This window comes from Nitrospira sp., assembly GCA_005116745.1.
Classification (GTDB): Bacteria; Nitrospirota; Nitrospiria; order Nitrospirales; family Nitrospiraceae; genus Nitrospira_D.
Genome location: SWDS01000001.1, coordinates 114,256 through 341,656 on the forward strand (window position 1 = coordinate 114,256; position 227,401 = coordinate 341,656).

General features: G+C 55.7%; 201 protein-coding genes, 4 tRNA genes and 3 pseudogenes (1 of these 208 cut by a window edge). 121 read left to right on the forward strand and 87 right to left on the reverse strand.

The features are described 5' to 3' along the window. Window positions 1-701, forward strand: partial view of a patatin-like phospholipase family protein gene (locus tag E8D52_00585; protein TKB70627.1) — the end only. The gene continues 763 nt to the left of window position 1, outside the view; the window shows 701 of its 1,464 coding nt (coding positions 764-1,464); its start codon lies beyond the left edge, outside the window; the stop codon is at window positions 699-701. Next, the gene (locus tag E8D52_00590) at window positions 701-4,636 is read left to right on the forward strand and encodes a hypothetical protein (protein TKB70919.1); all 3,936 of its coding nucleotides are present in this window, start codon (window positions 701-703) and stop codon (window positions 4,634-4,636) included. The genes E8D52_00585 and E8D52_00590 overlap by 1 nt, the downstream gene beginning before the upstream one ends. Window positions 4,637-5,025: 389 nt before the next feature. On the opposite strand, the gene E8D52_00595 is transcribed toward E8D52_00590, so the two are convergent. The 11 genes from E8D52_00595 to E8D52_00645 form a co-directional block, all read right to left on the reverse strand. Next, window positions 5,026-5,481 carry a hypothetical protein gene (locus tag E8D52_00595; protein ID TKB70628.1) on the reverse strand — a complete coding sequence of 152 codons (456 nt, stop codon included), beginning with the start codon at window positions 5,479-5,481 and terminating at the stop codon, window positions 5,026-5,028. Window positions 5,482-5,541: 60 nt separating this feature from the next. Then, window positions 5,542-6,027, reverse strand: coding sequence for a hypothetical protein (locus tag E8D52_00600; protein ID TKB70629.1), 486 nt, complete (start codon window positions 6,025-6,027; stop codon window positions 5,542-5,544). A 99-nt stretch (window positions 6,028-6,126) separates the two neighbouring features. Beyond that, window positions 6,127-6,459 (reverse strand): thioredoxin family protein, encoded by a 333-nt coding sequence (locus E8D52_00605; protein ID TKB70630.1) that lies wholly within the window; start codon window positions 6,457-6,459, stop codon window positions 6,127-6,129. Between the two features lie 82 nt (window positions 6,460-6,541). Further along, window positions 6,542-7,012, reverse strand: coding sequence for a peroxiredoxin (locus E8D52_00610; GenBank protein TKB70631.1), 471 nt, complete (start codon window positions 7,010-7,012; stop codon window positions 6,542-6,544). A gap of 174 nt (window positions 7,013-7,186) precedes the next feature. Then, window positions 7,187-7,939 (reverse strand): hypothetical protein, encoded by a 753-nt coding sequence (locus tag E8D52_00615; GenBank protein ID TKB70632.1) that lies wholly within the window; start codon window positions 7,937-7,939, stop codon window positions 7,187-7,189. A gap of 17 nt (window positions 7,940-7,956) precedes the next feature. Further along, the gene (gene typA / locus E8D52_00620; protein ID TKB70633.1) at window positions 7,957-9,813 is read right to left on the reverse strand and encodes a translational GTPase TypA; all 1,857 of its coding nucleotides are present in this window, start codon (window positions 9,811-9,813) and stop codon (window positions 7,957-7,959) included. A 236-nt stretch (window positions 9,814-10,049) separates the two neighbouring features. Beyond that, entirely contained in the window at window positions 10,050-10,478 is a 429-nt protein-coding gene (locus tag E8D52_00625) for a response regulator (GenBank protein TKB70634.1), read from the reverse strand. 118 nt (window positions 10,479-10,596) lie between these two features. Continuing rightward, the gene (locus E8D52_00630) at window positions 10,597-11,079 is read right to left on the reverse strand and encodes a response regulator (protein TKB70635.1); all 483 of its coding nucleotides are present in this window, start codon (window positions 11,077-11,079) and stop codon (window positions 10,597-10,599) included. Window positions 11,080-11,106: 27 nt separating this feature from the next. Continuing rightward, window positions 11,107-11,439 (reverse strand): Hpt domain-containing protein, encoded by a 333-nt coding sequence (locus tag E8D52_00635; GenBank protein TKB70636.1) that lies wholly within the window; start codon window positions 11,437-11,439, stop codon window positions 11,107-11,109. 168 nt (window positions 11,440-11,607) lie between these two features. Beyond that, window positions 11,608-12,015 (reverse strand): response regulator, encoded by a 408-nt coding sequence (locus E8D52_00640; GenBank protein TKB70637.1) that lies wholly within the window; start codon window positions 12,013-12,015, stop codon window positions 11,608-11,610. 15 nt (window positions 12,016-12,030) lie between these two features. Further along, on the reverse strand, window positions 12,031-15,351 hold the full coding sequence (locus E8D52_00645) for a response regulator (protein TKB70638.1): 3,321 nt from the start codon (window positions 15,349-15,351) through the stop codon (window positions 12,031-12,033). A gap of 302 nt (window positions 15,352-15,653) precedes the next feature. Between E8D52_00645 and E8D52_00650 the strand changes: the two genes are divergently transcribed. Further along, window positions 15,654-18,056, forward strand: coding sequence for a PBP1A family penicillin-binding protein (locus E8D52_00650; protein TKB70639.1), 2,403 nt, complete (start codon window positions 15,654-15,656; stop codon window positions 18,054-18,056). A gap of 9 nt (window positions 18,057-18,065) precedes the next feature. Here the strand turns inward: E8D52_00650 and iscX are convergent, their stop codons facing one another. From iscX to E8D52_00685, 7 genes are all read right to left on the reverse strand, one after another. Further along, window positions 18,066-18,278, reverse strand: a complete 213-nt coding sequence (gene iscX / locus E8D52_00655; protein ID TKB70640.1) for a Fe-S cluster assembly protein IscX — start codon at window positions 18,276-18,278, stop codon at window positions 18,066-18,068. 16 nt (window positions 18,279-18,294) lie between these two features. After that, a complete protein-coding gene (gene dnaK, locus E8D52_00660; GenBank protein ID TKB70641.1) occupies window positions 18,295-20,115 on the reverse strand; it encodes a molecular chaperone DnaK in 1,821 nt (606 codons plus the stop codon). 31 nt (window positions 20,116-20,146) lie between these two features. Next, the gene (hscB, locus tag E8D52_00665; protein ID TKB70642.1) at window positions 20,147-20,893 is read right to left on the reverse strand and encodes a Fe-S protein assembly co-chaperone HscB; all 747 of its coding nucleotides are present in this window, start codon (window positions 20,891-20,893) and stop codon (window positions 20,147-20,149) included. A gap of 30 nt (window positions 20,894-20,923) precedes the next feature. Continuing rightward, window positions 20,924-21,274 carry an iron-sulfur cluster assembly accessory protein gene (locus E8D52_00670; GenBank protein ID TKB70643.1) on the reverse strand — a complete coding sequence of 117 codons (351 nt, stop codon included), beginning with the start codon at window positions 21,272-21,274 and terminating at the stop codon, window positions 20,924-20,926. A gap of 21 nt (window positions 21,275-21,295) precedes the next feature. Beyond that, entirely contained in the window at window positions 21,296-21,694 is a 399-nt protein-coding gene (gene iscU, locus E8D52_00675; protein TKB70644.1) for a Fe-S cluster assembly scaffold IscU, read from the reverse strand. A gap of 75 nt (window positions 21,695-21,769) precedes the next feature. Next, the gene (locus E8D52_00680) at window positions 21,770-22,987 is read right to left on the reverse strand and encodes an IscS subfamily cysteine desulfurase (GenBank protein ID TKB70645.1); all 1,218 of its coding nucleotides are present in this window, start codon (window positions 22,985-22,987) and stop codon (window positions 21,770-21,772) included. Beyond that, a complete protein-coding gene (locus tag E8D52_00685) occupies window positions 22,984-23,457 on the reverse strand; it encodes an Rrf2 family transcriptional regulator (GenBank protein TKB70646.1) in 474 nt (157 codons plus the stop codon). The genes E8D52_00680 and E8D52_00685 overlap by 4 nt, the downstream gene beginning before the upstream one ends. 135 nt (window positions 23,458-23,592) lie before the next feature. Here E8D52_00685 and E8D52_00690 point away from each other — a divergent pair, with 135 nt between their 5' ends. After that, window positions 23,593-24,009, forward strand: coding sequence for a 2Fe-2S iron-sulfur cluster binding domain-containing protein (locus E8D52_00690; protein ID TKB70647.1), 417 nt, complete (start codon window positions 23,593-23,595; stop codon window positions 24,007-24,009). Between the two features lie 73 nt (window positions 24,010-24,082). On the opposite strand, the gene E8D52_00695 is transcribed toward E8D52_00690, so the two are convergent. Next, window positions 24,083-24,787: an FAD-dependent oxidoreductase gene (locus E8D52_00695; GenBank protein ID TKB70648.1), complete on the reverse strand. Its 705-nt coding sequence runs from the start codon at window positions 24,785-24,787 to the stop codon at window positions 24,083-24,085. Window positions 24,788-24,914: 127 nt separating this feature from the next. Here E8D52_00695 and gltX point away from each other — a divergent pair, with 127 nt between their 5' ends. The 11 genes from gltX (at window position 24,915) to E8D52_00750 (ending at window position 34,032) form a co-directional block, all read left to right on the forward strand. Further along, window positions 24,915-26,336: a glutamate--tRNA ligase gene (gltX, locus tag E8D52_00700; protein ID TKB70649.1), complete on the forward strand. Its 1,422-nt coding sequence runs from the start codon at window positions 24,915-24,917 to the stop codon at window positions 26,334-26,336. 36 nt (window positions 26,337-26,372) lie between these two features. Next, window positions 26,373-26,446 (forward strand) — tRNA-Gln (locus E8D52_00705). 47 nt (window positions 26,447-26,493) lie between these two features. Continuing rightward, window positions 26,494-26,567, forward strand: a tRNA-Gln gene (locus E8D52_00710). 184 nt (window positions 26,568-26,751) lie between these two features. Next, a complete protein-coding gene (locus E8D52_00715; protein ID TKB70650.1) occupies window positions 26,752-29,151 on the forward strand; it encodes a DEAD/DEAH box helicase in 2,400 nt (799 codons plus the stop codon). 19 nt (window positions 29,152-29,170) lie between these two features. Continuing rightward, a complete protein-coding gene (locus E8D52_00720; protein ID TKB70651.1) occupies window positions 29,171-30,748 on the forward strand; it encodes an SAM-dependent DNA methyltransferase in 1,578 nt (525 codons plus the stop codon). Window positions 30,749-30,756: 8 nt separating this feature from the next. Then, window positions 30,757-30,981 (forward strand): DUF433 domain-containing protein, encoded by a 225-nt coding sequence (locus E8D52_00725; GenBank protein TKB70652.1) that lies wholly within the window; start codon window positions 30,757-30,759, stop codon window positions 30,979-30,981. After that, on the forward strand, window positions 30,978-31,310 hold the full coding sequence (locus tag E8D52_00730; GenBank protein ID TKB70653.1) for a hypothetical protein: 333 nt from the start codon (window positions 30,978-30,980) through the stop codon (window positions 31,308-31,310). Before E8D52_00725 ends, E8D52_00730 begins: the two co-directional genes overlap by 4 nt. A 108-nt stretch (window positions 31,311-31,418) precedes the next feature. Next, complete coding sequence (locus tag E8D52_00735; GenBank protein ID TKB70654.1) at window positions 31,419-32,633, forward strand: restriction endonuclease subunit S; 1,215 nt, start codon at window positions 31,419-31,421, stop codon at window positions 32,631-32,633. After that, complete coding sequence (locus E8D52_00740) at window positions 32,630-33,190, forward strand: hypothetical protein (protein ID TKB70655.1); 561 nt, start codon at window positions 32,630-32,632, stop codon at window positions 33,188-33,190. The genes E8D52_00735 and E8D52_00740 overlap by 4 nt, the downstream gene beginning before the upstream one ends. Next, a complete protein-coding gene (locus E8D52_00745) occupies window positions 33,187-33,459 on the forward strand; it encodes an SOS response transcriptional repressor (GenBank protein ID TKB70656.1) in 273 nt (90 codons plus the stop codon). Before E8D52_00740 ends, E8D52_00745 begins: the two co-directional genes overlap by 4 nt. A gap of 15 nt (window positions 33,460-33,474) precedes the next feature. Further along, entirely contained in the window at window positions 33,475-34,032 is a 558-nt protein-coding gene (locus tag E8D52_00750; GenBank protein TKB70657.1) for a hypothetical protein, read from the forward strand. 124 nt (window positions 34,033-34,156) lie between these two features. On the opposite strand, the gene E8D52_00755 is transcribed toward E8D52_00750, so the two are convergent. The 5 genes from E8D52_00755 to E8D52_00775 form a co-directional block, all read right to left on the reverse strand. Continuing rightward, window positions 34,157-35,200, reverse strand: coding sequence for an NAD(P)-dependent alcohol dehydrogenase (locus tag E8D52_00755; GenBank protein TKB70658.1), 1,044 nt, complete (start codon window positions 35,198-35,200; stop codon window positions 34,157-34,159). Window positions 35,201-35,360: 160 nt separating this feature from the next. Then, a complete protein-coding gene (yacG, locus tag E8D52_00760) occupies window positions 35,361-35,555 on the reverse strand; it encodes a DNA gyrase inhibitor YacG (GenBank protein TKB70659.1) in 195 nt (64 codons plus the stop codon). Window positions 35,556-35,564: 9 nt separating this feature from the next. Beyond that, entirely contained in the window at window positions 35,565-37,271 is a 1,707-nt protein-coding gene (locus E8D52_00765; GenBank protein ID TKB70660.1) for a glutamine--tRNA ligase/YqeY domain fusion protein, read from the reverse strand. A gap of 95 nt (window positions 37,272-37,366) precedes the next feature. Further along, window positions 37,367-37,792 (reverse strand): hypothetical protein, encoded by a 426-nt coding sequence (locus E8D52_00770; protein TKB70661.1) that lies wholly within the window; start codon window positions 37,790-37,792, stop codon window positions 37,367-37,369. Between the two features lie 144 nt (window positions 37,793-37,936). Beyond that, window positions 37,937-38,470: a hypothetical protein gene (locus E8D52_00775; protein TKB70662.1), complete on the reverse strand. Its 534-nt coding sequence runs from the start codon at window positions 38,468-38,470 to the stop codon at window positions 37,937-37,939. A 256-nt stretch (window positions 38,471-38,726) separates the two neighbouring features. On the opposite strand from E8D52_00775, the gene E8D52_00780 reads away from it, so the two are divergent. The 8 genes from E8D52_00780 (at window position 38,727) to E8D52_00815 (ending at window position 45,367) form a co-directional block, all read left to right on the forward strand. Next, window positions 38,727-38,804 (forward strand) — tRNA-Glu (locus tag E8D52_00780). A gap of 378 nt (window positions 38,805-39,182) precedes the next feature. Continuing rightward, the gene (locus tag E8D52_00785) at window positions 39,183-40,289 is read left to right on the forward strand and encodes a deoxyhypusine synthase (GenBank protein TKB70663.1); all 1,107 of its coding nucleotides are present in this window, start codon (window positions 39,183-39,185) and stop codon (window positions 40,287-40,289) included. Beyond that, on the forward strand, window positions 40,286-40,927 hold the full coding sequence (locus E8D52_00790; protein ID TKB70664.1) for a DsbA family protein: 642 nt from the start codon (window positions 40,286-40,288) through the stop codon (window positions 40,925-40,927). Before E8D52_00785 ends, E8D52_00790 begins: the two co-directional genes overlap by 4 nt. A gap of 97 nt (window positions 40,928-41,024) precedes the next feature. Beyond that, the gene (locus tag E8D52_00795; protein TKB70665.1) at window positions 41,025-41,297 is read left to right on the forward strand and encodes a hypothetical protein; all 273 of its coding nucleotides are present in this window, start codon (window positions 41,025-41,027) and stop codon (window positions 41,295-41,297) included. Window positions 41,298-41,332: 35 nt separating this feature from the next. Then, a complete protein-coding gene (locus E8D52_00800) occupies window positions 41,333-42,787 on the forward strand; it encodes an aldehyde dehydrogenase family protein (protein ID TKB70666.1) in 1,455 nt (484 codons plus the stop codon). A 156-nt stretch (window positions 42,788-42,943) separates the two neighbouring features. After that, the gene (locus tag E8D52_00805; GenBank protein ID TKB70920.1) at window positions 42,944-43,513 is read left to right on the forward strand and encodes an arginine decarboxylase, pyruvoyl-dependent; all 570 of its coding nucleotides are present in this window, start codon (window positions 42,944-42,946) and stop codon (window positions 43,511-43,513) included. A 66-nt stretch (window positions 43,514-43,579) separates the two neighbouring features. Then, a complete protein-coding gene (gene speB, locus E8D52_00810) occupies window positions 43,580-44,512 on the forward strand; it encodes an agmatinase (protein ID TKB70667.1) in 933 nt (310 codons plus the stop codon). A gap of 153 nt (window positions 44,513-44,665) precedes the next feature. Continuing rightward, the gene (locus E8D52_00815; GenBank protein TKB70921.1) at window positions 44,666-45,367 is read left to right on the forward strand and encodes a pseudouridine synthase; all 702 of its coding nucleotides are present in this window, start codon (window positions 44,666-44,668) and stop codon (window positions 45,365-45,367) included. 93 nt (window positions 45,368-45,460) lie between these two features. Here the strand turns inward: E8D52_00815 and nhaR are convergent, their stop codons facing one another. Further along, window positions 45,461-46,360, reverse strand: coding sequence for a transcriptional activator NhaR (gene nhaR, locus E8D52_00820; protein TKB70668.1), 900 nt, complete (start codon window positions 46,358-46,360; stop codon window positions 45,461-45,463). Window positions 46,361-46,479: 119 nt separating this feature from the next. On the opposite strand from nhaR, the gene E8D52_00825 reads away from it, so the two are divergent. From E8D52_00825 to E8D52_00855, 7 genes are all read left to right on the forward strand, one after another. After that, entirely contained in the window at window positions 46,480-48,057 is a 1,578-nt protein-coding gene (locus E8D52_00825; protein ID TKB70669.1) for a TolC family protein, read from the forward strand. Window positions 48,058-48,080: 23 nt separating this feature from the next. Then, window positions 48,081-49,625 (forward strand): TolC family protein, encoded by a 1,545-nt coding sequence (locus tag E8D52_00830; GenBank protein TKB70670.1) that lies wholly within the window; start codon window positions 48,081-48,083, stop codon window positions 49,623-49,625. Between the two features lie 25 nt (window positions 49,626-49,650). Beyond that, entirely contained in the window at window positions 49,651-51,240 is a 1,590-nt protein-coding gene (locus E8D52_00835; protein ID TKB70671.1) for a TolC family protein, read from the forward strand. A 129-nt stretch (window positions 51,241-51,369) separates the two neighbouring features. Then, window positions 51,370-53,046, forward strand: a complete 1,677-nt coding sequence (locus tag E8D52_00840) for an ATP-binding cassette domain-containing protein (protein TKB70672.1) — start codon at window positions 51,370-51,372, stop codon at window positions 53,044-53,046. Between the two features lie 45 nt (window positions 53,047-53,091). Beyond that, the gene (locus E8D52_00845) at window positions 53,092-54,537 is read left to right on the forward strand and encodes an HlyD family efflux transporter periplasmic adaptor subunit (GenBank protein TKB70673.1); all 1,446 of its coding nucleotides are present in this window, start codon (window positions 53,092-53,094) and stop codon (window positions 54,535-54,537) included. A gap of 331 nt (window positions 54,538-54,868) precedes the next feature. Beyond that, the gene (gene purE, locus E8D52_00850; protein TKB70922.1) at window positions 54,869-55,459 is read left to right on the forward strand and encodes a 5-(carboxyamino)imidazole ribonucleotide mutase; all 591 of its coding nucleotides are present in this window, start codon (window positions 54,869-54,871) and stop codon (window positions 55,457-55,459) included. After that, complete coding sequence (locus E8D52_00855; protein TKB70674.1) at window positions 55,456-56,619, forward strand: 5-(carboxyamino)imidazole ribonucleotide synthase; 1,164 nt, start codon at window positions 55,456-55,458, stop codon at window positions 56,617-56,619. The genes purE and E8D52_00855 overlap by 4 nt, the downstream gene beginning before the upstream one ends. 330 nt (window positions 56,620-56,949) lie before the next feature. Here the strand turns inward: E8D52_00855 and E8D52_00860 are convergent, their stop codons facing one another. From E8D52_00860 to E8D52_00875, 4 genes are all read right to left on the reverse strand, one after another. After that, window positions 56,950-57,648: a rhomboid family intramembrane serine protease gene (locus tag E8D52_00860; protein ID TKB70675.1), complete on the reverse strand. Its 699-nt coding sequence runs from the start codon at window positions 57,646-57,648 to the stop codon at window positions 56,950-56,952. Window positions 57,649-57,660: 12 nt separating this feature from the next. Beyond that, the gene (locus E8D52_00865) at window positions 57,661-58,533 is read right to left on the reverse strand and encodes a hypothetical protein (protein TKB70676.1); all 873 of its coding nucleotides are present in this window, start codon (window positions 58,531-58,533) and stop codon (window positions 57,661-57,663) included. Window positions 58,534-58,612: 79 nt separating this feature from the next. Next, the gene (locus tag E8D52_00870) at window positions 58,613-59,668 is read right to left on the reverse strand and encodes a TIGR00730 family Rossman fold protein (protein TKB70677.1); all 1,056 of its coding nucleotides are present in this window, start codon (window positions 59,666-59,668) and stop codon (window positions 58,613-58,615) included. Between the two features lie 82 nt (window positions 59,669-59,750). Further along, window positions 59,751-60,527, reverse strand: coding sequence for a CBS domain-containing protein (locus E8D52_00875; GenBank protein ID TKB70678.1), 777 nt, complete (start codon window positions 60,525-60,527; stop codon window positions 59,751-59,753). Between the two features lie 165 nt (window positions 60,528-60,692). Between E8D52_00875 and E8D52_00880 the strand changes: the two genes are divergently transcribed. The 5 genes from E8D52_00880 (at window position 60,693) to E8D52_00900 (ending at window position 65,613) form a co-directional block, all read left to right on the forward strand. Further along, entirely contained in the window at window positions 60,693-62,183 is a 1,491-nt protein-coding gene (locus E8D52_00880) for a DUF692 domain-containing protein (GenBank protein ID TKB70679.1), read from the forward strand. After that, a complete protein-coding gene (locus E8D52_00885; protein ID TKB70680.1) occupies window positions 62,077-63,360 on the forward strand; it encodes a tRNA-dihydrouridine synthase in 1,284 nt (427 codons plus the stop codon). Before E8D52_00880 ends, E8D52_00885 begins: the two co-directional genes overlap by 107 nt. Next, entirely contained in the window at window positions 63,351-63,983 is a 633-nt protein-coding gene (gene maf, locus E8D52_00890) for a septum formation protein Maf (GenBank protein TKB70681.1), read from the forward strand. Before E8D52_00885 ends, maf begins: the two co-directional genes overlap by 10 nt. A gap of 96 nt (window positions 63,984-64,079) precedes the next feature. After that, window positions 64,080-64,727, forward strand: a complete 648-nt coding sequence (locus tag E8D52_00895) for a hypothetical protein (GenBank protein ID TKB70682.1) — start codon at window positions 64,080-64,082, stop codon at window positions 64,725-64,727. Between the two features lie 217 nt (window positions 64,728-64,944). After that, complete coding sequence (locus tag E8D52_00900) at window positions 64,945-65,613, forward strand: hypothetical protein (GenBank protein ID TKB70683.1); 669 nt, start codon at window positions 64,945-64,947, stop codon at window positions 65,611-65,613. 121 nt (window positions 65,614-65,734) lie between these two features. Here the strand turns inward: E8D52_00900 and E8D52_00905 are convergent, their stop codons facing one another. Further along, window positions 65,735-66,025 (reverse strand): CHAD domain-containing protein, encoded by a 291-nt coding sequence (locus tag E8D52_00905; protein TKB70684.1) that lies wholly within the window; start codon window positions 66,023-66,025, stop codon window positions 65,735-65,737. Between the two features lie 39 nt (window positions 66,026-66,064). On the opposite strand from E8D52_00905, the gene E8D52_00910 reads away from it, so the two are divergent. After that, complete coding sequence (locus E8D52_00910; protein TKB70685.1) at window positions 66,065-66,304, forward strand: DUF433 domain-containing protein; 240 nt, start codon at window positions 66,065-66,067, stop codon at window positions 66,302-66,304. Continuing rightward, window positions 66,301-66,654: a hypothetical protein gene (locus E8D52_00915; GenBank protein TKB70686.1), complete on the forward strand. Its 354-nt coding sequence runs from the start codon at window positions 66,301-66,303 to the stop codon at window positions 66,652-66,654. The genes E8D52_00910 and E8D52_00915 overlap by 4 nt, the downstream gene beginning before the upstream one ends. Before the next feature lie 95 nt (window positions 66,655-66,749). Here E8D52_00915 and E8D52_00920 read toward each other — a convergent pair whose 3' ends face one another. The 4 genes and pseudogenes from E8D52_00920 to E8D52_00935 form a co-directional block, all read right to left on the reverse strand. Then, window positions 66,750-67,796, reverse strand: coding sequence for a CHAD domain-containing protein (locus E8D52_00920; protein TKB70687.1), 1,047 nt, complete (start codon window positions 67,794-67,796; stop codon window positions 66,750-66,752). 32 nt (window positions 67,797-67,828) lie between these two features. Further along, window positions 67,829-68,317: pseudogene (locus E8D52_00925) on the reverse strand (CYTH domain-containing protein). 102 nt (window positions 68,318-68,419) lie between these two features. Beyond that, the gene (locus E8D52_00930; GenBank protein ID TKB70688.1) at window positions 68,420-68,818 is read right to left on the reverse strand and encodes a CBS domain-containing protein; all 399 of its coding nucleotides are present in this window, start codon (window positions 68,816-68,818) and stop codon (window positions 68,420-68,422) included. Window positions 68,819-69,892: 1,074 nt separating this feature from the next. Further along, window positions 69,893-70,543 carry a hypothetical protein gene (locus E8D52_00935; GenBank protein ID TKB70689.1) on the reverse strand — a complete coding sequence of 217 codons (651 nt, stop codon included), beginning with the start codon at window positions 70,541-70,543 and terminating at the stop codon, window positions 69,893-69,895. Between the two features lie 497 nt (window positions 70,544-71,040). Here E8D52_00935 and ppk1 point away from each other — a divergent pair, with 497 nt between their 5' ends. From ppk1 to E8D52_00960, 5 genes are all read left to right on the forward strand, one after another. After that, complete coding sequence (ppk1, locus tag E8D52_00940) at window positions 71,041-73,179, forward strand: polyphosphate kinase 1 (protein ID TKB70690.1); 2,139 nt, start codon at window positions 71,041-71,043, stop codon at window positions 73,177-73,179. 115 nt (window positions 73,180-73,294) lie between these two features. After that, the gene (locus E8D52_00945; protein TKB70691.1) at window positions 73,295-74,989 is read left to right on the forward strand and encodes a hypothetical protein; all 1,695 of its coding nucleotides are present in this window, start codon (window positions 73,295-73,297) and stop codon (window positions 74,987-74,989) included. Between the two features lie 418 nt (window positions 74,990-75,407). Next, window positions 75,408-76,601 (forward strand): DUF839 domain-containing protein, encoded by a 1,194-nt coding sequence (locus E8D52_00950; GenBank protein ID TKB70692.1) that lies wholly within the window; start codon window positions 75,408-75,410, stop codon window positions 76,599-76,601. A 25-nt stretch (window positions 76,602-76,626) separates the two neighbouring features. After that, on the forward strand, window positions 76,627-77,538 hold the full coding sequence (locus E8D52_00955) for a DUF839 domain-containing protein (protein TKB70693.1): 912 nt from the start codon (window positions 76,627-76,629) through the stop codon (window positions 77,536-77,538). A gap of 68 nt (window positions 77,539-77,606) precedes the next feature. Further along, window positions 77,607-78,029 carry a hypothetical protein gene (locus E8D52_00960; GenBank protein TKB70694.1) on the forward strand — a complete coding sequence of 141 codons (423 nt, stop codon included), beginning with the start codon at window positions 77,607-77,609 and terminating at the stop codon, window positions 78,027-78,029. Window positions 78,030-78,424: 395 nt separating this feature from the next. Here E8D52_00960 and E8D52_00965 read toward each other — a convergent pair whose 3' ends face one another. Further along, the gene (locus E8D52_00965) at window positions 78,425-78,772 is read right to left on the reverse strand and encodes a TraR/DksA family transcriptional regulator (protein ID TKB70695.1); all 348 of its coding nucleotides are present in this window, start codon (window positions 78,770-78,772) and stop codon (window positions 78,425-78,427) included. 207 nt (window positions 78,773-78,979) lie between these two features. On the opposite strand from E8D52_00965, the gene E8D52_00970 reads away from it, so the two are divergent. Beyond that, window positions 78,980-79,390, forward strand: coding sequence for a hypothetical protein (locus E8D52_00970; protein ID TKB70696.1), 411 nt, complete (start codon window positions 78,980-78,982; stop codon window positions 79,388-79,390). Here E8D52_00970 and E8D52_00975 read toward each other — a convergent pair. The 4 genes from E8D52_00975 to E8D52_00990 all read right to left on the reverse strand — a co-directional run bounded on the left by E8D52_00975 (window position 79,381) and on the right by E8D52_00990 (window position 82,372). Next, entirely contained in the window at window positions 79,381-80,088 is a 708-nt protein-coding gene (locus tag E8D52_00975) for a response regulator transcription factor (GenBank protein TKB70697.1), read from the reverse strand. The genes E8D52_00970 and E8D52_00975 overlap by 10 nt on opposite strands. Window positions 80,089-80,209: 121 nt before the next feature. Further along, window positions 80,210-81,940 (reverse strand): ABC transporter ATP-binding protein, encoded by a 1,731-nt coding sequence (locus E8D52_00980; protein ID TKB70923.1) that lies wholly within the window; start codon window positions 81,938-81,940, stop codon window positions 80,210-80,212. Between the two features lie 87 nt (window positions 81,941-82,027). Beyond that, window positions 82,028-82,246 carry a hypothetical protein gene (locus E8D52_00985; protein TKB70698.1) on the reverse strand — a complete coding sequence of 73 codons (219 nt, stop codon included), beginning with the start codon at window positions 82,244-82,246 and terminating at the stop codon, window positions 82,028-82,030. Window positions 82,247-82,276: 30 nt separating this feature from the next. Beyond that, entirely contained in the window at window positions 82,277-82,372 is a 96-nt protein-coding gene (locus tag E8D52_00990; GenBank protein TKB70699.1) for an AURKAIP1/COX24 domain-containing protein, read from the reverse strand. A 147-nt stretch (window positions 82,373-82,519) separates the two neighbouring features. Here E8D52_00990 and E8D52_00995 point away from each other — a divergent pair, with 147 nt between their 5' ends. Together E8D52_00995 and nadB are read left to right on the forward strand one after the other, a co-directional pair. Next, complete coding sequence (locus E8D52_00995) at window positions 82,520-82,981, forward strand: hypothetical protein (protein ID TKB70700.1); 462 nt, start codon at window positions 82,520-82,522, stop codon at window positions 82,979-82,981. A gap of 2 nt (window positions 82,982-82,983) precedes the next feature. Next, window positions 82,984-84,618 (forward strand): L-aspartate oxidase, encoded by a 1,635-nt coding sequence (gene nadB, locus E8D52_01000; protein TKB70701.1) that lies wholly within the window; start codon window positions 82,984-82,986, stop codon window positions 84,616-84,618. On the opposite strand, the gene E8D52_01005 is transcribed toward nadB, so the two are convergent. The 3 genes from E8D52_01005 to E8D52_01015 form a co-directional block, all read right to left on the reverse strand. After that, window positions 84,551-85,204 carry a lytic transglycosylase domain-containing protein gene (locus tag E8D52_01005; GenBank protein TKB70702.1) on the reverse strand — a complete coding sequence of 218 codons (654 nt, stop codon included), beginning with the start codon at window positions 85,202-85,204 and terminating at the stop codon, window positions 84,551-84,553. The genes nadB and E8D52_01005 overlap by 68 nt on opposite strands. Before the next feature lie 144 nt (window positions 85,205-85,348). After that, a complete protein-coding gene (locus E8D52_01010; protein TKB70703.1) occupies window positions 85,349-86,290 on the reverse strand; it encodes a branched-chain amino acid aminotransferase in 942 nt (313 codons plus the stop codon). Beyond that, complete coding sequence (locus E8D52_01015) at window positions 86,241-87,719, reverse strand: anthranilate synthase component I family protein (GenBank protein ID TKB70704.1); 1,479 nt, start codon at window positions 87,717-87,719, stop codon at window positions 86,241-86,243. The genes E8D52_01010 and E8D52_01015 overlap by 50 nt, the downstream gene beginning before the upstream one ends. Before the next feature lie 97 nt (window positions 87,720-87,816). On the opposite strand from E8D52_01015, the gene E8D52_01020 reads away from it, so the two are divergent. From E8D52_01020 to atpF, 4 genes are all read left to right on the forward strand, one after another. Next, complete coding sequence (locus tag E8D52_01020) at window positions 87,817-88,137, forward strand: hypothetical protein (GenBank protein ID TKB70705.1); 321 nt, start codon at window positions 87,817-87,819, stop codon at window positions 88,135-88,137. Window positions 88,138-88,150: 13 nt separating this feature from the next. Next, the gene (locus E8D52_01025; protein TKB70706.1) at window positions 88,151-88,900 is read left to right on the forward strand and encodes a F0F1 ATP synthase subunit A; all 750 of its coding nucleotides are present in this window, start codon (window positions 88,151-88,153) and stop codon (window positions 88,898-88,900) included. 35 nt (window positions 88,901-88,935) lie between these two features. Further along, window positions 88,936-89,166, forward strand: coding sequence for an ATP synthase F0 subunit C (gene atpE, locus E8D52_01030; protein ID TKB70707.1), 231 nt, complete (start codon window positions 88,936-88,938; stop codon window positions 89,164-89,166). Between the two features lie 85 nt (window positions 89,167-89,251). Further along, window positions 89,252-89,758, forward strand: a complete 507-nt coding sequence (atpF, locus tag E8D52_01035) for a F0F1 ATP synthase subunit B (protein TKB70708.1) — start codon at window positions 89,252-89,254, stop codon at window positions 89,756-89,758. A gap of 23 nt (window positions 89,759-89,781) precedes the next feature. Here the strand turns inward: atpF and larE are convergent, their stop codons facing one another. The 4 genes from larE to rlmN are packed head-to-tail and all read right to left on the reverse strand — an operon-like array spanning window position 89,782 to window position 94,519. Then, window positions 89,782-90,591, reverse strand: a complete 810-nt coding sequence (gene larE / locus E8D52_01040) for an ATP-dependent sacrificial sulfur transferase LarE (GenBank protein TKB70709.1) — start codon at window positions 90,589-90,591, stop codon at window positions 89,782-89,784. Window positions 90,592-90,611: 20 nt separating this feature from the next. After that, on the reverse strand, window positions 90,612-92,009 hold the full coding sequence (locus E8D52_01045; GenBank protein TKB70710.1) for an insulinase family protein: 1,398 nt from the start codon (window positions 92,007-92,009) through the stop codon (window positions 90,612-90,614). Between the two features lie 8 nt (window positions 92,010-92,017). After that, window positions 92,018-93,391, reverse strand: coding sequence for an insulinase family protein (locus tag E8D52_01050; protein ID TKB70711.1), 1,374 nt, complete (start codon window positions 93,389-93,391; stop codon window positions 92,018-92,020). A gap of 27 nt (window positions 93,392-93,418) precedes the next feature. Beyond that, window positions 93,419-94,519: a 23S rRNA (adenine(2503)-C(2))-methyltransferase RlmN gene (gene rlmN / locus E8D52_01055; protein TKB70712.1), complete on the reverse strand. Its 1,101-nt coding sequence runs from the start codon at window positions 94,517-94,519 to the stop codon at window positions 93,419-93,421. A 106-nt stretch (window positions 94,520-94,625) separates the two neighbouring features. On the opposite strand from rlmN, the gene E8D52_01060 reads away from it, so the two are divergent. From E8D52_01060 to E8D52_01100, 9 genes are all read left to right on the forward strand, one after another. Next, window positions 94,626-96,962, forward strand: coding sequence for a tetratricopeptide repeat protein (locus E8D52_01060; protein TKB70713.1), 2,337 nt, complete (start codon window positions 94,626-94,628; stop codon window positions 96,960-96,962). A gap of 66 nt (window positions 96,963-97,028) precedes the next feature. Beyond that, on the forward strand, window positions 97,029-97,283 hold the full coding sequence (gene zapB / locus E8D52_01065) for a cell division protein ZapB (protein TKB70714.1): 255 nt from the start codon (window positions 97,029-97,031) through the stop codon (window positions 97,281-97,283). Next, window positions 97,228-97,572 (forward strand): cell division protein ZapA, encoded by a 345-nt coding sequence (locus E8D52_01070; GenBank protein ID TKB70715.1) that lies wholly within the window; start codon window positions 97,228-97,230, stop codon window positions 97,570-97,572. Before zapB ends, E8D52_01070 begins: the two co-directional genes overlap by 56 nt. Window positions 97,573-98,115: 543 nt before the next feature. Continuing rightward, on the forward strand, window positions 98,116-99,696 hold the full coding sequence (gene rny / locus E8D52_01075; protein TKB70924.1) for a ribonuclease Y: 1,581 nt from the start codon (window positions 98,116-98,118) through the stop codon (window positions 99,694-99,696). Beyond that, window positions 99,693-100,472 (forward strand): TIGR00282 family metallophosphoesterase, encoded by a 780-nt coding sequence (locus tag E8D52_01080; GenBank protein ID TKB70716.1) that lies wholly within the window; start codon window positions 99,693-99,695, stop codon window positions 100,470-100,472. Before rny ends, E8D52_01080 begins: the two co-directional genes overlap by 4 nt. Before the next feature lie 229 nt (window positions 100,473-100,701). Then, entirely contained in the window at window positions 100,702-102,003 is a 1,302-nt protein-coding gene (locus tag E8D52_01085) for an exodeoxyribonuclease VII large subunit (protein TKB70717.1), read from the forward strand. Between the two features lie 57 nt (window positions 102,004-102,060). Then, window positions 102,061-102,318: an exodeoxyribonuclease VII small subunit gene (xseB, locus tag E8D52_01090; GenBank protein ID TKB70718.1), complete on the forward strand. Its 258-nt coding sequence runs from the start codon at window positions 102,061-102,063 to the stop codon at window positions 102,316-102,318. 55 nt (window positions 102,319-102,373) lie between these two features. Further along, window positions 102,374-103,144: a TlyA family RNA methyltransferase gene (locus E8D52_01095; GenBank protein TKB70719.1), complete on the forward strand. Its 771-nt coding sequence runs from the start codon at window positions 102,374-102,376 to the stop codon at window positions 103,142-103,144. Between the two features lie 39 nt (window positions 103,145-103,183). Next, a complete protein-coding gene (locus tag E8D52_01100) occupies window positions 103,184-104,107 on the forward strand; it encodes an SDR family oxidoreductase (GenBank protein TKB70720.1) in 924 nt (307 codons plus the stop codon). A gap of 93 nt (window positions 104,108-104,200) precedes the next feature. Here the strand turns inward: E8D52_01100 and E8D52_01105 are convergent, their stop codons facing one another. Both E8D52_01105 and E8D52_01110 read right to left on the reverse strand, forming a co-directional pair. Continuing rightward, window positions 104,201-104,521 (reverse strand): rhodanese, encoded by a 321-nt coding sequence (locus E8D52_01105; protein TKB70721.1) that lies wholly within the window; start codon window positions 104,519-104,521, stop codon window positions 104,201-104,203. Window positions 104,522-104,630: 109 nt separating this feature from the next. After that, window positions 104,631-105,320: a leucyl/phenylalanyl-tRNA--protein transferase gene (locus tag E8D52_01110; GenBank protein ID TKB70722.1), complete on the reverse strand. Its 690-nt coding sequence runs from the start codon at window positions 105,318-105,320 to the stop codon at window positions 104,631-104,633. A 121-nt stretch (window positions 105,321-105,441) separates the two neighbouring features. On the opposite strand from E8D52_01110, the gene E8D52_01115 reads away from it, so the two are divergent. Next, the gene (locus tag E8D52_01115) at window positions 105,442-105,696 is read left to right on the forward strand and encodes a type II toxin-antitoxin system ParD family antitoxin (GenBank protein ID TKB70723.1); all 255 of its coding nucleotides are present in this window, start codon (window positions 105,442-105,444) and stop codon (window positions 105,694-105,696) included. Then, window positions 105,683-105,973 carry a type II toxin-antitoxin system RelE/ParE family toxin gene (locus tag E8D52_01120; protein TKB70724.1) on the forward strand — a complete coding sequence of 97 codons (291 nt, stop codon included), beginning with the start codon at window positions 105,683-105,685 and terminating at the stop codon, window positions 105,971-105,973. The genes E8D52_01115 and E8D52_01120 overlap by 14 nt, the downstream gene beginning before the upstream one ends. 2,008 nt (window positions 105,974-107,981) lie before the next feature. Here the strand turns inward: E8D52_01120 and E8D52_01125 are convergent. Then, a complete protein-coding gene (locus E8D52_01125; GenBank protein ID TKB70725.1) occupies window positions 107,982-108,542 on the reverse strand; it encodes a cupin domain-containing protein in 561 nt (186 codons plus the stop codon). 838 nt (window positions 108,543-109,380) lie between these two features. On the opposite strand from E8D52_01125, the gene E8D52_01130 reads away from it, so the two are divergent. The 4 genes from E8D52_01130 to E8D52_01145 all read left to right on the forward strand — a co-directional run bounded on the left by E8D52_01130 (window position 109,381) and on the right by E8D52_01145 (window position 112,344). After that, complete coding sequence (locus E8D52_01130) at window positions 109,381-109,656, forward strand: hypothetical protein (protein TKB70726.1); 276 nt, start codon at window positions 109,381-109,383, stop codon at window positions 109,654-109,656. Window positions 109,657-109,705: 49 nt separating this feature from the next. Then, complete coding sequence (locus E8D52_01135; protein ID TKB70727.1) at window positions 109,706-110,710, forward strand: hypothetical protein; 1,005 nt, start codon at window positions 109,706-109,708, stop codon at window positions 110,708-110,710. Window positions 110,711-110,933: 223 nt separating this feature from the next. After that, window positions 110,934-112,070 (forward strand): hypothetical protein, encoded by a 1,137-nt coding sequence (locus tag E8D52_01140; GenBank protein ID TKB70925.1) that lies wholly within the window; start codon window positions 110,934-110,936, stop codon window positions 112,068-112,070. Window positions 112,071-112,092: 22 nt separating this feature from the next. Next, window positions 112,093-112,344, forward strand: coding sequence for a type II toxin-antitoxin system HicB family antitoxin (locus E8D52_01145; protein ID TKB70728.1), 252 nt, complete (start codon window positions 112,093-112,095; stop codon window positions 112,342-112,344). On the opposite strand, the pseudogene E8D52_01150 reads toward E8D52_01145, so the two are convergent. From E8D52_01150 to E8D52_01175, 6 genes and pseudogenes are all read right to left on the reverse strand, one after another. Continuing rightward, window positions 112,316-112,522: pseudogene (locus E8D52_01150) on the reverse strand (sigma-70 family RNA polymerase sigma factor). The gene E8D52_01145 and the pseudogene E8D52_01150 overlap by 29 nt on opposite strands. Window positions 112,523-112,622: 100 nt before the next feature. Further along, window positions 112,623-114,329: a hypothetical protein gene (locus tag E8D52_01155; protein ID TKB70729.1), complete on the reverse strand. Its 1,707-nt coding sequence runs from the start codon at window positions 114,327-114,329 to the stop codon at window positions 112,623-112,625. 27 nt (window positions 114,330-114,356) lie between these two features. Further along, window positions 114,357-114,662 (reverse strand): hypothetical protein, encoded by a 306-nt coding sequence (locus E8D52_01160; GenBank protein TKB70730.1) that lies wholly within the window; start codon window positions 114,660-114,662, stop codon window positions 114,357-114,359. Between the two features lie 17 nt (window positions 114,663-114,679). Next, window positions 114,680-115,309 (reverse strand): sigma-70 family RNA polymerase sigma factor, encoded by a 630-nt coding sequence (locus E8D52_01165; protein ID TKB70731.1) that lies wholly within the window; start codon window positions 115,307-115,309, stop codon window positions 114,680-114,682. 58 nt (window positions 115,310-115,367) lie between these two features. Further along, complete coding sequence (locus E8D52_01170; protein TKB70732.1) at window positions 115,368-116,606, reverse strand: hypothetical protein; 1,239 nt, start codon at window positions 116,604-116,606, stop codon at window positions 115,368-115,370. Between the two features lie 338 nt (window positions 116,607-116,944). Beyond that, window positions 116,945-118,324 carry a ribosome biogenesis GTPase Der gene (locus E8D52_01175; protein ID TKB70733.1) on the reverse strand — a complete coding sequence of 460 codons (1,380 nt, stop codon included), beginning with the start codon at window positions 118,322-118,324 and terminating at the stop codon, window positions 116,945-116,947. An 83-nt stretch (window positions 118,325-118,407) separates the two neighbouring features. Between E8D52_01175 and E8D52_01180 the strand changes: the two genes are divergently transcribed. Next, window positions 118,408-119,097, forward strand: a complete 690-nt coding sequence (locus E8D52_01180; protein ID TKB70734.1) for a haloacid dehalogenase — start codon at window positions 118,408-118,410, stop codon at window positions 119,095-119,097. Here the strand turns inward: E8D52_01180 and E8D52_01185 are convergent. After that, window positions 119,094-119,804 (reverse strand): class I SAM-dependent methyltransferase, encoded by a 711-nt coding sequence (locus tag E8D52_01185; protein TKB70735.1) that lies wholly within the window; start codon window positions 119,802-119,804, stop codon window positions 119,094-119,096. The genes E8D52_01180 and E8D52_01185 overlap by 4 nt on opposite strands. 11 nt (window positions 119,805-119,815) lie before the next feature. Here E8D52_01185 and E8D52_01190 point away from each other — a divergent pair, with 11 nt between their 5' ends. The 3 genes from E8D52_01190 to holA are packed head-to-tail and all read left to right on the forward strand — an operon-like array spanning window position 119,816 to window position 124,007. Next, on the forward strand, window positions 119,816-122,251 hold the full coding sequence (locus E8D52_01190; GenBank protein TKB70736.1) for a leucine--tRNA ligase: 2,436 nt from the start codon (window positions 119,816-119,818) through the stop codon (window positions 122,249-122,251). Between the two features lie 4 nt (window positions 122,252-122,255). Continuing rightward, window positions 122,256-122,882 carry a hypothetical protein gene (locus tag E8D52_01195; protein ID TKB70737.1) on the forward strand — a complete coding sequence of 209 codons (627 nt, stop codon included), beginning with the start codon at window positions 122,256-122,258 and terminating at the stop codon, window positions 122,880-122,882. 18 nt (window positions 122,883-122,900) lie between these two features. Continuing rightward, window positions 122,901-124,007 carry a DNA polymerase III subunit delta gene (holA, locus tag E8D52_01200; protein ID TKB70738.1) on the forward strand — a complete coding sequence of 369 codons (1,107 nt, stop codon included), beginning with the start codon at window positions 122,901-122,903 and terminating at the stop codon, window positions 124,005-124,007. On the opposite strand, the gene E8D52_01205 is transcribed toward holA, so the two are convergent. Continuing rightward, window positions 123,985-124,257 (reverse strand): 30S ribosomal protein S20, encoded by a 273-nt coding sequence (locus E8D52_01205; GenBank protein TKB70739.1) that lies wholly within the window; start codon window positions 124,255-124,257, stop codon window positions 123,985-123,987. The two genes, holA and E8D52_01205, sit on opposite strands and share 23 nt — an antisense overlap. A gap of 83 nt (window positions 124,258-124,340) precedes the next feature. Here E8D52_01205 and pyrF point away from each other — a divergent pair, with 83 nt between their 5' ends. Next, window positions 124,341-125,054, forward strand: coding sequence for an orotidine-5'-phosphate decarboxylase (gene pyrF, locus E8D52_01210; GenBank protein ID TKB70740.1), 714 nt, complete (start codon window positions 124,341-124,343; stop codon window positions 125,052-125,054). A 170-nt stretch (window positions 125,055-125,224) separates the two neighbouring features. Further along, window positions 125,225-125,301, forward strand: a tRNA-His gene (locus E8D52_01215). 259 nt (window positions 125,302-125,560) lie between these two features. On the opposite strand, the gene E8D52_01220 is transcribed toward E8D52_01215, so the two are convergent. Beyond that, window positions 125,561-126,211, reverse strand: coding sequence for a hypothetical protein (locus tag E8D52_01220; protein ID TKB70741.1), 651 nt, complete (start codon window positions 126,209-126,211; stop codon window positions 125,561-125,563). Between the two features lie 470 nt (window positions 126,212-126,681). On the opposite strand from E8D52_01220, the gene E8D52_01225 reads away from it, so the two are divergent. Continuing rightward, the gene (locus E8D52_01225; GenBank protein TKB70742.1) at window positions 126,682-126,993 is read left to right on the forward strand and encodes a hypothetical protein; all 312 of its coding nucleotides are present in this window, start codon (window positions 126,682-126,684) and stop codon (window positions 126,991-126,993) included. 60 nt (window positions 126,994-127,053) lie between these two features. On the opposite strand, the gene E8D52_01230 is transcribed toward E8D52_01225, so the two are convergent. After that, window positions 127,054-127,275 carry a hypothetical protein gene (locus tag E8D52_01230; protein ID TKB70743.1) on the reverse strand — a complete coding sequence of 74 codons (222 nt, stop codon included), beginning with the start codon at window positions 127,273-127,275 and terminating at the stop codon, window positions 127,054-127,056. Between the two features lie 139 nt (window positions 127,276-127,414). Between E8D52_01230 and E8D52_01235 the strand changes: the two genes are divergently transcribed. Continuing rightward, window positions 127,415-128,239: a hypothetical protein gene (locus E8D52_01235; protein TKB70744.1), complete on the forward strand. Its 825-nt coding sequence runs from the start codon at window positions 127,415-127,417 to the stop codon at window positions 128,237-128,239. A gap of 46 nt (window positions 128,240-128,285) precedes the next feature. On the opposite strand, the gene E8D52_01240 is transcribed toward E8D52_01235, so the two are convergent. The 3 genes from E8D52_01240 to E8D52_01250 all read right to left on the reverse strand — a co-directional run bounded on the left by E8D52_01240 (window position 128,286) and on the right by E8D52_01250 (window position 131,844). Then, window positions 128,286-129,677, reverse strand: coding sequence for an NAD(P)/FAD-dependent oxidoreductase (locus tag E8D52_01240; protein TKB70745.1), 1,392 nt, complete (start codon window positions 129,675-129,677; stop codon window positions 128,286-128,288). Between the two features lie 385 nt (window positions 129,678-130,062). Beyond that, the gene (gene xth / locus E8D52_01245) at window positions 130,063-130,836 is read right to left on the reverse strand and encodes an exodeoxyribonuclease III (protein TKB70746.1); all 774 of its coding nucleotides are present in this window, start codon (window positions 130,834-130,836) and stop codon (window positions 130,063-130,065) included. Between the two features lie 84 nt (window positions 130,837-130,920). Continuing rightward, a complete protein-coding gene (locus E8D52_01250) occupies window positions 130,921-131,844 on the reverse strand; it encodes a LysR family transcriptional regulator (protein ID TKB70747.1) in 924 nt (307 codons plus the stop codon). Between the two features lie 644 nt (window positions 131,845-132,488). Here E8D52_01250 and E8D52_01255 point away from each other — a divergent pair. Beyond that, window positions 132,489-133,541: a c-type cytochrome gene (locus E8D52_01255; protein ID TKB70748.1), complete on the forward strand. Its 1,053-nt coding sequence runs from the start codon at window positions 132,489-132,491 to the stop codon at window positions 133,539-133,541. A gap of 94 nt (window positions 133,542-133,635) precedes the next feature. Here E8D52_01255 and E8D52_01260 read toward each other — a convergent pair whose 3' ends face one another. Beyond that, window positions 133,636-134,475 carry a mechanosensitive ion channel family protein gene (locus tag E8D52_01260; GenBank protein ID TKB70749.1) on the reverse strand — a complete coding sequence of 280 codons (840 nt, stop codon included), beginning with the start codon at window positions 134,473-134,475 and terminating at the stop codon, window positions 133,636-133,638. Window positions 134,476-134,478: 3 nt separating this feature from the next. Further along, a complete protein-coding gene (locus E8D52_01265) occupies window positions 134,479-134,925 on the reverse strand; it encodes a hypothetical protein (protein ID TKB70750.1) in 447 nt (148 codons plus the stop codon). A 169-nt stretch (window positions 134,926-135,094) separates the two neighbouring features. Between E8D52_01265 and E8D52_01270 the strand changes: the two genes are divergently transcribed. From E8D52_01270 to E8D52_01315, 10 genes are all read left to right on the forward strand, one after another. Next, window positions 135,095-136,075, forward strand: coding sequence for a formylglycine-generating enzyme family protein (locus tag E8D52_01270; GenBank protein ID TKB70751.1), 981 nt, complete (start codon window positions 135,095-135,097; stop codon window positions 136,073-136,075). A 107-nt stretch (window positions 136,076-136,182) separates the two neighbouring features. Continuing rightward, on the forward strand, window positions 136,183-137,001 hold the full coding sequence (locus E8D52_01275; protein ID TKB70752.1) for a polyphosphate kinase 2 family protein: 819 nt from the start codon (window positions 136,183-136,185) through the stop codon (window positions 136,999-137,001). Window positions 137,002-137,985: 984 nt separating this feature from the next. Next, window positions 137,986-138,732 carry a hypothetical protein gene (locus tag E8D52_01280; GenBank protein ID TKB70753.1) on the forward strand — a complete coding sequence of 249 codons (747 nt, stop codon included), beginning with the start codon at window positions 137,986-137,988 and terminating at the stop codon, window positions 138,730-138,732. A 27-nt stretch (window positions 138,733-138,759) separates the two neighbouring features. Beyond that, entirely contained in the window at window positions 138,760-140,382 is a 1,623-nt protein-coding gene (locus tag E8D52_01285) for a toll/interleukin-1 receptor domain-containing protein (protein TKB70754.1), read from the forward strand. After that, window positions 140,379-141,764 (forward strand): hypothetical protein, encoded by a 1,386-nt coding sequence (locus E8D52_01290; protein TKB70755.1) that lies wholly within the window; start codon window positions 140,379-140,381, stop codon window positions 141,762-141,764. Before E8D52_01285 ends, E8D52_01290 begins: the two co-directional genes overlap by 4 nt. A 16-nt stretch (window positions 141,765-141,780) precedes the next feature. Then, window positions 141,781-143,001, forward strand: a complete 1,221-nt coding sequence (locus E8D52_01295; protein TKB70756.1) for a hypothetical protein — start codon at window positions 141,781-141,783, stop codon at window positions 142,999-143,001. A 74-nt stretch (window positions 143,002-143,075) separates the two neighbouring features. Then, window positions 143,076-143,420, forward strand: a complete 345-nt coding sequence (locus tag E8D52_01300; protein TKB70757.1) for a 4a-hydroxytetrahydrobiopterin dehydratase — start codon at window positions 143,076-143,078, stop codon at window positions 143,418-143,420. A gap of 136 nt (window positions 143,421-143,556) precedes the next feature. Then, the gene (locus E8D52_01305) at window positions 143,557-145,407 is read left to right on the forward strand and encodes a RiPP maturation radical SAM protein 1 (GenBank protein ID TKB70758.1); all 1,851 of its coding nucleotides are present in this window, start codon (window positions 143,557-143,559) and stop codon (window positions 145,405-145,407) included. Between the two features lie 237 nt (window positions 145,408-145,644). Continuing rightward, the gene (locus E8D52_01310; protein TKB70759.1) at window positions 145,645-145,977 is read left to right on the forward strand and encodes a nucleotidyltransferase domain-containing protein; all 333 of its coding nucleotides are present in this window, start codon (window positions 145,645-145,647) and stop codon (window positions 145,975-145,977) included. Continuing rightward, window positions 145,908-146,372, forward strand: a complete 465-nt coding sequence (locus E8D52_01315) for a HEPN domain-containing protein (protein ID TKB70760.1) — start codon at window positions 145,908-145,910, stop codon at window positions 146,370-146,372. The genes E8D52_01310 and E8D52_01315 overlap by 70 nt, the downstream gene beginning before the upstream one ends. A gap of 88 nt (window positions 146,373-146,460) precedes the next feature. Here E8D52_01315 and E8D52_01320 read toward each other — a convergent pair whose 3' ends face one another. The 3 genes from E8D52_01320 to E8D52_01330 form a co-directional block, all read right to left on the reverse strand. After that, window positions 146,461-146,793, reverse strand: coding sequence for a 4-carboxymuconolactone decarboxylase (locus E8D52_01320; GenBank protein ID TKB70761.1), 333 nt, complete (start codon window positions 146,791-146,793; stop codon window positions 146,461-146,463). A 59-nt stretch (window positions 146,794-146,852) separates the two neighbouring features. Further along, window positions 146,853-147,167, reverse strand: a complete 315-nt coding sequence (locus E8D52_01325; protein TKB70762.1) for a hypothetical protein — start codon at window positions 147,165-147,167, stop codon at window positions 146,853-146,855. A gap of 65 nt (window positions 147,168-147,232) precedes the next feature. Then, window positions 147,233-148,063, reverse strand: a complete 831-nt coding sequence (locus E8D52_01330; protein ID TKB70926.1) for an inositol monophosphatase — start codon at window positions 148,061-148,063, stop codon at window positions 147,233-147,235. A gap of 184 nt (window positions 148,064-148,247) precedes the next feature. On the opposite strand from E8D52_01330, the gene E8D52_01335 reads away from it, so the two are divergent. Beyond that, window positions 148,248-148,763 (forward strand): hypothetical protein, encoded by a 516-nt coding sequence (locus E8D52_01335; protein TKB70763.1) that lies wholly within the window; start codon window positions 148,248-148,250, stop codon window positions 148,761-148,763. 221 nt (window positions 148,764-148,984) lie between these two features. On the opposite strand, the gene E8D52_01340 is transcribed toward E8D52_01335, so the two are convergent. Together E8D52_01340 and E8D52_01345 are read right to left on the reverse strand one after the other, a co-directional pair. Further along, entirely contained in the window at window positions 148,985-149,998 is a 1,014-nt protein-coding gene (locus E8D52_01340; GenBank protein ID TKB70764.1) for a UDP-3-O-acyl-N-acetylglucosamine deacetylase, read from the reverse strand. Window positions 149,999-150,249: 251 nt separating this feature from the next. Next, window positions 150,250-150,660 (reverse strand): DUF3467 domain-containing protein, encoded by a 411-nt coding sequence (locus E8D52_01345; GenBank protein ID TKB70765.1) that lies wholly within the window; start codon window positions 150,658-150,660, stop codon window positions 150,250-150,252. A 451-nt stretch (window positions 150,661-151,111) separates the two neighbouring features. Here E8D52_01345 and E8D52_01350 point away from each other — a divergent pair, with 451 nt between their 5' ends. Genes E8D52_01350 through E8D52_01360 form a run of 3 tightly spaced genes read left to right on the forward strand, consistent with a single transcriptional unit; the run spans window position 151,112 to window position 158,288 of the window. Next, window positions 151,112-155,662, forward strand: coding sequence for a DUF4347 domain-containing protein (locus tag E8D52_01350; GenBank protein TKB70766.1), 4,551 nt, complete (start codon window positions 151,112-151,114; stop codon window positions 155,660-155,662). Then, window positions 155,659-157,575 (forward strand): PAS domain-containing protein, encoded by a 1,917-nt coding sequence (locus E8D52_01355; GenBank protein ID TKB70767.1) that lies wholly within the window; start codon window positions 155,659-155,661, stop codon window positions 157,573-157,575. The genes E8D52_01350 and E8D52_01355 overlap by 4 nt, the downstream gene beginning before the upstream one ends. An 11-nt stretch (window positions 157,576-157,586) precedes the next feature. Continuing rightward, window positions 157,587-158,288, forward strand: coding sequence for a response regulator (locus E8D52_01360; GenBank protein ID TKB70768.1), 702 nt, complete (start codon window positions 157,587-157,589; stop codon window positions 158,286-158,288). A 100-nt stretch (window positions 158,289-158,388) separates the two neighbouring features. Here E8D52_01360 and E8D52_01365 read toward each other — a convergent pair whose 3' ends face one another. Beyond that, a complete protein-coding gene (locus tag E8D52_01365; GenBank protein TKB70769.1) occupies window positions 158,389-160,557 on the reverse strand; it encodes an EAL domain-containing protein in 2,169 nt (722 codons plus the stop codon). 563 nt (window positions 160,558-161,120) lie between these two features. On the opposite strand from E8D52_01365, the gene E8D52_01370 reads away from it, so the two are divergent. From E8D52_01370 to E8D52_01440, 15 genes are all read left to right on the forward strand, one after another. Further along, on the forward strand, window positions 161,121-162,392 hold the full coding sequence (locus E8D52_01370) for a response regulator (protein TKB70770.1): 1,272 nt from the start codon (window positions 161,121-161,123) through the stop codon (window positions 162,390-162,392). Window positions 162,393-162,790: 398 nt separating this feature from the next. After that, entirely contained in the window at window positions 162,791-164,338 is a 1,548-nt protein-coding gene (locus E8D52_01375; GenBank protein TKB70771.1) for a TolC family protein, read from the forward strand. After that, on the forward strand, window positions 164,335-165,123 hold the full coding sequence (locus tag E8D52_01380) for an efflux RND transporter periplasmic adaptor subunit (GenBank protein TKB70772.1): 789 nt from the start codon (window positions 164,335-164,337) through the stop codon (window positions 165,121-165,123). The genes E8D52_01375 and E8D52_01380 overlap by 4 nt, the downstream gene beginning before the upstream one ends. Before the next feature lie 10 nt (window positions 165,124-165,133). Continuing rightward, the gene (locus E8D52_01385; GenBank protein TKB70773.1) at window positions 165,134-166,501 is read left to right on the forward strand and encodes an HlyD family efflux transporter periplasmic adaptor subunit; all 1,368 of its coding nucleotides are present in this window, start codon (window positions 165,134-165,136) and stop codon (window positions 166,499-166,501) included. Then, window positions 166,498-168,630 (forward strand): HlyD family efflux transporter periplasmic adaptor subunit, encoded by a 2,133-nt coding sequence (locus E8D52_01390; protein TKB70774.1) that lies wholly within the window; start codon window positions 166,498-166,500, stop codon window positions 168,628-168,630. The genes E8D52_01385 and E8D52_01390 overlap by 4 nt, the downstream gene beginning before the upstream one ends. 291 nt (window positions 168,631-168,921) lie before the next feature. After that, complete coding sequence (locus E8D52_01395; protein TKB70775.1) at window positions 168,922-177,036, forward strand: DUF4347 domain-containing protein; 8,115 nt, start codon at window positions 168,922-168,924, stop codon at window positions 177,034-177,036. Between the two features lie 13 nt (window positions 177,037-177,049). Further along, window positions 177,050-178,960, forward strand: coding sequence for a hypothetical protein (locus tag E8D52_01400; protein ID TKB70776.1), 1,911 nt, complete (start codon window positions 177,050-177,052; stop codon window positions 178,958-178,960). Then, window positions 178,957-179,820, forward strand: a complete 864-nt coding sequence (locus tag E8D52_01405) for a response regulator (GenBank protein TKB70777.1) — start codon at window positions 178,957-178,959, stop codon at window positions 179,818-179,820. The genes E8D52_01400 and E8D52_01405 overlap by 4 nt, the downstream gene beginning before the upstream one ends. 50 nt (window positions 179,821-179,870) lie before the next feature. Next, the gene (locus E8D52_01410) at window positions 179,871-181,760 is read left to right on the forward strand and encodes a response regulator (GenBank protein TKB70778.1); all 1,890 of its coding nucleotides are present in this window, start codon (window positions 179,871-179,873) and stop codon (window positions 181,758-181,760) included. 36 nt (window positions 181,761-181,796) lie between these two features. After that, complete coding sequence (locus E8D52_01415) at window positions 181,797-183,062, forward strand: response regulator (protein TKB70779.1); 1,266 nt, start codon at window positions 181,797-181,799, stop codon at window positions 183,060-183,062. Window positions 183,063-183,098: 36 nt separating this feature from the next. Then, window positions 183,099-184,346 carry a diguanylate cyclase gene (locus E8D52_01420; protein TKB70780.1) on the forward strand — a complete coding sequence of 416 codons (1,248 nt, stop codon included), beginning with the start codon at window positions 183,099-183,101 and terminating at the stop codon, window positions 184,344-184,346. A 126-nt stretch (window positions 184,347-184,472) separates the two neighbouring features. Further along, window positions 184,473-185,153 carry a succinate dehydrogenase cytochrome b subunit gene (locus tag E8D52_01425; GenBank protein TKB70781.1) on the forward strand — a complete coding sequence of 227 codons (681 nt, stop codon included), beginning with the start codon at window positions 184,473-184,475 and terminating at the stop codon, window positions 185,151-185,153. Next, entirely contained in the window at window positions 185,153-187,063 is a 1,911-nt protein-coding gene (locus E8D52_01430; protein TKB70927.1) for a fumarate reductase/succinate dehydrogenase flavoprotein subunit, read from the forward strand. Before E8D52_01425 ends, E8D52_01430 begins: the two co-directional genes overlap by 1 nt. A gap of 59 nt (window positions 187,064-187,122) precedes the next feature. Continuing rightward, the gene (locus E8D52_01435) at window positions 187,123-187,911 is read left to right on the forward strand and encodes a succinate dehydrogenase/fumarate reductase iron-sulfur subunit (GenBank protein TKB70782.1); all 789 of its coding nucleotides are present in this window, start codon (window positions 187,123-187,125) and stop codon (window positions 187,909-187,911) included. A 198-nt stretch (window positions 187,912-188,109) separates the two neighbouring features. Continuing rightward, on the forward strand, window positions 188,110-188,634 hold the full coding sequence (locus E8D52_01440) for a PilZ domain-containing protein (protein ID TKB70783.1): 525 nt from the start codon (window positions 188,110-188,112) through the stop codon (window positions 188,632-188,634). 15 nt (window positions 188,635-188,649) lie between these two features. On the opposite strand, the gene E8D52_01445 is transcribed toward E8D52_01440, so the two are convergent. After that, the gene (locus tag E8D52_01445; GenBank protein ID TKB70784.1) at window positions 188,650-188,955 is read right to left on the reverse strand and encodes a hypothetical protein; all 306 of its coding nucleotides are present in this window, start codon (window positions 188,953-188,955) and stop codon (window positions 188,650-188,652) included. 100 nt (window positions 188,956-189,055) lie between these two features. Here E8D52_01445 and E8D52_01450 point away from each other — a divergent pair, with 100 nt between their 5' ends. From E8D52_01450 to E8D52_01515, 14 genes are all read left to right on the forward strand, one after another. After that, entirely contained in the window at window positions 189,056-189,658 is a 603-nt protein-coding gene (locus tag E8D52_01450) for a LemA family protein (GenBank protein ID TKB70785.1), read from the forward strand. A gap of 40 nt (window positions 189,659-189,698) precedes the next feature. Beyond that, window positions 189,699-190,589 (forward strand): hypothetical protein, encoded by an 891-nt coding sequence (locus E8D52_01455; protein ID TKB70786.1) that lies wholly within the window; start codon window positions 189,699-189,701, stop codon window positions 190,587-190,589. Next, window positions 190,576-191,238 carry a hypothetical protein gene (locus E8D52_01460; GenBank protein TKB70787.1) on the forward strand — a complete coding sequence of 221 codons (663 nt, stop codon included), beginning with the start codon at window positions 190,576-190,578 and terminating at the stop codon, window positions 191,236-191,238. Before E8D52_01455 ends, E8D52_01460 begins: the two co-directional genes overlap by 14 nt. A 116-nt stretch (window positions 191,239-191,354) precedes the next feature. Then, a complete protein-coding gene (locus E8D52_01465) occupies window positions 191,355-191,849 on the forward strand; it encodes a polymer-forming cytoskeletal protein (GenBank protein ID TKB70788.1) in 495 nt (164 codons plus the stop codon). 249 nt (window positions 191,850-192,098) lie between these two features. After that, window positions 192,099-193,712, forward strand: a complete 1,614-nt coding sequence (gene murJ / locus E8D52_01470; protein TKB70789.1) for a murein biosynthesis integral membrane protein MurJ — start codon at window positions 192,099-192,101, stop codon at window positions 193,710-193,712. After that, window positions 193,670-194,245, forward strand: a complete 576-nt coding sequence (locus tag E8D52_01475; GenBank protein ID TKB70790.1) for a methylated-DNA--[protein]-cysteine S-methyltransferase — start codon at window positions 193,670-193,672, stop codon at window positions 194,243-194,245. Before murJ ends, E8D52_01475 begins: the two co-directional genes overlap by 43 nt. Before the next feature lie 9 nt (window positions 194,246-194,254). Further along, window positions 194,255-194,704, forward strand: a complete 450-nt coding sequence (locus E8D52_01480) for a D-tyrosyl-tRNA(Tyr) deacylase (GenBank protein TKB70791.1) — start codon at window positions 194,255-194,257, stop codon at window positions 194,702-194,704. A gap of 96 nt (window positions 194,705-194,800) precedes the next feature. Next, a complete protein-coding gene (locus E8D52_01485) occupies window positions 194,801-195,367 on the forward strand; it encodes a hypothetical protein (GenBank protein ID TKB70792.1) in 567 nt (188 codons plus the stop codon). Between the two features lie 50 nt (window positions 195,368-195,417). Next, entirely contained in the window at window positions 195,418-196,248 is an 831-nt protein-coding gene (locus E8D52_01490) for a hypothetical protein (GenBank protein ID TKB70793.1), read from the forward strand. A 12-nt stretch (window positions 196,249-196,260) separates the two neighbouring features. Then, window positions 196,261-197,247 carry a transcriptional regulator gene (locus tag E8D52_01495; GenBank protein TKB70794.1) on the forward strand — a complete coding sequence of 329 codons (987 nt, stop codon included), beginning with the start codon at window positions 196,261-196,263 and terminating at the stop codon, window positions 197,245-197,247. 77 nt (window positions 197,248-197,324) lie between these two features. Further along, window positions 197,325-198,602: an ATP-binding protein gene (locus tag E8D52_01500; protein ID TKB70795.1), complete on the forward strand. Its 1,278-nt coding sequence runs from the start codon at window positions 197,325-197,327 to the stop codon at window positions 198,600-198,602. 291 nt (window positions 198,603-198,893) lie between these two features. Continuing rightward, on the forward strand, window positions 198,894-199,682 hold the full coding sequence (locus E8D52_01505) for a hypothetical protein (GenBank protein ID TKB70796.1): 789 nt from the start codon (window positions 198,894-198,896) through the stop codon (window positions 199,680-199,682). Continuing rightward, entirely contained in the window at window positions 199,669-200,049 is a 381-nt protein-coding gene (locus tag E8D52_01510; GenBank protein ID TKB70797.1) for a hypothetical protein, read from the forward strand. The genes E8D52_01505 and E8D52_01510 overlap by 14 nt, the downstream gene beginning before the upstream one ends. 294 nt (window positions 200,050-200,343) lie before the next feature. Continuing rightward, entirely contained in the window at window positions 200,344-200,787 is a 444-nt protein-coding gene (locus tag E8D52_01515; GenBank protein ID TKB70798.1) for a glyoxalase, read from the forward strand. Window positions 200,788-200,803: 16 nt separating this feature from the next. Here E8D52_01515 and mtgA read toward each other — a convergent pair whose 3' ends face one another. Then, on the reverse strand, window positions 200,804-201,613 hold the full coding sequence (mtgA, locus tag E8D52_01520; GenBank protein ID TKB70799.1) for a monofunctional biosynthetic peptidoglycan transglycosylase: 810 nt from the start codon (window positions 201,611-201,613) through the stop codon (window positions 200,804-200,806). 16 nt (window positions 201,614-201,629) lie between these two features. On the opposite strand from mtgA, the gene E8D52_01525 reads away from it, so the two are divergent. Beyond that, window positions 201,630-202,250: a YihA family ribosome biogenesis GTP-binding protein gene (locus E8D52_01525; protein TKB70800.1), complete on the forward strand. Its 621-nt coding sequence runs from the start codon at window positions 201,630-201,632 to the stop codon at window positions 202,248-202,250. A 202-nt stretch (window positions 202,251-202,452) separates the two neighbouring features. Here the strand turns inward: E8D52_01525 and E8D52_01530 are convergent, their stop codons facing one another. The 4 genes from E8D52_01530 to rfaE2 form a co-directional block, all read right to left on the reverse strand. Continuing rightward, window positions 202,453-203,436: a hypothetical protein gene (locus E8D52_01530; protein TKB70801.1), complete on the reverse strand. Its 984-nt coding sequence runs from the start codon at window positions 203,434-203,436 to the stop codon at window positions 202,453-202,455. A gap of 84 nt (window positions 203,437-203,520) precedes the next feature. Continuing rightward, a complete protein-coding gene (locus E8D52_01535; GenBank protein ID TKB70802.1) occupies window positions 203,521-204,453 on the reverse strand; it encodes a hypothetical protein in 933 nt (310 codons plus the stop codon). Next, the gene (gene mfd, locus E8D52_01540) at window positions 204,443-207,889 is read right to left on the reverse strand and encodes a transcription-repair coupling factor (GenBank protein ID TKB70803.1); all 3,447 of its coding nucleotides are present in this window, start codon (window positions 207,887-207,889) and stop codon (window positions 204,443-204,445) included. Before mfd ends, E8D52_01535 begins: the two co-directional genes overlap by 11 nt. A 3-nt stretch (window positions 207,890-207,892) precedes the next feature. Continuing rightward, window positions 207,893-208,375 (reverse strand): D-glycero-beta-D-manno-heptose 1-phosphate adenylyltransferase, encoded by a 483-nt coding sequence (gene rfaE2, locus E8D52_01545; GenBank protein TKB70804.1) that lies wholly within the window; start codon window positions 208,373-208,375, stop codon window positions 207,893-207,895. 201 nt (window positions 208,376-208,576) lie between these two features. On the opposite strand from rfaE2, the gene E8D52_01550 reads away from it, so the two are divergent. Next, a complete protein-coding gene (locus tag E8D52_01550) occupies window positions 208,577-211,789 on the forward strand; it encodes a response regulator (GenBank protein ID TKB70805.1) in 3,213 nt (1,070 codons plus the stop codon). 27 nt (window positions 211,790-211,816) lie between these two features. Here the strand turns inward: E8D52_01550 and E8D52_01555 are convergent, their stop codons facing one another. From E8D52_01555 to E8D52_01575, 5 genes are read right to left on the reverse strand one after another with little or no spacing between them, the layout of a single operon-like run. Beyond that, window positions 211,817-212,512 (reverse strand): hypothetical protein, encoded by a 696-nt coding sequence (locus E8D52_01555; GenBank protein TKB70806.1) that lies wholly within the window; start codon window positions 212,510-212,512, stop codon window positions 211,817-211,819. Further along, entirely contained in the window at window positions 212,509-213,507 is a 999-nt protein-coding gene (locus tag E8D52_01560) for a hypothetical protein (GenBank protein TKB70807.1), read from the reverse strand. Before E8D52_01560 ends, E8D52_01555 begins: the two co-directional genes overlap by 4 nt. Then, window positions 213,482-214,060, reverse strand: coding sequence for a D-sedoheptulose 7-phosphate isomerase (locus E8D52_01565; GenBank protein ID TKB70808.1), 579 nt, complete (start codon window positions 214,058-214,060; stop codon window positions 213,482-213,484). Before E8D52_01565 ends, E8D52_01560 begins: the two co-directional genes overlap by 26 nt. A 53-nt stretch (window positions 214,061-214,113) precedes the next feature. Further along, window positions 214,114-215,052, reverse strand: a complete 939-nt coding sequence (locus E8D52_01570) for a paraslipin (GenBank protein ID TKB70809.1) — start codon at window positions 215,050-215,052, stop codon at window positions 214,114-214,116. Between the two features lie 26 nt (window positions 215,053-215,078). Then, window positions 215,079-215,507 carry an NfeD family protein gene (locus tag E8D52_01575; protein ID TKB70810.1) on the reverse strand — a complete coding sequence of 143 codons (429 nt, stop codon included), beginning with the start codon at window positions 215,505-215,507 and terminating at the stop codon, window positions 215,079-215,081. 150 nt (window positions 215,508-215,657) lie between these two features. Here E8D52_01575 and E8D52_01580 point away from each other — a divergent pair, with 150 nt between their 5' ends. The 3 genes and pseudogenes from E8D52_01580 (at window position 215,658) to E8D52_01590 (ending at window position 218,178) form a co-directional block, all read left to right on the forward strand. Continuing rightward, complete coding sequence (locus E8D52_01580; protein TKB70811.1) at window positions 215,658-216,914, forward strand: TIGR02710 family CRISPR-associated protein; 1,257 nt, start codon at window positions 215,658-215,660, stop codon at window positions 216,912-216,914. A 61-nt stretch (window positions 216,915-216,975) separates the two neighbouring features. After that, a complete protein-coding gene (locus E8D52_01585; protein TKB70812.1) occupies window positions 216,976-217,389 on the forward strand; it encodes a YbgC/FadM family acyl-CoA thioesterase in 414 nt (137 codons plus the stop codon). A gap of 197 nt (window positions 217,390-217,586) precedes the next feature. Continuing rightward, a pseudogene (locus tag E8D52_01590) lies at window positions 217,587-218,178 on the forward strand (protogloblin ApPgb). Between the two features lie 219 nt (window positions 218,179-218,397). On the opposite strand, the gene E8D52_01595 reads toward E8D52_01590, so the two are convergent. The 6 genes from E8D52_01595 to E8D52_01620 form a co-directional block, all read right to left on the reverse strand. Continuing rightward, window positions 218,398-220,137: a hypothetical protein gene (locus E8D52_01595; GenBank protein TKB70813.1), complete on the reverse strand. Its 1,740-nt coding sequence runs from the start codon at window positions 220,135-220,137 to the stop codon at window positions 218,398-218,400. 332 nt (window positions 220,138-220,469) lie between these two features. Continuing rightward, window positions 220,470-220,796 (reverse strand): hypothetical protein, encoded by a 327-nt coding sequence (locus tag E8D52_01600; protein ID TKB70814.1) that lies wholly within the window; start codon window positions 220,794-220,796, stop codon window positions 220,470-220,472. Between the two features lie 981 nt (window positions 220,797-221,777). Beyond that, window positions 221,778-222,239 (reverse strand): hypothetical protein, encoded by a 462-nt coding sequence (locus E8D52_01605; protein TKB70815.1) that lies wholly within the window; start codon window positions 222,237-222,239, stop codon window positions 221,778-221,780. A gap of 273 nt (window positions 222,240-222,512) precedes the next feature. Then, a complete protein-coding gene (locus tag E8D52_01610; GenBank protein ID TKB70816.1) occupies window positions 222,513-223,994 on the reverse strand; it encodes a hypothetical protein in 1,482 nt (493 codons plus the stop codon). A 188-nt stretch (window positions 223,995-224,182) separates the two neighbouring features. Then, complete coding sequence (locus E8D52_01615) at window positions 224,183-225,274, reverse strand: hypothetical protein (protein ID TKB70817.1); 1,092 nt, start codon at window positions 225,272-225,274, stop codon at window positions 224,183-224,185. 505 nt (window positions 225,275-225,779) lie between these two features. Beyond that, window positions 225,780-226,802, reverse strand: a complete 1,023-nt coding sequence (locus E8D52_01620) for a DUF2278 family protein (protein ID TKB70818.1) — start codon at window positions 226,800-226,802, stop codon at window positions 225,780-225,782. Between the last annotated feature and the right edge of the window lie 599 nt (window positions 226,803-227,401).

Below are 227,401 nucleotides of genomic sequence, written 5' to 3' on the forward strand. Positions count from 1 at the left end.
CGATCACGTTTGAAGGAATAGGGAGTGACCATCACACGGTTCCGATTTCTCTCGCGGTGGCTTCTTCCGCGTCGTTCCCGCCCATCGTTGGACCGGTGACATATCAGACCGAAGGAACGGGTCGCTATACTCACGTCGGCGATGGTGGACTATTTGATAACCTCGGAACGGAATCGCTCACCACCCTGTTCTTGAGCAAGATTCCCAAAGACGCGACGACTGCCAAACGAGGACTGATCGTAGTCATCGATGCATCGTTTCCTTTCTCTTCGGGGGAGCAGGTCCTGAATCACAACACCAAAGGTTTTCAAGTATTTCGAAAAGATCCGGCACGGATCGTCGGAATCATGGAAGCTCGTGCCAATGCGTACCAAACGATACTGTGGCAAAGCCTGCGCAGTCAGGATGTGGTATTGCCCGACTATGATCATCTGAGAATCGTCATTCTTCGCCACAGCGATGCCAGATGGGAACGTGGCTATGAAGATCTCCCCGACGTCTGTCGGAGCGAGTTCGCTCCGTCCGTGAGTGCACAGGAGATCCAGGCCGCCGTCGACCGAATTCCCACCCAATTCAAGATTGAGAGCGATTGTGACGGAGCGCTCCTTGTTGCCGCCGGACATCAAGTCGTGGCCCAACAGCGTGAACTTCTGGATCGCTTCTTCTACGGGGTGAAACACCGGACTGCCACGATGCCATGATGTCTAAGCTCGGCACGTCTCATCCTATCCGCCTCTCCAGCGTATTGGCGGAGGAGTTTGTCGGTCTCCATGGGCCCTTGCCCGACGGGCTTTTCCCCGAAGGCCCAGAGGCTCCATACGATGACGCATTGGAGCACAGCAGGTTGCGTGCGTTGTATGGGCACATTCATTCCCAGGCCACTCAACGTTCGGCCCTCTGTTTTTCCGGTGGCGGCATCCGAAGCGCAACGTTCAACCTCGGTGTGATCCAGGCGCTTGCCAAGCTCAATCTCCTGGACAAACTTGATTATCTCTCAACAGTGTCAGGCGGAGGGTATATTGGGGCGTGGCTCACCGCTTGGATTCATCGGTCAAAAAGATCTGGTGGGTCTGGCATTACCGACGTACAGAACATCCTCAATGGAACAGCCTCCAATTTGCATCCGGGCCTAGAACCAAGTGCCCTGACATGGCTGCGGGACTTCAGCAACTATCTCACGCCGACCATCGGACTGTTTTCAGCAGATTCCTGGACGATGTACGGCATCGCCCTGCGCAATCTCCTCTTGAACTGGCTCGTGCTGATCCCGCTGATTGTGGCAAGCTTCATGATTCCCCGCCTACAGATTGCCGTGATCAGGCATTCTCCAGAATTCCTCTCACCAAGTCTGCTGATGTGGGTGGGCTTGGTCTTGGCTATTCCATCATTGATGTATCTTCACCTCTACCGTCCGAGCCTGAAACGCTTTCGAGGTAAGGATCGGCCGGTGTCTGCTGCCGCCGGTTTCGCAGACTCCTCGCCAGATTTTGGAGGCCAAGGCTGGTTTATTGGGTTTTCGCTGGTGCCCCTCGTTGTCGCGGCCTATTGTCTGACGACGGCCTGGGCTTGGTATTGCAATGTGCCTGGGCGGCTGTCGGAAATCAGGTTCCTTGGTTGGACAACCAGAGAGACGTTTGCCGCAACGGGTGCCGGCATTCATCTGGCGAGCTGGGGATTCGCCGTGCTGTGGACGTTTTGGGTTGCTGTCATTCGTGGGAAAGGCAATGACTTCCTGAGGTCTGCCGGATGGAAAGCGCTTGAGGGAGTGCTTGTCGCCGTGTCCGGGGCAATCGGAGGATTTGTCCTTTGGGCCATTCTTGCTCAGACTCCCCCTGAATCGATCCCCGTGCGATTTATTCCTCTCAATCCTGCCAGTCTGTTGGTAAAGGACTACGCTGAATGGTATGCCGCTTTCGCAGTTCCAGGTTTTTTGGGGTTGTTCCTTCTCGTTGCCACCCTATTCATTGGGCTCGCAGGTCGATTTACCAGCGATCAAGAGCATGAGTTTTGGGGACGCACGGGCTCGTGGATGCTCAATGCCGGCGTCACTATTGGAGTTGTGGGAGCCATCATCATCTTCGGCCCGGGATGGATGGCCACAGTGGGTGCCTGGACATCGGCGTCCATCGGAGGAGCGGCAGGTATTCTGTCTCTGGTCGGTGGCTTTAGTGCCAAAACATTGTTAGCCCCATCGGACAAAAAAGATCGCGCGTCATGGATGGCTGAATACGGCGTGAAGGTGGCCACACCCCTGTTTGTGATTCTCCTTATTGTAGGCCTCGCATTAGGAACGAGCGTGCTTGTCAAAGGCTGGTCAGGTTTCCTGGGTGCTCAGACCGAGGGCTGGACGGAAACGGGCCTGCTCATGCCGGAACCCTACAACACACCGTGGATCCACTCACTGGCTCTCCACAATGCCAAAGTTTTTCACCTACTGGGCTTGTGGGGGTTGCTATGGATCATCGGCTTGATCATGGGCTGGTGCATCAACGTGAATAAGTTTTCGTTGCATGGCTTCTATCGAAACCGCCTGATCCGTGCCTATCTCGGAGCAACTCGATCATTGACCGAGGGGGACGTGCGCCGACCTAATCCGCTGACGGGGTTTGACCCAAAAGATAATATCTCCATGGCCGAACTTGCGGGTTATGATTTTGATTCCCCTGAGCGAAACTCGACGGTTGTTCAGCGCCCGTTCCACATCGTGAATATTGCCCTTAACCTCGTTCGTTCAGAGCGACTGGCGTGGCAACAACGGAAGGCGCAATCCTTCACGGTCTCTCCTCTGCATTGCGGGAGTTGGCAAGACCTCGGGTATCGACGCTCCCACGAGTACGGTTACAATTCAAGCGTCAACCGTGCCATTAGTCTGGGTACGGCCATGGCCACGTCCGGTGCAGCTGCCAGTCCCAATATGGGATATCATTCCTCTCCAGCGGTGACCTTTCTGTTAGCCTTGTTCAACGTTCGCCTCGGGTGGTGGCTTGGTAATCCTGGCCAAGCTGGAAGCAAACCCATACTCGGAAGGCTCGGGAAGTGGTTCAATTGGTGGCCCACCTACAACCGAGCGCATCCTGTGTTCACCATTGCTCCCCTCGTCAAGGAACTCTTCGGTCTGACCGATGGGAGGCAGTCCTATGTGTATCTTTCTGATGGGGGCCATTTTGAAAATCTCGGACTCTACGAGATGGTGTTGAGACGATGTCGGACTATTGTCGTCGTTGACGCTGGTTGTGACTCTCAGATGTCCTTTCAGGATTTAGGAAACGCAATCCGCAAGATCCGGATTGATCAAAGGGTGGATATCGAACTCGATGTCGAGATGTTGAAACAACCAAGTGGATTAGGGCTGTCTGGCTGGCACCATGCCATCGGCTCTATCCGCTATGACAAAGTCGACGACGGCGCACCTGTCGGGACACTCCTTTATCTGAAGCCTTCGCTGACAGGCGATGAGCCTGTCGATATCCAGAACTATGCTGCTCATCACCCCGCATTCCCTCATGAGCCCACCTCCGACCAGTTTTTCGACGAATCGCAGTTTGAGTCGTACCGTCATTTGGGCGAACACATCGCGACGGAGGTGCTGCGCTTCGGTCTTCTCAACGGAGGCTCACTGCCGAGTGAGTTATCTCTTAACGATGTCATCGGTCGGCTCGAACAACATTGGGTCCCGGTTCCTCCGGGAGTACAGGATTCGTTTCTGCGTGAAACTCAGGCCCTGCTGGACCTCGAAAAACAACTGTGGACGGACCCCGGTTTGGCACGTTACGACATCGAAACCTATCCGGAAATCATCTCGGTCTTTGGCGTTGACCCAGGGAAGGTCGATCCCCTTGATGCACGGGCGAGCCTGCACGTCTGTTACTCGCAGATCCAGCTCATGGAAAACGTCTTCCTCGGTGCCCGACTGAGAGAACACCATGGCCATCCCATGAATCGGGGATGGATGAATCTATTTCGACGGTGGGCAAACGCTGACACATTTCGGCAGTGGTGGCCGGTCCTCCGAGGCACATTTAGCCGAGCCTTTGTGGAGTTTGCCGAGCGCCATCTCCATCTCCCGACCCATACTGATCTGGCCTACGAACAGCGTGAGTTCCCTATAGCGGGGATCCAATTCTTGCGAGACCAATTGGATCGAGAATGGATAATTGACCCTTCGCTTCCACAGCAATTTGAGGCAGCCCTTCACCGACCATTACTGATTCCCTTGCCAACAGATAGAAAAGGACCAGCGATATGGCTCGCCTGGATGCCGGGGGTTGTCGGCTCCACTACCGTGGCCTTACCGTTTCCGGACGGCGAACTAATTGGCGTGGTTGCCCTCTCATTACGAGCGGCGCGAGTGTGGCAGGTACATGGGTGGGTCAAGGTCGGATATCGTGATGTCGGGATCGGACACCATCTATTTGAGCGAGCGCTCTTCGACATTCAGCGCAGCGTGAACCTTGCCGGAGAAGCGAGTGTGACTCTGGTGGCTGACCTGGGTCCAGGTGATGCCTCTGGCTCCGATGAGCACGACCGCCAGATGGAATATATACGGTTCTACGAGAGGATAGGATTTCGGCGCGCCCATACGAATCAACATAGCCCCCCGCGCCATTTACTGAGCCGCATCGTGACAAGGAATTGAACCTCAGCGCATCCAAGCTACTCGACCGGCGAACCGCTCATTGCAGTAGCATAGTAGATTGTGGAAGTGCCATGTGCACTAGAAAACCGCTTTAAGAAGTGACTCTGCTTGTGCTCCGCCTCGCTAGTGTTGATTCATCCAGCCATGTTGAACAGACATCTCCGTTTGTGAGGAACGAAGAGTGCGGCGGGCTCTCAGTTTATCGGCATTGTGTGGGCGCTGATGTCTCTGGTCAGCGTGTTTGCGTGTAGTCAGAGAAATTGGAAGGGCGGCCTCTTATGGCTGCTAGTCGGCGTGGGATTTATCGAGCCCGTGGCTTGTTGATATGGACATGCTGTCGTCGAATTTGTTGCTCTGATGCCTTGACGGGTACACCAAGACGGCTGTGACTAATGTCTTGCCTTGTGGTGGGACTCGCCTCTTGATGCGGCTCCGTTCTTGGCGTTGAGCGGGGTAAAGCGGGCGGCATAGGCCTGCTGTTCCGGCAACCTGAGGAAGACCAGAATTCCGGTATCCGGATAAATCATAAATGTTCCGCTCCCCTTCAGCTGGTTGTCACCAGACGGTTCCAGTTCAATCTGGATCGTGGCCTTCTCAAACCCGTGCTGGATCGTGGCCTTAGCTTTCGCTCCATCGGACGGGATGCCCGTGTCAGAATGATCGGTCACATACAGCAGCAGCTCTCCGTCCTTGGCAACCAACTCAAGATGATAAGGGCCTGCAGCAAGCGATTGCCCGCCGTGAAGGGCCTTCACGGGTTCTGTGTGTTTCGCTGTGTGGGCCCAGACCGGCGCCGCTCCGAGCAGCGTCGCACATAGGGTTAAATATCCTAGGAGATATTTCATGATCGGTACTCCAGAATGGCAGCTCCGTATCTCTCAAGAGTGAGTGGTGGACGTCGGCCATCAATGCTTCGGTGAGTGGTGATGGTGATGTGGGCCGGCATCATCCGCGTGGGACGGGGATTTTTCAGCCTGTTCGCTCTTGGGTTTCAACGGTGTGAAGCGGGCGGCATAGCCGTCGTGGTTCGGCAGCTTCATGAAGACGACAACCACGGTATTGGGGGTCAACGAAAAGGTGCCAGAACCACGGAGCATATTGTTCCCCACCGGGTGCATGTTCACCTGCGTCCTGGTTGACCCGTTCTCGATGTTGGCTTTGGCTAAACCGCCGTCGACACTGATGGGGTTGTCGGCGTGGTCCGTGACGTAGACCGTCAGGTCGCCATCCTTCGCGATCAGCTCCATATGAAATGGACCGGTCATGCGCAACTGCCCGCCATGGGGTGCCTGGACAGATTCAAAATATTCGTCGGTATGGGCACCAGCCGAGAGGGACAGGGACAGGGACAGGGTCATGCCAAATACCACACCAGCAATCGTCTTGTTCATGCTCTGCTCGCCTCCTCACTCATCGATCACTCAGTGCTGCCTGATCCAGCGGATGTGGAAGTGTCTCCGGGTTCACTGACTCACAACGCAGCAGCGGACCTACTTGAGCAAATGGTCTGAAATCAGTGCGGCGAGTTCGGCCGACTCGACGACTCCTTCGCGTGTTAGTAATAATTTACCATGTGCGAAGAAATGAGTGGTGGGGTATGTTTCAAACGTGTGGGTCTTCTTGATCTCACGACAGCGGCCCGGCACATGCATCTTGGCCTTCCCGATTTTGATCTCAGGAAATTTGGCAGCGGTCGCTTCAAGAATGGGATCGTAAGTCTTGCAGGGCTCGCAGGTGGCAAGGCCGTACGCAACGACCGCACCGGCGCTGTCGGTGAATTCTTTGTAGTTGGCGTCGCTGACGTCGAGAACAGTACCAGTCATAAGTTACCTAAAGTTGAAAGTCTGAAAGTCAGGAAGCCAAACCGTGACGACTTTCCAACTTTCAGACTTTCTAGCTATAGAATTAGTTCAGCTTGGACAGCGCGTCGAGGATGTCCTTGTCTTCGCGTGCCGTCTTGATCTCCTGCACCTTCGCGTAGGCGACCTTGCCGTTCTTATCGATGATCACCGTCGCGCGCTTCGAGCAGTTCAACGGTTCAAAATACAGGCCATACGACTTTGCGGTCGTCCGGTGGACGTCCGACAACAAGCGGTGCTTCAGGTCCAGCGAATCCGCCCAGGCTTTGTGGGAGAAAAAGCTGTCGCAGCTGATGCCAAACAATTCTGCATTGGCGGACTGGAACTTGGGGAAGTCATCGGTCAGGCACTTGTTTTCACCCTGGCACACAGGGCTCCAATCTAATGGATAGAAGCAGAGCACGACGTTCTTCTTGCCTTTGTACTCGCTCAACGTCACGTCCTTTTGGTCCTGATCCTTGAGATTGAAGTCCGGTGCTGTATCGCCCACCTTAATTTCTGATGCTACATCGCTCATTGCAAACCTCCTTATTAGGACATCTATATTTGGGTGATCGCTATACTGAGGCCTCGGATTGGCAGGACCCCACATGAACCATAAACTTTGTAACCTGTGCTTTAAAGGGATGTCAACAGCCCGCTAGGCCTAGCATTGGGTGTGAATGGATAACATGTTGAGTTATCGACGGACTTACGCGTGTTGAAGTTCTCGGAATCCCAGCATCCGTCCGGCAGGCGCCGTGGTGCGGTAGTTCCTGACGTGAAGAGTACGGCCGAGCAGAGGAAGGTCGAGCGCTGTTCCAACTTTTGGAGAATGCCCCAGCCGTAGCAATTCACCAGCCGACTCAGTCAACAGGTCTTTTGCCGCGCTGTCGGAAAGTCCTTTCGCCGTAAACATTTCAACTTCGTCCAACCCAAATTTGCTGAGTCCGAGTGAGTAGGACCACACCCGGTCCGGGTGAGTGGTGTCGTCATGGACGATGGACACATGGTCATCCAGAAGAAAACTCCCGAGTGTACGAGGCTGCCAGTCCGAGGGATTGGCGTACGCTTGCCGAATGACGTCATAGGCCGTGCCTTGCGATAAGAGGGTCAGACAACGGGCCAATCGTGTGGCCAGGAGGACGGCATCGGGCATATCACGAGGGGAGGTGACGGACGGTGCAACGGCACCCATGAGGTCATGTTCCCAGGTTAATTGTTTCATCACGTCAGCCACATGACTCATCGGAAGTGGCAGTACCACATGGGCAGACCAAGGACCGTGAGTCGCCTGCCAGGATTCTGGCGAGCCCTCTTCATGACGGATAGCCAAGGGGACGCCATATTCCCGCTCATACAGTGTCTTGACCTCCTCACTGGCTGGGGCAGTGCCGCGATAGCCGATGAAGTAGAGAGGGGGGCGTGTGGCAGAAGGCTTAGGAGACTTTTTCCGAATCCTCATATGGGTACCTGTGACAATTACTTTCCAGACTTCTTCGCTTTGCGGCGGTCATCCGGATTCAACAGTCGCTTACGTAGACGGAGGTGCTGTGGCGTCACCTCGACCAGCTCATCGCCCCCAATGTATTCCAACGCGAATTCCAGCGTCATTTCGCGCGGAGGGGTGAGCACCAAGGCTTCATCAGTACCGGACGCCCGCATGTTCGAGAGATGTTTTTCCTTGCACACGTTCACATCGAGATCTTCATCCCGACTGTTTTGGCCGATGACCATCCCCCGGTACACTTCGACTCCAGGGCCAATGAACATGGCGCCCCGCTCCTGGGTCATGAAGATGGCATAGCCGGTACTCGCCCCGTCCTCGTATGCGACAAGCGAGCCATGCGGGGTCACGAGGAGGTCCCGTTCTTCCGCCGGTTCATAGGCTGCGAAGACATGGTGCAGAATGACGGTCCCTCGGGTCTTGGCCAACAGAAGGTTTTTAAGCCCCATGATGCCGCGTGTCGGAATGTGGTATTCCAAATGCATCTCACTGGTACCGACATCAGAGTGAATCAGCCGCATGTGCCGCATTTCACCTCGGCGTTTCCCGAGTTCTTCGATCACGGTTCCCTGATAGGTCTCTGGCACCTGGATGGTCAGCTCCTCGTACGGCTCCATGACTGTGCCGCCTTCGCGATGGACAATGACCTCCGGTTGGGAGACTTGCAGCTCGTACCCTTCCCGTCGCATCTGCTCGATTAAGACGGAGAGGTGAAGTTCCCCTCGTCCCGCCACAAGAAAGCGATCGGCGCTGTCTGTCTCATTGACGCGGAGCGACACGTTGGTCTCCAGTTCCTTGAACAGGCGCTCACGCAGATGGCGTGACGTGAGGAACTTGCCTTCGCGTCCGGCGAATGGACTGTTGTTGACGGAGAAGGTCATTTGGACGGTCGGCTCATCGATCGAGACCCGAGGGAGGGCGATGGGACGGTCGGCGTCGGCGATGGTATCCCCGATGCTCACATCATCAAGCCCCGCGACCGCGACGATTTCTCCGGCCGCGGCCTGTTCCATGTCGGCCCGGTCCAGTCCAGAATAGACGGCGAGGTCGGAAACTTTGCCAGCAACTTGTGCGCCGTCCTTGCCGAGCAACATGACGGTTTGCCGCCGAGTAATGGAGCCGGACTGGATCTTGCCGATCCCCATCTTGCCTTTGTAGGGATCTTGCACCAGAGCCAGCACGAGCATTTGGAGCGGAGCATCGACAGTAATGGCGGGGGCAGGGATCTTCTCTAGCACGGTATTGAGCAACGGCTGGATATCCGTTCCTGGTTTGTTGACATCCAGCGTGGCGATTCCTTTAATGGCCGACGTGTAGACGATCGGGAAATCAAGTTGCTCGTCGGTGGCACCAAGATGAACGAACAGGTCGAAGGTGCGGTTGACGACGTCGTCGATGACCGCATCTGGCCGGTCGATCTTATTGATGACGACAATGGCTTTGTGTCCCAGCGCCAAGGCTTTCCGCAACACAAAGGTTGTTTGCGGCATAGGCCCTTCCTTCGCGTCGATCAAAATCAACACCCCGTCCACCATCCGGAGTGTGCGTTCCACTTCACCGCCGAAATCGGCATGGCCCGGCGTATCGACGATGTTGATTTTCACCCCGTTGTAGATGACGCTGGCGTTTTTGGCCCGGATTGTGATTCCACGCTCCCGTTCCTGGTCCATCGAGTCCATGATGCGTTCGCCCATATCATCAATCTTGCGATGGACGTGAGTTTGGCGGAGCACGGCATCGACCAAGGTCGTTTTGCCGTGATCGACGTGGGCGATGATGGCGATATTCCGAATATCGCTTCGACGGTCTTGAGGGGCGCGTACGATGGACATGGTGACGGTGCTTCCTTGATGACAAAAAAAGACGCCTCGGTAGTGAGGCGCAAACTCAGCAGTATACTCGAACTGCATTCTCCTGCACAAGCTAGGGTCGAGAAATAATATGGAGGGGAGTTTCAGAGGCAGGGAACGCTGGAAAACCACGGGGAGGTCTTCGTGATGCCATGGAGCCGGCTTTTCGCGTCACCGTGTGGTCGAAGGGTATGGAGCAGGATGGCTGTGCGTGCTGATCAGACCTGTTTGAGTTGCGGCGCTTGTTGATCGGTTGGTCTTGGCAAAAATAGCTCCACCGCCTTCATAAGGCGTTCCTGCGAGAAGGGTTTCTTCAAATATTCTGTGGCTCCAAGGGTCGTCGCTTCGGTTATCGTTTTCTCGCGGTTGTCCGCACTGAGGATGATCACGGGAATCCACTGCCATTCCGGCGTCGTTCGAATGGCGCGTAAGACCTCCAGTCCTGACAGGGAGGGTAGAGAAATGTCGAGCAGGACCAAGTCCGGCGGCTCGGTTGTTTCCGTCAGACGTTTCGCGTTCCACCCGTCAGGAGCATGCCGGACGGTATAGCCATTCCGTTCAAGGATGAACCGGACCAAGCAGGCGGTGTCGTCGTGATCCTCAACCATCAGCACGGTCGGTCCAGAAGAGGTCCTAGCTTTATCCATTCGGTCTCCTTAAAGGGGATTCATTGAACCGTAGGAGCCAGTTCGATGACGGCGCGCATCTTCTGTAGAGACAGGTCTCTTCTTTTCCTCACGTATGCACGGAACCTACGGGAATGGGTCACGCGGCTCGTTTCCTTCTCTGGTTGCTCTGATGGCGACGGCGCACCGAAGCCTGGTGTGTTGGAGGCGCCGCGCTGCTCGGGTGGGTGACGATCTGGTCTTGCGGTGGCGTGGCAGGCAAAAGTCGTTTCACCGCCTGCAGCAGAGCAGTTGACCCCTTCTGCTTCGTCACATAAGCAGTGGCTCCTTCGCGCAGGGCTTGCTGAATATCCGGCTCGTAGTTATCGGCGCTGAGCATAATAATTGGCGTGTGTTGCCAGTCAGGATGACGGTGGATGATCCTCAGTAGCTCGAATCCGCTCACATAGGGGATCACCATGTCCAACAAGACGAGCGAGGGTGGGCGTATGGTGTCGATCAGGGTACGGGCCTGGCGTCCATCGCCTGCATGGAGTACCGAAAACCCTTCTCGCTCCAAGAGGCGCTTCAACAGCTCAGCGGTATCCTGTTCATCTTCCACAACCAGCACTGTGGTGTTCATGGGCTCGCTCTTTCTGCTCCAAGGACCCTACTCGTAGACCACCTTGACCCGGTCCAAATATGAACCCAGCGCAGGGAGATCACGTTCTATCGTCGAGGCGTCTCCCGTCTTTGCCGCTTGTTCGATGCTGGCGGCGATCTCAGTGATCCGGTCGAAGCCGTAACTTCCTCCGGCCCCTTTTATGCCGTGTGCTACTTTTCGGACCGTGTCAAAATCCTTGGCGGTCAGAGCCTCCTGCATCACGACCACTTCTTTCTTGCGGTTGGTCATGAATTTCGGCACAAGCGGCTCGAAAGAGGCATCGACGTGCACAAGCTCTTCGTCTTCAGCGACTGCCCCTTCGGGCTGCGTGTGTTCCATTGGTCAGTCTCCGATCGATCCGGTATCGGTCGTTTTCTAAGGATACTTGACAGGGATGTTTAGAGTAGGGCCTCCGCACAAGCCTTCGGCAGCAATCGAACGTTGACGCAAGGATTGGGGCCTGTGCCATCCTGGGATAGTGCAACAAACTCATTGAGGAAGCTGGGATCATTGCGGTCGGGCTGGCGTCCTGTGAGATTGGTCAACAGATCGGAGCAAGGTTTCCCGTCTGAACGGCTTCAGCACATAACCCTGAACGGTGAGGGACAACACCTTGCGGATCTGTTGCTCATCAGACACGGCGGTCAGCATAATCACCGGTACGTTCTGCCAGTCGGGTGTGGCCCGGATCGTCTCCAGAATCGTGATGCCGTCGACGTCCGGCAATTGAATATCCAGCAAGACGAGTGAAGGGGGTGGCATCAAGGCGATCTTATCCAGCGCTTCAGAGCCAGTCGCAGCGTGCAAGACCTCATATCCTTTCCCTTCCATGATCAGCTTCACGAGACTTGCCGTATCTGGTTCGTCTTCGACAAGCAGTAGGGGCGGTTTGTTTCCTGAGGGCCGGTCGACCATGGGGAAGTCCTTGTCCTAGGCCGCCCGTTCGGCCAGGGCGTTCGCATAGTGGGTGATTGCCGCGAGGAGGGTCTTCTTCTTGATTGGTTTTGTTAGATGGGCCGTGCAGCCTGCGCCCAGACTCTTTTCCGATTCTTCCTTGAATGCATTCGCGGTGAGGGCCACGATCGGCGTCGGTCTGCGCTGTTGTTCGCGCTCCCATTGGCGCATGACCATCGTCGCCTGGAGACCGTCCATGACCGGCATCTGCATGTCCATCAACACCAAATCGTAGGTGCCGGTCTGGAACTTCTGGAGGGCCACTGCCCCGTTTTCCGCCATATCCAATTGATACGAGGTCTCTCTCAGAAAAAGGGCGATCACATCGCGATTATCTTCTAGGTCTTCTACCAATAGAATGCGACAGGACGGCAGCGTGGACCGCTCCGGCACTGCCTCCGGTTGTTGCCAAGACGGTCCGGGCATCGCTGAGTTTAATGCGGTAGCCAGTGATTCCATCAGGCGCCGCCGACTGAGCGGCTTGTAGAGGTAGCTTGTGATCCCCAATGACCTGGCTTGGCGGGTGTCGTCGCGCTGAAGGTCCGAGACATGCATAACTAGAGGCAGTGTCGCAAACTCTTGTCGGTCACGGATGGCCTCTGCGAGTTCCAGCCCATTCATGCCGGGCATATGGTAGTCCACAATTGCCAGATGGAAGGGTTCGCCACGTTGGTGGGCGTCATGCAGTGCCGTCAGCGCCAAGAGTCCATTGGGAACTTCACGACAGTGAGCATCCAGGCGTACTAAGTGTTCCCGGACGATCATGCGATTCATGTCGTTGTCATCCACAATAAGGATGCGGTGATCCCGCAGTGTGGTCAAAGTCTGAATGGGGCGGACCTCTGGTGCATCGGTCGCAGGCACACGGAGGACAAAGGAGAACGTACTGCCCTCTCCTTCCGTGCTAGAGACATCGATTGTGCTCCCCATCAAGGTGATCATCCGCTTACAGATACTCAACCCAAGGCCGGTACCTCCGTATTTTCTCGTCGTCGAGGAATCAACTTGAGAAAAATCTTCGAAGATCGTCTGCAGCCTATTCGTCGGAATTCCGATGCCGGTGTCTCGGACCGAAAAGCGCACGGCGGTCGGGTCATTCGGGTCATTGCCGGGGTCGATGCGCAGCACCACCTCGCCCCGCTCTGTAAATTTGATGGCGTTCCCGACCAGATTGACGAGGATTTGCCGTAAACGGGTGGGATCGCCCAAGACATACTGGGGCACGTTGGAGTGGACGAAGCACATGAGCTCGATGTTCTTCCTGATAGTTCGGGAGGCCAGCAGCTCCACTGTCCGCTCGGCGAGGTCATGGAGATCGAGAGGGATCGATTCCAATTCAAAATGACCTGCCTCGATCCGTGAAATGTCCAGAACGTCGTTGAGTAAGTCCAGAAGGCTCGTGGCGGCTCGGGAGAATCGCAACACATATTCCTGCTGATCTCTCGAAAGCGTCGTTTCTTGCAGCAGATCAGCCATGCCGATAATCGCATTCATCGGTGTCCGAATTTCATGGCTCATCGTTGCCAGAAACTCGCTCTTCGCCCGCGTCGCTGCGAGGACGGTTTGGTTCGCTTCCAGCAGCTTGATATTCTTCGATGCCAATTCTTGCGCGATCACTTTCAACTTCTCTTCGGCCTGCTTGCGGGCGGTGATGTCATAGTTGATCCCAATCATCCGAACTGCCTTGCCCCCTTCGTCTTTGAGGACGATCGCGGAGGCTTTGATATGGCGGACAGCCCGGTCTGGAAGCACCACACGATATTCGGTGTCGAATTGATGTCGTCCCTCGATGGTTGCTTGGAGGGCGGCTTCAGCATGCGATTTATCCTCGGGATGTAAGCGGCTGTTCCAGGCTTCATGGGCGGCAGGAAAGTCCTCAATCGTGTACCCGTAGAGGTGGTACATCTGTGCGTCCCAGACCATTTTATTTTCGGGAATGTAGAAGTCCCATACACCGATGCCACCAGATTTCGTGGCCAGCTCCAGCCGCTGGATGGTGTCGTACAGGATCTGCTCAAGAGCCTTTTGCTCGGTTATATCCTGAACGGTGCCGGTCATGCGTGTCGGGCGGCCCTCGGGATCGCGTGTCACGGTCCCGCGACACAAAATGTGCCGCAGTTCTCCGTGCGTGCGAATAATCCTGCAGATCATCTCATAGGGGTGATTCTGTTCGAGCGCGTCTTCAACGGCCTTGAACACCTTGGCTCGGTCCTCGGGATGGATCGCCTCGCGGAAGGTGTCGTGCGTGGGCGTGATCGCTCGCGGCGCATAGCCGAAGATTCGAAATTGTTCATCTGACCAGATCTCGGCACCCGTTGTAATGTCCCATTCCCAACTGCCGACATGGGCGATGGCCTGAGCTTGAGCCAGGCGTTCCCGATGAGTTTCCAGCTGACGCTGCACGGTGACACGCGTTGTCACATCCCGGCAGGTGCACATGAGCCAGTGAGCGGGATCCTGTCCCTCTTGCGAGAGGACGAGGGAGATTTCGGCACAGATCTCCCGGCCTGATTTGGTGAGGCCTTGCACCTCGCCGGACCACTGTCCGACATGTAGTAGGATCGGAAAATACTGCTGTTCGATCTTGGCAACCCACTCTGGCGCGTACAAGGTTTTCCAGGAGCAGCCGATCAACTCCTCTGGCTTGTACCCGTAGATGGTGGCATGTGCTGGGTTCATGTAGGTGAAGCGGCCTTCCTTGTCCAGGAACGCCAAGCCCTCCAACCCGTGATCGAGCGCCCGAATGATGTCGGCTTTTGACCGTTCGCTCTTTTGGTGCACTGCAAGGCTACATTCGAGTTCGTGCTGACGCCTCCGTAGCTCAAGTTGAGTGACGACTTGCCGGCTTAAAATACGGAGCGCGTTCATTTGATCGCTCGTCAACTGTTTGGGTGCTCGATCGATCACGCAGAGGGTGCCCAGTGCGTAGCCGGCGGGAGTGACGAGGGGCATGCCGGCATAGAATCGAATGTTCGGGTCAGTGGCGACGAGAGGGTTGCCGGCAAATCGTCTGTCTTGGGTGGCATCCGGTACCACGAACAGATCGTTGCCATGGATGGCGTGGGCACAGAACGCGATGTCGCGCGGGGTTTCCTGGGCATCAATGCCCACCTTGGCTTTGAACCACTGGCGGTGGGCATCGATGAGGCTGACCAGCGCAATCGGTGTTCCGCAGATCTGAGCAGCCAGCGCCGTTAAGTCATTGAACGCTGTCTCCGGTGGTGTGTCGAGGACGTGGTATTGGTGTAAGTCGCGCAGACGGGACGCTTCGTTCTCAGGCAACGGTGCACTTTGCATTGCTCGCTCTTTCGTCGCTTACCCGGAAAGATCCAACGTGCTAATCCACTCGAACTTGGTCTTCGATGTGCCGTGATGGTGTGCAGGCACCTGTACCGATGCCAGCGAGTTCGTGTGTCGGAGGTTTCCTCCGCCACTATATGTCTGAAGTAATCGGTACTTGAGGTGGAAACCTTGAGGAAAAAGCAGAACCTGGGAGACGCCGGAGGGCTGCGCGCGGTCGGCATCTTGCTTGAGTTTTGGAAGGGCACATTGTAAGGTTTTGCTGACTCGATCTCACCTTCACGAGGATTGCATACCCGATGCCGAACGACGGGCGGTTTGTGGAAATTCAGAAACAGTCACGCCGCCGCCTGCGCTGGTGGCAGGTCGCCCTGATCGGTATGTTGGCCTGTAGTATCGTCGGAGCGACGACGGTCGCAGGAATCATCTGGTATTTTTCCCGAGACCTTCCCTCGCTCGATCTGCTCCAAAACTATCAACCGAGTTTGGTCACCACCGTCTATTCCGATGATCGGCAGCCCATTGGCCAGTTCTTTATCGAGCGCCGCATTCTCACGCCGCTCCCGGAGATTCCCAAAACGCTGACGCAGGCGGTGATTGCGACGGAAGATGCGAGGTTTTTTGAGCATCCGGGTCTGGATTTTATCGGAATGCTGCGAGCGGCTTGGACGAACATTCGGCACGGAGGGAGGAAGGTTGAAGGAGCTAGCACCATCACGCAACAACTGGCTCGTGCGCTCTTTCTGTCGTCCGAACGGTCCTATGAACGGAAAATTCGGGAACTCGTCTTGGCCTACAAGATGGAAGTGGTCTCCGGGAAAGAGCAGATTCTTGAAACCTATCTGAATCAAATTTATTTCGGGCAAGGCGCCTACGGAGTCGGCTCGGCGGCGCAATCATATTTTGGAAAAGATATCAGAGGCCTGACCCTTGCCGAATCCGCGTTCTTAGGCGGTCTGCCGAAGTCGCCCAGCCGGTATTCTCCGTTCAGCGCCTATGAATCAGCGAAGAAGCGCCAAGAGCATGTGCTTGCCAGAATGGAGGAGGTTGGGTTTATTACTGCAGCGGAACGAGAAGCGGCCGTTCGCGAAAAACTGAACTTCCATCGGCCTGGGAGCGAGCATCTGGCGCCCTACTTCGTCGAATACGTCCGTCAACTGCTCATGGCGAAGTACGGGGAGACGATGGTGTACAAGGGCGGGCTCCAAGTTTACACGACCTTGAATGTGGAGATGCAAAAAGCAGCGGAGTCGTCGTTTTTGAACGGGGTTCGCGAGCTCGATAAACGAGAGGGGTGGCGAGGGCCTCGGCGAACCGTTGATGTAGCAACGTTCCAACCTTCGGAACTTTCCTCCAGGGATCCACTGCTCAAGCCTGGGTATCTGGGTGAAGGGGTCGTCTTACGGGTTGCCAAAGATCACTATCTCGTTCAGGTCGGGCCGTTCAGCGCGAAGCTGGCGTTTGATGACATGGCCTGGGCCAAGCGGATGCTCAAGGGGCCTGATCCTACCGTGGATTTTGTGGTGAATCCGAATCTCAAATTACTTCTCAAGCCTGGGGATGTCATCGAAGTCGGTGTGAAACGGATTACGAAGGATGGCGTGCAACTCACCTTGGAGCAGACGCCGGTCGTCGAGGGAGGTCTGATTGCGATCGATCCCAAGGGGGGTGCGATTCGTGCGATGGTGGGTGGGTATGATTTCACCCGCAGTGAATACAACCGCGCGGTGCAGGCCCACCGGCAACCGGGGTCCGCGTTCAAACCCCTCATTTATGCGACAGCGATGAGTCAAGGGTTGAGCCCTGCCACACAGATCCTCGATGCCCCAGTCGTCTATGAGCAGGCGGAGGATGAAAAGATCTGGAGGCCGGAGAACTATGGCCGGAAGTTTCACGGCATGGTGAGTCTTCGGGATGCGCTGGCTCAGTCGCACAATCTTGCCACGGTTCGGTTGTTGGATAAGGTCGGCGTGAAAAACGTGATCGAGTTCTCGCGTACGGTCGGGGTCACGAGTCCACTTCCTGCCGATCTCTCCCTCGGGCTTGGCACATCGTCAGTTGGCTTGCTGGAGTTGACCTCAGTCTATGGGGTGTTCCTGAACCAGGGAAGTCGAGTGGAACCCTTTGCTGTTAAATCGGTCAAAGACAATACAGGGAAGGTCCTTGAAGTGACCGAGCCCGAGTCCCATGAAGTCATCGCCAAAGAAGCCGCATATTTAATTACCAACATGATGGAAGATGTCGTGCAGCGGGGAACCGGGCAGGCGGCGAAGGTACTGGAGCGTCCAATCGCTGGCAAAACCGGCACGACGAACGACTACATCAATGCCTGGTTTATCGGTGGAACTCCAAATCTGGTCACCGGCGTCTATGTCGGCTTTGACGACCGCCGCTCGCTTGGAGAGAGTGAAACGGGGGCTCGTTCAGCCTTGCCAATTTGGATCGGGTTCATGAAAGAGGCGCTCAAGCAGCTTCCTGTCGTGCCGTTCGAGATTCCAGACGGGGTGACCTTTGTGAAGGTTGATTCCTCGACAGGACTTCTAGAGTCCGAACAGGAAGGAGACGGGCGCAAGGGAACGGTTGAGCTCTTTACGAAGGGGAGTGAGCCGACTCAGGCAGTGCAGCGTCGGCAGGACCCGACGGATTTCTATAAGTTGGACCAGATTCCGGAGGGACAACCAGCAGGGGACGGGAATTTGTAACACCGGAGACTAGGCTTTCGTGTCCTGATATTCCTCGTGCCACGCCATCTGAATCATTTCTAGAATTTTCTCATTCGATTTCTTCGGATCGTCCTTAAATTCAGGCAGGGCCACGATCCAGGTATGCATCTCGGTGAAGCGCACGGTGAGCGGATCTGTCTCAGGGTGTTGTTCGACCAGCCGGATGGCGATCTCTTCGGCATCTTGCCACTTCAAGTCCATCGGTACTCCTCCACGATTACGATACCTCCGATACTTTCTTTCCTTGCAGACTTTGCTTGAGTGAATGATCGAGCATCATGACATTCAACTGCTTCGCGGTCTGTTCGAGTTCCGCCATACGCGCACGGATGACACGAGAATCTATGCCGTTCTTTGCGGTGGACAGCTGAGATAATGACGTCCGAATACCGTCAGCTTCTTCCGCTGCAATTAGGTGTCCAGCGTCCACGAGGGATTTGTCGGTGGTCTTAATCAAAGCTTCGGCGTCCAGCCTGGCTTCGATCAATTTTCTGGCAGTCACATCTTCTGCCGCAAACTTGAACGAGTCTTCGATCATCCGCTCCACTTCTGTGTCGGACAATCCGTAGGAGGGTTTGACCTCGATCGACTGGCTTGTGGCCGTCCGCATGTCTGTTGCCGTCACGTTCAAAATTCCATTGGCATCGATCAAAAAGGTCACCTCGATACGCGGAACGCCGGCGGGGAGAGGCGGTACTTTCAGACGAAATTGCGCTAAGCTCCTGTTATCTTTCACGAGTTCGCGCTCACCTTGCAGAATGTGAATGTCTACTCCGGTCTGACCATCAACATAGGTCGTGAACATCTCCTTGGCGCTTGCGGGGATGGTCGTATTTCGGCGGATCAGGCTGCTCATGACCCCACCCATTGTTTCAATGCCGAGAGACAAGGGCGTGACGTCCAACAGCAACATATCTGTCGTCCCGCCACTGAGAATATCGGCTTGCACCGCAGCTCCAAGCGCGACGACCTCATCCGGGTTCAAGTGGCAATGTGGTTGCTTCCCAAAGAGCGCTTCGACTCGCTGCCGGACCAATGGCATCCGGGTAGACCCGCCCACGAGCACGACTTCATCAATGTCCTTTGGAATGAGCCCGGCGTCTTTTAACGCGATGCGACAGGGCGCTAAGGTGCGTTCGATGATCCCTGCCACGAGAGACTCGAGCTGATCACGCGTCAGCTCTCTGGTAAAGCGTCCTTTGTCCTCCGGGAGCTCGATGGTGATCTCGGTCTTGATCTCATTGGAAAGGCGGATCTTGGCCCGCTCCGCTTCCAACCGGACGGTCTGCATGTGATCGGGGTAGCGGCTGACGTCGATCCCGTACCGGTCTCGGATGTCTCCGATGAAGAGGTCGACCAACACACGATCGAGATCGTCTCCGCCAAGATGGGTATCGCCGCTGGTCGCCAGCACTTCAAAGATGCCGTCTTTCAACTTTAGAATTGAGATATCGAATGTCCCACCCCCGAAGTCATAGACGGCGATGGTCCCTTGGGTTTTTTGTTGAAGTCCGTAGGCCAGCGACGCGGCGGTCGGCTCATTGATGATGCGCAACACCTCCAGCCCGGCAATGAGGCCGGCATCTTTGGTGGCCTGCCGTTGGCTGTCGTTGAAGTAGGCCGGCACCGTGATGACGGCCTTGGTGATACTTTCGCCGAGGGAGGCCTCCGCACGCAGCTTCAGTTCCTTAAGGATCATGGCGGAGACTTGTGGTGGTGAATAGCTTTTCTGGCCAAGGCGGATCCGGATCACACCACCGGTCTCAGTGACATGGTATGGAAAATAGACCAGCTCGTTCTGGACATCGGCCAGCCCCTTACCCATGAATCGTTTCACGGAGTAGACCGTCCGTTCCGGATTGCGTGTTAAATGCTCTTTCGCCGAATCTCCGACGATCAAGCCATTATCCGTCAAGGCGACGACCGAGGGCACCATGGTCCGACCGTTGCGGTCTGGGACGACGCAGGGCTGCCCATCCTTCATGTACGCAACCAGTGAATTGGTGGTCCCGAGATCGATACCGACTATTCGTGCCATATCAAAGATGAAGATGTTGGAAAAGAGTTGCTTAGGCGATTGTTGCTGCCAGATCGGTCACGATATTGTTGACGTATGTGCGATGAGAAAGGAGATCGCGCATCTGTTTCAGAATTCTGTCCCGTTCCACCCTCGCCAGGCTCGTGGCTTCTCCCGCGTCTTGTAGCTGGTCCCAGTCGGCGAACAATTGCTGCAGTTGAGCTTCCATCTCGTGCTTGCGCCGCTCCAACGCCTCTTGCTCAGTCTGGAGGGTGGCGCGGAGTCGATGGCCCTGATCTGAGTCACGATCCGATGCCCGGTACTCCTCCAGAGTATCTTGGAGTTCCAGAATCTCTTCAAAGAGATCGGCTGGCGGAGAGGTTCGAATGTCTTTGACCGATCCGGTTTCTAGGGCCAAGAGGTATTCGGCTCGTTGAATGGGGTTACGGAGCGTGCGATAGGCGGTATTGAGAACTGCGGCATTGCTGAGGCTGATCGTCTGTTCATCTGCGCTCTTGGTCTGATAAAAGTCCGGATGGAATGTGCGACTCAGTTCGTAGAACTTGGCTTCCAGCTTCTGCGGATCGAGCAGGAGGCGACGCGGAACCCCAAAGCAAGTGAAATAGTCGGTTTCTTTTGAAACCGGCTGGACTTTCACACATCGGTCACAGAAGTATTCTCCTGTCACTTCTGACTGGCAGTGCCAGCACATGCTCCGGGCCATCTGCAGCCCGCGTGCACGCTCAGGCTGTGGTGTGTGTTGATCCATGAGTAAAAACGGGCATGGTCTGCAGGCCATACCCGGTCGGTGTCTCCTCTACGGTTCGCATCAAGCTGAGAACGATTCTCCGCAGCCACACGTTTTGTTGGCATTGGGGTTGAGAAACTTAAAGTTTCCGCTCAGCATGTCTTTTTGATAATCCAGCTGTGTGCCCTGGAGATAGATGGCGCTTTTCGCATCGATGATCACTTTGACACCATTGATCTCATGGACTTGATCGAACTGTCCGATCTTGTCATCGAAGTTAATCGTGTAGCTGAGGCCGGAACACCCGCCGCCTTTCACACCAAGGCGAAGGCCACCTTCTTCAATGCCTTGTACGTTGATGAGCCGCTTAATTTCCTTTACGGCTGCATCGGTGAGCGAGATGATCGGAGTCTCGACATTCGTAGTGTCCATGAGGCGCTCCCTTCGTGGCTATTACTTGGTGCCGGTTGGTTGCCCGTCTGTCTTCTTTTGATAATCAGCCAACGCGGCTTTGATGGCATCTTCCGCCAGAACTGAGCAGTGAATTTTTACAGGAGGGAGATTCAACTCCTGTACGATGTCCGTATTCTTGATCTTTTGGGCTTCTTCGATCGTCTTCCCCTTGAGCCATTCAGTGGCCAAGCTGGAGCTGGCGATCGCTGACCCGCAACCGAAGGTCTTGAACTTCGCATCAACGATCGTATCGTTCTGGACCTTGATCTGCAGCTTCATCACGTCACCGCACTCCGGGGCTCCCACCATTCCGGTACCCACGTCGGCATCGTCCTTCTTAAAGCTGCCCATGTTGCGGGGATTGTTGAAATGATCGACGACTTTATCGCTGTATGCCATAGAAACCTCCTTGGTATCTCGTCGTTCGTGAAGCGCCGCTCGTTGGCTGTGAGATACGCTTCACGTCTGCCGTCATTAATGCGCGGCCCACTGAACGGATTTCAGGTCCACGCCTTCTTTGGCCATCTCATACAGAGGGGACATTTCCCGCAACTTGGTGACGACCTCAATAACCTTTTTGGTCGTATAGTCAATCTCATCGTCGGTATTGAAACGGCCCAAACCGAAACGAATCGAGGAGTGAGCGAGCTCGGTCCCGACCCCGAGTGCGCGCAACACATACGAGGGTTCCAGGGTGGCCGATGTGCAGGCCGAACCGGACGAGAGCGCGATGTCTTTCATGCCCATGAGGAGTGACTCGCCTTCGACGTAGGCAAAGGAGATATTGAGGTTGCCCGGCAAACGGTTTGCCGGATGGCCGTTAAGATAGCTTTCTTCGAGGGCCGCCATGATATCGGTCTGGAGACGGTCTCGCATCTTGATCAGCCGGGCCGTTTCCGTCACCATCTCCTGTTCACACAGTTCACAGGCTTTCCCAAAGCCGACGATCAACGGTACTGGCAAGGTCCCGGACCGCATGCCGCGTTCATGTCCGCCTCCATCTATTTGGGCTGCGATCCGAACGCGAGGATTTCTTTTCCGAACATAGAGGGCACCGACTCCCTTGGGGCCGTAGAGTTTGTGGGAGGTGAATGACATGAGATCAATGCCCATGGCCTGGACATCGACGGGAATCTTGCCAACGCCCTGCGTGGCATCGCAATGAAACAGGATGCCTTTCGCTTTTGCGATCTTGCCAATCTCTTGAATGGGATTGATCGTGCCAATTTCGTTATTGGCCAGCATGATCGAGATCAGGATGGTCTTGTCGGTGATGGCATTCTGGACGTCCTGCGGATTCACCATGCCGTATTTATCGACCGGCAAATAGGTCACGGTCGCCATCCCTTTGGCTTCAAGGGATTTGGCTGTATCGAGCACGGCCCGATGTTCCGTGGTCGATGTGATGATGTGGGTGCCTTTCTCCTTGTACATCTCCAAGACACCCTTCAGCGCCAGGTTGTCCGATTCCGTGGCACCGCTGGTGAAGACGATTTCTTTTGCGTCGGCGGTAATGAGCTTTGCAATCTGTTTTCGGGCCTGTTCCACTGCTTCTTCCGCGGCCCAGCCAAATGCATGGTTGCGACTGGCGGCGTTGCCGAACTTCTCCACGAAATATGGGAGCATCGCCTCCAACACTCGCGGATCCATGGGCGTGGTGGAATGGTTATCGAGGAAAATGGGAAGCTTCATCGTTCGACTCCTTGTGCCGAGGGAGACTGAATCATAATAAGAGGCGTGCCCCCCATCATGTCTCCCAACGTCATGTTATTCAGTAACTGATAGATGCTGTCTTGGATTTTCAGGAGCGGCGTGCGGATGTTACAATGCTCGCGCTGCATGCAGAAGTCGCCATCTTTTTCGTGGGAGCAGTCGGTGATGCCTAAGGGGCCTTCTATGCTTTCAAGAATCTGCGCGATGGTAATCTGTCTGGCGCTCCGCGCCAGGAGATAGCCTCCCTTCGGACCGTTGTGGCTTTCGATCAGACCATTCTTTGAGAGAACTTGTAGGACCTTCGCCAACAATTCCAAGGGAATGTTGTACTCCTCGGCGATTTCTTTCGTATTCACCACGCGGCCAGGAGTGATATCGCCGAATTGGACTGACGCAATGTGCTGCAGCGCCATGAGCGCGTAATCAGCTTTTTTTGAAATCTTCAGCATTGCTATTGCCGATTCCTTAGGTCGGAGACTATAATGGTCTCCGATCAATTTGGTCGTACTAAGGTTAGCATGTAGGTTTCTCTGCTGTCAACACGACAGGTGGAGTCGAGTGATCTCTCAGAAAGGAATCGACACATGGGTGGCACAAATCCCTATATTGAACAGGCCGAATATGAACTTCCAAAAACTTCCTATGCCGTGACATTTATCCATCCAGATGGCAGATCCACCACGGTCGAAGTCAATCCAGAAAAGATTCCCCATGGGCCCACTGGGCTGCCGGGGAGCCTTTTAGATATCGCGATGGGACACGGAGTAGATTTGGAACATGTATGCGGCGGGGTCTGCGCCTGTTCGACCTGTCATGTGATCGTGAAGCAGGGGCTGGAGACCTGCAATGAAGGCACGGACGATGAGTACGATCAGTTGGATGAGGCTCCCATGACGACACTACAGTCTCGTCTGGGATGCCAATGCGTGCCGAATGGAACCAAGGATATCGTTGTCGAAATTCCAGCCGTGAATAAAAATCTTGTGCGGGAGGGGCATTGATCGGGGTCATTTCTCACACGCGACTGAGTAAACACTTCGGCGTGTTCTGAGTGAACCGTGCCGACCGACCATTCTAATCGTACGTCTCTATCTTCACGTCCTTTCGGTCGTACCCTTCCTTTATAAAGTAGGCACGCAGGGGACGGACGAACGCTTTGGTTCCACAAATCATGGGAACGACTTTGGGCTGTCCGTTGACTAGCGGCGTGAGCATGGACAAGGTCTTTTCCACAGCCTCCGACTCCCCGTTCTGAGCGACCAGCGGAAGATAGCGGAACGAGGGATATTGCATGGCCATCGTGAGCCATTCCTGATGGAACAAGACCTCGTCTTCGCTGGGTGCCACGGCAATCAATAAGATAGGAGTGTGGATTTTTGAGGAAAACATCTGCTTGAGGAGACACCGCATCGGAGCAAGGCCCGTGTAGCGCGCAATCAGTAGCAGCTCTTGATCGAGGGGATGCGGGAGGACGAAATTCCCATAGGGGCCTGACAGGGGAACTTCATCTCCAGACCGCAACCCATAGAGATAATCGGAAGCCAGCCCACCGGGAACACGATCAAATACCAGCGTTAATTCCCCATACGGAGACGAAGGATCGGCCATGGAGTAGGCGCGGTTGAGCGGCGGCTTAGGGCCCACAGGCAGTTTGAGGGAAACCCACTGTCCCGGTTGGAATGAAATCTTCCTGGTCTTGGGTTTGACGACGAGTTGGCGAACGTGGGGCGTGAGATCGGAGACCGTAAGTACCGTGGCAGCTTGCGTAAGTTCCGCCATAATCAATTCGCGGCACCGTCATAGCAGAAGCCGTCAAGAGATGGAAGTGGCAAGGCGATGTACAAGGATTTTCACAGCATGGTATAGATGATTGGGTTGTCATGTGTGACGAAGGGACGGCACGGTCATGAGTCAGGTTCGCGTTCGGTTTGCCCCCAGTCCGACGGGGTTTCTCCATATAGGGGGAGTGCGTACAGCTCTGTTCAATTGGCTCTTTGCACGCCAGCAACAGGGTGTGTTCATTCTTCGCATCGAGGATACCGATCAAAGTCGGTCAACCGATGAATCGATTCAGGCGATCATCGAAGGTATGAAATGGGTTGGACTTGATTGGGATGAAGGGCCATTCCGCCAAACAGAGCGGATGGATCTCTATCGCAGTCATGCGATGAAACTTCTTGAGACTGGACAGGCGTACTGGTGTCTGTGCAAGGCGGAAGAGTTGGAGGCTCGGCGAAAAGAGGCCGAAGCCAAAGGACTGTCGCCTCGCTATGATGGTCGCTGCCGCAACTTAGGGATCACCAGTCCACCAAGCGAGGCCGCCCTTCGATTCAAGGCTCCACAAGAGGGGCAGATCGTCGTTGATGACCTGATCAAGGGCAGCGTCGAGTTTGACCACGCGGTCGTGGATGATGTGATCATTCTCCGGTCCAACGGGTATCCCACCTACAACTTTTCCGTGGTGGTCGACGATGCGCTGATGGGGATCACGCACGTGGTGCGGGGAGACGATCATCTGACCAACACCCCGCGCCAGATCCCCATTTTCCAAGCCCTGGGGTTTGCCGTCCCTCGCTTTGGACATTTGCCGATGATCTTAGGGTCGGACAAAACCCGGCTGTCCAAACGCCACGGGGCCACCTCAATCATGGCCTACAAAGATATGGGGTATCTTCCCGACGCGATGATCAACTATTTGGTTCGACTCGGCTGGTCCCATGGGGATCAAGAGCTCTTTACTCGTCAGGAATTGATTGAGAAGTTCTCATGGGATCATGTGCAAAAAGCAGCGGCGGTCTTCAACCCCGATAAGTTGCTGTGGATGAATGCCGAATACATCAAGACCAGTCCATCGAGCGAAGTCGCCAAGGCGCTTGTGCCACTGCTTGAACAGGCAGGCATGCAAGACGAATTGCGCACCGTGTCAGCCGAATGGCTCGCGCGATTGGTTGTGTTGGTCAAAGAACGAGCCAAAACCTTAGTCGATATGGTTGATTGGGTCAGACCCTATTTTGGGCAAGAGGCCCCGTTCGAGGTAGACGCAGCCAAGAAATTTCTCACACCAGCGACCGCACCGTTGCTTCAGAAGCTTCTGACACGATTCGAGGCGATTCCGAGCTTTTCCAAACTGGTGTGGGAAGACAGCTTCAAGAAACTCGTCGAAGAAGAAGGTATCAAGATGGGTGCGTTAGCCCAGCCAGTTCGCGTCGCCTTGACTGGACGGACGGCAAGCCCAGGGCTCTTTGAGGTCATGGAGGTTCTTGGACGCGAACGTACCCTCGTTCGGCTGAAGGCAGGAATTGAGCACGCAAAAACCAACCAGGCTTGACGGATTGAGCGGTCCTATATTACGTTGAACGCCGGTTGGGGGATCGTCTAGCGGTAGGACGTCAGTCTCTGGATCTGACTACCTAGGTTCGATTCCTAGTCCCCCAGCCAAAAATTTCTCTCTCGTGCCACTTCCACGATTTGCTTCCGTACCGCGCTGGGGGATCGTCTAGCGGTAGGACGCCGGCCTTTGGAGCCGGCTACCTAGGTTCGATTCCTAGTCCCCCAGCCATTTTCAATTGAAGCGAAAGATATCTTCCTAACCGTACTCCTCTTTGTTCAACGCCAGCCCGATCGCAAGTAGCGCTTCACGTTTTACAACTCGGTGATGGGTGATTTCCCATTGGGAAAGGGGTATTCTTTAGCCGCAGACGTAGATCTCAGAGGATTTCATTGCGCCCGATGTCATCACGCAAATGAGCCAGCCTGAAGCCTTCTCCCGCATCCTCATCGACAAAGCATTAGAGTTCAGTGGATGGGATTTGCTGAACCCTCAGCAGATTCAATTCGAACTGCATACGGGGAACGGACGAACAGACTACCTGCTCAAGGATAGCCTCGGTCGGGTGCTCTGTGTACTTGAAGCGAAACGAGAAGGTCTCGATCCCTACGACGCCAAAGAGCAGGCTCGTGGTTACGCGGAAAAACTCAACGCTCCGTTTATCATCCTGTCCAATGGCCGTGAACATTGGTTTTGGAACTATGAGCGGGCCGACCAGCGCGATGCTTACCGTATTGAGCGCCTGCCTTCGAGAGAAGATCTCGAACGGGTCCGGCTTAAGAATCTTCAGCCGCCCCATTCTCTTTCAAGCGAAGTCGTCACTCCTGAGTATCTTTGCCAGCTCAAGCACGACCTCACGCTGAGGCGCTATCAGATTCGCGCCATGGATGAGATCGCCCGGCTGTTCGATACCCAAGGACTGCGGAAGTTTCTCCTCGAAATGGCCACGGGAACCGGCAAGACGCTGCTCTGCGCGGCTCTGATTCGCCGTTTTTTGATGAGCCGTAATGCCGAACGGGTGCTGTTTATTGTGGATCGCATTGAGCTGGCCAAGCAGACGATCGAAGATTTCGCGGTAGTGTTGCCCGAGTTCAAGCCGGTGATCTACAAGACTGCTCGCCGAACCGGTGAGCTGCTTGGGTCGTCCGTCGTCATTGCCACAATTCAATCACTAATGACCGATCGCCGTTACCGTGAGGAGTTCACGCCGTTTTACTTCGATCTGGTCATCAATGACGAAGCCCATCGTTCCATCTATGGCGATGCCCGCGAAGTCGTCCAATTTTTTCAGGCCACGCGCATCGGTCTTACGGCGACACCCAAGGCTTATCTCAAAAACGTCGATGTGGAAAAGTTAGCCGAGGAGAATCCCAGGGCACTGGAAGCCCGTCAGTTGCGCGACACGTACCATTATTTCGGATGCAAGCCGGGTTTTCCCACATTCCGCTACGACATTATTGATGCTGTCAAAGATCCTGAAGGCCCATTCCTCTGCCTGCCGAAGATCTTCGACCTCCGCTCGGATATCACGACTAAGGCTTTGGCCGAGTCTGGTTGGGCAGTCGTCGTCAATGAGAAAGAAGAGAGTTTTAAGATTCAAGATCTGGAAAAGAAGATTTTCACGCCGACACGGAACCGGCTGATGTGCGAAGCCTTTCTGAAGGAGGCACAGAAAGACCCGGCAGGGGCCATCGGCAAGTCCATCGTGTTTGCTGTGAACCAGACGCATGCCACGAACCTGACGAAGATCTTCAACGAGCTACAGCCCGGCATCGCCTTGACCATCACCTCACGCATCACCGAGGCATCAGTGTTGGCGAAAGAGTTTCGCGACGGGAAACGCAGCGAGCGCATTGCCGTCTCCGTGGATATGCTCTCGACTGGGTATAATTGCCGAGATCTGCTGAATGTCGGTCTCTTTCGCCCGGTCTTTTCTCCGACGGAATATATTCAGATCAAAGGCCGTGGGACCCGCCGATATACGTTCATGATCGGCCAGACTGCGTACGAAAAGTCGTGCTTCTACCTCCTCGATTTCTGCGCGGTCGCGGAATACTTCGAGGACCAATACGACTACTCGGTCCCGTTGAAGGTTCCGCGCGAAAAGAAACCTTCCGCCGAAACGGCCTCGTATGCTGTGGGCGACGGCGGCAATAGCGTGGCGGCGGAAGGCCTGTCGGATTCTCCGCGAGGGGGAAAACCGCAGCGCGTAATTCCGACCTGGGAGGGAATCGACACCCTCGTGAGTCAGGAGGTTCGGATCGTCGGGCCCAATGGCGAGAAGGTCGATGTTATGACGTTCCGTGGCGGTTATGAGCGGGATATCAAGGAATTCGTTGCGCAGACGCCCACACTCAAAACGGCAGTAGAAGCCGAGGATGATGACGCCATCGAAACTATTCTCAACGAGCGGTTCTACCATCGTCCGGAGATGTACTATTCGCCGGACAAGCTTATTGTCTCCTATAGAGTTCCGGCGACCACACCGGCATTTGTCTATAATGCCCTTGGTCGGAAGCCGTTACCGACACGGGAAGCCATCGTGACGGATACGGTTGATTCCATTGCAGCCCGGTTCAATCTCCGATACAGCGAACAAAAGTGGGTGGATGCCACGGCTCAGTTGCTGGCCGAAGATCCTACAGCGCTGCATCGATTCATGAGCGGGGATATGACGTTGTTTACTGCCAGCCAGTTTAACCAGCTTGGCGGCGTCTCTGCGCTGGCCCGCTTTGAGGATCGAGAACAAGTGTTTGAAGCCTTGCGCCAGTCCACGCTTGTCAGGCAATCATTGATCGCAATATCACCCTCATAATCATGTGTTAGGACTACCCATGCGCACGCCTCCCGTACAGTCCGATTCCGTTGCTGCACAGACCCTCGCCACGCCGTCGAATTTCTTTTCCTCCGGCCTCCGGCAGAAGGTCGATCAGCTCATGAACATCCTCTGGGCCGGGGGCGTGAACAATCCGATGGATTCCATCGAGCAGATTTCTTATCTGCTGTTCCTGCGATTGCTGACGGAGAAAGACAATGTTCTCGCCAGTCTCGACAAGAAATATGTGTGCATCTTCTCCGGCAAGTGGGCCAAATACGCCTGGGGCAACTTCGTCACGCTGACCGGCGATCAGATGTTCAACGCCGTCCGCGACGCCATCGAAAAGCTACACGAGCTGCCCGGCCTGACCGACACCGGCAAGCTGCTGTTTAGCCGCGCCACCCTCAAGATCTATGACCGCCCGACGTTGCGCGCTGTCGTCCAAGCCATCCATGGGATGGACCTGTCTGCTCATGACGGCCATGACCTCAAGGGCGACATGTACGAATATCTGCTAAGCAAGCTGTCGGCCTCTGGCACCAACGGCCAGTTTCGCACGCCACGACACATCATCGACCTGATCGTGGCACTTGTGAACCCGCAGCCGAAACACCGGATTTGCGACCCTGCCTGCGGCACAGCGGGCTTCCTCATTTCAGCGTTTACCCACATTCTTCGGCAAAACACCAAGCCGGCTGATCTCAAACGAGGCCTTGCGGACGGCGGTCAGCTCAAGCCCGTGCAGTGGAAGTTCCTCGAAGAGCAGGCTTTCACCGGCTTCGACAACGACGCCAACATGGTGAAGATCGCGATCTTGAATCTGTACTTGCACCAGTTGGAAAAAGCACGCGTCTCCATGCTGAACCCGCTCACCACCGGCTTCGGCGGCGCCTATCCAGGTCAGCAGTTCGACATCATCCTCGCCAACCCGCCGTTTGCCGGAAAGGTGCAGGACGAGAGTATTCTGGCCGATCTCAACTACAAGCTGAACACCCGCGCGACGGAACTGCTCTTTCTCAAATGGTTCATCGACCACCTTGCGCCTACTGGACGAGCAGGTGTCATCGTGCCCAACGGCGTACTCTTTGGCTCGACCAACGCCGCAACCAGCCTGCGCGCGCTGCTCCTGACCGAGTGTGACCTGCAAGCCGTCATCAGTTTGCCGAGTGGTGTGTTCAAACCCTATTCCGGCGTCGGCACCGCCGCGCTTATCTTTGCGCGCCCCTTCGCCCCCGTTGCGGGGGAGAGGGCTGGGGTGAGGGGCGAAGTGAGCGGGACAGCGACGAAGTCCGTCTGGTTCTACGATCTCACTGCCGACGGCTACAGCCTCGACGACAAACGCACGCCGATTGACGCCAACGACATTCCCGACGCACTGAGGAAATGGCCGACCCGCGACGAAGGGCCGAATAGCTACCGCGTGCCGATTGAGAAGATTCGGGAGAACGACTGGAGCCTCGCCGCAGGACGTTACAAGCCCGTGACAGCGGAACCGGTGCATCACGACACCCCCCAGCGCATCGTGGCTGAAGTTCTGGCTATTGAAGCGCGCATCACAGAGAAGCTTACTCGTTTGCAGGGTATGGTAAAGTAGGAGGGCCAATGGACTACAAGCACATCATCACAATCGAATCGGGCAAGCGCAGCGGACGTTCTTGTATACGTCGAATGCGCATCGCCGTTGCCGATGTGCTCGGCTGGCTGGCGTCAGGCATGACGCACGAACAAATCCTGAGCGATTACCCCGAACTTACTGAGGAAGACATTCGTGCCTGTCTGGCCTATGCCGCCGACCGTGAACGTCGGCTGGTGACCGCCGCTCCATGAAGCTGTTGTTCGATCAGAACCTCAGCTTCAAACTCTGTCAACGACTGGCCGACCTCTTTCCCGGCTCAAGTCAGGTTCGCCTGCTCGGTCTGGCGGAAGCCGACGATCACGCGCTGTGGCACTATGCCCAAGCCAATGGGTTCACGCTGGTTTCGCAGGACTCGGACTTTGCCGACATGGCCGCGTTGTTTGGACCTCCGCCCCGAATCATCTGGTTGCGCTGCGGCAATCAGCCCACCGCGCATATCGAAAAACTGTTTCGCGACCACGCCCAGGTCATCCTCTCGTTTGAGCACGACCCTGCTGCCGCCTGTCTGGAGATCTACTGAGGCCATGAACCGCCGGGTAGCTATCGCACCCTGCGACGTGCTCATGAATTCCCTCGCCCCTCTTAGGGGAGCGGGGAAGGGTGAGGGGCGGAAACCGAGCGGCAAGAGATGAAACGTTGGCCGACAAAACTGCTGGGCGAAGTTTGCACCGTCAATCCGAAACTTGCTGCATCTGATGCTCCTCATTCTGACACCGAAGTTACATTCGTTCCGATGGCTGCCGTTGATGAAGTCAGTGGCAGCATCGTTCGACCAGAAAACCGGCGATTTAAGGAAGTTGCCAAAGGCTATACACCATTCGGAGAGAACGACGTTCTGTTTGCGAAAATCACGCCCTGCATGCAAAACGGTAAGGCAGCAGTAGCTAACAACCTTTGCAATGGTTTTGGTTTTGGTTCCACCGAGTTTCATGTCCTACGGTCAACCGGAAGTGTTTTGCCGAGATGGGTATTCGCATTCATTCGTCAGCCGGCATTTCGTTCAGCGGCGGAAGCTAGTTTTACCGGTAGCGCAGGGCAGCAGCGTGTGCCCGCTGATTTCCTAAAGACATTCCCAATCCCTGTGCCACCGCTGCCGGAGCAGGAGCGTCTGGTGAGGCTGCTGGACGAAGCGGACGAGTTACAGAAGCTGCGCGCCCAAGCCACCCGCCGCACCGCCGCCCTCATTCCCGCCATTTTCCAGGAAATGTTCGGCCCTGGCGCTCCAAGTTCAGCCGCCTGGCAGATTGCGACTGTGGCAGAACTTGCTGCGACACGCGAAGGTGCCATTCGCACTGGACCATTTGGAAGTGACCTGCGCCACTCGGAATTCGTCGAGGAGGGAATTCCCGTCCTTGGGATTGATAATGTGGTGGAGAATGAGTTCCGCTGGACGAAATCTCGGTGCATCCCGGAAGCCAAGTTCCAAGAGATGAAGAGGTTCGTCGTTTTTCCTGATGATGTCCTCGTGACAATCATGGGCACAGTTGGAAGGTGTTCCGTTGCCCCTGAAGAGCTACCAGTTTGCATCAGCACGAAGCACCTGTGCACAGTTACACTTGACCGGACAAAAGCACATCCCCGATTCATTTGGGGAGCGTTTTTGCACGACGCATCCATTAAACAACAAACCCGGTCAGTTGGAAAAGGTGCAATCATGGAAGGCTGGAACTCGACCATCATCAAACGCCTCAGATTGCGAGTTCCTCCGCTTTCTTTACAAAATGAGTTCGCTGCTCGCGTATCCGAAATCCGCGCCATGCAAGCCGAACAAGCCATTTCCCGCCGCCGCTTGGATGATCTCTTTCACTCCATGCTCCACCGTGCGTTCCAGGGAGAGTTATGACAAGCGAGAAGAAGCCCACCGGATGGTCAGCCATTCGCCGGAGCTTGAACGCGCAGTCAAAGACGTTTCTGCTGGCGCTGGTCAAAGACCTCTACGACGCATCACCCAGCACTCGCGATTTCCTGCATGCTCGTGTGCAGGACGAGGCAGGCGATGGAATGGCCGTGGAACGGTACCGGCGCACGATCATCGAGCAATTCTTCCCCTCACGAGGATTCGGAAAGCTCAAACTGGCTGAGGCGCGCAAAGCCATCCGTGATTACCGCAGGGCCACGGGCAACCTGGCAGGCACGATTGACCTGATGCTGACCTATGTGGAGAACGGCACGCAGTTCACGCGAGAGTTCGGCGACATCAACGAGGCCTACTACAACAGTCTCGAATCCGTCTTGCATGAGATGACGCAGCTATTGCGGAAGAAAGATCCGGCATTGTATCCGCAGTTCCGTGAGCGGATTCAGCGCCTGGAAGATCACGCCGACCACATCGGTTGGGGGTATGGCGATTATCTTCGGGATCAAGTCGGATTGCTCGAAGCGGAGCTGGCAGGAGAATGACACCGCCCTACACAGAACGGCAGGGGCAGTTTCTGGCGTATCTCTATCAGTACAGTCTACTGAACGGCTGCGCGCCGTCCGAGGCGGATATGCAACGGTTCTTTCAGGTAACCCCGCCGACCGTGCATCAGATGGTGCTTACGCTGGAGCGGCGCGGCTTCATTCAACGTGTTCCCGGCCAAGCGCGTAGCATCACCTTGATGGTTCCACCCGAGGCATTGCCTCCTTTGCGGCGTCCCCAAGACCGTGTCTCCAAGCAAAGAATCTGATATCGCTATTCTGTCATGCGAACGAACGTTCCTGAACAGCTGCTGAAAATCATCGACGAGATTGACGAGCATGGTCAGGCAAATCTGACACGACTGACGGTGTTGAAGAAGTGGTTTGCGCGTCCGGAGCGGCTGTCAGCCTTTGCTCTCTGGGCCGCCGGAAGGGCTGTTTCTCGCAGGGGCAAAACGAGTGGAGCGGCTGCGACATTGTTCCTGGAAGCGCGCACCTTGCTGTCCGATTTGGAGGAGATAACACCAAAGCTGAACCGCCAGGCGGCACAGCGGTTGCACGACCGTTTGCGGGACTTTCAAAATGAATATAAAAGCCAGCAGTGGGGATCAGTACGCATCGTTCACAACTGGAACCTGCTGCTGGTAGAGGAAGCGTTAAGCCTGTACCTCTGGCACGATCAGTCGCCGTCGCACGGCTACAAGCTGGCGGCAGACTATTGCAGGCACTACGACCCCCGATACGGTGAGAGCTTGAATGGCCCCAGCCGGACAAAGCTTAACGAAATCGTTCGGTTCATGTTCACTGTCGAAGCTCTGGAGGATGACCCGACATCAATTTGATAAAACGCCGATGACAGAAACTCTCCACAGTCCTGTCTGGATTACCGGCCAAGTGGCGCGTGGAAGTTCAGAAAACGGGCTACAGCATAGCCTGCCGAGTAGCTGCTTGGTTTGCTGTCGGTGATTACTTCAGTGACGCCATGTCGATCACAAATCGAAACTTCACATCGCCTCGGAGTACTCGTTCGTAGGCTTCGTTGACCTGTTGGATCGGAATCACCTCCACATCCGACTCGATCTGATGTTGCGCGCAGAAGTCGAGCATTTTTTGCGTTTCCTTGATCCCGCCGATGAGCGAGCCGGCCAAACGCCTCCGTTTGAAAATGAGGGAGAAGGCCTCAACGGGAGTGGGCGTTTCTGGTGCACCCACGAGAATCATAGTGCCGTCCGTCTTCAGGAGGTTCAAATAGGCGTTGTAATCGTGTGGAGCCGAGACTGTGTCGAGGATGTAGTGGAAGTACCCCTGGAGTTTGGTAAAGGCCTGAGGATCTGATGTGACGACAAAGTTCGCCGCGCCCAGCCGTTTCGCGTCCTCCCGTTTTTTCTCCGATGTGCTTAATACCGTGACCTCGGTTCCCATCGCCCTGGCAATCTTCACCGCCATATGGCCAAGCCCACCGAGGCCGACGACGGCCAGTTTGTGATAACGCCCGACACCCCATTGGCGCAGGGGCGAGTAGGTCGTAATGCCGGCGCAGAGCAGCGGGGCCGCTCCCGCTGGGGAGAGTGTCGTGGGAATTCGGAGGACATAGTTCTCGTCCACGACGATCTGGGTCGAGTAACCGCCCTGAGTAATCTGGCCAGCTTTATCCTGGCCACTGTAGGTCCAGAGTGTTCCGCGGTCGCAGTATTGCTCTAGACCTTCACGGCAAGACGTGCACGTTCGGCAGGAATCCACGAAGCAGCCGACGCCGGCTCGATCACCAACCTTGAAGGCTGTCACTGCGGTGCCGACTTGCGCCACGGTTCCGACGATCTCGTGTCCTGGTACCATTGGGAAGAGGGAGATGCCCCACTCGTCACGGGCCTGGTGGATATCTGAGTGGCAGATGCCGCAGTGCGAGATCGTGATCAGGATGTCCTGGGGGCCGACTTCGCGTCGTTCGAAGGAAAAAGGTTGTAGGCTCTCTTTAGCGGCCATCGCCGCGTAGCCGTTAGTCGCAAGCATGGAATGTTCTCCTTCAGGAGGTAAGTAGACAATACGACCTTAGCAAGTTCAACGGGACTTGCCAACAGCAAAGGCAGCCTATTGTTGGTGTCACCGATAGCAGCGGTTCATTTGGGTGACGTTGGACTGCGGGGATAAGGTGGAATTGGAGGGGGTGTATTTAGGTGCAGTCGTTCACCTTGCCGTCGTCGGTCGATTCAGACATACCGGTGTCCGAGGTGAGTGGCGAACCGGGAATGCGGTACAGTTCTGCGGCCCATGTTCCTAAGTCCGTGACCTGACAGCGTTCAGAACAGAATGGGCGCCAGGTGTTTTCTTCCCAGGTGGTTGGTTGGCGACAGGTCGGGCACAGCATGAAAATCGTTTAGCGCTGAGGGGCTTGCTGGGTTTTCTCGATCTTGGCCCAGGCATCCTTGAGCGAGACGGTCCGGTTGAAAATGAGTGTCTCGGATGAGGAATCGGGGTCCACGCAAAAGTATCCCTGCCGTTCGAATTGGAAACGGGACCCGGGTGCGGCTGACCGGAGGCTTGGCTCAACCACACAGCCGCTGAGGAGTTCAAGTGATTGAGGATTCAAGGAGCGAGTCCAGTCCTGATCAGCCGGAAGCTTAGCCTGGTCAGGAAGAAAAAGCGGGTGATAGAGCCGGATGGCTGCTCGGGCTGCATGTGGCGCCGACACCCAATGAATAGTGGCTTTCACCTTACGCTGTTCCTGCGACGATCCGCTTCTGGTCTCCGCATCGTAGGTGCAATGCAGTTCGGTGATCGCACCGGTTTGAGAGTCCTTGGTCGCGCTTACACACTTGATGATGTATCCATAGCGCAGCCGGACCTCGCGGCCAGGCGCCAGGCGGTAGAACTGTTTTGGTGGATCCTCACGGAAATCGTCTTGTTCGATGTAGAGCGTCCGTGAGAAGGGAACCTTCCGAGTTCCAGCGGCAGCATCTTCAGGGTTATTCACGGCATCAAGTTCTTCAACAACGCCTTCCGGATAGTTGTCGATCACCACTTTTAACGGTCGGAGCACCGCCATCACGCGTGGTGACCGTTTGTTCAAGTCCTCTCGGATGAAGTGTTCGAGCAGCTGCATCTCGACGATGGCGTCCCGCTTGGACACACCAATGTGCTCGCAAAAGGCCCGGATCGCTTCAGGCGTCACGCCTCGTCGGCGGAGGCCTTTCAAGGTGGGGAGGCGCGGATCATCCCAGCCGGTCACGAGTTGCTTCTGGACCAATTCGAGCAGCTTCCGCTTGCTCATCACCGTGGAGGTGAGATTCAGTCTGGCGAATTCGATCTGCTGTGGACGATGGAGAGCATTGGTTTCAGCAATGACCCAATCGTACAAGGGGCGGTGGTCTTCAAATTCGAGGGTGCAAAGGGAATGGGTGATGCCCTCGATGGCGTCGGACAACGGGTGCGCGAAATCATACGCGGGATAGATGCCCCACGCGGTGCCGGTCCGATAATGCGTGGCATGTCGGATGCGATACAGAATCGGGTCCCGTAGATTAATGTTGGGCGAGCCCATATCGATCTTTGCGCGTAAGACATGCACCCCGTCGGCAAACGCTCCCGCTCGCATGCGCGCGAACAGATCCAGGTTGTCTTCGATGGACCGAGTTCGAAAGGGACTCTCGCGCCCTGGTTCGGTCAGGGTGCCGCGGTACACACGGATTTCATCGGCCGTGTGACTATCAACGTAGGCCTTCCCTTTCCTGATCAAGGTCACGGCGAACGCGTAGAGTTGGTCAAAATAGTCCGAGGCGTAGAATATCTTGTCGTGCCAATCAACTCCCAACCATCGGACGTCTTCCTGAATGGCTTGGACATATTCAGGGTCTTCAGTCGTTGGATTGGTGTCGTCGAATCTCAGGTGGCACATCCCGCCGGGGGTGTTCTGTGCAATCCCGAAATTGAGGGCGATGGACTTAGCATGCCCGATATGGAGGTACCCATTGGGTTCAGGGGGAAATCGCGTGACGACCCGTCCATCATGTTTACCGGCGGCACGATCGGTCGCCACAAGATCCCGAATGAAATTCGATGAATGGGAGGACTCTGGTATGCTCATGAACTTTTGAGGGAACGGTTTAGCCTGGTCATTGTGAGTCAATTCCAGAAAGGAGTTCTACCATAGACGGGCCGACGGGAGGAATGGGGGGACGGCTAAGCAGAAGGTTCTGGGGTGGAGCGGTCTGATGCCTGCATGACATGGAAGTCCTTTTGGGCGATGAGATGCCCATCCATTCGCAAGCGGAATTCATACCGACCAGGTGCGGGAAAGATTAATAGCGGAATGTTGATCCCGAAGTCAGAAATCTGAAGACGATCGCTGATCTCGATGTTGGGAAGCGCGGCCCGGCAGATGAGTTGTTCGGAGTTGAGGTAGGTCAACTCAATGTCAAAATGGTACAGGCCTTCCGCATCGGTGAGGCAGAAATAGAGGCCCATTTGCTGATGCTGGAAGGGGAAGGCAGCTGTCTGCAGATGTGTGAAAATTCCGATCAAGCTTTTCTTTTTTGTGAAACTGTCTTCGATGACTTGGTCGCAGACGAGAAATGCTTGGACGGTGGGTGTGGGGATATCGGTCATAGGGACATTCTATGAAAAACGTGAGGAAGGGTACAACGGTTCCCACTTTTCCGCACAAATAGGCAGAGGACGTTGTGTCCAAGGGGAGGGCTGGAAGCATGAACGGTATGTATGAGTCGATGAGGTGAGTGGATGACAATTGCATCAACCGAGGACGGCTGGGCCACCTTGGGCTTCGATGATTTCCTGAAACAGGGTTGCCTGGGAGCCGATCCGGCAGTAGTGAGAGGTGATTTCAACCGGTATGCCCTTATGCGAGTGCAATCTTCCGCAGATGAGGTCGACTCTGGAGTCCGATGCCATTCGTGCCTCGAACACGAGGTGGCCAGATTGTAAATCTCTCAGACGAACAGAGGGCATGTCGGACGGCGACAGACCTTGTCCGAGCCGGACATCGACGGCGAACTGTCCGCGGTCATTCAACGTGATGATGTTTCGACGTAGGTGCGCGATGCGGGTGCCGTGCTCGTTATACAGATCGAGCGTGGCGAGAAGTAGGCCTTGCTCTGACTTGGCTTCAATGACGAGTTGCTCTTTCCCATGAATCGTGACCACACCGTTGGTGCGACGAAAAATGTTGGATCCGATCCGCAGTTCGAGTCCTGGCCTGGAGAGTACTCCCGCCGGTGCCGTACGACCAAAGGATTCGGTCCTGCGGAACGCCGCCGGATCATCCATGTGAGCCTCAAGTCACAGTTATTCCAGGTCCTGTGGAGCTTCGCAGACCCCACAGGGAGTGTTACCAAAACATTCGGGAGGCTAGGCTTTTTGCGTAGATCTGTCAAGGGTATGCGACGCGAGGACCTGGGCATATTATGGCCATGTGCAGTAGGCCCGAATGGACGCTCTCAAAAGCTCTTGCTCAACGAGTGGCGCTTCGTTGCAAACAGAAAACCGCTTATGCTACGGTTCAGCGTTCGGACAGTTCCCGGATGGTCCCATCGTCTAGCCTGGCCTAGGACGGAGCCCTCTCAAGGCTTAAACACGGGTTCGAATCCCGTTGGGACCACCACACCGCACTTCGTGAGAGCCGGTCCATTTTGAAAGAAGCATCGCAACTGCGACGACTGGCTAAGCATCTCGAGTAGTTGTGCCCTTCTCCGAATCTCGCTCGTGTGTGCGGAAACCTCTTTATCGTGGTATCGAACTTGACGGCGGCTGGATAAGGGCCTCCAGCGGCTCGGTTAGGATGCCGTCCTTCGCGCCCGTTGCCCATCCACTAATTGCTGATGCAGCGGGACAATTCATTTCACGTTCCGAATTCAGAGAGACTGAACATGCATGTCCTGCAAGCTTGTGAGAACAGACTGAGCCAGCCAACCTTTCATTGACGCTCCTATTCGAGGTTGTGTATAACGAAAGCGTTTGTGAATTTCTTTAGAGGATCGCTATGTATGCACGTGAATTTCGTGACGGTGCAAAAGACGGCTTAGAAGCGCTCGAGCCGCTGGACCCAGACAAGATTACCTCGTTCAGCGGCCTGCTCGAAGCCATGGGCAAGACCGCGTTCGGAGGACGGCATCTCGGCCACGCGTTCGATGTGCTGTGGGAGATGATCGAGGACCCTGACTGCCATGTGGTAATGACCTTGTCCGGTGCGATGACAATTGCCAAGATGGGGAAGATCATCACGAAGATGATCGATGAAGGCATGGTGCAATGCATCATTTCGACCGGGGCTTTGATGGCGCATGGGCTCACTGAGTCGGTCGGCAAGACACATTATCGCCACGATCCTGCGATGAGTGACGAAGAGCTTTTTCGAAAAGGGTACAATCGCGTCTACGACACGCTTGAGATGGAATCGAATTTGAATTATGTCGAGCACGTTGTCGCGCAAACATTGAAGCGCCTCGATCAAGATCAGCCACTGTCGTCGGCTGTCATCACAAGAGAGATTGGGAAGACGCTGGCGGAGGAGATAGACAGCGACGGAATTTTGAAAAGCGCCTATTTGAAAAAGGTGCCGGTCTATATCCCGGCGTTCACTGATTCGGAAGTGGGGCTGGACATGGGAACCTGGGCGATGGCTCGGGAGGTTGATCGAGCCCGATCGCAGGTCGAGCCCGGGAGAGATCTGGACATTTTACGAGCGATCCATCAATCGTGTCCTTTGTTCAATCCTTACCTCGATCTCAACAGCTATGCCGACCATGTCCTTTCCGCTAAACGACTTGGAATTTTCACGATCGGTGGAGGGGTTCCTCGGAATTGGGCGCAACAGGTGGGCCCATACATTGAAATCAGTAATCTCCGGTTGGGTCTGAACGTGAAGCCGCCTCGATTTCATTACGGGGTGCGAATTTGTCCTGAACCGGATTACTGGGGAGGGCTCAGCGGCTGTACGTATCAAGAGGGGCTGTCTTGGGGAAAATTTGTGACTCCCAAAGACGGTGGGCGATTTGCTGAAGTCTTAAGCGATGCCACGGTTGTCTGGCCTTTGTTGATGATGGGGATTCTTGAGCGAAAGAAGGCTGGCGCGGTGCGTCGCCCATGAATCGAGTGGTAGATCGACGATCGGTTCAGCTGTTCGTGTGCGGTGTTCTTCTGTGGTCCTCCTCGGTCCTGGCCGGGCCTTCACCTGAAACCGACGTGCGGATCAGGGGGCAAGCCAACGCACCTGTGACCTTGATCGAATATAGTGATTTCACATGCGGGTATTGTGTGAAATTTTTCAAACAGACGTGGCCACGGATTCAAGCGCGTTATGTCGACACGGGGAAAGTTCGATTTATCTACCGCGATTTTCCACGCGGGGATCAAGGTTCCGGGGTCGATGCCGCGATGGCTGCCCGATGTGCTGGGGTACAAGGGCAGTATTGGGCGATGCATGATCGATTGTTTGCCGAAGGGGGCCAATTGGGCAAGCACGTCTATCTTCGCCATGCTGTGGCGCTTAGTTTGGATCAGCCTGCGTTTGAACGGTGCGTGAGCGAGGGGCGGTATACAAAGGCGATTTTTGAAGATCGTCAGGAGGCCAACCAATGGGGGTTTCACGGAACTCCTGGGTTTATCCTTGTGCGAACGGCCAGTGAGCCGACGGACAAAGAGCCGGCGATCGCGATCCCTGGAGCTTTCCCATTCGAGAAGTTCGCAGAGGAAATCGATCGGCTTCTGGCGGGTGAGAAAAAATAGCTGAACTGCGCCGGAGCCGCGTGGATCTTTGCGCGTGCTGTTGACATCCGCACGCAGGTACGATAGTCCTCTTCGACAATAAAGGTAGGGTACCTCTATGGATTCAATACAATCGTTCTGGCCCGTTTCCCATCGCGCTGACGACTTCTGGGTTTGTATGTCGTGCCTGACCGAAGTCTTCCATAGAAAAGTTCCGATGCCGGACTGTCCGTCGTGTCACGGGGTATCGACCTACGAGGGTTTTACCTTGGAGTCGATTCGCGATTGGGGCACGGAAGAACTGATCGGCAAGGCGGTTGCCGCACAAGACGCAGCCATGGTTGCTCAACCTGTCGCTGAATCCGCTGCGTCGGTTGAAGCCGTGGACTAACACCAACCTCGTCACAGACTCCAGCGAGTCCTCCAGTGCAAACATCCCGTCCGTTCCTCGTGCATGGCCAATGGAAGTCAGGCGAGCGCTTGGCCCCGGTCGTTGATCCGTTCACCGGAAAACTCGTCGCCCAGGTCACCCAAGCGACGGAATCGGATGTCGAGGAGGCCATCGCGTCTACGTGCAGTGCGGCGACCACCATGGGTCAGCTGCCGGCGCATGCCAGATATAATCTGCTCCAGCAGATCGCGGCCCTGCTCTATCGACGGCGAGATGAGATCGCGCAGACCATCACGGCGGAGGCCGGTAAGCCGATCACCGATGCGAAGCGGGAAGTCAGCCGGGCAATCCAAGTCTTCACGGTCGCCGCCGAAGAGGCACGTCGCATTCCCGGAGAGGTGGTCCCGCTGGATTGGACACCCGGCTCCGATACGCACCTTGGCATGCTCCGCCGATTTCCAATCGGCCCGATTCTTGGCATTACGCCCTTCAATTTTCCGCTGAACCTCGTGGCGCACAAAGTGGCGCCGGCGCTCGCCGCTGGGAATCCAATTCTGATCAAGCCGGCGCCTCAAACTCCGTTGACGGCGTTGCTCCTCGGAGAGATCGCGCTCGAAGCAGGACTTCCTCCAGGTGGGCTCAACGTGGTGCCTTGCGACAATGCCCTTGCCGAGCGGATGGTGGTCGATCCGCGATTCACGTTGCTGAGTTTCACCGGAAGTGCCTCGGTGGGATGGATGCTGAAGGCAAAATGTGGGAAGAAAAAAGTCACGCTCGAACTTGGCGGGAACGCCGGTGTGATCATCGAGCCCGATGCCGACCTTGAACTGGCGGCCCAGCGTTGCGCGGCGGGCGGATTTGGGTATGCCGGTCAGACGTGCATTTCCGTACAGCGGGTGTATGTGCATCATTCGGTCGCCGATGTGTTTACGACCAAGTTGCTCATGTATGTCGCTCGATTGAAGGTGGGAGATCCTGCCGATGAAACGACCACCGTCGGTCCTCTCATCGATCATGCGACTGCTCAGCGTGTGGAAGGCTGGATCGGGGAAGCGGTTGCGGAGGGCGCGCGCGTGTTGTTGGGAGGAAAGCGGAGGGGCTCGCTCATCGAAGCGACGGTGTTGTCCAATGTGAAGCCCGATATGAAAGTCTCGTGTCGGGAGGTGTTCGGGCCGGTTGTGACCGTGACGCCGTATCGTCAGCTCAGCGAAGCCGTGGCGCTGCTCAATCAATCGGACTATGGATTGCAGGCCGGTCTGTTCACGCAGGATATCAACAAGATTTTTTACGCCTTTCGGCATCTGGAAGTCGGTGCGGTCTTGGCGAATGAGATTCCCACGTTTCGGGCAGATCATATGCCCTACGGCGGGGTGAAAGACTCCGGCTTGGGCCGCGAAGGCGTGCGTGCCGCGATCGAAGATATGACCGAGCCGCGCATGCTCATCTTGAATTTAAAAGACCCCCCTAAATTACCTGAAAAAAGTGCCTAGAAGATATTGCGAAGCCAGTCCAATCTTGCTACAACAAACGCCCGATGTTGCAGTTGATCTGGTCCGGTTTGTTTGTCTGGCTAGCGGATTGGAAATACGCCACCAAACAACCTCCGAATAACCAGACAGGCCGATTACCAGACGAAAGGGGAGATGATGGTACCGAAGCATATGTTTTTAACGAGAGGAGTGGGGGTCCACAAGGAAAAGCTGACCTCCTTCGAGGAAGCGCTGCGCAGTGCCGGTGTGGCCTACTGCAACCTCGTCAGCGTGTCGTCCATTCTTCCGCCCCATTGCAAGGTGGTTCCCAGAAAGCGTGGGGAGCAACTGTTGAAGCCTGGAGAGATTACGTTTTGTGTCATGGCCCGATCCGAAACCAACGAACGCAATCAGCTGGTGTCAGCCTCCGTCGGTCTTGCGAAGCCCACCGACCTCGGCACGTATGGCTATCTCTCCGAGCACCATGCCCATGGTGAGACGGACGAGGAGACCGGAGAATATACGGAAGATCTCGCGGCACAGATGCTGGCGACGACGTTAGGCGTCGAGTTCGATCCGAATGTGGCGTGGAAAGAGCGTGAACAAGTATTCAAGATGGGTGGGAAAATCGTCAAGACCCAGAATATCACCCAGTCGGCTGTCGGGAAGAAGGGGAAGTGGACGACGGTCATTGCATTGGCGGTCTTCATCCCACCGGAAAATGTGCCCACCCGGTCTCGCAGGTAGGGGCGTATCGGTCTTGGCAGCATTCATACCGCTTCAGCCATTGGTTTCGCCAAGAGAAGCATACCCATGACGCTTCCAGTTGGTTGGGAGGGGCCCGACCACAACTTCCTTGGCGTTGATGAACCCTGGTGTCATCCGGACCACGCGGGTGTCTACGTGTTGCCTGCTCCCTACGAGCACACCTCCAGCTATATCCGCGGATCGGACCATGGCCCCTCCGCCATTTTGGAAGCCTCGTCTCAGGTTGAATTCTACGACGAACAACTCGGGACTGAACCGTTCCGAGAATGGGGCGGAATCGCGACGGCTTCACCGCTCGATCTCAAGGGGAGCGTCGACCGCGCAGCCGTCGACGCCATTGAAGCGTTTGTTTCCCCGCATGTTGGAATCGGACGGTTTCTCATCACGCTGACGGGTGAGCACACCGGCGCCTTGGGAGCGATCCGGGCCCATGCGAAGCGATATCCGCAGATGACCGTGGTGCAGATTGATGCCCATGGAGACCTACGGGAGGCCTATCAAGGTAATCCGTTCAGCCATGCCAGTGTCATGGCGCGGGTCGTGGACGATGGATTACCACTGGTGCAGGTAGGCATCCGATCGATCAGCCGGGAAGAGGTCGCTCGTATCGACGCCACGGATCGGATCAAGACATTTTTTGCGGCGACGATCCTTGATCCATCCGGTCCGTACGAAGGCAAAGCATCGAACTGGATACCAGATGTGGTCGCGGCCTGCCGAACGCCTGTGTACCTCACATTCGACTGTGATGGGCTGGATGCGTCCATCATGCCCGCTTTAGGTACTCCTGAGCCGGGTGGTCTCGGGTGGTACGAGACTATCAGCCTCATCACCGCGCTGGCCAACGGGCCTGGCATCGTCGGGATGGATGTCAGCGAGATCGCTCCCATCGAAGGATTCGTGGCGCCGCAATTTTCCATTGCACGGTTGATCTATCGCATGCTCGGACGGATCAAGGCCGGTCGTCGCGTCCACTAGCCGGATACTGAAACAGGCCGCCCGCATCGTTCTCGCCTCGCTCAGACGCTCGACGTACATCGAACCGTACGACTCGCGCCTTCGCTTGCTGCGGCCTTGCTGACAGCCTGTTTGAGTATCCGGCGGCGAGACTAATTTCCTGTGGCTCACACCATTCGCATCAATAAGTTTTTCACGGAACATGGGATCTGTTCCCGACGTGAAGCAGACCGGCTAATTGAGTCGGGCGTCGTCACGATCAATGGCCGGGTCGCCACACTCGGTGACCAGGTCGAGACAAGCGACGTTGTTGCCCGAGCGGGCCGTGTCATTCCGTGGGGGAAGCCGAACCTCTATATCAAGTATCACAAGCCGGTCGGCGTGACGACCACGAGCGAATCGCATGTCGCCCGCAACATCATTGCGGAAATCGGACACCCGGAACGGATTTTTCCCATCGGACGGCTGGATAAGGATTCATCCGGCCTCATCTTGCTGACGAACGATGGGAACATCGTGAACGAGATTCTCCGCGCCGAATTCGGACATGAACGGGAGTACCTCGTGCAGGTCGATCGTCCGTTCGACCAAGCATTCCTGGATCGCATGGCCTGCGGAGTCGTCATTCTCGGACGCATCACGAGGCCTTGTCGGATGACGCGCGTCGGGCGTGATCAGTTTCGCATCATCCTGACCGAGGGACGGAACCGGCAGATCAGGCGCATGTGTCACGTGCTTGGCTATCGTGTGATCACGCTGCACCGGACGAGGATCATGCACATTACGGTGATAGGGTTGAGGGCCGGGGAGTGGAAAGAGCTCACGAGTGAAGAGCGGGAGCCGTTGTTCGCGGCGGTTGGGCGGGGTTCTGGCTGAGGCTGCTCTGGGTTGTGGTGAGCGTGCGAGTGAGGGAATGATGTCTGCACACTGCGCTGGGGATGAGGGCCGTTCCGGTCAGGGGAAGAGCCGCTAACTCAGCAACTCCTGCCGGGCGGTCCGGACGAGAGCAAGAACGGCCGGGTGCTTCAGCCGTCGCTCCACCGTGATCGCATAGAAATGTTGCTTGAGCCCATCAAGCCGTCCGAGCACCTGCACTCGGTATTGGCGGCAGATCTCCTTTTCGATCACCGACGCGCCGGGGAAGATGCCATATCCGTCCTGGCCGAACGCCTTCAAGGTTGCGCTGTCGTCGAACTCTCCCACAATGTTGGGCCGCAGCCCATGGTTGACCAGCCATTGGTCGAGCAGTCGTCGAAGCACGGCGTTGGGTGTTGGGAGGAGCAAGGGGGCGCTGGTTAATGACTGCGGAAATTCTCGACGATATTGTGCCGTCAGCTTCGCCGTTGCAAACAACGTGACTCCTGATTCACCCAAGGGATGGCTGTAGGCGTGCTCCTTGATGGTTGATGGGGGTGGTGTGTCAGCGATCACGAGATCCAATCGATGGGCCGTCAGATCGGTCAAGAGTTGGAGTAGTTTGTCTTCTTGGCAGATCAAACGGGTTGGTCGGTACAGTTTCAGAGCCGACTTGAGGAGTTGGGTCGCCAGCGGTTTTGGAACGGCGTCTGCGATGCCGACGACCAGTCGGGCAGGATGCCCATTCACCTGCCCTTTGACCGTATTCATCAGCTCCTGCCCGGTCGAAAAGATGTCTTCGGCGTACTTGAACACCAGATGTCCCATCTCCGTCAACGCCAGCCGTCGCCCTGTTCGGATGAACAACTTTTCGCCCAAGGTATTTTCCAACTGTCCGATCTGTCCGCTGATCGTGGGTTGAGCCAAGCGGAGTTCTTCGCACGCTTTCGTCATGGTGCCGTGCTTCGCGACAGACCAGAAATACAAGAGATGATGGTAATTCAACCAATCCATGCGGCCCTCTTTGGTACGTTGGAGGCTCCACTATACATAGAAATTACCGATATCTCCAATCCGCTTTATCTATTTTTAAAAAAGAAGGGGAGGTTGTTAGTGTTGGCGCCGTCCGCCGAATGTATACGAGAGGAGCATCCTTTATGATCGCTCTGGTATTGGCCCTTATAACTCTCCTGCCAATGGCCGCACTGGCGGAACCGACTCATGATTCCAGCGCATTGAAAGCGCAGTCGACTCGCACTGCTCCACTGAGCATCGGTGAAGTACTGGCTCGCATCGAGTTGACGCATCCTTTGCTTCAGGCGGCAGGAGCCGAGCGAGCGAGGGCCCGGGCGAAAATCCTCAAGGCGCTCGCGGCCTGGGAACCGACGTTCAAGAACACTACAAGGACCCAACGTTTTCAGACGTGGAATCTCACGACGTCTCCCACGATATTTGACACGCACAATGGGGGATTTGCCGACACCAAGCTTGAGGTTGGGCATCCCTGGGGCTTCCGCGTCCAGGGCGGGTTGCGCAGTGGCTATGGAGATCGCGGCAATCAAGGTACTATTGCTATTATCCCTGATCTACAGGCCTTCTATGCTCAGCAGCAATTCATCGTCGGTGGGTCGTTCGAGCTGCTGCGCGGCCTCATGATCAACGAAGAGTATGCCGAATTTCAACAGGCCGAACTCGCGGCTCCGCAAGCGGAGATCAAGGTAGCGCAGAAGCGACAAGATCTCTATCTCGCCGGAGCCGTGCAGTACTGGGATTGGCAGGTTGCCGTTAAACAAGCCGAGATTGTGAAGCGCGCCTTGGCCGTGGCCGAAGACCGTCTGGTCCAGGTCGAAGGGTTGGCTAAGAGCGGGAAGGTCTCGCCGCTCGATGTGATTGAGGTGAACCAAGAGGTGCAGAAGCGGCGAGAGGCCGCCATCTACGCCCAACGGAATGTGGAGTATGAACAGTACAAACTGTCTCTCTATCTCTGGGAGAACGGCGAGCCTGTGACGCCACGACCTGAATGGGCGCCGGAATTCCAGGGCGAAACGCCACTCCCGACCAGCGCCGAAGTTGCGGCCTATAAAGTGGAGGCGAAAGAAGATCGGCCGGAAGTGCGGGACCTCTACATCGAAGCCAAGATGAACAATATCGACATTAAGCTCGGCAAGAACAAACTGCTCCCGAAGTTGAATCTTGAAGGGGGGCCGACCGACGGCGCCACGGACTGGATTGTGGGAATCGGGTATCGGGTCGGCCTGCACGCTGAGATGCCGCTGTTCCAGCGGGAAGGGCGTGGGAAGGTTATGGCCGCGGAAGTGGGACAGCAACAATTGATGTTGAAACAGCGATATACAGAACAACAAGTTAACCTCGACGTGGATAACTGGCTGTCGGCCCAAGTGCGCGCCCGAGACCGGGTGGTGGCGTCGACGGAAGCATTGCGGTTGGCCAAGACTCTGGAAGAAGGCGAGCGGACCCGGTTCAATATGGGGTCGACCACCGTGCTGTTCGTCAACCTCCGTGAGCGCAATGTGGTGGAATCAGCGTATCAGCTCTATCGGGCGCAGGCCGACTACGCCGTAGCGCGTGGAGGCATGCTGTGGGCTAGGGGCCTGTTGTCGAAGCCCTGGCCAACGGAGTCCTTGACGAAGTATGGGAATCCGCTGACGGCGGCAGGCATGAACGGCTACAAACAACCGGGCCGCGATTAATCCGGCACAAGGAGCATCCTGCAATGGCCGCTCTCTTACTCGTGATTCTGATCTTGCTTCCCGTGACGGTACTGGCGGAACCGGTGCACGATTCCAGCGCATTGAAAGCGCAGTCCGCCCGCACCGAGCCCCTAACCATCAGCGAAGTACTGGCCCGTATTGAGTTGACGCATCCGCTGCTTCGGGCGGCTGGCGTTGAACGGATGCAGGCCAGAGCAAAGATCCTGAAGGCCCTCGGAGCCTGGGAACCGACGCTTAAAAACATTACAGAGGCCGCTCGTTTCCAGACCTTTAATTTCCTGAGTACTGTTGATCAGAATACCGGGGGATTTAACGATACCAAGCTTGAGGTCGGGCATCCCTGGGGCTTTCGGGTCGCTGGTGGAATCCGCAACGGTATTGGGGATCAGTATACGCAACACGTCCATGCAAAGATCCCTGATGTCCTGCTCTTCTATCCTCAGCAGCAAATGATCTTCGCTGGGTCGGGCAAGCTGCTGCGTGGCCTCATGGTCAACGACGAGTACGCGGAGTTTCAAAAGGCCGAACTCGCAGGGCCGCAGGCGGAGATCGCGGTGGCGCAGAAACGACAGGATCTCTATCTCGCCGGGGCTGTGCAGTACTGGGATTGGCAAGCGGCCGTGAAGCAGGGTGAAATGGTGAAGCGCGTGTTGGCGGTGGCCGAAGAACGCTTGGTCCAGATCCAAGGAATGGCCAAGGGTGGAAAGGTGGCGCCGCTCGATGTCATTGAGGCCAGTCAAGAAGTGCAGGGCAGGCGAGAGGCCGCCATCTACGCGCAACGGAAGATAGAGTATGAGCAGTACAAACTGTCTCTCTATCTCTGGGAGAACGGCGAGCCAGTGACGCCGCGCCCGGAATGGGCACCGGAATTCCAGGGTGAAACGCCGCTCCCGACCGGAGAGCAGATTGCTGCGAACAAAGTAGCGGCGAAAGAAGATCGGCCGGAAGTGCGGGACCTCTACATCGAAGCCAAAAAGAACAATATCGATCTCAAGCTCGCCAAGAACTACCTCCTCCCACAGTTTGATTTTAAGGGGGGGCGAATGGATGCTGCTGCGGACTGGCTGATGGGAGTCGGCTATGGGTTCGAAACCAAGTTCGCGATGCCGCTCTTCCAGCGAGAAGGGCGTGGGAAGGTCATGTATGCGGAGGCGGACCAGCAACAATTGGCCTTCAAACAGCTGTACACCGAGCAACAAGTCAGTATTGACGTGGATAATTGGCTTTCGGCCCAAGTGCGGGCCAGAGACCGGGTAAAGGCAGCGACGGAAGCCCTACGGTTGGCGAAGACGCTGGAGGAAGGCGAGCGGACCCGGTTCAATATGGGCGCGAGCACAGTCCTCTTTGTGAACCTCCGTGAGCGCAACGTGGTGGAATCAGCGTACAAGCTGTATCGGGCGCAAGCCGACTACGCCGTCTCGCGTGGAGGCATGTTGTACGCCACGGGTGCCTTGGCGAAGCCATGGCCTGAAAGCGAATTGGCCAAGTACGGGAACCCCCTGACGGCGGCAGGCGCGTACGGGTTTAAACAACCGGGCCGCGATTAATTCAGCAACAAAGGAGCATCCTTCCTTGATCCTTCTATTGCTGTTCTCGTTGATGATGGTGCCGGCGACCGCACTGGCGGAACCGATTCATGATTCCAGCGTATTAAAGGCTCAGTCTTCCCGCACGGCTCCTCTAACCATTGAGGAAGTGCTGGCTAGGATTGAGTTGACCCATCCGCTGCTCAGGGCCACCGGGCTCGAGCGGGCACAGGCTCGGGCGAAAGTCCTGAAGGCGTTGGCTGCGTGGGAGCCGAAGTTTCGGAACGAGCTCGAGGTCGACCGGTATCAAACGTATAATCTGACGAACGTTGTTGGCCCGAATATCTTGATCGCTGGCTATAACGATACCATGCTCAAGGTTGGGCACCCATGGGGCTGGGAAATCTACGGCGGGATCCGTAGCGGCCTTGGGGATAGAAGTACTCTCGGTGGCTTCGATGGTGTCAGGCTCCAACGTGTTGTGAGTCCAGGGGTGGCGATCCCGCAAGATCTGCAAGGTTTCTATCCGCAGCAAATGTTGATCATCGGCGGAGCCTTTAATCTCCTGCAAGGATTCATGGTCAACGAAGAGTATGCGGAGTTTCAACAGGCGGAGCTCGCCGGGCCGCAAGCCGAGGTAAAGGTGGCCCAGAAACGGCAAGATCTTTATCTCGCCGGGGCTGTGCAATACTGGGATTGGCAGGTCGCCGTCAAGCAGGCCGATGTAGTGAGGCGTGCGCTGGGGGTCGCGGAGGAGCGCTATCGCATGGTGGAAGGCAGATCCAAAGCTGGCGCGGTGGCTCCGATCGACGTGGTCGAAGCCAAAGAAGAAGTTCAGCGGCGTCGGGAGGCGGCTATTGCCGCGCAACGGAAGGTTGAGTACGAACAGTATAAGCTGGCACTCTTTCTCTGGGAGGACGGAGATCCGGTGACACCGAGACCTGAATGGGCCCCAGAGTTTCAGGGGGAAACGCCGTTGCCGAGCGAAGAGGATGTGGCGGCCTTCAAGGTGGAAGCCACGGAGGATCGTCCAGAAGTGCGCAATCTCTACATTGAAGCCAAATTGAACAATGTTGAACTGAAATTGGCGAAGAATAAGCTACTTCCAAAGCTCACGATTTCGGGGGGGCCGGTGACGGGCGGTATCTACTTTTTCGGAGGGTTCGCCTACCATATGAATGCTCTCTTCAGTATGCCCTTGTACAATCGGGCAGCCCGAGGGAAGGTTCTTCATGCGGAGGCTGAGCAGGCTCGGTTGGCCTATAAGCAGGCCTACACAGAGCGTGAGGTTCAGATTGACGTGGACAACTGGCTTTCGGCCCAAGTGCGGGCCAGAGACCGAGTGAGGGCTGCAACGGAAGCGTTACGCTTGGCAAAGACATTGGAAGAGGGTGAACGAGCTCGATTCAATATGGGGGCGACCAGCATTCTCTTTGTCAACATGCGTGAACGCAACGTCGTTGAGGCATCCTATGAACTCTACCGGGCCCAAGCCGACTATGTAGTGTCCCGTGGTGGGATGTTGTATGCAAGAGGGGCGCTGGCGAAACCAGTGGGTGAGAAGGTACTTGCCAAATATGGTGATCCGTTACAGGCAGCAGGAGCCTCAGGCCGTAAACTACTTGGACGTGACTAAAGTGTGTATAGGTTGGTAGTAGTAGATAGTTCGTTCGGTGGATTGGAAATAAAGTCTCGAACATGATCTAGTTTCGTAGGGGGATAAGGGGCCGATGATTCACATTTTGACTTATTACTGGGGGTGGTCATGAAAGAACCTCAGGGCGAAGGTTCCAAGGGGCTGTTCGAAGCGCTGATGAAGCAGCTGTCCGTGGCCATGAAGGCTGAGAAAAAAATCATGAGTTTGATTTTTTCTTATGCGCTGGCCGTCGGGTTCTTTTCTCTTATCATCCCGTTGACCGTGCAGGAATTGGTCAGCACCTTTTCCTATGCGGTTCAGCCGGTCATGATCTGGACGTTGACCGGCATTATGCTATCGGTGCTGTTGTTTGTCGGCCTGTTCAAGACGTTCCACTTCTACGCAGTGGATGTCGTGCAACGCCGCATCTTTGCACGAGTCACGGTTGCGATGGTGGACCAGCTTCCTCGGAATCGCTTTAAAGGTGCACGGCCTGAAATTGCGAACTACTTTATGGAAACGGTCTTCATGCAACGTGCTCTGTCCACGCTGCTGATCGACCTGATCAATGTCGTGGTGGGTGGTACGGTTGGCATGGTTGTGCTGGTCGTCTATCATCCCTATTTTCTCATGTACAACCTTGTGCTCATGGCTGGGTTTGGCATCACGTTCTTCGTGCTGTCCCGTGGTGCCCTCAAGAAGACCCTCGCCATGTCTCATGCGAAATACGACGTCTTCAATTTTGTTCAAGAGGTTTCAAACAATGCACTGCAGCTGAAGGCCACTGACAGCCGCCCGTTTCTCATGCACAAAACAAACGAGCTTGTCGGTCGGTATGTTGAAGCTCGAAAGGCAAGGTTTGCGGTGCTCGTGCGGCAATATATTGGATCCGTGGGTGGACAAGCCATCGCACAAGCCGGAGCGCTTGGTATCGCCGCCTCACTCATGGCATCAGGGCAGTTGACTCTAGGGCAGTTAGTCGCCGTTCAAGCGGTCGTGAGCGCACTCGTCATCAATTTCGACTCCTTAATCAAGAACATGGGGTTTGTATACTATTTCTTCGCCTCCCTGACCCACCTTGATGAGGTCTTTAGTCAGGAGCAAGATCAGGTCACAACTGAATCAACGGTGGCGTTGCCCAAGCATTTGGCTCAAGGAGTTCGGGTTACCTGCAAAGGGGTCAGTTTGGTTCATAGTGGGGTGTCGGTATTCGATGGCTTCAACCTGGATGTTGCGCCTGGTGAGAAGCTCGGTATCTACGCTCGGAGCACGGGGGCCAAAACAGCTCTGGCCAGAGTATTGGGTGGCCTGGAAGTTCCAACGAATGGCGTCGTTCAGTACAATGGGGTCGACCTCCGGTATATTGACGGCAATGCCATCAACCAATGCCGCAGTGTCATGATCGACTCTCAATTGTCGTTGGTGAAGGGAACGGTCGAAGAAAATATCGTGATGGGACGTTCCTATGTCACGTATGACGACCTCAACTGGGCCCTCCGTTTCGTCGAACTTGAAGAAGACGTCGAAGGCTTGCCACGCGGAGTCAAGTCCGATGTCTTTTCGCTGGGAGAATCCCTTTCGCCGACGCACATTGTGCAGATCCTCCTGGCTAGAGCCATTTTGGGACGTCCGCAAGTTCTGATATTTGATGGCCTCATTCACTCATTCGAGCCGTCGTTGCGTGAGCGTATCTTGCGTCGGCTGTGCTCGAAAGATGAAGCCTGGTCCGTGATCTTCGTGTCGACGGATCCCAATCTTACGGATCATGCGGATCGTCGCATCATGCTACATCATGCTCATTCGTAAACGATTGGCACGGCAAATCAACACCGGTAAATTAATGGAGGCTCCATGGCTAGCCTAGGTCGCGGTCTGGAAAACAGTGGAGAACGTGCGCTGGTCCGGCGAGGGGTCGGCTTAGAGGCGATCACCATCGATCAGGGGTCGGCATTGGCCAAGATGCCATGCTGGGAGGCAGTACAAATTCCTCGCGGAATGTTCACGGCTTCTCGCGCTATTCTGACGATCCTCTTACTTTTTCTGATCATCCTTGAATTCGTACCCTGGACACAAACGATCCAGGCGTCTGGAAAAGTGTCCGCCTATACGCCATATGACCGGCCACAGCAGATTGAGTCTCGGATTACAGGCCGCGTCAAAGCCTGGCATATTTATGAGGGTGTCAAAGTCAAAAAGGGCGAACTTGTCGGCGAGTTGGAAGATTACGATCCAACCTTTATGGCGCCCGAGATCCTCCCCCTCTTCGAACAGCGCAAGGTAGCGTTGGAACAAACGCGCCAGGCAGCTATGTCCAGGGCTGATCAGCTGACAAAAAGAATTGGCGAGATGAAAAAGTTGGTGCAGGCTGCCGTGCCCTCGGCGGAAGCTCGCGTAGTGGAGGCAGACAATAAGGTGGGTGAGGCTCAACAGAAGGTTGAGCAGTACAAGATCGATGTGCACACGGCACAACTCAATGTCGACCGTCATCGGCAGCTTGTCCGGGACGGACTGGTTTCCCAGCGCGAACTTGAGCTCACAATTCAGACCGAGATCGGCACCAAAGCCGGTTTGCAGGCAGCACAAGCCGCTTTGTCGGCTGCCGAGCAGTCTCGGTCGGCTTTGAGCTTCGGTCGTGATCAAGTGTCAGCTGATGTACATCAGAAACTGATGGACGCCATTGCATCACGTGATTCCGCCGTCGCGGAAGCTGCCAAAGCAACTGAATCATTGGCTGAGATCTCCTATAAACAACAGGGAGTTCAACAACGTATTGAGGCCGCAAAGCTATATGCACCGATGGATGGCACGGTCGTCAAGATGGCTAAAGTCGGTCTCAATGAGACAGTCAAGCAGGGAGAAAACCTGGTCACTATTTCTCCAGTCGCCTCTGATCCAGCTATTGAAATGATGGCCGAAGGATTGGATTCCCCACTTTTGAAGCCTGGGAGAAAGGTTCGGATCCTCTTTTTCGGAGTCCCGGCCATCCCACTGCCGGCTTGGCCTGGGTTGATGGCAGGCACTCGCGGGGGTGTGATCAAGGTGGTTGACCAGATTGACGATGGAAAGGGGAACTACCGATTCTGGGTCGTTCCTGATCCAGAAGATTCTCAGCCATGGCCTGATCAGGCTCAGGTGAGGCAGGGAACCAAGGTATTGGGTTGGGTGATCATGAATCGCGTCCCTCTGTGGTATGAACTGTGGCGGCGATTTAACTTCTTCCCACCGGACTACCTGGAGCGGGAGCCCAGTGTGTTTGAGATGTTCGCGCCTAAGGTGGCTGCCCCGGGCGGTAAATAGTCGATCGTGCCGCACCGATGGTGCGGCACGTCAGTACTCTCCTTCTTGAAGATGGCTCAGGGTATCCCCCTGGGCCATCTTTGTCTCCGTCGATTTTTTGGTGCATATTCATTGCTCCAACGCACCGTGATCGGCAACCACAGCTCCTACAGTGGTCTCGTTGTGTGTGCAGACCAGCGAATTGCTGTGAGCGCCGTATCTCGCTCAATTGTTCGAAGGGGTCATTGTCACCAATCCAATCTCCTTGACCCCAATAGTTGGACTCGCTAAGGTGCCACTACTTTTTCTCTGGAAAAAGACTGCATGATGGACATAGAAGGAGAGGTAGATGATGGCCAGAATACTGCAGACAGCGAACCGCTCTCGGCAACGAGCGAGCCAAGAGGTCAAGAACCGCAAGCCGCTTGTCGGGGTCTTGGGGGGGAGTAAATCAGATTTTCCCATTTTGGAAAAGGCCGGAGTGATTTTGGACGAGCTCAATATTCCCTATGAGCTACTTGTCGTTTCTGCACATCGAACACCGGACCGCCTCTTCGAGTACGCCGCCAGTGCTCCAGGGCGCGGGATCAAAGTCATCATTGCGGGGGCTGGAGGAGCGGCTCACCTTCCCGGCATGCTGGCAGCAAAAACTCATCTTCCGGTCATCGGTGTCCCGATTCCTACAGAAAACCTTCGCGGCCTCGATTCCTTGTTGTCCATCGTTCAGATGCCCAAAGGCATTCCCGTGGCTACCGTCGCGATCGGAGGTGCCGAAAATGCTGGCCTCCTCGCAGGACAGATTTTGGCGGGAAGCCATCCTGACATTGCGCAAAACGTTAAGCGCTATCGGGCGGCTCAAACGAAGCGTGTTCTCAATTCTCCCGAGGCCAAGGGCACCGGTCGTGGTAACCTCGGGGCGGACGAGATGAGCCGACGCCCGTGACGGAACGAGTCCTTGAGCCTGGTTCCACGCTCGGAGTATTGGGTGGGGGACAATTGGGGGCGATGTTCACTGCGGCTGCCCACCGCATGGGCTATCAGGTGGCTGTCTGGGATCCAGATGCCGACGCGCCAGCTCATCGGCTTGCCACCCACTCATGTACTGCGCCATTCTCAGATCTTGGTGCCCGTGACCGATTTGCCAGTCTCGTCGATGCCGTGACTTTGGAATGGGAAAATGTGCCGGCTGCGCTCTGTGAATGGCTGGAGATGCGTTGCCCGATGCGACCTACGGGAGCTGTGCTGAAGATCCTCCAAGACCGGATTGAACAGAAGCAATACCTATTGTCACGACACCTCTCTGTCCCCGCGTTCGCCATCGTCGAATCGGCATCTCAACTCGTCTCAGCTGTCGACCGTCTCGGCCTTCCCGCTGTTTGTAAGACCGCAAAAAGTGGGTACGACGGAAAAGGTCAGTGGCTACTTCGAAAGCCCTCGGATGTCCAGGAGCTTGAACAGATCTTGGGAGCAGTCAAGACCGGTCAACGATGGATTCTCGAACAGTTCATTGAATATGTCCGAGAGCTCTCGGTGCTCGTCGTGCGAAGCGAATGTGGGGCGTCCTGTGTGTATCCAGTGGTCGAGAATCGGCATGAGCTGGGCATCTTACGAGAAACGTGGGTGCCTGCTGCTATTCCACTTGACGTTGCTGAGCAGGCAACAGAACTTTCGAAGCGAGCCGTCACGGCGTTACAGGGTGTAGGTGTATTTTGTGTGGAACTCTTTCAGGCCAAGGATGGGTCTCTGCTTATTAACGAGATTGCACCTCGTCCTCACAACTCAGGCCACTATACGCTAGATGTCTGTACGGTATCCCAATTCGAGCAACAGGTACGAGCGACCTGTGGGCTTCCATTGGGAGAAACGAGGCTGTTGAGTCCTGCGGTTATGGTCAATCTCATTGGTGAGGAAATGAGAGCTGTGGCATCCAGCGAAGGATCCTATGCACTCCATTCAACCGCAGGGGCTGTGCTTCATCTGTACGGAAAGCGGATGATTCGTCCTGGGAGGAAGATGGGGCATGTGACCTTTACCGCTCCTCAAGTGGCGACAGCAGCAGAAACGGCTCGTCAGTTCATTGCACGCGTCCGACGACCTGCCTAAGCTCGTTCCAATCTTTCACACCTCGTTGCGCAAAAGACTCCCAGCAGACTATTGACAAAGTTCGTCAGCGGCGCCCACTGCCTCGCCGAAGCGCGTCGCGCAGGCAGATCGCATTGCGCAGAGGCTCAACGCACGGCTTGGGCAAATGCCTATTCCTACAGGTGCTGGGTGGGCCGGGCGAAAACTATCTACGGTTCGCCCCTTCGCGTGCTGCGGGTACTGGAAGGCCTTTGTGCGTATCCCTACTGCCGGCGTGGATCAGGCAAGAAGGTCAGAGAGATGTTGGATGCTGCATGAGCAGCCTTCTCGGTTCAGGAAGGGAGGTCCTCATTAAGACCACGTCGACCGGCCAGGCGAAAAAAAACGCACATCCTTCCGTTTGAAAAGACCAATCAGTGCCATGCCTGCGATGAATCCACCGATATGAGCGAAAAAGGCGACGCCCCCTCCTGTCGCGCCCACGCTCATGCCTCCACTGATCAGCTGCGTGACAAACCACATGCCGAGGACGATGCCTGCTGGTACTCGGGTCATCCCGATCGCGGGCAGCAAGACCAGCACGTGAGCGCGTGGAAATAACAGCAGATAGGCACCGAGCACAGCTGAGATGGCCCCGCTGGCGCCCACCATCGGGATTTGGGAGGAAGGGTCAGTTAAGGCATGGCTCAGCGCAGCCAGGATACCGGCTAGGAGATAGAAGACGACGAACTTCGCATGACCCATCGCATCTTCGATGTTATTGCCGAAAATCCAGAGGTAGAGCATGTTCCCAAGTAGGTGCATCCAGCCTCCATGAAGAAACATGCTAGTCACCAGGCTGAGAGATGCTGGAAAGGCAACGGCTTCCTCGGGAAGCGAAGCCTGGCCGAAGACAATGGCAGGGATGGCGCCGTATTGAAATGCGAAGAGGTTGGCAGCCTCCTGGGGAAGATTCACTTGATAGAGAAATACCGCGACACAGATGCCGATAAAGATCATCGTGACGATGGGAGTCCGTTGAGTGGGATTATCGTCGTGGAGAGGAATCATGAGGGTCTGCGGCTATGCTGTTTGGCGATGTGCTCGGAACACACGAGGCAATCTAGGATCACTCGGAGGAGTTCCATCCGTCTCCAGAGGAACGGAAAAGCCGGCTGCATGGGTATGGCCCCCGCCGCCAAACGAGGCGGCAATAGTCCCAACATCAGTCCCGTCGGCTCGGGACCGCATGCTGAAATAGCGACGACCATCGCGGTCATGCCAGATCAGACAAAAAGGATGATGCGGCGAGAGCCGTTCGCCGATTTGGCTCGTGAGAATGGCGCTTTGCACGGAGGGAACGACCACCCCCTGAAATTCAACCAGAGCAGCCTGTGCCGCGAGTTTGCCGACCAGTTCCTGTTCATACCGCAAGATGGCTCGGCCTTCCTGCTCGAGCGTCGACTGAGTAAAGCGATCCCATACATTGAAATCAAATGGGTAGGATGCCAAGGCCGCGTTAATTTCGCGACTGTTCGGCAAAGCCCAGGTCCATAAATCCTTGTCTTGAATGTATTGAAGCAGCCAGGGAGCTGGCGAGCGGTGGGCCCATTCCCAGCTTAGGACGGCGCCGGACTTTGTTTGATCGAAGTATGCATTTGAAAAGCCGTCCAAGGTCCGCTCAGCGGTGATATGGTGATCGAGAACCAGAAGTTCTTTGGTCTCGGAGGCCATGGTTTCTAGTATCGGCCGAGCGTAGCTGAAATCAACGATCACGACACGGTGATCCTTGAGATCGGGAGGGGGCGGGTGGCCGTGTTTGACTGGTAAAAAACTCGCACTCGGAAACTTTTTCCAGAGAGCCCAGGCTGCCCCGAACCCATCGGAACATTCGGCATGGTACAGGACAATGTCCGGAGAACCCTGGAATGGAGGCGCTGAAGATACATTACCCATAAGAGCTGGGAGAGAATAGCATGCCCAAGTCAGGACTAAAAGACATCTGTCGCGTTCATGCCGACCTATACGGCCTGGCTCACAACTCGTTCAGGTGACAGATCAATTGGCGAAGTCGGCCAGCATTGCGTCGATTAAAAGTGAACACGAGTCGAGGGAGATCACGCAGGGCCGGTTCGTCCAATTCTTCCGCGAGTGGGCCACGAAGTTCGAACGTGCCTTCCGATAGGAGATCGGAGAATCGGTCTCGGAGCTGTTCGAGTTGCTCAGGCGTAATGGTCTGCTTGAGCCGCATCACGAGCTCTCGTCCCACAAAGCGCATGGAATGATAGCGGCGATAGAATCTGAGGATCTGGCTCACGGCTGCATCTGCAGAATTGACGATGGTGAAGAGGCTCATGTCCTCTTCATTGATGAGCTTACGCGTCAGCAGTTGCCGCGTCACAAAGGCCGACCAATCGTCCCAATAGTCGCAGCCAGGGGCCTGAATGCAGATGATTGGTTGTGGATCACTTTTGCCTGTCTGGGCGAGCGTGAGGATTTCAAAACCTTCGTCATGTGTGCCGAACCCACCAGGGAAGAGCGCGATGGCGTTGGCTTCCTTTTGAAACATCAACTTGCGGGTGAAAAAGTATTTGAAGGTAATGAGCTTTGGGTCATCGGCGATTGTGGAGTTCGGACCTTGTTCGAAGGGCAGCATAATGTTGACGCCAAAGCTGTTCTCGCGTCCGGCACCCTCTTGAGCCGCACGCATGATCCCATCTGCCCCACCGGTGATGACCATGAACCCTTCCCGGACGATGGCTTGGGAGAATTGGTGGGCGAGTTGATAATTGGGATCGGTGGAGGGGGTGCGAGCCGAGCCAAAAATGCTGACTTTCTGCCGGTCCCGATAACCGTTGAAGACGCCGAATGCATGACGCAGTTCTTTAACGGCGCGGTTCACAATTTTCACATCCAAGAGATCTAAGTGTGCGTCATGGAGTTTCAACATGCCCGTCAGGAGCTCTCGCATGAGTGCGGCATGCAGGTCATCCTCTGGGCTATCAAGAAGGCTGCTGACCTGATGAAGAATCTCATCTCGCGATAAAACGGGGCGGGATCGACCCTGCGAAGACTTACCGGTTGTATTCATAGCTACCCTTTCCATTGAGTGAGACATAAAATTGTATCAATGGATCAGACGTTGGTCAAAGATTGTCGGGATTATGTGCGGTCTAGGAGGACTCGAACGTCTTAGGGAGATTGGCCAGTACCCAGGCTTTGATTCTGGACTGGTCTGCAGGAGAGAGATCGACGAATTGTATCTCTATACCCCGAGGCACGGCTATGAGGGAACCTGTGCTGCCAGATATCCGCTCAACTTGCGTGGTATTCAAGATACTCCCTCGGATGGTCAAAGGGCTCATTATCTCAGAGAGGCAAAAGCTCAATAGGACTCTGGCCCCCGGCAGTAACGGCGAGAGCGACTCCACTGAAGCGCCGGCATGACTGAGTTGTGAGATGACGACCTGATGCTCATCTCCTACGCCACCTCCCTCTAGGACACTGATGGTGGCTGAGATCTTCGTCGTGCATCGTTTTGGAGAAAGGATCAGGTCTCTCGCAGTGATGACGCCGACCGGTTGATTTTGTTTCGTGACGATGAGGATCGGTGTCCCGGTGGACATCATGAGCGCTGACGCCTCGTCCATCGCACGATCATACTCGATAAATTGGACCGGCCGTGTCATGATGGCGCGGACCTCAATGTCATCCGGTTTGAGACCCTGTGCGACGACCTTTTTGACGATGTCGGTCGGTGTCATGAGTCCGAAGCGAGACTCAGTATCCTTGACCAAGAGGCAGGGCGTGCGTTCGCGTTCCAAAAGCGACGCGGCTTCAGTGACCGAGACGTCTCCCGGCACTTGGACTACGCCGGGTGTCATCATGTGTGCAACCAGTATGGTCTGGTGATCCGTGGCTTTTGGCTCTTGACTGTCCGTGTCTGCCATTCCTCAGCGAGGTCCCTTTTTCTCACGAATCTGCCCCCCTCCTGGCCGCAATGTATGCCAAGTATAGCAGAAGGTCCACGGGGGCCATGAGAGGTTGAAAGCCTTGTCATTCAATGGTTTGCCGGCATACACTAGGAAGGAATTTTGACTGTCGGCAAGAGAGAAATGATGGTGTTGAGTGGGCCTTATCATAAGGAGTTCATTCGTCGGCTCAGGACCATTCCGGTGCATGGGTTAGGGCTTTCCGTCGATATTCATGCTCCGGACCTTGCTAGCTTGCGGCGAAGTCTACAAGAACGTCAAGTGCCGCTTGCCTACCTTGAAGTGTTCCGTACGACATCGACGGCCTTGGCATCCACGAGGAAAGAGGTCGGCGACGGTCTACTGACATATCATGGCGAAGGGTTGTGGGTCACGCAACCCGAGATGGCCGATTCGACGGCGTTTGGACAAGAAATCTCCGAGGCTGCAGAACAACTGGTAATCTTGCAGAGTGCCTGGCTGAATCATGAGTGTGCAACAAAATATCTTGCCGGCTATCACTACGGGACCTACCTCCCCCCGCTCTATACGCCGTTAAGCGCGAGCGTGGTGGCTGATAATACACGATTGATCCAACGTCTGCTTGATCAACAGTGTCGTTTGGCCAATGGGAGCACACCGTTGGTGCTGCTCGAAATGCCGCCTCTCACGTACTTTGTTGCAGGGACGATGTCCATCCCAAGGTTTTTTCAGATCGTTAGCGAACAGGCTCCCTGTGGACTGGTTTTGGACGTAGGCCATCTCTGGACGGTGTTTCGCTATTCCGGCGTGCATCGGACCATGTCACTCACACGATTTATCGAAATATTTCTCAACGAGTTTCCCATGGACCGTGTGGTTGAGATTCACGTGGCGGGTCTGGCCATTCATGAATCACACCGAGCCCTCACATTACGGCTGAATGATGGTTTGGACGATGACGCGCTTCCTGCCTGGATCGATGCCCATGCCGCCCCCATCCCGACCGTCTTATTCGAGATGCTCGATCAGATTCTCTGCCATCCACAGCTCACCAGCCTCAAAGGTCTTGCCTTGGAGGTGGATACAAAACCGGTGGCATTGATCGTGGATGAATTCGCAGAGTTCTCCCGGCGCTATGGGGCACTGTTCCGCCAGCTGAGCAACACCGAACAGGTCGTGCCGGATTCCGAGGCATGCGCACTGTCGGAAGGGCTGATGTCGACATCGAGCACACAAAATCTTACAGAGGCCTACGATCGATATGCCCGAGTTATGGCGGGGACAATGGAGCCAGCGGGAGCAGAGTGGAACCAAGACACCGCCAACAGCCAAGAACTGGACCTCTATCGTTCCGTCTATCTCCCGTATGAGATTCTTCACTGGGGAGGAAAGGTAGAGGACATGTTTGTAGAATCCTGTCGTCGGCTTAGAGAGCGTGATGTGTCGCTTGATGGGTTTGTGGCATTCTGGTTCCGTGAGCCACGGATTCTCGTCGGCACCTACGATTTTTTCTTGCTGAAGGTCGACCGGTTTGTAGAATTTGTCCATGAGGTGGTGCCAGAGTTGCACAGCATTGCTAAAAGAGAAGCCGAGGAGCTTCGGCGAGCGTACCGCTTTGCCAACGAACCCGGTGTGCCAGTGTGCGAGAGCTGATATGAGCTTTTGGTTGAATCTCCCACGTCCGATCATTGGATTGTCTCCAATGGATGGTGTCACCGATGCGTGCTTTCGATCGGTCATCGCCCAGCAGGGAAAGGCGGACGTCAGCTTCACGGAATTTACGCATGTCCATGACGTCTGTCACGGACCGGAGAAGTGTTTGGAGACGCTTCGGTACAGCGAGGGGGAGCGTCCCATCGTGGCGCAGCTCTATGGGAAAGACCCGGAGCGTTTCTATGTGGCGGCACAGGTGGTGTGCGAGCTGGGCTTTGATGGGTTGGACATCAACATGGGGTGTCCGTCGAAGAGCGTGGCGTCATCGGGATCAGGCGCCGGGCTGATCCGCACGCCGGAACTGGCGCGCGCAATTATGCAGGCAGCCAAACGGGGCATCGAGGATTGGGCCGACGGACAGACGCTTGAACAAGCAGGGTTGAAGTCCGCGCGCATTGCCATGTTTGAACGTCTCAATCAACAGCGCGGCGACACGAGTCCTCCCCCACGGCGGCGACTGCCGCTGTCCGTGAAGACGCGGATTGGGTACGATTCGGTCACGGTTGAAGACTGGGTCGAACAACTTTTACTGGAAGCGCCGGCCGTGCTCTCGCTCCATGGACGAACGCTCCAGCAGATGTATCGCGGCACGGCAGATTGGTCGGCCATTGCCCGCGCTGCCGCACTCGCGCGGGGAACTACGACATTGGTATTGGGGAATGGGGACATTCAGAGCCTTGACGACATCGCCGGCCGAGTGTGTGACACCGGAGTCGATGGAGTGTTGGTCGGGCGGGGGGTGCTTGGCGCGCCGTGGTTCTTTCGCGCAAAGGAGCGGGCTCGCATAGGAGTCGGTGGTGTGCGCAATCCTGAGGTTGGATCGAATGTCTGTGCGCGTCCGCTGCACGAACGGTTCGCGGTTTTAGTCGAACATGCCTGTCAGTTCACGCAGTTCTTTGGCGCACAGCAATTTCACCGCATGCGCAAGCATCTGGGCTGGTATTGCAAAGGCTTTCCGCATGCCGCCTCCCTGCGCGCGCAGATGGTGCGAGTCTCGTCCGTCGAAGAGCTCCAGGCCCTCCTCGCAGAATTTCACGATCGTCCCGCAACCGTCATGGACCTGCCCCAGACCGAATCAGACGACGAGTCGAGCGTACTGGTCTCACGATGCAGCTAGTGCTGGCGTCGAGTTCGCCACGCCGCCAGGAACTCCTGGCACTGCTGGGCCTTTCCTTCGAGGTGTGCCCGTCGGAGTTCGATGAACACCCCACGGTCGGGCTATCACCCATTGAACAGGTCAGGCGTTTCGCGCGCGAAAAGGCGAGATTCGTGGCATGTGTGAGGTCACGAGCCCTTGTGCTTGGCAGTGATACCGTGATCGATCTCGATGGCCAACTGCTCGGGAAGCCGGTCGACCTTGCCGATGCACGCACCATGCTGGCACGTCTGGCTGACCGTTCCCATCAGGTCCATACGGCCGTCGCCTTATGCGATCAGGCGCGGCATATTGAATCAGTGGAGGTGGCCACGGCGGAAGTCTGGATGAAAGCGGACTTCGAGCACGCATATGAACGGTATCTTGCATCGGAGGAGTCGTTAGGCAAAGCCGGAGCCTATGCGATCCAAGGACTCGGTGGAGATCTAGTGGAACGGATCGCCGGCGACTATACGACCGTGGTGGGATTACCGCTGAAGCTTGTGGCGCATCTGCTTCGGTCAGCCGGTTATCCGCTTCTCGTGAACGTCGAGGACCTGTATCGACGTCAACCCTATGCGAACTGGAATCGGGTCAGCTCCTAATTGCAAAGGCATGAGGGTTCACCTACAATACACGCCATTCATCGGATTGTGCCGAATACGTTGGGTCTCGCCATAGCGGCGAGATAAAAGGAAGGCATGACTGTTCGCAAACGGATTGCGTCGCTGGCGGGCTTGATTGGAGTCCTTGTAGCAGGGAACAGTGGCGTGTGGGCGATTGAGGTCAATCTATCGCCAGACGAGGCGCATAAAGCGCTGGAGATCGGGCGCATTCCAATGGAAAAGGCTAATTCCCCGGAAGACGTCAAGAAAGTCCTTCAGCAAGCGTCCTTAGCGACTCGCGTGGGGGCTGACCCGGAGAAAGAGCCCTGCGGCGCGAGCGCCGTCCTTCGCACCAAGCGGTATCGCCTGGAAGCCTTTGGTCGCCAAGAGGCGGCAGAATCGAAGAAGCGGAAGACAGACGTGCGCATGCCCGAGGAGTTCATTCAGAAAGTGATGGACATGCCCAACATGGAAATGGAAGTGCAGCTGTGCGGCGATGATGAGTACTTCGCCGAGGGCGCATTGATTGAGTTGCAGCAAGGATCGAAGCGAGTCAAGCCGATCGACATCGGGAAGGCCGAACGGGGGAGAAAAAACGAAACGAGCGGCCCAGTCTTCCGATCCCGGTTTACCGCAGTGTTTGCCTATGAACAGTTTGACCCCAACGCCACATCGGTGTTCGTCGTCAATCTGCAAGACGGACAAGAGATCAGAGTTCCCGCCGAATTGTCCAAAGTAAAGTAAGCTTCACCATTCTTCGACTGCTGCGCCCTCAAGCCAAATGCTCCATGCTCTGCCAAAATGACCATTCTCTTGGGATGCTCGATGCGACGGCCAGCTGTCAGCTGAAAGAGCTAGGTCATGATCCACCCATTTATGGGTCTGCCGTTCGTATCCTCACTTGCGACATTGGTGCAAGGTCTCCTACAATTCACCAAAATTCGCGGGAATTAGGCGATCTATGTGGGATTTCATTGGCGGGCCGGCTTTTGCAGTCCTTATTGGCTCGTTGCTGGTTGCATGGGCTACTTTCTGGTTCCGTTCACCACGGAAGAAGAGGAAGCGAGAACTTCTTATCTTCCTCGGAGCCACTGTCTCAATAGTGGCAGCATTTTTGGCATCAGCTCAGCAAGCAGCACAGGAACGACGAATTGCAGAACTAAACGAGCACATAGCCTCGTCCATCACTGGCGGTAATAGTTTTGCCTATATAACCGTTCTTTTACAATTTAACCCGCCGAGGCTCATTCTACTCCATCAAGGGGAATATCCACTTTATGATGTTACTGTGAGAATCGTTGATCTGGAAAAAACGAAACAGAAAGGCTATTCCATTTCGGACTTGGAAAATGAGGTCCAGTTTTCTATCGGCAATCTTGCACCGCATCAATCGCAAGTGCTCAAGCCCATTTCACTCTCTAATGACTCGCTCAGATGGAACATTTTCTTTAGTGCGAGGAATCAATTTTTCACAGAGTTGCTTCGAATGAGACGAATAGATAATCAATGGAAGACCGCACTCAAGGTCATAAATCTTCCCGTGGAAGGAGAACAGTCTAAGACACTGCTGGAGAAAATTGATCCAGGCTTTCCACTTGAGAAAAGCGGTCACGTCGATTGGGAAAATTGATCAGTAAGCTAGGTCTGAGTTAAACCTAAAAGGGAGCCGGATCTTGCGTTGACACATTGAGTATTCTGTCCGAAGACCGTCTACCTATGCATAACATAGGACTGGGCACCTTGCTTCACATTCATTCCCAGGCCTGCTTTCCTCGTTTCAGCAACGCCTTGAACAGCGGTTTTATCTCTTTGCTGACATTGCGGCAGCGTTGGCGCTGGCGTTCAGCCATGCGTCCTGCGACGAATCCGGCGCGGACACTCGTCGAGTATTTGAGGAACTGTCGGACGTGACGTTCGGCTTGGATCGCATCCTGATGGATGCCTAGTAGATCCTGGACCGCATGCGCGGACTTGATAAACCGGCTGGCTGGTTTCCCTACCGAGCTGCGAGCTGGTTCCCCCATATAGCGTGTGCATAACATTACCTTGGCATCGTTGGGCAGGAGCTGTAGAATGGCTCCATGTCTCGCGACAATTTACTTTCACGTATCACCGTCGATCCGGAACTCTGTCACGGGAAGCCCTGCATTCGTGGTTTGAGGTATCCTGTGGAAAGCATTCTCGAGTATTTAGCCGGGGGAGATTCCGTGGAGCAGGTGTTGGCTGAGTTCCCTGATCTGGAGCGAGACGATATTTTGGCCTGCCTGGAGTTTTCCCGAAAGATGTTGGCTGCCAAAAGTGTTCATCTGGCCTTGAAGTGAAGTTTCTCCTCGATGCGCATCTGCCACGCCGTCTCTGTGTTCTTCTCGAAGAACGTGGACATGATGCGATCCACACGCTGAATCTCTCGGCGGGTAATCACACGAAAGATTCAGTGATCAGTGAGATATCTGTGAGTGAACAGCGAGTCGTGGTCTCCAAAGACTCGGATTTTGTGTATTCCCATGTGTTACATGGACGCCCATGGAAATTGCTTTTGATCAAAACAGGTAACATAGCTGCTCATGACTTGAGAGCCTTGCTCGGTCGCCACTTGCCTGCCATTGAGCGGCTTCTCGAAACCCACACCTTGGTCGAAGTCGATCGATCATCCGTCACTCCCGTGATCTAGCCAAGATCCTTGATTTTTCAGCCAATGCAGATGGAGACAATGCGGCCTGTCCTGCGCTGACGAAGCGACCGTTCTGTGGGCAACTTCCTCCCTGTTCATCCCCACGCTTTCTTCCCTCGTTTCAGCAGCGTCTTGAACAACGGTTTTATGCCCTGGCGCACGAGTTTACGCCGTTGTCGTTGGCGTTCGGCCATGCGTCCTGCGACGAATCCCGCACGGACACTCGTCGAGTATTTGAGGAACTGTCGGACGTGACGTTCGGCTTGGATCGCATCCTGATGGAGGCCCAGGAGGTTCTGGACCGCACGCGTGGACTTGATAAACCTGCTGGCTGGTTTCCCTACTGAGCTGCGAGCAAGTTCCGCTGCGTAGCGGGCGCGTTTAGCCTTGATGCGGATCTTGTGCAGTGCGGTATCCGACGAGGAAGGAGTGAGTCGGCTGATCGCTTTGCGCAACTTCGTGAATTCCCGTCTGGCGAGGTCGCGCACGGTCAGAGGAGACTCCATGACCGAGGGGGCCTGTGTCGCTTGTTGAAGCCGACGGATCAGTTCCACGTAGCGAGCGCCTGTGAGTTCGCTAATCACCATCTGCTGAACGGCCTCCCGTTGCGTGTGTAGATGGGCGATGAATGGTGCCAGCAGCTTGCGATCTCGCGCATCTAAATTGGCAGATTCTTCCGTGAAATGGGCGATCTGGACGTCGAGATCGCGGGCCGGGCCCAGCAGCTTGCTGAGCCATGTGAGCTCCTGTTCCAGTGTCGTGACCCATGCGGGAAGGAGGATCGGCCGGGCTGTGCGGAGTACTGCGCGCAGACGCCTGGTCGCGACGCGTAGTTGATGCAGGCTCTCAGGCTCGGTGCCGAGTCTCGTGCCGGGATCATAGGCCAGAAGCCATCCGACGTGCTGTGCAAGTGCCCACTTGAGATAGTCGACCACCGGGGCCTTTGGCTCAGGCGGTGCAGAGGGGGTGGGGGCTGGGAGCGAGAGGGCCCGAAAGAACTTTGGCCGTCCGTCATGATCGGACGCTCCGGCCTCGCGCATCTGCTGTTCAAGGGAACGAAGCGAGGCCTCGTCGCCCTGCCGCTGTTCGATTTCAAGTTCGCGAAAGCGTTGGATGATACCGCCGTTCTTCTCAACAGCCACTGTGTCGAGGGCAATCTCTCCGCGATGGGCACTCGGCCATGATGCACCAAGAAGCCCCGTCGCCAGACACGCAGGGTCACGACCGGCACCAGTTTGCGATGGCTGAGATAGAGCATCAGCAGCTGGCGCAAGGAGTCTGGTGGATTGGCTTGGGTGCCAGCCACTTCTATCTCCTGCCGATCATCACCCAACGGGAGTTTCAGCTGCCAGGCCCTTTTCCCCCGGTCGATTCGATAGCGCAAGGTGATCCGTGCGTGGGCCAGATCATAGGCCGTGGTGTCGTAATAGGTGGAGATCACCAGCTTCCGAGGCAGCGACACCCCGGGCAGCCGAGGCAGACGGAAATCAGGTGTGACGGTCAGCTTCCGTTCGCGTTCTCGTTGTGAAGAGATCGGGGAGGAGCGACCATGAGGAGCGAGGTGGGTGTCCAATCGAGACAAGGTGGAATCCTCACGGCAGAACCGGCGCCTGTAAGTATCAACGCAGGAGAGAGGGAAACGCAACTCCCGGTGGGTTGTCAGGAAATGCCGGGGGAGATCGCCCGTGCGAACTGGCGATGTGGAAGAGAGGGGGCGAGGGGCTGCCTATCTGAGCAGGCAGCCGGCTCATGAAAGGCAGGGTCGTTAGAACTCGTCGAGGGAGACTGGACGAAGAAAGTCCCGAACCGACAGCAATCCGATGAGTGCACCGGCTTTGGTGACTCCCAGGTGGAGTGTGCGTTGCTTGTCCATGAGATCAGCGGCTTCCGTCAACGGCCGCCGCTCTTCGATGCCTGGCACCGGACTGCTCATGATGTCCTCCACCGGCACGAAGTACGCGGCTTTCTCCGCGCCCACAAACTTCTTGACGACATCCGACTCGGTCACAATGCCGATGATCTGCGCTTGGCGGACCACCAGCACACTTTCCACGTTACAGGCTTTCATCAATTTCGCCGCCTCGACGACCGACGTGCCTGCGTCTACTGTCACTGGTGCCTTCTGCATTAAGTTGCCGACTGTGACCATAATCTGATCCTCCATTTTATTGTTGTAGTGGATCCAGGCTATCAATGACGTGTTGCGTTGGCGTTAGGCGGGGATTACAGAAAGGTAACATTTGTGGGGTTGTACGGAAGATTGTTCACGCCATATTAACGATTCGGCAATGAAGCGGTGATGCGAAAAATATAGATTCCTGCTCAGTGCAGCAAGACGTGTACTCAGGATTCATCACGGAGCCCGTTCATGATGAATCGAAGTATCGCGACACATCTCCTGTGTAGGGGGTCGTGACGTCGATGGAGGGGAAACATGTTTAGGTCTGTACCAGAGAAGGGGGGAGGCACCATGGCTGCTGAATTGCGAGCGGGGTTTTTGCTGATGAAGTCACTCATGGTCTGTTTGGCAATCATTACGATGCGCGCCAGCAGCGTGTTCATAAGGCTAAGGTCGGTTCGGTGAAGGGATCGAACCTAACCTATAGTCAGGAAGCATCCAGTCGTATGCTGAGCGCTTGCGAGATTGGTGGAGGTGCGTCCCTGCAAGGCGACGAATGACGAGACTCTATATTGACGCGACCTCAGGGCGCATCATCAAGTTGATACGGAGGTCGCAGTAATGAAGTTGGGTCTTGTCTATTGCCGAAAGCGAATTCTTCCTCCTGACGAGAGCCGGTGGGTTGAGTATCTCCCCCTCCGGCTTTCGTCTTCTCCTTTCCCCTCACAGCCGTATCTCCACTTCTTTCTAGTCGCATCATCTACTTGCGTCCCAGGGATAACACGGTGTATGTGAGTCCCAGAATAGCGCTCAATAGTAACGCTTCGATGATCCACTGTGTCATGGCTTGTCACCTCCTTCCGGCTTAGTGTTCGACAGTGATAATTACCGACCCCACTGATCAACATGGTGGAAGTCTACAGGGGCACTGTTTCGCGGCCATTACAGAGGTGCTAATTCTGTGTGAAAGGATGGTGTGATGATCGTAACGGGAGGATTCTGACGCGAGATATGGCCAAGCAGGATGTGGTTACCTTCCCTATTCGTTCGCCCTGACAGCTGCGTGTGTGGCCAGGTGGGTAGCTGTGAACACAATCTGGCAAGAGTAGGCGAGTACCGTTACTCGAATTCCTCCCATCCGCTCAAACGACTGCCGAAGACCAGCGTTCGCTTTGTGGTGGAAACGAGAATGAGCCCATTGTCATTCTCCACACCCACGATGCGCTCATGCACATCCAACAACTTCGATGCGAAGCCGCCGAGCAGTGGTGTGAATCCAACCACACGCTCATTGGTGATGAAGACTGCTCCATAGTCGTTGCTGTGAAAGCGAGTCACTTTTTCACGTACACCTAATGCTTCTTCGAGCCATAGGCCGTTGACGCCCCGAAATCCGTACAGATGTCGATCCGTCCTGATGAGACTGAAGCTTGGGAGGATTGTCCGCTCGAGAACCTTTTCATTCACGTCCAGTTCTTTCTTGCTCCAGGTCAGGGCACGGCTTGAAAACCCTAAGAGCCGACGAGACGTCACCATGATGCCATTGATCCCATTCGTGCCTGAGCTGATGACCACTTCCTGAGCTCCCAACGGTATTTCCCTCCGGCCGCTCAATTGACTGGTCGCGACAGCTTGACCAGACTCCAGCCACACCGTTACTTCAGGCTGGAGCTCTGCTCGGGTGATACTCTGTGAAAGGAGCCAGCTCAAAGAAAGGCAGGCGATGAAGCATAGCCGATTTGCTGCGGACGCGGTTCCAAAAGCATTCATGATTTGTCTAAACACACTAACATACGAAGTACCACGGCTGATTACTCTATCCGGTCGGAGAAGGCTATGTCAGGCTAAGCGACCTTCAAGGCACACACGAAATCGAAGATTGACTGTCGGCAGTCTCTCGGCGTAATGGCTCTCACTCGAGAATCAGTAGGAGATAATAGGCGAGCTGGCTCTTACGCCACGAATGTTCCTTGAAACCAACGCATTGATTTCACGAACACCAGTAGTTGCCAGCGGTATGTACGGCACGAGATCTAAATGTTACAGATCTGTAACGCTCCTGTAATGATGTTGTGATCGGATGCGGGATAAACTCTCACGATTTGCCGGTTGGTAGCTTGATCAGAATCGAAGTGGCATCTGTTGGCAGCGTCACGGTGTGTGTTTTCCCAGACCGTGGCGGCGTGCCTTTTCTGAACAGGATCAGTCCCTCCATGTAGAATGCGAAAGAACAGGTGCAAGAGAGTGTTCATCCTCAAGGAGGTTCCATGATCGATCAGTCTGCTGGGTCTGGAGAATCAGCAGCCGAGCCAGAGCAGGGTATCGATGAGTCGCGCCATCTCCTGAATCGAGAGCTCAGCTGGCTGCGATTCAATCTGCGGGTCCTTGAAGAAGCCGAGGACAAGCGGCACCCTCTCTTGGAACGAGTGAAGTTTCTGGCGATCTTCGCCACGAATCTGGATGAGTTTTTCATGATTCGAGTCTCAGGTCTCCATCGTCAGGTGGCTGGCGGAATCGTCGGAACGACGCCAGACGGCATGACTCCATCAGAGCAAATACTGACGATCAACCGAGAACTGATGGTCCACTATGAACGATACGATACGTGCTGGAAACAGGATGTGTTGCCAGGGTTGGCAGAGGCAGGCATTCGCATTCTACATTATGCGGAGTTGGCGCAGCGGGAACGAGAGGCGATCCAAGGGTACTTTCAGCGAGAAATATTTCCAGTGCTGACTCCGCTCGCCTTTGACCCGACCCATCCGTTCCCTCATATCTCGAGTCTGAGCTTTAATCTTGCCGTATTGGTAAAGGACCCTGATCACGGTGACTGTTTCGCGCGCGTCAAAGTGCCTGATGTCTTCCCGCGACTGGTGCCGATCCCCACAGATGAGGATGTTGCCCGTCACCAGATGGGCTTGGGCGGAGCTGGAGGAGTGCAGCAATTTGTCTGGCTGGAAGAGGTTATTGCGCACAACCTGGACAATCTCTTCCCTGGTTTGGACGTTGTCGCATCCTATCCATTCCGTGTGACGCGAGATGCCGATGTTGCGATTGAGGTAGACGAAGCATCGGATCTTATCGAGGCGGTGGAAGCACAGCTCGATCAGCGACAGTACACGTCAGCCGTTCGCTTGGAATTGGATGTGGCGACACCCAGTCCCATCCGCGAAATCCTGACAAGAAACCTTCAGCTCCCATCGTACCTTGTCTATGCAGGACACAGCCCGATCGGGATGGCTGGGATTCGTGAACTGCATGCACTTGAGCGTCCTGACCTAAAAGATCAGCCGTTTGTTCCGGCCGTCCCTCCCTGCGTGAGTAAATCAGGCAGTCTTTTGGCTGCCATTCGTCAGCAGGACGTGCTGTTGTATCATCCGTATGACAGCTTCATGCCGGTTGTGGAGTTTCTGCGAGAAGCCGCAAACGACCCAGACGTCCTCGCCATTAAACAGACCCTCTATCGCGTCAATCCAAAATCACCCATTGTCGATGCGCTGCTGGAAGCTCGCGTCAACGGTAAACAAGTTGCGGTCTTGGTTGAGCTCAAGGCCCGATTCGACGAAGAAAATAACATTGAATGGGCCCGGAAGCTTGAAGACGAAGGTGTGCACGTTGTGTACGGTGTGCGCGGGCTCAAGACGCATGCGAAGGTCTGTCTCATCGTCCGGCGCGAACCGGAGGGGATCCGCCGCTATGTCCATCTCGGCACCGGAAATTATAACGTGGTCACCAGTCGTATCTATACCGATGCGAGCTACTTTACGTGTGATCCTGCCATTAGCCACGATGTATCCAATCTGTTCAACTCACTGACTGGGTACTCCCGCAAAAACATGTATTCCAAGTTGCTCGTTGCACCGACAACACTCAGGCAGCAACTACTCGATCGGATCGAGCGAGAGACCTGCCGCCACCGGCAGTATAGTGATGGGTATATCGCCTTCAAGATGAATGCATTGGTCGATGCGCAGTGTATCCAGGCTCTGTACCTTGCATCGCAAGCCGGAGTCAAAATTGACCTTCAGGTGCGGGGTATTTGTTGCCTAAAGCCGGGTCTTCAAGGGATCAGTGAGACCATCACCGTCACGTCAGTAGTTGGGCGTTTTCTGGAACACGCGCGGATCTACTATTTTCGCAACGGCGGGCACGACGATATGTTGATGGGGAGCGCCGATCTGATGCCTCGAAATCTGGACCACAGAGTGGAAGTGCTGTTTCCTGTAGAAGATCCTCAGTGGCGCGAGGTCATCATCAATGACATCCTCGGTGTTGGGCTACGAGACAATGTGCAGGCAAGGCGGTTGCTTCCCGACGGGACGTATGAGCGTAAGCAGCCGGCAAACGGTGAAGCTGCATTTAATTCTCAGCAATGGATTTTGGAGCACTGGAAACCTAGATTATAAAGAGCCGTATGGAAGGCAATGATGACGGTCCTCGTCATCCATGAGGAGCGGCGCATAACATCAAGTCTTCACGAGCATCTGCCTCACGCGACATCGCCTAATTGCCAGGCAGCCTATGGAACCATCGACATCATCTACCACGAGTGACGTATGCGAGGAGACTGCGCTCGACCGCAGCCTTGTTGTTAGGCATTTCCGACAGATAGTACTCTGGCCACTCCAGCTAATGCCGATACGCGACGATCTGCCGATCCAGAAACACTGCGACTTTATTCAGACGCAGGGGTTCAATAATCTCTGGCGAGAGGTGGAAGATGAGTTTACCGGCGACCCATCTCAGTTTCAGGAACGGCACTACGGCGAATTCATCACCTTCCTCCCCTCCATCCAGCGATTTCTCTACGGTGAGGGTACAGGGCGGGGACCTGGCATTAATCAGGAATCACCGATTCGTGTGTTCCGTCGCACCGATATCGCGCGGGTGCGGATGACCTACCTCGATCCAAAGTCTGTGCCGGTCATATTCGAGGTCGCACATATTGATTTGTACTTTTTCTATGACATTGACATCGTCATCTTGGCCATGGAGATCTTTGCCGATGACCTCTCTTTGGCTTGTGTCGAGGACACCATGCTTCGTTTTGCCAGAGGATATCCCACGTATTGGGAATCTGAGGGACAGGGTGGCCATTGCCTGAAAAAGGCCGAATGGCTGGCCAGGGATGGCACGGTGCTGGCATCCTCGGACTACGAACACAAGGAGAAGTACTTGTCATTTGTGTGTCAGTACCGGGCGCCGTGCATCGCCTCGCACTGGGAGTTTCTGCTCGAACCGTTGGTGCTCCACCATTCTGGTAAGACGGGCCTCATCCGCTATCGGCAGATCGAATCTCACCTCTTGCCGCTGATGGCCTATTTGACGATTGATAATCCGGCAGCGCTGACCCGGGGGAACTTCATACGGCTGGGGCTAGCCGCCGCGCCTGATCCATCGGACTCTCTGCCCTATTCCGAACGGCACTTATGCGACTTTGAAGACCGGTACTTCTATGATCGCTACTGGAGCGAACAAGACCCCAAGCGCCCGGGAACCCGCTTCATCTGCAGCGGACGCGTGTTGACGCAAGTGAGTGACTGTAGCGACCGGTTTTTAGCCATCCGAAAAACTGGTCTTGAGCAGTTCCGGCACGAGTATTTTGTCCTCTTTTTGATCGCCCATTTTCATAAGGCCGCCATGCTCATGCTGTCCGACCGTCTGGTTGATGCCCTCAACCGGCTGGAACCAGGAAATCTAGAATCGGTCAGGAATTTCCGGCACATGATTCAGCAGATCCTCGGCATGTTCCTGCGTTTTACTCATCGGTACTGGTTCCAGGACGTCTCGGAACATACCCAGGTGAAGGAATTGTTTCGGATGACGAATAGGCATCTCGGAACAGCCCAGCTCTACACCGAGGTTCGAGAAGCGATTGAAGATATGAGTCAGTATCTGGATAGTGAGGTGCTGCGCCGACAGGGAGAAACGATGGTGCGTCTGACCGTCGTGACTACGGTTGGGTTGATCGGCATGGCAACGACGGGCTTTCTGGGCATGAATTTAATCGCCGAGGCTGATAGCCCATTCATAAGAAAGCTCTTCATATTTCTGTGCGTCCTGATCCCAACGACAGCTGTGACCGTGTACACGGTGCTGAAATCCCGGCGTCTGTCAGAATTCCTGGAGAAGGTCTCCGATGAGCGCGCCTTGGTGAGAGTCAAGTTCGCAGCATTCCTTAACGTATGGAGAACCAAGCATGACCGGTTACATTGAAACGGTGACGTGCAAGGTAGATGAGATATCAAGAATGAGGGATGGATGTAATCTCTGTGCATCTAGTGGGCACGGAGGCTAAGGCAGCGAGGCTTCCCCGCATATCTTTTCAGTGCTGGCCAGCCGAGAACAACGATACTGCATACTGATCCCCTAACAGCGATCTGCCGTTCCGCGACGATCAGGGTGATGGACTGTCCATCACCATTTTAACATTCCAGCTCTTAGTCACTGAGAGCTAGCAGGTTAGCAGACACAAACGCCACATCTCTGGACCTCCGCAACAATCTTTAACGGGGCCTTTACCAGTTGTTGATCGATTTGTAATGGTCCGATGCGACAGTCATCACCAGTAAAGGGCCGTTGCAGGTGAGATGTCAACGATACATTCATCCACGCTCAGGCAGGAGGGAATTCTATGTCGATCATCGATGATGAGGGTGTAAGCAATACGTCTGGTAATGAACATTTCCAAGACATTGTGGACACGCGCCTATCGCGACGCAACTTCTTGACAGGTGGTCTCGCGACGGCCGCAGCGGTCTCGCTGAGTGGTGTCGAAGCGCTGCTGAACGCTGTCCCTGCCGCAGCTCAGGAGATCGAAGAGGCAGAAGACACGGATGTGAGGGGAGAAGGACGTGGGGGTCAGCGGCCGATGCTTGGATTTGAAAGTGTGGCGGTTTCTTCTGCCGATGAGATCGTGGTACCGAAAGGGTACACAGCCGAAGTACTCATCGCCTGGGGCGACCCTGTCTCGAATGGGCCAGCGTTCAAACAGGATGCCAGCAACACGGCAGAGGAACAAGCCCGTCAGTGGGGTATGCATAATGATGGGATCGTGTATTTCCCAATTGTCAGGTCGCAGCGTGGCTTGATTGTTCAGAACAATGAATATACAGACGATGGTCTCCTCTTTCCGGACGGTGTGAACAATTGGACGGCGGAGAAGACCAAGAAATCCCTGAATGCTCATGGTGTATCGATTATCGAAGTAGCCAAGCGGATCGGTTTCCACTTTGACTTAGGACGTCGTCGAGGTAAGTGGGATGTCGTGCGACCGTCTCGCTTTGCACGTCGCATTACGGGTATGACCCCGATCGACATCGGTGGCCCTGCAGCCGGCGATTCCCGGTTGGTGACCAGCGACGATCCGACCGGCACGCGTGTGCGCGGCACCCTCAACAACTGTGCTATGGGCTATACCCCCTGGGGGACCTATTTGGCCTGTGAGGAGAATTTCAACGGCTATTTCCGAAAGAACGGCCCGCAAACGACAATGGAAAAGCGCTACGGTATTACGGCGGCAGGGTTCGGCTATCTCTGGCACACAACCGACAAGCGATTTCGTGTCGATGAAGAACCCAATGAGCCCAATCGGTTCGGCTGGGTGGTGGAGATTGATCCATTCAAGCCGCATTCGACCCCGGTGAAACGCACGGCGTTAGGCCGGCTCAAGCACGAAGGGGCCTGGGTGCAGGAGGCGCGGAACGGTCGTGTCGTGGTCTACATGGGTGACGACGAACGAAACGAGTACATCTATGGGGCTGTTGAAAAAAGCGGTGTGCGGCCTCCGGTGAGAGGAGGATGGTCCAAACGACAAGGCGCAGTATAACAACAATTCAAGCACCGCCCCCTTTATTCAACAGTCCCTCTATCGCTATGTCTCCAACCTGCCTTGGCGTCAGGCTCGCCATCAGGGGATCAATCCCCTCGACGATGGCATACTCTACGCCGCCAAGTTCCATGCAGATGGAACCGGAGAATGGTTGCCGCTCGTTCCAGACAATCCGCGTCTCGCCGGATGGTCGTTGAACGACATTCTGATCAATACCCGCGGGGCCGCCGATGCCGCCGGTGCGACCATGATGGATCGCCCCGAATGGATCGATACATTTCCGAAAGATCTGACGGCCATCGCGACGTTGACGAATAACAACCGGCGTGGCTCGACCCCACCGTCGGTCAATAATCCAGATGGGTCTACCGCAGCTGGCTCCGCCCGTCCGCCGGTGGACGTGGCTAATCCGCGCGCCATCAACAACTACGGCCACATCATACGCTGGTACTATCGCCAGGATTGGACGGAACCGACCTTCGGCTGGGATATCTTCGCGCTCTGCGGCGATCCTGCCAACCCGGCTCACGGCTCCACGATCTTCGGGGACAAGTATGGCTCACCAGACGGCATTTATGTCGATCCCAGCGGCTTGCTCTGGGTCCAGACCGATGTGTCAACCTCCACGATCAACGCCGGTGCCTATATCGGTTTCGGCAACAACCAGATGCTCGCGGCGCATCCTGAAACCAGAGAGACCCGACGATTCCTCGTCGGTCCGAGTCAGTGCGAAATTACCGGTGTGTTCATGACGCCGGATCGGCGCACGATGTTCGTCGGGATTCAGCATCCGGGCGAACGACCGGACGACTTGCCGGGTGATCCACTCAATCCCAAGCAGTTTAGCTCCTGGCCTGACGGCCCGAACGGTGGGCGACCCCGGTCGTCCCTGATCGTGGTGACCAAAGACGACGGTGGGAAGATCGGCAGCTGAGATTTCTACACCTGTGGTGGGCCCTTGGACCAAAAGGTCTGAGGGCCTCATCTCCAAGGACGGATGAGATGCAGTCTCGACAACGTATTTCAATGCTACAGTGGGAGGGAGAGGAGTTCGGATATCAGTGCATTGCCAGGCCACAATTCCGTTTAGCGCACATGCCGGTGTCTCCGCTGCCCCGCCCTCCAATAGCCATGCGTCGGCAGATCCTGGTGCGCAATCTATTCAAGTACGTGAAGGAAATTCAGAAGCTCAATGATGGGTATGCTTTGCAGTTTCACCGGTCGGAGAATCTGGAGGATCTGATCGGGATCATGGCGGACTACATTGTGTTTGAAAGCCTGAATTCACCGCAACTCACATTTGCGATCGTTGAAGAACCGCCCACCAAGGCCTTCTGGTTGCAGGTGCGCGGGCTGGAAACTGATGACCACGATGTCACATCGCCGTTGATCTCATCCGATTCTGCTGTGTCTCCTTTGGTCTGAGGCTCAGCACAGCGGGGCACTCCTCGGTCAGCTCTCCTCTATGAGTACTGCGGATCTATTCCAGGTAGACTGATGACGCCCATAGATTGAAGTTCGTGGGCGCCCGGGCCGTACAGATCGTTGGCGTCGGCGGTTCATCAGGATGACATGATCGATGACGTCCCCACAGTGAATACAACGCATCACAGAGAGTTTCGCCCCTCCTTCAACAATAACCTCGAGTACGTTCATGCCGGCACAGCGTGCGCATTGCATAGCCACCTCCTTCATCGAAAGTTGACCTTCCATGTAAGTCGCGCTTGCCCCTTCTGTTGAAAGAAAGGGCAAGCGTGGAGGAGCCAGGCACTGGCTTGGGAGGGCAGGTCGGCTCCCCCGGGGCGTCGTGCGATCCGTCGTCAATGTCCGTAGTGTTGACGCTCCATGCGTGCAAGGCAAGATACGCAAAAGAGCGCATCTGGCTGAACCGTCAGCCGAGCATAAGGAATCGCCTTCCGGCACTGCCGACAGCATCCATAGCTCTTGGTCTGCGTCAATTGCAGAGCGCGCTCAATCCGCTTGAGCCTCGCGATCATTCTCGTCCTTACCTGTATGGCCAGATCTTGCTCGAAATCGTTCGATGCCTGATCGGCAGGGTCTGCATAACATGCTCGTTCGGACGGCGGAACAAGCGAGAAGTTCCACTTGGATAACAGTGAGGTGCGTTGCCGGCTGAGTTCCTCTCTCAATCGTACGCGCTTGGTCATGTGGTTCACTCCCGTGAGCGCGGGCAGTTTGCTGTCTGCGCTCACTCGACTGCCATTTGGTTGTGCAGGAGGGGCCTCCCCATAATCTCTTGAGGCCAGTGATACAGCATGGATGGCAACGTTTGGTTACAGAGAGTTTACACCTATGTAAAAAGTTTCGACGTGGTCTTGTGGAGGCCGTGTTATGGTTGACCACGAGTTGTTGAGGTGATGGGGGAGGTGGAAATCGATATCTCTCGCCATCGCTCGAAGCACGTTGCCGAATTCCAAGGACGACATCTCCACTACGTCATGACGGTCTGTGATCACGCCCACGCATCGTGCCCGACGGATCTCAGAGGGGATGTTCAGTTACATTGGAGGTTTGATGATCCGGCCGATGCACAAGGCTCCGATTCTGATCGCTTACAGGTCTTCCGCCGAGTACGTGATGAGATTGCCGAGCAGGTCAAAAAGTGGTTGCGACCGGTGGATCAATCATCGGAATCTGGTTCAATGTCCTCCCCCAAGGCTCATAACCAGAGGAGACGGAGAAAAGGCGGAGGGATGAGTGAGGTTCGTTATGTCCTTCGCATGTTATCGCCATCGCGACAATGCAGGCGAATTGACTATACTTGAGGTTGATCCAATAATTTGTATCCAAGCGTCTTGACCGAGACAATCGAGTCATTGAGGATGGGCACTTTCAGTTTCAATCGCCGAACATGGACGTCAACGGTTCGCGTCGTTCCATAATAGTCGTAACCCCACACTTCATTAAGCAGTACCTCCCGCGTCAATACCCGTCCAGGGTGACGTAAGAGATGCGCCAGCAGTCCAAACTCCTTCGCTGTGAGCAGCACTTCTTTACCTCTGACCGTCACTTCATGTCGCGTCAGATCCATTTGGAGAAAGCCGTACACTAAGGACGTTGGTTTGTGATCGTTTGTTCGTTCCAGCCGACGGAAGAGGGATTTGACCCGAGCCACCAATGCCTTGGGGCTGAAGGGTTTGGTGACGTAGTCATCGGCTCCGAGCTCCAGTCCGACAACGGTATCGGACTCTTCGTTCTTTGCTGTGAGCATGATGATCGGCAACAGGGCGGTCTCAGGCTTGTATCGGAGTGTTTTACATACCTCCAATCCGTTCAGGTGAGGCAACATGAGATCGAGAATCACCAGATCAGGATGCTCAGATGACACGAGCTTCAACGCTTCAAGACCGGTTGTGGCGAGGCAGGCGTGAAATCCTTCCTTTTCAAGATAATGCTTGACCAACTGTGCAATATCCTGTTCGTCTTCGACGATGAGAATTTTCTTGGGACGTGGTGAACTCACGGAATCTCCCCAATCATTCTTCTTTAGCTTGCACAAGCCACCATACGCTTTCTACGTTACAGGCTTGTTACAAATGGAAGAGATGGGAAGGTGAGGGTGAGAGGGGTGTGAAGCGACCGTTTCAGGCGATCGGTTCATTCAAACGAATGGTATAGAGGTAGTGGTACAGACCCTTACGCGCGAGAAGCTCTGCGTGAGTGCCTTCCTCGACCAATTTCCCCTTATCCAGGACCAGAATTCGGTCGGCCCTCTGGATGGTTGACAGTCGGTGGGCAACGACGAAGGTCGTGCGACCTGCCATGAGGCGATGGAGCGCTTCCTGCACCAGCCGTTCGGATTCGGTGTCCAGCGATGAGGTGGCTTCGTCCAAGAGTAAAATACGAGGATTTTTTATGATGGCCCGAGCGATCGCAATGCGTTGGCGTTGTCCGCCTGACAGGTTGACGCCCTTCTCGCCGACCAGGGTTTGGTATCCATCAGGTAAGCCAAGAATGAAGTCGTGTGCATGCGCGGCTTTGCTGGCTTCCGATACTGCGGCTTCATCCGCGTCCCTTTTTCCGTAGCGAATGTTATCAAGGATGGTTCCTCCAAACAGGATGGTTTCCTGTGGGACCAGTGCAATCTGTTGGTACCAACTGTCAAGGGTCACATCACGCAGATCGTTGCCGTCGATAGTGAGGCGCCCTTCGATCGGATCGTAGAACCGGTGAAGCAGGTTCATCATCGTGGTTTTCCCGGCGCCGGTTGGGCCAACGAAAGCGACCAATTCGCCAGGCTTGGCTTCAAACGACAGGTCGAATAACACCGGATGTTGAGGGCCGTAACCGAAGCTGACTCTCTCGACTCGGACGTGTCCTTCGACGGTGGAGAGACGCTGCGCCGTGGGTTGATCCGCAATTTCTGGTTGTGCATCCAGAATCTCAAAGACCCGTTGCATGGCTCCCTGCGCCTCTTTGAGCTGCGTAAAGATGCGAGCGCCTGCGCTAAATGGGCCGATGAGGATGCCAGCAAAGAGGACGAAGGCGAACAGCTCCCCTGGCGTGACAGTCCCATCGATGACCTGTTGACCGCCGTACCACAGCACCGCTGCTGCCGCGGAAAAGGTGACCAGGCTGATCACGGGAATGAACACGGCCATGATGCCAGCCCGATGCAGCGTAAGGCGAAGCATTTCGCTCACCTGGATGGAGAAGCGGGTTTCCTCTCGCCGTATCTGCACGAATGATTTGACGATTCGAATGCCGGAAATCACTTCTTCGATGAGGGTGCTGAGCGCGGCTGTGTGATCTTGAATCGAGGTGGACAGGGATTTCAGTCTGCGGCCGAATACTTTAGCGACCAGGACCAGCAAGGGGAGCAGGATCAGGATCAGGAGGCAGAGGCGCCAATTCATCATCAATAGAAATGTCATGCCGCCGATGAAGGTCACGAGTTGCTTGACCGTGTCGATCGGGGTTTCTGTGACGATAGATTGAATGACCGCGACGTCGTTCATGACTCGCGACAGCAACTCCCCGGTGCGGCGTCGTGAGAAAAAACTGACCGTCAACGTCTGCAGGTGGGCAAAGAGATGTTGACGAAAGTCGGCGACAATGTGTTGAGAAACCCAGGCCGTCAGGTAGCTGTGGCCCATCGAACAGAGCCCCTGCAGAATCACCAGGCTCAGGAACAGGCCAATCGACCTAGTCATCTGGTCAGCATCGTGCTGAACCGTAATGACATCCCAAAGGGTGCCGGCCAGCCGAACTAAGGCGAGATTGATGAGCGCAACCCCGCTCACTAAGAGCCCGGCCAGCATCAGCCGTGGCACATATGGGCGTATGAACGGCAGGAATCGCTTGAAGATCGACATCGTGATCAGGCGGTGTGTCGGCACGAAATCGTGCCCTCGCTCACGGCAACGCTGAACGAGTACGCTGACGAGGGTGAGAGGAAACGACTAGAGTTGAGCGATCGACTCGATTAGATTCTTATTGATCGCAATGAAATCCGCTCGCTCCTTATCGTCGACAACCACGTCGGTCAGGCTGATAAAGAGACGGGCTTCTTCGTTGATCGCATCGGAGACGCGATGCCGCATCGGAGGGACGAGGAAGTCGCCCACGTAGGTACAATTGACCGTTCGTACGCGGATACGGACTTTCTTCCCTTCGGCCACGGTTCCCTCCTCCGGCCACAACGGTAGAACTTAGCTTTTTCGGCGAAGAAACTTCTGGCGCTGGCGCAGCTTCTTATACTTGTGCTTGCGCATCTTCTTTCGCCGTTTCTTCAGGACGCTTGACATGTTCTGTATCTCCTAAGGAGGGGGAGTCTAAAAGCTTTCCGCTCAAAATGCAAGGTCACGGCGTCTTTTCCCCTTATGCTATACTGCACCACCATGTACCTTGGAAGGATTGAGTTTTTACGGCCTCCAACTATTGTGTGGCTGATCGTGCTTACTGTCGCGATCGTTGGGTGCCCGTCGAAGACCATCCGATACCCAGCAGAGCATGAGCGACTCCTCCGTATCGATCAAGCGGTGGAATCCTTGCGGAGTGCCTATCAACACAAGAATCGGTCCGAGTTCCATGCCCTGCTGTTGCCGATGGATCAGCTGGACGAACTGAAACGGCAGGTCGAAATGGACTTCACAGCCTTTTCCGCCATCTCCCTCGAGTTCAAGATCGAACGCGTCACGCTTGAAAAGGACGATGTCAACGTCCTCATTCATTGGCAAGGAACGTGGAAACGAGACGCTACTGATATGGGGGTCCGACAACGAGGCCTCGCACGGCTGCAATGGGTCGGTACGCACTCGATTCTCCTGCGCGGTGCGCAAGGAGATGTGCCCTTCGGAATGAAGACAAAGCAGCTGTTGGCGGAACCTCCCACATCGCAGACCCTTCCACGATAACGATGCCACGAAGCGCACTGGAAGCAGATTTTCTCGTCATCGGCAGCGGAGTCGCTGGGCTTCGAGCCGCCCTGGACCTCAGTCGAATCGGTCGAGTGATCGTGCTCACCAAGGGCCATCCCTTACAAAGTAATTCCATCTTTGCGCAAGGCGGGGTGGCCGTGGCTTTGAGTGAGGAGGATGATGTCGCCATCCATTTGACCGATACCGTGAAGGCTGGACACGGCCTGTGTCGTCGTGAAGCGGTGCGTGTTTTGGTGGAGGAGGGACCGGATCGGATTCAAGAGCTCATCCGCTGGGGCGCGAAATTCGATAAAACGGGTGGGAAGTTTGCCTTTGCACGTGAAGCGGCCCACAGCCGCAGCCGAATCCTCCGTGCGAGAGGCGATGCGACAGGGAACGAAATGGTGAGGGTGTTGATAGCGCAGGCTATGCGACACAAGCGGATCGTCCGGCTGGATTACCATTTCACCGTTGATCTCGTGGTTGAGGAAGGCCGATGTTGTGGAGCGGTGGTGCTTGATGAGCATTCAGGGGAACAATTCATTATTCCTGCAAAAGCCGTCGTCCTGTCGACAGGGGGGGCGGGACAGATTTTTGCTCGCACCACCAATCCGCCGAATGCGACCGGCGATGGCATGGCCATGGCATTTCGTGCAGGAGCGCAACTCCAGGACATGGAATTCGTCCAGTTTCACCCGACCTCGCTGTATCTGCCCTCAAGCCCGCCTTTTTTGTTATCAGAAGCCATGCGAGGAGAGGGCGGTCAGCTGCGCAGCAATAAGGGAGAGACCTTTATGTCGCGGTATCACCCGCTCGGCGCCTTGGCTCCGAGGGATATCGTTGCACGGGCGATCTGGGCGGAAATGGCGGCGACGCGTGCGCGGCATGTCTACCTTGATGTGACTCACTTGGGGGCGAGTTTTGTCAAACAGCGATTTCCGACGATCTATGCGACCTGTCTCCGTCACGATATCGATATCACGGAAGAATGGATCCCGGTCTCCCCGAGCGCCCATTACATGATGGGGGGGGTAGCGACCGATCTCAACGGGGCGACGACCTTGCCGGGTCTTTTTGCGGCGGGCGAGGTTGCCTGTAGTGGTGTGCATGGCGCCAACAGACTGGCCAGCAATTCCTTGCTGGAGGGATTGGTGTTTGGGATGCGGGCCGGCGTGGCCGCTGTCGCCTGGGCCTCACGCCGTTCGATGCCTGATGTGACTCACCATGTAGAGGGTCTGAGGAGCGGTCGGTTGGAACGATTGGAGGATGCCGAAAAAGTGCGCAGTTCGCTTCGGCGGATCATGTGGGGACAAGTAGGGCTTATCCGTTCTCGGGAGTCTCTCGTTCGTGCCACGGCCCAGCTTGCGCGGTGGGGGCAGATGGTGTCCCGATCCTTTATGGGGAGGGCCGATCTGGAGGTCAAGAATATGGTACAAGTGGCGCATTGCGTGGCCGAAGCTGCGCTCTGGAGAGAAAATAGTGTGGGCGCCCATTACCGATCCGATTTTCCAGGACCAAAACGACCGGGCTGGAAACAGCATAGTCAAGTATATCGGGGGGGCCGAACTACTGGCCGGACTGAATCGAAGACACGGGGGCGGGTTGTGGCAGTGCGTACTCCGAAGAGGGGATGACGTGTCCGGTCACGGCAAGGTCACGGGCGAGGAAGAGTCGATAGTATCGCAAGACCTTGCGGACATAGAGGCGGGTTTCAGTAATTGGCGGAAGAGCTCGGTAACGATCGACGACATGCTCCCCGGCGTTATAGGCAGCGAGCGCCAGTGGAAGGTTGCCACGGAATCGGTCGAGCAACTGGCGTAAGTACTTCGTCCCTCCTCCAATATTGTCTTCGGGATCATAGAGGTCACGGACCTCCAATCTCACTGCCGTTTGCGGCATCAATTGCATCAATCCGATGGCTCCGGCTCGTGAGACCGCACGAGGGTCGAAATCCGATTCAGCCTTAATGATAGCGCGGATAAGCGCAGGGTGTAGTTGATGCTGCTGGGAGAATCGACGGATCACCGGTTCCAATTCCGCCTCTGAGAGAACGGGATGGAGCCGATTCGGGTGGAGGTCGATCCGGCGGTATCGAGTGTCGGAGGGAACGTTGGTGAGCGATATTGTCCCCTTAGCATCGACATATTGGTACATCTCTGCACGACTATCACTTGGAACAGCCAGCAGGATGCTGCTGCTCAATGCGACGAGAATAGTCATGACAGGCCGGTACGTTGAGGAGTGATGGAGTGTGTTTGGTTTTGGCATGGTCACACGATAGCAGTCTGTCACTGCCTGTCAAGGAAATGCAGATCTTGTGTGTGGGGGCAGAAGAATGATGAGAGAAAATAGGAAGATGAGGGCTTATCGAGTATGAAGCCTATTCCCGTATCGGCCTCGCATCGCTGGGAATTGCTCCCGTAGCTTCAGGGTCAGTGGACCTGGTTTTCCGTCGCCGACAGCTCGACGGTCGACGGAAGTCACCGGCATGATTTCCATGCTAGTGTTCGTGAGGAAGCATTCGTCGGCCTTGAACAAGTCGTCAACGGTATAGCGACCTTCGTCGGTGTGGATGTCGAGCTCTCTGGCCAACTGAATCACGATCATTCTGGTGATGCCATCGAGCAAGCCGCATTCCAGAGCTGGTGTTCTCAATGTGCCGTCCAGGACGAGGAACACATTGCTGATGGTGCATTCAGTCAGATGCTGCTCCCAATTAAGGAGGATACTGTCGAATGCGCCTGCTGCGAGGGCTTCACGTTTAGCCTGAATGTTGTTCAGAAAGTTTGTGGACTTGATCTGCGGCGACAACGCGCTTGGCAAATTCCGTTTCGTGGACGCCACGATTAGCTTCACGCCCGTTTCATAGAGATGGGACGCTAGGGGCACGAGACGCTTGGCCATCACGACAACGGTCGGTGACGAACAGAGTGCCGGGTCCAATCCGATGTCTCCCGCCCCTCGCGAAACGGTGATTCTTAGATAGGCATCCCGCTGATCGGTTCCTACCTCGTTGCGGATCATGGCTTCCTGCAGAATGTCCGCCAAGCGCTTCATGGAAATCGGGATCGTCAGCCCGATTGCTTCTGCGGAACGGAACAACCGTGACAGATGCTGGTCTTGCATAAAGATATGAGGGCCATAGGAGCGCAGCGTTTCATACACTCCATCTCCGTAGAGAAACCCATGGTCGAAGACGGAGATCACGGCGTCTTCGTCTTTGACGAACTTGGTATTCAAATAAATCCACATGGGGCTATGAAAAGGCGCTGAAGAACGCCTGGGCTTTATGGATGGTTTCTTCATATTCGCGTGTGGGGTCGGAATCGGCCACAATTCCTGCTCCGACCTGGAGATAGCCCTGGCCGTTCTTCATGACAAGCGTACGTATCAGAATATTGAAATCGAGGTCCCCACTCCAGCTGAGGTAACCCATCGAACCGGTGTAAGGACCGCGGCGTACCGGCTCCAACTCCTCAATGATCTCCATGCAGCGGACCTTGGGTACCCCGGTAATCGTCCCACCTGGAAACATGGCTTTCAACAGATCAAAACCAGTCGCGTGATCGTTGAGGGTGCCGGCCACATGGGAGACCAGATGGGTGACATGGGAATATTGCTCCAAGGTCATCAATTCATCCACCTGGACGCTCCCGAAATGACAAACTCGCCCGAGGTCATTCCGCTCAAGGTCAACCAACATGACATGTTCCGCGCATTCCTTTTCATTAGCCCGTAACTCATGGATCAGTCGCTGATCGTCGTCGGTGTTTTTCCCACGAGGCCGTGTTCCCGCGATCGGCCTCGTATCGGCTCGATGTCCTTCCAGTCGAACGAGCCGTTCCGGTGAGGAGCTGATGAGGCGAATTGCGTCAAACCGGAGTATTCCCGAGAAGGGGGAAGGGTTCAACGTGCGTAAGCGACTATAGGCAGACAGATCGGTTTGAAGGTCCCCGAGAGAGGAGAATGCCGAACCGGTCACGTTGAACCGATGGGAGAGGTTGGCTTGATAGATGTCACCGGCTGAGATGTATTCCTGGCAACGGCGCACGTTCCGACTATAGATCGCCTGATCCTGTTCCGGTGTAAATGTCAGGCGACCGAGATGACTCCCGTGCGCGTCTGCCATATCAGGCCTGGTCAATCGAGCTTCAAATTCGGCTAGTCGATCCCTTCCCTCGCGAAATAGCCTTTCACGAGGCTCGCTCAAAAATCGGTCAAGCGGCGGACAAAACATGAGCACCAGGCGGTTCAGTGCATGATCGATTGCCCCGACAAGATCGAAAAATGCGAACTCCAGTTCAGGGCAGGCCAGGTCATCTAAAGCGAAAGACGGCAACCTCTCAAACTGGCGTACGAGATCATAACTCAAGTAGCCGACCGCGCCACCGAAAAATGGCGGAGCCTCAGGAGGACGAACGATCCGCTGACGGTTTAGGAGATGCGTCACATATTGAAACGGAGATGTGCCTGGACCTATGCGGCCTTGAATCAATCGGCCTACGCAGATATCTCCATTCCCATGCAGTGTTTGATAGGGATCAACGCCAAAGTATGAATACCGTCCCATGGTGCCATCACCGGTACCGCTCTCAAAGAGAAACGAAGGGCATCGAGCTGATGCGATCTTCGAGTACAGTTCAAACGGGCTTGCCGAGGGAGCGGGGCGTGTCACAATAAGAGGCGAAGGAGAGCTGTGCAGGAATGGGATCAATGAGGGGAAGATTGTGGGCATAGGTGACGTATTCTCAGCACGAACGGGAGATCACTATACCGTATATACCGAAGCAATTTCTGCGCGCAGGGCCCTCTAACCGCTTGACATTGCGAGCATGGTTTTGCTTAAATTGCGAACCCCATCACGGGCAGAGTTCTGCTCACGTACTCTCGCCTTCCGTGGGTTTTGGATGGCCCCTTCACAAGATCCTCTATACGCGGGGCTTGGTCAAGCCGTTCGAATTGGAACGGAACTGCTGGCTGCGCTAATCGTTGGCGGTGGGCTTGGATGGGCGATTGATGCCTATCTGCTAGGGTCGGATCCGTGGGGGCTTCTTGTGGGGTTGGTCTTTGGGTTGGCGGCAGGTATCAGAAGCGTCTACCGATCCGTACAACGATGGCAAGTGGCGGTAGACAACTCAAATAACAGGGAATAGCCTAAGGATCGTCATGGAAGAAAGTCCGCTTCATCAATTTGAACTTCAACGCTGGATCCCGATTTCGATCGGTGGATTGGATCTTTCCATCAATAAAGCTGTGGTGTTTATGTGGGTTGTCATTGCCGTGGCAGCAGTGCTGATGGTCATGGCTGGATCATCGCGCAAGCTCGTCCCAGGCAAGCTCCAGAGCTTGGCGGAGATGATGGTGGATTTCATTCGCACCATGATCATGGAAACCATGGGCAAAGATGGCATGCGATTTTTCCCCCTCGTCGCCACGCTCTTTGTGTTTATCCTCTTCTCCAACTACATCGGGCTCATTCCTGGGGCTTATACCGTGACGAGCCAGATCATTGTGACGGCGGCCTTTTCCTTCCTGGTGTATGGGATTAGCTTGGTCGTGGGCTTCTCACTACACGGGGTGAAGTTTCTGGGCATTCTTATTCCGCCTGGTACGCCAGGATGGCTGGTGCCTCTCATGGTCCCGATCGAGATCATCAGCCAGATCGCACGGCCCATTTCCTTGGCGGTGCGGCTCTTTGCCAATATGACGGCTGGCCACGTCATGCTCGCGGTTCTGTTCGGTCTCACAATCAGTGGGGGAGTGCTGATCGGGTGGTTACCCTTTGTGTTTACGGTGGCGATCTATTTATTGGAATTTGGTATTGCGTTCATCCAAGCCTATATTTTCACGATCTTGACGTGCGTCTACTTGGGAGATGCATTTCATTTACATGGCCATGAAGAGCATGCGCATTAGCACATGCGGTATAGCCAAGGGAGGAGTAAGACATAATGGATTCAGCAGCAGCAGGGTTGATCGGTATGGGATGTGCCGCGGCAGGATTTGCCGGGGCCGGTGTGGGAATCGGCTACATTTTCGGAAAGATGATTGAAGTGGTGGCACGTCAGCCTGAAGCAGAGGCTCGCGTCACCAAGTATATGTGGATCGGGTTCGCGCTGGTCGAAGCCATTGCGTTATATGGCTTGGTCATCGCCTTCATCATCATGGGTTTTCGGAAGTAGGGAGCGTTAACCGTTATTTGTGAACCGTTCGTCGAGAGATCTTTCTCGTGTAGCGATTCACGTTTAACGTTTCACGAACACGCACATGCCACAGTTTGAACCTGATTTTTTTTCTTCGTTGATTTTCTGGGAAGTCATTTCGTTTGGGATTCTTCTGTTCGTGCTCTACAAGTATGCCTTCCCCGGTATCTTGAGCGCCTTGGAAGAGCGCGAAAAGAAGATCAAAGACAGCCTCGATCAGGCTGAGCAGCACCGGTCTGAGGCCGAGCGACGGCTCAAGGAATATGAAGCCAAGCTCAATACGGCGGGGAAGGAGGCTGAGGCCATCCTCGCGACGGCAAAGGAGCGGGCTCAACGGTTGCTCGATGAGAATGAACAGCGGTTGACCGCAGAAGCGGAGCGTATCAAAGGTGATGCGACGCGTCAGATCGACCAAGAGCGCCGTAAGGCGTTGCAAGATATCCGAGCCCAGACGACAGAACTCGCTTTGATGGTGGCGGAGAAAGTGGTTCAGCGGAGCTTAGTAGAGGCTGATCACAAAAAATATGCAGACGAGGCGCTTGAGGCGCTTTCGAAATCACAGCCCCGTTAAGTTGCCGTGCTCTTCGGGTGGAGTCAGCTTAGGGTGACTCCACCCGGTCGGTAGCCTTCCAGATCCACCGTTACGAATTTAAACCCCAGCTTTTTCAGCCTGGCACTAATTTCTGTACAGCGATTTGATTCCATGAGTCGTGGGATTTCGTCCTGTGCCAATTCAATCCGCGCAATCTCACCGTGATTTCGCACTCGAAAATGACGGAATCCTTCATGATGGAGCACAGCTTCTGCTCCTTCGACGCGGCTTAATTGTGCGCTGGTGATTACGATTCCACGCGGGATTCGTGATGAAAGGCAGGCAGCGGCTGGCTTGTCCCAATTTGAAAGTCCCAGCTCTTTGGCAAGGATGCGGATATCGGCTTTCGACAGTTCAGCCTCAACGAGCGGGCTTCGCACACCCCATTCCCGAGCCGCTTTGATGCCGGGACGGTCATCACCCAGATCGTCCAGGTTGGTTCCATCGACCACATACGCGACAGCCCGTGATTGCCGCACATTCCCAAGAAGTTGGTACAGGTCGGTCTTACAATGAAAACAGCGATTCGCGTCATTCCTCACGAAGTCATCAATGGTCAGCTGATCCGTCTGTACGGTTTCATAGCGGGCGCCAATCTCCTGAGCGACCTGTTCGGCAGCTTCCAACTCAAGAGATGGAAACGTCGGTGAGATGGCCGTGATGCCGACCGCCTTCTCGTGGAGTTGGTCGTGCGCGACTTTCAGAACGAAGGTGCTGTCGATTCCACCGGAATAGGCCACCACGACCGAGCCCATCTCCGTTAGGAGGGTTCGGAGCTGATCGAGCTTCTGTTGCAAAATGGGTGGTTGCATACGGTGTGCTTTACTCAAGCCTAGTGGCGAACTTTTGCCTTCGCGATATTGCCAACTACGACGAGGGCGTAGTGCTGAGGGTCCAGGTACTGTTTGGCCACGCGCTGCACGTCTTCTTTCGTCACTCGCTCAATCCATTTTGGGTACTGACTAAAATAGTCGAACCCCAATCCGAAAAACTCCACTTGCGCCAAGACTTGCGCCAGCTTCGACGTAGAATCCAGCCGTAGGGGGAAGCTGCCCATCAAAAATGCTTTGGCCTCAGCCAATTCCTGATCGCTGACCGGGGCCTCACGAATCGCCTTCATTTCGATTAAGACGCCGCTGATGGCTTGATTGGTGGTTTCTGTCCGAGTCTGGAGGTTGATCCAGAACGAGCCCGGCATCACCCGTGCATCGTAATGACTCATAATCCCGTATGCCAACCCCTGTTTATCCCGGATGGTATCCATAAGGCGAGACGAAAATCCTCCAGCACCCAGGATATGATTCATGACGGTCACGGCGTAAAAATCAGGATTGGTTCGACTGATCCCATGGTGACCGATCACAATGGTGGATTGTGTGAGATCCTTCTCGACGAGCTGCACGGTCTTCTTGTCGATGGCCGTCGGCTTCTTAACCGCTCTGGACGGCACAGCCCCTTTCTTCCACGATCCGAAATGCGTCTGTACGAGCGTCGTCGCTTGTTCCGCCGTGACGTCACCGACGATGGTCAGGATCACTTGGTTGGGTAGATACTCCTTGGTATAGAAGCTTTGAACCTCAGCCAAGGTGATCTTACTCAGTGTCTCTTCTGTGCCATTCACTGGCCAACGATAGGGATGGTTCTGGAAGACTAACTGATTAAAGGCCTTCATGGCGACATGTCCGGGATCGTCATTGTCGCTAGAAATTTCCCCAAGGATCTGAGATCGGACCCGTTCAAATTCTTGCTTGGGGAAAGCTGGGTGCTGAAGAATATCAGCCAACAGGGTGAACCCGAGATCGATATCTTTTTTGAGCGTGCGTGCAGATGCGGTTGTGTAATCTTCACCTGCATGGACCGTCAGCGAGCCACCGACAAAGTCAATCTGTTCGGCCAGTTGCCTCGAGGATCTAGTTGTTGTCCCTTCATCTAAGAGGCTGGCCACCAAATTTGCGACACCCGCTTTTTCTGGAGGATCCTGCGCAGCGCCGGCCTTGATCAGGGCATGGATTTCAACGATGGGAAGGAAATGTTGTTCCAGGACGAGTACCGTCATACCGTTGGGAGCGATGTATCTCGTCGGTGCGATGTCGGCGGCAAGCCCTGTCGTCGTGATACACATCACGAGTACGGCACACTGGACTAGTCCCATCAAGGAAGGCACTGACCTTCGTTGGATGGATCGTGGGTCAAGCCTCTGGCCTCTCGTGTTTCTGGATTCCTTACCCATGATCGTCTTTATAACTTTCCTTCTTGAGCTGTTGCGGGGCTTGATTCTAGGGGCTTCGTAGGTAAAGGAATAAGAATGCCGATGGTCCGATTATCTTGGGTCAGGTACTGTTTAGCGACGCGTTGGATATCTTTCGCTGTGATTGCGCGGATCCGTTCTATGTATTGATCGAGGCGTCGCCAGCCGGCACCGACCGATTCCAACTGTCCCAACAGCATGGCATGACGAAAATTCGAATCCTGCTCAAAGACGCGTGAGGCTTCTACCTGATTTTTGGCCCGCTGAAGTTCCTGCTCGGACGGCGGCTCATTCTGAAGCCGTTGAATCTCGCGGTGTAGAGCCTCCTCGACCGCTTCTACCTTCGCGGTGGGATTGACCAGCGCGTAGAAATAAAAGAGACCGGGATCCGCCTGGATCAGACTGTACTCTGCCCCAACCGATAAAGAATTCTTCTGCTCATAGACCAAGTTCTGGTAGAGCCGAGAACTTTTCCCGTGCGAGAGGACTGATTCGAGAATGTCGAGCGCATAGGAGTCCTCGCTCGAATAGTTAGGTACGCGAAATCCCATCATGACAAACGGCACCTGCGCTTCGCGTTTCAAGAGAAAACGGCGCTCGCCTCGCTGTTCCGGTTCCGGCGCCAGGGTTTGTTTTGGGGAGGGGCCTCTGGGAATCGGTTCAAACAGACGCTTGATCGTCGGCAGGAGAGCGTCGGCCTTGATATCGCCCACAACCACCAGGGTTGCATTGTTGGGAGAGTAAAACGTGTCGTAGTGGCGTTGCAAGTCTTCGAGAGACATCGCATCGAGATCCGCAAACCATCCAATGACCGGCCAATGGTAGGGATGACTGAGGAAGGCTTGGGCAAAGAGCGCTTCAACCAGCGCACCCTGCGGGTCATCTTCGGATCTGAGGCGGCGTTCTTCTTTCACGACGTCGCGCTCGGTCTGAAATTCGCTGTGATCGAGAAGGAGGCCCTGCATCCGATCGGCCTCCAACTCAAGAGCCAGTCCGACACGATCCGCTGCCACGTTTTCAAAATAGGCGGTAAAGTCTTGTCCTGTAAATGCGTTGTCGATGCCGCCGTTCTTTCTGACGATTCTAGAAAATGAACCTTTCGGATACCGTGCCGTGCCCTTGAACATCATGTGCTCAAGCATGTGTGAGAGTCCGGCCCGTCCCATGACCTCGTTTCGAGAACCGACTTTGTACCAGACCTGCACTGTGGCGACCGGAGCCTTGGGAACTTCAACCAGCAGCACTTTCATGCCGTTTGAGAGGATGTATTCACTCGGCTCTGCTCCCAGCACGATCGAGATCGAGCCGAAGACGAGCAACGCCGTGAGGAGGTGGATGCGCCAATGAAAGTGGATAGTCTGCATGATCATGATGGGGTACAAATTTCTATGCTAGCAACGAGTTTCAATAGGTGTCAAGGTAAGGGAAGGTCGGTTGCTGGGGAGCTCACCAAGTTGTCCGCAGGCGCCGAGAACGTCCCGTCCGCGGCTCTTTCGAACAAATGCATCGAGGCCGGCGTCGCGGAGGATGGATTGGAAACGAAGTACTGCCTGTTCGGAAGGGCGACGAAAAGGGCTGCCTGGAAATTCATTGAATGGAATCAAGTTGACCATGCATCGCATGGCTCTGAGCAATTGTATCAGTCGGCGGGCATCAGCGGCATGATCGTTGACGTCTGCGAGCAGCACATATTCGAAGGTCAGTCGTTGGTGAGGGGCGAGCGGATAGCGGCGACAGGCAGCCAGGAGTGATTTCAGTGAAGCGATCTCGCTGGCGGCAGGCATTAGCGCTCGTCGCTGCTCTTCAGTGGTGGCATTGAGGGAGATGGCGAGGTTCACGCCGAGCGCTGCGACCTCCGGAAGGCGAGATGCCAGCCCCGCTGTGGACACCGTCAGGCGTCTACGCGACCACCCAAGACCCCACGGTTTGTTGGTCAACGCAGTCACGGCCGCCTTGAGACTCTCCACATTGGCCAGCGGTTCTCCCATCCCCATGAACACGAGATTGGTAATGTGTTCATCGGAGCTTAGTAGGTCTTGCGCGGTCAGGACCTGATCGATGATTTCATGAAGCTTGAGGTTGCGTTTCAGTCCCATTCTCCCAGTCAGGCAGAATCCACAATCCAACATGCACCCAACCTGAGTTGACACGCAGAGCGTCAGCCGATCCTCATCCGGAATCAGGACGGCCTCGATCGTCAGGCCATCGTCGAGCATCAAGAGCAGTTTGCGGGTTCCATCCTGGGACGATAAGATCGTGGTCTGTGCCGAGCGCCCGACCTTCGTGGATGGAGAGAGCGTCATGCGATCATGCATGGGGAGATCCGTCATGTCGGTGAGAGTCCGCGCGCGCTGTTGATAGAGCCATCGCAAGATTTGCTGTGCACGATAGTCCGGCCAGTGTTGCGCACGGACAAACTTCACCATCTGGGGTTCGGTGAGACCTAAGAGCGTTGTCACGGCACCGGAAGCGATTATCTGAGAGTCGGCCATATCATCCTCAACGCTAGGAGCCTACCATAGCGGAAGTCATGCCGCATACGGCCAGACCCATCATCGGGTCCGGAAACTTCTTTCATTGCAGACGGCTCTGTATATAATGAACTCGGATGAGTGTCGTCAGGCCATCATGATGAAGATTGCTACCAAGTATCGTTCTATCCATGGCTGCGGCCTGGTGGTCGCGCCCATCCTGGTGCTCGCCCTCGGAGGGGGGTTCTCATACGACGGGTATGCGGCACAGGTTGAGCCCTCCGAACAATCGACGGTCACTGGCTGTACGACAGCGGAGGAGTGTTTTGTGGCGGCGGCCTGGCCGAAAGAGCGACTCGGTCAGGCGTTGACGAAAGATCAAGTGGTGGCGCTCAAGCTAGAACGTCTCCGAAAGGTGATGGAAGGATTTCCCGGGACGCAGTGGGCCAAGCGTGCCGGGTTGTTGTCCGGGGTGATCTTGATCGATCGAAGTCCCGCTGCCAGTCTGCCATACCTTCGGGCAGCCCAGCGGGATTTTCTTGTGCTCGATGATTACATTCGATTCTGGATCGGAGAGGCCTTGCTGCGTCTTGGGGAGGCCAAGGAGGCGGCCAGTATGTTTGAGGGGGTGCCACAAGCGGTCCCCGATTCTAATCTTCTCAATCAGGTTGCGCTCCGTGCTGGGGAAGCGTGGTATCAGGCGTCCAGCTGTCCCGAGGCCGTGTCCTGGTTCGCGAAGGCCCTCAATGTCAATGACAAGGATCCTCAGGTCGCTCAGGCTTGGTTACGGTCAGCGTCTTGTTCGCTCCGAGAGAATAAATTGGCGGAAGGACAAGAAACGCTGAAGCAGCTGTGGTTGAAGTTTCCGCACACGAAAGAGGCTAAGGAAGCCGAGACTTTGCTTGGGGGCAATATTGGCGGGGTACCGTGGACCGCGGCGCCCGACACGTATTATGAACGCGCTCAGGCTTTTCTAGGGCAGTCGCTCCACGCGGAGGCCATCGAGGAGTTGAAAAAGTTCCTGGCGCGAGATCCGACCTCCTCTCACCGTGGGGAGGCCAGGCTGAAATTGGGTATCGCCCAAGTTCGTTTAAAGCTGTACGACCAGGCACGTGAGACCTTTCATGCGTTGACGGCTGAGCGAGAGTCTCGCGCGGATGAGGCCACTGTCTGGCTGGCGAGGGTCTATCTCAGGCAGGGATTTGGGGAGAAGCTCTTGGATCTTTGCCGGACACTCCCGAAGCGGATGGTCACTCCAGAGCAGAAAGGGCAGATTAATCTATTCGCCGGGATCTGGCTGGAGGATGAGGCACGGTTCGATGAGGCAATCGCGAGGTATCGGCAGGTGGCCAAGTTGGGAGAACCGGCCTCTCAACGAACTGAAGCACAATGGCGGGAAGGGTGGGTGCTGTACCGAACGGCTCGTTATCAGGAGGCGATCAGCGTGTGGCAGCAGATCGTCGATCAGAAGGACAGCGATCTAGAGCCACAAGCCCTCTATTGGATTGCACGTTCCTACGGTCATGTGGACAGTGTGAAGTCAACGGAGATATTTGCGCTGCTCTGTCAGCGGTTTCCGCACACCTACTACTGCCAGTTGGCGCGCGAACAGAGTGACCTGTCGGTTCCAGGGCAGACGAAGCAGGAAGGCTCAGTCGTCGCGATCTCGTCTACTCCGTCTGCTGTTGAAGTCACGCAGGCGCCGGTCCAGGACAGTCAGGCCAGTAGCCGGATGCAGATTGAGCTCCACCCGGCGTACCGGCGGGCGGTAGAACTCAGAACGCTCGGTCTTGAGCAAGATGCCGCGAGAGAGCTTGGCGCGTTGACGGATCGATATAGCCGCGACTCCGAGGTGTTGGCAGCATTATCCATCATGTTGAATGAGGTCGGTGCCTACCATCATGCCTTGCGTCTGGTGCGGTCTCGATTCCGTGAAAAGTTAGAGCGAACCGGTGGAGTGGTCGCAGATGGATTGTGGAGCGTGGCCTATCCCACGGGATTGATTCCTACGATCAAAATGTCGGGAGCGAACGGGGTTGATCCGTTTCTTGTTGCGGCCATCATTCGGGAAGAGAGTCAATATGATCGGAGAGCCGTCTCTCGCGTCGGAGCGATCGGATTGATGCAGGTCATGCCCGCCACCGCCAATGCCGTGGCTCAACAGCACCGTCTTCCAAGCCTCTCCCGAGAAGATTTGTTTGATCAGGAGACAAATATCCGGATCGGGGCTCGGTATGTCGAGCAACTGTTTACACAGTTTTCTGGCAATGTTGTGCAGGTGATTGCTGCCTATAATGCCGGTCCCATCGTCGTAGGCACTTGGGCGGCGACCTATCGGGGGCGGAGTGAGGATGAATTTGTGGAGCTGATCCATTATCAGGAGACCAGGCAATACGTCAAACGGGTTTTGCGGAGTTATAAAGAATATCTGCGTCTGGCGGGGACTCAAAAAGTCGTTTCTTGACAAGATCTTGTGAACTTTTTATAGTGCGCCACAATCCGTAGGGTCCATAACGAAGAGGGGCTGATTATGTCATTGGATCGACTTGATGCATTGGAAACTCGCATTCGTGATCTGGTGAAGCTTGTCCAAGAGTTTAAACGAAAGAATGCGCTCTTAGAGGAAGAGCTCAAGGCGGCTCGCCAGCGGTTGGCTTCGCAGGATGATACGAATCGCCAATGGGAAAAGGAACGGATGGACATCAAGACCAGGATCGAAAAGGTCATGAATGAGATGGAGTTGCTCGAATGTGTCGAGGATCCTAAGGAGGTGGCCATTGACTAAGACCATTGATGTAGAAATTTATGGTCAGCGGTACGCGATCACGGGAGGCGGCGATGATGCCTATGTCCGGCGGCTGGCCAATTTTGTCGACGATCATATGAAGCATCTGGCGGAAGGAATGAAGACAACGACCCCATCGAAGTTGGCGGTGCTGACGGCGATCAATCTTGCTCATCAGCTGTTTGAGTCCGAGAAGAAGCGAGTCCAAGGAGAGGCTGATGTCGAACGGCGGATGGTGACGTTGATGGAATCGATCGATGAGCAGATGCCGACTTCGCTCTTTCGATAGCGGAGATTCGCCTTGCTTTCAAAGAGTCCCTTTGTTAACATATAGATAGGTGAGTGTGCGGATGAGTAGGGAAGAGTGATATCGCCGATTGTTGATCGCCTGGAAACGAGTGCTAAGAAAACCACAAGAGAACGTTTGTTTGATAGGATACGAAGTGTTCATTCGGTGGATGCTCAAGCTATGGGTCGTGCGTGGGCGGCGTCACATGGGCGCCCAGCGGCCAGTTTCTGAAATTGAAGCGATCCGGCGAATACCTGTCGGATGGAACGAGTATCTACCCTCCATGCCTGTTTCGATCGCTGACTCTTTCCAATGGCTGATGTCTGGAAACAGACGCCTAAGGAAGGGCAGAGAGAGAAACTTTCTGAGTATGGCATCGTATCCTGGCAATCTCTTGCGGCTCCAGGCGAGTCGACTCGCGGTCTCCTAAGACTCTTCCATCTCTTCACCTCACATTAGTTATTCGCGTTCATTCCGCTCAGTCTGAGGCGGGGGCTCCGCATCAGGTTGAGCCTATTGGATCTGATTGTTTTCAAGAAGGGGGTGACTCCCATTTCTACATCAACTGTCGTGTACATAATCCTTTCGTTGATCTTCGGAGCTGTGGCTGGTGCTGGAGTATTTGATTTCCTGCGACGACGGATGACAGGTGCCAAGCAGGCTGAGGCAGAAGACTTGGCTAAGCAGGTTGTGCAGAACGCACAGCGAGAGGCCGAGAATGTTGTCAAAGAAGCCAGGTTTGAAGCTAAGGATCTGGTCTTCAAGGCAAAGTCCGAATTCGAGCAAGAGGAGAAAGCCAAACTTGCTGAACTCTCGACGGTGGAGAAGCGTCTGATCCAACGAGAGGGAGGACTTGACGGGAAAGTTGCCGCTCTGGAAAAGAGAGAAACTGAGTCACGCAAGCGCGAGGCAGATTTCGCGAAGCGAGAAGAGGGGCTGGCGGTCAAAGAGTCTGCCTGCGCCAAGGCTGAACGCGAACATCGAGACGCGCTGGAACGGGTCGCCGGGATGACGGCCGATGAAGCCAAGAAACAATTGATCCTCGAAATGGAATCGCAAGCGAAACTCGAGGCCGTAGGCCTTGCCAAGCGCACGATCGAAGAGGCTCGTGAGAACGCCGAGCGTGAGGCGCGGGAAATCATCACCAGCTCGATTCAACGTGTCGTTCGTGATTATGTCGCGGAATCCACGATCTCGGTGGTTCCCATTGCCAACGATGCCATGAAAGGTCGAATCATCGGTCGGGAAGGGCGCAATATCCGTGCGCTTGAAGCGGCGACGGGTATTGATCTGATCATCGACGAAACTCCTGAAGCCGTGATTATCTCTGGGTTCGATCCGTTGCGGCGCGAGATTGCCAAAGTGTCGCTGGAGCGCCTGATGCACGACGGGCGTATCCATCCCACGCGCATTGAGGAGATTGTCGAAAAGGTCAAGGTCGACATCGACAAGCTAATGTATGAAGAAGCAGAGAAAATTATTTTCGAACTGGGGCTTTCGGACTTTCATCCTGAGTTGATCAAGGTCTTGGGGCGACTCAAGTATCGCACGAGCTACGGGCAAAATAACCTCTATCATGCCCGTGAGGCCTCGTACATTTGCGGCATCATGGCGTCGGAATTGGGTCTCGATGTCCGACTAGCTCGGCGCGGCGCCTTGCTGCATGATATCGGTAAGGCGGTCAGCCATGAAGAAGAGGGACCGCATGCCATGCTCGGGGCCGAGATCGCCAAGAAATACGGCGAATCTCCAAAGATCGTTAACGCGATCGCCGCGCATCATGAGCAGGTGGAGCCGATTTGCCCGGAGAGTGTGTTGGTGGCGGCGGCCGAGGCGTTGTCGGCGGCGCGTCCAGGTGCGCGGCGGGAAGCGCTGGAGTCGTATGTGAAGCGGTTGGAAAAGCTGGAATCGCTCGCGACTGGGCATAAGGGCGTGCAGAAAGCCTACGCGATCCAAGCCGGACGTGAAATTCGCGTCATTGTGAGGCAAGAGGACATCACCGATGCCGAGTCGTTTCAGCTGTCTCGTGAATTGGCGAAGAAGATCGAGCAAGAGTTGACCTATCCGGGACAGATCAAGGTCACCGTCATTCGAGAAAGCCGCTACGTGGAATACGCCAAATGAAAGTCCTTTGTCTCGGGGACATCATGGGGGAGCCGGGCCGCCGGGCTGTCGCTCGGGCCGTACCTCGGCTGGTCGCGCAGCATCATATTGATGCGGTCATTGCCAATGGTGAAAATCTGGCAGGAGGCTTCGGGGTGACGCCGGAGTTGGCCGAGGAACTGTTCGACACCGGCATCTCGGTGATCACTACCGGAAATCATGCCTGGGATAAAAAAGAGGCGATCGATTATTTTGATCGTGAGCCCCGCTTGTTGCGGCCGGCGAATTATCCGGCGGGCGTCCCTGGAAATGGGAGTGTTGTCATCGAGACCGCAGGCGGTGAGCGGCTGGCCGTCTTACAGTTGATGGGCCGGGTGTATATGCCGACGATCGATTGCCCATTTCAGACGGCAAAACGTGAGCTATCACGGCTGAAGCGCGAGACGTCCGCGATCATCGTTGAGATGCATGCGGAAGCCACGTCTGAAAAGATGGCCATGGGGCATTTCCTGGATGGAGAGGTGGTCGCTGTCGTCGGGACGCATACGCACGTGCAGACGGCCGATGAACAAATCCTGCCGAAGGGCACTGCGTACATCACGGATATCGGCATGACGGGACCGCTCCATTCGGTGATCGGAGTCAAGAAGGAATTGGCGATCGAAAAGTTTTTGACCGCGATGCCGAGGCGGTTTGAAGTCGCATCAGGACCTTCCGTATTTTGCGCGGTTCTGCTTGAGCTCGATCCCCGCCTGGGCAAGGTGATCAGGTTTGAACGCATTCGCAGCATCGATTAGCAGGCTGTGAAAAAGTCCACCAGCGGCATTCTCGCACCGCGCAAGGTCTCAACGTATCAACCGCGAACGCGTCGGTCTGTCGCGTACTACGGCCTTGCTGCACAGACTTTGTGAACAGCCTGCTGGTGAGCTTCAAAGGAGAGGACTCACGACTACGTACTCTCGCCCGCCCCTTTTCGCGTCCGAGTTGACCTCGAGACATGTCCTCACCGTCTCGGAACTGACTGCCATGGTTCGGGCTTCCCTCGAAACGGACTTTGCCGAGGTCTGGCTTGAAGGGGAAATTTCGAACCTGCGCGCACCAGGGTCCGGGCATCTCTACTGTACCCTCAAGGACCAGACGAGTCAGATTCGGGCGGTGATCTTCCGTTCGGCGGCCGTTCGGTTGCGGTTCGGCCTGGAGGAGGGTCTTCAAGTCGTCGTGAAAGGGCGACTCTCCGTCTACGAGCCTCGTGGAGAGTACCAGGTCATACTTGATCATCTCGAACCCAAGGGGCGAGGCGCTCTCCAGTTGGCGTTTGAGCAGCTCAAGCGTCGCCTTGAAGCCGAGGGGCTCTTCGATGTGGACGGCAAACAATCGCTACCTGCATTCCCTCGGACGGTCGGAATCGTGACCTCGCCGACCGGGGCAGCGGTTCAAGATCTGATCACCGTATTGCACCGTCGCTGTCCTATCTTGAGTATCATCATCGCGCCCGTACCGGTGCAGGGGGTGGGATCGGCTGAACAGATTGCAGCCGCCATTCAGGCATTGAACCGGCTCGGAGTTGTCGACGTCATCATCGTTGGGCGGGGCGGCGGTTCATTGGAAGATCTGTGGAGTTTTAACGAAGAAATTGTCGTGCGAGCCATTGCTGCGTCACAGGTGCCCATTGTATCTGCCGTTGGGCATGAGACAGATGTGACACTGGCAGACTTTGCGGCGGACGTACGGGCTGCAACTCCGTCCGCTGCCGCCGAACTGGTTGCCCCGGTGTTAACGGAGATCGTTGAGCGGCTGGGCATGCTTACCGCCCGCTGTCAGCAAGCCATGACCGCACAATGCCTGGAACAGCATCAGCGACTTGATCTTCTACTTGCCCATATGGGCAACATCAGGTTTAGAATTCTCAAAGAAGCTCAGCGGGTGGATGGCCTAGTGGCAGGCATGCGAGAAACAGTCCGCGCCCATCTCAAACACGCGATGGTGAATGCGCAAACATGGACGCACGCGCTACGATCGAAGAGTCCGGTGCTCCACGTGCGTCAGGATTTGCTGATCGTTCCACAGTTGCGATCGCGTGTGATCGCTGCCATGAACCATAGCCTCAAACGGAAGACCCAGCATACCCATGCGTATCTGGACCGATTGAAGGGGCTGAACCCGCTCGCGATTCTGGATCGGGGATACGGGATTCTCGAGACGGTGCCTGGTGGCCAGATCATTCACGATGCCGGACAGGTGTTTGTTGGGGAGAAGATCTTGGCACGTTTGGCCAGGGGTCAGATCCGATGTACGGTGGAGGAGGTTAGGTTGGATCCGTCAGTTTAAAAGCTGGTTGGGACTTCGTTATAATGGGCGGCGGGTTGGCGTGAAAGGAGAATGGTTGTGGCTGGGGTGAAGTTTGAACAAGCGATGGCCAGATTGGAAGCCATTGTGGGTGAATTAGAGAATGGAGATCTGCCCCTGGATGAATCGTTGAAGATTTTCGAGGAGGGCATTCGGCTGTCGAGGAATTGCTTAAAGGTATTGGAAGACGCTGAACGGAAAGTCGAAGTGCTCGTCCAGGATACGAATGGAAAAAAGCAACTACGCGCCTTCACCTCCGATGACATTGATGTCCAGGGTTCCGCTGAAGACTCATAACAGGTCGCTCTTCTGAGTCTCGTTCTTTTCTCATCTTTCCCACTTTGCGATTCTCATGAGTATGAACAGACAACGCGATAAGGATCGTTGTGACCTTGTACTGACGGCTCGGGGATTGGTGCAGAGTCGAGACGCCGCAGTCCGGATGGTGCTTGCGGGAAAGGTCCGAAGTAACGGAGTGATCGTCGACAAACCCTCCAGAGTGATTCCCGTCGATGCGGTCATCGAGATGATCGGTGAGACCCAGCCGTTCGTCAGCCGAGGGGGCGAAAAACTGGAGGCAGCGCTAGACGCCTATTCGATCGCCCCCCAAGGATTGATTTGTCTCGACGTGGGGTGCTCGACCGGAGGGTTCACCGATTGTTTGCTCAAACGAGGGGCTGCGAAGGTCTACGCGGTTGACGTGGGCTACGGGCAATTTGATTGGCGGCTCCGACAAGACCCACGCGTCGTGCTGAGTGAGCGGACCAACATTCGCTATCTGCCTCCGTCTGCCATCCCGGATCTGGTTGATTTAGTCGTCATCGATGTATCGTTTATTTCATTGACGAAGGTGCTTCCACCCATCCTGCCGTTTCTCCGTGCTCCAGCCCGCGTCATTGCCTTGATCAAACCGCAGTTTGAAGTCGGCAAGGGCCAAGTAGGTCGGGGTGGCATCGTGCGTGATGACGCACAGCGAGCAGAGGTTGTTCAGAGAATCGTCCAATTCGCGGCGGACAAGGGGTTGAAGACCATGGGGACGGTCGCCTCTCCCATCAAAGGGAAAAAAGGCAACCAGGAAATATTAGCAATCTTTGAGTACGAGACCCCATTTCATGGTATGTAAAGTCTGTCGTAATTGCTGAGCGTTCATTCAGGAGGGCCAATGAAAGTACTCGTCACGGGCGGTGCAGGGTTTATCGGGTCTCATGTGGTGGACCGACTCGTTGAAGAGGGGCATCAAGTTGTCATCGTGGACAATCTGGCCACTGGCAAGCGGAAGAATGTCAATCGTGCGGCGAGTCTCTACAAGACTGACATTACCAGCTGGCGTCTTGAACGGGTGTTTCGCAATGAACGGCCTAATATTGTCCTCCACATTGCGGCTCAGATCAATGTCCCTCGTTCGATAGCCGATCCGGTGTTCGATGCGCAGGTCAATGTCTTGGGAACCATGAACGTGTTGCAGCAAGCGGTTCGGTATGGATGCCGAAAGGTTGTGTTCTCCTCATCCGGTGGAGCGATCTATGGTGAACAGGAGACACTTCTAGCGACTGAATCTCACGCAGCCAAGCCACTCTCACCCTATGGCATCAGTAAACTGTGCGGCGAACATTACTTGTCCTATTTCCAACGGGTGAGCGGGATTCCAGTCGTCAGCCTCCGGTATGCTAACGTCTATGGGCCGAGGCAGGATCCCGATGGAGAAGCCGGAGTCATTGCCATCTTCATTCAAAAGATGTTGAACAACGAGCAGCCCATCATTCATGGAAACGGCCGTCAAACACGTGATTTCGTATTCGTCGACGACGTGGCCGAAGCAAACTTGGCCGCCATGGGGCAGGATGCACATGGAGTGTATAACGTCGGAACAGGGGCTGAGACATCCGTCAATGAGTTGTTCCGGATGCTTGCCGGGCTGACAGCTTCGAGCGTCAAGGAATTGCATGGCCCGGCCAAAGCTGGCGAGCAGATTCGCAGTGTGGTTGACCCGTCACGGATCAAACAAGAACTTGGGTGGGAGGTCAAGGTGGACCTCGCCGAGGGTCTGAAGCAGACGGTGGAATTTTTTCAAGGGAAAAGCCGCTAGCCTGCCGGCTACAGTCTGCAGGCAGGCCGACTAGTACGCCCTCAGACGAACCTGACGACTCGCGACTGTCAGTGTCTTACAGAGCGTATCCGATCAGTATCGAGCGACGCTCCCATCAACTTGGATTGACCAGGCATCGATTCCACCGATCAAATTCTTCACGTTCGAGAATCCCTGCTGGAGGAGAAAGCCTGTGGCATCTCCGCTCCGCATCCCGTGATGGCAGTAGGCGATAATTTCAGTATTTTTGTCCAACTGGGACAGTGAGTTGGGTAAGGTGCCAAGCGGGATGAGGAGAGAGTTGTCCAGCTTGGCAAGCTGATTTTCCCAAGGCTCCCGTACATCCAACAGCACCAGTTTATCCCCTTTATCGAGTCTCGACTTCAATTCTTTCGGTGTGATGACAAAGCTCATATGGTCTCCTCCTCGTACATGAAGACAAGATCATAAGCGACGGGAGAAAAATCTGTCAAATGCCGTTCTTCTTGTAGGTGACGGCAGGCCAGCGAGTTACTTCAGAAGCTCACACTGTTTCGAATGTCCATCGTCCCCGCCGGTCGGGAAGGGTGAGTGCCTGGTGTAGATGTGTGATGAAGGTTGATCGTGGAAGCTCTTCCGCGCCGAACCGACTAACATGGGGAGAGAACTGTTGGCAGTCGATGAGGCGAAAGTTCCAGGCCCGAAGCTGCGTGACGAGCTTCACAAGCGCCACCTTGGATGCGTCATCGACTCGCGTAAACATCGATTCGGCAAAGAAGGCGCTACCAAGCGAGACACCATAGAGTCCTCCGATCAGGCGATCATCCTGCCATGTTTCCACCGAATGGGCGTAACCGAGTTCGTGCAAGTGGGTATAGGCATCCAGCATGTCCCCCGTGATCCAGGTGCCTCCTTCTGGATATTGCGGGCGCGGTCCTGCGCATTGTGCCATGACCTCTCGGAAACACGTGTCAAGGGTGAGGGTAAACACGTTTGAACGAAGGCTTCGTTTAAGGCTGCGCGAGACATGGAGTTTGTCAGGAAACAACACGGCGCGAGGATCCGGCGACCACCAGAGAATCGGTTGATCGTCGTTGTACCAAGGGAAGATCCCGTGCCGATAGGCTTCGAGCAGCCGTTCCGGACGGAGGTCGCCTCCTACGGCGAGTAGCCCTTCTGGCGATGCCCGATCAACCGAGGGGAAACGGAAATCGTGCGGTCTTAAGCGGAACATTGCCACGTACGATACGTGAAGCGAAGGGAAAAGACTATGTCAGGAGAAGACTGCGGGTTTCTAGCATGCCCAAGAACGTGCTAAACTGCATCAATAGTATGAATATATCGGAGGTCGCACCATGGGAACTACACGCAAGACGATCACCGTCACGGAGCAACAGGATCAATGGATCAAGGCCCAGATCGAACGTGGCAAGTTCACGAACGACAGCGAATATATCCGCGATTTGATCCGACGCGATCAGGACAGCGCCAAGTTTCAGACGTTGAAGGACGCCATTCAGGAGGGGTTGGATAGCGGCGTCAGTGACCGCACTGTGCCGCAGATTATGGAGGGGGTCGAAACGCGGCTGAAGGCGAATGGCCAGTTATAGTCTCTCGTCGAAGGCCGCCACCGATCTCGAGGGCATCTACGAATACACGATCCTTCATTTTGGACTGGAACAGGCTCGGGTCTATCTCCTCGGTTTGCACGCGCGGTTCCAGATGCTGGCGGAGCAGCCGACGCAGGGGCGGAAGGCTGATGAACTGGCACCGGGATTGCGGCGGGTTGAGTATCAATCCCACGTAGTCTTTTACATCCCGAAGGACCACGGTATTCGGATCGTGCGTGTGCTGCACCAACGCATGGACGTCACGAGGCATGTGTAGCCACAGGTGAGTGAAGCGTCGGCACGCCAAGCATGGACATACACTACCCTTCGAGGAGCAACCCTCAGGGTTTGCAACAGGTCCTTCCGCAGCTCACCCGCGATCAGGTTCAGACGCTGATGCGTGAACTCAAGGATGATGGGAAAGTGTCTATTCCTGGCACGACTCAATCCTCCAGATGGTTTCCATGTCCCCTTGAGACCGTAATTGCGCCTAAAGCGACATAAACTAAAATCGGCGTAATCCTGGGCAATTCAGTGTAAGGCGGTATCTGTGAGAAGCCCTTCTGGCGATGCCCGATCAACCGAGGGGAAACGAAAATCGTGTGGTTTCAAACGGGACATCGCCACGTACGATACGTGAAGCGCGGCAAAAAGACTATGCCAGGAGAAAGATGAAAGAGGCGTCGTCGCTCAGACTCAATCTTCGAGTCAGAGTCAGCTATCGATCCGTTCCGGTAGTACACGACTGCTCTCGGATAGCGCGGCCATCAGGGATTCTCCTGAACGCTTAAGCCATTGTCGCCCTCACTGATAGACCATCCAATACGAGCGCATCCCGTCACGCTCAGCAAGCGTCTGGCAGTGTACCTCAGTCTGGCATGGCCGCTCGCGTGAACCCTGGGCTGTCATATCGTTACCGCGCGTATAATCCACAACGTATTCCGTGCGGGGCGCGGAGCAGCCACTTAGCGACAGGATCAGCCACAGCAACGCGCCGAGTGCGAGAGCACCTTTGCACCCATTATGAAGCCCATGACCCTCTTGGGATTGCATGAATGTGAACATCGTTGCCTCCTTTCCGAGCGAGTAAATAACAATAGATATTGACCAATAAGCCGGTGCGGCAGACTTCCATCCTGCCCTAATCTTCACGAGATCCAAACCCGCATTTGGAGTGGCTCTACCCCCCTTCTAGTGAGTGCCGTGAGCCCCTCCAGCAAGCGGCTCAGAGGCTTCCTCCCTTGGTGGAGGTGGTAGCTCCATTGCCTACTCGTCGAGTTGTTGCGCCATCTGCTCCCGCGTCCGCTCAAGAATCGATACAGTGCGTACAAAAACGAGTTCTATTCCATTAATGAGAGGCCAGCTCTGTCTTGTACGAACCAGGCAGGTCTCATGGAGACTGGCAGGCCTGTGCAGTCGGCTAGAGATGTGGATCTTCTCAGGGGAGAGGGCTTACGCTGATCCGGATAAGAATCTGCGATCAAGGGATATGGCTGAACCGGCAGAAAACTGGAAAGCACCGTCAGGACAAAGATGCCGGAGCCGTTTGGACACGGCTCCGGTCGGTCTTCCCGTCCTGGCGGCAGGCACTCACTTCATCACACTATATAGTTGCGGCAATTCGCTACTAACGGCTCATCCCATGAAACCGGCGGACAGGAGCGCAAATACAATAATCCCGATAAACAGCGCGGCATACAAATAGACCCATCCTGGCTCATGAGTTAGGTCGTCCTTTATATCCTTTAAGTGTAGATCATTCATAGAACACCTCCTTGTGTGAAACCTCCTATGTTCCGTAGAAGAGTGTTTGGATCATCCTCTTATGTTGAGTACATGCTAATAAACGGAAGGTTCTTTCGCTATCGCTCAGAAGAGTGAATTTTCGGCTACACCGAATGGGTGAGGGGATCGGTAAGCACAAGAAGGATCAATGGGACTTGAGGTATGTAAAAATAGCCTCCATGGGACGCAAACCGGTCGATCGCCGAATTGAAAAGCAGCCATTCAACGTCTGCGTTCTTATGGTAGGAGGTCGAGGTTATGACCAGAGTAGTGCTCTGCTGCTGCATGCATTTCCCTGTCGTAGGCTTGTCTTAGCTCTGCGTGCATTCTCCTGCCCCTGACAATCAACCAGACCTGTATACCGAAAGAACTTCGACCATGTTACGGCCTATGCTGAATTGGAGATGCACGAAAACCCTCCGACTCATTGACGAGCCGACCTCGAGACGTACTCCGACTTGGAAGCGGTCAAAACATGGTTCAGAAACATCTGTTTTGAATCATTGTGTCGCATCTGATGCCTGATGTTTTACGGGTCGGATAAGATTCGGCTTTCCCTCTTCACCGACGAAGACCACCAATAATCTCAACGGTATCTCACCTAAATTCTTTGCGCTATGCACGGTGTTCACAACTTCCAGAAACCCGCTCCCAGCGTTAAATGTCTGTCGAGCGCCATCCTCAAATTCCACCGTCATAGTTCCCTCAAGGACGTGGACGTAGCTGGGCACGGCATGCATGTGACGACCATTCTCCTTCCCCGGTTGGATTTCGACCAGGACCGAGGCCATTTCCGCCTTGTCGGTTTTGGGATATTCGATCTTCTGGCCACTGATCGTCGTGGAACCTTTCATCACCGCTGTCACTGTGAAATCTTGTGGCTCTGCACGCACTGAGACGGTCGTCTGGACCAACCCCAGAATCAAGAGGACTGAGAAAATGATTCTCATCGTCGTACCCCCATGAGCATGTGTTGTTGAACCGAAGAACGCGCATGCCCCACACCCTTGGAAGCCGTAGTAAGCCATCGCGCACCAGCACCATCCCATTGAGTCGGGCATCCACTTCAACAACGGGGATGGTACCACAGTGACAGTTCGTCATTGTTATTATGAGTAGCTGGACCGGAGCGGGCTCTATCTGTCCTCTTGGCCGTCAAGGTGTACCGAGGCGGCTGGCAGGGGTTTCGGGCTCGGATCGCCACCGAGAACTAGAGGCCACACCAGCACTCACGAATGTGGAACGGAGTAAGCCCACACTCCTCTTTGCAGCGCGTGGCGGTTCGCTTTGCGGAAAGTGTTTGAAGGGCATGCGAACGTCTCAAATTGGCCGTTCTGCGACCGTCGGTGGCCGACCCAAAGCATAAGTACACGACTGACTGCTACCAGCAAGTCAAATTGAATGACGTGATCAAGACCGAAGCGACTTTTGGAAGCATCCTTCACATCTCACTCCCAAATCCCATCGGCTGAGATCATGGTGATGGTCGTAGTTCAGACTTGGCGCTAACCGTGGTATGTCGTCCGATTCCCTGATTTTTATTTGTCTCGCCTTTCGAAACGACCTGTCCGAATGAGGCAAACAGCCAGGTCACAACGGTGCTGAACCACTCTCTTAGTACCGAATTGGATTCACCTCATGAATCTCTTTCGATACACACCCTTGGAATCAGGAGATGTGCGGAGTACGAGCACTCTTACTCAGCAATACGTAGAACGTTGAAAGCATTGAGATTACGGATGCCATCAAGTGACTCGATGCTCCTGTTCCCATAGTGGCATCTAGCTTGCTATGACGAATGTGGAATCGAACACGAGGCACGATACTCACTGGTCTGTGAAGCGCAGCCCGATCAGACGCTGAGGCGTTACCAGACAACCAACATAAGGAGCTAAAATTATGGCTAAGGGCGATCAAATTAATCTCAAACCTCATTTCAAGGAAGAAAAGCTCCCGTGCGAAGGAACAGTTGGCGACCTGTTTGTGTTCACCCCTTTGGGCGAGGGTGACGTGGACAGCAGAAAACAAGGCAGTGCAAGCTTGTGGTTTTGCACCAAGGGAGATGAGGGAAACAACAAAGCGATTTGGCTACGGGTTAAATTCGACGGCCAAATGACCTGCTCGGTGCCTCCACCCATACCGCCGCAAGATCATCCAGATCTCCAGCAGAGGTAGGTCGATTCCGTTCGGAAGTGGATAATTTAAATGGAAAGGATGTCTCAGAATGAAACCATACAAGGGAAAATTCACTAGCGAAACACAAACCTCAGAACCAGCTATCTTCGCTTCTTCTGATGGGGAAGGGGTGCATGGAGAATCTACATCAGTCGGAGTTGCCGCCATCGCGGGCGTTCAACTGAACACGACTTCCACCAGCAATGGCGCTGGCATCTATGGTGAGTGTCGTGGTGGCGGTGCCGGCGTCGTTGGTGTGAATGATGTAGTCACGTCCGGTGGCCCAAGCGGTCGAGGCGGTTATTTTAGGAGCCAACAGAAAGAGGGTATCCTTGCCGAAACAAAGTCGCCCACGGATGCCGCCATCGCGGGCCTTCAAAATAACCCTAGCGGCACGGGTGCGGCAATCTACGGTCAATGCATAAGTGGCCCAGGCGGACTTTTCAAGAGCGAACAGCAAGAGGGTATCCATGCTGAAACAAAGTCGCTCACGCATGCCGCCATCGCGGGCTTTCAGAATAACCCGAACAGCACGGGTGCTGCAATCTACGGTGAATGCATAACGGGTGTAGACGGCAAGCCTGGAACCGCTGGATTCTTCGTAGGCAATGTCGTGGTCACTGGTGACATCTCACTCCCGGGCGCAGACTTCGCGGAAGATTTCACTATCAAGGATGAGGTGTTCGCCGAACCTGGTACAGTCATGGCGTTGAATAGCACTGGTGAATTGGTGCCGTGCGTTGACCCATATGAAAAGAGAGTTGTCGGGGTCGTTGCCGGTGCCGGCTCCCACCGCACTGGAATCATCATGGACAAGCAGGAGAAGAGCGCTGTCCGCCGCCAGCCAATCGCGCTTGTGGGAAAGGTCTTCTGCAAAGTCGATGCAAGTTATGGATCAATAGAGGTTGGTGATCTGCTGACGAGCTCGGCGACACACGGCCATGCAATGAAAGTCAGTAATCCAAATCGTGCATTCGGCTCCGTCCTTGGCAAGGCGATGGCCCCGCAGGGCAAGGGCCTCGGACTCATTCCAATATTGATTTCGCTACAATGACACCACTGGCAAGATGGAGTACTAGATTATGGAAAACGTGAAGCACCATGTGAGGGCGAGCGGCCACAGCAGCCTTCGCGGCTTCTTCGGTTCTGACAGCGTTGCATTCGATCCCTCCAGCCCCAGCCTGCGAGAAAACATCGCAAAGGCGAAGGCACAAGTGATTTATAATCTCGCCACCGGTGCCACTGGCGATGACCAGGAAGACGCGATCAAGGATCATATGGTTAGATCAGAGAATAGTTACGAACTCATCAAAATGCTTCGTGCCATTGATGGGTGGGCGGGGCTTGATGACGAACTGCCTGAAGGACACCTTGATCCTATCGCTAAGACGATCGCTCAGGTGCTCGACCAGCGAGACTATGAAGTGTACAAGTTGATTCGACGCTACCTCAGCCTGCTCGACTATGAAGCAAGCCCCAATCTTGGAGACTGCTTTGTGCGGCTACTGCTCTGGCCCAGAGAGTTTCAAAACAATGAATTTGACTTCCTCCTCGACCGCAAGGCGGAGCTTTTAAAAACAATCACCACCGCCAGCATGCGTGAACGATCCAATATGGTAGCTGCAGCGAAAATCGATCCAGCCGCCGTAATCGGGCAGTACATCGTGGCGACACCCCATCGTTCTACCGATCTGGTCGCCTTGATGCACGAAGTCAACTATACAACACGCATTTGTTCCTTCCTGGTGAGGCTGGATTACCAACCACTCTATAATGTGATCGCAGAGATGGTCGACCCTGCCAAGACAAATTCTGAGCGCACCGCCTGCTGGGACACGTGCAGGCGCCTACGACTAAAAGAATTCCCAGCCGCAGCAAAGGCGGTCGAAGTAGTGGGTAGCAACGAAGCGAAGTCTACCGTCAACCGATTCATGGGAGCACTTGACGCGGCGATTGCCAATTTTCCACCGACACTGCCGGCACCGACCGCTGTGGGAGCGATAGTGGCGGCGCTGGGTAATGCAGGTAACACCCTGAGTGACCTCCGTACCGCAATTACCAATCTGCCGGATGCATTGGCCGGTGCTATCACCATATCAAACATCTTTGGCGCAGACCGTGATGACAAAGCACGACAACTCATAGGAGAACTTGACACTCAGGGGTGGCTCTCAAGCCTAGCGTTCACAATCAAACTCGAGATGGTGAACTGGCTGCTGTCCTCTCCTGGCCTGGTAGACGTTACCACCGATGATGAGGAAAATGCGATCAACAGCGTTATGCAGGCTGCTAAAGACTATGACCAAGCCGAACTCTACCAACTGGCACGAGCCGCAGGCTGGGAGTCGCTCTACTCAAACGTTAATGGTGATCAGTACGATACGCTGGAAAACATCTTAAATCAGCCGGTGTAGCGATTGCAGTGCTGCCTGGGGCATGTTGCTCTTCACGGAGGAAGATTCTGAGGCAGGATTCACTACCACATCTTGGCGCAACATCGTGGTTGAGGAAGGTCCAAACAATTTCGGGGCGTATGTTGCCGATCTCCCCGGATGCGTTGCCGTAGGGAGATCCGAAGAAGAAGTCTTACACCTGATTCACGAAGCTATCGAGTTTCATCTTGAGGACACCGACGACCTGAAGGGGTCAGGTCTATCATTTAGACAGCTTCCTGCTCGCCGCGCTTGAGCCGCCGACTCACCGTCACCTCATGGATGCCCAGGTACTCCGCAATCTCCCGCAAGCGCTACCCATACTGGCGATAGGCCACCGCGATCAGGTGTGCCTCGGGCCCTCCTCGGTCGCCCGTTATTGGCGGCGTTAGTACGACAGGGCTGAGGACCGCTTTATGGCCGTACGATCTCAGCGGCGAACTTCCGCTTCTGGCCGGAAGCGGACTTTAGCGAGACTCGAGTTCATCTGACATGGTCTGTCCGATGAAGTGACGATGAATACAAATGAGGTGACTACTCCTTGGATTTCTCAGTCGCGGCTAGGATGGGCTGGAACATCGGATCGGCGTCGAGCACGGCCTTCAATCCCTCACTCGCGAGGAAATACCGCCAGACCTCATCATCTTTTCCTGGTATGTCGTCAAACCAGCGTTTGGCCTCAGTCAAGTGCTGTAGCATCTTCCCTTTATCCCCGTAGCCCGGCATGAAAATCATGCTGTAAGCCATGGTGTATTCCGCGAGAAACTTGTCGAGCGGCAACTCGGCGAGGGCCGATGAGGCCTGAGCATCCTCGTACGCTCGGACGCTGTCGGGGTCGTGCAAGATCCGATTCCAGGCCACTTTGTTGATGCGGGACCAAGCCAGCTGTAGGAGCGCTTCAGCCTTGGGTGTCTTTCGGTCAGCTGGAATGTCTTTGACCAACGCTTCGAACGTCTCGATCATCGGAATCTGGTCATTGTTCCAGCGATAGGCCATGCCGAGCCGGAAGCGGGCATCCAACTGCTCAGGATGGGTGTTCGCAAGGGTTTCCAACGCAGGCAACAGCCGGTACAGGAAGTCTGCCGGGGTCGGTTGTGAGAATCCGCCCATCTCCATGCCGTTTGCGAGGTCGAGGCGACCGGCAGTCGCATAGGTGTTCCAATAGAACTCATTGACGGTCAGCGATAACGCCGGATCCTTGACGGTCAGTTTGTGGCTCTGGGCGGCTTCTCGAAGCAGGACCGCATAGAGATGTCTGCTCAGAACTGTCAGCGCATCGACCTGATGCGGATCGATGATCAGGATGCGATTGAGCAGGGCGACGCGATCGCGTAATTCAGGAAACGCGGCGGCGCGAGCAGCAGCGGCGGTCAGCGTTCCTGGCTGAGCTTCAGGACCCCACCGGACAATAGAGTCCGGAAGGGCGCGACTGATCTCCGTCGTGAACGGTAGCTTGTCGGCCACCATGCCCGCTGCTTCAGGTGTGGTGGCAACAGGGAGGTGGAAGACAGCCGTGTCGCGTGGGAACCCATGGGCTCTGAGTCCGGTGAAGATCACCCATTGTGTGGTGATGGATTTCATGGCGCGTCGCTCGCGTGTGATCGTGTTCGTCCACTGGACCGTGCCCGGACGGTACATCACCGGCGAGGTGAGAGGGTCATGATAGTGGACGGTCAGCGCGACCAGCGTGGTCGGGACTCCGATGACTTTCCCGTTCGGCTTCAGTCGGAAGGACCCGTTGGGGATCGGATGGACGTCGCTCACCGTAAGATGAAGGCCTGTTCCGGGCGGCGAGATTCCCAGCGCATCCATCACAAAGGCGGAGGCAGGAGCGCGGGACAGGTTATCTCCATAAAATACGAGCGGACCGGTACTGGGCCAGAGGACATTCATCCCAATATCCGACCGTTTCATAAACGGGGCATGAGCTGCGGTCAGCTCTTGCCAACAAGCCTCATGGGAGGTGTCCGTTGCCGGAGGGTTTGGAGAGCTGGCCGACAGCACCTTCAGGAGCTTGTATTGACACGCGAAGTCCAGTTGCCCTGTCGTGATTTTGTCGCCTTGAGCGATCGCTTCGGCATAGCGAACGGCTGTATCGACGGCGGCCTTGTGGGCGGTCTTGTGTTGAGTTGCCTTGTGAGGAGGTTTGGACGCCGCAGTCACAAGGTCAGGCAGGGTCGTCTCAACGGCCGTCAGTAGTCCTAACAGGAGTAGCATTCGAAGTAAGAGGTTTTTAGTCATGATAAAAAAGAGTCACGCTGTTGTGGGTTATCGAGACGAGGCGGTTTTCAGAATTTTCTCACGCATCGACGCCCGGTCGGCTGTCGATAGCGTCGGGGCCGGACTGTGGCGACAGAGCGATACGGTTTGGCGCAACGACATCACGAAGGTTTCACAATTAGGACAAGCACCCAGATGTTGACGAATTTCTTGGCAAATATTCGTGGACAGTTCGTCATCGATATAGGCGGACAACTGGCGCAGGATGCGCAGACATCGGCTTTTCCCATGCGTGTGTGGCTGCCCAGTCGTGGAAGCCTGCCGCTTCGGTTTGGACGCGCTACGCTGTGCCATATGGAGCAGTCCCTCCGTTACCCACGTGGGTCGTGGTTGTGATCAGTGAGTGGTTCACCGAGGCCTCGCGCACTGAGTTGACGGCGTACAAACAGTCGAGCCCGGTGCAAGCGCGATTTCACCGCGCGCTCGTTCAAGCCCATGATGGCTCCGACTTCCTTGGCGCTGACCTCTTCCATGTCGCGAAGCACCAAGACGGTTTTGTACTTCTTCGGTAACTGGTTGATCGCAGCATCGAGCGCGGCTCGCAATTGCTTATTGTGGAGCGCGGCTTCAGGGCTGAGTCCATCGATCGGAATTTGCAAACGGAACTCGCCATCAGATGTCGGGATGAATTCCTCGAGGGATAACTCTCGTTCCGGGGCACCTTTCCGTCTGCGCCGCATGCGCAGGCATGCCCGTGAGGCGATGGTATAGAGCCACGTCGAAATCTTGGCGTCACCACGGAACTTGTCGAAGCCTCGATAGGCATTCAAAAAGGTCTCTTGTACCAGATCTTTCGCCGCTTCCGGTTCGCCGCACAAACGATGGGCGAAGCGATAGATGAGGTCTGCATGATCCTTGTACAGCGTATCAAAGTTCTTCACGGATTGAGGATCCATGGAGGACGAGGCCCGCGAGCGGCGAATTGTGGATGCGGCATTCATATGCAGCGAAGTCTACGAGGGGATTAAAAAGAGAGTCAAGACGAAGCCTCGACGGTGATCACTTCATCCGGTGAAATTCAAGGACGTCGCTCTGCCCGTTGAGTTCCACCGTAATAGGGGTCCCTTCCCGTGCCCCGTTCAGCGCGGATCTCCCAAGCTCTGCCGGGTAGGTCTGTTCTCCCTCCGGGGTCCAGAGCCGGATGCTGGCTCGATCTGGAGTGGCAAATTCCAACGGTCCTGTGATGAAACGGCGGATAAGAATCGAATCACGAGATGCGGCAAGATCGGCTACGACGGAGTCGTTATGCATATGCAAGGTCATGGTCTGCCCGATCTTGGCATTCTTGATGCCGATCTTGGTGTTGACGTTGACGATGCCGATGGGCGTCTTGAAGAAGATAAAATTAGACTTCATTTTGGAGATCGTGCCGGTGAGCAACAGATGTGTCTTGCTTCCCGGGGTGGCGACCTGGCCGATTTGAAGATCGAACTGGAGGTCATGCACGCCGATGATGCTACCCGTGCCGTCCACTTCCACCGTGACAGACTCGCCGTTCTTGGGGGCTGCGAGGACAGGTTCATAGGCTCCCATGCGGAAGGCTCTCAATCCATCATTTGGCGTCCAAAGCAGCAACTTTGTGCCGTCTCCGTTGTCTCGCTTGAACGGTCCGGTTAGGTAGCGGTGGACGAAAGTCCCATCAGTTCGCCTCACGATATCAATGACCGTATAGTCTTCGTGGACCATGAAGGACACCTCTTGCGAGGCAGGGAGGGTTTTGAGCGTGGTCTTCGAACTGAGCGACATGAGCCCGATCGGTGTCTTCAGGAAGACGATCCCTGGCTTGGCCCGCCAGACCCGTCCGGTCAGTCTGATGGAGGGGTTCACCTCGGTGCGGATGGGAGCAGCTTCAACGGTCTCCTGCTGAGCAGTGGGAGGACTTTCCACTTGTGGTGGAGCGGCTGGAGAACTATCGGTGGACTCAGCCGATGGAGTCTCGCTGCTCTGGGGCTCGACGGCAGCGGGGACTTCACTCTGAGGGGGAGTCGGTGCAACCTCGTCGATCTCCAATGGCTTGGGCGCTGCCTCATCGGTCTGGGGCTGATTGGTCTGAACCTGCGCCGTTATAGAGGGATCGAGTAAAGAGGAATCGAGCTGAGATTCCAAAGGGATAGACTCAGAGGGTGGCGCCTGAGTTTTCTCTCCGTCTGGAGGACCTGCTGTGGCGCATCCAGCATGGATGAGTCCGAACAGAAACACCGCCAGAAAGAATTGTCGAGAATGTTCCGATCGATCCATGGAGAAGGTGTTCAGTATGGAAGTGTGAATGTGTTGTTCTGTCTAGGCGGAAACCCCGCGATCTTCAAGGTCATGGTGCCGTCACCAATCTCAACCTCTCATGCGAATAACATGAGTTCAGAATCAGAGTCAACCCGAAAGAGGGTGTGCCTGAACAGCCTCGAGTACGCTCGTGGCTCCTGTCCATACCCTGAGGGTCCTGTGTCCTATGATGAATACGTAAGGGAGTGAGGGTGACACGGTCACTGCCTGCGACGTGAAAAATACTTGGTCTTTGCACAGACACATCGTGTGTGAGTGGGAGAGGGCAAGACGGGGATTTTCGAAGAAGGGTATGCTTACTTCTTCCTGACCATGAGGCGGAGCGGGGTGCCGGTGAAGTGGTAGGTCTCGCGCAGTTGATTCTCCAAATACTTCAAGTACGAAGGCGTGAGGTCTTCCGGGTGGCCGACAAATAAGGCAAAGACCGGCGGTTTGGTGGCCACCTGGGTGATATAGGCGGACTTCGTGACAGCCGACGGCTTGTGCTTGCGGGCCGGCAACGGATGGGTGTCGAGAATTTTCTGTAGCCAGGTATTCAGCGCGCCAGTGGGGACACGCTTGGTGAACATAGCGTGCACGTCCTTGAGGAGCGGGAAAAGACGGTGGACGGAGTCCGGCTTGAGAGCTGATCCATACAGGATTGGAGCCCAGGTCAGAAAGGAAAGCCGTCGGCGGAGTTCCAGCTCATATTCTTGTCGGGCCTGAGTATCTCCGTCTCGTAAGTCCCATTTGTTGATCAGGAGAATGCAGGCGCGGCCTTGCTTGAGAATGGATCCAGCGATCTTGGTGTCTTGTTCCGTGACTCCTTCCACCCCATCCAGGAGAAGGACCCCGATGTCGGACCGACCGATGGCTCTGAGTGATCGGAGGACGCTGTAGCCTTCCACTCCACGGTCGATCTTGCCGCGTCGCCTGATGCCTGCTGTGTCAGTGAACACGTAGCGTTGATCCTGGTGTGTGACCAACGAGTCGATGGGATCGCGCGTCGTTCCTGGCACATTGCTGACGACGACCCGTTCTTCTCCCAGCAACGCATTTACGAGGGTGGACTTGCCAACGTTCGGGCGTCCCACCACGGCCACGCGAGGCAGTGGTGGCACGTCTGCTTCGTCAACCGATGGAAGGAGCGGATAGATGTCATCCAGTAATTCAGCGACACCCAGGCCATGTTCGGCGGAGATGGGATAGAGCTCGTCGGCACCCAATTTGTAGAAGTCGGCGAGGAGGGGCTCTGATTTCGGAGTGTCGATCTTGTTGATCACATAGAACAGAGGTTTGGTCACTCCGCGTAGTAGCCGCACCACTTCATGATCCGGCGGGGTCAATCCCGATCGACCGTCCAACAGAACGATGAGGATATCCGCTTCGGTGATCGCCAGTTCCGACTGCCGTCGAATCAGGGTCAACATGCTATCTGATGAAGAGAGATCAAGCCCTCCCGTGTCGACCAACCGAAACTTTCGATTACGGTAGGTGGCATCCGCATAGTTCCGGTCGCGGGTCACGCCGGGGATGTCGTCCACAATAGCGATCTTTGCGCCTAAGATCTTGTTGAACAGCGTCGACTTTCCCACGTTCGGTCGGCCGATGATGGCCACAAGCGGCGGTGGTCCCCCTTCTGTTGGGGGCAACGGCAGCGTCGGTTCTTGTGTGGGAGCGGATTTCTTGCGCGGCATGAGATCTTCGACCGTAACACAGGGTTTTTCTCAAAGACAACCAGCCTCGTTTTCTCGTCAGCCGTTCGGCTATACTTTGGGTTATGACTCAGCAGGCAGCATCCAGTGCACAGCACGTTGTCGACTGGACTCACATTGACGACGTGCTGCTCGATATGGACGGCACGTTGCTCGATCGCCATTTCGATAACTTCTTTTTCGAGGAGGAGCTGCCGCGTCGGTACGCCACGCTCCACGCCATCCCGTTTGAGGAGGCTTGTGATCGCCTGATGGCGATGTACCGGTCAGTCGAAGGCGAACTGGCGTGGACGGACCTCGATTACTGGACGAAGCGGGTCGGTCTCGACGTGGTGGCGATGCACAAGGAACTCGATCACATGATCGGTTTTCTGCCCGGTGCCGAGGAATTTTTGCGCCATCTTCGGCAACTCGGGAAGCCTGTGACCATCGTGACGAACGCCCATTCTACCGGTGTATCGGTTAAAGTCGCCAAGACTGGGTTGGATCGGTACGTCAACCGCATTGTAGACGCGTTTGAGGTTGGCTATCTCAAGATGCGGCCGGAGTATTGGCCGAACTGTCAACGCTTGTTGGGGTTCGATCCGTCGAGATCTTTGTTTATGGATGACGATGAGGGCTGTCTGATGGCCGCGAAAGCATTCGGGGTGGCCCACTTGGTTCACAGCGCCAAGTCGAGTTCGCAATTACCGCCGGCGCCGCTTCCCCAGTTTCTCTCCATTGCCGGATTTGCACCGCTGTTCAATGGCCGCTAATGCTGTCTGGTTGCCGTGCCTCGGTACATCTCACCAGCCAATCTTGGCACACTCTGCATGCTGAATCGATCAAGGTGAGCGATTGATAGGCCGGATTGGGTAATCAGTCGATCAATCTGCCGGTTCAGGTGACATCCACAGCCCACTACATTTTGAATTGGATTCAACCGGTCCTGCCACGCGGCAATCTTCTGGTCCTCGCTGCGCCCATGTTCCAGGAATAGAAAATGTCCTCCCGGCTTCAGCACCCGCGCCACTTCCTGTAACGCTTGCACCGGATTGGGAATCGTACAGAGCGTCCAGGTGCTGACGACATAATCGAAATATTGATTGGCGTGAGTCATCGCCTCAGCGGCGCCCTGCTCGATGTGGACGGGAAAGGGCAGAGAGGCGCTCCGTGCGAGAACCGTCTTCGGGAGAAGAACGGTCGGATCGACGGCGTACAGATTTCTGACAGTCTCGGGATAGTGGAGGAGATTGAGCCCAGTCCCTATGCCGAGCTCCAGGACCTCTCCCTGGGTTACGGCCAGGAGCCTCTGACGCAAGCGTTGAAATTCCTCACCCGCCATCACCCACTCCATGAGGCGAGGAAAAATATGATCGCCGTAGAATCCCATTGCGCCGGTAGTATAACAGGGGCTTTGGCTGACCGAGTTGGGAACTTGTGACCCCCCTGGGGCTATGTTAGAGTCCTCCGTTATTTTCATGTGGAATGAGGATGAGTAAAGGATACGATCATCACGCCATCGAAACGAAGTGGCAGCAATACTGGGAGGAGCACCGGACGTTTCGCGTCACAGAAGATTCCAGTAAGCCAAAATTTTATTGTCTCGACATGTTTCCCTATCCGTCCGGAGCCGGACTCCATGTCGGCCATCTCGAAGGGTATACCGCGACCGATATTGTCTCGCGCTATAAGCGGATGAAGGGCTTCAACGTTCTGCATCCGATGGGCTGGGATGCCTTTGGGTTGCCGGCGGAACAGTACGCCGTCAAAACTGGGATCCACCCCGCTCTTACCACCGCTCAAAACATTGCCACGTTCAAACGCCAGATGAAGCGTGTGGGGCTCTCGTATGACTGGGAGCGAGAACTCAGCACCACCGATCCGCAGTACTATCGGTGGACGCAATGGATTTTCCTGAAGCTCTTCGAACGGGGATTGGCCTACGTGGCGGAAGTTCCTGTGAACTGGTGTCCGGCGCTCGGCACCGTGCTGGCCAATGAAGAAATCGTCGACGGCAAGAGTGAAGTGGGTGGCTTCGATGTGATTCGCAAGCCGATGCGCCAATGGGTGCTCAAGATTACGGCTTACGCCGATCGACTGCTTGAAGACTTACCACTCGTCGACTGGCCTTCCAGTACGCTGGAGATGCAAAAGAATTGGATTGGCCGTTCGATCGGCGCGGAGGTCGATTTTGTCCTGGCAGATCAGAACGGCGCGATTCGCGTGTTCACGACCAGACCGGACACGCTGTTCGGCGCGACCTATATGGTTCTGGCGCCTGAACATCCGCTGGTAGATGTGATCACGAGGGTGGAACAGAAAGAGCCTGTTGCAGCCTATCGGGCGGCGGCGGCGAAAAAGAGTGATCTCCAACGGCAAGAGCTCGAAAAAGAAAAGGCCGGCGTCTTCACCGGCGGCTACGCGATCAATCCGGCAAACCAGGAACGGTTGCCGATTTGGATCGCCGACTATGTACTGATGAGTTATGGAACCGGGGCCATCATGGCGGTGCCGGCGCATGACGAGCGAGACTGGGCGTTCGCGCAACAATACGCGTTGTCGATTCGCGAGGTCATTTCCGGCGGGAATGTTCAGAACGCGGCCTTCACTGATACGGATCGCGGGAAGGTCGTGAATTCGTCCACTGGCGATGGCACGTTCTCACTCAACGGCCTCACGCCTTCCGAGGCGATTCCGAAGATCACCGATTGGTTGGTGAAGCAAGGACAGGGCACGCGAGCGGTCAACTACAAACTCCGGGACTGGCTCTTTGCCCGCCAGCGCTATTGGGGGGAGCCGTTTCCCATTGTGTGGGTGGACGGAGAAGCGCGTCCGCTTCCGGAAGAGCAGCTTCCCCTCGTGTTGCCGGATTCCAACAACTTTAAGCCGTCCGGCACAGGAGAGAGTCCATTGGCGAACTTGGACCAGTGGCTCGTCACCACCGATCCCACTACCAATAAACCGGCTCGGCGCGAGACCAACACCATGCCGCAGTGGGCCGGATCTTGCTGGTACTACCTGCGATTCATCGATCCTAAGAACGCAACACAGCTCGTTGATCCTGAAAAAGAGCGCTATTGGATGCCCGTAGACCTGTACATCGGGGGCAGCGAACATGCCGTCCTGCATCTTCTGTATGCTCGGTTCTGGCATAAAGTTCTGTTCGATATCGGCGTCGTGAGCACTCCTGAGCCATTCAAGAAATTAGTCCATCAGGGTATCGTCTTGGGAGAAGACAATCAGAAGATGTCGAAGTCCCGGGGAAACGTGGTGAACCCGGACGACATGATCGATCAGTTCGGCGCAGATGCCGTACGCCTCTATGAGATGTTCATGGGACCGCTCGAAGCGATGAAACCCTGGAGTATCAGAGGGGTGGAAGGCGTGACCCGTTTCTTGGAACGAGTCTGGCGGCTGATGGTCGATGAACAAGGCCGGCTCTCACACGCCGTCGTCTTAGCTGAACCGAGCCTTGATCACCAACGGTTGCTTCATCAAACCATCAAGAAGGTGACTGAGGACATCGAGGCCCTCCGGTTCAACACGGCGATCTCACAGATGATGATTTTCACGAATGAGATGACGAAGGCGCAGCAACGGTCTCGATTGGTGATCGAGCCGTTCGTCTTGCTGCTCTCGCCGTTCGCGCCGCATGTTGCCGAGGAACTCTGGGACGTGCTGGGGCACCAACCTAGTGTGTCACAACAGCCTTGGCCGATCTTCGATCCAGCGATGACGATGAGCGAGCGCATGATCATCCCGGTTCAGGTCAATGGTCGGCTTCGGGCGAAGATCGATGTTCCCGTAGGCACGTCGCGTGATGAGCTCGAACGACTGGCTCGCGCAGAGGCGGCGGAGTGGATCCAAGGTAAAGAATCAAAAAAGGTGATCTACGTCGAAAAGAAGTTGCTTAACTTCGTGGTGTGAGGACATGTGTGGTTCGCGCACTCGACACGCAGGACTCCGTACACCGCTCTCGGCCATCGGGTGCCTCACGGTGATGACTCTGTTGACCGCCTGTGGGTACCAGTTTCGAGTGGAGGGAGCTGGCCCAACTATCGGAGGAGCCTCTGCGACCGCTTCCCAAGAGTCTCCGCCGCGCCTCATCATCCGGACATTGCTCAACAACAGTTTTGAGCCGAATGTGGAAATGCGATACACGAACTACCTCCGCGAGGAGTTTTCAGCCGGCAGCGGGGCGCAGGTTGTGTCTGATTCTGAAGCGGCAGATCTTGTGTTGACCGGGCAAATCCTGTCGGTGATCGTGCCAACGCTCAGTTTTTCGTCGACAGCAACGTTGGAAAGCAGGACTGAGGTGGTTGTCCAGGCTCGGGTTGAAGACGTCCGGTCAAGAAAAGTGGTCTGGAGCCAAGTCGTCAAAGGGGCGTCGGAGTTTTTCGTGACACCCGATCTCCAGTTTAATCGCGCGCTGCAGAATCGCGCGATTGAGCAGGCGGGTCGCTTTGTGGCGGCTGATCTGGCGGCACGTTTCTTGTTGCAGCTCGAGACCGGGGCGCTCATGAAGCAAGCGTCTGCGCCGGCTCCTGTGTCTCACTAAGATCGAGGGTCTGGACCAATGGCATCCACCGTGAGCCCTGTGCAACTAGAGGTGGCGCTGAAACAGCAGGCGCCCGGGTCTCTGTACCTCATTGTGGGGGAAGAAGACCTTCTGCGGGATTCCGCGCTTGCTGCCATCAAGCGCGCGGCTCTTGGCAGCGAAGGAGATGAATTCAATTATGAACTATTTTATGGAGATGACGCGAGCGGAACCGATATTCGGAACAGTGTGGCGGTTGTGCCAGTCTTCGCGGAGCGTCGCGTCGTTGTGGTGAAGGCGGCGGAAAAACTGACTGCTCGAGAAAGCGAGCCGCTGCTCGACAGTGTGAACAATCCGGTGGACTCCACGACGCTGGTGTTCGTGAGCCCGAAGCTGGATGGTCGGCTGAAATTTTCACAAGCTCTGGCGCGCGCGGCATGTATGGTCGATTGCTCGCCCCTCCGCGAGGCGCAGCTGCCTTCTTGGATTGCCCGTGAAGCGGAACGGGTCGGGCTTCGCTTAGAGGACGCAGCGGCCTACGTACTGCAGGAGGCTTGCGGCGCATCGCTCTATGGATTACGGAGAGAACTGGAGAAGCTGGCTTCCTATGTGCCGGCCAATCAGGCGGTGACCGCCGCCGATGTGCATCTGTTGCGTGGGATGGAGCCGGGGGCCTCTGTGTTCGACTTGACGTTGGCTATCGCGGAGGGTCGCCGTGGACAGGCGCTTTCCATTGTGGCGCGGAATCTAGAAGCAGGAGAAGCCCCGCTTCGGATCCTTGGCTCGCTTGCGTGGCAGTATCGCCGTCTCTGGAAGATCAAAGAGCTGCTGGCCAATGGCGGTCGTGAAAATGAGGCAGCGAGGAGCTTGCGCATGGACCCGTTGAAGGTCCGCTCCTTTCTCGATCGGTTTTCCGAGCGACATCTTCAAGCCGCGCTCGGGCTCTTTCTGGAAACCGATGGGAGGCTGAAAGGGGGCAGCGGCAGTCGGCCAAGAATGGTGCTGGAGCGACTGCTGCTGAAGCTGTGCGAAGGTACCGCAAGTACACACGGTGAACAGCCGAACCGTCCTCCGGCGTCACCGAAGCGGGTTCCTGGACAGGTACTGTCGAACGTCCGGACGATTAAGAGCCGGACAGCCCGTTGACGTGCAACGCCAGGCGAGAAATTCGGCGAGATGCGGTATTGGGATGAAGCGCACCTTTCGAAACGGCTTTCCCGATCGCCGAGGTGGCTTCCAGCAAGGTGGTTTTGGCCTCGTCAGCCTTTTTCCCGGCTACGGCGGACTGAACCTTCTTGATGATCGTCTTCACCGCGTTCATCGTGGCCCGGTTCCGATCATGTCGTCGCTCAGCTTGACGCGCACGTCGAATCGTCGATTTATGAATCTGAGGCATCGATCACTCCTATGAAAAAAAATGACTAGTATCATAATATCTCGCCGGTCGTCAAGGATCGGCATTCAAGAAGGAGTATGAGTATGGTGAAGACTACGGCACGTGACCGACTCATCTTTGCATTGGATGTGCCCTCAGCGGCGGAAGCAGACCGGCTCTTAGACCGGCTCCAGGGGCATATTTCGTTCGTCAAGGTCGGCCTTGAGCTCTACACCGCAGCAGGCCCCGAGATGGTGAAGCGGATTGTGGAGCGGGGCATGCGGGTGTTTCTCGACCTTAAATTTCTCGACATCGAAGAGACAGTTCGCCGCGCGACAAGTCGGGTTGCGGACATGGGAGTGGAGTTTTTAACCATCCACGCGAACCGCAAGGCGCTGATAGCGGCTGTGCAAGGGCGAGAGGGTTCGGCACTGAAGCTGCTCGCCGTGACCGTGCTGACAAATTTCGACAGTCAGGACCTCCGGGAAATGGGGATACAGCGGACGGTTCAAGATCTGGTCACAGCCCGGGCAGCGCTCGCTTCAGAAGTTGGCTGCGACGGGGTGGTGGCCTCCGGTGAAGAAGCAGCGGCCATCCGGCAGAAAGTCGGGCGAGACTTTGTGGTTGTCACGCCGGGAGTCCGGCCAGCCGGCAAGGGAGTCGACGACCATGCACGGGCCACGACGCCTACGCAGACGATCGCGTCCGGTGCAGATTATCTTGTGATCGGCCGACCTATTCGTGATGCGGAAGACCCAGCAGCAACAGTGGCGGCCATCACTGCAGAGATGCAGGCGGCCTTTGATGCACGAGGGTAGGCATCATCGGTCAATCGTCGACGGTGGGAGGTACTGTGGAGCTTCAACCGTCGATCACCGCGTGACTCTTGACGGTTGGTGACATGCCCTAGCGGGTTGCGGCCACTCCAGTGTCTTTGCTAAGATCGCCCTTTACCGTATCGGTTGCATTCTGCGCATTTCCCTTCATGGTGGGTGTAGCTCAGTTGGTTAGAGCGCCGGATTGTGGATCCGGAGGTCGCGGGTTCGAAACCCGTCATCCACCCCATACCCCTTCCTGATAACCTCTTGGGGCATCAGCAGATCTGAAGATTTTGGTCCGGCGAACCTCGCCGCTGGTTGCGCCGAGGTTGCAGAATTTGGCTGTAGCACCGGCGTATTTATCGGTCGACGGCTTGCTTATTCCCACCAGGAATTAGATGGCCGTACAGGTCCACCGTGACCTGAATGGAGCTGTGGCCCATCTGATCCTTCACATAGATCACACTGTTGAAGGAACAGTCGGTTAGGCTTCTGCTCCCGAAGGGCTAATTGCCCACAATCAGATTTCTGCCGGTTCTGACACGATCCGCTTTGAGAGCAACCATGCGCCGAAGGATGTGGCGTGCTTCGCGCAAGATCTTCCCGGGCTGGCGGTTGCAGAGGGTATGTGTCTCGGTCTCCTGAAATTCCGAGTCACTGTACCACCGCGGTTTGGCAGGCATATCAGCCGAACCGGTTTTAATTGCAAGGAATCGACGCAGAACCTCCTCCATGGATGGAATGGAATGTTGTGATAGGGCGGTCTCACCATGGGGTGTCTTTTCTCTGGCCTGAGGTGAGGTCTCATGATCGGCGGTTCGTGACATCCAGATGAGCCCGAGTTTGTGCCGGAGAAATTCGGTAACCCAGGCTTGATCGATCGGTGCCATCTCCCGGGCTTCAATCGCAAACTCATGATCTTTTACCCACAGCACGGTCGCATGATGGATACACAGTGGTGCGGATCGTTCGGGGACGGATACCTGCAGAGTTAATCGCATACCGGGTATCACCGATATTGATCCCACCACTCGCCAGCCTCGAGAGGTTAGATCTAGAATGGTCCCTTCTGCGAGAAGTGCGTCATTTCCGTATACCACGGGCCAGCTGACCGGAAATCGACTATGGTGCCGCATGGGATTCGTTCTGTTCGTCATGAGTTCTCCTTCCGCTTGTGTCCATTGGCCTGATAGATCAAGCGTAGCGGAGAGAGTAGGCGAGCGCATCCCTCGAAACATCTACCACAAAAGAGGGGGGCTCATTCTAAGTGCATAGCCCACGTTACGTACCTTGGGGGGGCCTGGGCTTTGGGCGACACAGGGGGAATGACGCACCTTCTATCTATAGGGATCAGTGAAAAGACCACGATGATGAATTGGCCAGGACTCGTCACTCTGATCGGGCAGGGGGACAAGCGTGTCTAAAAGTCTATTATGGGATCGCGTGAGCGCTGGAGCCATCGCGACGGTTAGAGAAGAGAGTTACGCGTGTTGCGAGTCAATGTGCTTCTTGCTTAATCGTCGTATGCCAAGGTGACAGGCATCCTGATACAATGACGGAAGGCCGGTCAGTGCCGGGAATCCCTACTGGCCACCATGATGCGGCCACGGAGACTGACCGTCCCCACATGTGGAAAGGAAATGTCGCGATGCATCGGCTTATCATCAGCGCACTGAACGGTTTCCTGCTTCTGGCCATCACCATAGTCAGTCTGCCAAATTCCGCCTTCGCCCTTCCGCCCGTTCAAGGAGAAGTTGTCTCCATAACGGTCGGTATTCCTGGAACGATGGTCATTCGAGATGAAAAAGGGCAGCTCCATATTCTGAACCTCACGCAACAGACCCAACTCGGCGGCCAGTTTAAGGTGGGCGACAAGGTGCTGGCCTTCTTGAGCCAGTATGGCGTGAGTGCAGTTCAGCCCCAGACGGGAAGTCGGTAGTCCGGTCCGATCTCCCAATAGATCCATAGACGCAGAGGATGCCTCTCCGTATCTACGCGTCTACTTTCCCCGAAGTATAGTCAGGAGTCCAACCGCACCGAGGAGCCCACCGAGGATGATCAGGAACGAGGACGTGGTTGGTACGCCGGTTTCCTGCGGAGGGGGCCAATCGACAGAGAGCCCAAGCGCAATAAGGACGATGCTGAGTGCAAGCACCCCTTTCCAGCGGATGGTGATCCGCCGATCTGTCTCGTGAGCTTCTTGAGACTGCTTTTCCGACATTGATCCTCTTGAGCTGATTCACGATCAGCATGGCGCCTTGGAACGGCGACAGTCAAGGACCAGTCTTGCTCTTGTCGGGAGTTCCTCTAAGGGCGTATGGTTAGCACATGCAAGACCCAGAACATCAGGCAAGGTTTTCATGGCGTGGTTGACGAAGTGCTGGAACTGGTTCTGGCGGCAAAGCCTCCTCAGTAAGGTTGCCATTTTTGGCCTGTTTGCGGCCTTTATCCCCTTTGTCCTCCCGACGGTTGTGAACTGGTTCAGACCGACGATGATTCATGTCGGCGTATCGTTCTATACGTATGAACGGGGCATTCAGCCACAGGGCATGAATACGCTCTATTTCTTTGAACGACGCAATCTGGTGTCTGATTGCAGCATCCGCCGAGAGGAACAATCGGTGCCGAATGGTCGGGCCAAAGCCCCCGATTCGCAAGCCTGGGTGCTCATCAAGCTGTTGCTTGAAAATGTGTCCGATCGCGACATCACAAATTTGCGGGTGGGTGTCCGGTCTCCCGCCATCAATCAGTTGACGCAGCTCCTGACGGCCCCAAATCGTATGGTCACCATCCAGAAAGAGGCACCGCCTGATGTGAAGCCATTGTATGTCCTCTCGATCGCGACTCTTCCTGGGGAGAGTTCGGCGGTCGTCACCTTCAAGACGCCTATTGACGACAATCTGCGAGAATTTATTTACGCCAAGCGCCGCCCGGTGACCATCCAGGTTTCTTATGTTTCGGCGGACCAGTTCAGGCAATACCCACCAATCGTTTCGCGCACGAATGTGGTCAAGATATTGAATCGTGAAGGCGTCTTGCGGACCAACGATGAGGCATTCGCTGAAGAAAAGCTCCAGGTGACGATGTTGCCCCCCAATGAGCCGTCGATGAAGGAAGGAGCAGCTTCGTATCGGACTCTTCCTAGGGCCAAGGCTTGTACGGAGGCAGAGGCAGGCGTGTGGTGATCTTGGTGTGGAAAGCTCGTGTCGAACGAGAAGGCGAGTCAACCTGTCAATTATGGGCTTCCTGATGCCGATTTCTCGTAAGAAGGCTCTTGGCTGCTGATCGCCCTGCCAGCCCGCCTGTCGTCCAAGCCCATTGAAAATTGAACCCCCCGATTCGGCCGTCGCAATCCAACAGTTCCCCGGCGAGATAAAGTCCAGGGAGCAGCTTTGATTCCATCGTGCGATAGTCGATTTCCTCCAAGGGCACGCCTCCGGCCGTGACTTCAGCAAAGTTCCACCCGCGGTCGCTCTCGATCGGAAATCGAAACCTGGTCAGAGCGTTCAACAACCGATCTCGATCCGTGCGTGCGACCTGAGCCATGATGTGCTGCGGATCGCAAGAACTATGACGGCAGAGTGATTCGGCGAAGCGATCTGGAACCAGTAATGAGAGGGTTCGTACGACCGAGCGCTTCGGATGTTCAACGGTCTGTCTGATAAACCATTCTTTCAATGCCTCAGATGATCGACCCGGCACGAAGTTGCCATAGAGATCCACACGTACGCCTTGATTCGTTGCAAGGGTCCAGAAGCGGCTGGCGTCCATGACGACGGGGCCGCTGATCCCGAAATGGGTCCAGAGCAGGCTTCCTGTTCGTCGATCAGCTTCTCGACCATCCACCTGAGTTGTCAGCACTACTTCCTGCGAGAGGCCTGAGAGCGTCGTGTGAAACATCGAGTGATGCAATAGGAGCGGGACTAATGCTGGAACCGTTGGTGTCACGTGATGGCCGAGAAAGCGGGCCAGCCGATACCCAAATCCATCGCTGCCTGTTTTCGGCAACGACTGACCACCGGTGGCGAGAATGAGTCGGGTGGCATGGAGCAGGCCATACCTATGCCGAACTTGAAAGCCGGATTCGGACCGCGTGACCTTGTTCACACGATGATCTGGGCATACCGTGACACCCGAATCCCGCGCACGCGCAAGCAGTGCATTGAGAACAGTGCGTGCCTTGTCGGTGGTGGGAAACATCTTGCCGGTGTCTTCGCGTTTCAATTCAATACCCAATGAGGTAAGCCATGCGATTGTCTGTTCAAGTGAACACGCTGCAAGAACGTTGCGGATGATGTGTCGGTTGCCAAAAAAATCCTTCGATGTCACGCGATCATGCGTGACATTGCAACGTCCTCCGCCTGAGACCAGAATTTTGGCCCCCAATGACTTCGCCCCATCGAGCAGGTAAATCCTTGCGTCTTGGCTGTGTTCTCTAGCTGCGATGGCAGCGGCAAGGCCAGCCGCTCCTCCGCCAATAATGGCGACATCCGCCGTGGATGTTTCATGGGTGGATGGTGTTGGATTCTTCACGGAGTGTTTCTCAACCACTTTCTGTACAAGACTTCGCAGCTGAGTCCGTGACGTCCTCGCGGAGCGTTGAACGTTCACACCGATAGGCACGCGGCATAACGTGCTGAAAAGTTAGATGATGACCGAACGCGACATTAGAGTCTTTTAACTGGCTGTTAACTCGGGGTTAATCTCACGATGCTACTGTACCCCTCGTGCATATGTGACGTGATTGTCATCATTCATCTCAGCAGGAGGGACGCCATGACTTGTCTGAAATGCAAAGGCCTAATGATCCAAGAGCGTCAACCAGCGGTCTCGTCTAGTACTGTTATTCTGCGCTGTCTCAATTGTGGGCTGATCATTGATCCCTTGATCGAGCAGAATCGCAGCAACCACATGCGAGCCAAGGCGGCTTAGGAGCAGAGTCCTATTCCGGTCATCCACAAGACTATGGGATTGATCGGCATGGTTGGAGTGGATGTCGCGCGCACGGTCAGACCGAAAACTCAGCCCACAAAAAAGTGTGGTCTGACGGTTCTTTCGCTCGCCGTGGCTCGACGTCCACATCCGCTCGCACACATGTATTTGCGAGGGGCGCGGTGGCCATCATATGATCGATCCGCCACCCTTTGTTGGCCGCAAGTGAGCTCGGCGCACGGTAGTCCCAGAATGTATATTGTTGACGTGTCGGATAGAGTTTCACAAAGACATCTTGAAATCCCCATGCCACCGTCTGTTCATAGGCCTTACGCGCGGCTTCGTGGTAACAGACATGGTTCAGATGTTTCTCTGGACCGTGCACGTCCATGGGGCGTGGGGCTACGTTCATATCTCCGCACCAGATCGCCGGGGCTTGCGGTGACAGGTGTGTGTTGAAGTAGTTCCGCAGTCGTTCGTACCAGGCGAGCTTGTAGGCATACTTCGGCGAGTCGATTTCGAACCCCTGCGGCACGTAGGTGTTCACGATGGGAATCCCATCGATGATCACTCTCAGCAAACGAGCGTCTTCCGGGTCTCCTCCATCGTCGAATCCGTAGAACACTGCGTCCGGCTTCTTTCGGCTGAGAATCGCCACCCCGTTATACGATTTCATCCCTCGAAACGTGATCTCGTACCCGCTGGGTGCCAGCGCGAGCAAGGGAAACTCGCTATCCTGAACCTTGGTTTCCTGCAGACACAGCACATCCGGCTTGTGTTGATCGAGCCATTCCAGCACGATCGGCAAGCGTTTGCGCAATGAATTGACGTTGAACGTGGCGATTTTCATGAAAGCCGTGCTTCTATTGAGTCGGCGGCATCCTAACAAAAGTCATCTGGCGCAACAAGCGCCCAGATGAAACGCTGAGAGGTGTCATGCCGACTGGTGTTTGCCCGGCACCATGCTCAATCCTGGCATCTTCAGCCCATGGATTGCGTCCCGGATCACGTCGATCACCTGTGGTCGAGTAAACCCTCGGCGCCATGCGAGTCCGATTCGACGCCCCGGTACCGGTTTTGCCAGGTCGATGGCGATTAATCGCTTGTTTGCATACTTCTTCGTGAGAGCACTGCAGGGTAGGACGGTGACGCCTAACCCCGAGGCGACCATCTGGCGAATCGTTTCGAGAGAATTTCCCTGTAGGCCTTCTGTATCTGACCGGCTCAGTTCTGGGCAGGCATTCAACACCTGCTGGCGAAAACAGTGCCCAGCATGAAGCAGTAACACCTTTTCGGCATCGAGTTCACGCGCGTCGATCTGCTTTTTACGCTCCCACCGATGCCCAACTGGGACCACTGCTTTGAATGGCTCGTCATAGAGGGCGTGAGTGTGAATGCCCAGCTCTTCAAATGGCAGGGCTACCATGATCACATCTAATTTCCCATTCTTCAGCATCGCGGTCAGATTGGCCGTCAAACTTTCTTCGATCTCGAGCGGCATCGCCGGTGCGCGCTTGTGAAGAGTCGGAATGAGATCTGGCAGGATATAAGGCCCGACGGTGGCAATGACCCCGAACCGCAGCAGTCCATTCAGTTGATCTTTACCTTGCGCCGCAATGAGTTTGATGTGTTCCGCTTCTTCTAGCACACGCTGCGCTTGATGGACGATTTGCTCGCCGAGTGGAGTCAGTTCGATGTGGTTACGGCGTCGTTCGAAGATCATCGTACCCAATTCATCTTCCAACTTCTTGATCGCCAGGCTCAATGCCGGTTGGGTCACGAATACTCGTTCTGCAGCGCGGCTGAAATGCCGTTCCTGCGCCACGACCACGATGTACTGCAATTCCGTCAGTGTCATCGTCGGCTCCTTTCATGAATAAGAAATACTAATATAGAGAATCTATATTCTCAATTGGACTTATTTTGTGAGACCGGTTATTTTATGCTCCATACAGACAAACGAAGCATCGCGACATGTCGCCGGTCAGAAGGCGGAGGCCATGAACATGAAAAGTTGGTTGATCGTCGTATGCAGGGCTGGCCTGGTTTCGGTTGGTGTGCTAGTTTGCTCCGTGAGACCGGCGATTGCCTGCGGATTGAGTCGGCAGCACGAGTCATGATATGACGAGGCGCTCGTCGGTACTACTATGATGGTCGATGATATGATCCACCAGTTGGTCGATGGGCAAGAGGCGTTAGTGCAAACATCCCGGGACGTCTTTCCAACGGCTGAGAAGGCCTTGAGTCAGCTGACAAACGATCTGCGGACCATGCGTATGCAGGTGTATGAAAAGATGACATGGATGATCCGAAGCCTGCCCGAGTAGGGGACATCTCACCCAGGACTTGAGCCAGCCGAATGCATGGGGGCGCGGCGATTCATGCGATGGGTGCCAATGTGGGCGAGAGGCTGCAAGCCGCTCGAAGAGGAGCACATTTGGTTCACATGTATAACCAAAGCGCAATGACACTTCTGTCACTGCACGAAGGGAGGAGACGAAGATGAAAAGGCGGACGCTGACTCATTCGATACCTGCGTGTGCGTTATTAATGTTGGGGTCGCTGTTGGGATTCTCGTTCGGCGACGCACAAGCAGAGGAGTACAAGCTCAAGATTCCATTCGGTCTCGAGGAGACTTCTGTGGTCATTCCGGCCGACAACCCGTTGACGAAGGAGAAGGTCGAGTTAGGCCGGCTGCTGTTTTTTGACAAGCGGTTGTCGCAGGACAACACCATTGCCTGTGCGAATTGTCATATGGCGAAATTCGCGTTCACGGATGGCAGGCCGGTTTCTGCCGGCATCCGAGGCCAGAAGGGTGGCCGCAGTGCACCAGCGTCCTTCAACCGGGTGTTTAGCAGCACACAATTTTGGGATGGTCGGGCTCCAACATTGGAAGCTCAATCGGTCGGTCCGTTTACGAATCCGATCGAGCACGGCTTTGCCAACTACGATGTGATGAATGCGAAAATGATGAAAATCGCAGGCTACCGGAAACTCTTCAAGCAAGTCTTCGGGGATGACACCATCACAACGGAAAGGGTCGGCATGGCCATCGCCAGCTTCCAGCGCACCGTTCTGTCCGGCAACAGCCCTGCGGACCGGTTCGATCAGGGAGGGGAAGCCGGGGCCATTCCAGAAGCCGCGCAGAAGGGCCTCATCCTGTTCCGAGATAAGGCACGTTGCACCAAGTGCCACTCCGGGTTCAATTTCACCGACGAGAAATTTCACAACCTCGGCATTGGCTGGGACGACAATAAAGTGGATCTTGGTCGATACATGGTCACGCAGAATGCTGAGGAACTTGGCGCCTTTAAGACTCCGACCTTGCGGGAGATCGCGCGAAGCGCTCCGTACATGCACGACGGGCGTTTCAAGACGCTTGCAGAAGTCGTCGATTTCTACAACAAGGGTGGTGTCAAGAATCCCCACCAAGACAATCTCGTTATTCCTCTTGAGCTAACGGATCAGGAAAAGCATGACCTGGTGGAGTTTCTCGGTACACTCAACGGCGAAGGGTGGCAACAGGCCACGGCGCCCAAGGCATTTCCGAAGTAATTCGTTCATCTGAACGCGTGCGGTCATGAGAGGGCTTCCTTCGGCGACGAAGGAAGCCCTCTTCCTTTGTCGGGGCTGAAACTCTCTGTGCCGGTCAGTTGGATGTGGTCGTTCCGATAAGATACCGACGCAGGATGGCTTGCTCAATGCGCGAGCGTCCTCGATCGGGAGCTGGAAATCGAAGCACAAGATGGAGCTTGCCGGATTCCGGTAGTTGGATAGTGATGCGCGGGTCCGGCGAAGGCGCTTCCAACAGATTGGCCTGCTCCAGCAACTTCATTTGCCGGACGGCTTCTTCCATGAACGGCGCACACTCGGCCTTGGCCGCCTCTACGAGGGTGCGTTCTGCCTTCTGCCAGTCGTCATCGATCTTGATCGGTACCACGAGTGTATAGAGGCCGTACTCCTGGTCAGGATTCTCCTTGATCAAGGCATTCGTGAACAGCAGGCTGTTGGGAAAGACGGCGACCCGGCCGGTGTACAAGTGCGCGGATTGCCCGGGACCGATCTCCAGTAGCTTCGTCGCAAAGGCATCGTGGTCCAGTACCACACCGCGGTGGCCCGCAATCTGAATTCGATCACCGACAGCATAGACCTTGCTGCTCACTCGCAGCGCCGCGCCACTCCAACAGAGAATCAGTTCCTTTGTCGCCAAGACCATCGCCGCCGCCACCGCGACGAGCGACACGGCAAACGCCTGGAGTTCATGGGCCCAGATGATCACCAGGCCGATGAGAAACGCAAAAACGACGGAATTTCTGGTCGTCACCACCCATCGACGTTTCGACTCCATCGAGAGCGTCTGATTGCCGGCGATCCATCGGACGGCCAGCGCTCTGACGCTGACCAAGACTATCAACAGGATCAGCGACTTGAGTCCATCCAATGCGACGGAGCTATCGATGGAATACCACTCGCTTGGGGGCACGATCATCCTCTATTTGGCGGTCAGTGTTTCGCGGGTACCTGGAACGCATTCCTCACGTTTCCAGTTCTTCAGGGTCTTGTCTTCAGAGAACGTCAACGTGTACCGATAGCAATACAACGTGGGTTTGGCGGTTTCTGCCCCCTTGCCCATCAAGCTGGTGACCGAGTGGGAAGCGTCGGCGACGAATGAGGCGTTCAACGTGGTGAGGTCTTGCTCGCTGAGTGCGAACCGATAGGTCCAGTGACTATCCCCACCGAGGGCTGGGGTCTTGGCCGTGTGCGGGGGGCCTAGTCGCTCTCGAATCTCCTCCTGTGTCAGCCGACTGACCCCTCTCTTGAAATAGGTATCTCGCCAAGGCCCACCACAGCCGGAAACGCCGATAACCAGCGCGACAAGCAGGGTACAGGTGACAAGAGGGAGACACTTCTGGATGGCGAACGCAATCGAGACCGGCATGCTGACGCCTACGCTACACTGGACGATCGGTAAGTGCAACTCTCGCACGCAATCATTGACTATCATGTTCAACGGGCTGCCGCCCTCGGACCATATGAGCGGCCAAATCGAGGTGGGCTGGATTTTGGCCTTGCGTTTTCGGTACCTTAGTATCAACTGAGGCCAACGTATGGATGTCCGACGAATTTTTACCGTGTGCATGACTAGTGCCCTGGCCCTCTTTCTACAGACAGGGCTTGCAGCGGCGACAGAAAGTCGGACCTCGAAGCCTGAGTCCGTCCCGTCAACGTCCCTTAAGCCGGATCTTCCTGCCATTTCAGCAAAACTTCCCGGCGCCACTGGCGATCACAAAGCTGGAGAGAGAAGCAAGTCGCCGACCAACGGTGGCGCTCTGCACCAGCTGGCTGCGCTGTCCACGGCTGCGCCTGAACTGATTGGGAAAGATGGGGCGCCGATGGTCTTGGTGTCGGCCGGTGAGTTTGTCATGGGAAGCGACAAAGGAGATGAAGACGAAGCCCCTACGCACCGTGTCTACCTCAATGCCTTCTACATCGACAAATTTGAGGTGACGAACGAACGATTCGCCAAGTACGTCGAAGCGATTCAGAGCGAACCTCCATGGGGATTCGCGGACAAGGAGACGCCTGTGATCCATGCTGAGCGTCCTGTCCGCTGGGTGAACTGGATGGATGCGATGGGCTATTGTCTCTGGCAGGGGAAACGGCTGCCCGCAGAGGCGGAATGGGAAAAGGCGGCACGCGGGACTGATGAACGGACCTATCCGTGGGGAAACGATCCGCCGACTCCAGTCCACGCGGTCTATGGGTTGAAGGAAGGCGGTGCAGAGACAGTGTCGGTCATCGGCAATCACCACATGGGGCAAAGCCCGTACGGTGTGCAGGATCTAGCCGGCAATCTCTACGAATGGGTGATGGACTGGTACGCCGAGGATTTTTATTCCAGTTTCATCAACAGCCCCGCGATCAATCCACGTGGACCCAGCGAAGGGACAGCCAAAGTCCAGCGCGGTGGATCCTACATCAATACGCCGTATCGGCTACGGTCTTCGTTTCGCACGAAGGGTGATCCGACCGAGCAGGATCCTAACGTCGGCTTCCGCTGTGCCCAGGATGCTGCAAGACAACCATAGGCTCCACACCCGGTTCATCCAATTCTCGGAATATACGTGGGCATGTGCAGCGTGCCCTCCAACCACCAACGATAGAGCGTCTTCTGCGCTGAGCCAGGGAGGAACTCATGAAACGATATCGTGTGAAGTCCGGCGCCAAGCTTTCGTTGAAACAGTACGATCCGGACGACACTGGGGAGTACAAAAAGAGCGACCAAGGGAAAGAAAAGGCAAAAGCGGAAACGGCCACACTCATCGCCGGGCTCGATGGACTCCAAGAGCGTCTGTATGCCAATGCGACTCGATCGCTTCTTATCGTCCTGCAGGGGATGGATACGAGCGGAAAGGATGGGACTATCAAGAGCGTGATGTCCGGCATCAATCCGCAGGGCTGCAAGGTGGCGGCGTTCAAGGCTCCCTCCAAGGATGAATTGGCTCGTGATTTCCTGTGGCGCATTCACCGCGAAGTTCCTCCCAAAGGCTACATTGGGATCTTTAACCGATCGCATTATGAGGACGTCCTGATTACACGGGTGCATGGATGGGTGTCCGCGAAAGTTGCCAAGTGCCGCTTGGACCAGATCAAAGAATTCGAAGAGCTGCTGACTGAGAACGGCACGACCGTGCTCAAGTTCTTTCTCCATATCTCCAAGGAAGAGCAGAAAAGACGGCTGGAGGCTCGCATCGCCGATCCGGAGAAGCGCTGGAAATGGAGTTCCGGCGACCTTGAGGAGCGCAAGTTGTGGGATGAGTATCAGAAAGCCTTCGAAGACGTCCTCTCGGCCACGAGTACCGAGCGGACGCCGTGGTATGTCGTGCCGGCCAATCGGAAGTGGTACCGCAATCTGATCGTGGCTGAGCGTGTCGTTGATGCGTTGGAAGAGATGAACCTCAAGACGCCCCCGGCACCAGAAGGTGTAGATTTCACCAAGCTGAGGATCGTGTAGCAGGGTGTCAGCGAGGCCTTGATCTTCCAAACTGTGGCTGCTATGGCGTGTTCTTCCCTCTGCCGTTGCGATGGTATTCTCCGCTTGAAGATCTTGTGTTGGTTGGCATCTGCGCTGTGTTACGCATCGGTACCAAAAAGAGTCAGATCACTCTTGACACGGTTTCCTAATGGGCGTAGTGAGGATAGTGCGGCCCATCGTTTCACGGAAGTTCGAGAGATCGGGTAGACCGCGCGGCTGCCATCCAGGTCTCTCGGTGACTTCATCGCGAGAGGAGGGTGGAAATGGACGACACGACGCCACCTGGCCCATCAGGCCCACCGATTCACGAGTGGGTTTCTCGTCGGTCTTGCTAGCCGATTCTTCGCTGGCTGTGCCAGAATGGCACGCATGGCCCTCGTACATGATGGCCAGAGCCATATGAGCGGAGAGCCTTCGGAAGCAGGAGGAACACAGATACCCGGAACTGACGAGGTCTTCCCCGACTGGAAACCTTGGACGACTTGTATCGTGTGGGTCTTCTGGGCCGCAACAAATGAGAGCATTATAGTCCGGCGTCCTAAGCGCCGATCGCGGGCGACCTCCCACCGTAGTGCAAGGTCGCCCGTGCTATTCTGAGGGTGTTGCAAAAGCCCTCCAGCAGCGTTCTCCCATCGCTCAAAGACTCAACGTACCTCAGCGTACGCCTCATCTTTTCGCTCGCTGCGGCCTTGCTGGGCGAGCTTTTCCAACATCCTCTGAACTCGACCCTGGTCCCGTACGTTCTTACGTATAGTACTCGTAGCGTTCCGAAACTGGCGTTCTCAGTAGTCTCATTTTATGAGCCTTCTTCAACGCTGATGGTTGCGTGGCCTTTCAGATAAGGTCCGGAAAGTCGGATATATTCCCGTCCACCCATAGCTAGATTCACGTAGGTTGCTGGGCTATACTGCCGCCGAATTCGGCGGTCGTCTTAGCGATTGGTCGGTCATCCACGGATCTCACATGGCGCTCAAACTTCGTGCGACGTGGCTGTTCTTGGGCGTGCTTGTCGCCCCTCTCCCGCTGTGGGCCGATTCCAGCCTGGATTATCAAAACCGTGGCGACCGTTTCGAAGGAGTGAAACCGAAGCCGGTCTCCGGATACGACATCGAGGTCATCTCCGTTCTGGCCGACTATCAGGAGCCTTCTACGCAACTGCCTGATCAACTCCGGGTCGGGTTCTATCTTCAAAGCCAAGCTCCTGTCCATCTCACCGTCCGAGAGCAGGATTACCGGCTCTACTATTGGCTCGACAAGGTCACACCGGCGAAGGGCTGGCAAGCCAAGTCGGTGAACGAATACACCTGGCCAACCAAGCCGGTGTTGCGGCAATTGGATCAAAAACTCAACCCATATGAGTTGGGGGTGTTGATTCGCTTGGGAAAAGAAACGCCTGCGGAGAACGAAGAGATTGCGCCGGCGATTCTCTATCATGCACAGCCTCCCGAGAGGATCAGCGGCTACCTGTTCACTATGAAGGCCAACGGTGATGCACGGCTCTCTTGCAAGGTATTACGAGGGAAAGAATCGGCTGAAGTCATGACTCAAACATTCCGTCGTCTTCCTGGCGGTCGGCCGTTCACCGTGCGATGGGATGCGGCAGGCGCACAAGAAGGGCACTATACTCTAGTCTGTAGCGGTTATTTCCTCGATACCAATCAGCCCCTGCGACAGACTGTGCGGTTCTTTCACAGGCCTGCCATGCGGTAGCAGGCGATCAATGCCTGAGCGCCGGCCATGAGCGATATCTTCATCAGCTATTCCAGTAAAGATCGCCCCTGGGTGGAGCAGTTCGCCAAGACGCTAGAAACGCGTGGCTGGTCAGTCTGGTGGGACCGCAACATTCCCACTGGTGGATCGTTCAATGCTGTGATCAGACAGGAACTTGCGGCGGCGAAGTGTGCGATTGTCGTCTGGTCCAAACAGTCGGTAGAGTCTGAATGGGTCCAGGCGGAAGCCTCAGAAGCGAAGCAGCAAGAGAAGTATCTTCCTATCAAGATCAACGAGAGCGAGATCCCGCTCGGCTTTACCCAGCGGACCTATCAGTCGCTGGTGGAGTGGGACCCAGGCGCTGAGCATGCCGGGTTCTCCCAACTGCTCAAAGATATTGAACGACTCGTCAAGAGTCCGCCGAAGCGAATTGAGTTCGGGCCCAAGCCTTGGTGGAAACGAGTACACCCTATATGGCTCGTGTCCATTCCAACCAGTCTGGCGGCGGTCGTCTCGGTCGGCCTCATGCTGTGGCCTGTGGCAGCACAGATCAAGGTGGAACTCACGACGGAGCGCATCGAGTTCGTCATTGGTGCCAAGCAATCTGAGGATTCGTACACACTCAGCGGCATGATTGCGGACTCAGTGGGCATTGAAAACTTTGAGACGATCACCATCACTCCCAAAACCATTGAAGTGGCTGATCCATCGCTCTATCAATTGGAAGAGGATAGATTTCCGGACAGGGCATGGCGAAAGCTGGTCCTTGCCCAATCTGAACTGACCGTAGTTGCCAATCGTCAGACACAACTGTCTAGAGTTGTTGTGGAAAGTGGGGGGGAGCCGATCAAGCTGGATTCTATCGTGGCGCGACCAGGAGCCCGGGTCTCGCTTGAAACAAGAGAGAAGGAAAAGAGGGAGAATAGAGAGGACAAAACCAAAAAGGATAAGAAGGAGAGCAGTGAGAGGAGAGGGGGGCTCACGATCAAAGTCGCGGGGCAAAAAGAGTTCATCGTCAGTCCAGGCCATCAGTTCAAGGTGATTGCGGATCATGTGGAGATGCGCGGTGTCAAGAATGTGCCCTTTGCACAAGACGGCGAGTTGACCTATCGCATAACATTGCCGGAACAGCCATCTCGGGTGGTCCTGCACGCGCGATCAGACCAACTGGTCCTCTTACCCACATTTGTCTTGGGGCACGCAGCACATCAGGTGTTTGGCGGGATCCCTGTGACCACGATCGATTTCACTCGACAGGCCAGTGAAGCCGATGGTGATAAGAAAACCTACATCAAAGCCGGCGAGCGAGTCAGCGCGTTGACCGGCGATGGGATGGTTACCTTTCCAGGTTACGAACATCTCCTTGGCACAGTCTCGATGAGGAAGGACGAAGCTGTGGGATTGGAGAAACTCGACGGATTTACGATTCAGGAACTCAGCCTGAATGGGACCGGTATACACCTCGTGGGCGAGGGCATGGCCAAGGAGATCCGCACGAAGATCGGCCAGATTCCGATCCACAAACACCGCCTGACCTCGTTGGATGCCTTGTGGCATAATGCGCGGCTCGGAGTGGTTCTAACGATCATTGCCACGGTGTTCACGACAAGCCTTGGGGCCTATCGGTTGTGGAAGGAGTTCAAACGGTGATTGCCCGCGCCTTGGTTACAGCATGTTTGATGCTGATCGGGCTCGCTCATGTGGGGTTGGCAGGCGCAGAGGATATTGCCCGTCTCCAAGCTGGGGTGGTCAAGGTCACTGCCAAACCTCCGAGTGGAACCGCGAACGTCGGCACGGGGTTTATTGTTCGAGTGGATAAGGATGCGGCGTATATCGTCACTGCGGCTCATGTAGTGGCAGGGGATCAACATCCACGAGTGGAATTCTTTACCAAGCGGAACGTGCCGGTCACGGCTGAAGTGCTGGGGTTGGAGGGCGGTGATGAGGTGCGAGGTTTGGCGCTGTTGGTGGTGAGAGGATCGGAGAATCTTCCCAAAAGTCTCACATCGTTGTCGCTTGCGGGAGAGGTGCGTCTGACGGGCGGCGAAGACATCGTTGTGATCGGCTTCCCTCGCAACGCTGGACCCTGGGCCGTGATCAAAGGCAACATCTCTTCACGACAAGGGCGGGACATCTTCTTTTCTCCTGCCATTGAGTCAGGCCATTCCGGTGGACCGATCGTTCAGGGAGGAAAGGTCGTTGGGGTGGTCGGCTCGGAAAGCCAGTCAGTTGGTCGAGGGGTGACGGTCGGTAGTGTTGAGGACTACATTGAAGGTTTTGGGATCAGGGCGCAGGAAGGTACGAGCTCGGCTGTTACAGCGGCCCCCCCCTCATCTCCGCCGGCCGAAACGGCCAAGCAGGAGCCACGGCAAACGACTCAGGCTCGGGAGATTAACGGCAAAGATGGTGCGCCGATGATGCTAGTCCAGGAAGGACGATTTCTTTATGGAGATCAGGCCTACGGGGCTCCGCCCAAGCTGCTAACTTTACCCGCTTTCTATATGGACAAGTATGAAGTTACCATCAAGCGCTATGTGGCTTTTCAGCAGGCCACGGTTCACGAGTTTCCGCTCGATTGGCATAAACAGACGGGGTTAGCAGACAGTGGCGACCGACCGGTCGTACATCTCACAGGGCATGACGCTTACGACTACTGCAGGCACTATGGGAAGCGGCTGCCGACTGAACAGGAATGGGAGAAGGCTGCGCGCGGGACGGATGGACGAAAGTATCCCTGGGGGAACCAAGAGCCGACAGAGCTGCACGCAGTTTGGAAAGAGAAGGTGGTGGCAGTGGTCGGTAGCCGGCCGGCGGGACTTAGTCCCTATGGCATTTATGACCTCGCAGGCAATGCCTCGGAATGGACCACTTCAGATGATTATCCAGGAAATCCCCCAGCACTTATGGTCGAGCGTGGAGGCATGGCAACAATGGTTGACCCATCAAGGATCATGTCAATGGTGCGACAATTTGGCAGTGCGACTAGCTGGAACGTGAATCTAGGTTTCCGCTGCGTTCAAGACGTGAAGTGAGGGTCGTACAGGTCACATGAATAGTAATGCCATCCACATGCTCCTGACCGCTGTGGTCGGATTTGTTGTTGTATCGGCTAGTACCTCGATAGGCTATGCTCAAAATATCGAAGACCTCAAGAAAGGCGTCGTCAAGATCGCGGCGCAAGTGGACGGGAGAACCAAGGTTGGGAGCGGATTCATCGTGCGATTGGACAAGGACGCCGCCTACATCGTCACGGCGGCGCATGTGGTGGAAGGAGATTCCAAACCCACCGTGACGTTTTTCCTCAACCCCCAGCAACCGTTCGTAGCTCAAGTGGTTGGGATTGACGGTGGAGATCCACAGGGACTCGCGGCCCTCCGTGTAGCCGGGCCAATTCCAGACGGCGTAGTGGCGCTGCCGCTGGATCTGACGACGGAAGTGGTTGGTGGCGAGGCAGTCACCTTTATAGGCTTTCCACCAACGCTTCCACCCTGGACGGTCTCGACCGGCACTATCAGTGGTTTGAAAGGGCCGACGCTCGCATTTCAGGCTCTGGTCGAGGAAGGGCATTCCGGTGGACCACTCCTGCTGAACGGACAGGTGATTGGTGTGGTGAGTGAGACCAGAGGACGGCAGGGGTATGCCGTGCCGGTCTCGATTGTGGCGGTAGCCTTGGCGGGGTGGCGGATCGAGCCACGAGCGAGCGACTCCATGATGGCCCAAGAAAAGATCGGTGCCGATGGCGTTCCGATGGTGCTCATTCGGTCTGGGCGGATTCCAACCAAGATGGTGGTGTATCTAGCGGACGATCTGTATGTCGAGAAAACGCTGGTCACGAATGCGCGCTATCGGCGATTCGTCGACGCGACAGGCGCGATGCCTCCCGCTGCACTGATGGAAGACGGCGCGTCACTCGCTTCCGATGGACCGGTGGAAGGTGTGAGGTGGCATGATGCCGTCGCCTACTGTCGATGGGCTCGCAAGCGGCTGCCGTCAGAAGATGAGTGGGAAAAGGCGGCACGTGACACCCAGGGCCGGATTGTGAACAACCAGGTGTATGAATGGACGGCCACGACGTACCAAGAGGCTCGATGGAGTCCTACGCCGCCGGAGGACCAGACGCGGAAGGTGATTCGGGGAAATCTTCAGGCACTCGGCATTCATGATGCTGTCGGCGACCTCGATTATCAGGCGCGTATGTACGCAAGCGCATATGAGGGAGCGCCAGGCAGAGGCTTTCGCTGTGTGGAAGATATCCGAAAAGAGCCATAAGTTTCCCTGCCTTGCCCTTCAACTTCGTCCCCATTTACAATATCTCTCTTAATTGTGAAGACAAGGAGGATCTCATGGGTCTGGCCGATAATAAATGCATTCCCTGTCGTGGCGGGGTCCCGCCTGTGCCGAATGATCGTGCGCAAGACTTGCTGAAGGAACTGAGCCAGGGGTGGTCTCTCAACGCACAGGGCCATCTTGAGCGACTCTATACATTCAAAGATTTTGCGCAGGCCTTGGCCTATGTGAACAGGGTTGGTGCCATCGCGGAGGTGGAGGGCCATCATCCAGATCTCTATCTCGCCTGGGGCAAGTGCAAAGTCGAGATTTGGACCCACAAGATCAACGGCCTCACCGAGAGCGACTTCTATTTGGCGGCCAAGGCGGATCGGGAATTTGAACCGTTTCGGGCCGCTTAGCATAGAGTCTCAAAAGTTCGTTCGTGGTGAGCCTGTCGAACCATGAACGAATTCCTTGAAGGTGCACGTCCTTCGACTAGCTCAGGGCGAACGGCAACGTAACGAAACTTGATGGACGTAACTTACGAGGCCTTCGATGAGTGACCAGGCACAAGTGGCGCTCGTCAACATGCCGTTCAGCTACGCCAAGTATCCATCCATTCAACTCGGCACGCTCTCCGCGCTCCTGAAATCCAATGGCATCCCTGTCGATTGTCACCACCTGAACGTCCGGTTCGCCCACCTGATTGGCGTGGAGTTGCACGAAGCGATCTGCGAGAAACGCGCCCTCTTCGGCGAGTGGCTGTTCTCTTCCCTCCTGTTTCGAGAGAACCTAAAACGCGCTGAGTATCCACACGTCTTCAAACCGGTCTTTGAACAGCTCGCGCAGGAGCGTGGGAAACCGATTGGGTATTTCGAAGAGATGGCGTCACGCATTGCCCCGCAGTTTCTCACCTGGGCACTGCGATCGATCGAGTGGGGGCAATACAAGCTCGTCGGGTTTACGTCAACGTTCGATCAAAACGTCGCCAGCCTCACGATGGCCAAACTTATCAAGGATCTGTATCCGGACGTGATCATCGTCTTTGGCGGAGCCAACTTCGACGGCGAGATGGGACTGGAACATTTCCGGGCGTTTCCCTTCATCGATCACGTCGTGGTCGGGGAGGGAGAAGAAAGTTTCTTGCCGTTAGTTCGCCAGATTCTGGCCGGCAAGACAGAGGACTATCCCAACGGTGTGACCTCCCGGCAGGGCGAGAAGATTGTGCTCACGCCGAATGCGGCGCTCTTCTCCGATTTTTCCAAGACCGGTCCGCCTGATTACGACGATTACTATCAGTTGCTTACCGAGCTAGGCGACAAAGCACAGGGACTCGATCGAATTCTCTTGTACGAAGGCTCACGCGGCTGTTGGTGGGGGGAGAAGCATCACTGTACGTTCTGTGGACTGAATGCCCAGAGCATGAAGTTCCGCGCAAAGGCGCCACAACAAGTATTAAAAGAAATTGCCGACCTCTCTCAGCGCTACGATGCCGTTCGATTTCGGTTGGTCGATAACATCATCGACATGGGCTATATCGACAACCTCTTCGGCAAGTTGGCGGAGGACCACTGCGACTTGGATGTGTTCATCGAAACCAAGAGCAACTTGCAGAAGCGCCAGATCAAAACCTTGGCTGCAGGCGGGGTGAAATGCATGCAGCCTGGCTTGGAAAGCCTGAGTATCAATCAGCTGCGCGCGATGGACAAGGGCGTCACGCCGATGCAGAACATCGGCTGCCTCAAGTGGAGCCTCTACTATCACGTGATGGTGTCGTGGAATATTCTGCTGGGATTTCCAGGCGAGACCAACGAGGACTATCAGCGTCAGCTCGACCTGATTCCCTCCCTGCTGCACCTGCAGCCGCCCGAAGCGACCGGCAAGTTCTGGCTGCAGCGCTTCAGCCCCTACTTCACCAGGCCGCACGAGTATGGTATCCGCATCACCGGGCCGGGGATGGCGTACGAGTATGTCTACGACGCACGGCAGGTCGATCTCAAGAAGATCGCCTATGACTTCGAGTACGAACTCGACAACTGGCCGGTCGATCCGCACCTGTATCAGGAGCTGGTCGCCGCGATTGAGAACTGGCAGCGGATACATCGTTCAGCTGATCGGCCATTTCTGTATTACTCCAAGGCGCCGAACTATGTGACCGTTTACGATGGCCGCAATCCGAATTCTCCGATTCGACGACGGTACGAGGGATTAGCCGCGCTGGTGATTGAGATCTGTAATGAGTCGGCGAAGAGCGTGGGGCAGATCCGAACAGCAGTGGGGGGGCAAACCGATTGCAGTGATGCGATCCTCCAACCCATCCTCAATGACCTCACGGCGCAACGTGTCTTGTACGAAGAGCGGGGGAAATATTTTACGCTGGCGATTCCGGAAAATCAGAACTTATAACCCTCATCCAAGATCTACTGACATAATCTGCTCGCGCTGAGCCCCTGACGAGTGGAAAATTGCTATCCGGTTGCAGGCGTTTACTGTTGCGCACTAATATGCTCTCAAGGTACTTGCTCCACGAGACTGGGCACCCCTGACACCGAGGTGCAGCTAGTGGCTTGAAGAAGCATCCTGGCTAAGGCACTCGGTGTTTCATCCGTTCAGGAAGACAAATGGATAAGCGAAGGAGATAGTATGGCCCCGTCGATTTCTACGACCGTCGATAGGGAGCGGCTTAAAACCATTGCAGATCGCTTGCGCCACACTTACGGTGCTGTGCGTGTCATCCTCTTTGGGTCCATGGCACACGGCACAGCCACTGAGCATAGCGATATCGATCTGCTGGTGATCGCCGACACCGGCGAGCGTTTTTACGAGCGTTCGGCCTCGGTGCTTCGCATTGTGCGTGAACTCAGTTATGGGTTGCCGCTGGCGCCGATTGTCCTGAGCCCACAGGAATTGCAGGCCCGGTTAGACCGCGGCGATCAATTTATTGCGGAGGTGGTGGGGACAGGGGTGGACTTGTGAACTCACGCCGTGACTCGTTATACCCTGAAGACTGGCGGGTGGTCGGACGACAGGACTGGCATCGGATTCACGTTATGTTGGCCGATGGAGATGCCGAAGGGGCGGGGCTCTTTCTCCAACAGGCCTTGGAGAAATTTCTCAAGGCGTATCTCTTGGGGAAAGGCTGGAAGCTGAAGAAGGTGCACACGTTGCAGAGTCTACTCGATGAAGCTACAGCCCATGATGACGCGATTCGACCGTTTCGTGGCCTCTGCGAACAAGCCTCTGCCTTCTACATGGCTGAACGATATCCGACTCTGGGTGGCACCGGTTTGGAACTCGAAGAGGTGAAGCCGTTGTTACCAGAGGCGCGATCTCTCATCACCGCGCTGTTCCCCGACGAAGTCATGCAATGAGGGACTAGGAATCCATCTTACCGGTTGAACCAGGGGCAACTGTAAAAGCCCAATCAGCTCCTCCTTACTCAACTTGCCTCACGTGCTCCTACATCGATAGCTTCTCCGCCACGTTGCGCATCTGCACGCCGTGCACGAGTGACGCGCCGCCGCGGATCGCGCAGGCGACGTGGACGGCTTCCGTCATCTCTTCGACGTTCGATCCCTTTTCCAGTGACGCCTGGGTGTAGGCATCGATACAGTAGGGGCATTGCACGGTATGAGCGACGGCGAGGGCAATGAGCGCCTTCTCTCGCTCCGTCAACGCGCCCTCCACAAACACCGCGTCGTAATAACTCTTGAACTTCTCCCACAGGGCTTGGTTGCCTTTTCCGATATCAGCAAACTTGCCAAGATCATGCGAATGGTAATACGAGTCCATGAGGAACCTCCCCTGTGATTCGATGATGTGGAGAAGAAAGAAGTCGCGCGATGAAGCGATCAGGCATGGCCCGGAGGGATAGGCTCGACATTCGCCAGAGCTTCGGAGAAGCGATTACCGACGATGTCGGTTACCTGTGTCATGAGATCTTTCACTTCCTGCCATTCGGCAGGCAACAAGTCCTGCTTCAACTGAGGGTGGATTGCCCATTGGGCTTCGACTTGTATCCCCTTTCGGCTGACGAGCACGCGGAGCAATTCCACGTCCCAGGCTGGATCAACGGGTTGATCACCGGAAAGACTGTTGTTCGATTGTTCTGGTGGAGGGACGGCACGCGCCATGCGAAGACTCCGGTTGATCGATGTTGACAGCATACCGTATCCACACTCGTGTTGTACATCAGTGGGGGAGCTTCACGAGGCACGCCTCTCTCGTGTGTTCATGTTCGTGGAGCGTCTTGCTTGAGAACCTGGAGCATCGCCTCGTGGATTTGTCTATTACTCGCGACAAGCTCTTGTCCGTAGATGGAGAGATCCTTTCCGCTGAAATCGGTCAGCCGCCCACCGGCTTCTTTTACAATGACGGATCCAGCCGCCATATCCCAGGGATTGAGCTGGACTTCCCAGAATCCGTCGAAGCGCCCTGCTGCCACATAGCAGAGATCCAATGCCGCAGAACCCGTTCGGCGAAGTCCCTGTGCCTTCATAGCAAACTTGGCAAAATGATCCAGGTTGTTGCGCGGTGAGTCTCGGATGTCGTACGCGAAGCCTGTCACCAGCAGGCTGCTGTTGAGTGTCGCCGTCTTGGATACGTGGATGGGGTGACCGTTCAACTGAGCGCCACGATCTTCAATAGCGGTGAAGAGTTCGTCCCGCGAGGGGTCAACAATCACGCCAAGAATACAGCGCCCCTCATACTCAAGGCCGATAGAGACGCAGTAGGTGGGGTAGCCGTGAGCAAAATTCGTGGTGCCGTCGAGTGGGTCGATGACCCAGAGATAGGGTGACGGGACCTCCTCAATACGGCCACGCTCCTCGGCCAGGAATCGATGGGTGGGGAAGCGAGCCTGGATATGGTTGATGACACACTGTTCAGCAGCACGGTCCGCGTCCGTCACTAGATTGATTGGATTCTTATACTCGATGCGGAACCCAGAACTCGCATAGGTTCGGAGGAGGGCGCCCGCTTCTTTACCGGCAGCAATCGCCGTGTCGAGCAGGCTGTCGTGGGACGGGTGTTCATGAAGAATCGGCACGCCGGATTGTAGCATACCCTGCATGTAATCGAGTGGGTAACGGTGCTTTTCACAGAAACAAGCCTTTCCTACAATGCACAGGCAAGGAATACATGCGTACAAGAGTATGTTTATTGAGCGAACATATTAATTGAATCAAGAAACTTGACAGAGATTAGAAGCAATGCTATAAAGCAAGCATGCTTTACGAGAGGTGCTTGTGGAGGAATTAAGAGACATTCTCGTTGGGCTCGATCAACGGATTAACGCCTACAAGAGTCGTTTCCAGGACCTGGAGAAGAAGCGTCGTCGTTTGGATGATGAAATTGCGACGATTAAGAAGTATCTCGAACTTGCTGAAACTCTCTACCGCGTCGAGGCCGACAAGGCCAAGCTTGCGAGTCTCTCCAACCAAATTATTCCCGCAGACGACTCCAAGGGTATTCGGTCTCTACAGGTCATGGATGTGACCGATCAATCTCGAGAAATTTTGCTTGGCCGAAGTAAGTACGTTGGGAAAAGCGTCCCGCAAGCGGCCTATGAGATTCTCCGTGAATCAAACCGCTCCATGCATGCGAAGGAGTTGGTGCAGCGTCTCATCGAAGGCGGGTTGCAGATCAAAGGGAAAACGCCGCTGACATCGATTGCCACGTCGCTCAAACGTGACAAGCGGTTTAGGAAAGTCGGTCCCAACACGTTCGAGGCGTTAGACGATATGTTGATTCAGGCGGTGTAGCGATCAGTTAACGGGCCTAACGTGATACAGCGAAGGGGGGTGAGACTCTTGGCGACAAAGAAAGCAGCAGCAAAGAAGAAGAAGAAGTAATCCCCGCTATAATGTGATGCGCCGGGGGTGAGGCCACTCACTCCCGGCGTACCACACTGCGATGTGTTGGAATAAAGAGCGCGTCCTACCAGAAGATCAGCAATCAGCCAGATAATAATCTCTGCAGACTACTACGAAGCCTGAAGTGCGACAGCTGGATGAAGGTGAAGCGCATGTGCGATCGATCGCTTCCCTTCTCCTGAAGGGTCTGCGTTGAGAAGCACCCACTTCTCTGGTTGGGTCAGGATCTGCTGGACCAACCGCGTGTGGAGTGCATGTCCAGACCGGTCTGCAACGATGTGACCGATGAAGGGCATTCCCATAAGAGAAAAGTCACCGATCAGATCAAGGATTTTGTGGCGGACAAACTCATCGTCGAATCGGAGGCCGGATTCGTTGACGACCCCATCATCCGACAGGACAATGGTGTTGTCCAGGGTTCCGCCTTTGCCGAGCCCGCGAGCCCACAAGGCTTGGACTTCGTACAGAAACCCAAATGTCCTGGCTTCGGCGATCTCATTCTCAAACGCAATGGCGGAGCAATCATAGGCATAGCTCTGCGTGTTGATCAGAGGATGTTCATAGTGAATGGAGTAGGTGATCTTCGGGGTGGGGGACGGCTCGATCCGAACACGCTTCGAACCCTCGGCCACTTCGATCGGCGCCATAATCTTAAGAAACGCCTGCTTCCGATTCTGAGGGACAATACCGACGGATTGAATCAGCCGGACGAAGGGCGCGGCGCTTCCATCCATGACCGGAACTTCGCTTGCCGATACATCGACGAAGACATTGTCGACGTGAAGACCTGACAGCGCCGAGAGCAGATGCTCAATGGTTTGAACTTGGAACCCATTGCCGCTGATGGCTGTGCACAATTCGGTTGGGATGCGATGTCTAATGGAGGCCGAAAGATGCGCATCAACGTTCGTTTTGCGATTGACAAAAACCACGCCGGTGTCAGGGGGGGCAGGCCGCAGCGTAATCGACGCCGACTGGCCAGAGTGGAGTCCCACACCAGAACAGGTTACTGCCGATGCCAAAGTTTGTTGATTGCGCACAAGTCCTCCCTTATAGAGACAAATGCTTAAACATGATAATCTCATTTCAACACAAAGCAATTCATATGCCTGCGCGATATGCATATAAGATGTTGTTATTAATATATTATGTGCGACACGTTTTGGAATATAACTGTATCTAAAAAGGCACAACTGTGTTTTTTCAGAAAGAGTCAATCGGAATAATGAAGATTCGGTACGCACAATTGCGCCAGCCCAGCAATGTTGCTTCGGGTGCTGCGTGGATGGTGTTCAGGCAACTCTAAAAAGGTGGAAGCAGTCGGTTCTGTCCCCCGAGTGATGCCGCCGCTTGATCATCGTCTGGCAGTATGAGTCTACGTGGAAGAGGCTATTAAAGCAGGGTGGATCGCCCATGTAAAGGGCCGCGATCCTGCCTCATGCCGCATTGGTTTGTGACCTGGCATCGTCATGTCACGTTCTGAATCTGCCTCATATTCGGTCACCACACGAGTGAACACGATGGCCAATCGTTTTGCTGCAAAGGGATTGAGCATAATACGGCAGGTCAGCTGAACGTGGATGTTTGCCTGGCCGCGCTCCCACACATTATTCACGCCAAAAGCCAGGCACCACTCTTCGCGAGTTGAAGACACATTACATACGTTTGCATAGGAGCTCTGCAGGTTCGACACATCGAACTGAACTGTCGGAGTGGTATTGGCTCGATCGAGAAGGGATGGCGACAGGCAAGCCCGTTGAATTCCCTGTTGGTCCGTCTGTTTCATAAGAATCTCCTTGCTGAATGGATGAACCCGTCGCAACTAAGAGGGCTGTCCTGGTCTGAGCGCATTTTCTAACTGCCATGCTGCAAACCACCGCGCCACGATCGACACGCTGGTTGTTGGGAACATCGTGGAGTTGGCGGTGTCCCCTTCTCTCTCCAACATATCGGACAAGAATGCATGCTTTGTCACATTCTGCCGCCCGCCGTGAATTACCCCGGAGGGCGGTATAAGCGCCTTGTAAGAAAGGGGAATTTGCTTCGTCAACGGGCACCTGCCTTGTTAACGTCTTGAGTAACTCGTGAACCGAGGTCTGCTCCCTACCGTGAGACTACTACGGAGACGCAAGAAGAGCGAGGTGAAGCCTGCCTGCGGGCAGCGGCCGACTTCTGTATACGGGAGTCCGTCCTTCCCTACATACGGCGCTTCCTGGTTTGCGCTCGAATCGCGGATCATGTTCGACGGCGCAGGTGAGGCGACGCTCAGCACCGTCACCACCGATCAACTAGCCCAGAGCCAAGCCGAAACATCTCTCTCCGCCGATGACGCGACAACATCTAATACACCACCCGCTGCGGCACCCACAGGTGAGCCACAGTTCAACTCTAACGACCAAGCCTTATTTGATGCGCTGGCAGCGTACGATACGTCAGCAGCCCGCCAGGAAATCGTGTTTCTTTCTCCTAGCGTGCGCGATTACCACAAACTCCTCGATGGCATCAGCCCCAATGTCGAAGTCTTCGTCCTCGATCCGACTCGCGACGGGGTGGAACAGATGGCGGAGGTGCTCGTCGGTCGCACTGGCGTCGACGCCATTCACATCATCTCCCATGGAAGCCAGGCTGAACTGACCCTCGGCAGTGCAAGACTGACGCTCGAGGCCATGAACGGCGCCTATGCCGACGAACTTGCGGCGATCGGCCAATCCCTCAGCGAGAAGGCCGATCTATTGATCTATGGCTGCACCTTCGGCCAGGGCGAGCTCGGCGGGAATGCAGCTACCCGGCTGGCTCAATTGACAGGCGCCGATGTAGCCGCAAGCGTCGACCTCACCGGCCATGCTGATTTAGGCGGGGATTGGGACCTGGAATATTCGGTTGGGTCCATAGAAACGGGAGTCACCTTCAGCTCTGACGCGCGACAGAACTGGGTCGGTGTGCTACCAGGCTTGACGTCTACGGGAGAATTCACGGTCAACGATCCTTCCGGGAACGATGAGGAAACTAGCGGGCCGGTACGAGGCGCCGAACGGGCTGTCGATATCGCATCCAATGGTGATTACGTCGTGGTGTGGACGGACGAGACTACAGGCGACAAAGTGTTTGCGAAAGTCTTGGACAAAGACGGCAATGCGAAGGTCGCGCAATTTCAAGTCAACACGGGTGGCGTGAACAACCGATGGGCCGATGTGGCTGTAGACGACAGCGGGAACTTTGTGGTCACGTGGACGAGGAGTAGCGACGTGTACATGCGGCGCTTCTTAGCCAACGGCACGGCTGTCGATGGCGCAGACGTGCAAGTCAATACCACGACTTCCAACACTCAGCACAATTCGTCAGTCAACATGAACGACACCGGCGATTTCGTGATCGCCTGGGAAGGTAACGGCGGCGCCGATGAAGGCATCTTCGTTCGACAGGGGAGCTTCGGCGGCGGGCTGATTGGCAGCGATATCGCGGTCGATACTGCCGCAGCTGCGCAAGATCCGTCGGTGGGAATTGCCGACTCGGGCAACTTCGTCGTGGCGTGGGATGATGGCAACGGAGATGTCTTCTTCCAACGATATAACAGTGCTGGAACTCCACAAACCAGCGGTCAAGTTGATGGAGCTTTTCAGTCCAACGCGGGGGGAGCCGCTGTGGATATGAGTGGCGATGGCCGATTCACGGTGGCCTATCGAGCCACCGGATTGGGGCTCGGTGTCTATGCCAGACAATTTGACGCAGCCGGAACTCCGCTCTTCTTTCCCCTGCTGGTCAACACGACGTTTGCAAACGATCAGACCAATCCCTCGGTGAGCATGGATGATTCAGGCGACTTTATTGTCGTGTGGGAAGGACATGGGGATCAAGCCGCAAACGTTGATGCCAACGGAGTCTTCGGACAGAAATTCGCCTCCACCGGGACAAGAATCGGCAGTGAATTCTTGGTCAACCAAACCACCGCCAACGTGCAGGACCGTGCCTCGGTGGCCATGCTGGACTCAAATAACTTCGTGGTCGTGTGGACCGGCAGCGACGGAGCACAAACCGATGTCTTCGCACGGCAATTTGGCACCGCCGTTAATACCCCGCCCACGTTGGACCTGGATGCCAACAACAGTTCCGGGGCTACGGGCAATAACTACCTGTTCACGTTCACCGAGGGTGCTGCCGCCACCGCGATCGCCGATACCGACACCGATCTCGTGGATGCCGACAGCCCCACCTTTGCGTCGGTGACCCTGGCCGTCAGTGGCCTGTTGGACGGCAATGCCGAGACCCTTGTGCTGGATGGCGATACATTTGCGCTGGCCACTGCGGTAGCCGGCCAAAATACGACCGGCGGGAATTACCACGTGGTGGTCACAACTGGCGCCGGCACCGCCGCCCTCACCATCACCAAACAGGGCGGCGGAACCTTTTCGGAAGTCGAGACAGAGACCCTCATCGAGGCCATTCAATATCGGCATACGGATACGAGCGCCCCTACCGACGGCGACCGCCTGATCGACGTGACGGTTAACGATGGCGCCTTGGACAGTGCCATCGCCCGCACCACGATCAATGTGAATCCGATGAACGATGCGCCGGTGGTGACGGCCCCAGGTGCCGCCTTGTCGGCGACCGAACAGGTCGGCTTGACCATCCACGGCACCGGGTTCGGCGTGAGCGACGTTGATGCCGGAGGCGGCAGTGCAACGGCCACGCTCAATGTCGGCGAAGGGACGCTCACAGCGGTGGCTGGCACCTCAGGGGTGACCATCGTCGGGGGCAACGGCACGGGGACCGTGACCCTGTCTGGCACGATCGCTCAGATCAATAATTTACTCACTGGCGGTGGGACCGGCACCATTACGTACCTGAATGGGCTCAATGCTCCGAGCGCCTCGACCACGTTGACCGTGACCGTGAACGACCAGGGCAATACGGGGGCTGACCCCGGGCTGACAGGAACCGGCACCACGGAAGAAGGGAGCAATTCAGTCGCCATCAATCTGAGCGCCGTGAACGACGATCCAACCAACGTCGGCTCCTTGCCCACCGACGTCACCGTGACCGAAGACGTCCTGAGTAATGTGGATCTCTCCCTGATCGACCTCAGTGATGTCGATGCAGGAGGCGGCAATCTGACCGTGACGCTGACAACGGCAACCGGGGGCAACCTGACCGCAGTCTCAGGCGGCGGTGTCACCGTGGCTGGTTCGGGAACCGGGGTCCTCACTCTGACAAGCACTCACGCGAACCTGAACACCTATCTCAATAGTGCCGCCAACGTGCAATACCTGCATGGGACGGCAAACACGAACGGTAACAACGCCGATACGATCACCGTTCAGGTCAGCGACAACGGCAACACCGGCAGCGGAGGAGGCGGCACCCTAAGCCTCGGCACCGTGAATGTGGACATCACGGCGCAGAACGATGCGCCGACGATCACGGCGCTGGCGGATCAGACGATCCCCGAAGACGGGACGACGGGGGCGCTGGCCTTTAGCGTGAGCGATGTGGAGACGGCGGCGGGGAGCCTGACGGTGACGGCGGTGAGCAGCAACACCACCGTTATTCCCAACGGCAACCTGACCTTGGTGAACCTGGGGGGCGGCAACTGGACCATCGCGGCGACGCCGGCCCTGAACCAGACTGGCGGGCCGGTGACGATCACAGTGACGGTGAGCGATGGGACGACCAGCACCAACGAGACCTTTGATGTGACCGTGACGGCGCAGAACGACGCGCCGGTCATCTCCAGTAACGGCGGAGGTGCCACGGCAGTGGTCAACGTCGCTGAAAACCAGGCTGCTGCTACCACGATCACCAGCGTGGATGTCGACGGGGGCGTGCCTATGTATTCGATCGTCGGAGGGGCCGACGCCACCCTGTTCACGCTCCATGCGACAACCGGCGCGCTGACCTTCAACAACGCGCCGGATTTCGAGGCCCCCCTCGACGCAGGGGCGAACAATGTCTACGAAGTCACCGTTCAAGTCGCCGACGGCAGCGGCGGCACCGACATCCAGGCTCTCAGTATCGTGGTCACAGACGTCAATGAGGGTCTACCGCCACCCCCGCCGATTCCTCCAAGCCTCGTGCCACAGCCTCCAGCCCCTCCATCCGGAGCGGGACCTCTTCCTGCTGGATCGCCCCCGTCATCTCCGGTCGTTGTCCCTGCGCCGGCCAGTTCGAAGCCGAATTCCGAGGTTCCTTTTGTTCCTGTTCCGCTTGGCAATGATCCAGATGGCACCGCGCGGCTATCTTCGGAGATGCCTGGTGCTCCCCAGCCCAAAGGGTTAAACACGCCCGCGCCTTCGATTCAGTTCATGCGCGAGATCAGAGGCTATGTGGAAGCGGGGGTTGCTCCGCGTATGTACCAGGCCGATAAGGAGGTTCCGAGGGCCTTCGACGGACAAACCCTTGAGAAAACGTCGACAGGGCTCAGCGAGGCCTTTCGCCAGAGCCTCGGGGTCGTCGAGGAGGATCTACGACGTGCCACGGACATGTCTGAGAGCAGCCTGAAATTCGCCGTTGGGGTGACGAACTTGGGTGGGGTCAGTCTTACGGCCGGTGTCATTGCCTGGCTGCTGCGTAGCGGGGCGCTGCTGGCCAGTTTGGCTGCCACTCTGCCTGCTTGGCGGCACTTCGATCCACTCCCCGTCGTCCTCACCAGCGATCGAACGCGGCGTAGGAGCACAGCGGATACAGTCGTCGCTGCCGATCGAGAAAATAAGCAATTCCGCGGGCTCAGAGACCTCCTGGATAAGAAAGGAGACACGGGGCGCTCCGAGGGTGAAGGTAGGGAAGGATGAAGAATTTCGGCCCCCTCATGCGGATCAGCTTCAGCCTGACGTGCCTGACTCTCGGCATCGTACTAACCGGCGACACGTTGGTCGGATTGTCGTCCGGTTCACTCAGCGCGACTGCGGAGTATCGCAAAACGCTTTCCGAAGCCCTCGCGGTCCAGTACTCCCATCTCGCTGGGCGAAATCATTCCGACACCATCCAAGCTGGATTGGACCTCCTCATCGAACGAAACCCGCAAATTCTGTCGGCCGCCATTCAACTGGCTTCCAGCGGGACGTTCGCCCAAGCTGGAGATCACCAGCGGCATTGGACGCAGATCGAAGGTGGCCACTCCTCGATCGATCACATTCAAGTTCCGATTTTCAAAGGTGATGCCCCTTGGGGGACCCTACAGATTGCCTTCCAGCCGGTTGCCGAATTGGAGAATCCCTGGTCCTTCGTCCATCCCTGGAGCCGCTTAATCCTGTTCGTCGCGTTTGGGGGCTTCGTCAGCTACCTGCTATTCATTAAACGCACGCTTCGCCACCTAGACCCGTCCGCTGTGATTCCGTCACGGGTCAAGCATGCGCTGGACGTGCTGGCCCAAGGGGTCGTGATGCTGGATGGACACGGGTCCATTGTCCTTGCCAATACCGCGTTTGCGAAGGGGGTGGGCTTGCCCTTGAACGATCTGATCGGCTCGACCTTATCTCGACTGGCCTGGGTTCCGGCTACGCCATCTCCCGAGCCGTCGAGCGAGCCCTGGACCATGGCGTTGAATACCAGAACCGCCCAGACGGACGTGCGGATGGTGCTGGCCGATTCGTCGGGCAAGTCTCGACACTTCCTCGTCAGCAGCGCTCCGATTGTCGACGAGAGCGAGCGGCTGCGCGGGGCAGTGGTATCATTTGATGACGTCACACAACTGGAAGAAGCCAATGTCGCGCTCGGCGGCGCGGTGAAGGAACTGGAACGATCGCATGCGCAAATCGTGAATCAAAATTCGGAGCTTGATCGCACCAACCAGTCACTGGTCGTTGAGATTGATGAGCGGAAGAAGGCTGAATCAGAGCGGGAGGTGCTCAACCGCCGTCTGCAGGAAGCCTCACGGCGGATCGGTATGGCCGAGGTGGCAGCCTCCGTACTGCACAACGTAGGAAACGTGCTGAACAGCGTCAACGTGTCGGTCGGCCTGATTCAGAAAACCCTTGAGCGGACCCCCGTCGGCAAGCTCGGTCGCATCGGACAAATGTTCCAAGATCACATGAACGACCTGAGCCTCTATCTGACCCAAGATGAGAAGGGCAAACAAATTCCCTCCTATGTGGTGAAGCTGGCCGACCAACTGAACACCAATTTCACCGGCATCAATAAGGAGCTCGACTCTCTCGATCACAACATTGATCATATCCGGCGAATCATTATGGCTCAACAAGGCCATGCAAAGACCCAAATCCTCCTGGAACAAATTCAGTTGACGGATGTTCTCGAACAAGCTTTGGCCATTAATCGGGACAGCCTGGAAAAGGCCGGCATCACTGTCGTGCGTGAATACGCAGAGCTACCGGCTACGATGTGTGACCGGCATCAGGTCCTTCAAATTATGGTCAACCTGATCAACAATTCGATCTATGCCATGCAGGCCGTGCCCGATCGCTCCCATCGCCTGACGGTGACGATCGGGTATCATTCTGGAAGCCGCGAGCGAGTACAGATTCAGGTACATGACACGGGCATAGGTATCACGCCGGATAATTTCAAGCACCTATTTACACAAGGCTTTACGACGCGCGAGGAAGGACAGGGGTTAGGCCTTCACAGTTCATCCTTAGCAGCTAAATTGCTCGGAGGGGTCCTGTCCGCTAGGAGCGAGGGCGAGGGGTTGGGAGCCACGTTCACGCTGGATTTGCCACTTACTCAAGCCACCCTGGCGGCCTGAGCATGTAAAAAATGGAGGAAGGCATGGTTATGGTTAAGGATAAGCACAAAATAACTCTAGAAAACCGTCGTATCCTGATCATCGACGATAATCTCAAAATTCACGAGGATTTCCGAAAAATCCTGGCCCCCGCCGCCGTCTGTGGCGAACTTGGTCAAATAGGGGCATCGTTGTTCGACGAGGAGCCGCAGGCAAATCATGATGTGGTCTTTGACTTACGGTTCGCCGATCAGGGCCAAGCCGGTTTGCACATGGTGGAGCAGTCCGTCGCTGCAAGGGCTCCGTATGCTGTGGCCTTCGTCGATATGCGTATGCCGCCCGGTTGGGACGGCCTCCTGACCATTGAGCAGATCTGGAAAGCCGATCCCAATATCCAGGTTGTGATTTGCACGGCATTCTCCGACCATCCGTGGCGTGAAATCAGCGCAAGGCTTGGAAAAACCGACCGGCTGCTGATTCTCCGTAAACCGTTCGATGCGATCGAAGTGGAACAGTTGGCCGTCTCCTTAACCTGCAAGTGGGAGTTGTCCCAGCGGGCACAACTGCGGATCGATGGCATCAACGCGCTCGTCGACCTTCGATACAAAGAATTATTGGAGCGTAATGCGCAATTGAAAGGGGAAAATGAGCAGTTTCAAACGCTGAATGAACAGTTTCAACAATTCGTGAAAGAGTTACGGCGAACAGTCAACACCGAGGAGAGCTCCATTTGAGAGTTCATGCCGATTTCTGGCCCGCATGACTCGCAAGCCGTCTCCACGGCGATTCCATGTGCACCTGCCGAAACATTCACAACGTGATGACGCTCGACAGCTATACGGCGAATCTTCTGAAGGAAGTGAAGCGGCGGCCTGCCCCTGTGGCGATGTGTTTCGCGACAAACGGGAGGAATAGATCAACAGCAAGTGGCTGGCTTAGGATAAACCCCTGGACCACCTCGCAGCCGAGTTCACGAAGAAAATCGAGTTGTTCTTGTGTCTCTATTCCTTCGGCTACAGTGCGCAGGTTAAGGCTGTGAGCCATCGCGATCACCATTCGAGTGATCGCGGCGTCCCGCTCATTTTCTGCAATGTTTCGAATGAACGACTGGTCAATTTTTAATGAATTGAGGGGGTACTGCTGCAGATGACGCAATGAGGAAAAGCCTGTTCCGAAATCATCTAGCGAAAGCTCCACACCGAGAGTCCGTAAACTCTGAAGGGTCGCGATGGCATGTTCTGGACTTCTGAACATGATCGTTTCCGTCAACTCAAAGTCAAGGAGTTCTGAGGGAAACTTCGTCTCAGCCAACACGTTGGCGACTGTGTCAGTCAGCTTTCCATCATGAAACTGTGAGTCAGACAAGTTCACCGCAAGCTGAATAGACGTATGACCGGCCGCCAACCAACTCTTGGCTTGTGTGCAAGCCGCACGAAGCACCCATTCACCGAGCCTGGGTCCCAGCCCAACATCTTCAACGATCTGTAGAAATTTCCCGGGGGGCAATAGGCCCAGCGACGGATGGTGCCACCGGATCAGAGCTTCGGCCTTGACGATTGCGCCGGTGCGGAGATCTATCAGCGGCTGGAAGCATATCATGAACTCATCACGGTCTAGTGCGCGGCGAAGGTCGGCCTCTAAGGCGAAGCGTTGCTCCGCATGCTGATTCATCGATGAAGAATAGAACGTGTATCCGTTGCGACCCAATGATTTGACAGAATACATAGCCGTATCTGCATGTTTCAGCAGTGCCTCTAGGTCGAGACCATCCGTGGGGAAACAGGCGATGCCGATCGTTGCGGTCACATACACGTCGTGCTGTCCCAAATGAAATGGTTCTGCCAGTTCGCGCTGAATCCGTTGTGCCACACATGCTGCGTCTTCCGGAGCGGTCAAATTATTAAGCAACACCGTAAATTCGTCACCCCCTAGGCGCGCCAAACAGGACTGAGAAGTGGGATCGGTGTCCCGCGCCACCGAGTCACTCATTCTCACGCAGTTCTTGAGTCGCTCCGCCACTTCTTGAAGCAAGTGGTCGCCCACTTCATGGCCCAGTGTGTCGTTGATGACTTTAAATCGATCCAGATCCATAAAGAGGACGGCAGCAATTGCTTGATGGCGCTGTGAATACGCTAAGGCTTGACCTACGCGATCTTTAAATAGGTGTCGATTGGCAAGGCCTGTCAGGCTGTCATAGTATGCGAGAGAATGAATTTTCTCTTCTGCCTCCTTCCGACTCGTAATGTCATGAATCGTTACTGCCATGCCCTCGACGCCATGTAAATCATTGCGAATAGGTCGTGCCTGACTTTCGACGATGAGCTGCGTGCCGTTGGGAAGACAAATGCGGTATTCCATGCTGCAATGGTGTTCGGTTGTAAGGCCATCATGCAATGACGTCTGAACCACAGTCCGATCCTCCGGATGAATTAGTTCAAGAAGACCTGTAAAGGATTTCGGGAAGTGCTCCGGTCTCATGCCAAAAATGCAGGCGACTTGGTCTGTGCTCTGCAGCGCATCGGAACGAGAATCCCATTCCCATGATCCAAGCCCCGCAATGGACTGAGCGTAACGTAGCTGAGCTGCGCTTTTCGTCAAATTGAGGAACGCGTGGGTGGCGCGAAATAGGTACCTGATACGCTGTGTCAGGATCAGGGGATGAAAAGGCTTGATCATGAAATCCGAGGCACCGGCTTCGTAGCTATGTGCAATCGAATCCGTATCATCGTGACCAGTGACCATAACAATAGGGACCTGCGCACCACCAGGAAGTTGTCGTAACGCTGCGCAGGTCTCAATCCCGGTCATTCCAGGCATTCCAACATCAAGGAGGACGATGTGTGGATGGACGGTACGAAAAACCTCGAGGGCATGCGATCCGTCGACCGCTTCCTCAACTCGGAAGTCAGCCGACTGTAAACATTCACAAATCAAGGCACGATCGACGGGATCGTCGTCGACGACGAGGATGACGGGCTGATCGAGAGCGCTGTCGTTTGACATCTTTGTTCCCCCTTCTATCCATTCATCCGCATGGTTGTCTGTGTCATGAATGATCCGCGCTCTAAGACGGGACTCTCAAATGAATCGGCAGGTGATGGAACAGTCCACTGTCTTGGAAAGTATCGTAGTGGAGACAGCTACAACGGCCAAGTGAAATGGGGAAATGCTCTTGCAAGCCGAACCACAGCAGGAGAACTGGGTAGAGAGGACAGAGTTGCGCATGTAGGAGCTGGAATGTCCCGCGACGAGGAACCGTTGCTCGCGTAGTCCACTATCAATTCGGAACCATGAGTGACTGCCTGATGTGCCTGGATGGAGGCAGTGCTTGTGCTGAAAGTTTAAAAAAGCATGACAGGTTAAAGGGAGTGCGTACTATTTGAGAAAGCCTGCTGAACAACTAAGACGAGTGGGTTTGGCGTGACCGTTTATCCAGAGGTGCGCACAAGACGTTGTAGCGCTCCTCAAGGACATGCCTGCGTTCATGGCGGAGCGAAGTCAAGAAACACGGGTGGGAGAGAGCCAATGATCATGGTCGGCTCAGCGGCTGGAAGGCATGCATAATCATGGGCGCCGGGAATAAAAACCTCCGAATCTTGGTCATCGACGACAACCTCGTCATCCACGAGGATTTTCGCAAAATCCTGGCGACGACCACCGCCTCCGACGAACTCGAGCAGGCGGGAGCGTCTCTTTTCGACGAGGAGCCCGTGGCCGTCCACGGCGAACCTTTCGATCTGAGTTTTGCTGACCAAGGAGAACGGGGCTTCCACATGGTGGAGCAATCCGTCGCCGCCGGGAAGCCATACGCCCTGGCCTTCGTCGATATGCGGATGCCACCCGGCTGGGACGGCGTCGAGACAATCGAACATATCTGGAAGGTCGATCCCGAAATCCAGGTGGTGATTTGTACCGCGTTCTCCGACCACCCCTGGCACCGGATCACCGCAAGGCTCGGACAAACCGACCGACTACTCATCCTGCGGAAGCCGTTCGATGCGATCGAAGTGGAGCAGCTGGCCTCTTCCCTGACACGCAAATGGAACCTCGCCCAGGAGATTTGCTCCAAACTGAAGGAGCTCATGATCACGCGTGATGCCGCGCTGGAGTCGGCGCGGCTCAAGTCGGAATTCTTGGCCACCGTCAGCCACGAAATTCGCACGCCGATGAACGGCGTGATCGGCATGACTGGGCTGCTCCTGGACACCGCGCTTGATGCGGAACAGCGGGACTATGTGGAAAGCATTCGCAGCTCCGGTGACGCCCTCCTCGCCATCATCAACGACATTCTCGATCTTTCGAACATCGAGAGGGGGAAGCTCCGTCTGGAGAGTCTTGCCTTCGACCTTCGCGTCGCGCTCGATGCGGTGATGGAATTGTTGACTAACCGTGCCGAGTCCAAAGGCCTGCAGTTCGCCTGTGTCGTCCGGAGCGATGTGCCGAACGCAGTGCGCGGGGATTCCGGCCGCTTGCGCCAGATTCTGACGAACTTGATCGGCAACGCGATCAAGTTCACCGAACAGGGCAAAGTGGCGGTGCGGGTCTCGCTCGCGAAAGAGTACGAAGCGAACGCACTCGTGCGATTCGAAGTCGCGGATACGGGGATCGGCATTGCCTCCGAGCGTCAGGCGAGGCTGTTCCAGTCCTTTTGCCAAGTCGACGGGTCTCACGCGCGCCGCTACGGGGGGACGGGTCTCGGTCTGGCCATCGCGAAACAGTTGGCTGACCATATGGGCGGGACCATCGGTGTGGACAGCGAGGTGGGTAAGGGGAGCACGTTTTGGTTCACCGTTCTATTGGAGAAGGAGCAACCTGCCCTGCCCGCTACCGCAAGCTAAAGCGAATCTCCACGGCTTGCGCCTGCTTGTCATCGATCTCGAGGCCGGCCTCTCCTCAAGAACCAAAGCCCAGCTCTACATTCTTAATTCTTGCTCCAGGTCATATGCAGAAGATTCTTCGAGTCGCATGAGAGACCACCTCCAACAGCAAAGACACACGCCACTTTCTTCACGGCTCGAAGACACGAGATGCCGTGGCTCAGCTCCGCTGACCCATGCGGAATAGCAACAGAGCAGGATGTGCCAAAAGCGAAAAAGTGAAAAACTGATGACAATCCTTGAGAGTAAAGTACTCTACTAATAGAAACGTACGTAATGCCGTGTCCGATCTCTCCAGCTGAGAGCAACGGCAAAGCTTTGTTGAAGATACGGCGTGAGATGGCTCAGTCAAACGAAAGATGAGTGGTGTGGTGAACAGGCAAGATCCTCCGACGGGCCGAATCCGCGATCGAACAGGGCTTCTGCTCGTCCTGCTGACTCTCATGGCCATTTTCGGAGGGAACGGGTGTGCCATCAAGCCGATCCCGTTGACCGAGGATGAAGTCCAATCACGGGTGAAGGAAGACCGAGCGGTTCTGACCAAAGATCAAGAGCCGCTCAATGGCCCGGTTGACCTCTACGAAGCGATGGCTCGGGCGCTGAAGTATAACCTCGACGCGCGGGTCGAGCTGATGCACAAGATGCTGGCGCAGACGCAGCTTGATCTCTCGCACTATGCGATGTTGCCTCGTCTGGCCGCGAACGCCGGATTTGACGGACGGAACAATTTCCCTGGCGGCGTTGCACAGTCCTTGCTCACTGGGCGGCAGGTGCTCGAACCCTTTACCTCCGCCGAACGAAACATTTTCTCGGCCGATCTCTCGCTCAGTTGGAATGTGCTGGATTTCGGCTTGTCCTACATCAGAGCCAAGCAAGCAGCGGACGACGTATTGATTGCCGATGAGGAACGCCGGCGTGTCGCCAATCGGGTCATGCAAGATGTGCGCATCGCCTATTGGCGGGCGGTGAGCGCCGAGCGGATTCTTCCGTCCCTCCGGCTCCTGGATGAGTGGGTGAACCATGCGCTCAACAAGGCCCAAGCGGTTCAGGATGAGCGACTCAGTTCACCGCTGGTTCCCTTACAATACAAGCTCGATCTCCTCAATACCCAACGGTACATTCAACAATTGTTCAGAGAACTAAATACCGCCAAACTTCAACTAGCCGCGCTGATTAATCTGCCGCCTGGGCAGGAGAAGGATCTTGCTCTGCTCGTCCCAGAGCGAGAAGCTAAAACACTCGAACTTCCGTCCGATATGGCGATTCTGGAAGACCGAGCGCTCCTCGCGCGCCCTGAGCTCCGGATGATCGACTACCGTCGTCGGATCAACGCGCGAGAGGCCAAAGCGGCGATCTTGGAAATGTTGCCCAGCTTGAATCTCCAAGTCGGAGGCAACTACAGCAGCAATACCTTCCTCTTTAACAATCACTGGGCGGCCTATGCGGCACGTACAAGTTGGAACTTACTCAACCTCTTGCGTTATCCCGCGCGGGCCAAGACCATCGAGGCGCAGGACCAAGTGCTGCACACGCAGAACTTGGCATTGACCATGGCGGTGATGTCACAGGTCCATGTCAGTGTGGCGCAGGTGGCACATGCGAAGAAAGAGGTCTCGACCGCTGCCCTGTATTACGACACGCAATCCCAAATTGCCGAGCAGACGCGGGTGGCCTGGCGCACGGCGAAACTGAGCGAACAATCAGTGTTGCGCGAGCGAGTGGCTCAAGTGGCGGCACAACTCCGCTACGACGCCGTGGAAGCCGAGGCCCAAACGGCCTGGGCGGCGCTCCTGGCGGCAGTTGGCGAAGATGTCTTGCCGAACGATCTGAAACAGGAACAGGGCGTGTCGGATCTTGCCCTCCAGCTCCGTGCAGGGTGGAGGAAGAGCAAAGAGTTGCTCAAGTGAAGAACCATGGTAGCCGTTTAATCGACGGTGCTCTGGTGGGCGCATGGCTCCTGATCGCCGTCCTGCCGGCGACCGCCGGGACCACCGCGGATGCCAAGCCGATGGGCAATGCGGCTGAACTGAACACGATCCGAGGCGTGGTGAAGGCGACGGCACAAGCGACGTTAGCCAGCCAGGTCCAAGGCCGAATCAGTCGGCTTCCAGTGAAAGAAGGGCAGAGATTCAAAAGGGGAGCCCTCTTAGTCGCACTCGATTGTTCAAAGTATGAGGCGGAACTCGCCAGCGCTCGGGCCGAACACCGCGGCAAGAAGAAGACCTATGAGAACAATCTCCGCCTGTCCGAACATCAAGCCGTGGGGCAACTGGAGCTCGACGTGTCTCAGGCCGAATCCGAAAAAGCGTTCGCGGCTGTGCAGGCCGCGCAAATCAACGTGAGCGGTTGTACCGTCCTCGCGCCGTTTCCAGGGCGTGTGGTCAAAACCATCGTGAATGAACACGAAAATGTTTTTCCCAACGATCAACTCATCAGCCTCTTGGACGACAGCCAGCTTGAGATCGAACTGATCTTGCCGTCGAAGTCACTGACGTGGTTGAAGGTCGGCACACCCTTCGAATACTCGATCGATGAGACAGGACTCCGGTATCCGGCCGTCGTGGAAGATATCGGGGCGAACGTCGATCCTGCGAGCCAGACAGTCAAAGTCAAAGGTCTCTTTCGGGCCAAGCCCGACAAGGTTCTCGCCGGGATGAGCGGCATCGCAGCGTTTCCTGAAGGCCTACACTGACCACACCGACATGGTCACAGCAGAAGCCACACCCCACAGCGCGCTACCGAAACACACACCCTGGGCCACCCTCTTACAGTTGGAGAGGATGATTCGTACTGCGACAACCCAACAGGAGTTGCAATTTCTTCTAGTCAACGAAACACGTCGGTTGGTCTCGTATAGACAGGCTGTGTTGTTGATTCCGTCTTCGACTGCTGCGTCAAGGTATGAAGCGCGGGCCGCATCAAGCGTGCCAGTCGTCGACCGCACGGTACCCGTGATGCAATGGATCGAACGGCTGATCCAGCATGTGCGGGACACCTCGAAAAGCGGCGACCTCCGTCAACTTGAGGAAGCTGATTGTCCGTCCGAACTCCAGTCAGAGTGGACCGAATTCACGCTTGGCCATGGTCTGTGGTGTCCGCTGACCCATCCAGATGGACAGATGTTGGGCGGCCTGTGGTTCACGCGCGATCAACCATGGCCGGAGCACGAACTCACGGTACTTCAACGACTCAGCGAGGCCTATGCCTATGCCTGGCGTGCGGTCGGTCCATCCAAGAATCTCCGATGGCGCTGGGGCTTGAGCCGGACGACGACGTGGCTGCTTGCCGGGGCGGCGGTGGGCGCGCTGCTCATTCCTGTCCCCATGTCGACTGTGGCGCCCGCGAAGATTGTGGCTAAAGAGCCGTTGATTGTCAGCGCGCCGATCGATGGAGTCATTGCGGACATTGCCGTGTTGCCGAATACCGAGGTCACACAAGGGGATCTGTTGTTCCGATACGAGGATACGACCTTCCGCAGCGACTATCAGATCGCGGAACGCAACCTGGATGTGGCGATGGCGCAGTATCGCCGCGCGGCTCAGGGGGCGTTCGTGGCAGCCGACCAAAAGGCCGATGTGCCGCTGTTGAAGGCGGAAGTGGAGTTGCGGGAAACGGAGCGAAACTACGCCTACGAACGATTGGCCAAAGTTGAGGTCAAGGCTGAACAGGCAGGCCTGGTTTTGTACAGCGATAAATCCGATTGGATCGGAAAACCGGTTGTCGTCGGCCAACGCATGATGGAACTGGCGCGCCCTCGGCAGGTGGAAGTCAGAATCGATCTCCCGGTCGACGATGCCATTGTGCTTCATGAAGGGGCAGCGGTGTCGTTATTCCTCAATGCCCATCCGTTATCCAGCGTGCCGGCCACGGTGAGCCATGCGAGCTACCATGCCGAGGTCTTGCCGAACAACACGTTGGCCTATCGTGTCACGGCGCAGCTTGGAGAAGGCGCGCCGGAATTACGGATCGGCTGGCAGGGTAGCGCGAAGATTTACGGAGAGCAGGTGTCGCTGTTCACCTACCTATTTCGCCGTCCGATTTCCGCGCTCAGGCCGTGGATTGGGCTATGAAACCATCACCGGATCCGCCGCGTGAATCCATCGTACCGCCGCTGCGAGAGGATCTCCAGCTCCTGGCCGGGGCTCCAGCTGCTGATGGGTCGCCGACCTGGGTTCTGGTAGACCAGCTTCGCGGCAAGTATTTCCAGATCGGCTGGCCGGCCTATCAAATGCTTTTGCGTTGGAAGGGTCGGTCAGCGGAAGCCATCGTGTCCGCGATTCATGCTGAGACGACCTGTCGCGTCACGGCCGGGGATGTCGACGCATTTCTCCGGTTCTTACACAACAACCATCTCATGCGCGATCCGCCGCAGGGAGGGTATCGAGCCTATCTCGCCCAAGCGGAAGCGGCCAAGCCACAGTGGCTGACGTGGTTGGCCCACCACTATCTGTTCTTCCAAGTGCCATTAGTGCGGCCGGGTCGATTTCTTCGTGCGACGCTTCCGTTTGTGGAATGGCTCTTTGCCCCAGCCGTGGTATGGATCATTGGACTGATCGGGCTGATCGGAATCTATCTTGTCTCCCGTCAGTGGGACACGTTTACCGCTACCATGCTGCACTTCTTCACGGTGCGCGGCGCTGCGCTCTACGTGCTCTGCCTGGTTATCGTCAAGATCGTTCATGAGCTCGGACATGCCTATACCGCCACTCGCTACGGCTGTCGCGTGTCGACTATGGGCGTCGCCGCGATCTTACTCGTGCCGATGCTGTACTCCGACACCTCCGATGCGTGGAAATTGACCGCCCGACGTCAGCGTGCCGCCATCGGGGCTGCTGGGATGATTGTGGAATGTGCAGTGGCGGCAATCGCGATCTTCGCGTGGAGCTTTCTGGATGATGGGGTGGGAAGAAGCCTGGCGTTTCTCATGGCGACGACCAGCTTGGCGTTGGGAGCGGCAATTAACCTGAACCCGTTCATGCGGTTCGATGGCTATTACGTCCTCTCTGATTGGCTGGGTATCCCGAATCTGCATGAGCGAGCCTTTGCCTTTGGACAGTGGCAACTCAGGAAGCTGTTGTTCGGTCTGGATCAGCCGATGCCGGAGCCGGTGTCTGCGGCGCGGCGACGCTTCTTGGTCGGGTTTGCCTGGGCCACGTGGGCGTACCGGTTCTTGCTGTTTCTGGGGATCGCCTTGGTGGTCTATCACTTCTTCTTCAAGTTGCTGGGACTCATCCTGTTCGCCTTCGAAATCGGCTGGTTCATCGTGCTGCCGATTATGCGCGAACTCAAGGCCTGGTGGCTGTTACGGACGGCGGTTCGCGAGCAGCGACGGGTGTGGATCTCCGCCGGTGTGGTGGGTGTCCTGACGTCCGTGTTGTTTGTTCCTTGGTCGGATCGAATCACCCTCCCGGCGGTGTTGGAATCGATGCCCCATGCCACGATCTATGCGCCGGCTCCAGGCAGAATCGTCGAACTGATGCTCGAGGAAGGCCGTCATGTGGAGAAGGGCACCGGACTCATCACGCTGGAATCCCCGGTACTAGATAAGGAAGTGGCGTTAACGCAGAAGCGGATCGAAGTCGAACAGTTGAGAGGACGGCGCCAGTTCGTGGATCAACAAGAATTGTCAAAACATCAGGTCACGATCGAAGCGCTGAAGGCACGGCTCTCGCAGCTTGAGGGTCTTGTGCAACAACAGCAGACGCTCTCGCTTGTATCGCCGATCTCGGGACGAGTCACCGACCGAGCCGAGGCATTGCATGTGGGACGCTGGATTAATAAGGACCTGCCGCTTGCTTATGTCGTTGATCCAGCAGGCGAAGAGCTGCATGCGGTCGCGCCCGAAACCGACGTGGGCTATCTCCGCGCTGGCCAGTCGGCTAGATTCATTCCCGACGGGGCCGAGCGTCCGAGCGTGAGGGCCCGGGTGGTCGAGATAAGAGATATTGATGAAAGCAGTTTCACCGTGCCCTACCTGGCCTCGCTCTACGGCGGCGAGGTGCCGGTGCGGGAAGATGCCAACCATCGGCTGCGGCCTGAAACCTCTGTCTATCGGATTACCCTGCGCCTTGTCGAACCGGCTCCCCGCTGGAACCAAGCCGTGCGCGGAACGGTGCTGGTAGAGGGGCCTCGAATCAGCCTCGCTCAACGGGCCTGGGAAAAGGGCGTCCGGATCTTGATTCGTGAAAGCGGCGCATAACGGCCCTTCCTCGTGAAGTGGTTCACGATCAAACGTTTCAGGATTTTTGTTATGTGTTTGGAATCGCTGAAATTCATGCGTCGAACTTGAAACGAGAGACTCGAAACCAGCCGCCCTCGCACGAACCACGCTTCAAGCCCTTGCCAAGAAGGGGGAATCTGCTTCGGGAAGTGGCATCGACTTGCTAAATTGGTACATGGAAAATCTGAGAAACTCGGTCTTCTCTTTACCCTGAGAATACTAGGTAAACATAAGCGGTCCGTGGAGAAGGCATCTCGCAGGCGTCCGCCGATGTCCGTCCAGACGGGGTCTCACCTGCCTTCATATTCCACTTCCTGGTTGGCTCTCGAACCACGGATTATGTTCGATGGCGCGGCGGTGGCAACGGTCGACACCCTTGCAACTCAACAACTCGCACAAACCCAAGCTGAGGCCTCAGCCTCGCCCGATGATGGGGGAACAAGCGAGGCGCCGCTCAGGGCACCCACCGGCGAGCCGCAATTTAGCGCCAGCGACCAGGCTCTCTTCGATGCACTAGCCGCGTACGACACCTCGGCGGCGCGCCAGGAAATCATCTTTCTTTCTCCCAGCGTGCGTGACTACCAACAACTGCTGGATGGCATCAGCCCCAACGTCGAAGTGATCATCCTCGACCCGACTCGCGATGGCGTGCAGCAGATGGTGGAGATACTCGCCGGTCGGACGGGCATCGATGCGATCCATCTGATCACGCATGGTGACTCCGGAGTCCTTCACCTGGGAACGAGCACGCTCGATGCGGCATCCATGTCAGAACAGTATGCCGATGAACTCGCGACGATTAAGCAGAGTCTGTCCAACACTGCCGATCTTGTCATCTATGGATGCAGCTTTGCTGAAGGTCAGGTTGGGCAGGAAGCAGCGACTCTGCTCGGACAGTTAACGGGTGCTGAAGTGGCGGCATCTACCGATGTGACGGGCCATGTCGGGCTCGGGGGCGATTGGAACCTGGAATATCAGATAGGCGCGATCGAGACCAACGTGGTCGTCTCCTCGATTGTTCAAAGTGAGTGGAGTGGAACACTGGATATTACGTCGAATCTCGTCGGCCACTACCAGCTCGACGACGGCAGCGGGACCACGGCGAACGATTCCAGCGCCACGAACAACGACGGCACCTTGCTGACGGGCCCTCCGGTCTGGACCGCCGGACAAGTCGGTACCAGCGCACTCGATTTCAGCGGCAATTTCGACCGGGTTGAAGCGCCGGACAACGCGGCTACCAATTTCGGCAGTGGCAACTTTTCCGTGGCCTTGTGGCTCAACACCACCCAAACCACTGCTGGCCAAAGCCGACTTATTGGGGACTCCAGCGGTGCCAACGGGTTCATCATGTATCGGGATACCACGACCCTCACCACCTTCATTCAGGGCACAAGTGGCTCAACGACACTGAGCGTCGGTGGCCTGTTCGATGGAAACTGGCATCACGTCGTCAGTGTTCGTAACGGCACCACGTCTCAGCTGTATGTCGATGGTCAACTGTCAACCGCAGTCGTCACCACAGTCGGCAATATCAACAACACAAATAGTCTTCGCATCGGCGCGTCAAGTGCGGCTGCCGGCGACTACGACGGCCGTCTCGACGATGTTCGCCTGTATAGTCGCGCCTTAAGCAGCGGAGATGTCGCGCAGCTCTATACGACGAGCAACGATGCGCCGACAAACACGGTTCCTGGGTCGCAGGGTACCAACGAAGACACGAATCTGGTCTTCTCGTCCGGCACCAGTAACCAGATTTCCATTTCCGATATCGATGCCGGCAGTAACCCGATTGAAGTCACAGTCTCGGTGACCAACGGAGTCCTCACGCTGGCGGGCATGACGGGACTGACTTTTACGGGCGGCGATGGAACGGCGGATACCACGATGACGTTCCGTGGAACAGTCGCGAACATCAACACGGCGCTCAATGGCCTGACCTATATCCCGACGGCGGAGTACAGCGGCGGCGCCACCCTGACGCTCGTCTCACGCGACAATACTCTGGTCTCCCTCGACATCGACGCCAACCTCCAAGCCCGCTATACGTTCGAAAGCAACGCCAACGATGTGGCCGGCACCCCTCAGAACGGCACCCTGGTCAACGGGGCGACCTACGTCACCGACGGCACCCGCGGGCAGGTGCTGAGTCTAGATGGGGTGGACGACTATGTTCAGATCACGAGTACGTTCTCCAATCCGACGGAAGTCACCGTTGGTGGATGGGTGAATCTGGCAGCAGGCACAGGCCGCAAAGAGTTTATCTCGCTGGATAATCGGGTCCATATCGCGTTGGATGACGCGTCCGGCGTCAAGGGCAGTGTTCAGATTGGAGCCAGTTCGTGGGTTGATTTGAACTCCAATCAGTTTATCGCCGGCACCGGGTGGCACCATGTGATGTATTCGTACAGTGACACGGGCAATACTCATGCGCTGTATATCGACGGAGCTTTGGTGGCATCTGCGAGCATTGCAAACTCGATCTACTGGACGGGGGCAGGAGACACAAATATTGGGAGGAATGCTGCCGCAGCTAACGCCTACAACAATGGCCTCGTCGATGACGCGCGCGTGTACGATCGGGTTTTGACGGCCTCCGAAATTGCAGCCCTGGCGTCCGACCTGAGCCTGACCGATATCGATACTGTAGCGATCACCGTGAGCGGCGTGAACGACGCGCCGGTCGCCAGCAACGACAACCACGTTATGGCTGAAAACGGGACCTTGACCATAGGGGGCTGGGGTGCGAGCTTCACCTCGAACACCATTTCAACCGCCGGCGACGCTCCCCGCTCGGTCTATGCGACCGATGTGGACGGCGACGGCGACGTCGATGTGCTGTCGGCTTCGAACTCGGACGACAAAATCACCTGGCACGAGAACAATGGCGCCGGGAGCTTCACGGGGCATACGATCACGACTGGTGTCGATGGGGCGTACTCTGTATTCGCAGCCGATCTCGACAGCGATGGCGACATGGACGTGATTGCCGCCGCCAGCAATGCCGACACTGTCACGTGGTACAAGAATGACGGCAATGAGAACTTCACGGTTCAGACCATTACCACGACCGCCAACAATGTGCTTTCAGTGTATGCCACCGACGTCGATAGCGACGGCGATGTGGATGTGCTCTCCGCCTCGTTCGACGACGACAAGATCGCCTGGTACGAGAATAATGGCGCCGGGAGCTTTACGGCACATACCATCAGCACGGCAGCGGATGCCGCAGGTGCGGTATTCGCCATCGACGTCGACGGGGATGGCGACATCGACGTGCTGTCGTCTTCTCAAAACGACGACAAGATTGCGTGGTACGAGAACGACGGCAGCGAGAACTTTACCGCTCACACGATCACGACTGCGGCAGACGAAGCGCGGTCTGTGTTTGCGATCGATGTTGATGGCGATGGCGACATTGACGTGCTGTCGGCCTCGCGCGCCGACAACAAGATCGCCTGGTATCGCAATGACGGCAGCGAGAACTTCACTGCCATTACCATCTCGACATCGGTAGTGGGCTCCCGCTCAGTCTACGCCGTGGACATTGAAGGCGATGGCGATGTGGATGTGCTCTCCGCCTCGTTCGACGACGACCGAATCGTGTTGTACAAGAACGACGGCAACGAAAACTTTACGGCCCAAAACATTACGACCACCGACAACGGGGCGCGCTCGGTATTCGTGGCCGACATCGATGGCGACAACGACCTCGACGTGGTATCGGCGTCGGAACTCGATGACAAGGTCGCTTGGTATCAGAACGTCGGCACGGGAATTCTCTCCAACGACACGGATATCGACAACGGACTGCTGACATCAGTGTTGGTCGCGGGTCCCAGCCACGGCACCCTGGCCCTGAATACCAACGGCAGCTTCGTTTACACGCCTGTCACGGGTTTCAATGGCATCGACTCGTTTACCTACCGCGCCAGCGACGGAACGGCACAATCCGCAAATGCAACCGTGACGATCACGGTCAGTGGCGTGAACGATGCGCCGTTACTGACTAACGGGGGATCGGCCGGCGCAGGGGAAGACAGTGGGGGAAATCCGTTCTTTGGCGTGGTGACCGTCACGGACCCGGACAGTGCTGATTTTAACGGAGGAACACTCACGGCCTCCATCAGCGTCGGTGGTGAGTCGACCGACAAGCTGCAGTTGCTCGGTATCGGCGGTGTGTCACTGTCTGGCTCAAATGTGTTGGTGAGCGGCGTCACGGTAGGCACATGGTCCGGCGGCACCGGCGGCACGCCGTTGACCGTGAGCTTCAATGTCAACGCGCAATTGGCGCAGGTGCAGGCAGTCTACCAGTCCATCACCTATACCACGACGTCGGACACACCTACACTGGGCGTACGCACAATCTCAGTTGTCGTTACCGACGGCGATGGCGGGACGAGCAACACGGGTACTGGCACCGTCAACCTGACGACGGCCGTCAACGACCAACCGGTCTTCAGCAATTTGAATGGTACGCCGACGTATATCGAAGGCGGCGCGGCCGTCGTGCTGGATGCCGACGTGACCATCTTTGATGCAGAGCTGACGAATGCCAACAACTTCAGCGGCGCCACGCTCACGCTGACCCGCAATGGCGGGGCTAATGCGCAGGACGTGTTCAGCGCAAGCGGTACGCTCAGCTTGAGCGGTGGCAATGTCGTAGTGAGTGGCACCACCATCGGGACTTACACGAATAGCGGCGGGACGCTGCAATTCACATTCAACGGCAGCGCCACCAATACCTTGGTCAATCAGGCAATGCAGCAGATTGCTTACAGTAACTCCAGTGACACCCCACCGGCCAGCGCGCAGATCAACTGGACCTTCAGCGACGGGAACACGGGCAGTCAAGGAACCGGCGGCGCATTGACGGCCACTGGTAGCACGACCGTTACGATTACGGCGCAGAACGATCCGCCATCTGCCAATGCGGCGGGTCCATACACCATTGTGGAGGGTCAAAATCTGACACTGAACGCCGGAAGTTCGAGCGATCCAGAAGGCGATACGCTGACGTACGCGTGGGATCTCGACAACGACGGCAACTATGGCGAAGTCGGCGAGCCCACGACAGTGAATCCCACCGTCACCTGGGCCACGTTGCAGAGTTTCGGCATTGCCGACAATGGTAGCTACACGATCGGGTTGCGTGTCAGCGACGGAACAACTCCCGTGACTACCACCACCACCCTCAACGTGGACAATACAGCCCCCACCCTCACGGCTACGGGGAGTGCGACGGCCAGCAATGGCGGTGTCTACACCTTGAACCTCAGCGCGTCTGATCCCGGTGCCGATACCATTTCGGGATGGACGATCAATTGGGGCGACGGCACGGTGCAGGCTGTCGCGGGCAACCCTCCGACGGTCACGCACAGCTATTCAAATATCGGACTGACCTACAACATTCTTGCTGCAGCCACGGACGAAGACGGGACGTTTACCGACAGCAAGGTGCTGGTCTCCAGTTTTGGCAATGACAGTATCCGTCAGCTCGATGGAGTCACCGGTGGGCTGCTCGGCGTTCTGCCGGCGAATGGTTCTCTGGACAACCCTTCAGGCAGCGTCATCGGACCGGATGGTCGGCTCTATGTCAGTGGGTACGCGTCCAACAATGTCGTGTGGTATGACCTCGGCGCGGGGACGACCGGCGTGTTTGTCGCAGCCGGCAGTGGTGGCCTCGCGAGCGCCGCCGACGTGGTCTTCGGTCACGACGGCCATTTGTATGTGACCAGTTACGATACGGATCAGGTGTTGCGCTACAACGGGACCACGGGGGCATTTATCGACGTGTTTGCGACCGGCACCCTCAATGGGCCGACTCCGCTGACCTTCGGTGCCGATGGGCATCTCTACGTTGGGGATTGGTTCGGCGGCAAGGTCTATAAGTTCGACGGTGTCAGTGGCGCCCAGATCGGCGCAGGTGCGTTTGCAACCTTGCCGTCCGGCTTCGGCGTGGTATCGATGGAATTCGGCTCTGACGGTCATCTGTATGTGGGTGACGGCCAGGTCAATGATCTGCTCAAATTCAATGGCACGACCGGCGCGTTCATGTCGACGATCGATGCCTCGATCACGCCCTACGATATTGAAACCGGTCCGGATGGCACGCTGTACGTGACCGATTTCACCGCCGGCCGTGTGGAACGCTTCGACCCCACCACCGGCACCTCACTCGGCTTCTTCGACAGCGGCACGACCGGCATCGTCAATCCATGGGGCCTGGCCTTTACACCGGAAATGCAGGTGACGGTCGTGGCCTCCGTGGCACCGACCATCACGAACCTAAGCGGCGACAGCCTCGCGTACAACGAGGGCGACGGGGCGGTGGTGATTGAGCAGGGCGGTAATGCACTGGTGGCCGATGTAGATTCGACCAATTTCGATACTGGGACATTGACCGTCTCGATTTCTGCGGGCATGGACAGTGCCGAAGACGTGCTGAGCATCCAGAACCAAGGGACCGGGGCCGGGCAAATCGGCGTGAGCGGCAGCAATGTGACGTACGGCGGTGTGAGCATCGGCACGTTTACCGGCGGCAGCAGTGGCAGCAATCTTGTGATTACGTTCAATGCCAGCGCGACTCCCACAGCCGTGACGGCGCTGGTGAAGAACATCGCCTATGAGAATACGGATACGGCGATGCCCACGGCGGGGGCGCGGACCGTGCGGTACGTCCTGACTGATGGCGACGGTGGGACCAGCGCGAACTACGACACGACCGTCGCGGTGAGCGGCGTCAACGATCCGCCCTCCATTGTGGATGCCACCGTGGCCCTCGACGAGAACAGTGCGAACGCCACAGCCGTGACCAACATCAGCGACAGCTTCACGGGGACCGACCTGGACCGGGACGGCCAAGCGCTCACCTACAGCATTACGGCGGGCAACACGGGCGGGGCCTTTGCCATCAACGCGGCGACGGGAGCCATCACCGTGGCGACCAGTGCGGCCCTGGACTTCGAAACCACGCCGAGCTTTACCCTGACCGTGCAGGCGAGCGACGGCACCCTGAGCGATACCGCGGCGATCACGATCAATCTGAACAACCTCAACGAGGCGCCGGTAGCGGGCGATGATGTGGCAGTCACGACCGAAAACACGGCGGTGACGACCGGCAATGTGTTGGCGAACGATAGTGATGTGGATTCAGTGCTGAGTCCAGCTAGCATTTCCGCGTTTGATGCCGTGAGTGTCAACGGTGGGACGGTTGTGAACAATGGCGATGGCACCTTTACCTATACCCCGGGAGTGAACTTCACCGGTATTGACACGTTTACCTATACGGTGTCCGACGGTCTGTTGAGTGACACGGCAACTGTGACGATTACCGTCACGCCAGCTGGCAACAGTGTTCCAAGTCTTGCTGCCAATACCGGGTCTACAGTTACCCAAGGATTGACCGATGTGATCACAGCGAGTGAGCTGCACGTGGTCGACTTGGATAATACATCAGGTCAACTGATCTATATGGTGACCACCGCTCCTCTCAATGGGCACCTCGAACTGACAACTACTCCCGGCGTGGCGATCACGACGTTTACGCAGGCTGATATCGATGCCGGCCGACTGGTGTTTGTCCATAACGGTGTAGCTACCACGAGTGATAATTTTACATTTACCGTCAGTGATGGAGCTGGAGGCACTATCGGTGCCTCCATATTTACGTTCACGGTTTCGCCATTTTTCCCACCCCCTGGCGGCGGTGGCGGGAGCGGTGGAACCGGCGGTTCTGGTGGTACCGGTTCAGGAACCGGATCAGGATCTGGCCCGGTTTCTGGGGGTGGGAGCAGCGTCGGAGTAGTTCCAGCTCAAGTCCTTCCGTCTTCCGTGCCGATAAGTACGGAGGTGCCGGTCAAAGGTGTGTCGGTGGTGGGAGCTAGTAATGATCCGGCGCCAAGAGCAGTGATGGCGAATCGGACGTTTGCGAGGGGCGAGCAACCGAATACCGTCATTCAGGAGCTACCGACAGTACCGGCTGAACCGCTGTCACTGCCAGTGAAAAAGGTTCTCGCCGTTGGTCACAAGCTTGCCGAGCGTTTGACCAGGCTGACTGAGGAGCTGGAGCGTGGCGTGCAAGAGCGAGAGTCCCAGACTCACCTCGTTGGGCGTGTGGCGTCATTCTCCGGGGTGGCGTTATCTGCGGGGTTCGTTGCCTGGATCCTCCGTGGGGGGTCGCTCGTCGCGAGTTTCCTCGTTTCGATGCCAGCCTGGCGGCATTTTGATCCGCTGCCAGTATTGGGGGGCGAACTACTCACTCGCCGGAAGCGCGACCGCAAGATGCGTGAGGACGATGACCAGGAAAATAAGCAGTTCCGTGGCCTAGATCGAGTCTTGAAAACTGCTGATCACAGAACAAACGGCCCGAAGCGATACCCATGAACGGAACGCAGTCATGAAAGTGACCCCCTTAGTTTGGATCAGTTTCGGCTTGGTCAGCGTGACGATCAGCGTGATGTTAGCCGGCTCTTCACTTGTCGATCTCGTGCCCAACCATGATCGCCAGGTCTTCGAATATCGTCGCGATTTAGCCGAAGCCCTGGCTGTTCAATATTCGGTATTAGCGGAGCGGAATCAGATTGAAACGATTCAATTTGCCATGGAGACGTTGGCCAAGCGGAATCACGAAATCTCCTCACTGGCGCTCCTTCAAAAAGACGGCGGCATCGTTGCGCAAGTTGGCGCGCATGCACAGGTTTGGGTTCAGCCGCTGGGTGACCAATCGACGCTTCAATCCCTTCAAGTCCCGATCTTTTCCGGAGATCAACCATGGGGTGTGCTCCAATTGGCGTTTCGTGAATCTGAAGGCTCAGGAATCGACCGCTTTCTTTCCGATCCATGGATACGCTTCCTTGCGTTTGTGAGCGTGATGGGGTTCTTCGGCTACCTCTTTTTCATGAAGCGCACGCTCCGTCAGCTCGATCCCTCCGGCATTGTTCCGACACGTGTGAAAGCGGCGCTCGATGCCCTGACGCAGGGCGTGGTAATGATCGACATGCGAGACGCGATTATTCTTACTAATGATTCATTCAGTCGCGCTGTCAATAAGCCCGTGACCTCGTTGATTGGCTCCGATCTCGGGACGCTTGGCTGGAAGTCGATGACTCCAACGGATTCGCTCATGGTGTATCCGTGGACCAGGGCTATTATGGACCGGCGCTCTCTCGACAATATCCCGCTCATTATCAATCTCTCCGATGGGGAGCAGCGAAAATTCATCGTCAATACGGTCCCGATTATGGACGACGGGTCCACGGTCAGAGGAGCGCTCGTCTCGTTTCACGACGTCACCGAACTGGATCGAGCCAATTCTCAACTTAAGGATGCGAACAGTGAATTAGAGGCATCACGTGTCCAAATTTTACAGAAGAACCAGGAACTCGAGGCCACGAATACGAATTTGCACGTCGAGATGGATCAGCGGAAAAAAGCTGAGGCGGAAAAGGAAAAGCTGTACCAGCAACTCATGAATGCCTCGCGCCAAGCGGGTATGGCGGATGTGGCGTCCAGTGTACTGCATAATGTCGGGAACGTTCTCAATAGCATTAATGTATCGACCGATACGCTACTCAAAACACTTAAGAAGCCGATGGTGGGCGATGTCTGTCGGATCGCATCGATGTTCAACGAGCATCAGGACAATCTACAGGAATTCTTGACGGTCGATCCGAAGGGCAAGCAGATCCCCTCCTATCTTGGCTTGGTGGCTGAATCCCTGAGCGGGAGCCATCAGACGATCCAAGGTGAACTCGACTCGCTTGTGAAGAAAGTCGATCACATCAAGCAAGTGATCATGTCACAGCAAGATATTGCCCGCGCAGGGAATATCCGTGAGCCAGCGTCCGCTGAAGATCTCATGGAACAGGCGGTCGTGATGGCGCTCCCTGAGCCGGAGAAATACCACATCCAAATTATACGGGACTATAGCCCCGTCCCCATGATGATGACGGATCGACACCAAGTCTTGCAGGTATTGGTCAACCTGATCACCAACGCGAAGAACGCCATGGTGGAACACTCGGAGGGCACCCGCCGTCTCACGCTGCGCATCGGAGTGCTTTCCGCTCAGGCCTGCGCTCAATTTGAGGTGATCGATACCGGTATCGGGGTCAAACCGGAGCATCTCCCTCGGCTGTTTGCGCAAGGCTTTACAACGAGAAAGGCCGGTCATGGACTTGGGCTCCATAGCGCGGCCATTGTCGCCAAAAATCTTGGTGGAACGTTGCACGGGCAGAGTGCGGGCGAGGGGTGTGGCGCGACGTTCACTCTGGAACTCCCGTTGGTCGTGGTGGAAGCCGCAGCATGAACAGTGATCAGGCTACGGACAATCGGCGCGTTCTCGTCATTGACGACAACACGAACATCCATGAAGACTTCCGTAAGATCCTGATGCCGCTGGCCGATTCCGATTCATTGGCTCACGCTCGGGCAGCCTTGTTTGGAGAGGTTCCGACACTTCCATCACAAATACGCTATGAGCTGGACTTCGCGAGCCAGGGGCGTGAGGGCTTCGGTCTGGCTCAGAATGCTTATCAAAGAGGGAATCCCTATGCGGTGGCATTTGTGGACATGCGGATGCCGCCGGGATGGGATGGACTCGAGACCATCGAGCATCTGTGGTATGCCGATCCTGATGTTCAAATCGTGATTTGTTCCGCGTATTCTGATCATCCATGGGAAGATGTGAGTCGTCGTATCGGAGACACCGACAAGCTGCTCATTCTGATGAAGCCCTTCAACAGCATCGAGGTTGTTCAACTCGCGAACGCGCTGACGAAGAAATGGAATCTGGCACGCGCTGTCAAACTGCAGATTGACAGTCTTGCGTTCAGCGTGAGTCAACGAACAGCCGAGTTGCGGGAGGCGAATGAGCGTCTGCAAGCAAATATTGTCAGTCGGGCTGCGGACAGACTGCCAGCTCCTTCTCGGAGCGATCTTGAGGAGACCTTCCGTCAAAAGGAAGAATTTCTCGCGATTATGAGCCATGAAATTCTGACCCCCATGAATGAACTCGTCAGGAAAGTGCAGCTTCTGCTTGATAGTCCGCTGAGTCCAGGCCAGCGTGAGCATGCGTCGACACTCCAACGGTGTGCACAGGACCTCCTTTCCCTCATCAATGATATGCATGTGTTCATGGCGGGTGGAAGAGAAGAAACTCAGACCTAAGGCTGTGAGTAATGATGTTCCTCCTCTCGGCAGACAGAAGGACATGACGGATGATGAGCGCCAACAATAAAAACCTTCGAATCTTGGTCGTTGACGACAATCGGGCCATCCATGAGGATTTTCGCAGAATCCTTGAAGCGCCATCTGAGGAAGAGGGGCTCCATCGCGCACGGGCGACGCTGTTCGGAGAGACGCCACTTGTCGAGGCCCTGGACCAGTTCGAGCTGGATTATGCGGAACAAGGACAAGCGGCGTTGGCCCTGGTAGAGATGGCGCGTCGGGAAGAACGTCCGTATGCGGTGGCGTTTGTCGATATGCGGATGCCACCAGGGTGGGACGGCTTGGAAACTATTGAACGGCTCTGGGAGGCGGACGGACGGCTTCAAGTGGTTATCTGTACGGCCTATTCAGATCATTCGTGGGCGGAGATTGCCGCACGGCTCGAGATGAGCGACCGGTTGCTCATCCTTCGGAAGCCGTTCGATTCCATTGAGGTTCAGCAGATTGCCGCATCGCTGACCAGGAAGTGGGAGTTGGGACGGGACATTCGGTCACAGATCGAAGATCTCGTTGCACAGGTCAATGCCCGCAATCGAGAACTCCAGGCGACGAACCAGCATCTTGAGCAACAGGTGGCTGCACGGACGGCTGAGCTCCAACAGCGCAACGATGAATTACAGAAAATGGTCGAGGCCCTTAAGGAAGCCAAGGTGGCGGCGGATAAGGCCAATCAGGCCAAGTCACAGTTCTTAGCCCGTATGAGCCATGAGATCCGGACGCCCATGAACGCGATGCTCGGCATGAATGAGCTGCTTCTCTCAACCTCGTTGAACGACCGGCAGCGTCATTTCGTCCAAACCATCCATCATTCCGGCGAGCAGTTGCTTCAGATCATCAACGACATACTCGACTTGTCCAAGATCGATGAGGACAAGATGGACCTCCACATCGCGGGATTTGACCTGGTTGCAACCGTGCAGGATGTTGCCGGGCTATTCCATGAACCCTCGCAACGAAAGGGGCTCAGTCTAGAATGTCAGATCGACCCCGAGTTACCTGCTGTGTGGCGAGGGGACGGCCTGCGTCTTCGGCAGATTCTGATGAACCTCGTGAGCAATGCCATCAAATTTACGGAGCGAGGGAGCATCCTGATTCATGTTGAGCGTCTCGAGGATCGCGAGGAGAAGGTCTTATTCAAAATGACGGTGTGCGATACCGGAATCGGTATTCCTCTGGAGGCGCAGCAGAAAATTTTCGATCCGTTCGCTCAGGTTGATGGATCGATGACGAGGCGGTACGGAGGGACGGGTTTAGGACTCGCGATTGTTCAACGACTCGCCTCCTTGATGGGTGGAGACGTCGGGCTCACCAGTACCCCAGGAAACGGATCCACATTTTGGTTTACGGTCTGTCTTGAGAAGGTGAGCGCGAGTGACAGAGCTGGGCTGGAGCACAAGCAGGCGGATGACTACTCGACGCCTGAGGTATTGCTCAATAGAGGCCACGACAGAAGCCCGGGCGTCCATTCCTCCAAGCCACGATCACGTGCGCGTATCCTCTTGGCTGAAGATAATCCGACGAACCAAGAGGTCTTTCTTCGCATGCTGGAGCTCTGCGGGGAATCAGCCGATACGGCGGGTACAGGTCGAGAGGCGATCCAGGCGCTTGAGAGGCGCCCATACGACCTCGTCCTGATGGACTGCGAAATGCCGGAGATGGATGGATTGACGGCGACAGCAGAAATCCGTCGACGAGGATTTACGAGAGGGGATGGTCGGCCTGTCACGATTCTCGCATTGTCAGGTTACGCAGTGAGCACTGTCGAAACTGCCTGCATCGCGGGCGGGATGGACGGTTTTCTGCCAAAGCCGGTGGGGCTCAAAGAGATACAGAAGGCGGTCCGCCAGTGGTTGCCTACCATTGGTTCCCTCGCCGCCTAAGCGGCATTGTCTGCTGGCGCAGTCAGGGAGAGCTGTATGAATATGGATATCGACAAGCATAGTCAGCACCTTCGAGTCTTAGTCATTGACGACAATCTCTCAATCCACGAGGACTTTCGAAAAATCCTTCAACCGGGAACGGAGACACAGAGGCTGGATGACGCGCGCGCGTCGTTATTCGGGGGGGAATCTTTTCAGAAGGCGCTTGTGCGGTTTGAACTGGATTATGCAGATCAGGGGCAAGCCGCGCTGGCCCTCGTCCAAATGGCGCGTCGGGAAGAGCGGCCTTATGCGGTGGCGTTTGTGGATATGCGGATGCCTCCGGGATGGGATGGGCTGGAGACCATCGAGCGTCTGTGGGAGGTTGATCCCGAGATTCAGACGGTCATCTGCACGGCCTACACCGACCATTCCTGGGACGACATCATTCGCCGATTGGGCTGCGATGACCGTCTCCTGATTCTGCAAAAGCCATTTTCCACCGTGGAGGTCTCGCAATTGGCCGCCTCCCTCACCACCAAGTGGAAGCTGGCGCGTCAGGCGCGCCAACGGTTAGAAGCGGCCGAGGCCGCCAACGTCGCGAAATCGCAATTCCTTGCCAACGTGAGCCACGAAATCCGCACGCCTATGAACGGTATTCTCGGGATGAGCGAACTCTTGCTGCGGACGCCTTTGAACGACAAGCAACGCCGGTACATCGAGACGCTCCACAAATCCGGAACGGCTCTGCTGCAGGTCATCAATGATATTCTCGATATCTCGAGGATTGAATCAGGGAAACTCAAGATCGAACGCATCGCGTTCGATCTGCGTCAGCTCGTTAAGGATGTCCTGGAACTATTGTCCGGCCCTATTGAGAGCAAGGGGCTGAGGCTGACAGTCGTGCTTGCTGACAATCTCCTTCAGGAATACGACGGTGACCCGGTGCGCATTCGGCAGATCTTGACCAACTTGATCGGCAACGCCATAAAATTTACGACCCAGGGAGAAATCACCCTCCACGTGGCGGTCGCTGAGGATACTGTCGATACGGCAACGCTTTGTCTGAAAGTGCGGGACACAGGCATCGGCATCGAGCCTGCCGCCCAAGCCAAGCTCTTTACACCGTTTACACAGGCTGACGGCAGTACTACGCGCAAGTATGGCGGGACAGGACTCGGGCTTGCCATTGTAAAACAACTGGCCCAGATGATGAATGGAACGGTGGGTGTCGAGAGCATCCTCGGCCAAGGATCGACGTTTTGGTGCACGATTCAACTCCAAAAGCCTTCTACCCAGACGGTGTTGGCGAAGGTGGTTTGATGGCTAGCCTAGTGAGGAATAGAGGAGCTGTGACGAGTGTCGACAGATAGTCTCAATCGACGCATCCTCGTTGTGGACGACAACCCATCGATCCATGACGACTTCCGGAGAATTCTTCAACTCGATACCGAGTCGGAGGCTCTTGAAAAGGCACGTTTGGCCTTATTTGGGGACGCCAGTCGTATTCAGGCTCATGAGCCCTTCCAGGTTGATTGTACGGATCAAGGACAGGTGGCATTGGACTTGGTGCAGGCTTCGAACAATACGGGTAGACCGTATGCCGTTGCCTTTGTCGATATGAGGATGCCGCCGGGCTGGGATGGGCTCGAAACCATTGAGCAGCTCTGGAAAGCTGATTCCGAGCTGCAGGTGGTCATCTGCACGGCCTATTCCGATCAGCCTTGGGGAGAAATCAGGGAACGGATAGGGAGAACCGACAAGTTACTGATTCTGCAGAAGCCATTTAACGGCATTGAAGCCTTGCAGCTCGCCACCGCGCTCTGCTGGAAATGGGACTTGGCGAATAAGGCTGTTGGACAGCTGCATGAGTTGAGTCGTTTGGTCGATGAACGCACAGCGGAGCTCCAGCGTGCGAACCAGCAACTCACGGACATCAACGGCGCCCTGATGCGAACCGTGGTAAATCTTGAGTCGGCACAGACAGAAATATTACGGCAAAATGGCGAGCTGGAGCGTTTGGCCTCGCGCGATCCGCTCACCGGATGTCTGAACCGCCGTGCGTTCTACGCACTGTTTGAGAAAGCGTTTGCGGAGAGCCGCGAGCACGGAAACGAGCTCTGTTGTGTGATGGTCGACATTGATCACTTCAAGCGTGTGAATGATCAATATGGACATGCCGTCGGCGATCAAGCCATCCAAGCAGTCGCCAACTGTCTCTCCGCAGGGTTGCGGTTGACGGACACGGTCGGGCGCTACGGAGGAGAAGAGTTCTGTCTGATGTTCCCTCGCACGGCGCTGGCCGAAGCGACGGCTCTGGCGGAACGTTTGCGAATACGTGTTGGGACTGAGGCGGGCAGCCGGCTTCGGATGGTGCCTGGCTTGACACTGACGGTGAGCCTCGGGGTGTCGGCCCTCGCGTTCGGAGCACGGACGCCGTTGGAGCTGATCGATCAAGCGGACAAGGCGCTCTATGCCGCCAAGGAGGGTGGGCGGAATTGTGTCATGGCGCTCGCCGTGCTGGTCCCAGGGATGCATCCGTCCGAGCAACTGGAGCTCCAAGTGAAGCGTGTGACGCCACGGTCTGGACCGGCAGGCGCTCGATAACATCCTTGGTACCTGCGATCACTCAGCGAGCGCGAACTACCACGCCGCTGTATCGTCGTGCATCAGGACACCTCTCCAACATTCCCATGAGTCTTCGGGAATCCAAGCGGTGTATAATGATCGCAGATGGCACGCCAGTCTCACGATTTCCAGTCCTCAGTCGGCCGTAAAGTCGTCATGGCCCTCAGCGGGCTGGGGCTCGTTCTCTATGTTATTTTTCACATGTTGGGGAACCTACAAGTATTCGAAGGATCCCATGCGCTCAATGGCTATGCGGCGATGCTCCGCGACATGCCGATCCTCCTCTGGACCGCCCGGATCGGGTTGCTGAGCCTTGCGGCACTCCACATCGTCCTGGCGATCCAGTTGACCTTGCGAAATCGTCGTGCTCGCCCGGTCGCCTATGCGGTCCGTGAGTATCGCCAAGCATCGTTCGCATCCCGCACCATGGCCATCTCCGGCTTTGTGCTCTTGCTCTTCCTCATATTTCACCTCTTGCATCTGACAGCCGGCGTCATCGATCCCTCTTCTGCCGATCGCCTCGACACCGAAGGACATCGTGATGTGTATGGGAAGATCGTTCACGCTTTTCAGAATCCATTTATCGTGGCGTGTTACTTGACGGGTCAGCTGGGGCTGGGTTTGCATCTGAACCATGCCGTCACCAGCAGTTTACAGACATTGGGGCTTGAACGCGCGGCATTCAACCGACTCATCAAGGCCGCTGGTCCCACGGTCGCGCTGTTGGTCGTTCTTGGCAATGTCGCCATCATCCTCGCCATCTTCTTGGGGATCGTACGCGGATGATGAAACTTGATCCAAAAATTCCTGCCGGCCCGCTGGAAACCAAATGGGATCGACATCGATTCAGCGAAAAATTAGTGAGTCCGAATAACAAGCGGAAAATCACGGTCATCGTCGTTGGCACCGGCCTCGCAGGAGCCAGTGCGGCCTCGACCTTGGGACAGCTCGGCTATCAGGTGGAATGCTTTTGTTTTCAGGATAGTCCACGCCGTGCGCATAGTATTGCGGCACAAGGTGGGATCAATGCCGCAAAGAATTATCAGGATGATGGGGACAGTGTGGCCCGGCTTTTTTACGATACGATCAAGGGTGGAGACTTTCGTTCGCGAGAGGCGAATGTCTATCGGCTTGCCCAGGTCAGTGCACAAATTATCGATCAATGTGTGGCTCTCGGTGTTCCGTTTGCCCGTGAATATGGCGGGCAGTTGGCCAACCGATCGTTTGGAGGTGTCCAAGTCTCGCGGACGTTCTACTGTCGCGGACAGACCGGACAGCAACTGCTCTTGGGCGCCTATTCGGCGCTCTGCTGGCAGATTGAACGTGGACAGGTCACGATGCACCCACGGACCGAGATGCTCGATCTGATCGTGATTGACGGTCAGGCCCGAGGAATCGTGGTGCGTGATCTCGTCACGGGACGGGTGAGTATCCAGACGGCCCATGCCGTGGTACTGGCGACCGGCGGTTACAGCAACGTGTACTACCTGTCGACCAATGCGAGCGGCAGCAATGTGACGGCCACGTATCGGGCATGGAAACAGGGTGCCGCATTCGCGAATCCGTGCTTTATGCAGATTCATCCCACGGCGATCCCGCCAGGGGGTGAACACCAGGCCAAGTTGACCCTGATGTCCGAATCGCTCCGCAACGACGGACGGTTGTGGGTGCCGAAGATGGCTGCGGATCACCGGCTTCCTGGCGACATACCCGCCGAAGAACGCGACTATTTTCTGGAACGCCGGTACCCCCGTTTCGGCAATCTTGCGCCACGAGACATCGCGTCCCGTGCCGTGAAGACTGTGTGCGACGAAGGCCATGGCGTTGGCCCGGGAGGTCAGGGCGTGTACCTGGATTTTGCCGATGTGATTGAGCGGCAGGGGCAGGATGTCGTCCACGAGCGCTATGGCAACCTCTTCGACATGTATAACCGGATCACAGGGGAAGATGCCTACCACGTCCCCATGCGGATTTATCCGGCGCCACACTATACGATGGGGGGGCTTTGGGTTGATTACAATCTTATGAGTACCATCCCGGGACTGTTCGTGATTGGAGAAGCAAATTTTGCGGATCATGGCGCCAACCGGCTCGGCGCTAGCTCCTTGATGCAAGGGCTCGCCGATGGGTATTTTATCCTGCCCTATACGATCGGTCATTACTTGGCGACGGCGAAGCTTTCACCGGTTGGGGAAGATCACAAGGAATCACGCGCGGCGCTTCAGCGCGTGACGGGCAGGATCAGCCGCCTGCTGAACGCGAAAGGCCGTCGAACCGCGGCCTCATTTCATCGCGAAGTCGGCAAATTCTTATGGGATCACTGCGGCATGTCTCGCAACAAAGCAGGGCTTGAACTGGCACTGCGGTCGATCCCGGCCCTACGGGAAGAATTTTGGCGAAATGTCGTGGTTCCTGGATCAGGAGAAGCCTTCAACCAAGAGCTGGAATATGCGGGGAGAGTGGCTGACTATCTTGAGTTTGCTGAACTGCTTTGTCACGATGCGTTACATCGGGAAGAGTCGTGCGGGGCACATTTCCGCGAAGAGCATCAGACGGCCGAGGGTGAACCAACGCGCGACGATACCTGTTTTGCGCATGTTGCCGCATGGGAGTACCGAGAGCATGCAGTACCTACCTTGCACAAGGAGCCTCTTGCCTTCGAATTCGTGCAGCCGACCACGAGAAGTTACCAATAATCGGTGAGGGGGTGAGCGGGAGTAGAGGAAAGCGTTAAGAGAAAGCCTGGTAGCGGGTCATGACGTTCACATTAAAAATTTGGCGCCAGAAGAGTCCAGACGAGAAAGGCCGGTTTGTGACGTATGAAGCTCACGACGTCGGCCCCGGCATGTCGTTCTTAGAAATGCTTGATGGCGTGAATCAGGGATTGATCGCCAAGGGTGAAGAGCCGGTGGCGTTTGAGCAGGATTGCCGTGAAGGCATCTGCGGAAGTTGCTCTCTGGTAATCAATGGAATCCCGCATGGCCCGGACCGTGGCATGGCCACCTGTCAGTTGTACATGCGGCGGTTTCCAGACGGAGCCGTCATCACGATCGAGCCGTGGCGCGCACGGGCTTTTCCCATCATCAAGGATCTGGTGGCTGATCGCCGAGCCCTGGATCGAGTCATGCAAGCAGGAGGTTATGTCTCCGTCAACACCGGTGGAGCGGTGGACGGGAACGTCTTGTTAATCGAAAAAGATCAGGCCGAAACCGCGATGGATGCCGCATCCTGCATCGGTTGTGGGGCCTGTGTGGCTGCGTGTAAGAATGCCTCGGCCATGCTGTTTGTGGCGGCCAAGGTGTCCCACTTGGCGCTCTTGCCGCAAGGGAAACCCGAGCGCACGCGGCGGGTGAAGGCGATGTTAGACGCCATGGATCGAGAAGGATTCGGTTCGTGCGGCAATCAATATGAGTGTGAAGCTGTCTGTCCGAAACGCATCAGTGTCCGCTTCATCGCCACGCTCAATCGCGAATATCTCCGGGCCGGTGTCGTTGAATCCGGTCTTCCTGCTGAGCCGGAATCTCCCCACGCAGAGTCTGCCTAGCCGGTACGCTGACGGTAGGGCTCTCCTCGTTGTGATTCGTCACCAAGCGCGTTGTCGACCGCCAATCTCTCAAATGGTGTAAAAGCATGCTGGAAGCCATTTTGCGCCAGATAGCAATCAGCTTGACTGTAGGGGGAAGGCCTTTATAGTGCGGTTATAGGCTGGTGGTGGGGTGGAGATGAGAAAGAGGCACATCGAATGAGTCGCCAGGTGACCTGCCCACGGTGTCACAAGGACGATGTCGTGCAGGGACGACCGCAGACCCCACGTGAACTGGTTGCGGCGCTCATGTGGATTGTTCCATTCCAGTGCCAAGACTGTCGCCATCGTTTCCTCGCCCGTCGGGTGAGTACGGCGAGATCCTCTCACCCACTTGAGCGCCGGGAACACCTCCGTATCCCTGTTCGTTTGTGCCTGTCGTTTTCCGGAGGGAAGGTCAGGGGCGAGGGTATGGTACTGGACCTCTCCTTGGGTGGTTGTATTATCGAGAGCAAAACTCACGTTCGGATTGACGATATTTTCTATCTAGAGATTGCCCTCGCCGAGGATGAAGCTCCCATCGAAGTCGCTGCCATGGTACGATCCGTGAGTGTGCGTGGCATCGCCTTCAAGTTTCTCCGCACAGCTCAAGAGAACAAACGTCTACAGGCTTTCATCCAATCACATTCGGGTTCCACGTCCAATGTCCTCTCCAAGGCCGTCGAGCCGATCGTCACCGGCTAGCCTCGATTTCTAGGCCTAGATTGGCATCTCCCAGGCAGACGGCAGCGGATAGTCACTGATCAAGCGGTCATGCTCGGCGCGATCGTACGGCTCGATGGTCAGATCATGTTGATCCATCGGTTCCGTGCAGGCTAAAGAAGAGAATGCATCGATCAACGCCTGGGCCTTGTCTTTTGTTGAAAATCGACAAAGCCCGTGTTCGGGCATGCCTGACGACGGGTGCCAGAAGGCGAGGTCGATCGCACGGCCTTGATAGATGCCAAGGGCGCGGTGTCGCACTTGAAACCCACCAGGTTCATGGATCAATCGCTTCCGTGGCATAGCCCCTCTTGACCGACATATCTTAATGATTATCCCCATGGTAGCATGATTGCGAGAGCAAGGGACATTGCGTCCTGCTCTATGGCTGAAGGAGGGAACGATGGGGCGTACGTGGTGGACAAAGACGGTGATGACTCTAGCAATGATCAGTGCGTGTTCTGTGTCCGGGTGTGGGTACAACGACCTCCAAGGGTTGGATGAAGATACGAAGGCGGCGTGGAGTGAAGTGATCAATCAATACCAGCGCCGTGCCGACCTCATTCCTAACCTTGTTGCGACGGTCAAGGGGTACGCGGCTCACGAAAAAGAGACGCTTGAGGGGGTGGTGAATGCCAGGGCCAAGGCGACCGGCATCCAAGTGACGCCTGAGGTGCTCAAGGACCCAGCCGCATTCGAGGCATTTCAGAAGGCGCAAGCCGGGTTGGCCTCGGCGCTAGGTCGTCTGATTGCCATCGCGGAAAACTACCCGAACCTCAAAGCTGATCAAAATTTTCGGGATCTCCAGAGCCAACTCGAAGGGACGGAAAATCGGATCACCGTGGCCCGTAAACGGTATATCGATCGAGTGGCGGACTACAACAAGATGGTCCGGTACTTCCCGACCAACCTGACGGCCAAGTTTCTCCTACACCTGGAAGAGCGTCCCAACTTTACCGTCGCCGATGAAAAGGCTGTAGCGAAACCGCCAGAAGTGAAGTTTTAAGTTGAAGGGGAAGCTGAGGCGAAGGGGGAGCGCATTCAAAATGAGCCGCCTCTCGTCCTGCTGGGCTCTTATAATCGTCCTACTCGCCGTCTTACTTGCGACGCCTGCCGTTGCCCTTGATGTCCCTCCACTGGCCGGGCGAGTCGTCGATCTCGCCCATATCTTGCCGAATTCCACGGTTGAGTCGCTGACCACTCAACTGGCGGCGCATGAAACCAAATCAAGCAATCAAGTGGCTGTCCTCATCATTCCCTCTCTCGAAGGTGATGCGATCGAGGAATTCTCCCATCGCGTGGCGACGGCCTGGAAACTTGGCCAAAAAGGAACCGACAATGGCGCGCTGCTGTTGATGGCGATCCAGGAACGCAAGGTTCGTATCGAGGTCGGATATGGGTTGGAGGGCGTCCTAACGGACGCCCGCTCGGCACAGATCATCAGGAATGAGATCGTGCCTCGGTTTCGTGCCGGTGATATGCCTGGAGGAGTCACTGCCGGGATCAACGCCATTCTCAAGACAATCGAGGGGACCTATCAGGCGTCCGAGAAGACAGTCCCTCGACAGGAGAGCGATGTCATCGAGCAGGTCGTCGTCGCCGTCGTTGTTGGATTGCTCGTGGGGCTCGTGTTCATGAATATCCATCGATTTATCGGCCCGGTTGCGGGAGCAGGGATTTCCACACTCCTGGCGCCTTGGTTGGTTCCGGCACTCATGGCAAGCGGTATTACCGTGCTCCTCCTGCTGGTGATTGGTGCCTCTAGTGCCGGGGGAAGGAGGAGTCGATCTAGCGGTATAGATGATTGGATCTGGTACAGCAGTCGCGGCGGTGGATGGGGTGGAGGCTCTCTTGGTGGTGGTGGAGGATTCGGTGGGGGCGGCTTTAGTGGAGGAGGCGGCAGTTTCGGGGGAGGAGGTGCCAGTGGAAACTGGTGAGGGGTTGCGACTTGCAGCCGAAGAGCGGGAGCGGATCAGGCTGGCGGTACATGCGGCAGAAGAGCATACGAATGCGGAGATCGTCCCAATGCTCGTCAGCCGGTCCGGACTCTACCGCGACACGCAACATCGCGCTGGGTTGATTCTTGCCTTGTTCACCCTCACTCTATTGTTGAGCACTGAACTACTCTGGCTTCCCTGGGGCTGGCATGCGTCCAATGCCGCCTGGCTGGTACTGGCGACAATCCTGGCCTACGGTGCAGGGGTATGGCTCGGTACCTATGACCCGATCGTTCGCCTGCTCACTCCGACCGATCGGATGCGACATAAAGTCAGGCTCAGGGCTGAACGTGCCTTCGCGCAACATGCGGTCTCTCAGACTCGCGAGCGAACCGGTGTGCTGATCATGGTGTCTCTCTTGGAGCACCAGATCCACGTGTTGGCGGATCGACCCTTGTTTCAACAAGTGTCGAGTGAGCAATGGTCGAAGGTTGTCGAGGCTGCTGTCGATCGATTGAAGACGGGAGATGTCATCGGTGGCGTATGCCAGAGTATCCAGAGGTGCGGTGTGCTTCTGGCTGAAGTGTGCCCTGGTCGTCCAGGAGACAATCCTGATGAATTATCGAATGAATTGGTCCAGGAGCCATAAAACTCCGCTCCCTTCCGTTCCGCCCTCAATAAAACACCCCAGTCAACCGATAGATAAGAGACTTGGCGGGACCATTCAGCTCAGGTGGACTATTCGGATAAGGAGGGAGCCCTATCATGTGGAAACAGGAGGAGGCAGGAGGGGGAGAAGTGGAACGAGAACGGTGGGTGGAGGACAAGCGCAGTCTACCAAAGGGCGGGCCGATCCTTCCGGATGAGGTGGCTTTCGTCGGCAAGGATGTTGAATTCAAGGGCGTGATCACCTATTCCGGCACGGTACGGATCGATGGGGCCTTGGACGGCGAAATTCACACCGACGGCGGCTTGCTCGTTGGGCCTGAGGCCGTACTCAAGGCCAAGGTCACAGCCGGGACCGTGGTATGCCAAGGAACCATCCACGGTGATATTCACGCGAAGGACCAGATTGTGCTCCGTGCTCCGGCCGTGGTGGAAGGGAGTCTGATCACTCCGGTTCTTTCTATGGAAGAGGGTGTGGTGTTCAATGGGACCTTGGAGATGAAGCCACAGGCCAAGGCTGAGCGGTTGAGGGACGTAGAGGACAACGTCGTCAGCATCACGAGTCGGCCGCCTGTTCAACGACTCGCGGCGTGATCCGCCGAACAATGAGGCTCCTGGCACGAAACTCCGGCACACGCCAGGGGCCTGGCTCGGCAAGAAGTCGACCTGCTTTCTACTTCTTCCTTCAGTCGATCAGTCACTCACATTGTGATGACTCACTGATTCGTCCTCCCACTTCAAATTGTGAATTGGCTTGTACGCAGTGGTACGCCGGGGAGCGCTTCACGTTTCGTCTTCAAGCGCCGATAGACGCCCGGCAGTCGTTCCGCTAGAATCCGGTCCATGTCAGAGTCTCCCGTTTCGGCCGGTGCTCCAGCCAAACCCCAGGACGAGAATCAGTCGGTCGTCAAAGCGGCTGGGATGATCGGGGTCGCGACGTTTTCCAGTCGCGTGCTCGGCTTTGTCCGTGACATGGTTCTCGCCAAGCTCTTCGGCGCCACGCCGGCAGCCGATGCCTTCTTCGTTGCCTATCGTATCCCGAACCTGCTTCGTGAGCTTTTTGCCGAAGGCTCGATGTCCGCCGCGTTCATTCCCGTCTTCACCGAATATCACACGCTCAAGTCCAAGCAGGATGCGTGGGAGTTGGCCAGCGCCGTATTCACGACGTTGCTGACCATTGTGACCGGGATTACCATACTTGGGATCTTGGGAGCGGCGGGTATTGTCTGGCTCTTGGCTCCGGGGTTCCATGATGATCCGACCCGACTTGAAATGACGACGTTGCTCACGCGCATGATGTTTCCCTATCTCATTTTTATCAGCCTCGCCGCGCTGGCCATGGGAATCCTCAATTCTCTGCGGGCTTTCGCGGCCCCGGCGTTTTCTCCGGTCTTTTTCAATTTGTTCATCATCGGGTGCTCGCTCTTTCTGGCGCCAACCATGCGGGAACCCATCCTCGGTGTCGCCATTGGTGTTGTCGCCGGTGGCGCGGCGCAGTTTGCCATGCAATTGCCTGGGCTCAAGCTGCGCGGCATGTTGTTCGGATTCACGTTCAACCCCGGGCATCCCGGTGTGAGAAAGATCGGTCGGCTGATGATTCCGTCGCTGCTCGGGCTGTCGGTGACACAGATCAATATCACCGTGAGCACGATTCTGGGATCGTTTTTTGCCGGCGGCCCGACCTATCTCTTTTACGGCATGCGGCTCATTCAATTTCCCCTTGGCATTTTTGGCGTCGCCTTGGCCACGGCCATCCTCCCCACCTTATCGGCACAAGCGGCCCGAGGTGCGTTGGACGAATTGCGCACGACGCTCGGGTTCGGTCTACGCATGATTCTCTTTATCATTGTGCCGGCGATGGTGGGCTTGATCTTGCTGCGGACGCCGCTTGTGCATCTCTTTTTTGAGCACGGCACGTTCACAGCGCATGATACCGCTGAGACTGCCTTTGCGGTGCTGTGCTATGCCCTTGGCTTGTGGGCATTCGGGGGAGTGCGTATTATTGTCTCGGCGTTCTACTCGTTGAAGGACACGACCACGCCGGCCATTTCTGCTGCGATTGCGGTGGTGGCGAATATCCTGTTTTCGCTGGTGCTGATGTCGCACCTGGGGGCGGCAGGGCTGGCGCTTGCGACTGCGCTAGCTGCGATGGTCAATGGCGGAATTCTCGTGGTGGTGTTGAATCGTCGGCTGGGTGGTGTCGAGTGGAAATCAGTCATTCGCTCGGCTGGACGAGTGCTGGTGGCCTGTGTGCCCATCGTCATGGCCTGTTGGTGGGTGGCTGGTGCTCAGGTCTGGACTCAGCCTGACGACTGGGCCGAGAAATCCGGCATGCTTATCGCTGCCATTGGGTTGAGTATCGGCGGATATTTTGGCGTCCATGCCTTGTTGAGGTCGGATGAATTGGGTGTCGTATGGGGGATGGTGCGGAGAAAGTTGGGACGGTTCATCGGCTAGTCAGGAGTCGTGTGATGAGGCGTGCGATAGTATTTAAGTCCCTCTGGGGCTGGATGGGGATTTCTGAGTCCGACAAAGGGATTCGATCGATTGTATTACCCAAAAAATCGAAGCGAGCAGTCGAGTCTGAGCTCAGAGCAGAGTCGAATGAGCTAGTGCAACAAGGAGCGTCCACCAGACTGGAAGTAGCCCGTCGTCAGTTGCTCGACTATCTAGCAGGAAAACGAAGCATCTTCGACGTGCCGCTCGATTTCTCACAGGGAACCTCGTTCCAACGACAGGTCTGGCGGACGTTGCAGCGAGTGCCGTATGGCAAGCTCCGTTCGTACCAATGGATTGCGTTACGTGTGGGCGGACCTCAGTATGCCCGCGCGGTCGGCAACGCGGTCGGTGCGAATCCGTTGCCGATCGTGATTCCTTGTCACAGGATTGTCGCCCACGATGCCTCGCTCGGCGGCTTCTCCGGTGGACTATCCATGAAACGGATGTTGCTGTCGCTCGAAGGGACGCTCACTCAATTGCAGGGAGGATGACGTCAGCCGATGAGAGCAGTCCTTCAGCGCGTCACTAGTGCCTCAGTGGAAGTCGATGGGAAGATTGTGGGCCGGATCCAACAGGGTCTGATGGTGTTGTTGGGTGTTGCGAAAGGCGATGACGCGTCTGACGCGAAGTATCTGGTCGACAAAATCCGGACCCTCCGCATCTTTGCCGATGAGCAGGGAAAGATGAATCGATCGCTCACAGAGGTCGGTGGAGGCGTGCTGTTGGTCACCCAATTCACGCTGTTGGGCCGGACGACCAACGGGCGCCGCCCCAGTTTTGACGAGGCTGGTTTTCCTGATGACGCCAAGCGCCTCTATGAACAGGTCGCGGCTGATTTGCGGGCATGCGGGACGCCGGTTGAAACGGGAGTCTTTGCTGCCCATATGGAGGTGGCCTTAGTGAACGACGGACCAGTGACATTCGTGGTGGATAGCGGGGAGAGGCGCTAGTTCGGATTCAAGGTCTGCCGATCGAGTCCGATAGAACTGGTGACGGTGAGATCGTACGCGACTCTGATATACTGAAGACAAATATTGGAGGTGCTGATGGGAACTCAAGTTTCTCCACGACACCCGCTCCGGCAACTCTTCGGCGCCTTAACCGAGAAGAGCTTTATGGAACACCTCGGTTGGCCCGATGCCAAGGTCACATCCTACGTCTCAAATCTTTTAGTCGATTTTACCTCTACGGATCAGCTCTATAAGATCAGAAATCGAGAGAATCAGCAGGTCGATTCGATTGTGGACTTACTCTTCGAGTCCGAGGTCATGCTTGAAGCCCAATCGCTGGACCGTGAACGAGATGTGCATCGCCATATCGGTGATTTCACCCTGTTCATGGCGGGATTGTTTCCTGAGTACCTTCGACGGCTTAAAACGGCTGGGCGCATCTATCACAAGGACTTCCTTGTGGACTATGTGAAGACCGGCAAGCGGTCATACGGAATCGTTGCGCAGATCGGTCGTGATGATGCGGACACCAGCTTGCCCTTGTTTCGAAAACTGTCCGAGAACTTTGAACTCTGTGTGACAGGTCTGGGTTTTGTACGATCCGATCTCGATCGCATGCAGAATCCCGCCTATCAGAAGACCCGGGACTTGCTCTTGAATTGAAATCTGTCCGCCCCATCATCCTCGTGCACGGGGGTGCCGGCCCTCGCGCGATGACCTCACCACAAGGCGACTGCCTGCGTGCCGCGCTGCAAGTCGGGTATCATTTCCTCGATCGAGGCAGCTCCGCACTCGTTGCCGTCGAACAGACCATTCGCGTGCTTGAGCGCAGCGGACTCTTTAATGCGGGAACAGGAGCGCATCTGCAACTCGACGGAGTGCGGCGGATGGATGCGTCCATCATGGAAGGGGATAGCTGGCGCGCCGGTGCTGTGGCCTCGATTGAAGGTATCGTTCATCCGATCAGTGCTGCCAGGCTCGTGATGGAAGAAACAGATCATGTCTTGCTTGTGGGGCTCATGGCGACGAAGTTCGCCAGGCATTTCAAGATGGAGCGCCACCGGCTTGGGACAAGACCTCGCCGGCTATCCTATGGCGCGATGCTCAAGCGGATAAAATCAGGACGGGATCGGCATGGGACGGTCGGAGCTGTCGCACTCGATCGAGCTGGAATAGTTGCTGCTGGGGCATCGACTGGAGGGATTGATCGCATGCTGCCAGGCCGAGTGGGGGATACGCCGATCATCGGCTGCGGGGTCTATGCTGACAATGAAGCCGGCGCGGTGTCGATGACGGGTTGGGGTGAGAGCATCATCCGTCTTGCAGTAGCCAAATCAATTTGCGATCTATTAGAACGAGGAAAGACGCCGGCGATGGCGGCACGGCTTGTGTTGCAGAAGCTGGTCGCTCGGATCAAGGGATCTGCCGGATGCCTGGTCCTCAATCCTCAAGGACGATTTACCATTCGTCATTCCACCCCGCACATGATGGCCGGATACTGGGCCGGACGTGGAATCCCCGTGGTCAACGATACCTTCCGATAGCTGAGGACTGCCGTGGCTCCTCATAAGGGACGGAAACCTAAACGCTATAGCCAGGTCGCGCGCATCAGCATCATGCTGCGTCGGCTCAGTGGTGGGGCGACGGTGGCAGAACTGGCCGATGAGTTCCAAGTCACAAAGCGCCAGGTCCACCGAGATCTGCAACAGATTGAGGACTCAGGTTACCCATTAGAGCAGGAAGAGGGAAAATGGAGGCTTCCTCCAGGGTTCAAAGGGCTGGAGGTTGCAGTGTCACCGTACGAGCTTATGTCGCTCCATCTCGCGCTGAGCCATCTGACGTACTTGAAAGGCACACCGTTTGTTGAGGATTTGGAGACCATCATTAAAAAAGTTGAAGCGAGCTTGCCCGATAAGGTGAGAAATCATCTTGATCGAATCATCACGACCTTTGCGCCTCTCCAGCGGCCGGTCCGGGCCTATGCCACTCAAAGACAAGTCATCGAGTCCGTTCGAAAGGCATTACTTCGCCAACTCACGGTTGTTCTGCACGGCTACCGGAAGCCGGGAGAAAGCCCACAAGATTACAAGGTGAATCCCTATGGGCTGATTCTGTACCAGTATGGGCTGTACCTCATTGGGTATTCCCATCACGCGGCAGCGCTGCGAATGTTCGCGCTGGAGCGAGTCAAGACCATCACGGTCACAGAAGACATGTTCGATCTCCCCTCGTCTGTTTCTCTTGCGAAACGTCTCGATCGAGCCTTCGGTCTGATCGACGAGACACCGAAGGAAGTGAAAATCTGGATTGCGCCGGAGTGGGCCTATTTCGTCCAGGAACGAAGCTGGCATCCGACGCAGAGGATCAAGCTTCAGAAGGACGGTTCCGTGATTCTGACCATGCAGTGCGGCGGTCTCGACGAACTGACGGCATGGGTTCTGTCCTTCGGACCTGGGGCCAAGGTGCTCGGCCCGCAATCCCTGATCGACCAGGTCTCCAGCCAGCTGACAGCCGCCGCCCAATCATATCGATCCCTCCGCTAGTCCTCTCCAACGCCCAGTGACTTATTCTGTCGCACCACCGTGTTAGGGTTCCCTTGCACATCAAGAAGGAGGGAGACATGAGTGAGTCCCTGTTTCTCCAGAGACAAAGTAGCCGGTTTCTTGCCGCGCATCCGCGTGAGGCAGGGTGGGTCGTCCATGAATTTGGCGGCGACTCGGCTGAAGAGCTGTCGCTGAACTACCTATTGGATTGCCTCCGAGAGTGGCACCCGGCGGCAATCACACGCCGCACGGCCCTCCCGCTCGTTGGGGCGGGAACGTTTCGAAATTCGATGCCCATCTGCGCTGCGTCCGAAGCAGGTGCCCTGAACAGCGATTCAGAAGAAGCAAACGCCTATGGCTGGCGAGGGACCATTGAATTGATCTGGAACGGCCACGACATCCATTGTCACGTGTTCTCACTTATGTTGGGCAAGGGCTGCTTTGGAATCTATTTCGTTGCGACCAAGTCCCTTGCTGCCTTTCGAGAACTTCTTCTCGTTCTGGAGCGGTACGGCAAAGCCAGACTCAAGGAAAAGAAGAAGGAGATCTATGTCGTCAATGGCGAGAACATCCCGGTGACCGCGAGTTCTTGGAATGATCTGGTGCTACCGGCCCCGATGGTGCGGGATATTCGGAGCAACGTCGAAGGGTTCTTTGCGAGCCCTGAACGGTACACGGCCCTAGGCATCCCCCACCGTCGTGGGTTTCTGTTTGCCGGGCCGCCAGGTTGCGGGAAAACGCTCACACTCAAGACACTGGCCTTTAACACTCCTGCGAAGTTCATTTCCATGCTGGGGACAGTGGATGTGGACGACAGCATGCTCCGTCATGCCTTGGATCTAGCCGAGGGGTGTACACCGGCGGTTGTCCTCCTGGAGGATCTCGACCGGATCGTGGATGCCAAAGGCGTGTCGTTGTCATACTTCTTGAATCTGTTGGATGGCCTCAAAGTGTTGAACGGGGTGCTCGTGATTGCGACCTGCAACGAACCGGACAAGCTCGACCCGGCGCTGCTTCACCGCCCGAGCCGGTTCGACCGAGTCTGGAGGTTTGACCTGCCTAAGTATGAACAGCGTCTTGAACTTCTTCAGAAGAAAGGAGGAAAGTACTTCTCCGAATCAGCGCTGGAAAAGGCGGCCAGACGATCCGAAGGATTTTCCATGGCCTATGCTCAAGAAATTGTGGTGAACGCCCTGCTCGAATGCGCACATGAGGATCTGCCGCCCAGCGACGACCATCTGTTCAAGAGTCTGGATACGCTTAGGATGCAACGGAAAGAGGCCTCGAAGCCAGGGGAATCGATGGACGAACGAGAGAGTGTGGGATTTGGTTTGTCCGGACATGGAAATCGCTAGAGCTATGTCGCAAACTTGGCTGACAGCACAACTCTGGGGTATCATCGCGGTCCTAGTCTCAACGGTTTTCTACCTGAAGAGGAAGAAGCTGGGGTCTCTCGGGGTTTGTGTCGCCGCCATCGTGCCAGGTGAGAATGAATGATCCAGCATTCATTCTCACATATTATGCGAACTTGGAGTACGTTAGCACGTTATTCATCATGTAAAAAAAATCGAGAATACAGGAAGCTGCTTCCAAGTCTCCTTACCAAGTGGTCGAGATTGTGTAGGCACGTGAACAGAAGTATACGGATGGCATCTTGGAAACCGTGTGTCTTATTAACTGGAAAGGCTGAACGACTTGCAGAAAGTATGGTGTCGGATGTGAGCTTTCTTCTTCAAGTTTCCACCTCTCGTTTAGGCCAGGATCCACTCACCATTGATTTTTCGCTACATCGCTGGTTAGCGAGGGACAGAGAAGAGGCTTATTCTGATTGGTTAAAGTGGGTTCTTGAAGAACTATGCACGCCATTGAGAGTTGGGTACGTTTTGTTCGGGACCGACCTTCCTTCGCAGTTTCGTACTTGCCGAGATGTTTGTACTGTAGAAAGAGAAGTATGGGTAGAAAAAGGCCATGAAGGTAGACTTGGCCGGCTTGATTTGGTCGTCCGATTTGGGGACAAGATTGTTATCGTAATTGAAGTTAAAGTGATTGGTGCTGATTCTGCTGATACCGTAAAGCAAAGCGGCTACAGGGAGTGGATTGACCGCCAGCCCGCCGATTTCCGGAGTGCTATTTTACTAGCAGTGGGCGGTGAAGCGCAGAAGGAGTACGAGGGGTTTCAATTATTGTTATGGGAGACTTTTTGCGTGAGGTTAAGACATTGCATGTCAGAATTAACCAGTGAAGGACGCATGATTTCATCGGCTTTGATCGCGGGATTCACAGGAGCTGCGGAACAAAATCTTTTAGGTCTTCCTTCCCTGCGCAGAATGGAACAACCGCGAAGGCCGTTGCTGTTCATGACTCAACTTGCAAAAGCTAGAAGTTATCTGAGGTGCACGTTGAAAGGATATGGAGTAGCTGATGAGCCAAGTTGATCCATCTGAGGAACTGTTTACTGCGGGCATTGAAAGTTATCCGGGCGTAATGCAAGCAGTCTCGGAATTTAGAAGGCTTGTAACCGAATCTGCCAGGCGTATCATGTTGCGTCATATGGAAGAATTCAGGGCGGTCCTAAACAGAGAGGACTTGCACGAAAGCGAATTCAAAGATCTTAATGATATGAACGATTCGAGGATACAGGTTGGAGTTGTTGTCGGCTATCCCGAAACATGGGGAATTATGTGGGGCTTGAGATGGGATATAGCTGAAACAACGAGCGAACCGAAGGTCTTCCTTGGCGTAAGATTCGGCGGCTATAAGCGCCGGGACAGCTTCTTCAGGAAGTTCTCAAGCAATTATTAAATCGACAAATCAGTGATGGTTGGCTGTCCAGAAAAGTGGCCCTATGATGCGCAGCTTTTCAAAACGCTAGAGAAGAGCGGAAAAAGTGAAGAGCTAGAAGGGGCACTTGATGATGTAGTCTCTGTCTTTTTGGAGGTTTGTAAAAGTAAACAGGGGTTTAAGCCACTGCTACAGGAGCAGTGAAGCGAATTCCTTGGTCATCTTAGCCAGTTCTGATTTCGGTTGAGATGAACATCTAAGACTGCCGGTCTCAATGAGCATGGACCTGTAAATTATTAATTGATTCAATCACGAATGAGCCAAATTCTCTTTCATCTCGCTTTTCCAATCCACGACGTAGAAGCCACGCTTCGGTTCTACGTCGATGGGCTCGGCTGTACAGTCGGGCGTCGATCGAAACAGGCGGTCACGCTCGGTTTGGCAGGCCATCAGCTCGTCGCGCATCTTGTGCCGGAACAGCCTTCGAAGCAGAAAGGAATTTATCCCAGTCATTTTGGCCTGACTTTTCTGTCGCAAGAAGACTGGCAGGCGTTGGTGGATCAGGCAAAGGCCAAGGGGCTGACGTTCTATCAACAACCTCGTGTGCGCTTTCCTGGGACACGCATCGAACACCGCACGTTCTTCCTTGAAGACCCATCCCATAACCTGCTGGAGTTCAAGCACTACACCTACGAATCGGCTATCTTCGGGGAGCAGGATTTCAGTGAAGTGGGTGATGCTTCTGAGTATTCAGAGTAGCGACGGCTCAGCGGGTCTACTCGTCGGCGATTGGTATGGGTGTTGCGGATTGCCGATCGATCCATTTCAGAATACGTTCGTGGCGGCGTGCGAGGAACGTGGTTCTCCGCAAGGGATCATATCGACGCGGTGACGGCAAAATGGCCGCCAGCCAGGCGGCTTCGTCGGCTGTGAGATCAGACGAGGGTTTTCCGAAGTGATGACGAGCCGCAGCTTCAGCGCCATAGACGCCCTGCCCCCACTCGGCGACGTTGAGGTACAATTCGAGAATACGCTTTTTCGTCAGATGCTGTTCGAGTGAACGCGTAATCAGGGCTTCCCGTGCTTTTCGAAACAGGGACCGTTCGGATGACAAATAGAGGTTTTTGGCTAGTTGCTGAGTAATGGTGCTTCCACCTCGCTTGAGTTCGCCTGCTTCAAGATTGTATTTCGCTGCTTCTTTCATTCCTTCCCAGTCGAATCCTTCATGAGTGAAAAACGATGCATCTTCAGCTGCCACGACCGCATGGCGAAGGTGAGGAGAGATACGTGAGAGCGGTACCCACATCCACTGTCGTCCGATCGCGCGACGTTGATTCTTCGCTTGAGCCTGTCGAGCGTCCATCAGGGCCGTTGAGGTCGGGTTGGTCCTTGCAAGGAGCTCTGTGTCGGGAAGCGTAATCAGCCAGCTCATGGCCAGGAGGCCCAACGCCAGTCCGATGAGTGCAGTGCTTCTGAGGAGCACACGAGTCACCCTGCGTCGGCCGGTTGACTTGGGAGGAGGAGGATCGTATGTGTAGTGACGCAGAAAGGTCGGACTGTGATCGGTCTTCTGTCTTGAATCCATTAATCAGCCTAACGCTATGAAAATCTTTGCCGCTGAGTTTATCAAAAGTTGTATGTCTCCAGAACAATTTCCTTCCGGCACTCTCCACGAGGTAGCCTTTGTGGGGCGCTCCAATGTGGGCAAATCGTCGTTGATCAATTCGTTGCTCAATCGTCGAGATCTGGCAAAAATCAGCCGGACGCCAGGCAAGACGAGAGCCGTGAATGTGTTTCTCGTCTCGACCTCCGACCCGGATCTTTCGCAATTCCATCTCGTGGACCTGCCCGGCTATGGATTCGCCAAAGTGTCGAAATCGGTCCGTACCCAATGGGGACCGCTGATGGAAGACTATCTTGTCGACCGAGCCTCGCTGCTCACCGTCGTGATGTTGGTGGACAGCCGAGTTGCAACCGACCAGGATTCTCAGACTCTCGCGTGGCTGCGTTCGATCCACCGGAACCCCCTCATCGTTGCGACCAAGGTCGACAAGTTGAAGCCCGGCGAACGGGTTCGTACGCTCAAGCAGACCCATCGGGTCTTAGGACTCGCTGAGGGGGAGATGTTGATTCCGTATTCATCGATAACTGGGGATGGCCGGGATCAGGTGTGGAGAGCCATTCGCGACGTGGCCGGCAGCCTTCGCACGGACCTTGCGTGATCTTGGTTCAGCAGGATGCTGAAAATGCCCACCAGCGTCGTTCTCGCATCGCTCAGAGGCTCAGCGTACCGAAGTGTACGCCTCACATCTTTGCTCGCTACGGCCTTGTTCGCGGAACGGCGCCGGGGCTGGGTGGGTGAGAAGGCTGGCCTTTTTGAGCATCCTGTAGTTGTCTGGGTATCCTACCGAATGAAAACTTCAGCTATCGGTGGGCTGTGCTCGTCTCGTGCTGGAACTTGATCTCGATGTAGGCCTTGTTCTTGAGTTCCACCAGCCAAGACTGATACATGTCCTCGCTCTTCCGCTGATAGACCAGCTCCTGAACTTCTCGCCGGACTTCCTCGAATGGGCGAAACTGTTTCGGTTTTCTGTCATCCATACGGATAATCTGGATTCCCTCAGGGCTCTCGATGATATCGGAGATCCCTCCAGGCACTAAGTGAGCGACGGCTTGCTCGATTGTCGGGATGAGTTCCCCCTGACGGACTAATCCTAATCGTCCACCCTGCAAGGCGTTGGCGCCGTCGGAGTCGCGCATGGCGACATCTTCAAATTTTTCACCTCGTTTCAAGTCGTCCATGGCTCGGCGGGCCTTGGTCAAGGCCTCGGCCAATCCATCGGAGGAGCGGGGTTGAAAGAGGATCTGGCTCAGCTGGTACTCTTCGGGAAGAGCGAATCGATCGCGATATTCTTGGTAGAACCGCTTCAGCTCGGAATCTCCGACGGTAATGTTGCCGCGAATATGCTGGTCGATGACTCGCATGAGGAGGAGCTGGTCACGAACGGTCTGTACGTCATTTGGATTGGTGATGCTGAGGGGACTGCCTTGTCGTTTCATCTGTTCAAGGGCTTGCTTTACTTCCAGATCAGAAACATCAACCTTTTTGGCCTTGGCTTCCTGCAGCTGCAAGCGCCGCTCGATAAGCTTCGTCAAGGCCATATATTCCGCTGTTTTCAACCGCTGGGCCAGATCGCTTCCCTGGTGTTCGCGAGAAAGCCGTTGTTGCTCCGTTTCAAATTCACGCGTCATATCTGACAACATGATCAATTCAGAATTGACGATCGCGACAATGCGATCTTGTAGCCGGGCTTCGGAAAAGGCCGGGGGCCATATCGAGATCATCAACAGGGCGAGTGGGAACACACGTGAAGCCAACCAATCTGAATCGACCGGTATCTGTCTCATGATGCGTTCATCTCAAGGTAGAGAGCTCTGATGCATGATTCTGATTCTACACGAAGCAGCGGGTTCGTGGAAATCGAGTGAGCGCTAACGTTTCCCAGTGTCCTCGGTGATATAGCGGGAGGCTTCAGCGAAGCGAACAGCGGCATTGGCCCGAATGTCGGCGATGACTTCTTCGAATTGTTTACGGCGCTTATCGGCCAGTAATTCTTGCCGAAGCCGTTCCTGCTTCGCTAAATCGGCTTGAATAACAGTCTCGTCAAGCGGGGTCAACATGACGAGGTAGTAGCCCTGGTCAGTCTTAATCGGCGCACTGACGATCCCGAGTTTGAGGGTGTGGAGGACCGCGTCGACTTCGGGGAGGACCAGACCTTTTCGATAGGGTCCGAGCTCGCCGCCCTTGGATCTCGTTTTTTCGTCGATCGAGTAGCGCTGCGCAAACTTGGCAAAATTACCGCCTCGATTTACCTGTGCTTCAAGGTCTTTGGCGGCATATACATTGGGGAGAAGCATCGCCGAGACATTGGCCTTCAAGGGATCCAAAAGTTGGCTGGCGTGTTTTTCGTAGTAGGCGTCGAGTTCGGCCTGGGTGAGCTCGACCTTCGATTGGAGCTTGTCTTTCAATAGCTCGTCGAGAACCAACTGCTCTTTATACCGTTGTGTCTTGTCTCGAATCGTATCGTCTTGATCAAGCCCCCGGCGGCGAGCTTCCTGCATCAACAGCTCTCGGGTGATAAGTTCATCCAGGAACCGTTGCTTACCCCCCTCCTTCTCGTAGCGGGAGCGTGTGGCCTTGGAAAGCTCGCCCCAGCGTAGATCGAATTCGGTTTGGGTGATGGCGCGCCCATTCACCAGGGCAACAACCGGTTCTTCCTGTCGCTCGGCACACCCCACCATCACCGGCCCCAAACCGGCTAAGAGGCTGGCAAACAGCCCAGGGAGACAATACGTCCTACAGAAGATTAGCAACCGGAAGGGCATCATACGTCGAGGTACATGTGGATCTCGATTACGAGACATTCGTATCCCTCTGGATGGTCTTGGTATCACAGAGATCGAGGCTTTGCAAGATTGCGTTGAGTTCCGAAAAAAGCGAGGGCCAGTCGCTCTGACGCATCTGAATCTCAAAAGCGAGGGGGCTCAGGAACTGCAGCCGCTTCTTCAGCTGGTCCATCAAGCGGTGGACGGAGTGCTCAGGGATGATGGCCTTCGGGTGAAACACAACTTTGGTCGTCTGGTCGTGTACTTCGATCGAGGCCAGGCGCAGGCGTTTGGCGTGGGTCCGGAGTTGCATGACTTCAAGCAGTCGTTCGACTGGTTCCGGAGGGGGACCATAACGGTCCTGAATTTCCCCATGCAGCAGGGCCAGCTCGCCGATTTGACCACAAGCGGTCAGCCGTTTATAGAGGGACAGGCGGTGGTGCGGGTCGGTGACATAGTGCTCCGGAATAAACGCTGAAACTGGGAACTGCAGCGTCGGGTCAGGGTCCTCCTCGATCACATGTCCCTTCAACCGCTGAACCGCCTGCTCTACCATTTGCATGTAGAGATCCAACCCGATCGCGGCGATATGACCAGACTGCTGCTTGCCCAGAAGGTTGCCGGCTCCTCGGATCTCCATGTCCGCTGCAGCGATGCGGAACCCGGATCCAAGCTCCGTGAACTGTTGAATCGCGATCAATCGCTTCTGGGCATCGCCGGTCAGTGTCCCTTCATCGGGAATAAGGAAGTAGGCGTAGGCTTGCTCTCCACCCCGTCCGACTCGTCCGCGTAACTGGTACAACTGTGCGAGGCCGAACAGATCAGCTCGATTGACGATAATGGTGTTGGCGTTGGGGACATCGAGTCCGGACTGGATGATGGCCGACGCGATCAGGACATCCGCCTCGCGCTTCACGAATTTCAGCATCACCGCTTCCAGCGGCCTCGCATCCATCTGGCCGTGGGCCATCACCATCCGGGCTTCGGGAACCAATTGGTGCAGCCATGCCCCAATTCGCTCCATAGTTTCGACCCGATTGTGGACAAAATAGATCTGTCCTCCACGCCCGAGTTCCCGCAAGATCGCGTCTCGTACGGCCTTCTCGCTGAACCGGACCACCTCCGTCTTAATCGCCAATCGTCCGGCCGGCGGGGTATCGATGATCGAGAGATCTCGCACGCTCGACATCGCCATTTGGAGGGTACGTGGAATGGGGGTGGCGGTTAACGTCAGCACGTCGATCTGGGTGCGCAGTTGCTTCAGCCGCTCCTTATGCTTGACGCCGAACCATTGCTCTTCGTCGATGATCACGAGGCCGAGTTGCCGGAACACCACGTCTTTCTGCAGCAGACGGTGAGTGCCGATCACGACATCGACGGTTCCCGCGCCGACATCCTTCAGGGTCGCCTTCGTCTCCTTGGACGATTGAAACCGTGAGAGCAGCGCGACGCGCATTGGAAAGGGCGCGAATCGTTCGGAAAAGTTCTCATAGTGTTGATGGGCCAGGAGCGTCGTCGGGACCAGCACTGCCACTTGGCGGTCATGTTCCACAGCCTTGAAGGCTGCGCGCATGGCGACTTCGGTCTTTCCGTAACCGACGTCCCCGCAGACCAGCCGATCCATGGGCTTGGTCGACTCCATGTCGCGGCCGATGTCCCCGATGGCCCTGAGCTGATCCGCTGTTTCTTCGTACTCAAAGGCGGCTTCGAATTCGTGGTACAGGGTCGTGGTCGTACCATACGCATTCCGTTTCACCAGTTCGCGGCTTGCGTAGAGATCGATCAATTCTTGGGCCATTTCCTCGATATTTTTCTTCACCCGCGCCGTGGTCTTGGCCCAACTGGTACCACCCAGGCGATCCAGTCGAGGGACATGGCCTTCGGCCCCGCCGTACCGTTGCACCTGATTCAATCGGTCGAGCGGAACATAGAGGGTATCTCCACCGGAGAACTCGAGAATCAGGAAGTCACTCTCAAAATCCTGGACCGACAGGCGCTTGAGTCCTCGATATTTGGCGATGCCGTGCTGAACGTGTACGACGTAATCGCCCACGCTCAGATCCTCCAGCGAAGAGAGGAAGGTTGCGGTTCTGCTTTTCGGCTGTGGTTTATGGCGGGCACCCTTCGCAAAGAGCTCTTCTTCTGTCAGCAGCGCGAGCCGAAGGTCTCCAGAGAGAAACCCCGCCGACAGATCGCCGTGCAGGACATAAAACGGGAGCTTTCCGGTCCTCTGGCTCGACCAGGCCGTTGGGTTCCATGGGTCGGCAGGTAAATCGTGCTCTCGGAGTAAGGCAAGCAAGCGATCAACCTGCCCGCGGCTTCGGGCCACCAAGACGACCCGATGTTCGTTCCGGAGTCCTTCTAACAGGCCCAGTGTCTGACTGAAGGCGGTACCCCTGATTCCGAGTCCAATGCTGCCTGGCGCTTGGGCGGAGAACGAAAACGTCTGATCCCAGGTCGAGTCCGGCGCCGTGAGAGGCTCAAGAGCCAACATGGGCCAGGGCGCGATCCGCTGTTGGATGCCCTCCCAGGTGAGAAAGAGTCGTTCGGGTGAGGGATATGGCTGTGTCGCATCCCGGTCGACATGGTGGAGATATCCGTCGTCGATCTTTTCCCAGGCCGTCTCACAGGCCTTCTTCAGGGCCTCTGGTTGATCGAGCGCGAGGAACGGAGCGGTAGTGAGATAGTCGAACAGTGTGTCCATGGAATCGTACAAGTCAGGGCTTCGCCACTCAGCATCTGCTTCGATGGGTACAATTGCTTCCGGGTCCTGTGGAGGTCGAACGAACTCCCGCGCAGGCAACACCCAGCCCTCGTTTAATTTTGCGATGGAGGTCTGGGTCGAGGAGTCGAACAGGCGAATGGATTCGACATGATCTCCGAGAAACTCCACGCGGACCGGATTAACGTATGCGGTCGAGAAGACATCAATGATGCCGCCACGGACGCTGAATTCTCCAGGAATTTCCACGACGGACACTCGTCGGTATCCCAGGCGAAGGAGGTTGGTGATCAGCGATTCCCGTTCGAAGGCGGCACCCGTTTGGAAGTGAAAGATTGCTTGCTCAAATGTCGAGCGTGGAATCACACGATGCATGGCAGCGGCGACGGAGGTGACGAGAATGGTGGGTGGGTTGATAAGCAGGCGATGGAGTGTCGTCATCCGGTGTGCAATCAACCCGACATGCGGCGCCGTTGCTTCATAGGGAAGCGTTTCCCATTCCGGGAACCAGGCGAGGTCCTCGACCGGACGACCCATGAGTCCATAGAAGAAGCACAAGTCATTGAACATTCGTTCGGCGGACTCGTCGCTCGCGGTCACAACGACCCATGGGCTGCCGCGATGGAGTAGCGTCAGGGCGCAGGCTGATGTCGGCCCGTGCGCTCCGAGAAGGCAGACACGTGCCTTCTCGTGGTCGAGTGCCAAACGAAGCGGAGCAAGCCAGGCTGTAGGTTGGACGGTGGCGTCAGACACGTATCACGTCGCGGTTGACCGTATGCGTTGAAGAAGACCGGTGGTGGAGAGACCGGGAACCAGCGGGATCGTCTTGACGACACCTCCACGAGCTTCAACCAATTCGCGGCCGATGATCTGGTCAATCATCCAATCCCCTCCCTTGACCAGGACATCCGGTTGGACGGCTGCGATAAGCTGGCGAGGGTCAGATTCGTCAAAAATGACTACGAAATCCACACAGCCTAAGGCTGCCAGCACCTCAGCCCGTTGTGCCTCCGGCACGATCGGTCGGTCGGGTGCCTTGTCCAGCGTACGAACCGAGACATCACTATTCACCCCGACGACCAGGATATCGCCCAGTGCCTTGGTTGCCTGTAGATACCGGGTATGCCCGATGTGCATCAGGTCGAAACAGCCGTTTGTGAACACGATCCGTTTTCCCTTTGTCCGTTCACCGGAAAGCACGGAGAGGAGTTGATTGCGAGACACTACTTTGGTGATCATGGCCCCATCATACCGTGCAGATCGTGCTGTCGGCTACATGGAAAGAGGATTGGGCTGGACGGTGTCTGCCGTCTAGGTTTTCTGACGTGACGCACACGATGTTTCAGCAGAATCCTGGTGTTGCCGGACAAGTTGCCACATAATGGATCGGTACAGCACATAACGGACTGGAAGGCCTGGTAAGAGACCTGGCCTGGCGTCATGGGTGTGCCTGGAGCGTGGGTGATGATGGTGGATGGCGTGAGCATGGTCTGGATCATTGCAGCGGCCAATGTTTTGCTGATCGCTTCCTTAATCTTTTTCCTTATACAGACATCCTGGCGAGCGCGGACTGATCGGGTCTTCGCGGAGGCCGAAAGAATCCGATTTCAGGAAAATGAGCAGCGACTCCGGAGTATGTTGGAAGCTGAACCCCATGGGATATTGGTCATCGGGCTCGACTACCGGGTGCTTCAACTCAATCCTGCGGGCTGTCTCCTCTTCGATGCGGGATTTCCAGAAGAGATCGTGGGGACAGATATTCGAACGTATATCCAGACGAACGATTGTCTACAGATCGAAGAAATGCATAAGGCGGCTGGGGAAGGCCGGGAAACCTGTGGAAAGGGGCGGTTCGTCGGACTAGCGGGGCAGGTCCGGTGGGTCGAGATCACATTCGTCCCACTTCCAGCCAGTGATGGCACGGTGCATGCGGTCCTCAGTGTCGTCCGGGATGTGACAGAGCAACGGAGCGCCGATCGTCGGCAAGCTCTCCAGCATGCAGTGGCCAAAGTGCTCGCAGGTGCCTCGACGGTCGAGCAAGCGGTCCCCGACCTCCTCCAGGCTCTTGTCGTGAATCTCGATTGGCATGTCGGTCTGTTCTGGCGGGTGCAAGACGACCGGCGAACCATTGTCTGCACGCAGGACTGGGCGGTTGATACTACGATGGTGCAGGAGTTCATGAGAAGAAGGCGGCAGGAGGTCTACGCGGCCGGGGCTGATCTGCCGGGGCACTGTTGGGCCCGTGGGGAGCCGCTGTGGGTAGCGGACATCGCGAGAGACCCTCTCTTGACGCGTGGGCCTGTCGAAGCGATGGGAATGCTGCACGCGGCCTGTGCGTTTCCTATCTGGCTGAGGGCTCACGTCTACGGCGTCATCGAGCTCTTCAGCAGCGAGCCTCAGGCCAAGGATTGGGATTTACTGAGGTCTTTGGGCACGGTCGGAAGACAGATCGGCCTGTTCGTCGAACGAACGGAAGTGGAAGCGGCACTGCATGAGAACGAAGCCCGTACCAGCTTGATTATTGATACGGCTCTCGACGCTGTGATGACGATGGATCGTACAGGCCGGATTACCGAGTGGAATGCCCAGGCTGAGCAGGTATTTGGCTGGTCTGCACATGAGGTGATCGGGCGTAATGTTGCCGACACGATCTTTCCACCGTCCCAATGCCTCAGCTATCGCGCATATGTTCAGCGGCTTCTTGAACCCCAGGACTCGCTCCTCTCAAACCGGCTGGTCGAAATGATCGGGCTTAGACGCGACGGTCGTGAATTTCCAGTTGAAATCGCCATGACGCCGCTAGCCCTCGAGGGGGCCGTCATCTTCAGTGCATTTATCCGAGACATCACGAGCCGGAAAGAAGCGGAGCACGCACAGAAGAATTATGCCCGACAGTTGGAGCATGTCAATCAGCAGCTGGATGCTGCCTTGCGAGAGGCCAAAGCCGCCACCGAGGCCAAGTCGGCGTTCCTGGCGACCATGAGCCACGAAATCCGGACACCGATGAACGGTGTGATCGGCATGACAGATCTATTGCTTGATACGAACCTGACTGACGAGCAGAGGGAGTCCGCTGAAATCGTTCGGACCTGCGGCCATCATTTGTTAACGATCATCAACGACATTCTCGATTTCTCCAAGATTGAAGCAGGGAAACTGGATTTAGAGACGATTGAATTTGATCTTCGTCTTGCCATCGACGAGTCGTTGGATCTTGTGGCTGAACGTGCGTCATCCAAAGGGCTCAATCTGGCCTGTCTCTTCCACGCCGATGTGCCGCGCAATCTGTGTGGTGATCCGGGTCGCCTCCGGCAGGTGGTGATGAACTTAACGGCGAACGCCATCAAGTTTACCGAACGCGGCGATGTGGTGGTGGAAGTGACGGTTGAGGCTCAATCGACGGAGGATGCGAGGATTCGCGTTGCCGTCACAGACACCGGCATCGGAATTTCTGAGCAAGCCCAAGAACGGCTGTTTCGGTCGTTCAGCCAGGCCGATGGGTCGACGACGAGGAAATATGGTGGGACCGGTCTCGGTCTTGCGATTTCCAAACGTCTTGTCGAGATGATGGGAGGAACGATTGGGGTGATGAGCCGAGTTGGGGAGGGGAGCTGTTTCTGGTTCACGATGAATTTGGACAAGCAGCCTGATGGCTCCCGCAGTGCCGATCCCGCTGCCGCTGTGTTGGCAGGTCTCCGCATCTTGATTGTGGATGATAAGGCCATCAATCGAAGGATCTTGGAGCTGATGACGAAGAAATGGGGCATGCAACCGACACTCATCCACAGCGGCTCCGAGGCGTTGGATGTTTTGAGCGGTCGGCACGGGCAACCACGGTTCAATCTGGCGCTCTTGGATGTGGATATGAGTCCGACGGATGGGATTGAATTGGCACGTGCGATACAGGCACAGGCTGAAGGAGGCGAGACCAAACTTGTGCTGCTCACGTCGTTCGGTCGACGGGGAGATGCGAAGACGGCCAAAGAAGCGGGACTCGCAGCCTACCTGACCAAGCCGATTCGTGAACGGCAGTTACATGATTGTCTCGTCGCGGTCCTCGCGCAGCGCCCCGGCAGCTCAGGTCAGTCGACCACGAGAGATTCGCCGCCACTCATTACTCGGCACACCCTTGCTGAGACCCAGGCCAAGGTGGATCTCCGTATTCTTCTGGCCGAGGATAACATCATCAATCAAAAAGTAGCCGTTCGCCTCTTCCAGCGGTTGGGGTATCGAATCGATGTCGTGGCCAACGGGCGTGAGGCCGTCGAGGCGGTATCACGCATACGCTATGATGTGGTGTTCATGGATTGCCAGATGCCAGACATGGATGGCTTCGAAGCGACAAGCCTCATTCGCGAATATGAGGCGGCCGGAACTGTTTCGAGTTGCGATTTTCAGGTCTCAGGCTCAAGCTCGGAACCTGCCGGCCTCCAACCAGAAACTCGTTGCCCGGAACGTGAAACTTCCCGGCGGGTGCTGATTATTGCCATGACGGCAAACGCCATGCAGGGAGACCGTGAACAGTGTCTGGCTGCGGGAATGGACGACTATCTCTCCAAACCTATTTCGGTAGACGCACTGGCTGGCGTCCTGCACCGAGTGAATCAGGAACAGGGACGGTTCGGACCCGATAAAAGCCGAGAAGCCGCATAGCTCACATTTTCCTATCCGCGCCCCCTCTCAGGTCAACTCAAGCATCAATTGCTCTGGCGCTTTGGCTTGCGTAGTCGGTCCGGCTGACCTGGGTGATGGGGTTAAGGCATGAGTTGGGTAGGGCGTGGGACGATCCTCGATCAGTTGAGTTGGCGACAGGAGTTCCTGCAAGGCGCCGTGACAGAATCCGCAGTGATGGCGCTTTGGCTGGATCGTTCTTCGGTGCCGTCGATAGAGTCGCCCGCAGTCTTGGCATCGCCAGGCGAATTTCGTTAAGGCCAGTACTTCCTTCTCTAGCGTGTGGTACGTCGTTACGGCGACTGTTCCTGTTCGATTCATGTGCGCCATCTTCCGCAAAAACTCCAGGCCATGATCAGGCCGACGTTTCAATACATCGAATTGCCATTGATGAATCATTTCATGAGCCAAGGTGTTGAGCAGCTCCTGTTCCGCGTAGGGTGTCCGTGCGGTGAGCTGTTCAAAGAGCGGGAGAGACAGGCGAATTTCTCGACGGCTGTGAGTCAGGGTGAGGGGGGAGAAGGTCTTTGGCCCTTCGCGACAGGCAAACATCCCAACCGAGGAGGTCAGGCGCTGACTCCAGACGATCTCGATCGGCTTCAGTGAACCGGCAAAGTACTGTGTGTTCAAGTGCTGCCAACGAGCCTGTAGCCATTCTGAAGAAAGGAGTACCGACAGGCTCGGGGCGGACGAGGATGGACTCATCCTAATTCCTCCAGCACAGCCGCCGCGAGTAACGGCAGCATGATCTCGTGGTGGCCAGTCAAGGAATAGCCCTGACCGCCCTTTTGCGTGGGGCGCCGCACGACGTTGGTCTGCGGTCGGTAATGGGAGAGAAAGTCCATATTCACGGTCGTAATGTTGGCGATCGGATGGCCGAGGTTTCTCCCTAATGACAGTGTTTTGAGAAAGACCTCTGGCAAAATCACCGCCGAGCCGACGTTCAGGTAGACGCCCCCTTCCATCCCAGCGACGACAGCGGTCAAACGCCTGAAGTCCAGGAGAGACGTGGCTCCGATGGCTGCGCCGTCCGCCGAAGGGTGCATGTGGATAATGTCGGTTCCGACCGCGACATGCACGGTCACCGGAATGCCGAGTGTCGCGCCTGTGGCGAGAATACTGACGGCTCGATTCGGGAATTGATCGGCTGTGTGGTTCATGTAGCGCCCGATGGCTTCACCCAGCCCCTGACCGTCTTTCGCGCCACGCGTGATGGCGTCATTCAGAATCCGGCCCGTTTCTTCCGCCATGCCAAACCGGCCATTGTCGATCTCGGCATCGACTTCTTCGGAGGTATGGCCCATGAGGGCTAATTCGAAGTCGTGAATAATTCCTGCCCCGTTCATGGCCACTGCCGTGATAATGCCTCGTTCCATCAAGTCCGTGATGATCGGGGACAGCCCCACCTTGATGACATGGGCGCCGATCCCGAGGATGACGGGGCGGCGCCTTCGATGCGCCTTCACGATGGCCTGGGTGACGGCCCGCAGTGTTGTGACCGCGAGGATGTTTGGAAGACGGGACGAGAAGGTTGAGAAAGTCCCTCCGCGTTTCCATGGCGCGGCCAAGTCTGAAAGCCGAACCTTGCTGTGTCGTTTTTTGAGCGGATAGGTCTTGAGGTCAGACGCGTTGATCGGAGGGATCAAGGCGGGCGGCCGAGTTAAGGGAGTCCGATCAGGACGCTTTCCCAAGGAGATGATCCTCTACTAGTTCGCACAGGACGTGGCCGAGCGTGATGTGACTTTCTTGAATCCGAGACGTGACCGTAGATGGAACGATGAAAGGGTAATCGACCAACGCGGCCAGCTTTCCGCCATTGGCGCCTGTCCAGGCGATCGTAGTCAGGCCACCGTCGCGGGCCGCCGCGACACCTTTCAGCACGTTTGGAGAATTCCCGCTGGTGCTGATGCCAATCGCAATGTCCCCTTTTCGGCCATGCGCGCGCACCTGGCGGGCAAAGAGTTCTTCGTACCCATAGTCATTCGCAATGCAGGTAATGGCGGCAATGTCCGTCGCTAAGGCAATTGCGGGCAACGGCATGCGGTCGGCCTTGTACCGTCCGACGAACTCCGCCGCAATGTGGGCCGCATCGGTGGCGCTGCCACCGTTGCCGAACAACAAGACTTTATAGCCGTCGCGAAAGGCCGCTGCGAGCAGCTGTGCGACTTGGACGATCTGGTCGGCATATTCACACGCGAACTTCTGTTTCACGCTTGCGCTATCGGTAAACGCCGCCAAGACTGAATCCTTCATGGGCGCGATTCTAGGCGAGGTCATTGATCCTGTCAAACGGAACGGGTGTTCCGTTACGACTTCGCGAGAGGTGAAATCCCAGGTTGTCTCATGGCATTCATCGCCAGTGCGATCATTGAGCCGACATCGGACACGCTTGCCGGCAGGATCAGGGTATTGGTCGTTTTCGCCAACTCTCCGAACTTGGTGATGTACTGCTCCGCGACGCGGAGCTGAACGGCCTCTTGCCCTCCGGGAACCTGAATTGTTTCAGCGACTCTTCGGAGACCCTCTGCCGTGGCCTGTGCAATGGCGAGAATGGCAGATGCGGCGCCCTCGGCTTCATTGATCTGTTGCTGCTTCTTGGCTTCCGATGCCTTGATCACTTGTTGTTTTTCACCTTCCGCCTGGTTGATCGCGGCATCACGTTCGCCTTCTGAGGTCAAAATCAATGCGCGCTTCTCACGTTCCGCACGCATCTGTTTCTCCATCGCGTTCAGGACATCCTTCGGCGGGGTGATGTTTTTGATTTCGTAGCGGAGGACTTTGACGCCCCAAGGCTCCGATGCTTTATCCAATTCGTTGACCACCTGAGCATTGATCGTGGTTCGGGCTTCGAATGTCTTGTCCAGTTCGATTTTTCCGATCTCACTTCTCAGCGCCGTCTGGGCCAATTGCGTGAGCGCAAACTGATAGTCGCTGATTCCGTAGGATGCGCGTTCCGGATTCAGGACCCGCATATACAGGATTCCATCGACATGTACCTGAACGTTGTCGCGCGTAATGCAGACTTGCTCAGGAATATCGACGGCGCTTTCCTTCAGCATGTGCCTGTATCGGATCACGTCGATGAACGGCACCAAGATGTGGAATCCCGCATCCAGCGTCGAACCGTATTTACCTAAGCGCTCCACGACATAGGCGCTCTGTTGAGGGACGACGACCGCCGTCTTCGCGATGACGATTAGCACGATGACTGACAGGACGATGACGACTAACGTTCCGCCTTCCATGCCCTCACCTCGTTGATTTACGCCCGTTATTCTGGTTGGACCCAGAGCATCAAACCATCCACCTTGGTGACTGTTGCGCGTTGACCTGACGAAAGGAGAACGGTTCCGACATTCCTCGCGCTCCATGTGGAACCACGCAACTCGGCTTTTCCGGTGTGTCCGGGCTGGAGTTCGTCAAGAAGGATCGCCGTCTCTCCGATCATGGTGTCCATCGCTTGCGGGGGATGCCGTTGTGTCAGGTGAATCAATGGCCCGCGTAACAGCAGCAACGAGAGGATCGCCACAATGGAGAACAACAGCCACTGGAGCCAGTCGGCTGTGATGACATCCAGACCGGTCAGGGCACCGACCATCACGGCGGCGATGCCGAAGAACAAGAGGTAAAACCCTCCGGGAGACGCCATCTCTGCGCCGACCAAGGCCAGGCCCAGAAACATCCAATACCACCAGATCATCGAACAGCCCTCGTTGTGTGCGGTAAGATGGTGTGAGGAAATGGTGATGCTGGAAAAGTCTAAGCCCGATTCCTCAGCCCGTCAAGCGGCGTGCCGTGTGGCATCCGTGAATTGATCACGCACTCACGGCGATGATATAGTCCGCGCGCGATGGCACAAGACCAACCCATCAAGACGCTCGTGGTCGCATTGGTTGATGATGCGGCGGCGGCAGTCTATTCGATCAACAGGCTCAATCCGGAGGCCCTGTGTTTCGTGTTGCCTGAAGGAAGTAAGGCTTTGGTGGAATCGGACATACAGCCGAAGATCCAGCAGATGCCGAGGCGGTGGGATTGGATCGTGCTGGCAGACGTGATGGAGTTCCCCTCTCTCTATCAGACGATGGCCCGGTCGTTACCAGATCTCTTGCGGACTTGGGAAGTACAGCCGGGGGAGCTGGTCGTGGATCTGAGTGGAGCCACCCCGGCGATGGCGGGTGCGCTTACCTTGGTGGCGCTCCCATGGACTTCTCGGGTGGTCGAGCTGGCTCGGGCGCGAGACGGTCAGGAGGGCGATCGGGTCGAGTTGGGTCCCAAGACGCTCGTCTGGACCCAGAGTAATCCGTGGGATGAGCAAGCCACTGTGTCACGTCGGGAAGGGTGCGAGTTATTTAACCGGGGTCTCTTTCGCGCCGCCGCCAAACTCTTCCATGGCGTAGAATTGCGAGTGAGTGGCGGGCACAAGCCGCTCCATCGTGCCTTCACCGATTTGGCCGAGGGCTACGAGTCATGGGAACGGTTTCAGTACCGGCAAGCGTGGGACAAGTTGAGAACGGCGACAAAGGCTCTGGAGATGGCGTCGCTGTGGGGCGGACCGGCTGGATTGATTGCGATCCTACCTCATCTGAAGGCCAACGCGAGTTTCCTTGAGAAGCTGGTGCTGGACCCTGCGGAGGTCAAAGAATACCTTGCGCTGGACCTGTTGGCGTATGTGGGCAGGCATCTCCATGTCGGCCATGACCCCGAAGGGGCGATGACAGCGCTCGTTCGTGCGCTGGAGGCGTTCGCGCAAGTCCGGCTCTATAAGGCGCACAAGATCAAGAGTTGGGATGTGTCGCCGGGACAGCTCCCGCAAGCGCTTCAAGAGACCTGCCGAACCTGTTATCTCGAAGACATTGATGGTAAGTACAAGCTGCCGCTCCAAGCGCAGTTTCGTGTGTTGGCCGGACTGGGCGATCAATTGGGCCAAGCCTTTCTCAAGGAATGGCCGAAGATGAAGCCGTTACTGGATGCCGCGAACCATGCGGTACTGGGACACGGCTTCGAGCCTATCAAAGCGGAGCGCGTGCAGCAGCTGTACGATGTCGTCATTCGACTCACCGGCGTCGCGGCGTCGTCGCTGCCGAAGTTTCCTGTCTTGAACCTATGAGCTTTCAGTGGCGCGTTGTCAGATATTGGATCTGAGGCCGACTGCTGAGAGCTGGTCACTCATGGACATTCGCGTCTACTACGAAGACACCGACTGCGGCGGGGTCGTCTACTACGCCAATTACCTGAAATATTTTGAACGAGCCCGGACCCACTACTTCGAAGATCGAGGGCTGTCGGTGGCAGGGCTCATGGCCGAAGGAACGGTGTTTGTCGTCGTGCATGCGGAGGTGCATTATCGGTCGCCTGCCCGCTATGGCGAAACGTTGGTGATCGAGACGGTCGTTCCCGAGATGACGGCTGCGTCGATTACCTTCGCTCATGTGGTCAAGAATGCAGTCAGTGGGCGTGTCGTGGTCGAAGGGTCGGCCAAACTAGCGGCGACGGACGGCAATGGCAAGGTGAAGCGCCTGGATAAGGCAACTGTCTCTGCGATACAGTCGGAGGGGTATTCTGCTGAGAGACGTCATGTGTAATGTGCAGTGCGTGGAGCCGGCGGCCGTTCGTTGTTTCCCATAAGGGACGAACGACGGTTCATACACTGCGCCCTGTCCCACAATCGTCCAATAACCAGCGCAGCGCCTGGATCTAGAGTTGCTCTCAGCCAGCGCGTTGTCGCCATGCCCTGCGTTGTGAGAGCGGCCATCGCAACAAGACGAAATGAGTGTCCCTTATGAGCCAGCAGATTTCTGGATATACCTACGGCACTTCGGCGGTCACGAAGTCGCCGGTGAGCCTTGCTGATTTCGGATTGATGCAGAAGAGCGCCGTTATTCGGCGAGGAGGACTTCACCACATCGTGCGAGAGACGTAAATACTTCACGGACCAGGTCGAAGCCATTTTGGACGTGTGGTACGGCTTTGTCGGATCCCAGCCACATCTACTCCAATCGTTCCTCGGTAAAAGTGACGGCAAGCCGCTCGGCGATTATTTGGGTGGGGTGCGCAAGCGATTCGGCCAGTGGATTCTCGACACGGCTCGTGCGGAGTACGACCAGAAGTGGCTCGATTATCAACCTGAGATCGGCTTGCGTCATCATCGCACGAAGAAGAACCAGACGGACGGCGCGGCGTCAGCAGCGATCGTGCCGTTTCGCGATCTCTTCGCGCTCATTTTCCCAGTGACTGTTACAGTGAAGCCCTTTCTTGCGAAGAAGGGGCACTCGGCCGAGGATGTTGAGAAGATGTATGCGGCATGGGTCAAGTCCTGTCTGCTCCAGATCACGCTCTGGAGCCACCCCTACGTCAAAGCCGGCGATTTCTAAATCGGGCATTGAGTCGAATTCGGGGATATTGCATCGAGACCGAGTCTGCACTCGGTGCGATCTGGGATGTCCCCGTTTTCTTTTCCACGGCCATGCACAGCACGATGTTCTCCTGCTGTCGATCACAGGTCTCGCTTGCTGCGGAGATCTTCATTGGGAGGAGTCTTCAGGATCTCCTCCTGTCAGCGAACAGGAGGAGACAGGAGTAGATTCACCCTGTTAGCGATGGGTTACTGTTTGAGTGGAGAAGCCCTGGAGTTTCTTCCCGACCTGCGCCTTCGTGTCACCCACAGTGCCACCTGACTCTGACCACTGCGTAATCACGATTTCTATTCGTCGATTCTTACTCCGGCCTTTTTCCGTGTCATTGGCCGCGATCGGGTTGCTATCGGCGTACCCCATGGCTTTGACGCGGTCGGCCTCAAGCCCTCCGTTGATCAATATTTGAATGGCATGTTCCGCCCTGGTCCGGGAGAGCTCGATATTATTCCGAAAGCCCTTCCGAGGGTCGCTCCGGAGCGGCGCGTTGTCCGTATGGCCGGCAACCTCGATGTTCTGGTAGCGGAATCCGTGCAGGACAGCTCCGATCCGCTCGAGCAACGAAGTGCCTCCGAGGGTCACCGCAGCATCACCGGTGGGGAACAATTCGGTGGTTGCAAACGCGAGGGTCAATTTATTGCCTCGTTGCCTCAACGTTGCACTGCCCTTCTTGAGTTCGGGCTGTAAGAGGCTGGCGAGACTCTCGCTCATCTTCCCGAGGTCGCTACTTGATAAGGATTCTGTGTCATCTGCAACCGCGGGGAGGGAGGCAGGGGAGGATGGGAGGAGGTTCGTCACGGCTAGGTTCTGATCGAGGGATTGCAGCGGAATCGTGTTTTTATCGGCACCGCTGTCCTCTTGGGCAGGAACAGGCTCGGCTTGCTTGGACGCATTGCGTTCGAGGTCTGTCAACAATTGCTTGGTGCGTGCGAGTTCCGTGTCTCTTGCCATGAGTTGAGGATTGAGATCCGCCAGCTTTTGCGTGACTTGTTTGAGGTCGTCCTTGAGCTGCGCTAGTTCTTGCTCTTTCCGCGCTGTCTGCTGTTCAACTTCGGTTGCACGGCGTTTGGTTTGGGCCAGTTCCTGTTCTTTCCCCGCCATCTGTAGTTCGACTTCAGTGAGGCGACGCTTGGCCTGCGCCAGATCTTGGTCTTTCCCCGATGCCGTCAGTTGCTCTGCTTCGGCTGGGCGGCGTCTGGCCTGTGCCAGTTCCTGCTCTTTCCGCGCCGTCTGCTGTTCGGCGTCGGCAAAGCGACGTTTGGCCTGCGCCAGCTCTTGCTCCTTCCCTGCCATCTGTAGTTCGACTTCGGCAATTCGGCGTTTAGTCTGTGTCAGTTCCTGTTCTTTTCCTGCTATCTGTTGTTCGGTGTCGGCTGCACGGCGTTTGGCCTGGGCCAGCTCCTGTTCTTTCCCTGCCATCTGTAGTTCAACTTCAGTGAGGCGACGCTTGGCCTGCGCCAGGTCCTGCTCTTTCTTTGCTGTCTGTTGTTCGGCGTCGGCTGCGCGGCGTTTGGCCTGCGTCAATTCTTGCCCTTTCCCTGTCGTCAGCTGTAGTTCGACTTCGGAGACTCGACGTTTGGCCTGGTTGATCTCCTCAGTTTGTGACGCAAGATCCTCTCGAAGCTTCTTAGAGTTCTCGTAGGCATTGGATTGCAGGGCGGTGATCTCATTATCTTTGGCATGGAGTTGGATAACTAACTCACCGATCCGTCGCTTGGCATTCTCCAGATTGCCGGCAGCGAGTTGTCGCTCGAGCTCATCGATTCTTTGCCTGGCCTGCTGAAGATTGGTTCTCGTCACGCTCAATTCATCTTGCGGCGACTGGCCGGCTGCATCTCCAACGGCCAGAGAAAACGGCACAACTCCGCAGAACATGGCGAGGGATAGAAGCGTGAAGGCCGATAATGTTTTGATGATCATGTTTCACCCACAAGCTGCTAAGGTGCAGTGACCATAAATGAAGTCGCGCTTCATCAACGAATTTCACTAGACTGATGTGTTCATGAAATCCGTTCACGAGGCACAGGCGGAAGCGCCTGTGTTGAACTCTCAATCGATGTTGGCGCTTCCCCTCTCCGTAAATGAGGAAACGAAGAAAGAATCCTATCGTCTTCCTGATTCACTTTGCAACGGGGCTGTGAAGCCCTTCACCTAATGTGATGCCTGCTCGTCCATCATCTGTGGGCTGTTGCTATATCAGTAGGCAAGCTCGGACACAGCGGCGAACTGAGTGAGACGAGTCGCTGCCGGCATTACTCCATTGGGTAAAGCGGATCTTTGCTCGTAGGCCGTTTCACTCGTTCGATGACACTTCCCGAGCACCGATAGGCTTCCTGATTCAAGAATGGGAAAATAAGCATGAGCCAGCTCGATTCCACTTGCACGTCGTCGGGTATCAATCGTACGCTCCTTTCGCGCGCGGTCAGCTTCAGATTGAGCAGACAGCCTTCTTGCGTGTACCCGCCCGCAGTTACCCGTGCGGATCGATCCGATCCTCCTGCAGCCTTATCAGTGTGGGAAGCGCACCCCGCTAGAAACATTGAAGTGACGACAGTAAGCGTTGCGTAAACGCGTTTCATAACTACCTCAAGAAATCTATAAATACCGACCGGATTGGTGATTGCAGTGAACCTCAAATCATGAGCTGCGGATTGCTTGGTGAGAGCGCATACTCATCGCCACAAAGGTTTGCGCGTACAGATCACAGGATCGGCTAGATTGTCGGAGAAATACACGAAGGGTGTCAAGAAACGAGCAGAGAGGTCCGAATTTGAAGGCGATGTATCAGACATCCCATGGAGGGTGAAAGGTCAGAGCAAGCCTTCACGCCGTGGTCCCCACCTTTTGTGGATAACCTTGTGAACAAGTCTGTTTCTTTGTCGGACTATGCTTCAATGACATGTCTATTCATCAAACTGCCCACTTTTTAGGCGTATGTACCCTCTTGGAATAGCCACCACTAATAGTGGCTCATGCGTATGCTTTGCGATGTTTTCGCGCATTCCTAGCAATGTGTATTCCGTGGCCATAAGCAAGCCATTCGGGAGTCACTGATCAGATCGACTCGTGCATCGCTATCCACAGCCATGAGAATTTCCTGTGGATCATAGATGAATTGCTGCGTCTGGAGCGCTCTATCTGATCTGTCAAGAGACGGTCTGAACAGAACGCCGTCTCGTTGGGGAAGAAGGTAGAGCCAAATGGCTGGGAGCCGCACTACTTTTTTCGATACACATTGAGCCCGATCTTCTCTTGTCGATCCGGAATGGTCACGTTCCCTTCCGTCGAGGCAATGATGATGGTCTTGCCTGTTGAAGAGGGACCGAATTCCTTTGAAAGGTCCACTCTAATCGTCAACACAGACCCTTCGACGCTCATCTCAACATTTTTCATGATCGTACCCTTTCAGTTGCACAAATGGTAGTTCCTTGGTTTTGAACATCGATCCCCCATGACCCATTCACGGGATTAACCGCTGGCTGCGCCAAGGCCGAGCCCGGAATCAGGTTCTGCATGTGGCTCGATTTGAGAATCGACCGTTTCCTCACAAGATCAGGGGGCTAGCGAGCCAAGGTCGTGCTAGAGAGCTGCTTGGCGATGTTAGGTAAATGTTTTTGGGCATCGGCACCTTGAAAGCTAAAGGTCAGCACAAAACCCGAACACTGAGTGTACCCGGTGCCGCCAGGGCCTTTGCCGTTTCGAAAGTCACCGATGACCATCTCCCCTCCTGTACAAACCGGGAAGGCCGATCGCTTGAACTCCGGGTTCTGCAAGGAGATGTCGATGATCTGTTTGGTCTCTGTCACGGTTTCGCTTTGGAGGTCGATGTGCACGTACATTGACAGCACCTGACCGTTGGGCCATTGCCATGCACACCCTTCACCCGTTCCCATTCGAGACTGGACCGCAGCCAACTTTGGGGATGAGAGCAGGCTACAGACTTGAGCGGCCATAGGGCTTTCGGCCTGGACAGATGATGCCCAGAGTATTCCACCGATGGCGATGAAGTGTCTCAGCTTCAAGTTGTTTTTCCTTTGAAGAGCAACACCTGCGACAATGAACAGACGGACGAATTGTAGTCCCGGCGATTTGACGATTCAATGGTCTGTTCCTCGGCCCATGAAATAGCAGATCGCAAGACGCAACTATACCGCAGTACTTTTTGATTACTCCTCGACGATTCGTTGGATTTTGAATTCAAAGAAAAGCAGTGATACACGATACAAGACCCGACCACAGATGAGCCTCCAAGGGGCGTCAGGTAGAAGTAAACAGTGGTGCAATCGCCGTAGGGATCAGAAGCGAGAAGTAATTTTCTTTACTTGCCATGTATGATCTTTCTCATTCAGGGTGGCACATAAAATTGTTTTCCCGTCGGTGCGGACATTCACCAAACCATAGATGAGACCAGTGACGATTTGTGTTCGATCGAGTCGTCTTTTGACGGTAGTCGGTCTGAGATCTCCGGCTTTCGTTGTTTGCGCTTCTATTTTGATCGTGTCCAGTTGGGTCGCCTCGATGGTTGTCGTTTCACCGTCCCTCGTGATGGTTACTTTCCTCGGCTTGCCGAGAGCAATACTTTGAGCGAGTTCCGTCGAATAAACCAGAGGAGTCACGATTTGATCTTGAGAGATCTCCAAATGGCCTGTCGTGGCGCTTGCCGCAACGATACCAGGGCGTGGATGGTCATGGCCTTCATTGTCGCCGGAGGAAATCACGGTCACAGCCGGTCGCATGGCACTCAAGAATTCGTACGACACATCATCGCTGCCGTGGTGGCAGGCCTTGGCAACATCGCATAAGAACTCCATCCGATTGCCAGCGTAGTCTTCTAATAGAGAGCGTTGACTGTCGGTATTGAGATCGCCTGTCAGGAGGATTCTCGATCGGCCATAATCGAGTCGCAGGAGAAGACTATTGCCGTTCGTATTCTTACTTGCGGACGAACCGAAGTTGTGGAGCGAAGGTTTACCCCTAATCGTCGTTTCGAACGGAGCCAGGATACGAATCGCCACATCACCGTTGCTTCCATCAAATCCGGGAAGGTACCGATTAACCTGGCTTAACCTCTGGATCGGAGTTGCGGTCCCGGCGATGGTTTTTGCCTTGGTGACGTGCTTCATGAAGTCCGCCCATTCGCCTTGCAGTTTTGGCTCCGCATCATTCTTCAGCGCCGCCACGACTTGTGCCCGTTTGTCCATCAGTTGAGTCAAGAACTTCTTGTCGTCCGTTGTTGGTCCTAACCACCGCTTATGAGTGGTAGGATTGACCCACCAGCCGACGCCCGCGTGATAGAACGCATCGACTAGGATTTCATCCGTATCCAGTTCCGTACTCTGCGACGTATCGAGCAGATCTGACAGGCCGCCATAATGGTCCGCATCGTTATGCGAGGCAATCATCGCATCGAGGTGGATCTGGTTGAGACCGTAATCCTTGGCGAATTTCCAATCAACGAAGTCGGCCGCATTCTTGCCCGTCGGTTGCTTGGTGCGATCGAATCCTCCATCGAGCATGATGTGACGGTTATCGGGGGTGCGGATCAAGACACCATCTCCCTGGCCGACATCAATGAAGTACACTTCCAAGAGGGATTCGTCGCCGATCGCATCAGAATCTACGAATCCGGTCTTTCCGCGAGTGCGCACCTTTGTGCGAGACCCGGCAACACTCAGCACCGCGAGGTGATCCCCCCACAGAAGTTCCAGTAATTTCTTGTTGCCAGTAGCAGCCTCAAACAGCGGTGTTGTATCCGTCGAGACATATTGAATAGCCATAGGGATTACTCCATTCCAGTCAGTTGTTGACGAATGCTTTTAAGTAGATGTTAAAACTCATGGACTCTTCGGAATTCGGTTCTGATAAGTGGATCTAGGCATCCACTGGGCTTTAGGCTTCATGTGGACCGCTGTGTATCATCGTGTGTCCAAACAGTTCCTGTCGGTAGATCAGATCAGCCAAGGTTTCACGCTTGCCTCGTGGCTCGAAACTCTCTCTGCGCTTCGAGTTTTTTACTCAATTCTGAGCGGAGCCCCAACATTTTGTTCAACAAGCCAAGCCAAAACGCGCTTCCTAAGCTCACGAGGATCCATGTGACAAAGATTCCGGAGGTCAATTCAGCTCTCTTGCAATGCTCAAAGAATGGGATGGGTCTGTCGACTATCGGAATTTTACAAGCCAATTCCTTTGGCGTATTCTCGCCAAACAACCCCTTCACCTCACCAAGCTGCATCATGTCATTCGCAGCCTTTTTCAGTGCTTGACCACTTTGTTCGCACGGGTCCTTAACATCCGGGCTAGTCTTGCCATCTCGACATTTTTGAAACTCGTCATAAGCCTTTTGAAGCGATGGGAGATTGGTTTCGGTTGCCGTCGCTAGTTTAGCGCTAAGGATTTGGTCTTTGTTTAAACGATCAAATAAATCGATTGAGTCCACCGGCCAATTAATCAAGAGCAGGGGTAAGGTGAGAAGGATGCCAAGAAATTTCCCGAATGCGCTGACATCTTCAGTAGCGCGATCCAATACGTCATCAAACCGGGCGAATATCTTTGATGCGAGCTCAGGTACTATTTTCTGCATGGCTTTCGTGCGCCACAGGTGAGCCGGGAGCGTCGGGTCCTTGGTTTCCTCCGCAAGAATCGCTTCTTCAAGTTCCTGCAATTTACTCTTGGCTCCAGTTTCATCGGCAAAGCCTAACTTGGTGGCCAGCTCGTTATCAGAGACCGCTTTGCGCAAGAGGAGCAGCACGAACTCTTCGCGACCTATGTGTTTTGGCGCCCCTGCCAGGAAATATGAGCTGAGTTTATTTAGTGCTCCCCCAAATTTCTTTCCAAAGATCGAACTCCCTTTATTGAGAAGCGCATCCACATTCTGCTTCGCAAACGCTTTTTCAAAGCCAATTTCCTCTAGCATGCTTGCAAGCCCATTGCCGACAGCTCTGCCTTTCGTTTTGAATATGAGCACCCATGTTTGGGCGGCAAAAGTCGTCACGATAGATAACAGCAGCATGACCAGTGAGAAGCCTATTAGGACGTTCAGATAGTGCAAGATATTCATGGACCTACTCCGTTAAGTTACGGTGAGGGGCGGTACCCATCTTCACCTATTCGCGGATTCACCCAGCGGTACAAAATTTTGGCGCCAGACTCACCTATTCGCCTTGTTCAGTGGCTTCCAGAAAGACTTCCGGTACGTTGTCTTGTTGGGAGCTAAAGCATTTCTTGCGCCACACGCATCTCAAGGGAGAAGGCCTGACATTTCGACGACCTCGGCGATGTGTTTAAGCGTTGAACAGCCTGTGTCTGTATCTAAAGAGATTCTGTGATGGATCGGATTGGATACAACCGATGTTGGAGGAAATGGTTGGTGATTTATGCTGGTCAACGGGGTGAGGCCTGATCAGCTAGCAGTGTTGTCAACACATCGTGGATGTTGTGCCTCTGAAATCACTATACTAATCCGCTTGTTTGAGCTTGCTGCTTGTTGAAGGGTGCGAGGTTGTGTGGTGTTGCGTTCGTGGTTCGACGGCCTCACCACGAACGCAATTCTCTGTGATGCTCGACTAGAACACGATCGTCCATCCTTCTTGTTTCGCCTGCTGGGCGGTATACGAAACACCGTCCACCTTTAAGCCCTTGTTGTTCAGCAGGGTAATAATCCCACCCTTGTTTCCCAATTGAACGGTCTGGGGAAGCGTGACGACGAACGTGGCACCGTGGTTGATGACGCCGGAGAGGGTGTGGGTCTTCTTGAGCCGATCGGCAATCTTCCATCCAGTCAGATCAATCGATTCCGGTGATGCATTAAGCAACGTGACCGTTTCTTGTTCCGGCGCTGGCCCGATCGGATTCACTAGCGCACCGACGATCCGAACGAGATGATCGGGTTCCGTTGGACTTGGCTGTGGTCCGGGGCCAGGATTCGGTACGTCGGGACTGGCATGACCGGTGCGGTCGTCGGTGTGCCAGGCTTGGGATTGGAACGCCAAGAAGACCCCGACCCATTGACGGGAACCTGGAAAGGCAAACAGCAAGCCTCCATCCTGCCAAACGCCGTCGTCACTCTTAAAACGTGGAGTATTCCCCTGATTCATATGAATGTCGTGAATGCCGTTGCCCGGGGTGAAGCCAAATATTTTGTCGGGCACACCTTCCTCCGGTCCCCAGCGTTCTCCAAACGCATAGATCAACGCATCCGGTTCAGTAATCGCGCGAGCCACATAGTGCTCAATCTGATCACTCAAATCATTGTTCGGACCAGGGAGATTTGGTGGCAGGAGCCGCATGTCAAGACGATTGAACAGATTGCCACGAATGAAATCGAGTGCCTGTCCTCCGGGTTGACTTCGCAAGGGTGTGAATCCAATGGGGAACTCCGGTAGAGACGCCGTGATTGAGTGCTGGAAATCGTCATCGACTAAGAACAGTAGTTCGGATGGGCTGAGTTGGGATTTCACATTCACCGCAATCCGGTACTGGACGTCACCCGCTGCCATATGAATCTGGAAATGGGGAGAACTGGCCTCGGTTTCTCGCTTGCCCCCAATGGCTTTGCCTTTGAGCACTCCGTATTTTTTTAATGGCATCCGTTACCTCCGTCGTTGTGTCGGGCAGGGTTGATGTAGAAATGATCTCGTTCCGTTGTCCATATCGGACAGATGAGCGTGTATAGTCTGAAACCTGTGAGAATGTTCAGGTGGATATCCGCCACGTAAGTCAGTATCCACGCCAGACGCCATCGTGAGAACCTACTTTGTATTGGATGGCTAAAGCATTTCTTGCGCCATGTGCAGCTTAAGCAAAAAGCCTAGTATTGCAACGGCCTCGGCGAGGTGTTTCGGAGTTGGACAACCTGTGCCTGTATCTAAATGGATTCCACGGTGGATCGGATTGGATACAGAAGGTGGTAGAGGACATGCTGCGGATTTATTCTGGTCAACTGAATATGGATGGTTCAGCAAGCCAAAATTTCATGGTAATCAGGTGACGAGTCATAAAAACCTTGGGTTGAACATGTGCTGGTTGGATGAGATAGCTCGGAGTCGGACAGACGAGATTGAAGTGAGAGGGTAATGTCGGCACTGAAGGAAGGATGAGTGGCGGTACGGCGAGTCAATGCGTAGGCCAGACCACTAGTGTCCGGTTAAAAATCAAACAGAATCATTTGGTTATGGGGTGGTGGTGC

Excerpts from the sequence above, each read along its gene's own strand:
- E8D52_00590 (TKB70919.1), top strand. The coding sequence starts at position 701 with ATGTCTAAGCTCGGCACGTCTCATCCTATCCGCCTCTCCAGCGTATTG.
- E8D52_00595 (TKB70628.1), bottom strand. The coding sequence starts at position 5,481 with ATGAAATATCTCCTAGGATATTTAACCCTATGTGCGACGCTGCTCGGA.
- E8D52_00600 (TKB70629.1), bottom strand. The coding sequence starts at position 6,027 with ATGAACAAGACGATTGCTGGTGTGGTATTTGGCATGACCCTGTCCCTG.
- E8D52_00605 (TKB70630.1), bottom strand. The coding sequence starts at position 6,459 with ATGACTGGTACTGTTCTCGACGTCAGCGACGCCAACTACAAAGAATTC.
- E8D52_00610 (TKB70631.1), bottom strand. The coding sequence starts at position 7,012 with ATGAGCGATGTAGCATCAGAAATTAAGGTGGGCGATACAGCACCGGAC.
- E8D52_00615 (TKB70632.1), bottom strand. The coding sequence starts at position 7,939 with ATGAGGATTCGGAAAAAGTCTCCTAAGCCTTCTGCCACACGCCCCCCT.
- typA (TKB70633.1), bottom strand. The coding sequence starts at position 9,813 with ATGTCCATCGTACGCGCCCCTCAAGACCGTCGAAGCGATATTCGGAAT.
- E8D52_00625 (TKB70634.1), bottom strand. The coding sequence starts at position 10,478 with ATGGATAAAGCTAGGACCTCTTCTGGACCGACCGTGCTGATGGTTGAG.
- E8D52_00630 (TKB70635.1), bottom strand. The coding sequence starts at position 11,079 with ATGAACACCACAGTGCTGGTTGTGGAAGATGAACAGGATACCGCTGAG.
- E8D52_00635 (TKB70636.1), bottom strand. The coding sequence starts at position 11,439 with ATGGAACACACGCAGCCCGAAGGGGCAGTCGCTGAAGACGAAGAGCTT.
- E8D52_00640 (TKB70637.1), bottom strand. The coding sequence starts at position 12,015 with ATGGTCGACCGGCCCTCAGGAAACAAACCGCCCCTACTGCTTGTCGAA.
- E8D52_00645 (TKB70638.1), bottom strand. The coding sequence starts at position 15,351 with ATGCAAAGTGCACCGTTGCCTGAGAACGAAGCGTCCCGTCTGCGCGAC.
- E8D52_00650 (TKB70639.1), top strand. The coding sequence starts at position 15,654 with ATGCCGAACGACGGGCGGTTTGTGGAAATTCAGAAACAGTCACGCCGC.
- iscX (TKB70640.1), bottom strand. The coding sequence starts at position 18,278 with ATGGACTTGAAGTGGCAAGATGCCGAAGAGATCGCCATCCGGCTGGTC.
- dnaK (TKB70641.1), bottom strand. The coding sequence starts at position 20,115 with ATGGCACGAATAGTCGGTATCGATCTCGGGACCACCAATTCACTGGTT.
- hscB (TKB70642.1), bottom strand. The coding sequence starts at position 20,893 with ATGGCCTGCAGACCATGCCCGTTTTTACTCATGGATCAACACACACCA.
- E8D52_00670 (TKB70643.1), bottom strand. The coding sequence starts at position 21,274 with ATGGACACTACGAATGTCGAGACTCCGATCATCTCGCTCACCGATGCA.
- iscU (TKB70644.1), bottom strand. The coding sequence starts at position 21,694 with ATGGCATACAGCGATAAAGTCGTCGATCATTTCAACAATCCCCGCAAC.
- E8D52_00680 (TKB70645.1), bottom strand. The coding sequence starts at position 22,987 with ATGAAGCTTCCCATTTTCCTCGATAACCATTCCACCACGCCCATGGAT.
- E8D52_00685 (TKB70646.1), bottom strand. The coding sequence starts at position 23,457 with ATGCTGAAGATTTCAAAAAAAGCTGATTACGCGCTCATGGCGCTGCAG.
- E8D52_00690 (TKB70647.1), top strand. The coding sequence starts at position 23,593 with ATGGGTGGCACAAATCCCTATATTGAACAGGCCGAATATGAACTTCCA.
- E8D52_00695 (TKB70648.1), bottom strand. The coding sequence starts at position 24,787 with ATGGCGGAACTTACGCAAGCTGCCACGGTACTTACGGTCTCCGATCTC.
- gltX (TKB70649.1), top strand. The coding sequence starts at position 24,915 with ATGAGTCAGGTTCGCGTTCGGTTTGCCCCCAGTCCGACGGGGTTTCTC.
- E8D52_00715 (TKB70650.1), top strand. The coding sequence starts at position 26,752 with ATGAGCCAGCCTGAAGCCTTCTCCCGCATCCTCATCGACAAAGCATTA.
- E8D52_00720 (TKB70651.1), top strand. The coding sequence starts at position 29,171 with ATGCGCACGCCTCCCGTACAGTCCGATTCCGTTGCTGCACAGACCCTC.
- E8D52_00725 (TKB70652.1), top strand. The coding sequence starts at position 30,757 with ATGGACTACAAGCACATCATCACAATCGAATCGGGCAAGCGCAGCGGA.
- E8D52_00730 (TKB70653.1), top strand. The coding sequence starts at position 30,978 with ATGAAGCTGTTGTTCGATCAGAACCTCAGCTTCAAACTCTGTCAACGA.
- E8D52_00735 (TKB70654.1), top strand. The coding sequence starts at position 31,419 with ATGAAACGTTGGCCGACAAAACTGCTGGGCGAAGTTTGCACCGTCAAT.
- E8D52_00740 (TKB70655.1), top strand. The coding sequence starts at position 32,630 with ATGACAAGCGAGAAGAAGCCCACCGGATGGTCAGCCATTCGCCGGAGC.
- E8D52_00745 (TKB70656.1), top strand. The coding sequence starts at position 33,187 with ATGACACCGCCCTACACAGAACGGCAGGGGCAGTTTCTGGCGTATCTC.
- E8D52_00750 (TKB70657.1), top strand. The coding sequence starts at position 33,475 with ATGCGAACGAACGTTCCTGAACAGCTGCTGAAAATCATCGACGAGATT.
- E8D52_00755 (TKB70658.1), bottom strand. The coding sequence starts at position 35,200 with ATGCTTGCGACTAACGGCTACGCGGCGATGGCCGCTAAAGAGAGCCTA.
- yacG (TKB70659.1), bottom strand. The coding sequence starts at position 35,555 with ATGCTGTGCCCGACCTGTCGCCAACCAACCACCTGGGAAGAAAACACC.
- E8D52_00765 (TKB70660.1), bottom strand. The coding sequence starts at position 37,271 with ATGAGCATACCAGAGTCCTCCCATTCATCGAATTTCATTCGGGATCTT.
- E8D52_00770 (TKB70661.1), bottom strand. The coding sequence starts at position 37,792 with ATGACCGATATCCCCACACCCACCGTCCAAGCATTTCTCGTCTGCGAC.
- E8D52_00775 (TKB70662.1), bottom strand. The coding sequence starts at position 38,470 with ATGGATGATCCGGCGGCGTTCCGCAGGACCGAATCCTTTGGTCGTACG.
- E8D52_00785 (TKB70663.1), top strand. The coding sequence starts at position 39,183 with ATGTATGCACGTGAATTTCGTGACGGTGCAAAAGACGGCTTAGAAGCG.
- E8D52_00790 (TKB70664.1), top strand. The coding sequence starts at position 40,286 with ATGAATCGAGTGGTAGATCGACGATCGGTTCAGCTGTTCGTGTGCGGT.
- E8D52_00795 (TKB70665.1), top strand. The coding sequence starts at position 41,025 with ATGGATTCAATACAATCGTTCTGGCCCGTTTCCCATCGCGCTGACGAC.
- E8D52_00805 (TKB70920.1), top strand. The coding sequence starts at position 42,944 with ATGGTACCGAAGCATATGTTTTTAACGAGAGGAGTGGGGGTCCACAAG.
- speB (TKB70667.1), top strand. The coding sequence starts at position 43,580 with ATGACGCTTCCAGTTGGTTGGGAGGGGCCCGACCACAACTTCCTTGGC.
- nhaR (TKB70668.1), bottom strand. The coding sequence starts at position 46,360 with ATGGATTGGTTGAATTACCATCATCTCTTGTATTTCTGGTCTGTCGCG.
- E8D52_00825 (TKB70669.1), top strand. The coding sequence starts at position 46,480 with ATGTATACGAGAGGAGCATCCTTTATGATCGCTCTGGTATTGGCCCTT.
- E8D52_00830 (TKB70670.1), top strand. The coding sequence starts at position 48,081 with ATGGCCGCTCTCTTACTCGTGATTCTGATCTTGCTTCCCGTGACGGTA.
- E8D52_00840 (TKB70672.1), top strand. The coding sequence starts at position 51,370 with ATGAAAGAACCTCAGGGCGAAGGTTCCAAGGGGCTGTTCGAAGCGCTG.
- E8D52_00845 (TKB70673.1), top strand. The coding sequence starts at position 53,092 with ATGGCTAGCCTAGGTCGCGGTCTGGAAAACAGTGGAGAACGTGCGCTG.
- purE (TKB70922.1), top strand. The coding sequence starts at position 54,869 with ATGGCCAGAATACTGCAGACAGCGAACCGCTCTCGGCAACGAGCGAGC.
- E8D52_00860 (TKB70675.1), bottom strand. The coding sequence starts at position 57,648 with ATGATTCCTCTCCACGACGATAATCCCACTCAACGGACTCCCATCGTC.
- E8D52_00865 (TKB70676.1), bottom strand. The coding sequence starts at position 58,533 with ATGGGTAATGTATCTTCAGCGCCTCCATTCCAGGGTTCTCCGGACATT.
- E8D52_00870 (TKB70677.1), bottom strand. The coding sequence starts at position 59,668 with ATGAATACAACCGGTAAGTCTTCGCAGGGTCGATCCCGCCCCGTTTTA.
- E8D52_00875 (TKB70678.1), bottom strand. The coding sequence starts at position 60,527 with ATGGCAGACACGGACAGTCAAGAGCCAAAAGCCACGGATCACCAGACC.
- E8D52_00880 (TKB70679.1), top strand. The coding sequence starts at position 60,693 with ATGATGGTGTTGAGTGGGCCTTATCATAAGGAGTTCATTCGTCGGCTC.
- E8D52_00885 (TKB70680.1), top strand. The coding sequence starts at position 62,077 with ATGAGGTGGTGCCAGAGTTGCACAGCATTGCTAAAAGAGAAGCCGAGG.
- maf (TKB70681.1), top strand. The coding sequence starts at position 63,351 with ATGCAGCTAGTGCTGGCGTCGAGTTCGCCACGCCGCCAGGAACTCCTG.
- E8D52_00895 (TKB70682.1), top strand. The coding sequence starts at position 64,080 with ATGACTGTTCGCAAACGGATTGCGTCGCTGGCGGGCTTGATTGGAGTC.
- E8D52_00900 (TKB70683.1), top strand. The coding sequence starts at position 64,945 with ATGTGGGATTTCATTGGCGGGCCGGCTTTTGCAGTCCTTATTGGCTCG.
- E8D52_00905 (TKB70684.1), bottom strand. The coding sequence starts at position 66,025 with ATGTTATGCACACGCTATATGGGGGAACCAGCTCGCAGCTCGGTAGGG.
- E8D52_00910 (TKB70685.1), top strand. The coding sequence starts at position 66,065 with ATGTCTCGCGACAATTTACTTTCACGTATCACCGTCGATCCGGAACTC.
- E8D52_00930 (TKB70688.1), bottom strand. The coding sequence starts at position 68,818 with ATGGAGGATCAGATTATGGTCACAGTCGGCAACTTAATGCAGAAGGCA.
- E8D52_00935 (TKB70689.1), bottom strand. The coding sequence starts at position 70,543 with ATGAATGCTTTTGGAACCGCGTCCGCAGCAAATCGGCTATGCTTCATC.
- ppk1 (TKB70690.1), top strand. The coding sequence starts at position 71,041 with ATGATCGATCAGTCTGCTGGGTCTGGAGAATCAGCAGCCGAGCCAGAG.
- E8D52_00945 (TKB70691.1), top strand. The coding sequence starts at position 73,295 with ATGGAACCATCGACATCATCTACCACGAGTGACGTATGCGAGGAGACT.
- E8D52_00950 (TKB70692.1), top strand. The coding sequence starts at position 75,408 with ATGTCGATCATCGATGATGAGGGTGTAAGCAATACGTCTGGTAATGAA.
- E8D52_00960 (TKB70694.1), top strand. The coding sequence starts at position 77,607 with ATGCAGTCTCGACAACGTATTTCAATGCTACAGTGGGAGGGAGAGGAG.
- E8D52_00965 (TKB70695.1), bottom strand. The coding sequence starts at position 78,772 with ATGACCAAGCGCGTACGATTGAGAGAGGAACTCAGCCGGCAACGCACC.
- E8D52_00980 (TKB70923.1), bottom strand. The coding sequence starts at position 81,940 with ATGTCGATCTTCAAGCGATTCCTGCCGTTCATACGCCCATATGTGCCA.
- E8D52_00990 (TKB70699.1), bottom strand. The coding sequence starts at position 82,372 with ATGTCAAGCGTCCTGAAGAAACGGCGAAAGAAGATGCGCAAGCACAAG.
- nadB (TKB70701.1), top strand. The coding sequence starts at position 82,984 with ATGCCACGAAGCGCACTGGAAGCAGATTTTCTCGTCATCGGCAGCGGA.
- E8D52_01005 (TKB70702.1), bottom strand. The coding sequence starts at position 85,204 with ATGACTATTCTCGTCGCATTGAGCAGCAGCATCCTGCTGGCTGTTCCA.
- E8D52_01010 (TKB70703.1), bottom strand. The coding sequence starts at position 86,290 with ATGAAGAAACCATCCATAAAGCCCAGGCGTTCTTCAGCGCCTTTTCAT.
- E8D52_01015 (TKB70704.1), bottom strand. The coding sequence starts at position 87,719 with ATGCCCACAATCTTCCCCTCATTGATCCCATTCCTGCACAGCTCTCCT.
- E8D52_01020 (TKB70705.1), top strand. The coding sequence starts at position 87,817 with ATGGTTTTGCTTAAATTGCGAACCCCATCACGGGCAGAGTTCTGCTCA.
- E8D52_01025 (TKB70706.1), top strand. The coding sequence starts at position 88,151 with ATGGAAGAAAGTCCGCTTCATCAATTTGAACTTCAACGCTGGATCCCG.
- atpE (TKB70707.1), top strand. The coding sequence starts at position 88,936 with ATGGATTCAGCAGCAGCAGGGTTGATCGGTATGGGATGTGCCGCGGCA.
- atpF (TKB70708.1), top strand. The coding sequence starts at position 89,252 with ATGCCACAGTTTGAACCTGATTTTTTTTCTTCGTTGATTTTCTGGGAA.
- larE (TKB70709.1), bottom strand. The coding sequence starts at position 90,591 with ATGCAACCACCCATTTTGCAACAGAAGCTCGATCAGCTCCGAACCCTC.
- E8D52_01045 (TKB70710.1), bottom strand. The coding sequence starts at position 92,009 with ATGGGTAAGGAATCCAGAAACACGAGAGGCCAGAGGCTTGACCCACGA.
- E8D52_01050 (TKB70711.1), bottom strand. The coding sequence starts at position 93,391 with ATGCAGACTATCCACTTTCATTGGCGCATCCACCTCCTCACGGCGTTG.
- rlmN (TKB70712.1), bottom strand. The coding sequence starts at position 94,519 with ATGGCCGACTCTCAGATAATCGCTTCCGGTGCCGTGACAACGCTCTTA.
- E8D52_01060 (TKB70713.1), top strand. The coding sequence starts at position 94,626 with ATGAACTCGGATGAGTGTCGTCAGGCCATCATGATGAAGATTGCTACC.
- zapB (TKB70714.1), top strand. The coding sequence starts at position 97,029 with ATGTCATTGGATCGACTTGATGCATTGGAAACTCGCATTCGTGATCTG.
- E8D52_01070 (TKB70715.1), top strand. The coding sequence starts at position 97,228 with ATGAGATGGAGTTGCTCGAATGTGTCGAGGATCCTAAGGAGGTGGCCA.
- E8D52_01080 (TKB70716.1), top strand. The coding sequence starts at position 99,693 with ATGAAAGTCCTTTGTCTCGGGGACATCATGGGGGAGCCGGGCCGCCGG.
- E8D52_01085 (TKB70717.1), top strand. The coding sequence starts at position 100,702 with ATGGTTCGGGCTTCCCTCGAAACGGACTTTGCCGAGGTCTGGCTTGAA.
- E8D52_01095 (TKB70719.1), top strand. The coding sequence starts at position 102,374 with ATGAGTATGAACAGACAACGCGATAAGGATCGTTGTGACCTTGTACTG.
- E8D52_01100 (TKB70720.1), top strand. The coding sequence starts at position 103,184 with ATGAAAGTACTCGTCACGGGCGGTGCAGGGTTTATCGGGTCTCATGTG.
- E8D52_01105 (TKB70721.1), bottom strand. The coding sequence starts at position 104,521 with ATGAGCTTTGTCATCACACCGAAAGAATTGAAGTCGAGACTCGATAAA.
- E8D52_01110 (TKB70722.1), bottom strand. The coding sequence starts at position 105,320 with ATGTTCCGCTTAAGACCGCACGATTTCCGTTTCCCCTCGGTTGATCGG.
- E8D52_01115 (TKB70723.1), top strand. The coding sequence starts at position 105,442 with ATGGGAACTACACGCAAGACGATCACCGTCACGGAGCAACAGGATCAA.
- E8D52_01120 (TKB70724.1), top strand. The coding sequence starts at position 105,683 with ATGGCCAGTTATAGTCTCTCGTCGAAGGCCGCCACCGATCTCGAGGGC.
- E8D52_01125 (TKB70725.1), bottom strand. The coding sequence starts at position 108,542 with ATGCCCGACTCAATGGGATGGTGCTGGTGCGCGATGGCTTACTACGGC.
- E8D52_01130 (TKB70726.1), top strand. The coding sequence starts at position 109,381 with ATGGCTAAGGGCGATCAAATTAATCTCAAACCTCATTTCAAGGAAGAA.
- E8D52_01135 (TKB70727.1), top strand. The coding sequence starts at position 109,706 with ATGAAACCATACAAGGGAAAATTCACTAGCGAAACACAAACCTCAGAA.
- E8D52_01140 (TKB70925.1), top strand. The coding sequence starts at position 110,934 with ATGGTTAGATCAGAGAATAGTTACGAACTCATCAAAATGCTTCGTGCC.
- E8D52_01145 (TKB70728.1), top strand. The coding sequence starts at position 112,093 with ATGTTGCTCTTCACGGAGGAAGATTCTGAGGCAGGATTCACTACCACA.
- E8D52_01155 (TKB70729.1), bottom strand. The coding sequence starts at position 114,329 with ATGACTAAAAACCTCTTACTTCGAATGCTACTCCTGTTAGGACTACTG.
- E8D52_01160 (TKB70730.1), bottom strand. The coding sequence starts at position 114,662 with ATGGCACAGCGTAGCGCGTCCAAACCGAAGCGGCAGGCTTCCACGACT.
- E8D52_01165 (TKB70731.1), bottom strand. The coding sequence starts at position 115,309 with ATGAATGCCGCATCCACAATTCGCCGCTCGCGGGCCTCGTCCTCCATG.
- E8D52_01170 (TKB70732.1), bottom strand. The coding sequence starts at position 116,606 with ATGGATCGATCGGAACATTCTCGACAATTCTTTCTGGCGGTGTTTCTG.
- E8D52_01175 (TKB70733.1), bottom strand. The coding sequence starts at position 118,324 with ATGCCGCGCAAGAAATCCGCTCCCACACAAGAACCGACGCTGCCGTTG.
- E8D52_01180 (TKB70734.1), top strand. The coding sequence starts at position 118,408 with ATGACTCAGCAGGCAGCATCCAGTGCACAGCACGTTGTCGACTGGACT.
- E8D52_01185 (TKB70735.1), bottom strand. The coding sequence starts at position 119,804 with ATGAAAATAACGGAGGACTCTAACATAGCCCCAGGGGGGTCACAAGTT.
- E8D52_01190 (TKB70736.1), top strand. The coding sequence starts at position 119,816 with ATGAGTAAAGGATACGATCATCACGCCATCGAAACGAAGTGGCAGCAA.
- E8D52_01195 (TKB70737.1), top strand. The coding sequence starts at position 122,256 with ATGTGTGGTTCGCGCACTCGACACGCAGGACTCCGTACACCGCTCTCG.
- holA (TKB70738.1), top strand. The coding sequence starts at position 122,901 with ATGGCATCCACCGTGAGCCCTGTGCAACTAGAGGTGGCGCTGAAACAG.
- E8D52_01205 (TKB70739.1), bottom strand. The coding sequence starts at position 124,257 with ATGCCTCAGATTCATAAATCGACGATTCGACGTGCGCGTCAAGCTGAG.
- pyrF (TKB70740.1), top strand. The coding sequence starts at position 124,341 with ATGGTGAAGACTACGGCACGTGACCGACTCATCTTTGCATTGGATGTG.
- E8D52_01220 (TKB70741.1), bottom strand. The coding sequence starts at position 126,211 with ATGACGAACAGAACGAATCCCATGCGGCACCATAGTCGATTTCCGGTC.
- E8D52_01225 (TKB70742.1), top strand. The coding sequence starts at position 126,682 with ATGTGGAAAGGAAATGTCGCGATGCATCGGCTTATCATCAGCGCACTG.
- E8D52_01230 (TKB70743.1), bottom strand. The coding sequence starts at position 127,275 with ATGTCGGAAAAGCAGTCTCAAGAAGCTCACGAGACAGATCGGCGGATC.
- E8D52_01235 (TKB70744.1), top strand. The coding sequence starts at position 127,415 with ATGGCGTGGTTGACGAAGTGCTGGAACTGGTTCTGGCGGCAAAGCCTC.
- xth (TKB70746.1), bottom strand. The coding sequence starts at position 130,836 with ATGAAAATCGCCACGTTCAACGTCAATTCATTGCGCAAACGCTTGCCG.
- E8D52_01250 (TKB70747.1), bottom strand. The coding sequence starts at position 131,844 with ATGACACTGACGGAATTGCAGTACATCGTGGTCGTGGCGCAGGAACGG.
- E8D52_01255 (TKB70748.1), top strand. The coding sequence starts at position 132,489 with ATGAAAAGGCGGACGCTGACTCATTCGATACCTGCGTGTGCGTTATTA.
- E8D52_01260 (TKB70749.1), bottom strand. The coding sequence starts at position 134,475 with ATGATCGTGCCCCCAAGCGAGTGGTATTCCATCGATAGCTCCGTCGCA.
- E8D52_01265 (TKB70750.1), bottom strand. The coding sequence starts at position 134,925 with ATGCCGGTCTCGATTGCGTTCGCCATCCAGAAGTGTCTCCCTCTTGTC.
- E8D52_01270 (TKB70751.1), top strand. The coding sequence starts at position 135,095 with ATGGATGTCCGACGAATTTTTACCGTGTGCATGACTAGTGCCCTGGCC.
- E8D52_01275 (TKB70752.1), top strand. The coding sequence starts at position 136,183 with ATGAAACGATATCGTGTGAAGTCCGGCGCCAAGCTTTCGTTGAAACAG.
- E8D52_01280 (TKB70753.1), top strand. The coding sequence starts at position 137,986 with ATGGCGCTCAAACTTCGTGCGACGTGGCTGTTCTTGGGCGTGCTTGTC.
- E8D52_01285 (TKB70754.1), top strand. The coding sequence starts at position 138,760 with ATGAGCGATATCTTCATCAGCTATTCCAGTAAAGATCGCCCCTGGGTG.
- E8D52_01295 (TKB70756.1), top strand. The coding sequence starts at position 141,781 with ATGAATAGTAATGCCATCCACATGCTCCTGACCGCTGTGGTCGGATTT.
- E8D52_01300 (TKB70757.1), top strand. The coding sequence starts at position 143,076 with ATGGGTCTGGCCGATAATAAATGCATTCCCTGTCGTGGCGGGGTCCCG.
- E8D52_01305 (TKB70758.1), top strand. The coding sequence starts at position 143,557 with ATGAGTGACCAGGCACAAGTGGCGCTCGTCAACATGCCGTTCAGCTAC.
- E8D52_01310 (TKB70759.1), top strand. The coding sequence starts at position 145,645 with ATGGCCCCGTCGATTTCTACGACCGTCGATAGGGAGCGGCTTAAAACC.
- E8D52_01320 (TKB70761.1), bottom strand. The coding sequence starts at position 146,793 with ATGGACTCGTATTACCATTCGCATGATCTTGGCAAGTTTGCTGATATC.
- E8D52_01325 (TKB70762.1), bottom strand. The coding sequence starts at position 147,167 with ATGCTGTCAACATCGATCAACCGGAGTCTTCGCATGGCGCGTGCCGTC.
- E8D52_01330 (TKB70926.1), bottom strand. The coding sequence starts at position 148,063 with ATGCTACAATCCGGCGTGCCGATTCTTCATGAACACCCGTCCCACGAC.
- E8D52_01340 (TKB70764.1), bottom strand. The coding sequence starts at position 149,998 with ATGCATATCGCGCAGGCATATGAATTGCTTTGTGTTGAAATGAGATTA.
- E8D52_01345 (TKB70765.1), bottom strand. The coding sequence starts at position 150,660 with ATGAAACAGACGGACCAACAGGGAATTCAACGGGCTTGCCTGTCGCCA.
- E8D52_01350 (TKB70766.1), top strand. The coding sequence starts at position 151,112 with ATGTTCGACGGCGCAGGTGAGGCGACGCTCAGCACCGTCACCACCGAT.
- E8D52_01355 (TKB70767.1), top strand. The coding sequence starts at position 155,659 with ATGAAGAATTTCGGCCCCCTCATGCGGATCAGCTTCAGCCTGACGTGC.
- E8D52_01360 (TKB70768.1), top strand. The coding sequence starts at position 157,587 with ATGGAGGAAGGCATGGTTATGGTTAAGGATAAGCACAAAATAACTCTA.
- E8D52_01365 (TKB70769.1), bottom strand. The coding sequence starts at position 160,557 with ATGTCAAACGACAGCGCTCTCGATCAGCCCGTCATCCTCGTCGTCGAC.
- E8D52_01370 (TKB70770.1), top strand. The coding sequence starts at position 161,121 with ATGGGCGCCGGGAATAAAAACCTCCGAATCTTGGTCATCGACGACAAC.
- E8D52_01375 (TKB70771.1), top strand. The coding sequence starts at position 162,791 with ATGAGTGGTGTGGTGAACAGGCAAGATCCTCCGACGGGCCGAATCCGC.
- E8D52_01385 (TKB70773.1), top strand. The coding sequence starts at position 165,134 with ATGGTCACAGCAGAAGCCACACCCCACAGCGCGCTACCGAAACACACA.
- E8D52_01390 (TKB70774.1), top strand. The coding sequence starts at position 166,498 with ATGAAACCATCACCGGATCCGCCGCGTGAATCCATCGTACCGCCGCTG.
- E8D52_01395 (TKB70775.1), top strand. The coding sequence starts at position 168,922 with ATGTCCGTCCAGACGGGGTCTCACCTGCCTTCATATTCCACTTCCTGG.
- E8D52_01400 (TKB70776.1), top strand. The coding sequence starts at position 177,050 with ATGAAAGTGACCCCCTTAGTTTGGATCAGTTTCGGCTTGGTCAGCGTG.
- E8D52_01405 (TKB70777.1), top strand. The coding sequence starts at position 178,957 with ATGAACAGTGATCAGGCTACGGACAATCGGCGCGTTCTCGTCATTGAC.
- E8D52_01410 (TKB70778.1), top strand. The coding sequence starts at position 179,871 with ATGATGAGCGCCAACAATAAAAACCTTCGAATCTTGGTCGTTGACGAC.
- E8D52_01415 (TKB70779.1), top strand. The coding sequence starts at position 181,797 with ATGAATATGGATATCGACAAGCATAGTCAGCACCTTCGAGTCTTAGTC.
- E8D52_01425 (TKB70781.1), top strand. The coding sequence starts at position 184,473 with ATGGCACGCCAGTCTCACGATTTCCAGTCCTCAGTCGGCCGTAAAGTC.
- E8D52_01430 (TKB70927.1), top strand. The coding sequence starts at position 185,153 with ATGAAACTTGATCCAAAAATTCCTGCCGGCCCGCTGGAAACCAAATGG.
- E8D52_01435 (TKB70782.1), top strand. The coding sequence starts at position 187,123 with ATGACGTTCACATTAAAAATTTGGCGCCAGAAGAGTCCAGACGAGAAA.
- E8D52_01440 (TKB70783.1), top strand. The coding sequence starts at position 188,110 with ATGAGTCGCCAGGTGACCTGCCCACGGTGTCACAAGGACGATGTCGTG.
- E8D52_01445 (TKB70784.1), bottom strand. The coding sequence starts at position 188,955 with ATGCCACGGAAGCGATTGATCCATGAACCTGGTGGGTTTCAAGTGCGA.
- E8D52_01450 (TKB70785.1), top strand. The coding sequence starts at position 189,056 with ATGGGGCGTACGTGGTGGACAAAGACGGTGATGACTCTAGCAATGATC.
- E8D52_01455 (TKB70786.1), top strand. The coding sequence starts at position 189,699 with ATGAGCCGCCTCTCGTCCTGCTGGGCTCTTATAATCGTCCTACTCGCC.
- E8D52_01465 (TKB70788.1), top strand. The coding sequence starts at position 191,355 with ATGTGGAAACAGGAGGAGGCAGGAGGGGGAGAAGTGGAACGAGAACGG.
- murJ (TKB70789.1), top strand. The coding sequence starts at position 192,099 with ATGTCAGAGTCTCCCGTTTCGGCCGGTGCTCCAGCCAAACCCCAGGAC.
- E8D52_01475 (TKB70790.1), top strand. The coding sequence starts at position 193,670 with ATGGGGGATGGTGCGGAGAAAGTTGGGACGGTTCATCGGCTAGTCAGG.
- E8D52_01480 (TKB70791.1), top strand. The coding sequence starts at position 194,255 with ATGAGAGCAGTCCTTCAGCGCGTCACTAGTGCCTCAGTGGAAGTCGAT.
- E8D52_01485 (TKB70792.1), top strand. The coding sequence starts at position 194,801 with ATGGGAACTCAAGTTTCTCCACGACACCCGCTCCGGCAACTCTTCGGC.
- E8D52_01490 (TKB70793.1), top strand. The coding sequence starts at position 195,418 with ATGACCTCACCACAAGGCGACTGCCTGCGTGCCGCGCTGCAAGTCGGG.
- E8D52_01500 (TKB70795.1), top strand. The coding sequence starts at position 197,325 with ATGAGTGAGTCCCTGTTTCTCCAGAGACAAAGTAGCCGGTTTCTTGCC.
- E8D52_01505 (TKB70796.1), top strand. The coding sequence starts at position 198,894 with ATGGCATCTTGGAAACCGTGTGTCTTATTAACTGGAAAGGCTGAACGA.
- E8D52_01510 (TKB70797.1), top strand. The coding sequence starts at position 199,669 with ATGAGCCAAGTTGATCCATCTGAGGAACTGTTTACTGCGGGCATTGAA.
- E8D52_01515 (TKB70798.1), top strand. The coding sequence starts at position 200,344 with ATGAGCCAAATTCTCTTTCATCTCGCTTTTCCAATCCACGACGTAGAA.
- mtgA (TKB70799.1), bottom strand. The coding sequence starts at position 201,613 with ATGGATTCAAGACAGAAGACCGATCACAGTCCGACCTTTCTGCGTCAC.
- E8D52_01525 (TKB70800.1), top strand. The coding sequence starts at position 201,630 with ATGAAAATCTTTGCCGCTGAGTTTATCAAAAGTTGTATGTCTCCAGAA.
- E8D52_01530 (TKB70801.1), bottom strand. The coding sequence starts at position 203,436 with ATGAGACAGATACCGGTCGATTCAGATTGGTTGGCTTCACGTGTGTTC.
- E8D52_01535 (TKB70802.1), bottom strand. The coding sequence starts at position 204,453 with ATGTCTCGTAATCGAGATCCACATGTACCTCGACGTATGATGCCCTTC.
- rfaE2 (TKB70804.1), bottom strand. The coding sequence starts at position 208,375 with ATGATCACCAAAGTAGTGTCTCGCAATCAACTCCTCTCCGTGCTTTCC.
- E8D52_01550 (TKB70805.1), top strand. The coding sequence starts at position 208,577 with ATGGGTGTGCCTGGAGCGTGGGTGATGATGGTGGATGGCGTGAGCATG.
- E8D52_01555 (TKB70806.1), bottom strand. The coding sequence starts at position 212,512 with ATGAGTCCATCCTCGTCCGCCCCGAGCCTGTCGGTACTCCTTTCTTCA.
- E8D52_01565 (TKB70808.1), bottom strand. The coding sequence starts at position 214,060 with ATGAAGGATTCAGTCTTGGCGGCGTTTACCGATAGCGCAAGCGTGAAA.
- E8D52_01570 (TKB70809.1), bottom strand. The coding sequence starts at position 215,052 with ATGGAAGGCGGAACGTTAGTCGTCATCGTCCTGTCAGTCATCGTGCTA.
- E8D52_01575 (TKB70810.1), bottom strand. The coding sequence starts at position 215,507 with ATGATCTGGTGGTATTGGATGTTTCTGGGCCTGGCCTTGGTCGGCGCA.
- E8D52_01580 (TKB70811.1), top strand. The coding sequence starts at position 215,658 with ATGGCACAAGACCAACCCATCAAGACGCTCGTGGTCGCATTGGTTGAT.
- E8D52_01585 (TKB70812.1), top strand. The coding sequence starts at position 216,976 with ATGGACATTCGCGTCTACTACGAAGACACCGACTGCGGCGGGGTCGTC.
- E8D52_01595 (TKB70813.1), bottom strand. The coding sequence starts at position 220,137 with ATGATCATCAAAACATTATCGGCCTTCACGCTTCTATCCCTCGCCATG.
- E8D52_01600 (TKB70814.1), bottom strand. The coding sequence starts at position 220,796 with ATGAAACGCGTTTACGCAACGCTTACTGTCGTCACTTCAATGTTTCTA.
- E8D52_01610 (TKB70816.1), bottom strand. The coding sequence starts at position 223,994 with ATGGCTATTCAATATGTCTCGACGGATACAACACCGCTGTTTGAGGCT.
- E8D52_01615 (TKB70817.1), bottom strand. The coding sequence starts at position 225,274 with ATGAATATCTTGCACTATCTGAACGTCCTAATAGGCTTCTCACTGGTC.
- E8D52_01620 (TKB70818.1), bottom strand. The coding sequence starts at position 226,802 with ATGCCATTAAAAAAATACGGAGTGCTCAAAGGCAAAGCCATTGGGGGC.